The organism is Pseudomonas sp. Z4-20 (assembly GCF_051131955.1).
Taxonomy (GTDB): domain Bacteria; phylum Pseudomonadota; class Gammaproteobacteria; order Pseudomonadales; family Pseudomonadaceae; genus Aquipseudomonas; species Aquipseudomonas marvdashtae.
The window spans coordinates 4,464,379-4,694,461 of sequence record NZ_CP071641.1; the positions used below are offsets into that span (position 1 = coordinate 4,464,379).

The window sequence follows — 230,083 nt, forward strand, 5'->3', positions numbered from 1 at the left end:
GAAGAAATGGACAGCTGCCTGTCCAGGCAGACCTGTTGTCGCGTGGCTGGCCGATGCCGCTCCTCTATAAAGGAAGCGCGAAAGGCTGCCGCACACGTTTGCTAGACGCTGTTGAACGTCGTTTGACAGGCCAGCGCTTGACTGACCGGTGCAGCCGTAAGACACAGCCCATGCCACGGAATTCAGCGCTCGTTGATAAATGCTCAGGCCAACGGCCCATTGAGCAACGGCACAAAACGCACCGCCCCAAGAACGTGTCGCGAAAAACCGTGCTCTTCGCGAACGATCAGCATCAGTTGCTGGACTTCGCCCGCGCCTACCGGAATGACCAGGCGCCCGCCGGGGGCAAGTTGGTCCAGCAAGGCCTGCGGCACGTCCGTGGCAACGGCCGTGACAATGATGCCGTTATAAGGCGCCAGCGCCGGCCAGCCTTCCCAACCGTCGCCCCAGCGAAACACCACGTTGCGCAGGTTCAGCTCCACCAGGCGTTCCTTGGCGCGATCCTGCAGCACCTTGATGCGCTCCACGGAAAACACCCGCTCCACCAGTTGCGACAATACCGCGGTCTGGTAACCCGACCCCGTGCCGATCTCCAGCACCTTGTCCAACGGCCCCGCCTCAAGCAGCAACTCGCTCATGCGAGCGACCATATAAGGCTGGGAAATGGTTTGGTTGTGGCCGATTGGCAACGCGGTGTCTTCGTAGGCACGATGGGCCAAGGCCTCATCGACGAACAAATGCCGTGGCGTGCGACGGATCACTTCCAGCACTTGGGCGTTGGACAGCCCTTCTTCGTACAGCCGCTGGATCAGTCGCTCCCGGGTACGCTGGGAGGTCATGCCGATTCCGCGGCGGAGCATATCGTCTTGTTCGCGAGCCATCAGCGCAGCCCCTCCAGCCAGCCATCGAGATGTAGGAAGGCATCGTTGAAGGTCCGATCGAACTGCAAGGGCGTGATCGAGACATAGCCTTGCATGACCGCATGAAAGTCCGTGCCAGGCCCGCCGTCCTCGGCATCGCCGGCGGCTGCGATCCAGTAGCCAGCCTTGCCGCGCGGGTCGACGACGTGCATCGGTTTGGCGGCGCGGGCACGATGGCCCAGGCGGGTCAGCTGGATGCCGCGAATATGGTCAAGCGGCAGGTTCGGGATGTTCACATTCAGCACCGTGCGCGGCGGCAGGTCCAGCGCGCCGTGGGCCTGCACCAGTTTACGGGCGAAGTAGGCGGCGGTGGGCAAGTTATCGACCTGCCGTGAAACAAACGAAAAGGCAAACGAGGTCTGGTTCAGGAAACGACCTTCCAGGGCTGCCGCGACAGTACCGGAATACAGCACGTCGTCGCCCAGGTTAGCGCCCAGGTTGATACCTGAGACCACCATGTCCGGCTCGCGCTCCAACAGGCCGTTAAGGCCCAGGTGCACACAATCGGTCGGCGTGCCGTTGAGACTGATGAAACCGTTTTCAAGGTAACAGGGGTGCAGCGGACGGTCGATCGTCAGCGAACTGCTGGCGCCGCTCTTGTCCTGGTCCGGGGCGATGACCACGCATTCGGCAAAATCCGCCAGCGCAGCATAAAGCGCGGCAAGGCCGGGTGCTGTCACCCCATCGTCGTTAGAAATCAGAATACGCATGGGCTGTCCGTCTGCCCTACCGGCACCAGATCGACGAGTTCGCGCACCAAGACAGTGGCGAAGCATCCGGCCGGCAGGACGAATTCCAATTGCAGAATGTCAGGCGAGGGATAATGCCACGACAGCCCGCCGATGGGCAGTCGCAGGATGCGACGTTCGTGACTCATTCCCGCGGTTATCAACCAGTCTCGCAATGAGGCCTCGCTTTCGGCGACGGCTTGCTCGAGCTCGAATACCGCGCCAGCGGTGGGCGAAGGGCCTTCGCCCCACTGAGGCCCGGTCGGATGCAGGTCGAGGATTGCCAGGCGCGGATCGCTGCATTCAGCTTCGCCCGCCGGGAAGAAACTGCGGCTGTCGGTGAACGCCAGCAAATCGCCTACTTGGGCGGTTTGCCAGGTGCCATCGGCCACCCGGGCCGCCAGCACCTTGTTAAACAGAAAGCTACGGGCCGTGGACAGCAGGCGCGAACGCACGTTGCGCTGCTCCGGCAATGCCCCGCGAGCAGCCCAGGCACGGGCATCAACGACGTTTGCGCCGTCATGGCCAAAACGCTGGACGCCGAAATAGTTCGGAATGCCTTGGCGAATAATCTGTTGCAGACGCGCTTCGATAGCCTCTTTGTCGCCCTTGAACTGGGTCAGGCGCAGGGTGAAACCATTGGCCGAATGCGCGCCGCGCTGCAGCTTGCGCCGATGGCGACCGGTCTTGAGGATCTTCAGCGTTTCATTTTCCGCCGCCGACAAATCCGGGTCGGCCTTGCCTGGCAGCTGCACGCTGAACCACTGGCGAGTCAGGGCTTGGCGATCCTTGAGCCCGGCATAGCTGACCGTGCGCAACGGTACCCCGGCAGCCTTGGCAAGGCGCCGGGCCGCTTCTTCGGTGTTCAGGCCACGTTTTTCAACCCAGATCCACAGGTGCTCGCCATCGCCACTCAACGGAATGTCGAGCACTTCATCGACCTGGAAATCTTCCGCCGTGGCCTTGAGTACCGCGCTGCCCAGCGACTCACCGTAGGCCCGCGGGCCCAATAGTTCGAGTTCGGTCATGGGCGCAGCAACAACGCAACGGAATGGACGGCAATACCTTCTTCGCGACCGACGAAGCCAAGCTTCTCGGTGGTGGTGGCTTTCACGTTCACCTGGTCAAGGTCAACCTGCAGATCCTCGGCAATCTGCTGGCGCATCGCTTCGATGTGTGGCGCCATCTTGGGCGCCTGGGCAACGATCGTGTTGTCGACGTTGCCGATTTTCCAGCCTTTGGCGTGGATCAACGAAACCACGTGACGCAGCAACACGCGGCTGTCGGCGCCCTTGAATTGCGGGTCGGTGTCCGGGAAGTGTTTGCCGATATCGCCCAAGGCGGCCGCGCCAAGCAATGCATCGCTCAAGGCGTGCAGCAAAACGTCACCGTCTGAATGCGCGAGCAGCCCGAAGCCGTGTGCGATACGCACGCCGCCCAGAGTAATGAAGTCGCCTTCAGCGAAACGGTGAACATCGTAGCCGTGGCCAATACGCATAAAAAAACGCCCCGATTTTTGTCAGGGCGTGATTCTACCTGCATTAGCCGTTCAGGGCGCGTGCATGATGTTGCAAGTGTTCATCGATGAAGCTGGCGATGAAAAAGTAGCTGTGGTCATAGCCCGGTTGCAGGCGCAGTTCCAACGGATGGCCGGCCGCCTTGGCGGCTTGTTGCAAGGCTTCGGGCTTGAGCTGGTTGGCCAGGAAATCGTCACGATCACCCTGGTCCACCAGCAGCGGCAGCTTTTCGCCGGCCTCGGCGATCAACGCACAAGCATCCCACTCACGCCATTTCGAGCGGTCTTCTCCCAGGTAGCGGGAGAAGGCCTTCTGCCCCCATGGACAATCCATGGGGTTGTTGATCGGCGAAAACGCCGATACCGAGCGGTAACGCCCGGGGTTGCGCAACGCGCAGACCAGCGCGCCATGCCCACCCATGGAGTGACCACTGATGCCTCGTTTATCGGATGCCGGGAAATGGGCTTCGACCAGCGTCGGTAATTCCTGCACGACGTAGTCATGCATCCGGTAATGCCGCGCCCAAGGTTCCTGCGTGGCGTTGACATAAAAGCCCGCGCCGAGGCCAAAGTCCCAGGCGCCATCCGGATCGCCCGGCACGTCGGCGCCACGGGGGCTGGTGTCCGGCGCGACAATGATCAGCCCCAACTCGGCAGCCAAGCGCTGGGCCCCGGCCTTCTGCATGAAGTTTTCGTCGGTGCAGGTCAGTCCGGACAACCAGTACAACACGGGCAATTTGCCGCCCTGCTCCGCCTGCGGCGGGAGGTAGACGGCAAACACCATGTCACAACCAAGCACTTCGGAACGGTGCCGGTAACGCTTGTGCCAGCCGCCAAAGCTTTTCTGGCAGGAAATGTTTTCAAGGTTCATGGGCAATACTTCAGCGGCAAGCTTCAAGCTGCAAGCTGCAAGTGGGGGTGAACCGACTCGCAGCTTGTAGCTTGAAGCTTATGGCTGCTCCTTAGAAATGAATAACGGTACGAATGCTCTTGCCTTCGTGCATCAGGTCAAAGGCTTTGTTGATGTCTTCCAGGCCCATGGTGTGGGTAATGAACGTGTCCAGCGGGATCTCGCCCTTCTCGGCCATTTCCACGTAGCTTGGCAACTCGCTGCGACCGCGCACACCACCAAATGCCGAACCGCGCCAGACGCGCCCGGTCACCAACTGGAATGGGCGGGTGGCGATTTCCTGGCCGGCCCCGGCCACGCCGATGATCACCGACTCGCCCCAACCTTTGTGGCAGCATTCCAGCGCGGCACGCATCAGTTGAACATTGCCGATGCACTCGAAGGAAAAGTCCACGCCGCCGTCGGTCATATCGACGATGACTTCCTGGATCGGACGGTCGAAGTCTTTCGGGTTGACGCAGTCGGTGGCACCGAGCTGCTTGGCAATTTCGAACTTGGCCGGGTTGATGTCGATGGCGATGATGCGCGAAGCCTTGGCTTTCACGGCGCCAATCACCGCTGACAGGCCGATGCCGCCCAGGCCAAAAATGGCCACGGTGTCACCCGGCTTGACCTTCGCGGTGTTGAGCACCGCGCCGATACCCGTGGTGACGCCACAACCCAGCAGGCAAACCTTTTCCAGCGGCGCTTCTTTTGGAATCTTCGCGACGGAGATTTCCGGCAACACGGTGTACTCGGAGAACGTCGAAGTACCCATGTAGTGGAAAATCGTCTCGCCCTTGTAGGAAAAACGCGAAGTGCCATCCGGCATCAAGCCCTTGCCCTGGGTAGCGCGAATCGCCTGACACAGGTTGGTCTTGCCCGACTTACAGAACTTGCACTGGCCGCACTCCGGGGTGTAGAGCGGAATCACGTGGTCGCCCACCGCTACCGAAGTCACGCCCTCACCGATGGCTTCGACAATCGCGCCGCCTTCGTGGCCGAGGATCGACGGGAAAATCCCCTCCGGATCGGCGCCGGACAAGGTGTATGCATCGGTATGACAAACACCCGAAGCCACCACGCGCAGCAACACTTCGCCTGCCTTGGGCATGGCGACGTCGACTTCGACGATTTCCAGCGGTTTCTTGGCCTCGAAGGCAACGGCGGCGCGCGACTTGATCAATTCAGATACTCCAGCAAATAAAGACGAGACCGGGAGTGTAATCCTTCACCGGACGATGAATAATCCGGCCAAAAGCAAAACATTATTGCCGCACAGGGATAATCCTAAATGTCTGATAGCCGCTGGGAAGGAATCGACGAATTTGTGGCCGTGGCCGAATGCAGCCAGTTCACCGCCGCCGCCGAACGCCTTGGGGTTTCTTCGTCCCATATCAGTCGACAAATCGTACGGCTTGAAGAACGTCTTCAAACACGTTTGCTCTATCGCAGCACTCGCCGGGTAACGCTGACCGAAGCCGGCCAAACCTTTTTGCAGCATTGCCAGCGCCTTCAGGACGGACGCGAAGAAGCATTGCGGGCGGTGGGCGACCTGACCAGCGAACCCAAGGGCATGCTTCGAATGACCTGCGCCGTGGCCTATGGCGAACGGTTCATCGTGCCGTTGGTGACGCGGTTCATGGGGATTTATCCGCAGTTGCGGGTGGACATCGACCTGAGCAATCGGCCGCTGGACCTGGTGCACGAAAGCCTGGATCTGGCGATTCGCCTCGGCCGGTTGCAGGACTCGCGCCTGGTGGCCACGCGCCTGGCGCCACGGCAAATGTACCTGTGTGCGTCACCATCCTATCTGGAACGCTACGGCCGGCCCCACAGTTTGTCTGAACTGAGTCGCCACAACTGCCTGATCGGCAGCTCCGACCTCTGGCAGTTGGAACAGAACGGCCGGGAATTTTCGCAGCGGATACAGGGAAACTGGCGTTGCAACAGTGGGCAGGCGGTGTTGGACGCTGCGCTGCAAGGCGTGGGGCTGTGCCAGCTTCCGGATTATTACGTGCTGGAGCACTTGAAAAGCGGTGCATTGATTTCCCTGCTGGAGACCCATCAGCCCCCCAACACAGCGGTGTGGGCGCTGTATCCACAGCAGCGGCATTTGTCGCCGAAGGTGCGCAAGTTGGTGGATTACTTGAAGGAAGGGTTGGCGCAGCGGCCGGAATACCGCGGTTAGGAGCCGGCGGTTTCATGGGTATTGAACCCGTGTGGGCTAGCGGCGATTAGCCCAACGTTGACGCAACCACTCCAGATCTTCCGGCCGGGTGACCTTGATGTTGTCGGCCCGCCCTTCGATCAACCGAGGCGCCTGCCCCGCCCATTCCATGGCGGACGCTTCGTCGGTAATCAGCGCATCGGCCACCAAGCTGTCGGCCAAAGCCCGATGCAGGGCACCGAGGCGGAACATCTGCGGTGTATAGGCTTGCCAGATCACGCTGCGATCAACGGTTTCCAGCACGCGCCCCTGTTTATCGACGCGCTTGAGGGTGTCGCGCGCCGGGACGGCCAGCAGACCGCCGACCGGATCGATCGACAGCTCGCCCAACAAAGTGTCCAGGTCTTCCCGGGCCAGGTTCGGCCGGGCGGCATCGTGTACCAGCACCCAATCATGGTCATCGGCGCCCTGTTCGTGCAGATGCAGCAAGGCATTGAGTACCGAGTCCGAACGCTGCGCTCCTCCGTCCACACGCTGGATGCGCGGGTCGCCGGCACAAGCCAGGGTCGGCCAGTAAGGGTCATCGTGGGCAATGCTGACCACCACGCCTTTGACGGTCGGGTGATCGAGGAAACAGCCAAGGCTGTGTTCGAGAATAGTGCGCCCGGCCAGTTGCAAATATTGCTTGGGACGGTCCGCGGCCATTCGGGCGCCAACGCCCGCGGCAGGAATCACGGCCCAGAAGGCCGGTAGACGAATACTCATTGGGCGAGCTGGTAGAGGGTTTCGCCCTCCTTGACCATGCCCAACTCATGACGGGCCCGCTCTTCCACGGTCTCCATGCCTTTCTTCAGTTCCATCACTTCGGCGTCCATCACCCGATTGCGCTCCAGCAGTGCTTCGTTTTCAGCGTGCTGATCGGCAATTTGCTGGGTCAGGTCGGCCACTTGCGCCAAGCTGCCGTTACCCACCCACAGGCGGTACTGCAGGCCGGCCAGCAACAAGAGCAAGACAAGGAACAACCAATTGGGACTGCGCATCGAATATCAGGTATCCAGTGAAAAAAGACCGCCATGCCAAACTTTGAAGCGTCTGATAGCACGAAGCCTGGAGAACCCAGGCTTGTGCTTGATAAGGCATCAGATTAGAGGCAAAACCGCCGTCATGGCGACCTTTGCGACAAAATCAGCTGTCTTTTTACCATTTACCGCTTAGCCGCGAAACTCGGCGCGACCGTTGTACTTGGCCTTGCCGTTCAACTGCTCTTCGATACGCAGCAATTGGTTGTACTTGGAAACGCGGTCGGAACGGCACAGCGAACCGGTCTTGATCTGGCCCGCCGCGGTGCCCACGGCCAGGTCGGCAATGGTCGAATCTTCGGTTTCACCGGAGCGGTGGGAGATCACGGCGGTGTAGCCGGCGGCCTTGGCCATCTGGATGGCTTCCAGGGTTTCGGTCAGGGTGCCGATCTGGTTGAACTTGATCAGGATCGAGTTGGCGATCTTCTTGTCGATGCCTTCTTTCAGGATCTTGGTGTTGGTCACGAACAAGTCGTCGCCCACCAGCTGGGTTTTTTCGCCGATCTTGTCAGTGAGGATTTTCCAGCCGGCCCAGTCGGACTCGTCCAGGCCGTCTTCGATGGAGATGATCGGGTAACGTTCGGTCAGGCCCTTGAGATAGTCGGCAAAACCTTCGGCAGTGAACACCTGGCCTTCGCCGGACAGGTTGTACTTGCCGTCTTCGTAGAATTCACTGGCGGCGCAGTCCAGGGCCAGGGTCACGTCGGTGCCCAGTTTGTAGCCGGCGTTGGCCACGGCTTCGGAGATCACTTTCAGTGCGTCTTCGTTGGACGCCAGGTTCGGCGCGAAGCCGCCTTCGTCGCCCACCGCAGTGCTCAGGCCACGGGCTTTGAGCACAGCCTTGAGGTGATGGAAGATCTCGGTGCCCATGCGCAGGCCTTCGGAGAAGGTCTTGGCGCCGACCGGCTGTACCATGAATTCCTGGATGTCGACGTTGTTATCGGCATGCTCGCCGCCGTTGATGATGTTCATCATCGGCACCGGCATCGAGTAGACGCCCGGCGTACCGTTCAGGTTGGCGATGTGTGCATACAGCGGCAGGTCCTGGTCCTGGGCGGCAGCCTTGGCAGCGGCCAGGGAAACGGCGAGGATCGCATTGGCGCCCAGGGTGGCTTTGTTTTCAGTACCGTCGAGCTTGATCATGGCCTGATCGAGGGCTTTCTGGTCGGCAGGATCCTTGCCCAGCAACAGGTCGCGGATCGGACCGTTGATGTTGGCGACAGCTTTCAGCACGCCCTTGCCCAGGTAACGGCTCTTGTCGCCATCACGCAGCTCCAGCGCTTCGCGCGAGCCAGTGGAAGCACCGGACGGCGCGCAGGCGCTGCCGATGATGCCGTTGTCGAGAAGCACGTCCGCTTCGACAGTGGGGTTGCCACGGGAGTCGAGAACTTCACGACCTTTGATGTCGACGATTTTTGCCATTGTTGTAAACACTCCAAAGTTGACGAAAACGACGCAGCGAGAGGAAATCTTTTACCGTCGGCGGGCAGAAAGCAGCGGGCAGGCTTGCCGACGATAACGCCCGGCCCGCAGGCCAGAGCGTTTATCGAGCGGTACTTTACCGGAGAAAGCCGTGTTACGCGGTTTCTATCGTCGGAAAACCCTTGACCAGCTCGTCCAGCGACTTGAGCTGAGACAGGAAAGGTTCCAGCTTGTTCAAGCGCAAGGCACAAGGGCCGTCACACTTGGCGTTGTCCGGATCAGGGTGGGCTTCGAGGAACAGGCCCGCCAAGGACTGGCTCATGCCGGCCTTGGCCAGGTCGGTCACCTGGGCGCGACGACCACCGGCGGAGTCGGAACGACCGCCCGGCATTTGCAACGCATGGGTCACGTCGAAGAACACCGGGTACTCGAACTGCTTCATGATGCCGAAGCCGAGCATGTCCACTACCAGGTTGTTGTAGCCGAAGCTCGAACCACGCTCGCAGAGGATCAACTGGTCATTCCCGGCTTCCTCGCACTTGCTCAGGATGTGCTTCATTTCCTGGGGCGCGAGGAACTGGGCCTTCTTGATATTGATCACCGCGCCGGTCTTAGCCATCGCCACCACCAGGTCGGTCTGGCGCGACAGGAAGGCTGGCAGCTGGATGATGTCGCAGACCTCGGCGACGACCGCGGCCTGGGCCGGCTCATGGACGTCGGTGATGATCGGCACGCCGAAGGCTTGCTTGATGTCCTGGAAGATCCGCATGCCTTCTTCCAGGCCCGGGCCACGGTAGGAAGTGACCGACGAGCGGTTGGCCTTGTCGAAGCTGGCCTTGAAAACGTAAGGGATGCCCAGTTTCTGGGTGACCTTCACGTATTCTTCGCAGACCTGCATCGCCATGTCGCGGCTTTCCAGCACGTTCATGCCGCCAAACAGCACCATGGGCTTGTCGTTGGCAATCTCGATGTCGCCGACGCGGATGATCTTCTGGGCCATGGTCTTATGCCTTTTTCTGGTGTTGAGCCAAAGCGGCTTTCACGAAACCGCTGAACAACGGATGGCCGTCGCGCGGTGTCGAGGTGAACTCCGGGTGGAACTGGCAAGCGACAAACCATGGATGATCCGCCGCCTCGACCACTTCAACCAGCGCGCCGTCACCGGAGCGGCCGGAAATCTTCAGGCCGGCTTCGATCAGTTGCGGCAGCAGGTTGTTGTTCACTTCGTAGCGATGACGATGGCGCTCGACGATCACATCCTTGGCGTAGCAATCGTGCACCTTGGAGCCGGCTTCAAGCAGGCATTCCTGGGCGCCGAGGCGCATGGTGCCGCCCAGGTCCGAAGTTTCGGTGCGCACTTCCACGGCACCGGTGGCGTCCTCCCACTCGGTGATCAGGCCTACGACCGGGTGGCCGCTGGCACGATCGAACTCGGTGGAGTTGGCGTCTTTCCAGCCCATCACGTTACGGGCGAACTCGATGACCGCCACTTGCATGCCCAGGCAGATGCCCAGGTACGGCACCTTGTTTTCACGAGCGTATTGCACCGCGGTGATCTTGCCTTCTACACCACGCAGGCCAAAGCCGCCCGGCACGAGGATCGCATCGGCGCCTTCGAGCAGGCCGGTGCCCTGGTTCTCGATGTCTTCGGAATCGATGTAGCGCAGGTTGACCTTGGTGCGGTTGCTGATACCGGCGTGGCTCATCGCTTCGATCAGCGATTTGTAGGCATCCAGCAGTTCCATGTACTTGCCGACCATGGCGATGGTGACTTCGTGCTCCGGGTTGAGCTTGGCATCGACCACGGCTTCCCATTCGGACAGGTCGGCGCTCGCGCACTGCAGACCGAAGCGCTCGACGACAAAGTCGTCCAGGCCTTGGGCGTGCAGGATGCCCGGGATCTTGTAGATGGTGTCGGCGTCTTCGAGGCCGATGACCGCACGCTCTTCAACGTTGGTGAACTGGGCGATCTTGCGACGCGAGGAAATGTCGATCGGGTGATCGGAGCGGCAGATCAGCACGTCCGGCTGCAGGCCGATGGAGCGCAGCTCCTTGACCGAATGCTGGGTTGGCTTGGTCTTGGTTTCGCCGGCGGTGGCGATGTACGGCACCAGTGTCAGGTGCATCAACATCGCGCGCTTGGCGCCGATTTCGAAACGCAGTTGGCGGATAGCCTCGAGGAACGGCTGGGACTCGATATCGCCCACGGTGCCGCCGATCTCGACCATCGCCACGTCGGCGTCGCCGGCACCCTTGATGATGCGGCGCTTGATCTCGTCGGTGATGTGCGGGATGACCTGGATGGTCGCGCCCAGGTAATCACCACGGCGCTCTTTGCGCAGCACGTGCTCGTAGACACGGCCGGTGGTGAAGTTGTTGTTCTGGGTCATGGTCGTGCGGATGAACCGCTCGTAGTGGCCCAGGTCCAGGTCGGTCTCGGCGCCGTCATGGGTGACGAACACTTCACCGTGCTGGAACGGGCTCATCGTACCCGGGTCGACGTTGATGTACGGGTCCAGCTTGAGCATGGTGACCTTAAGTCCCCGCGCCTCCAGGATGGCCGCCAATGAAGCCGAGGCAATGCCTTTCCCCAATGAAGAAACAACACCGCCCGTGACGAATATGTAGCGCGTCATGAAAAACCCTAGAAGTCTGCGTTAAAGCGGTCCGAGCCGCCGGGGAAAGCGAAGGAAGGCCGAAGCCCCCGATCACCTGCATTAATCACAGTGCACCTTTCAAAAAAACCGCCGCGTCGGGACAGACCGGAGGTGAAATCACCGGTACGTTGCTCGCTACACATTTTTTGGAATCGCCCAGCAAAGACTGCTTGGTAATCGGCAACTCCTGCAATTCAGGCGAATCCACAGAAGTTGTATCAAGAAGGGAGCGTAGTCTACCGGAAAGCCCCTTTCAGCTCAAACCCAGATCTTGGCTTTCATGGCTGCCAGATCAACTGCCAACCGCTATCAGCACTGCCGTCGAGCCCCGCAAGGCTCGCCACCGCCAGCAATTGCTCGCCCCGGTAGAGCAGCGGCCATCGACCGCGAGCGAACGCGGGCACGCCGCTTTCGTTGAACAGACGCTTGAGATCACGGTGGCCGCGCCCCGGCAATTGCATGACTTCGCCGCCCTGGCGATAACGGATGCAGAGCGGACCGGCGGGAATCTCGCCGCGCAGCATCACCCGTCCATTGCCCGGCAGCAGCAATGGCAAGTCGATCCGCGGCCATTGAATGGGACCCGCGACCGCGCGCAACCAACGGTCGGATAACCAAAAGATTCGTCCGCCTGAACGGTGTAACTCGCCATCCGCCAATCGCCAGACCGGATGGGCATCTTCCTTTGCATCACGCAACGAATCCCAGCCGGCCCAATGATCGCTGTCGGGAAGCCTCGTCACCGAGGCCAACCAATGGCTCAGGACATTGCGCTGGCGGGCCGGTGACAGGGCCTGCAATGGCGCCAGTTCAAGCGATCGCAATCCAAGCCAGTCGAACGCGCCAGGCGTCCGGGCGCGCTCCAGATCGATCTGCGCCAACTCTTCCAGCAAACCTTGGGCCTCGCTCAGGTGCGCGGCACTGCGGGCCAGAGTCATCGATGCCTGGGGCCATTGCTCGGTCAGTGCCGGAAAAACTCGCTGGCGCAGGTAATTGCGCGCGTAGCGATGATCATCGTTGGAAGGGTCCTCGACCCAGCTCAGGCCCTGTAGCGCGGCATAGGTTTGCAGCTCGGCGCGGGACACATCGAGCAACGGCCGTAGCAAGTAGCCCTGCCCCAAGGGACGCTGCCTCGGCATGGCCGACAAGCCTCTCACCCCCGCTCCGCGCAGCAAGCGAAACAGCAAGGTTTCGGCCTGGTCGTCCCGGTGCTGGGCGGTGAGCAGCACGTCGTTGTCATGCGTCGTCGCGATGAAAGCGCCATAACGTGCGTCCCGGGCAGCGCGCTCGACGCTGGCGCCGGGACGGACTTGGACACTGACCACCTGCAGCGGCACTCCAAGCGCTTCGCAAACCCGTCGACAATGGTCCGGCCAGGCATCGGCCACAGCTTGGAGGCCGTGATGCACATGGATAGCGCTTAGCGCAGGCAAGGTTTGGTTTTTTGCCAGGGATACGAGCAGATGCAGCAGGACGGTGGAGTCGAGACCACCGGAGAAGGCGATGCGCCAGTTGGCGGCGTTGCGCCGAGGGGCTAGCTGTACGAGGAGACGGGAGGGCAGATCCGCGCTGGGGTTCATAGGATTCAGCCTTGGTACGAGCCCATGTGGAAGCGAGACAGCTCGCCCCACATGGATACAGCGCTCAGATCAGAGACCGTAGCTCATCAACCGCTCATAGCGACGAGTCAACAGTTCATCGTTGTCGAACTTCTTCAACATCGACAGCTGCGAACTCAGCTCGGCGCGGATCAGTGCCGCGGCCGCCGCTGGGTCACGATGGGCGCCGCCCACCGGCTCGCTGATCACTTTGTCGACGATGCCCAGGCCCTTGAGACGCTCGGCGGTGATGCCCATGGCCTCAGCGGCATCCGGTGCCTTCTCGGCGGTTTTCCACAGGATCGAGGCGCAGCCTTCCGGCGAGATCACCGCGTAGGTGGAATATTGCAGCATGTTCAACTGGTCGCAGACGCCAATGGCCAATGCACCGCCGGAACCGCCTTCGCCAATCACCGTGGCGATGATCGGCGTTTTCAGGCGTGCCATGACGCGCAGGTTCCAAGCGATCGCTTCACTCTGGTTGCGCTCTTCGGCGTCGATGCCCGGATAGGCGCCCGGCGTGTCGATGAACGTCAGGATCGGCATCTTGAAGCGTTCGGCCATTTCCATCAGGCGGCAGGCCTTGCGATAGCCTTCCGGACGCGGCATACCAAAGTTGCGGCGCACTTTTTCGCGCACTTCGCGGCCCTTCTGGTGACCGATGATCATGACCGGCTGGTCGTCCAGGCGAGCGACACCGCCGACGATCGCGGCGTCGTCGGAGAAGTGGCGGTCGCCGTGGAGCTCATCGAACTCGGTGAAGATGTGTTCAATGTAGTCCAGGGTGTAGGGGCGACGCGGATGACGCGCCAGACGCGCGATCTGCCAGCTGGTCAGCTTGCCGAAGATGTCCTCGGTCAGCGTGCGGCTTTTGTCCTGCAGCCGAGAGATTTCATCGCCGATATTCAGCGAATTGTCGTTACCGACCAAGCGCAACTCTTCAATCTTGGCTTGAAGGTCGGCGATCGGCTGTTCGAAATCTAGAAAATTCGGGTTCATAGGCGTCCGTCTTGGGTCGACGTCCAAGAGAGCTTGGGCCGGCCGGTTGTCTATTCGCGCCCTACCTTAAGGGAGAGGCGCGTTCAGGTCGAGATTAAAAATTCGAGTCGAGGTCAGGGGCGCTCTGGGTTCAAGAGTGGCACCTGGCCGTCAACGGTATTGGAGGAAGACGTTGTCTTTGCCGAACTGGTCACGCAAGGCTTGAATCAACGCATCCGCCGGATCGATCCGCCAGCCCTCGCCGAACTGCAACACGGCCTTGGCGTCGGGTCGCACGTACTCCATGGTAATCGGGCACGCACCGCGATGGCGTTTGAACAATTCGCCCAACCAGCGTAGCTGATCGCCCTTCAGATCCTGGGTCTGCAACTTCAAGCGCAGGCTTTCCGCCAGGTTGGTACGAGCATCCTCCATGCTCATCACCCGCTTGACCCGCAGCCGCAGGCCACCGGAAAAGTCGTCGTTGCTGACTTCGCCCTCCACCACCACCATCGCGTCGGTCTGCAACAGCGACTGCGCCGAATGGAACGCATCGGCGAACAACGAAGCCTCGATGCGCCCGGAGCGGTCGTCGAGGGTGATGAAGCCCATCTTGTCGCCCTTTTTGTTTTTCATCACCCGCAGGGCAATGATCATACCGGCGACGGTTTGCGTATCGCGAGCAGGCTTGAGGTCGATGATGCGCTGGCGGGCGAAACGACGTATCTCCCCTTCGTACTCGTCGATCGGGTGACCGGTCAGGTACAGGCCCAAGGTGTCTTTCTCACCCTTGAGGCGTTCCTTGAGGGTCAGTTCCTTGGCCTTGCGATGGTTGGCGTAGACATCGGCGTCTTCTTCGACGAACAGCCCGCCAAACAGGTCGGCGTGACCGCTGTCGTGGGTACGCGCCGTTTGCTCGGCGGCCTTGATCGCCTCTTCCATGGCGGCCAGCAACACTGCGCGGTTGCGGTCGATGTTGGCCTGGTAGGCCTTGGGCTCGTCCTGGAAGTAAGGGCCCAGGCGGTCCAGCGCGCCACTGCGGATCAAGCCGTCAAGGGTGCGCTTGTTGATGCGCTTGAGGTCGACCCGGGCGCAGAAATCGAAGAGGTCCTTGAACGGCCCGTCCTGGCGCGCTTCGGTGATGGCTTCCACTGGCCCTTCGCCCACGCCCTTGATCGCGCCCAGGCCATAGATGATGCGGCCTTCGTCGTTCACCGTGAACTTGAACTCCGAAGCGTTCACGTCGGGTGCGTCGAGGCGCAGCTTCATGGTGCGCACTTCTTCGATCAAGGTCACGACCTTGTCGGTGTTGTGCATATCCGCCGACAGTACCGCGGCCATGAACGGCGCCGGGTAATGCGCCTTCAGCCAGGCGGTCTGGTACGAGACCAGGCCGTAGGCGGCGGAGTGGGATTTGTTGAAGCCGTAACCGGCGAATTTTTCCACCAGGTCGAAAATGTTCCCGGCCAGGTCAGGGTCAATGCCGTTGGTCGCGCAACCTTCGATGAAGCCGCCGCGCTGCTTGGCCATCTCCTCGGGTTTTTTCTTACCCATGGCCCGACGCAGCATGTCCGCGCCGCCGAGCGTGTAGCCAGCCATCACCTGGGCAATCTGCATCACCTGTTCCTGATACAGGATGATGCCGTAGGTCGGCGCCAGCACCGGCTTCAAGCCTTCGTACTGATAATCCGAGTGCGGGTACGCCAGCTCGGCGCGACCGTGCTTACGGTTGATGAAGTCATCCACCATGCCCGATTGCAGAGGCCCCGGACGGAACAGTGCCACCAATGCGATGAGGTCTTCCAGGCAGTCGGGCTTGAGCTTCTTGATCAGCTCCTTCATGCCCCGGGATTCAAGCTGGAACACCGCCGTGGTCTCGGCTTTCTGCAACAGGCTGTAGGTCGGCTTGTCATCCAGCGGGATGAAGGCAATGTCCAGCGGTGCTTCACCGACCTTGGCGCGGTCGCGGTTGATGGTTTTCAGCGCCCAGTCGATGATGGTCAGGGTCCGCAGGCCCAGGAAGTCGAACTTCACCAGGCCCGCCGCCTCGACGTCATCCTTGTCGAACTGGGTGACCAGGCCGTCGCCCTCTTCATCGCAATAGATCGGCGAGAAGTCGGTCAGCTTGGTCGGCGCGATCACCACGCCACCCGCGTGCTTGCCGACGTTACGCACCACGCCTTCAAGCTTGCGGGCCATCTCCCAGATTTCCGCGGCCTCTTCGTCGACCTTGATGAAATCGCGCAGGATTTCTTCCTGCTCGTAGGCCTTCTCCAGGGTCATGCCGACTTCAAACGGGATCATTTTCGACAGGCGATCCGCCAGGCCGTAGGACTTGCCTTGCACCCGCGCCACGTCACGTACCACAGCCTTGGCGGCCATGGAACCGAAGGTGATGATCTGGCTTACGGCGTTGCGGCCGTATTTCTCGGCCACGTAGTCGATCACCCGGTCACGACCATCCATGCAGAAGTCGACGTCGAAGTCGGGCATGGAAACCCGTTCCGGGTTCAGGAAACGTTCGAACAGCAGGTCATATTCCAGCGGGTCAAGGTCGGTAATCTTCTGCACATAGGCCACCAGCGACCCGGCACCCGATCCCCGGCCAGGGCCGACCGGCACGCCGTTGCTCTTGGCCCACTGGATGAAGTCCATCACGATCAGGAAGTAACCGGGGAAGCCCATCTGGATGATGATATCCAGCTCGAAATTCAACCGGTCGACATAGACCTGGCGCTTGGCTTCGTAGTCTTCGGTGGTGTCCTTGGGCAGCAGGACGCTCAAGCGTTCCTCGAGGCCGTCGAACGAGACCTTGCGAAAATATTCGTCGATGGTCATGCCATCGGGAATCGGGAAGTTGGGCAAGAAGTGCTTGCCCAGTTTCACTTCGATGTTGCAGCGCTTGGCGATCTCGACGGTGTTTTCCAACGCCTCGGGCAAGTCGCTGAACAACTCGGCCATTTCCTCGGCGCTCTTGAGGTATTGCTGGTCGCTGTAGTTCTTCGACCGACGCGGGTCGTCGAGGGCCCGGCCCTCACCGATGCAGACACGGGTTTCGTGGGCTTCGAAATCTTCCTGCTTGATGAACCGCACGTCGTTGGTCGCCACCAGCGGCGCGCCGATCTTGTCAGCCAGGGCCACGGCGGCGTGCAGGTGTTCTTCGTCGTTGGGGCGGCGGGTGCGCTGCACCTCGATGTAGAAACGGTCCGGGAACACCGCCATCCAGTCACGGGCCAGGATCTCGGCTTCGTCGGGGTTGCCACTGAGCAGGGCCAGGCCGATTTCACCCTCCTTGGCCGCCGACAGCATAATCAGCCCTTCACTGGCCTCGGCCACCCACTCGCGCTCGATGATGATCGAGCCGTTGCGCTGGCCATCGATAAAGCCACGGGAGATCAGTTCGGTGAGGTTGCGATAACCCTGGGCGTTCATCACCAACAGGCTGATACGGCTCAGCGGCGCGTCCGGGTCTTTGTTCGACAGCCACAGGTCGGCGCCGCAGATCGGCTTGATCCCGGCGCCCATGGCGGCCTTGTAGAACTTGACCAGCGAACACATGTTGTTCTGGTCGGTGACCGCCACGGCAGGCATGTTCATGCCCACCAGGGTCTTGACCAGTGGCTTGATCCGCACCAGGCCGTCGACCAGGGAATACTCAGTGTGCAGGCGTAGATGAACGAATGAAGCCGGCATAGTGATCCTGCGTTAAGTCATGAAAACAACAAGGCCCGGATTGTACCGGGCCTTGGGTAAAACATCAGCCAGCAACTCATGCTGTCCACCTGAGGAATGAACCTTAGATTTCGATCAAGCCGTCACGGGCTTCATAAGCCAGCCGCACCGGGGCGAAGGAGCGTCGATGGATGGGCGTTGGTCCGAGGCGCGCCAGGGCCTCCAGATGAACCGGCGTCGCATAGCCCTTGTGGCTGCCGATCCCGTAGCCCGGGTAGATCAATTCGAAAGCGGTCATTTCCCGGTCACGGCTGACTTTCGCCAGGATCGAAGCCGCCGCGATGGCGGGCACCTTGCCGTCGCCCTGAATGACCGCCTCGGCGCGCATCGACAGGTTGGGGCAGCGGTTGCCGTCGATCATCGCCAGTCTCGGGGTGATATGCAGGCCTTGTACCGCACGCTGCATTGCAAGCATGGTGGCGTGCAGGATGTTCAACTCGTCAATCTCTTCGACCTCGGCCCGGGCGATGCACCAGCTCAGCGCTTTTTCGCAGATTTCGTCGTAGAGCTTTTCACGACGGGCCTCGGTGAGTTTTTTCGAATCATCGAGGCCAATGATCGGCCGGTTCGGGTCGAGAATCACCGCAGCCGTCACCACGGCTCCGCACAACGGGCCACGACCGACCTCGTCGACACCGGCCACCAGTTCTTCGACTTCGGCGACCAGGTTGAAGTCCAGGCCCATCTGCTTCACAGGATTCATTGTTTTGCGCCAATCAAGGTCAATACCGCGTCCGCCGCCTGGTTGGAGGCATCGCGGCGCAAGGTACGGTGAATCTCATCGAAGCCTCGCGTCTGCTCTTCACCGCCATCAATCAGCGGCGAAAGCGTCTTGGCCAGCGCGTCGGCCGTTGCGTCGTCCTGAAGCAATTCAGGCACCAACAGGCGCTGGGCCAACAGGTTCGGTAACGAGACGTAAGGGCTCTTGACCATGCGCTTGAGAATCCAGAATGTCAGCGGCGCCAGGCGATAGGCGACCACCATTGGGCGCTTGAACAACAATGCCTCAAGGGTAGCAGTGCCGGACGCAATCAACACGGCATCGCAGGCCGCTAGCGCCTGATGGGATTGACCGTCGAGTAGCGTCACCGACAAATCGCGCCCGGCCAGCAGCGCTTCAAGCTGGACCCGCCGCTGAGGGCTGGCGCACGGCAAGACGAACGTGACGCCAGGACGCATCGCTTGCAGACGTTCGGCGGCATCGAAGAACAAGCCCCCCAGGCGACTCACCTCGCCACCCCGGCTGCCGGGCATCAAGGCCACCAACGGACCGTCGGGCAGGCCCAACGCTTGGCGCGCCGCCGCGCGGTCCGCCTCCAGCGGAACGGTGTCGGCCAAAGTGTGACCGACAAACCGCACGGGCACGCCCTTTTCTTCGTAGAACCTGGCTTCGAATGGCAGCAGCGTCAGCATCAGGTCGCAGCCCTCGCGAATCTTCAATACGCGTTTCTGCCGCCACGCCCAGACCGAAGGGCTGACGTAATGAACCGTCTTGATGCCGGCCTGGCGCAGCTTGAGTTCGATATTGAGGGTGAAATCCGGAGCGTCGATGCCGATGAACACGTCCGGTTTTTCGTCGATCAGGGTCTGGATCAGCTTCTTGCGCCGGGCCAGCAACTCGCGCAGGCGACCGAGCACCTCCACCAGCCCCATCACCGACAGGCGTTCCATCGGGAAATAGGAGGTCAGGCCCTCGGCCTGCATCAACGGCCCGCCGACCCCGATGAACTCCACCGCGGGATGCTGCGCCTTGAGCGCGCGCATCAGGCCGGCGCCCAGGATGTCACCGGAAGCCTCTCCCGCCACCAGTGCAACGCGCACGTTAACCATGGTCAGCGAGTGATGCCGCGGGTCGAAGACTGGATGGAATCGCGGAAGATCGCGACTTCCGGGTGCTGCCGCGAAGCCTCGGCCAGCTCGGCGAGCGCCTGCTCGACGGTCAGGCCCTGGCGATACACCACCTTGTAGGCCCGACGCAGCGCGGAAATTGCCTCTTCGCTGAAACCACGACGGCGCATGCCTTCGAAGTTCATGCTGCGGGCTTCGGCCGGGTTGCCGAACACGGTGACGTAGGCTGGAACGTCCTTGCCGATGGCGGTGCCCATGCCGGAAAAACTGTGGGCGCCGATATGGCAATACTGATGGACCAGGGTAAACCCGGACAGGATCGCCCAATCGTCCACATGCACGTGGCCGGCCAGCGCGGTGTTGTTGACCAGAATGCAATGGTTGCCGATAACGCTGTCATGACCGATGTGGGCATACGCCATGATCAGGTTGTGGTCGCCCAGGGTCGTTTCGGAACGGTCTTGAACGGTGCCACGGTGAATCGTCACGCCTTCGCGGATCACGTTGTGATCGCCGATGACCAGACGCGTTTCTTCACCTTTGTACTTGAGATCGGGCGTGTCCTCGCCTATCGACGAAAACTGGTAGATGCGATTGTGCCGGCCAATCCGGGTCGGTCCCTTGAGAATTACGTGGGGGCCGATCACCGTGCCCTCGCCGATTTCCACACCTGCGCCGATGATCGACCAAGGGCCAACCTCGACATCGGCGGCCAGAACGGCCGTCGGATCGATGATTGCGCGAGGGTCAATCAAATTCATAGCTTGCGTTCCGCGCAGATGATTTCAGCGGAGCAGACCGGCTTGCCGTCGACCGAAGCCTGGCACTCGAATTTCCAGATCTGGCGCTTGCAGCTGATGAATTTGGCCTCGAGGATCAACTGATCGCCCGGGGTGACAGGCTGGCGGAAGCGCAGCTTGTCGGAGCCGACAAAATAATAAAGCGTGCCATCGGCAGGCTTTACGTCGAGCATTTTGAAACCAAGGATCCCGGCAGCCTGAGCCATCGCCTCGATGATCAGAACGCCCGGCATGATTGGATGCGCGGGGAAGTGACCATTGAAGAATGGTTCGTTGATGCTGACATTCTTGTAGGCGCGAATGCGCTTGCCTTCAACATCCAGGTCCACGACCCGATCCACCAGCAGGAACGGGTAACGGTGAGGCAGGTATTCGCGAATCTCGTTGATGTCCATCATTTCGGGGGGAAGCCTATGTAAAGATTGGGAGCGCACGAGTGACGCGCACTCCGCTAGCAAATCAAGATGCCCTAACGGCTGTGCACACTTGATATGGAAATGGTATCAGCCATCTGATGAAGCATTGCCGCCAGGGGTCACGTCCCCTACACGCTTTTCCATCTGTTTCAGGCGCCGGGCGATGTCGTCGAGCTGGCGGATACGCGCCGCGCTCTTTCGCCATTCAGCCGCCGGCTGCATCGCCGTACCGGAAGAATAGGCACCCGGCTCGGTAATCGAGTGGGTAACCATGGTCATGCCGGTCAGGAAAACGTTGTCGCAGATATCGATATGTCCCACCAGCCCTACGCCACCGGCCAGCATGCAATGCTTGCCGATCTTGGTGCTGCCGGAGATGCCCACGCAGGCAGCCATGGCGGTGTGATCACCGACCTGGACGTTGTGGGCGATCTGGATCTGGTTGTCGAGCTTTACGCCATTGCCTATTACGGTATCGGCCAGTGCACCACGGTCGATCGCGGTGTTGACGCCGATTTCCACGTCATCGCCAACGGTGACACCGCCGACCTGGGCGATTTTCTGCCAGATGCCTTTCTCATTGGCGAAACCGAACCCTTCACCGCCCAGCACTGCGCCGGACTGAATCACCACCCGTTTGCCGATGCGCACATCGTGGTACAGGGTAACGCGTGGCGCCAACCAGCCGCCTTCGCCAATCTCGCTACGCGCGCCAATGACGCAATGGGCGCCCAGCGTGACGCCGGCACCGATTCGGGCCGCGCTTTCGATGACGACAAAGGGACCGATACTGGCCGTGGGGTCAACCACCGCATCCGCCGCGATCACCGCACTGGGATGAACGCCAGCAGCCGACTTCGGCTTGGGATCGAACAAATGGGAAATGCGCGCATACGCCAGGTATGGATCGGGCACTATCAGCGCATCGCCGGCAAACCCTTCGGCATCGCCAGCCTTGAGCAACAGCGCGGCAGCCCGGCTGTCAGCCAGGTACTTGCGGTATTGAGGGTTTGCCAGGAAGCTCAACTGAGCTGGGCCAGCCTCTTGCAAAGTGGCTAGCCCAGTAATTGCCTTCTCCGGGTCGCCACGCAGGGTGGCGCCGAGGAACTCGGCCAATTGGCCGAGCTTGATAGTCGCTGTCATGGATTACTTCAGCTGGTTCATGCGCTCGATAACCTGGCGCGTGATGTCGTATTGAGGTTTGACATCGATTACTGCACCACGCTCGAACACCAGGTCAAAACCACCTTTCTTGATGACTTCTTCCACGGCGCTGTCGAGTTTCGGCTTGAGCTGCTTGAGCATTTCACGGTCGGCAACAGCTTTGGCTTCGTTCAGCTCCTTGGACTGGAACTGAAAGTCTCGGGCCTTCTGCTTGAATTCGAGTTCCAGACGCTCGCGTTCACCCTGGGCCATCTTGTCGCCGCCGGCAACAAGACGATCCTGGATACCCTTGGCGCTGCTTTCCAGGCCCTTGAGCTTGGTCAGTTGCGGGCCGAACTTCTTCTCGGCGTCCACGGCGTATTTTTTGGCCGCGTTGGATTCCAGCAGGGCCATCTGATAGTTCAGAACGGCGATTTTCATGTCGGCAAAAGCCGGACCTGCGACCAGTACGGTCGCCAGGAGAACCAATTGAGTCAACTTACGCACGATGTACTCCTACAAAATCCATTGTCGTTATCTTGGGTCAGACGCTTAGAACGTCTGGCCGAGGGAGAATTGGAACACTTGGGTTTCAGCGTCATCCGGTTTCTTGATCGGCATCGCCAACGCGAAGCTCAATGGGCCCAGCGCGGTGACCCAGGTCACGCCGACACCGACGGAGCTGGCGAGGTTACTCAGGCTGATGTCGTTGCACTTGGTGTTGGATCGGGTGCCGTTGGCGTTGGTGGTGTCATCGCAACTGGAGTCGAATACGTTACCCACATCCCAGAATACCGAGGTACGCAGGGAACGCTGATCCTTGACGAACGGCATCGGGAACAGGAGTTCGGCGCCGCCCTGGATGAGCACGTTGCCACCGAACGGCAGCGGATCCTGATCCGGGTCGGCAATGGTGCCTGGGTTGGTGCCTCGGCTCGGCGTACTGCGCGGGCCCAGGGTACTGTCCTTGAAGCCACGTACCGAGTTGAAACCACCAGCATAGTAGTTCTCGTAGAACGGCAGGCCATCAGTCGAGCCGTAACCATCGCCATAGCCCAGCTCGGTGTGCAGGCGCATGGTGTAGTTATCGCTCAACGGCTGGAACAGCTGGCCACGATAATCGATCTTGAAGAACGACAGGTCGCTGCCAGGTGTAGTCGTTTCCAGGACCAGGCTCTGGGAACGGCCGCGGGTCGCCAGTACGCCTTTGTTCAGGGTCGATTCGGACCAGCCGACAGAGGCCTTGAAGTTCAGGTACTTGTCGCCTTCCTTCTCGACAAAATCGAAGATCTCGTCAACGGTATAGCGGCCAGTGCTGATCTCATCCTGCTGGGCAGTGAGACCGAATGTAAGCCGCGAAGTCTCGCTGATTGGATAACCCACGTTGACGCCGGCACCCAAGCTGTCTACCGCATAGCTGGATACATCGGAATCGAGTTCGTCATAGTCGGTGGTGCGATAAAAGGCGTTGTAGCCCAGGCTCACACCGTCTGCGGTCCAGTAGGGGTCCACGAAACCGAAGTTGTAACGGGTCTGGTATTCGCTGCGGGTCAGGCCGACGCTGACCCTGTTACCGGTACCCAGGAAGTTGTTCTGGGTAATCGAACCACCCAGGATCAGGCCCGCGCTCTGGGCGAAACCGACGCTGGCGGTGATCGAGCCGGAAGCTTGCTCTTCAACGCTGTAATTCACATCGACCTGGTCATCGACGCCCGGTACAGCCGGAGTCTCGACGTTGACTTCCTTGAAGAAGCCCAGGCGCTCCAGGCGGGTCTTGGACTGGTCGATCAGGTAGGTCGACGCCCAGCCACCTTCCATCTGGCGCATTTCACGGCGCAGCACTTCGTCCTCGGACTTGGTGTTGCCACGGAAGTTGATGCGGTTGACGTAGGCGCGCTTGCCCGGGTCCACGGCGAAGGTGATGTCGACGGTATGGTCTTCATCGTGCGGCTGCGGCACGCCGTTGACGTTGGCGAAGGTGTAGCCCTCGTTACCCAGGCGACGGGTGATCAGTTCAGACGTGGTGGTCATCAGCTTGCGCGAGAAAACCTGGCCCTTCTGCACCAGCAACAGCGACTTGACCTGGTCTTCAGGAACCTTCAGGTCACCACTGAGCTTGACGTCACGAACGGTGTATTTCTCGCCTTCGTTGACGTTGACGGTGATGTAGACGTGCTTCTTGTCCGGAGTAATGGACACCTGGGTCGAGGCGATGTCCATATTGATGTAGCCACGGTCCAGGTAGTAGGAACGCAGGCGCTCCAGGTCACCGGAAAGTTTTTCACGGGCGTACTTGTCGTCGTTCTTGAAGAACGACAACCAGTTGGTGGTCTTGAGTTCGAACAGGTCGATCAGGTCTTCATCGGGGAAGACGGTGTTGCCCACCACGTTGATGTGCTGGATGGCCGCAACGGTGCCTTCGTTGATGTTCACCTTCAGGCCGACGCGGTTGCGCGGTTGCGGCACGACCTCGGTGTCGACGGTAGCCGAGTAGCGGCCTTGGGCAACGTACTGGCGTTGCAGCTCGTTGCGCACGCCTTCGAGGGTGGCGCGCTGGAAGATCTCGCCTTCGGCCAGGCCGGATTGCTTGAGGCCTTTCATCAGGTCTTCAGTGGAGATCGCCTTGTTGCCTTCGATCTCGATACTGGCGACCGACGGGCGCTCGACGACCGTGATGACCAGAACATTGCCGTCACGGCCCAGCTGGATATCTTGAAAGAAGCCGGTCTTGAACAGAGCGCGAGTGGATTCCACCAGGCGCCGATCATCCGCTTGCTCGCCGACGTTGAGCGGCAAGGCACCAAAGACGCTACCCGCGGAAACCCGCTGTAGGCCGTTGACGCGAATATCAGAGATAGTGAAGGACTCGGCGTGAACTTCGGCGATCATCAATACGGTGAGAACCGCAGTTAGCAGCAGACGTTTCATGAAGTCCTTTCTTATTCCAACTGGCAATAAACAAACTGCCGCAAAATGCGGCAGATTCGCAATTCAGCGAAGCGTTACAGACGACCCAGATCGTTGACCAAGGCAAGCAACATCACCCCGACCACCAAGCTGATACCGATCTGTATCCCCCAACCCTGCACCCGATCCGACAAGGGACGACCACGCGCCCACTCGATCAGATAAAACAGCAGATGCCCCCCATCCAGTACCGGAATGGGCAGCAAATTCAGAACCCCCAGGCTAATGCTCAGATAAGCAAGGAAATTCAGGAAATCAGCGACGCCCGACTGGGCAGAAGCGCCCGCCACTTTAGCAATGGTTATCGGTCCACTCAAGTTTTTTACCGAGAGCTCGCCGAACAACATTTTCTTGAGCGAGTCGAGGGTCAGGACACTCATGGTCCAAGTACGCCGCGCACCCTCTCCAATGGCCGCGACAGGACCGAAGCTGACCTCGCGGATCATTTCCGCTGGCCATTCGACAGCCTTGATGCCAGCGCCCAGATAACCGGTCGGCGCCTTGCTTTCGCCACGGGCAGCCAGGTTCACCGGGACGTCGATTGAAGCACCGTCGCGCTCTACACGCAGCACAATCTTGGTATCAGGACGTACACGAACCGAGTCGACTACCTGCTGCCAGTCACTGACCGACTGGCCATCGAAAGCCAGCAAGCGGTCACCGGCCTTCAAGCCAGCGGCCTGAGCCGGGCCTTTGGGATCAAGTTCAGCCACCACTGGCGGCAACGCCGGACGCCATGGGCGAATCCCCAAGGAGCGGATCGGGTCCGGCTCGTCCGCACCCTTGAGCCAATTATCGAGCATCAGCTCCCGGGGCAAATCCGCCGTCGATCCCTGCTCACGTACCAGCAGTTGCAACGAACCGCTTTCACCCAGGCGACGTACCAATTGCAGGTTGACGGCAGCCCAGCCCGAGGTCGGCTCACCGTCTATGGCAACGATTTCCTGCCCAGCGCTCAATCCGGCGCGAGCCGCCACGCTGCCCGCCTCGACCGCACCGATAACCGGCCGCACCTGCTCGCTGCCCAACATCGCCAGCGCCCAGAAAAACACCATGGCCAGCAGGAAGTTGGCGATAGGTCCGGCCGCAACGATAGCGATACGCTGACGGACGGTCTTGCGATTGAAGGACTGGTCGAGTTGATCGGCGGGCACTTCACCCTCACGCTCATCGAGCATCTTGACGTAGCCGCCCAGTGGGATGGCCGCCACGACAAATTCGGTCCCCTGCTTGTCATGCCAGCGCAGCAACGGCATGCCGAAGCCGACGGAAAAACGCAGGACCTTGACGCCACAGCGACGCGCGACCCAGAAATGGCCGAATTCGTGAAAAGTGACCAGCACCCCCAGCGCAACCAGGGTGCCGACAATCATATAGAGCGCGCTCATCTGTTTTCTCCACAATCCTGTCCAGGACAACCCTGGCTAACGTACCGCTGCCTCAACGTCCGTGACGCCCCAACCACTGCCCCGCCAGCTCTCGAGCCCTGGCATCCACGGTGAAGACTGCGTCGAGGTCATCGAGTGAAACCACGGCCTGAAGATTCAAGACCTCTTCGATGATACTCGCGATCTCGAGGTAACGGACACGCCCGTCGAGAAACGCCGCGACCGCTACTTCGTTGGCGGCATTAAGCATGGCCGGTGCACTGTCGCCCGCCTCGGCTGCCTGTCGCGCCAGGCGCAGGCAGGGGAAGCGCTGCTCATCGGGCGCCTGGAAATCGAGGCGCGCAATGGCGAACAGGTCCAACGGCGCCACGCCCGAATCAATCCGCTCCGGCCAGGCCAGGGCATTGGCGATCGGGGTGCGCATGTCCGGGTTGCCCAACTGGGCCAGAACGGACCCATCGACGTAATCCACGAGCGAGTGAATCACGCTTTGCGGGTGAATCACCACTTCGACTTGGGACGGCCGGGCATCGAACAGCCAGCAGGCCTCGATCAGCTCCAGCCCCTTGTTCATCATGCTGGCCGAATCCACGGAAATCTTGCGACCCATGGACCAGTTCGGGTGGGCACAGGCCTGCTCGGGCGTAACATGCACCAATTCTTCCAGCGGCGTCTGCCGGAATGGACCGCCGGAGGCTGTCAGAAGAATCCTCCGTACACCCACCACGCCCAGGCCGCGAGAGAAATCCCGCGGCATGCATTGAAAAATCGCATTGTGTTCGCTGTCGATGGGCAGCAGCACCGAGCCACTTTTGCGCACCGCCTGCATGAACAGTGCGCCGGACATCACCAGCGCTTCCTTGTTGGCCAACAGGATCTTCTTGCCCGCTTCCACCGCAGCCAGCGTCGGACGCAAGCCCGCAGCGCCGACAATTGCCGCCATCACAGCATCGACCTCGGGATCGGAGGCTACCTGGCACAAGCCCTCCTCCCCCACCAGGACACGCGTCTGCAAACCGGCTGCGCGCAAGTCGTCCTGCAGCGCCTGCGCCACAGCCGCCTCGGGCACCACGGCAAACCGCGGCGCGTGGCGTACGCACAGCGCCAGCAATTCACTCAGGCGCGTGAAACCGCTGAGGGCAAACACCTGGTAGCGCTCTGGATGCCGGCCAATGACATCCAGAGTACTGAGACCGATCGAACCGGTGGCCCCGAGGACGGTAATCTGCTGGGGACGACTCACGATGCCGCCATCCACAACAGCACTGCAAAGATCGGGATCGCGGCGGTCAGGCTGTCGATACGATCCAGCACGCCACCGTGGCCCGGCAGCAGGTTACTGCTGTCCTTGATCCCGGATTGGCGCTTGAACATGCTTTCCGTCAGGTCACCGACCACCGATACAAATACAATGAGCGCGGCGCCAATCAGGCCCATCAGCAGCTGCGCGACTGTCCAGTCGCGCACGAAGCCAACCACGGCGGTGATCACCAGGCTCAAGGCGAGCCCACCATAGACGCCTTCCCAGCTCTTGCCGGGACTGACCCTTGGCGCCAGCTTGCGCTTGCCGAAGGCACGACCGGAGAAATAAGCGCCGACGTCAGCGCCCCAGACCAGCACCATCACTGCCATGATTTGCCAGTTTCCCAGCGGCCCCTGCTTGATCCAGATCAGCCCCTGCCAGGCCGGCAGCAGGATCAGGAGACCAATCATCAGCTTGGTCGCGGCATTGGACCAGTGATGAGTGGTGCGCGGATAGGTCAACACCAGGAAGGTCGCCGTCGCCCACCACAGCACCGCCGCCCCCAGCACCCACGGCGCGATGCCAGGCACCAGGTACATGACGAACAACATGGCGGCGACCGCCACCGCATAGGTCACGCGCGCCGACTGCGCGGCAAAACCTGCCAGCCGCGCCCATTCCCACGCACCCAGCGTCACGACCAGCCCGATGAACAGGGCAAAGCCCGCCCCTTCGAGCAGGAAAAAACCACCCAAGGCGATGGGCAACAGGATCAGGGCGGTGATGATTCGTTGTTTTAGCATTAAACCCGGGCTCCAGCTTCGATCTGCTCGCTCGTTTTACCGAAACGACGCTGACGGGAAGCGAAATCGGCCAGTGCGGTGCGCATGGCTTCGTGTTTGAAGTCCGGCCAGAACAGGTCGGAGAAGTACAGCTCGGCGTAGGCCAGCTGCCAGAGCAGGAAATTGCTGATGCGATGTTCGCCGCCGGTACGGATGCACAGGTCCGGCAACGGCAAGTCGCCGGTCGCCAAGCAGGTTTGCAACAGCTCGGGCGTGATGTCCTCGGGCCGCAGGTGGCCGGCCTGGACTTCCCGCGCCAGGCGCTGGGCCGCCTGGGCGATGTCCCACTGGCCGCCATAATTGGCAGCGATTTGCAGCACAAACCGATCGGCGCCAGCCGTGGCGGCCTCAGCCTCACGCATTGCGGCTTGCAGTTCAGGATGGAAACGCGAGCGATCACCAATGATCCGCAGGCAGATCCTGTTCTCGTCCAACCGCTTGGCTTCGCGCCGCAGGGCCTTGAGGAACAGATCCATCAAGGCACTGACTTCATCGGCGGGACGCTGCCAGTTTTCGCTGGAAAAGGCGAACAGAGTGAGCACCTCGACCCCAGCCTCGGCGCACACCTCGATGACAGCACGAACCGCATCGACCCCTGCCTTGTGCCCGGCAACGCCAGGCATAAAGCGTTTCTTGGCCCAGCGGTTATTGCCGTCCATGATGATCGCCACATGGCGCGGCACCGCGAACGGCACGGCCTGCTTGGTCTTATCCATGAAAACGAGACCCTTATACGGCCATCAGGTCTTTTTCTTTCTCGTCCGTGGCCTTGGTGATTTGGGCCTCGGATTCTTTGGTCAGCTTATCGATATCAGCGACGGCACGACGCTCTTCGTCTTCACTGATTTCCTTATCCTTGACCAGCTTCTTCAGCTCACCCAACGCGTCACGACGGATATTACGCACGGCAACACGCGCGTCTTCCGCTGCGCTACGAGCCTGTTTGGTGAAGCCTTTGCGCGTTTCCTCGGTGAGGGCCGGCATCGGGATCAGCAGCAGCTCACCCAGGTTAGTTGGGTTGAGATTCAGACCGGCGCTCTGGATCGCCTTGTCTACAGCAGCGAGCATGTTGCGCTCGAAAGCCACGACCTGCAGGGTGCGCGAATCTTTCACGGTGACGTTGGCGACGCCGCTCAGCGGTGTGTCAGTGCCGTAGTAAGGCACCATGACGCTACCGAGGATGCTCGGGTGAGCCTTGCCGGTACGAATCTGACCGAATGCGTGGTTCAGAGACTCCAAGGACTTCTTCATGCGCTCTTCAGCGTCTTTCTTGATTTCGTTGATCATTACTTGCCTTCCTCGATCAGAGTTCCTTCGGCGCCACCGTGCACGATGTTGAGCAGGGCACCGGGTTTATTCATGTTAAAGACGCGCAGCGGCATCTTGTGGTCGCGGCACAGGCAGATAGCGGTCAGGTCCATTACACCCAGTTTGCGATCCAGCACTTCATCGTAGGTCAGATGATCGAACTTCTCGGCATGCGGGTCTTTGAACGGGTCAGCGGTATACACGCCATCCACCTTGGTAGCCTTGAGCACGACATCGGCGTCGATCTCGATCGCTCGCAGGCACGCGGCCGAATCCGTGGTGAAGAACGGATTGCCGGTACCGGCGGCAAAAATCACCACTTCCTTGGCGCTGAGGTGGCGCATGGCCTTGCGGCGATCGTAGTGATCGGTCACGCCGACCATGGAAATGGCCGACATCACGATGGCGGAGATATTGGCACGCTCCAGCGCGTCGCGCATAGCCAGGGCGTTCATCACAGTGGCCAGCATGCCCATGTGGTCGCCCGTGACCCGATCCATGCCCGCCGCGCTCAGCGCCGCGCCACGGAACAGGTTGCCGCCGCCGATGACCAGGCCGACCTGAACGCCGATCCCGACCAGTTGGCCAACTTCCAGCGCCATGCGATCCAGCACCTTCGGATCGATCCCGAACTCTTCCGAGCCCATCAGGGCCTCGCCGCTAAGCTTGAGTAGAATGCGTTTATAGCGAGCCTGATAACCACTGCCCTGCTGAGCCATTGCGAATCTCTCCTGCGGCGTATTTTCGAAAATTCTTTGAGGCTGTTTGCAGCCTGCCTTCACTCTAGCTTGGCGCTGAAACCGCGCCATCGGAACACGGCTTTGTAAGCCAGTTCCGGCGGGAAACCAATATAAATCGGCATCCCCATCCGAAAAGAGGCTGCGCGCGTGAGCGGGCAGCCTCTTCTGGGCGACAGTCGTGAAACCGTCTTATTGCTTGCTGGCAGCCAGCTGAGCAGCCACTTCTTCAGCGAAGTTGTCTACTGGCTTCTCGATGCCTTCACCCACCTTGAAGTAAGTGAAGGAAACGATTTCAGCGCCGCCCTTCTTGGCCAGTTCACCGACCTTGATTTCAGGGTTCTTGACGAACGCCTGCTCAACCAGGCTGGCTTCAGCCAGGAACTTGGTGATACGACCGGCAACCATTTTCTCAACGATTTCGGCTGGCTTGCCCTTGATCTTGTCTTCGTTGAGCTGCATGAACACGGCTTTCTCGCGTTCGATGGCATCAGCGGAAACTTCCGACGGCAGCAGGAACTCAGGATTGCTGGCAGCGACGTGCATGGCGATGTCCTTGGCCAGCTCGACGTTGCCGCCTTTGAGGGCCACGACTACGCCGATCTTGTTGCCGTGCAGGTAAGAACCGACAACATCGCCTTCAACGCGAACCAAGCGACGAATGTTGACGTTCTCGCCCACTTTGGCAACCAGGGCTTCACGAGCCGATTCCTGAGCGGCGATCAGCGGAGCTGCGTCGGTCAGTTTGTCGGCAAATGCTTTTTCGACGCTGGCGGCAACGAATGCCTTGAAGTCGTCTTGCAGGGCCAGGAAATCGGTCTGCGAGTTGACTTCAATGATAACGGCAGCTTTACCGTCGTCCTTGATGCCGATCGCGCCTTCAGCGGCAATGTTGCCGGCTTTTTTGGCAGCCTTGATGGCGCCCGAGGCACGCATGTCATCAATGGCTTTCTCGATGTCGCCGCCAGCCTTGGTCAAGGCTTTCTTGCAGTCCATCATGCCTTCGCCGGTACGCTCGCGCAGTTCTTTGACCAACGCTGCAGTAATCTCTGCCATTTCAAAATCCTCTTGGATAGGTTTTCAACCATTCCACCCGACCGAACGGGCGATCAATTCTTCCTGAAACACCCTTTGTTAGCCGCTGCACGTTACAGATGCTGTAGCTGCGCTGCCCACAAATGGTTTTCGAGGTGGCAAAAAGGGGGCCAAGCCCCCTTTTTGCTTACTGAGTCAACGCCAGGGCGTCAGTTACTCAGCGGCTGCTGCCGGAGCTTCTTCAGCGAAGACTTCGGTGCCGCCATTTACATTGTTGCGACCACGGATGACAGCGTCAGCCATCGCACCCATGTACAGCTGGATGGCGCGAATGGCGTCATCGTTGCCTGGAATGATGTAGTCAACGCCTTCCGGGCTGCTGTTGGTATCGACAACGCCGATGACCGGGATACCCAGCTTGTTGGCTTCGGTGATCGCGATGCGCTCGTGGTCAACGTCGATCACGAACAGTGCGTCAGGCAGACCGCCCATGTCCTTGATACCGCCCAGGGAGCGGTCCAGCTTCTCAAGATCGCGAGTACGCATCAGCGCTTCTTTCTTGGTCAGCTTGGCGAAAGTACCGTCTTCGGACTGGACTTCAAGGTCACGCAGACGCTTGATGGAAGCGCGAATAGTCTTGAAGTTGGTCAGCATGCCGCCCAACCAGCGGTGATCGACGTACGGCGAACCGCAACGTGCTGCTTCTTCAGCAACGATCTTGCCAGCGGAACGCTTGGTGCCGACGAACAGAATCTTGTTTTTACCCTGGGCCAGGCGCTCTACGAAGGTCAGTGCCTCGTTGAACATCGGCAGGGTTTTTTCAAGGTTGATGATGTGGATCTTGTTGCGCGCGCCGAAAATGTACTTACCCATTTTCGGGTTCCAGTAACGGGTCTGGTGACCGAAGTGCACACCGGCCTTCAGCATATCGCGCATGTTGACTTGGGACATGATAGTTCCTTGATAAGTCGGGTTTGGCCTCCACGTATCCCAATGACCAACCAGCGGCTGAATAAGCCGAAGGCACCCAGGCCATCGTGTCGACACGTGTGTGGATTTAAGCTCACGGGGTCATCCCCGGAAAGCGGCGCATTTTATACCACAGCATGGATGAAAACGAAACCCGGATTCTGAAAACCCGGCGAAGCGCCGTTATGCAGCCCATTCATTGGTTGTGGCAACAGCCCCTTTAGAGAGAAGCGATGCACGCGAGCGCGGATTTGCGCCGAGCGTCTGTTAGAATCGCCTCTTTCAGGGCCGCACCGACCATCATCCGCCGCCCATTTCGTTTTGAACAGCGCCGTCGGGCGCAGAGAGAGCCTGTATGACCGTTACCCTCAAGACTCCCGAGGACATCGCAAAAATGCGTGTCGCCGGCAAACTCGCCGCCGAAGTGCTGGAAATGATCGCCGATTACGTCAAGCCGGGCGTGACCACCGAAGAGCTGGACCGCATCTGCCACGACTATATCGTCAATGAGCAGAAAGCCATCCCCGCGCCGCTCAACTATAAAGGCTTCCCCAAGTCGATCTGCACCTCGATCAACCACGTGGTCTGCCACGGCATTCCCAACGAAAAACCGTTGAAGGATGGCGACACCCTGAACATCGACGTCACCGTCATCAAGGATGGCTACCACGGCGATACCAGCCGCATGTTCCATGTCGGCAACGTCCCGGAGTGGGCCCAGCGTCTGTCGAAGGTCACCCAGGAATGCATGTACATGGCCATTGAACTGGTGAAACCGGGTTGCCGCCTTGGCGACATCGGCGAAGTGATCCAGAAGCACGCGCAGAAGAACGGTTTCTCGGTGGTGCGCGAATTCTGCGGCCACGGCATTGGCAAGGTGTTCCACGAAGAGCCGCAGATCCTGCACTACGGCCGGGCCGGCACCGGCATGGAACTGCAGGCGGGCATGACCTTCACCATCGAGCCGATGATCAACCAGGGTCGCGCCGACACCAAGGTACTGGGCGACGGCTGGACTGCCATCACCAAGGACCGCAAGCTGTCGGCCCAGTGGGAGCACACGTTGCTGGTGACCGAGACCGGCTACGAGATCTTTACCCTGCGCAGCGATGACACCATTGCTCGCGTTTCCGCCTGATCCGCGCCCAGCCTATAGCTATAGATAGATAGAAAGGAAAGCCATTCGATGCCGCAGGTGGATCCCGAACTCTTCGACCGCGGCCAGTTCCAGGCTGAACTGGCCCTGAAGGCAAGCCCCATATCGGCGTTCAAGAAAGCGATCCGCCAGGCCCACGAAGTGCTCGACCAGCGCTTTCGCAGCGGCAGGGATATTCGCCGGCTGATCGAGGATCGCGCCTGGTTCGTCGATAACATCCTGCAAAAGGCCTGGGAACAGTTCAACTGGAGCGAGGATGCCGACATTGCCTTGGTGGCGGTTGGCGGCTACGGGCGTGGCGAACTGCACCCCTACTCGGACATCGACCTGCTGATCCTGCTGGACAGCGCCGACCATGAAATCTTCCGCGACTCCATCGAGCGTTTCCTGACGCTGCTGTGGGACATCGGCCTGGAGGTCGGCCAAAGTGTGCGTTCGGTGCGGGAATGCGCCGAAGAGGCCCGCGCCGACCTCACGGTGATCACCAACCTGATGGAAAGTCGCACCATCGCCGGCCCTGAGCGGCTGCGCCAGCGCATGCTCGATGTCACCAGCACGGCGCACATGTGGCCGAGCAAGGATTTCTTCCTGGCCAAGCACGCCGAGCAGAAGGCCCGCCACCACAAGTACAACGACACCGAATACAACCTGGAACCCAACGTCAAAGGCTCGCCGGGCGGGCTGCGGGACATCCAGACCATCCTCTGGGTCGCCCGCCGCCAGTACGGCACGCTGAACCTGCGGGCCCTGGCCGGTGAAGGCTTCCTGGTGGAAAGCGAAAACGCCTTGCTGGCGTCGTCCCAGGAGTTCCTGTGGAAGGTCCGGTATGCGCTGCACATGCTCGCCGGACGTTCCGAGGACCGTCTGCTGTTCGATCATCAGCGCTCCATCGCCGGCCTGCTGGGCTTCGAAGGACAGGATGCCAAGCAGTCCATCGAAAACTTCATGCAACAGTATTACCGCGTCGTGATGAGCATTGCCCAACTCAGCGAGCTGATCATCCAGCACTTCGAGGAAGTCATCCTCGCCCCCGAAGACGAAGAACCACCGCAGCCGATCAACTCACGTTTCCAACTGCACGACGGCTACATCGAAGCGCGCAACGCCAATGTGTTCCGTCGCACGCCCTTTGCCATGCTCGAAATCTTCGTGCTCATGGCCCAGCAGCCGGAAATCAAGGGCGTACGCGCCGACACCATCCGCCTGCTGCGGGAAAATCGTCACCTGATCGATGAAGATTTCCGCCACGACATCCGCAACACCAGCCTGTTTATCGAGTTGTTCAAGTGCAAGATCGGCGTGCACCGCAATCTGCGGCGGATGAACCGCTACGGGATCCTCGGGCGTTATCTGCCAGAATTCGGCTTCATTGTCGGACAGATGCAACACGACCTGTTCCACATCTATACGGTCGATGCCCACACCCTGAACCTGATCAAGCACCTGCGTAAGCTGCAGTACACCCAGGTCTCGGAAAAATTCCCCCTGGCCAGCAAGCTCATGGCCAAGTTGCCCAAGCCCGAGCTGATCTACATGGCAGGGCTGTATCACGACATCGGTAAAGGTCGCCAAGGCGACCATTCCGAAATCGGCGCGGTGGATGCCGAAGCCTTCTGCCAGCGGCATCAGCTGCCGGTATGGGACAGCCGGTTGATCGTCTGGCTGGTACAGAACCACTTGGTGATGTCGACCACCGCCCAGCGCAAGGATTTGTCCGACCCTCAGGTGATCCATGACTTCGCCCAGATCGTCGGCGATGAAACCCGCCTGGATTACCTCTACGTGTTGACCGTGGCCGACATCAATGCCACCAACCCGAGCCTCTGGAATTCCTGGCGCGCCAGCCTGCTGCGCCAGCTCTACACCGAGACCAAGCGTGCCTTGCGCCGCGGCCTGGAAAACCCGGTGGACCGCGAAGAGCAGATCCGTCGCACCCAAAGCGCGGCCCTGGACATCCTGGTCCGCGGCGGCACCGATCCGGACGACGTCGAGCAGCTCTGGTCGCAATTGGGCGATGATTATTTCCTGCGCCACACCGCCGGCGACGTGGCCTGGCACAGCGATGCGATCCTCCAGCAGCCAGCCGATGGCGGGCCGTTGGTGCTGATCAAGGAAACCACCCAGCGCGAGTTCGAGGGCGGCACGCAGATCTTCATCTATGCCCCGGACCAGCACGACTTCTTCGCCGTGACCGTGGCGGCGATGGACCAGCTTAACCTGAACATTCACGACGCACGGGTCATCACGTCCAGCAGCCAGTTCACCCTCGACACCTACATCGTGCTCGACACCGACGGCGACTCGATTGGTGACAACCCGGCGCGGGTCAAGCAGATTCGCGACGGCCTCACCGAAGCCCTGCGCAACCCGGCGGACTACCCGACCATCATCCAGCGCCGGGTGCCGCGCCAGCTCAAGCACTTCGCCTTTGCGCCCCAGGTGACGATCCACAACGACGCCCAGCGCCAGGTCACGGTACTGGAGCTCAGCGCTCCGGACCGGCCGGGCCTGTTGGCGCGGGTCGGCCATATCTTCCTGGAGTTCGACCTGTCACTGCAGAACGCCAAGATCGCAACGCTCGGCGAGCGGGTGGAAGACGTTTTCTTTATCACCGACGCTCAGAACCAGCCGCTGTCCGATCCGCAGTTGTGCAGCCGCTTGCAGGAAGCGATCGTCCGGCACTTGAGCGTCAACCAGGAACCCGACATCAACCTGACGCGCATCAGCATCTGATTGCGTCATGATTCAGCCGTTTTGAGAGATTGCGCAACGATGAACAACGCCCTGAACCAGCTCCAGCCCTACCCGTTCGAAAAATTGCGCGCCCTGCTCGGCAGCATCACGCCCAACCCGGACAAGCGCCCGATCGCGCTGTCCATCGGCGAGCCCAAGCATCGTTCGCCGAGCTTCGTGGCTGAAGCCCTGGCCAGCAATCTGGAAAAGATGGCCGTGTACCCGACGACGCTCGGCATCCCGGAGTTGCGTGAGGCCATCGTCGGCTGGTGCGAACGCCGCTTCAACGTGCCGAACGGCTGGCTCGACCCGGCGCGCCACGTACTGCCGGTCAACGGCACCCGCGAGGCGCTGTTCGCCTTCACCCAGACCGTGGTCAACCGGGCCGACGATGCCCTGGTGGTGAGTCCGAACCCTTTCTATCAAATCTATGAAGGCGCGGCGTTCCTGGCCGGAGCGAAGCCGCACTACCTGCCGTGCCTGGACGAGAACGGCTTCAACCCGGATTTCGATGCGGTATCGCCGGACATCTGGAAGCGCTGCCAGATCCTGTTCCTCTGCTCCCCGGGCAACCCAACCGGCGCGTTGATCCCGGTGGATGTGCTGAAGAAACTCATCGCCCTGGCTGACGAACATGACTTCGTCATCGCAGCGGACGAGTGCTACAGCGAACTCTACTTCGACGAACAAACCCCGCCGCCAGGGCTGCTCAGCGCCTGCGTCGAACTGGGCCGCAAGGATTTCAAGCGCTGCGTGGTGTTCCACAGCCTGTCCAAACGCTCCAACCTGCCCGGCCTGCGCTCCGGCTTCGTGGCCGGCGATGCGGACATCCTCAAGGGCTTCCTGCTGTACCGCACCTACCACGGCTGCGCCATGCCGGTTCAAACCCAACTGGCGAGCATCGCCGCGTGGAACGACGAAGTGCACGTCCGCGCCAACCGCGCGCTGTACCGGGAGAAGTTCGACGCGGTGCTGGAAATCCTCAGCCCGGTGCTGGACGTGCAACGCCCCGATGGCAGCTTCTACCTGTGGCCAAATGTGGCGGGCGATGACGCGGCGTTCTGCCGTGACCTGTTCGAACAGGAACACGTGACCGTCGTGCCGGGTTCGTACCTGTCCCGCGATGTCGACGGCGTCAACCCAGGCGCCGGCCGCGTGCGCATGGCCCTGGTCGCGCCATTGGCTGAATGCGTGGAAGCGGCGGAGCGCATCCGCGCGTTCATCCAGCGTCGGGGCTGATGACCGTATCGCGCTGAAGCGGACCGCTGTCGTGGCGAGGGAGCTTGCTCCCGCTGGGCTGCGCAGCGGCCCCAACAGCAGCATCCGTATCAACCACCCGCCCCCCCTGTACAAATCCTCAGTAATACCTGGGTTGCGCAATGCACCTATTTCGGTACACTCCGTTCATGGTTGATATTGCCCCCATACTGAACGTACATTTCTTCCGCACCGACGCCGGGAATGAGCCCGTTCGCGAATGGCTGACTGACCTGCCTCGCGAGCATAGACGAATGATCGGAACTGACATCAAGACCGTTCAGATTGGTTGGCCTATAGGTATGCCGGTGGTTCGCAAGCTGGACACTGGGCTATGGGAGGTCAGAATTGACCTTGGAGATACCATCGCCCGCGTTCTCTTTACTGTGGTGGGCTCTGACATGGTTCTACTCCACGCTTTCATAAAGAAGAGTCAAAAAACGCCAACCACCGATATGGCAACCGCCAAGCAGCGCAAAGCAAGACTATGAGGCACAGCAAATGAACAAGCACATCGGATCTGATTTTGACGACTTCCTCGCCGAGCAAGGTATCGCCGAAGAAGTTTCCGCAGCTGCGCTCAAACGCGTTATTGCCTGGCAGATTGCCGAAGCGATGAAGCTTCAGAAAGTGACCAAAAAAGCCTTGGCACAGCGGATGCACACCAGTCGCACTGCTGTTGATCGCGCACTGGACCAGAACGATGCGGGAATGACGCTGGCAACGCTTGCCAGCGCAGCGCGTGCGTTGGGTCAGAGGGTGGAAGTACGGTTGGTGCCTGAGCAGGAAGAGGCTCACGCATAAGCGCTGTTGTGGCGAGGGAGCTTGCTCCCGCTGGGCTGCGCAGCGGCCCCAAAGCAGTCAACTCAATCTGTCTGACGTACCGCGTTGCCCGGGTTTAGGGCCGCTTCGCGCTGGAGCGCCAGCCCGGCCCAGCGGGAGCAAGCTCCCTCGCCACAGGAGCTCGGTGTCGACTCTATATCTGTGAACACCACAAATCCCCCGTGGGAGCGAACTTGCTCGCGATGAGGCCGGCATTTATTACACCAAGTCCGAAGTTCTACCCGGTCCAGGCACTTGTTCGCCAACAACATCCCCAACTCAATCATCTGGGCCACTCCCAATGCTACATGCCGTCGCGAGCCGTCCTGATCGAAGGCAAGGTCGTTGAGCATCGCATTGGCCGAAGCCAGGGTTTCGCTGAGGTTGGCGAGCAACACTTCGGTGTCGATACCGTCAGCCACAGTGAATAACTGTACTGAGGGCTTGGGTTCTGACTTGCTGTCGTCATCAGGCTTGAGATATTGATCCAACACACGATCGGCTGCCTCTTGCAGCTTTTCGGGGGCATAGTCAGCGTAGGGGAAAGTGGAGGCTGGCTTTGGTGCGTTTTGAGTCTCTTTCTTGTCCATCAAAATTGCTCCCTAGAGCTGAAGTATGTAAAGCCCCGCGCTTGGATAGCGCAGAAGCCCGTGCTCCTAGAGGTGTTGTTCGGATTCTCACGTCCGGTCGCTGAATTGGCAGCGACACCCAGAGGCTAGAGCCCACGCTTCCGACGGACAACCTTAAAAACTTGTCGGAAACTTCGGCGCGTCTGACAGACGCCAATCTGTCTGCTCAGACAAGAAAAGAAATAAAACGCGTCTCCCTAAAGCAAGCCATTGATTTCACAGGTTTAGCACCTCAACAGATCACTTGCAGCCCTGTTTCAAGAATCAAGCTGGCTTGAATTCGCTATTACCGGCAGCCATGATCGCCCCGTCACCAGTGAACGCTGGCAGGAGTCTGGATCCCTCTCCGGGTTGACCCAGCCACGCAGACGGGGCAGAGCAAGCTCAGTTGCGTGTCGATTGAAGCCGCCTTTCGGGCGGCTTTGCTTTTTATGAGGTTAAGGATGAGTGTCCGGCAGGACTGCAAGCTGTTGCTTGTGAATGCTTGCAAAAGTCCCACCACGGGACTAAATTCTCACCCATGAGAATTATCGCCATCAGTCATCTGAAAGCCTTCTGGGAGAAATACCCAGATTCCGAACAGCAGCTTAAGGCTTGGCTTGACGATGCCGAAAAAGCCACTTGGACCAACCCAAACGACATCAAGGCGCAATACGGTAACGCAAGCATTCTCAAGAGTCGCCGCGTGGTGTTCAACATCAAGGGTAACGACTACCGCCTGGTGGTCGCCATTGCCTACCGCTTCGGCGCTGTGTACATCAAGTTTGTCGGCACTCATCGTCGGTACGATGAGATCGACGCAAACACCGTGGAAATGGAGTAATCATCATGAACATTCGCCCAATCCGCACCGATGAAGAATACCGGGTAGCTCTCAAAGAGATCTCTCCCCTGTTTGAGAATGAGCCTGAACTTGGCACCCCGGAAGGCGATGCTTTTGAAGTCATGGTCACTCTGATCGAGGCCTACGAAACCAAGAACTTCCCGGTTGATCTGCCTGACCCAATTGAAGCCATCAAGTTTCGCATGGAGCAATCTGGACTCACTGCAGCCGATCTTGCTCCCGCTATCGGAAAAACGAACCGCGTATACGAGGTGCTCAACCGTAAGCGCTCGTTAACTCTGCCCATGATCTGGAAGCTTCACGATATGTTCGGCATCCCAGCAGAAAGCCTGATAAAGCCAGTAAAAGCTGCCTGATACTAGCCCGGCCCGCCGGGCTTTTTCAAACCAGGATCGCCCACCATTCGTATTTGACTTTACCCATCGCGAGCAAGGTATGTTCATAGAACTCGTGATCGATCCCAGACCCTTCTGGACGATGAGGCCGATATCTATTTCCCCAACCCCAAATTCGCCTCCGCCAAATCCAACTCCCCCAGCACCTCACGCAGCACGTCATCGCCAATCTGGTGTTCACGACTGAGGCGATACAACTCCAGTCGCTGCGCCCGATAAGCTTTCAATCGCAGCCTGCGCTCCAGCAGGTCCATTTCGAACGCCAGTGCCTGGGCTTCGGCGGAGTCGTTGAAGACGTCGAGCTGGTGACGATATTCGGACATCAGCCGCGCCTTGACCTCAGTCGCCAGTGCCGCCTGGGCCGCATCCGGTGTGCTGGGCAACTCAGTCGGCTCCTCCACCTCCAACGCATGGATCGCCGCTTCAGCGGTTTTGCGCCATGCATCACGCACTTCGTTGCGACGTTTGTCGTCGGGGGTTTTCTCGATACCTCGCAGCAGCAATGGCAGGGCGATGCAGGCCGCAATCAGCGACAACAGAATCACCCCGGCAGCGATGAAGATCAGCAAATCCCGCTCGGGAAACGCCTCCCCCGCTCCCAGCAGCAACGGCACCGACAGCACGCCCGCCAGTGTTACCGCCCCGCGCACCCCGCCAAAAGTCAGCAGCCAGCAAGAACGCGCGGTCGGCACCAAGGTCAGCTCGCCCTTGCCGCGCCAACGCCGCAACAGCCCCGACAAACGCCAGATGCTTTGCACCCAGACAAACCGCAGCACCAGCAACACCAGGAAAATCGCCACCACATCCAGGCAGCGGTAGAACAATGTCGGCCACAACGTCGTTTCGTGGCTGGCCACGGCCTTGATGATGTCCGGCAGTTGCAAGCCCAGCAGCAGGAAGATCAAGCCATTGAAGGCGAATTCCAACAGCGCCCAGACGCTGCGATTGAGCAGCCGCGTGCCGGTCTGGCGTGGCAGCAGGTCGAGCCAGCTCTGCATCATCCCGGCCGCCACCGCCGAGAGAATTCCGGACGCGCCGAGTCGCTCGGCCAGCACATAAGCGGCAAACGGCAGCAGCAACATGAACACCACATGGGTGGCTGGATCGTCCCAGCCGCGGGCCACCATCCACGCCCGCAAGCGCCCCACCACCCAACTAAGGGCCACGCCCACCAGCAGGCCACCGAGCGCGACCAGGACGAACGCCAGGCTGGCGTTCGCCAAGGAAAAGGCACCGGTGATGGCCGCCGCCAACGCAAACTTGAATGTCACCAGGCCCGAGGCATCGTTCATCAAGGCTTCGCCTTGGAGCATGTGCATCAGCGGTGCAGGCAGGCGGTCCCGGGCAATCGCCGAGACCGCCACGGCGTCGGTCGGCGACAGCACGGCCGCCAGGGCGAAGGCCACTGGCAATGGGATACTCGGCAAGAGCCAATGAATGAAATAGCCGGCGCCCACCACCGTGAACAACACCAGCCCCACCGCCAGCGTCAGGATCGGCCCGCGCAAGCGCCAGAGCTCGCGCTTGGGCATGCGCCAACCGTCGGAGAACAGCAGCGGCGGAAGAAAGAGAAACAGGAACAACTCGGGATCGAGCGCCACATGCAGCCCCAGGGACGGCCAGGCCAACAAGGCACCGGCGCCGATCTGCACCAGGGGCAACGGCAGCGGGACCAGCCGTCCGATCAGGCGCGAAACGCCCACCAACATCAACAGGATCAGGACGGTATAGGCGCTTTGCATAACGGACTTCCAATGACAGCCATACACATCTCCGGCAACAGCTGGCCGGTGAAGTGCCATATTAACTGCCGAGGTGGACCGCTGCCCTTGCACATTGGTCGCACCTCAGCGGCTTGAATGCGCAGCCGTCCGTTGGCCGCTCCTAACCTCCTCGCGGCAGGAGCGACCGGCGATCATCCGCAGTTAAACAGCTCGCTCAGCGGCACTGAGGGTCGAGCGGGCCGAAACAAAATCGACGCTGTCGCCCTCATTGTCGCTATCTTCCCCGATCCGTTCGGCCGTCGACGCTTCGACCAAGGGCAACATCCCCTGCAGCTCATCCGGATGGGCGGGACCGGCGGATAGCTTATCCAACGCGGCGGAAGCCTTGTCCGCCAACGGCTGGGTCATCACTCCCGTTGTCACCCAGGCGGCGAGCACCGGCGCCATCGTCGCCGTGACAGTCGCCTTGCCAGCCGCCGCAACACCGGCAGGCGAGAACCCGGCGTCCCTGGCCGCGTTGACAGCAGCGGTCTGGGCCATGCCGATCGCAGTAATACCGCCGGCCAACGCTCCAAGACCACTGACCAGGCCAGTCGGCGTAACCAAGCCTTGCAGCGATTTGCTGCCATCGCGTATCACGTCCAGCGGCAGGCTGCCGACCCGCTTCGCAATGCCCATCGCAGCACTTCCTACGCCATAATTCTTGAGGTCCTTGTAACGCTGATGCCAGTCTTGGCGCCCCAACAGGTATTCCGGACCAACCCGGTGTTTCGATTTATCGATGGAATGTTGCAGGTCATAGGCGGCCATGCCCGACAGCGGAGAACCGATGGCAGCTATTACAGAATCCACCTTGCTGCCCGTTTGCGCATCGACGGTCTTCGTCACAACGGGTTGGATAACCGTGCGCAACACGTTTCGCGCAGTGAAGGTCTGGAAAGTCAGGCTGCCTTCGACAGCCTGGGTCGTCAGGCTCGGCTTCACCGCCTGGGCGGCTTCCTGCATGACGGGCTCCAAGTCGGCATTTTCGGCCACCAGCCACTGGGTGTCGCTGGTGGCGCGCTTGATCAGGCCATTACCGACCGTGTCGGAGGCGCTGCTGACCAGGCCGGCAATCGCCGACAGCGCCAACGGAGCGGTAATCGAGCCATTGCCGGTCACCGCCGGGGCGAAGTCCAGCGCGATGGAGGCCGCGCCGAAGGGAACCGAACGAAGGAAACCGACAGTGTCATGGGCCGCGCGATCCAGCCGCGAGCCTTTGGTCAGCACGGCATCGACGCTTTGCGCGGTTTCGCCATCATTGGCCAAGGTTCGCGAACGATCGTCTATCAATGCCTCGAAGGCCTCGCGATTGGCGCCGTTCATATGCGGTTCGAATACCCTGGTGAGCTGGGCCTTGATTTCACCCGTGCGATTTGCCAGGTCCTGTGCAGCCGTGACAGGGCCGATCGGGACGGATGCGGCGGTCCCGGTGGTAGATCTTGGTGAAAGGGGCGGGAGTGTTTCTTGCGATTGATTCGTCAATGTAGGGCGCGGTGTCAGCGGGATGGAATCCATGGGCGGGGCCTCTTGTGCGCAGAAGTGCGGGATTTACCTGAGCTGTGTGGCCGCCACCGCGCCATCGGTTCCGCCTCGTCCGATCCGCCGCGACAGTCGAGGCACTGATTGGAACGACGTGGCATAATCGTCGGCTGATTTTCAGGACGATACCGGGAACGTTTTGGGGGAGCATTCATGCCCAATGAAAACAAGCACTTACAGCTGTTCGGCATCAAAGCCTGTGACACGATGAAAAAGGCGCGCACCTGGCTCGATGAACACGCTGTGCACTACGACTTTCATGACTACAAGACCGCCGGCATCGACCGTGAGCACCTGACCCAATGGTGCAACGAACATGGCTGGCAGGTGGTGTTGAACCGCGCCGGTACGACTTTTCGCAAACTCGACGACGAACGTAAAGCCGATCTCGACCAGACGAAAGCCATCGAACTGATGCTCGCCCAACCCTCGATGATCAAGCGCCCGGTGCTCGATCTCGGTGACCGAACCCTGATTGGCTTCAAGCCAGATATTTATGCGGCAGAAATCAAGTAAGCCTGCCCAGTCCATTTTGTAGAGGTAATTTCCATGTCCACGACCCTGTTCAGCCTGGCCTTTGGTGTCGGCACTCAAAACCGCGAAGGCGCCTGGCTGGAAGTGTTCTACGCACAGCCGCTGCTCAAGCCGTCGGCTGAGATCGTCGCCGCCATCGCGCCGATTCTCGGCTACAGCGAAGGCAACCAGGCCATCGCGTTCACCACGACCCAGGCCTCGCAGCTGGCTGACGCGCTGCGCAGCGTTGATGCCGCGCAAGCCAAGCTGCTGACCCGCCTGGCCGAAAGCCACAAGCCGCTGGTTGCCACCCTGCTGGCCGAAGACGCACAACTGACGTCCACGCCTGAGGCTTACCTCAAGCTGCACCTGCTGTCCCATCGCCTGGTCAAGCCCCACGGCCTGAACCTGGCCGGTATCTTCCCGCTGCTGCCGAACGTGGCCTGGACCAGCCAGGGCGCGATCGACCTGGCCGAACTGGCCGAGCATCAGCTCGAAGCCCGCCTGCGTGGCGAGCTGCTGGAAGTGTTCTCGGTGGACAAGTTCCCGAAAATGACCGACTACGTGGTCCCGGCCGGCGTGCGCATCGCCGATGCCGCACGTCTGCGCCTGGGTGCCTATGTGGGCGAAGGCACCACGGTGATGCACGAAGGTTTCGTCAACTTCAACGCTGGCACCGAGGGCCCGGGCATGATCGAAGGCCGTGTCTCGGCGGGCGTGTTCGTCGGCAAGGGCTCGGACCTGGGCGGCGGTTGCTCGACCATGGGCACTCTGTCGGGCGGCGGCAACATCGTGATCAAGGTGGGCGAAGGCTGCCTGATCGGCGCCAACGCCGGCATCGGCATCCCGCTGGGCGACCGCAACACCGTGGAGTCGGGCCTGTACGTGACCGCAGGTACCAAAGTGAAGCTGCTGGACGAGAACAACCAACTGGTCAAGGTGGTCAAGGCGCGCGATCTGGCGGGCCAGCCCGACCTGCTGTTCCGCCGCAATTCCGAGACCGGCGCGGTGGAATGCAAGACCCACAAATCCGCCATCGAGTTGAACGAAGCACTGCACGCGCACAACTAAGCCCCGTGCCAATGGAGCGGCCGGGCGCGTATCATCGACGCCCGGCCCGCCCAAACGAGTCCTGATCACCATGTTCCTGCCCTCACCCTGGCGTGCCGACTTTCCGGCCATCGCCGCCCTGCAACGGCAAGGCCAGACCTACCTGGACAACGCCGCCACCACACAGAAACCCCAAGCCTTGCTGGACGCCCTGGCGCATTACTATGCCAATGGCGCGGCCAACGTGCACCGCGCGCAACACTTGCCGGGCGCCCTCGCCACCCAGGCGTTCGAGGACAGTCGCCTCAAGGTTTCCCAGTGGCTCAATGCGGTGGACTGCGGCCAGGTCATCTTCACGCATGGCGCGACTTCGGCGCTGAACCTGTTGGCCTACGGGCTGGAACACCTGTTCAACCCAGGCGATGAAATTGTCATCAGCGCCCTGGAACATCACGCCAACCTGCTGCCCTGGCAACAACTGGCCGAGCGCCGCTCGTTGTCGCTGGTGGTGTTGCCGCTGGATGCCGATGGGGTGATTGACAAGAGCGCTGCCGCCGAGCTGATCGGCCCGCGTACCCGCCTGCTCGCGGTGAGTCAGTTGTCGAATGTCCTGGGAACCTGGCAACCATTGCCGGCATTGCTGGCGATGGCCAAGGCCCAGGGCGCGCTGACGGTGGTCGACGGTGCCCAGGGCATCGTGCATGGCCGTCATGACGTGGATGCGCTGGGCTGCGACTTCTATGTGTTTTCCAGCCACAAGCTTTATGGTCCCGAAGGCTTGGGCGTGCTGTTCGGTCGCAGCGCAGCGCTGGGCGAACTGCGCCACTGGCAGTTCGGCGGCGAAATGGTCCAGCAAGCCGATTTCCGCAACGCCACCTTCCGCCCGGCACCGCTGGGTTTTGAGGCAGGTACACCGCCCATCGCCAGCGTAATCGGCTTGGGGGCGACGCTCGATTACCTGTCCGATATCGACGAGCAAGCGGTCATCGATCATGAAAGAGCGCTGCATGACTATTTGCTTCACGGCCTGCGAGCGCGCAACGGCGTTCGTTTGGTGGGCGAGCCGCAACAGGCCTTGGTCAGCTTTGTGGTCGATGGCATCCACAACGCTGACTTGGCGCACCTGCTGACCGAGCAAGGCATTGCCGTGCGCGCCGGGCATCACTGCGCCATGCCTTTGTTCAAGCACCTGAAGCTGTCCGGGGCGATCCGGGTTTCGCTGGCGCTGTACAACGACTCCGCCGACATTGAACGGTTCTTCGACGCGCTGGATCAGGCCCTGGAGATGCTGCGATGAAACTGCCGGTCGACGCCGACGCCGCGCTGCAGATTTTCCAGGACGCGTCAGGCTGGGAGCAACGCGCGCGGCTGTTGATGCAGTGGGGCGAGCGCCTGGCGCCATTGAGCGACGAGGCCAAATGCGATGCGAACCTCGTCAGTGGTTGTGAAAGCCAGGTTTGGCTAGTGGGTCATTTGCACGACGGGCACTGGCAGTTTTCGGCCAGCAGTGATGCACGGTTGATCCGCGGGTTGGTGGCGTTGTTGCTGGCGCGGGTCAACGGGCTGTCCGCTGAAGAGTTGCAGCAGGTGGATTTGCCGGATTGGTTCAATCAGCTGGGATTGTCGCGGCAGCTGTCGCCGTCGCGTAGCAATGGGTTGAATGCGGTGCTAAAGCGGATGCGCGAACTGACGCAATAACCTGTGGCGAGGGAGCTTGCTCCCGCTGGACTGCGCAGCAGTCCCGTTTTTATGAGCGCTTCGCGCTCAAGCGGGAGCAAGCTCCCTCGCCACAAGAGCGGTTATCGGCCGGGCTTAAGCCTATCCGCCGGCCGCCGCACCCCCGCCACGATCTTATCCACAGCCTTGGTCGCCGCGACCATGCCGAACGTCGCCGTGACCATCATCACCGCGCCAAACCCACCGGCGCAGTCGAGCTTGACGCCATCGCCGACAAAACTCTTCTGCAGGCAAATGCTACCGTCCGGTTTCGGGTAGCGCAGCTGTTCGGTGGAGAACACGCAAGGCACGCTGTAATGACGGGTGACGGTGCGGGAAAAACCGTAGTCGCGGCGCAAGGTCGAGCGCACCTTGGAGGCCAGCGGATCATTGAACGTGCGGTTCAGGTCGCAGACCTGGATCAACGTCGGGTCGATCTGCCCGCCCGCGCCACCAGTGGTGATGATCTGGATCTTGCGACGCTTGCACCAGGCGATCAGCGCGGCCTTGGCGTTGACACTGTCGATGCAGTCGATCACGCAGTCGATATTTGGGGTGATGTATTCGGCCATGGTCTCGCGCGTAACGAAGTCCGCCACCGCGTGCACCGTGCAGTCGGGGTTGATCCCGCGCAGCCGCTCGGCCATGACCTCGACCTTGGGCTTGCCGACGGTGCTGTCCAGGGCGTGCAACTGGCGGTTGGCGTTGCTGACGCAGACGTCGTCCAGGTCGAACAGCGAGATCTCGCCCACGCCACAGCGGGCAATGGCTTCCGCCGCCCAGGACCCGACGCCGCCGACGCCGACAATCGCCACATGGGCCGCCCGCAGGCGCTCCAAGCCTTCAATGCCATACAACCGGGCAATGCCGGCAAACCGTGGATCTTCTGTACTCATGACCGTCACCCCGAAAACCGGCGCGCATTATAGGGCTTTGCCTGAGCAATTTAAGCAAAACCTCCGTGGATTTTGTGGCCAAACTGACCGGCACCTGAGCCCACCGTTATCGTTTTGCTATAAGATAACCGCCATTTCGCGCGCGCCAGCCCGCGCTCATACAAGCCTTGCGTTCACACTATATCCCGGAGCTTTCATGACGGCCCACGCCGACCTCTCGCCGACCCTGCAACTCGCCTGCGACCTGATCCGCCGCCCGTCCGTGACGCCGGTGGATGCCGATTGCCAGAAAATCATGATGCAGCGCCTGGGCGACGCGGGTTTCAAGCTCGAGCCGATGCGCATCGAGGATGTGGATAACTTCTGGGCCAGCCATGGCAAGCATGACGGACCGGTGCTGTGCTTCGCCGGGCACACCGATGTGGTGCCGACCGGTCCGGTACAAGCTTGGCAGCTCGACCCGTTCGATGCCGTCATCGACGAACAAGGCATGCTCTGCGGCCGCGGCGCGGCGGACATGAAAGGCAGCCTGGCGGCGATGGTCGTGGCGGCCGAACGATTCGTCGCCGACTACCCGGACCACAAGGGTACGGTGACGTTCCTGATTACCAGCGATGAAGAAGGCCCGGCCCACCATGGCACAAAAGCCGTGGTCGAGCGCCTCAAGGCTCGCCAGGAACGATTGGACTGGTGCATCGTCGGCGAGCCGTCGAGCACCACCTTGGTGGGGGATGTGGTCAAGAACGGCCGGCGCGGTTCCCTCGGCGCGAAGCTGACCGTGCGCGGCAAGCAAGGCCACGTAGCCTACCCGCACTTGGCGAAAAACCCGATCCACCTCGCCGCGCCCGCCTTGGCCGAATTGGCTGCCGAGCACTGGGACCATGGCAACGACTTCTTCCCGCCGACCAGTTTCCAGATTTCCAACCTCAACTCCGGCACCGGCGCGACCAACGTGATCCCGGGTGACCTGGAGGCGGTCTTCAATTTCCGCTTCTCCACCGAGTCCACCGTCGAAGGCCTGCAACAGCGCGTCGCCGATATCCTCGACAAGCATCAACTGGACTGGCACATCGATTGGGCCTTGTCCGGCCTGCCGTTCCTCACCGAACCGGGTGCGCTGCTCGATGCCGTGTCGTCGAGCATCAGGGACGTCACCGGTCGCGAGACCCAGGCGTCCACCAGCGGCGGCACGTCCGACGGTCGCTTCATCGCCACCATGGGTACGCAGGTCGTGGAGCTGGGCCCGGTCAATGCGACGATCCACCAGGTCAACGAGCGCGTGCTGGCGGCCGATCTCGACGTGTTGACCGAGATCTACTACAAGACGCTGATCAAGTTGCTCGCCTGATGCTCGCCTGCCCGATCTGCAGCGAACCGCTGAACGCGGTGGACAACGGCGTGGTCTGCCCGGCCGGGCATCGTTTCGACCGCGCGCGCCAGGGTTACCTGAACCTGCTGCCGGTGCAGCACAAGAACAGCCGCGACCCCGGCGACAACCAGGCCATGGTCGAAGCTCGCCGCGACTTTCTCAACGCCGGGCACTACGCCCCGGTCGCCCGGCGCCTGGCCGAACTGGCCGTTGAACGCGCGCCCGGGCGCTGGCTGGATATCGGTTGTGGCGAAGGTTATTACACGGCGCAAATCGCCGAGGCATTGCCCAACGCCGACGGCTACGCGCTGGATATCTCCCGCGAGGCGGTCAAGCGCGCCTGCAAGCGCAACCCGCAACTGACTTGGTTGATCGCCAGCATGGCCCGGGTGCCGCTGGCGGATGACTGCTGCCAATTCTTGGCCAGCGTGTTCAGCCCATTGGACTGGCAAGAAGCCAAGCGCTTGCTCAGCCCCGGCGGCGGCCTGATGAAAGTCGGCCCTACCGCCGGCCATCTGATGGAGTTGCGTGAGCGGCTATACGACGAAGTGCGCACATACACCGATGACAAGCACCTGGCCTTGGTGCCGACGGGCATGATGCTCAATCACAGTGAAACCCTCGAATTCAAGCTGACGCTCGACAGTGGCCAGGACCGCGCCAACCTGCTGGCGATGACGCCCCACGGCTGGCGCGCCAGTGCCGAACGCCGCGCCAGCGTGATCGAGCAGGCCGATCCGTTCGAGGTCACGGTGTCGATGCGCTACGATTATTTCGTTCTTCAATAACCTTTTTATTCCGGGCCCCGGGCACACCGGCCGGGGGCCAGTTAAATCCGCGAATGGATTTTTCAAGACCACAGCGAGGACATCCATGCGCCAACCCGATATCGAGATTTACCTCAAGGACGCCGACGTCGACCACAAGGCTATCGCCGGCTGGCTCGGCCAGGCCCTGGGCCCGTGCAGCGACTGGGTCCAGAAAGGCCAGACCTACAAATGCAAGGCTGGAAACATTGCGGTGACCTGGCTGCCCAAGGCTGTGGGTAAATGGAACAGCCTGTACCTGGAAAGCGACCAGACCCCATGGGACGACGACATCGCCTGCGCCCGCGCCGCTTTCGCCGCACTGAACGTGGAAGTGCGCTGCGCGCCGGGCTCTTGGGTCGAGGAAGAAGGCGAGGAATCGGCGGATCGCTGGATCCGGATCAGTGCCGATGGTGAAGAAGAGATTACCTGGAAGACGGCCTGATCGCCCCGGTGGGCATATGACCGTATAAACCCCCTGGGGAGCGAGTCTGTTCGCCCCCAGGGGATTTTTTCATGGCTACCGAGGCGAGTTACAACCCCACCACGTCCTCAGCCTGCAAGCCCTTTTGCCCTTCCACCACTGCGTATTCGACCTGCTGGCCTTCAGTCAGCGAACGGTGGCCGTCGCCCCGGATCGCGCGGTAATGCACGAACACGTCCTTCCCGTCTTCACGCTGGATGAAGCCATAGCCTTTGGCGTCGTTGAACCACTTCACATTGCCGGTTTCCCGTGCTGCCATGATGCTCACTCCCATTTCTTATTGTTAGGTCGGCTTTTCCTGCTCAGTTGCAAAAGGCAAAGCCGTACGAACTTCAGTCACCGTCCGGCCGTCCATGAAGGAGGCCAGGGCAGTAACGGCCGAGTATATGGCACCCGGAAAAACTCTCAACTGACTTTACTTCGGCGCTTTTTTGCCGATTTTCGGTGAATCCGGCACACTAGCGCCGCTTGTTCTTATCCACTCATGCAGAAGCCGTATGACCCGTTCCCCGTTCCGCCGTCTTGTGTTTGGCACCTTGCGCCGACTGTTGTACCTCTGGGTTCGCTCCGAGACGATCAACCAGTCGTCCTTCACCCTCAACCTCGACCGCAGCCGTCCGGTATTTTACGTTCTGCAAGACCCGTCGCTCACCGACCTGGCGGTGCTCGACACCGAGTGCACCAAGGCCGGCCTGCCGCGCCCCGTCCTGCCCGTATCGGTAGGCGACCTGTTGGAACCAGCGGCGTTCTTTTACCTCACGCCGGCGCCGGACTGGCTCGGGCGCCAGGACAAACGCGGCGCGCCCCCCACCCTGACCCGGCTGGTCGATGTGCTGACCCACAACGCCGCCGAAGACGCGCAGATCATTCCGGTCAGCGTGTTCTGGGGGCAGTCGCCCGACAGCGAATCCAGCCCCTGGAAGCTGTTGTTCGCCGACAGCTGGGCCGTCACCGGGCGCCTGCGCCGCCTGTTGAGCATCATGATCCTGGGCCGCAAGACCCGCGTGCAATTCTCCGCGCCGATCCACCTGCGCGAGCTGATCGAACATGACAAGGGCCACGAGCGCACCGTGCGCATGGCCCAGCGGATCCTGCGGGTGCATTTCCGCAATCTGAAAGCTGCGGTCATCGGCCCCGACATCTCCCACCGGCGCAACCTGGTCAAGGGCCTGCTGAACCAGCCACTGGTCAAGCAGGCGATTGCCGAGGAAGCCGAACGGGAAAAGATCTCCCCGGAAAAAGCCAAGGCCCAGGCCCTGCGCTACGGCAACGAGATCGCCTCGGACTACACCTACACCGCGATCCGTTTCTTGGAAGTGGTGCTGAGCTGGTTCTGGAACAAGATCTACGACGGCATCAAGGTCAACCACATCGAAGGCGTGCAGAACGTCGCCCAGGGCCACGAAATCATCTACGTGCCGTGCCACCGCAGCCACATCGACTACCTGCTGCTGTCGTACCTGCTATTTCGCAACGGCCTGACACCACCGCACATCGCCGCCGGCATCAACCTCAACATGCCGGTGATTGGCGGCCTGTTGCGCCGTGGCGGGGCGTTCTTCATGCGCCGCACCTTCAAGGGCAACCCGCTCTACACCGCGGTGTTCAACGAATACCTGCACATGCTGTTCACCAAAGGTTTCCCGGTGGAGTACTTCGTCGAGGGCGGTCGCTCGCGTACCGGACGCATGCTGCAACCCAAGACCGGCATGCTCGCCATCACCCTGCGCAGCTTCCTGCGTTCGTCGCGCATGCCGATCGTGTTCGTGCCGGTCTACATCGGTTATGAGCGGGTGTTGGAAGGCCGAACCTACCTGGGCGAACTGCGCGGGGCCAGCAAGAAGAAAGAATCGATTTTCGACATCTTCAAGGTCATCGGTGCCCTCAAGCAGCGCTTCGGCCAAGTCGCGGTGAATTTCGGCGAGCCGATCAAACTCGCGGAGTTCCTCGACAGCGAGCAGCCGGATTGGCGCGAGCAGGAGCTGGGCCCGCAGTTCAAGCCGGCCTGGCTCAACGCGACCACCCACCGCCTCGGCGAACGCGTGGCCCGGCACTTGAACGAGGCTGCCGCTATCAACCCGGTCAACCTCGTCGCCCTGGCGCTGCTGTCCACCAGCCGCCTGGCCCTGGACGATCAGGCCATGGCCCGCGTGCTCGATTTGTATCTGGCGTTGCTGCGCAAAGTGCCGTATTCACCTCATACCACCCTGCCCGAAGGTGACGGCCGAGCGCTGATCGACCACGTCAAGGGCATGGACCTGCTGTCGGAACAGAGCGATGCCTTGGGCAAGATTCTGTATCTGGATGAGCAGAATGCAGTCCTGATGACCTACTACCGCAACAATGTCCTGCACATCTTTGCCTTGCCGGCATTGCTGGCGAGTTTCTTCCAGAGCAGCTCACGCATGAATCGCGAGCAGCTCCTGCGCTATACACATGCGTTGTACCCGTACCTGCAATCGGAATTGTTCATTCGCTGGTCGCTGGAAGAACTGGACGCCGTGGTCGACCAGTGGCTCGACGCGTTCGTCGAACAAGGCCTGCTGCGTTTCGAAAAGGACCTGTACCTGCGGCCGGCACCGAGTTCGCGGCACTTCGTGCTGTTGACCCTGCTGTCAAAGAGCATCGCCCAGACCTTGCAGCGCTTCTACATGACCGTCTCGCTGCTGCTCAACAGCGGCCAGAACACCGTCAGCGCCGAAGAGCTGGAAGACCTCTGCACCGTCATGGCCCAGCGCCTGTCGATCCTGCACGGGCTGAACGCGCCGGAGTTCTTCGACAAGACTCTATTCCGACACTTCATCCAGACCATGCTCGACCTCGACGTGCTGCGCCGTGATGAAGCGGGCAAGCTGAGCTACCACGAACTGCTCGGCGAACTGGCCGAAGGCGCGGCCAAGCGGGTACTGCCGGCGGAGATTCGCTTGTCGATTCGCCAGGTGGCGTTGCATCGCAGTGAAGATGCCGCGGAGGTCGCCGTCAGCCCCGACCGTTGACCTTGGCCGATCACTCACCGTGGACCCTGGAACGGTTCCGGTGAGTGGATGGGTCAATCGCCAGGCGTACTCCGACGTTGCGCAGCGGCCAAGGCGACGTCAAACGAAGAAAAGACCTACAGAGAACTTTGGAAGAGCTCTCTAGGATGGGTTCACGTCAATGTTGACGTATTGAAAAGGAATTCATTCATGAAACACGCAATCAACGTAACACTGCGTCTGCCAGACGATTATCAAGTCCCGCAAACAGGCGCAGGTGACTATGCAATTTCCATCAACAAAACGACCGGCCTGCCAGGCGCCTATCCCGGCATCAGCTCTAACGTGCTTCCGGTGGGATCACCTCTGGTCTTTTCCTTCCACATCGTTCCCGATTTCGACCCGGCTGTCGCTGGGGATGAGTTCTCGGTGAAGATGCAGATCAACCATGAAGGCACTGACCTTCTAGCAGACAACGAACACGCCTTCATTTGGAATGGAGGCAATCAAGATGTCGACATTGATCTGAGCCTGGCGCCATCGTTCGCCCTTGAAACTGATCATCCGATCGCACCCAACGTCTGAGTCGTTACGTTTCGGCTGGATTTTTGCTGCCGAATCCTCCAGATTCCCTTTGTCGCCAGCGTGTTGCTGGCGTCAAAGGAAAGGTACTTCCAAATGAAAAAGATCCTTTTGCTTGCATTTACTTCACTGCTGGCTGCGTGCCAATCATCAACGCCACCCGCCGCCTCCGTCGCGAGCCTCGATGGCGAAGTCTACTATCTGCAACGCATCGCCTTGCCGCCCAACGCCACCTTGAGCGTGAGCCTGCAGGACGTTTCCCTGGCCGACGCCCCCGCGGTGGTGCTCGATGAGCAGCGCGGCCCAGTCAAAGGCCAGGTCCCGTTGCCGTTCCACCTCAGTTATGATCCCAACCAGGTCAAGCCCGGCCATCGTTATGCCGTGAGCGCCCGCATCGAAGTGGACGGCCAGTTGATGTTCATCACCACCGAACAGCACGCCGTACTGCTCGATGGCAAAGATCCGCAGCCGTTGAAGATTCGCGTCAACGCCACCCCCTGATTCCTTTCCAAACCTTGTTCAAGGACGCTGTCATGCTCCGCTCTACCCTTCGCTTCACCAGTCTATGCGCCGGCCTGCTGGTCTGCGCCAACGCCATGGCCCTGTCCCTGAGTGATCTTTCCCAGAAAGACGCCACGGGCGGCCTCAAGGACGCATTGACCCAAGGCGCCCAGATCGCCGTCAAGCAATTGGGCACTCCGGGCGGGTTCAGCAACAACCCGGACGTGAAGATCGAATTGCCCGGCAAGCTCGGTAAAGTCGCCAGCAAGATGAAGGCCTTCGGCATGGGCGACCAGGTCGATCAACTGGAAACCAGCATGAACCAGGCTGCCGAAGCCGCAGTGGTCCAGGCCCAGCCGATCCTGGTCGACGCGGTGAAGAACATGAGCGTGACCGATGCCAAGGGTATCTTGAGCGGTGGGAACGAATCGGCCACCCAATACCTGAACAAAAGCAGCCGTGAGCAGATCCGCGCCAAGTTCCTGCCCATCGTCAAGCAAGCCACCGACAAGGTCGGCCTGGCTCAAAAATACAACGCCTTCGCCGGTCAGGCTGCAACGCTCGGGGTGCTGGATGCCAAAAGCGCCAGCGTGGAAAACTACGTGACTGAGCAGGCGCTGGACGGCTTGTTCGAAATGATCGGCAAGCAGGAAGCCACCATCCGCCAGAACCCGGCGGCCGCGGCGACCAGTTTGGCGAAGAAGGTTTTCGGTACTCTCTGAGTTAGAGATCGTTCCCGCGCTCCTGTGGCGAGGGAGCTTGCTCCCGCTGGGGTTGCGCAGCAACCGCAAAAGCTAGGGGCCGCTGCGCAGCCCAGCGGGAGCAAGCTCCCTCGCCACAGGTTCGGTGTGCCCCTGTTGATCAGGTTTTCTTGACCCTGAACCACGCTGCATACAACGCCGGCAGGAACAGCAGTGTCAACGCTGTCGCCACGATCAAGCCACCCATGATTGCCACCGCCATGGGTCCGAAGAACAGGCTGCGCGACAGTGGGATCATCGCCAGCACCGCCGCCAGCGCAGTGAGCACAATCGGGCGGAAACGTCGCACGGTCGCTTCGATGATTGCCTGCCACGGCGCGAGTCCCGCCTTGATGTCCTGTTCGATCTGGTCCACCAGGATCACCGAGTTGCGCATGATCATCCCCGACAGCGCGATCGTGCCCAGCATCGCAACGAAACCGAACGGCTGGCGGAACACCAGCAGGAACAGCGTGACACCGATCAACCCCAGCGGCGCGGTGAGAAACACCATGGCCGTGCGTGAAAAGCTGCGCAGTTGCAGCATCAGCAAGGTCAACACCACCACGATGAACAGCGGCACACCGGCGTTAACCGACTTCTGGCCGCGGGTCGAGTCCTCTACGGTGCCGCCCACTTCAAGCAAATAACCGTCCGGCAGTTGCGCGCGAATCGGCTCCAGGGTCGGGAAAATCTGCTGCACCAGCGTCGCCGGTTGTTCCTTGCCGTAGATATCAGCCCGTACCGTCACGCTCGGCAAGCGGTTGCGATGCCAGATCACGCCCTCTTCAAAGCCGTACTCCAACGTCGCGATCTGTGACAGGGCAACGCTTTTGCCGTTGTCGGTCGGCACTGCCAGGCTCGGCAGCAACGACAGCTCGTTGCGCTCGTGCACCGTACCGCGCAGCAGGATCTCGATCAGTTCGTTGTCTTCCCGGTACTGGCTGACGCTGGAGCCGGTGAGGGAGCTGCGCAGGAAACTCGCCAAGTGGGCCGTGCTGACACCCAACGCCCGAGCGCGGTCCTGGTCGACGTTCAGGTACACCACCTTACTCGGCTCTTCCCAGTCCAGATGCACGTTGACCACGTGGGGATTTTCGCGAACTTTCGTCGCCACTTTCCGCGCCAGGGCCCGGACTTCCTCGATGTGTTCGCCCGTGACGCGAAATTGCACGGGGTAACCGACGGGTGGGCCGTTCTCCAGGCGCGTGACCCGCGAGCGCAGGGTCGGGAACTGCTCGTTCAGGGTCGAGATCAACCAACTGCGCAACGGTTCGCGGTCTTCGATGGTCTTGGCCAGCACCACGAACTGGGCGAAGCTGGAAGCGGGCAGTTGTTGATCCAGCGGCAGGTAGAAACGCGGTGAACCGGTGCCGACATAAGCCACGTAATTATCGATGCCGGCATGGTCCTTGAGCAGCGCTTCCAGGCGCTTGACCTGCTCGGCGGTGTTGCTCAGGGAGGCGCCTTCCTGCAGCTTCAGGTCGACCATCAATTCCAGCCGCCCCGATGCAGGGAAGAATTGCTGCGGCACGAAACGGAACAACACCACCGAGCCGACGAACAACAGTACGGTCAGCAAGATGACGGTTTTGCGGCGACGCACACACCACTCCACCATCCGCCGGACACGCTGATAAAACGGCGTGCCGTAAGGGTCGGTCTGGCCGTCAGTCGTGCCATGTTTGGCCGCGTGAATTTTCGCCAGGTCCGGCAGGAATTTTTCCCCCAGGTAAGGCACGAACACCACGGCGGCCACCCAGGAGGCGACCAGCGCCAAGGTCACGACCTGGAAAATCGAGCGGGTGTATTCACCGGTGCCCGATTGCGCGGTGGCGATCGGCAGGAAGCCGGCCGCTGTGATCAACGTACCGGTAAGCATCGGGAACGCGGTGCTGGTCCAGGCGAAGCTGGCGGCCTTGATCCGGTCGAAGCCCTGCTCCATCTTGATCGCCATCATCTCCACCGCAATGATCGCGTCATCCACCAGCAGCCCCAAGGCCAATACCAGCGCGCCGAGGGAAATCTTGTGCAGGCCGATCCCCAGGTAATACATCGCCGCGAACGTCATCGCCAGTACCAGCGGAATCGCCAGGGCCACTACCATCCCGGTGCGCAGCCCCAGGGAGAAGAAGCTCACTAGCAACACAATCGTCAGTGCTTCCACCAGCACCTGGACGAACTCGCCGACGCCGGTCTTCACCGCGGCTGGCTGGTCCGACACCTTGCGCAATTGCATGCCGGCCGGCAGGGTGTTCTGGATACGGGCAAAGTCGACCTCAAGGGCCTTGCCCAGAACCAGGATATCCCCTCCTTGTTTCATCGCCACGGCCAGGCCAATGGCGTCTTCGCCCATGAAGCGCATGCGTGGCGCCGGCGGGTCGTTGAAACCGCGGCGCACATCCGCGAGATCGCTGATACGGAACGTATGATCGCCGACGCGGATCGGGAAATTGCGGATTTCTTCCACCGTCTGGAAATTCCCCGAAACCCGAAGCTGCAATCGCTCGCTGCCCGTTTCGAAGAAGCCTGCGGTGGAGACTGTGTTCTGCTCTTCAAGGGCCTGCTGGACCGCCGCCAACGGCAGGCCGAGGGTTGCCAGCTTCACGTTTGACAATTCGATCCAGATCTTCTCGTCCTGCAAACCGATCAGCTCGACTTTGCCTACATCCTTGACCCGTTGCAGCTGCAGCTGGATGCGATCGGCGTAGTCCTTGAGCACGGCGTAGTCGAAGCCATCACCGGTCAGCGCGTAGATATTGCCGAAGGTGGTCCCGAATTCATCGTTGAAGAATGGCCCCTGGACATCCGGCGGCAGGGTGTGGCGGATATCGCCGATCTTCTTGCGCAACTGGTACCACAGCTCGGGAATCTGCGCCGAATGCAGGGAGTCGCGCGCCGCGAAAGTCACTTGGGATTCGCCCGGGCGGGAGAACGAGACGATCTTTTCGTAATCGCCGGTTTCCATCAGCTTCTTTTCGATGCGCTCGGTGACTTGGCGTGACACTTCCTCGGCCGTCGCGCCCGGCCAAACTGTGCGAATGACCATCGCCTTGAAGGTGAACGGCGGGTCTTCGCTCTGGCCGAGCTTGGTGTAGGAAAGCGCGCCGACGATGGCCAGCAACAGCATCAGAAACAGTACGATCTGGCGATTGCGCAACGCCCATTCGGAAAGATTGAAGCCCATCGCGGATTACTCCTTGGCCGTCAGGTTGACCAAACGGTTTGAGCGATCCACCGGCCGCACCTGCTGGCCGTCGAGGAGCACATGCACACCTGCAGCCACCACCCAATCATCGGGGTTGAGGCCCTCGAGCACCGGCACGGTCTTTTCGCCGAACGCACCGACCCGCACCGGGACTTTTTTCAAGGTGCTGTTGGCGTTGACCACCCAGACATACGTCGCACCGTTTTCAGCCGTCAGGGCCGACAAAGGCACAGACAGCGGCACCTCGTCGGTAGCCTGGATAAACACCCGGGCGCTCTGGCCCAATTCCGCCGGGACACTGCCAGCAGTGAAGGCGACGCGAGCAGCGAAGGTGCGGGATTTCGGATCGGCCGCCGGGGAGAGTTCGCGGATGCGTCCGCTGAAGCGTTGATCTGGCTGACTCCACAGCTCCACTGAAACCGGCTGGCCGATCTTGAACCGGCCAAAACCTTGCTCAGGCAGACTGATCAGGACCTCACGCTCGCCGTCGGTAGCGAGCGTGAACACCGTTTGTCCGGCGGACACCACCTGCCCGACTTCCACGGAGCGGCGGGCGACTACGCCGTCCTGGGGCGCACGCAGCACCGAATAACTGGCCTGATTGCTGGCGACGTCGAATTGCGCCTTGATCTGCTTGAGCCGCGCGGCACCGGAGCGATAGAGGTTCTCGGCATTATCGTATTGGGAACGGCTGACCATCTGCCGTTCCATCAAGGTCTTGTAACGGTCACGTTCGGCGCGCACCAGGCTCAGGTTGGCCTCGGCGGCGGCGACCTGGGCACGGCTCGCTTCCAGTTCCAGGCGCACGTCCTCGGGATCGAGTTCCGCCAGGGCTTGGTTGGCCTTGACCCGCTGCCCCTCTTCGACCAGCCGTCGGCTCACTTTGCCGCCAATGCGAAAGGCCAGGTCCGGCTCGAACCGCGCCCGCACTTCGCCGGGATAACTGTCCATCGCCTGGGCCGACGGCTCGGGCTTGATCACCATGGCAGGGCGCACGGCGACTGGCACCGGCTCGTCATGGCCACACGCAGACAATAAAAAAGCCAGGCTGACTGGCAGGGCGAGGGGCAGGACATAGCGGAACATGGTGGATGACCTTTCGCTAATGATGCTTGGAATAATTATACTGGCCAGTATGTTATTAATAGCAAACTCACCAGTCCAGTATTAAAAGCGAATAATGTCGAACAATCTTTCCCCTCCCAGCGGGCCCGGTCGCCCCAAGGATCTGGCCAAGCGCCAAGCCATCCTCGATGCGGCGAAAAGCCTGTTTCTCAGCCAGGGTTACGCCAGCACCAGCATGGACGCGGTGGCGACCGAGGCCGGCGTGTCGAAGCTGACGGTCTATAGCCACTTCAACGATAAGGAAACGCTGTTCTGCGCTGCGGTGATCGCCAAGTGCGAGGAACAGGTACCGCTGCTGTTCTTTGAATGGGCCGATGGCGTTTCGATTGAACACGTGTTGCTGAACATCGCCCGTGGTTTCAACCAACTGATCAACAGCGATGAATCGGTCAACCTGCATCGGTTGATGTTGACCTTGGGCAGCCAGGACCCGAAGCTCTCGAGCATTTTCTATGAGGCCGGCCCACAGCGAATGCTGTCAGGCATGGAAAGGCTGCTGGCCAAGGTCAACCAAAGCGGTGCGCTGAGCATCGACAGACCTCGAAATGCCGCCGAGCATTTCTTCTGCCTGATCAAGGGCGCGGCCAACTTCCGGTTGCTATATGGCTGCGACGGGCCGCAAGACGCCGAAGCGGCCGAGGCCCATGTGCAGGAAGTGGTGGCGTTGTTCTTGCGAGCGTATCGGCCTTAGCCATCGCGCCAGTTTCAGGCCTTGAGCGCCTTCTTCGGGTAGATGTCGTAGCGACTGGACTTGCCTTCGAGCCCATGGCTCGGCTTCGGCCCTTCGATGCACGGAGCCTTGCGCGGGCGCTTGACCACCACGCGGTGGGTCGCCAGGGCCAGCGCCGCGGCGAGCAGCGCCGGGGCATCAGAGTCATCACCCACCAAAGGCCGGAACAGGCGCATCTCCTTCTTCACCAGGGCGGTTTTCTCTCGGTGGGGAAACATCGGGTCCAGGTAGATCACCTGGGGCGGCTCGCCTTGCCAGTCGCGCATCACCTCGATGGCGTTGCCCTTGAGCAAGCGCATCCGCGCCACAATCGACGCGACGTCGAAATCTTCCGCGCCGCGAGCCAAGCCATCCTCCAGCAATGCGCCGATCAACGGTTGGCGCTCGATCAAGTTCATCTCGCAGCCCAGGCTCGCCAACACAAACGCATCCTTGCCCAACCCGGCCGTGGCATCCAGCACTCGCGGGCGCACGCCTTGGGCGATACCGACCGCCTTGGCGATCATCTGGCCGCTGCCGCCGCCGTACAAGCGACGATGGGCCGCGCCGCCCTCGACGAAGTCCACCCGCACCGGCCCCGGCGCCTCCGGCCCCAGTTGCTGCAGCTGCAAGCCCTGCTCACCGACCTGCAGGGCAAAGTCGCCGTCCTCCATCTGCAACGGCAGGCCTAGCTGCCCGGCCCAATACTCGGCGCGGGGCTGGAACGCCGGGGCCAAGGCCTCGACGTGGATGCGGCAGGCTGCGGATTGCTCGATCATGAAAACACGCTCAAAAAATTAAGGATCGGCAAAAACGGCCGATAACAACGGTGAACGGCATTTTGCCAGAGCTGAGCGTCGACCGAGAAAAATGTCAGACATTCAATCCACATCGATAGGCGTTATCTCCCCTTACGGCGATTACAGCCTGCGTAACACCCAAGCGCTGAGCGGCGTCAGTCACCTGTGGCAGGATTTTTTTGCCCGGGCCCTGGCCGATCAACTGGGTGATGACGCACCGGCACCTGGCAGCTACCAGCCAGTGCCCCTCGATGAAGCGGTTGAACCGACCCTCGGCGCCGAGTTGCTGGAGCACATCATCAGCCAGCGCACCTGCGACGTGACCGAAACCCAGGTCAAGCCGCCTGAACCGCTGTTCCTGCCGATCGCCGAGTTCGAACTCGACCTGCTCGACAAGCCCTTCCCGCCCTTCCCAGCGGAAGAAATCGTCGCCCAGCAAAAGCAACAGACCTTCGAAAGCAGCTGGGTTCGCCCACTCGTCCTTACCGCCGGCCAACCGCTGCCGGAGCCCGGCCCGGCGCCGCAGCCGCGTCCATTGCACCTGCCAATTGCCGAGTTCGAACTCGACCTGCTGGACAAGCCATTCCCGCCGTTCCCGGAAGAAGAATTGGTGGCGCAACAGAAACAACTCGACTTCGATACCCGCTGGGCACGCCCGATCGTGCTGCAGAACCTGCGTATCGCTGCCTGATTCCTACCGACAAATCCACCATGGCCCCACATCCAAGTGGAAATGGTTGCGGTGTGCGGCGTTGTAGTCCGGACTCAAGACCACACTGAACATGTCGCAGGCGCCGTCGCGCACCTGACGCAGGAATTGCGCATCGGTGCCCTCCTTCGGCCAATCCCGGAGCACGCTGACCGTCCGCCCGTCAGCCAGGCGAAACCCGGCAATGTCCAGCGCGCTGGCAGTGGCGTGTTGGCTACGCGCGCCCGTTTCACGGCCGTACATGTTGCGGCAGGCAAAGCTGCCCAAGTGATCGACCCGGGTGACTTTCTGCCCGTACACCGTCGCCGCTGCCGGCTGCAGCGCGTGTCGCTCGAACAGCGCGAAGGCCACCGCCAGCGGACAACTGGCGAGAAAACTGCTGCTTAGCGCCACCTCCCCGCCCTGCACCCGCAACACGTTGGTCAACGGACACGAAGTATTCGCGCCGCTGTTCGCCTGGCGAGCCGTCCGAAGCCCCGACGTCGCGAGCGCCTGGTCGCACAGCTGCGGATCGTTGCGCAGGGCCATCAGCTTGTAGCGAGTCAGCAGATTGGGTGGAGCACCGACGTCCAGCGGCGCCCAGGGATTCCATTGCGGCGGCACCGACAACCAGCCGCGCCATACCGCCAACACCGCGACGCCAATGATCAGCGCCAATACCATCAGTCCTTTCAAAAACCGCACGACAACGCCTCGGGCATCAGCCCTTGAATAATTGATTGGCCTGGTTGAAAGGCATTGAACGACGGGTAAAGGTGAAGGTGCCTTGCTGTTGGATTTCCTCGGCAGCGCGGAAGAACTCGCCGAACGCCGCCAAGGCCAGGGCCGATCCGACGCTGATGCGCTTGACCCCCAGTTCGCTCAACTGCTCCACAGTGAGGTCCAGCGCGCCGGACATCAACACGTTGACGGGCTTGGGCGCCACGGCCTGTACCACCGCGAGGACTTGTTCGGCGCTGCTCAAGCCGGGTGCATAGAGCACGTCGGCACCGGCGTCGGCAAACGCCTTCAGGCGCCGAATCGTGTCGTCCAGGTCGGGGTTGCCGTGCAGGAAATTCTCCGCCCGGGCGGTCAAGAGAAAAGGAAAAGGCAGGCTGCGCACCGCATCGGCCGCAGCCTTGACCCGCGCCACCGCGTGTTCGAAAGCATAGATCGGGCTGTCCGAGCGACCCGTGGCATCTTCGATCGAGCCGCCCACCGCACCGGCTTGCGCCGCACGCAGCAGGCTCTGGGCACATGCTTGGGGCGCGTCGGCAAAACCGTTCTCCAGATCGACCGCCACGGGCAAGTCGGTGGCCGCCACGATCGCCCGGACATTGGCCAACGTATCGCCCAGCCCCAAAGCGCCATCGGGCCGTCCCAACGAGAAAGCGTGACCGGCGCTGGTCGTCGCCAATGCTTCAAAGCCGAGGCTGGCCAGCATCTTCGCTGAACCCGCATCCCACGGATTGGGGATGACAAACGCCCCTTCGCGTTCGTGAAGGGCCTTGAACGCCTGGGCTCGCCGGGTTTGCGCATCCATGAAAGTCGCTCCTGAGCTGTGGAAGAGTCGCCTCAGAGCAATCCCAGTTGCTCAGCGGCGGTTTCTCTATATAGCTCAGGCAGGGCCGGCAAGCCAGGCAAACGATCCATCAATCGGCTGTGGAAATGCATCGCGAGCTTTGCCGCCAGGAGGTTGTCGGCGGTGTGCAGGAACATATAGGGCGTGCGCCCTTCTTCGATCCACGTGGCGATTTTCTCGACCCACGGCGCGAGGAACGGCTCGTTGGCCTCCACAACCGGATGCCCGATGAAGCGCACCTGCGGGCACTGCGTGAAAGCCGCCGGCCGCGTCGGCACCCGTGGCTTCTTGTATTGCGCGTCGATGACCGAAGGGGCGGTCGAAGCGCAACTGAACAGGCCCCGCGGGTCGAGGCAAATGCGTTCGACGCCGCGATCGACCAACAGGCGGTTGAGGCGGCGTTCGACGTCGCCCTTGGCAAAGAACTCATGGTGACGCACCTCGACGGCCAGTGGCCGTTGAAACGCATCGATGAACGCCGCCAGCTCCGGCAGGCGATTGGGCGTGAACGCCTTGGACAGTTGCAGCCAGAACGGCGAAACCCGCTCGCCCAAGGGGCTCAGTAATTGGATAAAGGTTTCAGTAGCAGTCAGATGTTCGCGCAAATCGCCGCCGTGGCTGATGTCACCTGGGATCTTGGCGGTGAAGCGAAAGTGCGCGGGCATGATCTCGGCCCAGCGCTGCACAGTGGCCATGGACGGGCTCGCGTAGAAGGTCGTGTTGCCTTCCACGGCGTTGAATACTTGAGAGTAGAGATTGAGGAAATCGGTGCTCTTGGCGTCCTGGGGATAAAGATAATCGCGCCAGGCGCTTTCGCTCCAGGACGGGCAGCCCAGGTAATAAGGCAACCGCATCAGATGTAGAGGTCGAGCCCCAGCACTTCCATATCCCAATCGACGAAACCGGCGGTGCTCAGGTAACTGGCCAGCGCGGTGGCGACGCTGCGGCTCATGGCGCGGTGATACAGCATGTCTTGCTGGCGAGCGGGAAGATTGCCCAAGCGCTGCGCAGAGGCTTTCGCGGCACGGGCGGCCGACTGCTCCTCAGACGGAAACTCCAGCTCACCCTCGATATCATCGAAGTTTTCCGGCTCAGCGGCTTTACCCGCACGAGGCCGACGCTTGATGGGGTAGGACTGGGATGAAACGCCGTCTATACGCATAACAGAATGCTCGGTATCAATGATGGCAATTTAGCGGCACATTCGTGTCCGCGCAAATGCGCAAGTGATAACTAGAACACATAAAGCCAAAAAGGTTTAAAAACCGGCAAAAAAAGTGACGACTGGCAATTTTGAGTGTGACTTTTGGATGGGGGAGTAACTTTTTGACCTTGCCAGAGATAAGTCGATGCCCTTGTGGCGAGGGAGCTTGCTCCCGCTGGGGTGCGAAGCAGCCCTCAGCTAAGTGTATGACCCACCACTTTGCGAACGCTACGCACTCGAGCGGGAGCAAGCTCCCTCGCCACAAGGGCTTTCACTTGAAAATGAGATCAGGGCCGCTCGGACTTGGGCGTGGCGACCTTGTCGCGTAGATACACCGGCTGCGCATCGTCAGCCGGGATGGCTTCGCCGCGTTCCCAAGCGAAGCGTGCCACGGTCAGCAGGTCTTCGGCATGAGGCAACATCGAGGCGTCCTGGCCGATGAGACTGACGCCGATCCGCTCGCCATAGCCCCAGCCAGTCCCGGCACCGAACCAGTCCCCGCTGGTATCAGCCGGTAACGCCGCCGCTTCGGGAGGCAACACCGCTTCCGCACCGACCAGGCGCATCTCACCGGCGGTTTCGCGATAGCAGCCCCAATACACCTCGTCCATGCGCGCGTCGATGGCCGCTGCCACCTGACGCGCGCCGTGCTCACGCAGGGCCCGCTGGGCCAGCACCGCCAGGTTCGACACCGGCAAGACTGGGCGTTCCAAGGCAAAGGCCAGGCCCTGCACGACGCCAATGGCGATGCGCACGCCGGTAAACGCCCCCGGGCCACGACCAAAGGCGATCGCATCCACAGCTTGCAAGGTGATTCCGGCATCGCTGAGCAATTGCTGGATCATCGGCAGCAATTTTTGCGCATGCAGGCGTGGGATCACCTCGTAATGGCTCGTGACCTTGCCGTCATGCAGCAGGGCAACGGAGCAAGCTTCAGTCGCGGTGTCCAGGGCCAGCAAGGTGCTCATCGATGTGTCCGTAAATCAGGTGGGAAAAAAGTGCGCCAGTATAAACAACTCCGGCCCGCAAGCGGGCCGGAATTGATGCAACTGATCAGGCTTTTCAGCTCAAGGCTGCAAGCACCTTGGCAGTGATCGCTTCAACCGAACCGACGCCCGGGATATGGCTGTATTTCGGTTTGCCGCCGTTCTTGGCGGACAGTTTCTGGTAAAACTCTACCAGTGGCTTGGTCTGCGAATGGTAGACCGACAGGCGATGACGCACGGTTTCTTCGGTGTCGTCCTTGCGCTGCACCAGCTCCTCACCCGTCACGTCGTCCTTGCCTTCGGTTTTCGGCGGATTGTAGACGATGTGGTAGACGCGACCGGAAGGCTCATGCACGCGTCGACCGGCAATACGCTGGACGATTTCCTCGTCCTCAACGGCAATTTCAACCACCGCATCCAACTCGACACCCGCCGTCACCAGGGCATCAGCCTGCGGAATGGTGCGCGGAAAACCATCGAACAAGAAGCCATTGGCGCAGTCGGGTTGAGCGATGCGATCCTTGACCAAGGCGATGATCAGGTCATCCGATACCAGGCCGCCGGCATCCATGATGCTCTTGGCCTGAACACCCAATGGAGTGCCAGCCTTGACCGCGGCGCGAAGCATGTCGCCAGTGGAGATTTGCGGGATACCGAATTTTTCGGTGATGAACTTTGCCTGAGTACCTTTACCGGCCCCGGGAGCTCCCAGCAGAATGACGCGCATCGATGTGCTCCTCAATTTTTTTATGTAAAACGCTCGGATTCGCCTCGTGGGGCCAATCTTCGAAAAACTTGATCGTGACCGCCCAAACGGCCAAAGGCTGATCAAGATACACAGCGGGCCCGACCCACACAAGCCGCCGAAAGTCGGAGTAACCCGCGCCGCACGCGACCTTCGTAGGGGGTGATGAGCGTCGCAACCGGGCAACAAACTGTCGCCTGGTCGACCTCCCTGCCCCTGCAAACAGCGATGCCCGGACATGCCGGGCGCGCGGTTTTTTGACCCTTCGGGAGTTAGCCGGTGTTGCGCAAACCGGCGGCAATCCCTGCCACAGACACCAGCAACGCCTGTTCCACGGGGCTGCCTTGAGCCACATCCTGTTGCCGCGAACGGGCTAGCAGCTCGGCCTGCAACAGGTGCAGCGGGTCGAGGTAGGTATTGCGCAGGCTGATGAATTCCAAGGTATCTGGGCTATGTGCCAGCAGCTGCGACTGGCCGGTCAACCCCAGGACCACGGAGCAGGCCTGCGACAATAGGTCGCGTAAATGCTCACCCAGCGGCAACAGCGCCGGCTCCACCAAGCGCTCGTCGTAGGAAAGCGCAATGTCGGCGTCGGCCTTGGCCAGCACCATCTCCAGCATATCGATGCGAGTCCGGAAGAACGGCCATTGCTCGCGCATCTGCGCAAGCAATTGGCCCTCGCCCCGCTCCAGCGCCTTGCCCAGGGCCGTTTCCCAGCCGAGCCAGGCCGGCAACATGAGGCGGGTCTGGGTCCAGCCGAAGATCCACGGAATGGCCCGCAGGCTTTCGATACCACCGGCACGACGCTTGGCCGGACGGCTGCCCAACGGCAGCCGGCCGAGCTCCTGCTCCGGCGTGGACTGGCGGAAATACTCGACGAATTGCGGATTCTCCCGCACCACGGCGCGGTAGGCATTGACGCCGTCAGCGGCCAGTTCGTCCATCAGGTGCCGCCATTCGGGCGTGGGCGGCGGCGGTGGCAACAGGGTCGCTTCGAGCACCGCGGCGAGGTACAGATTGAGGTTCTGTTCGGCGATGTCCGGCAGGCCAAATTTGAAACGAATCATTTCGCCTTGTTCGGTGGTGCGGAAACGTCCGGCCACCGAACCCGGCGGCTGGGACAGGATCGCCGCATGCGCCGGGCCGCCACCACGGCCGACGGTGCCACCGCGACCATGGAACAACAGCAGTTCGACTTGCTGCTCGCGACAGATGTCCACCAACCGCTCCTGGGCGCGGTATTGCGCCCAAGCCGCCGCCGTGGTCCCGGCGTCCTTGGCCGAGTCGGAGTAACCGATCATGACTTCCTGCGGTCCTTGCAGGCGCGAGCGATAGCCCGGCAGCAGCAACAGCCGTTCGATCACCGGCCCGGCGTTGTCCAGGTCAGCGAGGGTTTCAAACAGCGGCACCACCCGCATCGGTCGCAGCACACCGGCTTCCTTGAGCAGCAACTGCACCGCCAGCACATCGGAAGCCGCGCCGGCCATCGAGATCACGTAGGAACCCAGGGACGCCGCTGGCGCCGCCGCGACTTCCCGGCATGTCGCCAGGACCTCGGCAGTGTCGGCCGATGGCTGGAAATAGGGCGGCAACAGGGGACGACGGTTGTTCAGCTCATCAAGCAGGAAACCGATGCGCTGTTCCTCGTTCCATTCCTCGTAACGCCCCAGTCCCAGGTAATCGGTGATTTCGGTCATCGCCGCCGTATGGCGCGTCGAGTCCTGGCGCACGTCAAGGCGCACCAGGAACAGGCCGAAGGTCACCGCCCGACGCAGGCAATCGAGCAGCGGTCCGTCGGCGATCACGCCCATGCCGCAGTCATGCAGCGACTGGTAGCACAGCTCCAGCGGATCGAGCAGTTCACGATTGTCCTGCAACACCTCGGCGGTGGCCGGCGTCGTGGCCTTCAAGGAAGCCTGGGCCCAATTGCGCGTGGCCCGCAGGCGTTCGCGCAATTGCTTGAGCACAGCGCGATAGGGCTCGGCGCTGTCACCGGCCTGGGCGCGCAAGGCCTCGCTGGCTTTCTGCATGGACAAGTCAGCGGCCAGATGGTCGACGTCGCGCAAATACAGGTCCGCCGCCATCCAGCGCGCCAGCAGCAACACCTCGCGAGTGACCGCGGCGGTGACGTTCGGGTTGCCATCCCGGTCGCCGCCCATCCACGAAGCAAAGCGGATCGGTGCGGATTCCAGTGGCAGGCGCAGCCCGGTGGCGGCGTGCAGGGCCTGGTCAGCCTTGCGCAGGTAATTGGGGATGGCGTGCCACAGCGAATGCTCAATCACCGCGAAGCCCCACTTGGCCTCGTCCACCGGCGTGGGTCGGGTCCGGCGGATTTCTTCGGTGTGCCAGGCCTCAGCGATCAACCGCTGCAAGCGCGTATGGATCTGCGCACGCTCGGCGCTGGTGAGGTCGCGGTGGTCCTGGGCTGCCAGCTGCGCAGCGATGGCGTCGTACTTCTGGATCAGCGTACGTCGGGCCACTTCCGTCGGGTGGGCGGTGAGCACCAGTTCGATATCCAGCCGCGCCAACTGCCGGGCCAGGGATTCGGCGCCATGGCCTTCGGCTCGCAGGCGCGCCAGCAATTCGGGCAGCACCCTTGCTTCGAACGGAGCTGGTTTGGATTCTTCGCGCCGATGGATCAGTTGGTACTGCTCGGCGATGTTGGCCAGGTTGAGAAACTGGTTGAACGCGCGCGCCACCGGCAGCAGCTCATCCTCGCTCAATTGGTTGAGGCTGGCGCTCAGCTCGGCGTCCATGGAGCCGCGACGGTCAGCCTTCGCGCCCTTGCGGATCTGCTCGATCTTGTCGAGAAAGGTGTCCCCGTACTGCTCGCGAATGGTGTTGCCCAGCAGTTCGCCAAGCAGGTGGACATCCTCACGCAAGCGGGCATCGATATCGGTCATCGGCAGTTCTCCAGCAAAAAGGTCCGGACAGCTTTGTAGAAGACAGCTCCTGAGAAGAGAGTGCCGATGCCGGTCGTTTATGACAAGCGACGAAGGGACTTTAAACCTTGTCGGACAAAGCTAGTCTCATGAATAAGCCACACAACGGCTTGTCACTATCGCGCCTGCCACGAGCAGGCCCACTGAGGCCATCATGAAAATCCGTGAACTCGCCCAGCATTGGGAAGAAAACGCCAAGGGTCACCTGACCCAGACCGGCTACTCGATTCATCTGGACGTGGAGGCCGCTGCGCGACTGGCGGCGATCTGCGACATGTATCCCAAGCGCCAGCCTGAGGAACTGCTCGGTGAATTGATCGGCGCTGCGCTGGAGGAGCTCGAAGCGAGCTTTCCCTACATCAAGGGTTCACACGTCGTCGCCACCGACGAGGAAGGCGACCCCCTGTATGAAGATGTCGGGCCAACCCCGCGCTTTCTCGCGCTGTCCCGCCGTCACTTGCAGCAACTTTCTTCGCAGAACGACAAGTCCAGGCACTGATCCCCTCCTCCATTTTTGCGCGATTCCCGGCACTGCACTGGGTTTCAAGGTGCCGGGCATACCGCCGCATGCCGTGAAAGTTCAGCTTTTTCGCGCCTGACCGATCAGTCAGCATTTCTTTTGGCGATTGGCCATCCCTGCCTGAACTTTTGAAAAACGCCTCGGGTCACACCGAGTAACCATACTGGAACGGCCGTTTAAATAAACGCGCCCTGGCGCCAGCGCCAAAACAGACGTCACGGCTTCGGTCCCAGCATGGATAAGTGTTTTTTTTCAGGAGTTTTCCAATGGAGTTGAAGCCTATGAATACCTGCACTGCCAAACCCTCATCCACTGGCCTGCGCGGCCTGAAGTTGGCTGCCCTGGCTATCGGTAGCAGCTTCATCCTGGCCGGTTGTGCCGGCAATCCACCTTCTGAGCAGTACGCAGTCACGCAATCGGCGGTCAACAGCGCCGTCAGCGCCGGCGGTACCGAGTTCGCTGCAGTGGAAATGAAATCGGCCCAGGACAAGCTCAAGCAGGCCGAGATCGCCATGCACGACGAGAATTACGAAGAGGCCAAGCGTCTGGCCGAACAGGCCGAGTGGGACGCCCGCGTCGCCGAGCGCAAGGCCCAGGCCGCCAAAGCCGAACAAGCACTCAAGGATTCCCAGAAAGGGGTTCAGGAACTGCGTCAGGAAGGCATGAACAAGGTTCAGTAAACCTGTCCACGCCACGACGTACTTCTCAACGATAAAAGGACGACAGACTATGACGCACAAACATTTCATGATGCCCGCCCTGCTCGCCGCCTGCGTAGCCCTGGCCGCTTGCTCCCACGACCCGAACGCGAACCTGGAACAGGCCCGCACCAACTACAACGGCCTGCAGGCCGATCCAGCCGCCACTAAAGTCGCCGCCCTGGAAACCAAGGACGCCGCCGAATTCCTGGCCAAGGCCGACAAGGCCTACCTGGACAAGGAAGACGAAGCCAAGGTTGACCAACTGGCCTACCTGACCAACCAGCGTGTCGAGGTGGCCAAGCAGACCATCGCCCTGCGCAACGCCGAAGCCGAGCTGAAAAACGCCGGTGACGAACGCGCCCGCGCCCTGCTCGACGCACGTAACGCGCAGATCAAGCAGCTGCAGGACAGCCTCAACGCCAAGCAGACCGAGCGCGGTACGCTGGTGACCTTCGGCGACGTGCTGTTTGCCACCAACAAGTCCGACCTGCGCACCAGCGGCATGACCAACGTGAGCAAACTGGCGCAGTTCCTCCAGGAAAACCCGGATCGCAAAGTGATCATCGAAGGCTATACCGACAGCACCGGCTCCGACGCGTACAACCAGTCGCTGTCCGAGCGCCGCGCCAGTTCCGTGCGTACCGCCCTGGTAAAAATGGGCGTCGACCCAGCCCGCATCGTGACCCAGGGCTACGGCAAGGAATTCCCGGTGGCAGACAACACCAGCGTCTCGGGCCGTGCCATGAACCGTCGTGTGGAAGTGACCATCTCCAACGACAACCAGCCAGTCGCCCCGCGTTCGACCATGAGCGCGCAATGATCGGCTGACCGCATGACAAAAAGCCCCGCCTGGGTTCGCTCAGGCGGGGCTTTTTATTGCTCACACAATGGAGTCGCTCAGGGCTGCAGTTTTTGCGGCGTTTCCTGGCCCATGCAGCGCACGGCACGCTTCTTCTGGTTGATCAGCACGCCAGTCAGGCCTTTCTGCTCGGTGTCGAACAACACCAGCACGCCATCGATACATTGGGCGACCTGTGGCGCAGGCTCCAGGGCGACTTTGTAATCTTCACCCGGGACGGTCTTGAGCATGGTGAACTGGTCGAGCAGCAACGCATCCTCGGGCTTGGCGAAATGCAGGTAACCGTAATACCAGAGCACCGCGACGGTGCCGAGGATGCTGCAGATGCCGGTGATGATCAGGGGGATGGCGTTACGTTCTTCGCTCATTGCGGGTTCTCGGGTGATTCAACGGATGATTTCGGGTAATTCGCAACCTCGCCCAGGCGGCGCAGGCCGTCGAAGTGCTGGGGATCGTCGAGGTAACGCAGCATCACGGTTCGCCAGGTCGGGTCGGCGAAGGTTTGTACATGCCCGCCCCGCGTCAATTGCAGGACCCGGGGTGGCGGCGCAGCTTGATACAAGCGGATGCCATTGGAAAGGGGCACGATGGGATCGTCGAGGCTGTGGTAGATCAGTTTCGGCACGCCAGTCAGTTGCGCCATCGAGCCGATGGCGCTGTCACCGTCCGGCACCCACCATGACAGCGGCACTTGCAACGCCCAGGTCAGCCATGACGTGCCCAAGGCAAAACGGCCGACGTCGCGATAACTGGCGGGCACGCCGTCGAGCACCACCGCCTTGAGCTGCCGCTGGCGCTGGGGATGTTCGACAAGGTAATGCACCGCCAGCGCGCCGCCCAGGCTCTGGCCGAGCAACACCAGCGGCTTGCCCTGGACGTCGGGCGACTGGTCGAGCCATTGGAACGCCGCGTCGATGTCCTGGTAGATCGCCGGCAGGCTCGGCTCACCTTCGGAGACGCCATAGCCACGGTAATCAATCATCAAGACTTGATACCCCTGCTCGGGCAACCACCAGCTCCCGCCCAGGTGCCAGGCCAGGTTGCCGCCATTGCCGTGCAGATGCAGCACCGTGCCCTTGACCTCGACGCCCGGCTTGGCCGGTAACCACCAACCGCGCAGCTTCAGGCCGTCAGCGGTGGTCAGGGTGACGTCGCGGTATTCGAGCTTGGCCCGCTCCGGCGTGAAAGGCAGGCCGCGCTCCGGGTAGAACAGCAGGGAGCTGCAACCGCTCAGGGCCAACAACAGGCAAATGATGCCGAGGGTTCGCATCCGGTGCAGCCTCGCAAGTCAGAAGTTGAACGCAGTCCCCCTGTGGTTGGACTTCGTGATGCTTAAAGGATGTTGGAATAATCCGCTTCGATCCGGTCCAGGCTCAGATGGTTCAAGAAGTTGGAGAAGCACATCCAGGCCGACAGCGCGTTCATGTCGCGAAATTGTTCGGGCAGGTACTTGGGCGGGACGACCAGGCCTTCGTCCACCAGTTGCCGCAACGTGCGCATGTCCTCAAGGGTGGTCTTGCCGCAGAACAGCAGCGGCACTTGCTCCAGCTTGCCTTTGCGCACGGCCAGCTGAATATAGTTGTAAACCATGATGAAGCCCTTGAGGTAGGACAAGTCCTTGGTGAATGGCAGACCGGTCGGCACCGAGCCACGGAAAACCCGACTGGCGTTGCCATAGCTATCGGCCATTTCAAAACCTTGCTCGCGGAAGAACTCGAACACCTGCAGGAAATCGGCCCCCTCCTCCACCATGTGAATGGCGCGGGTGCGGTTGGTGAGCTTGCGCAGGCGACTCGGGTAAGAGGCGAAGGTGATGATTTCCATCAGGATCGCCAGGCCTTCCTGGGTCACCGTCGACGAGGGTGGGCCCTTGGACAGGAAGGTGCAGATCGGCTGGTTCAAACCGTTCAGGGTGGTGCCGACGTGCACCAATCCCTCATGGACTTCCAGGGCCCGCACGTCTCGCTCATTGAACATCGCATCGGTGCGAATCTTGATGTAGTCGGCGCCCGCCGCCGCGTCGGCCACGATGCCGTCGGACTCGAACACGCGGATGGTTTCCTCGGCTTCGCCAAACACCCGGTTGAGGCGGTGTTGCAACAGGCTGACGGCTTCCTTGGCGCTGAGCTCCTTGGGTTCGTCCTTGAGGTCGCCACGGCCGTCGATGTTATTCAGATAATCGGAGAGCATCAGGCCCAGGTCGGCCAGGGTCGGGTCACCGGCATGAAAGGCGTCGGAGGCGGCGCCGTACAGTTCCTGGGAAATTAGCCCGAAATCCTCGGTGCCGCGCGCTTCGAGCATGCGCACCACCATGCGGTACTCCTTGCACATGCGCCGCATGATCTGGCCCACCGGGTTGAACTGCCCAAGCTGGCGGGTGATGTCGCGCTCGATGTTCTGGAATTCCAGCTTCACCTTGCTCGAATCGAACGCCAGCGGTCGGTTCAGGTAATAGTCGCGGTCCACGGCAGGCATTTCCTTGCCCTTGGCCTTGAGAAAGCCCTTGCGGATGCTCTCGTCCCACTTCACCGCGTCGAGAATGCGAATCGGCGTTTGCGCCAGCACAATGCGATCGGACAAGTTGCGTATCGTCTGCTGGTAATCGTCCACCCGGAACTCCTGTGAAAAAACGTCCGTTTGTTGCAGTTATTGGGGTTGGGTCAGTCGTTGGTAGCGCACGGCTTCCGAGAACACATCGGAGTTCGCCGGGTTGTCGAGATAGCTGAAGACCTTGTCCATGTCACTGTCCACCAACACGCCGTCGCCTTCCTCGCTCTGGTTCGGCTGGCCGCTGAGGATCTTCTGGCTGATCGCCTGGTTGATTTGGTCCAAGTCCAGGTTGTAGACCACCAGTTCCTGCTTGTCGGTCAGTTCGAAGCCGGCGATGACAAAATGTCCGCCATACCGGGCCGGCACCTTGGCCGACAGGTACCAGCGGCTGCCGTGACGGGAGACGGTCAGGGGAATGGCTTCGCGCTCCTGGGGCTTGGCCCTGAAGTAGCTGATCGCCTGATAGCGATGCTTGCCGACCTCCGTCAGCTCCAGGTTCAGCGGTTCACCCCAGGCATTGGTGCTGGTCCACTGGCCAAGCAGGCCATTGGGCGCGGCTTCGCTGTCGGGCAACGGCGCCTTGAACGACACCAGGCAACCACTGAGCAACAGCAACGACACGGCCAGCACGACGGCACGCCAGGCTTTCATTTGAACTCCCTATGGCAACAGTTCGGGTTACACCGACGCCAGTACCAGGTGCATGTAACGGGTCAGGATGCCAAGCATGTCTTCATCGGCTACCGGCTCGGCGCCATTGAGCAAGCCCTGATATTCCATCCGTCCGATAATCGCCGTCAACACTTTGGCATCCTGTTGCGGCTCACGCGAGCCCAAAACCTGGAAAAACTGACACGTCCCGTGCAGCAGGATTTGCTGATGGGAGCGTACCAGTTCGGCCAGGCGCGGGTTGAGCAGCGCTTCCTGGCGGAACGCCTGCTCGGCCATCAGGTAATCGCGACGACTCTGCAATTGATGCTGCACGTAGTCCGCCGTCATCCGCGCGATGTCGTCCGCCAGCTGCGAGCGTGCTGCCGCGCTGCCGTCGCCATAGGCGACCATTTCGCGCAACAGGCCTTCATTGTTGGTCCACAGCTTGGCCATGAAGGCCGCGCTACGTTCCACGTATTGAGCGAAGGTATCGGTGAGCAGGTCATCGATGTCCTTGAAATAGTAAGTGGTGGCCGACAGCGGCACGCCCGCTTCAGCAGCCACCGCGCGGTGTCGCACCGCCCGCACGCCATCGCGCACCACGATGCGCATGGCCGCGTCGAGAATCTCCTGGCGGCGCTGTTCACTGCCCTGTCGGCTGGCCTTGCGGCCCTGGTACTGAACACTTTCAGCGACAGCAGTGGCGACGCCCGCTGCACCTTCTGGAGCCATTGCACGATTCACGACAGGTCTTTCCTCGCTAGTCAGAAGTAACCATTTGATACGTTTGTACCAGACAGGCAATAAAAAGCCGCCCATCGAGGCGGCTTTTTAACTGAAACACTTACGCTTGGGGCCGCATGTGCGGGAAGAGGATGACATCCCGGATCGACGGTGAGTTGGTCAACAACATCACCAGGCGATCGATCCCGATGCCTTCGCCAGCCGTCGGCGGCATGCCGTACTCCAGGGCACGGACAAAATCGGCGTCGTAGTGCATGGCTTCGTCGTCACCCGCGTCCTTGTCGGCCACCTGGGCCATGAAGCGCTCGGCCTGGTCTTCGGCATCGTTGAGCTCGGAATAGGCGTTGGCGATTTCACGACCACCGATAAACAGCTCGAAACGGTCGGTCACGCTTGGGTTCTCGTCGTTGCGACGGGCCAGCGGCGAGACTTCGAACGGGTATTGGGTAATGAAATGCGGCTGTTCCAGCTTGTGCTCGACCAGCTCTTCGAAAATCATCACTTGCAGCTTGCCCAGGCCTTCGAAGCCAAGGACTTTGGCGCCGGCCTTCTTGGCGATGGCACGGGCCTTGTCGATGTCCTGCAGGTCGGCGGCGGTGATCTCAGGGTTGTACTTGAGGATCGAATCAAACACCGACAGGCGCACGAACGGCTCGCCGAAGTGGAACACTTTGTCGCCGTACGGCACGTCGGTGGTGCCCAATACCAACTGCGCCAGCTCGCGGAACAGTTCTTCGGTCAGGTCCATGTTGTCTTTGTAGTCAGCGTAGGCCTGGTAGAACTCGAGCATGGTGAACTCGGGGTTGTGCCGGGTCGAGACGCCTTCGTTACGGAAGTTGCGGTTGATCTCGAAGACCTTTTCAAATCCACCGACAACAAGCCGCTTGAGGTACAGCTCCGGCGCGATACGCAGGAACATTTCCATGTCCAGGGCGTTGTGGTGGGTCTCGAACGGCTTGGCCGCCGCGCCGCCAGGAATGGTCTGCAACATCGGCGTCTCGACTTCGAGGAAGTCACGCTTCATCAGGAAGCTGCGGATGTGGGCGATGACCTGCGAGCGCACGCGGAAGGTGTGGCGCACGTCTTCGTTGACGATCAGGTCGACGTAGCGCTGGCGATAGCGCTGCTCGGTGTCGGTCAGGCCGTGGTGTTTGTCCGGCAGCGGGCGCAGGGACTTGGTCAACAAGCGCACGCTGGTCATTTCGACGTACAGGTCGCCCTTGCCGGAACGGGCCAGGGTGCCTTCGGCGGCAATGATGTCGCCCAGGTCCCAGGTCTTGACGGCCGCCAGGGTTTCTTCCGGCAGGGTCTTGCGGTTGACGTAGACCTGGATGCGACCGGTCATGTCCTGGATCACCAGGAACGAACCACGATCGAGCATGATGCGACCGGCGACCTTTACTGGAATCGCCGCCTCGGCCAGCTCTTCCTTGGTCTTGTCCGCGTACTTCTTCTGCAGGACGTCGCAATACGCGTCGCGGCGGAAGTCGTTAGGGAAGGCCTGGCCCTTGGCGCGCTCGGCAGCAAGCTTTTCCTTGCGCAGGGCGATCAGGGAGTTTTCTTCCTGTTGCAGGGCTTGCGGGTCGAGTTCTAGGTCGCTCATGTCTTTAAGGTTTCCATCACAGGTTCGTTGCCCCCGGCCCCGGGGCCGGAGTTTGCGGGCAAGCCTCGCTCCCGAGGAAGCGTGCCTGCCCGCCGCGTGGGTGTCGCGTTACAGCCCTTGCTTGAGGCTGGCGATCAGGTACTCATCGATATCGCCGTCGAGCACTTTATCGCAGTCGCTGCGTTCGATGCTGGTGCGTAAATCCTTGATCCGCGAAGCGTCGAGCACGTACGAACGGATCTGGTGACCCCAGCCGATGTCCGACTTGGTGTCTTCCAGGGCCTGGGACGCGGCATTGCGCTTCTGCACTTCCTGCTCGTACAAACGCGCCCGCAGCATTTTCATCGCGGTGTCTTTGTTCGCGTGCTGGGAGCGTTCGTTCTGGCAACTGACCACGGTGTTGGTCGGTACGTGGGTAATCCGTACGGCCGAGTCGGTGGTGTTGACGTGCTGGCCACCGGCACCGGAGGAGCGGTAGGTGTCGATGCGCAGATCGGCAGGGTTGATCTCGATTTCGATGTTGTCATCGATTTCCGGCGAGACGAATACCGCCGAGAAGGAGGTGTGCCGACGGTTGCCGGAGTCGAACGGGCTCTTGCGCACCAGGCGATGCACGCCGATCTCGGTACGCAACCAGCCAAAGGCGTATTCGCCCTTGATGTGCACGGTGGCGCCCTTGATCCCGGCGACTTCACCGGCGGACAGTTCCATGATGGTGGCGTCGAAACCGCGTTTGTCAGCCCAGCGCAGGTACATGCGCAGCAGGATGTTGGCCCAGTCCTGGGCTTCGGTGCCGCCGGAGCCGGCCTGGATGTCCAGGTAGGCGTTGTTCATGTCCATCTCGCCGCTGAACATGCGACGGAATTCCAGCTTGGCCAGGGCCTCTTCGAGACGTGTCAGTTCGGCGACAACATCGCCGACCGCACCTTCGTCATTCTCTTCGACGGCCATGTCCAGCAGGTCGCGGCAATCGGCCAGGCCACTGGACATCTCGTCCAGGGTCTCGACGATCTGCGCCAGCGCAGAGCGCTCGCGGCCCAGCTCCTGGGCGTAGGAAGGGTTGTTCCAGACATTCGGATCTTCAAGCTCGCGATTGACTTCGGTCAGGCGCTCATGCTTTTGATCGTAGTCAAAGATACCCCCGAATAGTTTCGGAGCGCTCGGACAGGTCCTTGATGGTGTTCAGGATCGGGTTGATTTCCATGGCGGGCAGCACTCGTTGGCGAACTTTTGAAAGCCGGCGAGTATAACGTAATCAAGCGCCAGCGGCAGCCCGCCTGGCGGCTTTAGGGGGAATGAGATTGAGCGTACGGCCCCTGTGGCGAGGGAGCTTGCTCCCGCTGGGTTGCGCAGCAGCCCCAAAACGGCCCCCTCAATCGACCTGGCACACCGAGCCAACTGGTTTCAGGGCCGCTGCGCGCCCCAGCGGGAGCAAGCTCCCTCGCCACAAAAGCAATCTCGCCAAGCAGGGATTTATTCAACCCCCACCCGATTGCGCCCATTGTGCTTGGCCAGGTACAGCCCCTTGTCCGCCGCCGAAATCAGTTGCCGGCAATCGCCGCCCTGCTGTGGGGTGAAGGTCGAGACGCCAATGCTGATGGTCAGGTTCGCGCCACCGTCAGGCGTGGCATGAGGGATTTTCAGGGCGACCACGCTCTGGCGCAGTTTCTCGGCCATCAACCGGGCGCCGCCCGGCGCGGTGCCCGGCAGAACCAGGGCGAACTCCTCGCCGCCATAGCGGGCCGGTAGGTCAGAGGGGCGGCTGCACGACTCGCGGATCGCCGTGGCGACCTTGCGCAGGGCTTCATCGCCCTCCAGGTGTCCGAAGTTGTCGTTGTAGGACTTGAAGTAGTCCACGTCGATCATCAACAGCGACAGCTGGGTCTGGTCCCGCAGCGCCCTCCTCCATTCCAGCTCCAGGTATTCATCGAAGTGCCGGCGGTTGGACAGCCCCGTGAGGCCATCGGAGTTCATCAGCCGTTGCAACACCAGGTTGGTGTCAAGCAACTGCTGCTGGCTGATCCGCAAGGCGCGATAAGCTGCGTCGCGCTGCAACAGCATCATGTAGGAACGCGAGTGATAACGGATGCGCGCCACCAGCTCGATGTTATCCGGCAACTTGACCAAGTAATCATTGGCCCCGGCGGCAAACGCCGCGCTCTTGACCAGCGGCTCCTCCTTGGTGGACAGGACAATGATCGGGATGTCACGGGTCGCCGGGTGGTTGCGGTATTCCCGCACCAGGCTCAGGCCGTCGAGGCCTGGCATAACCAGGTCCTGGAGAATCACCGTCGGCTTGATACGAACGGCGTTGGCGATGGCTTGGTGAGGGTCGGAGCAGAAGTGGAAATCGATGTTCTGCTCATTCGACAACCCGCGCCGCACTGCCTCGCCGATCATCGCCTGGTCGTCGACGAGCAAGACCATCGCGGCGTTCTCGTCGCGCTTGAAATCGTCGAGTTGTAAATCATTCATGGAGGCTCACCTGAATACTGCCTGGGGTGCGGGGGTTGGTCATTGGGTGAAAATCTCCGCCAAGCGTGGCGCTATTTTATCCAGCGCGAGAATTTGCGCCGCCGCGTCGATGGCAGCCGCCGCCTTCGGCATGCCATACACCGCGCTGCTCTGCTGGTCCTGGGCGATGGTCACGCAGCCTTGCTGGCGCATGAGTTTAAGCCCCTGCGCACCGTCGCGGCCCATGCCGGTGAGCAATACCCCCACCGCATCGCCGTTCCAGTAATGGGCGACACTTTCAAAAAACACATCGATGGAGGGTCGATAGATCTCATTGACCGGCTCGGCGGTGTAGGCAAGCGTGCCGTTTTTCAGCAGGCGCAGATGGTGGTTGGTTCCCGCCAGCAACACCGTGCCGCCTTGCGGCGTCTCGCCATGCCGGGCCAACCGGACGTCCAGGCCCGACACGCCGCTGAGCCATTCGGCCATGCCGGCGGCAAACACTTCATCCACGTGCTGGACCAGCACAATGGCTGGGGCGAAGTCACGCGGCAGCCCCTTGAGCAGCACTTCCAACGCAGCCGGGCCACCCGCCGACGAGCCGATCGCCACCAGGCTGTTGCGTGACAACGGCGCTCGTTGTGCGGCCGGCATGGCGAGCTCACGATTCCCGCGCGCGCCGATCAGCCAGCCAATGTTGGCGATCTTGCGCAGCAGCGGTGCCGCGGCGTCTTCCGGCCTGCCGACGCCCAGGGCCGGCGTATCGACCACGTCGAGGGCGCCATGGCCCATGGCCTCGAATACCCGATGGACGTTCTGCTGGCTGTCACCGGTCACGACCACGATGGCGCACGGGGTGTCGGCCATGATCCGCCGCGTCGCTTCCACGCCATCCATGATCGGCATGAACAGGTCCATCAGGATCAGGTCGGGGGTGTATTCGGCGCACCGCTGCACAGCGTCAGCGCCATTGGCGGCCACCCAGACCAACTGATGCGCAGGCTCTAACGCCAGCGCGCGGCGCAGGGCCTCGACCGCCAGGGGCATGTCATTGACGATGGCGATCTTCAAACCCGTGCTCCTCCGATCAATTCGACCACGGCATCCAGCAAGGCGTCGTCGTGAAAACTCGCCTTGGCTAGATAATAGTCGGCCCCGGCGTCGAGGCCACGGCGACGATCTTCTTCGCGATCCTTGTAGGAAACCACCATCACCGGCAGCGACTGCAAGCGGCTGTCGCGTCGCAGCAGCGACACCAACTCGATACCGTCCATGCGTGGCATGTCGATGTCGGTGATGAGCAGGTCGAAATCTTCCGCGCGCAACGCATTCCAGCCGTCCATGCCGTCGACGGCCACGGCCACGTCGTAGCCGCGATTGAGCAACAGCTTGCGCTCCAGCTCACGCACGGTCAGCGAGTCATCGACGACCAGGACCCGCTTGCGCGGCGACTGGGCGTCGCTCCGCCGGGCAATGCGCTCCAGTCGGCCGGCATCGAGCAGCTTCTCCACGGAGCGCAAGAGATCTTCGACATCGACAATCAACACCACCGAGCCGTCGTCCAGCAAGGCGCCGGCGGAAATGTCCTGGACCTTGCCCAGGCGCTCGTCCAGGGGCAGGACCACCAGGGTCCGCTCACCAATGAACCGTTCCACCGCCACGCCATAAATCGCCTCCCGCTCACGGATCACCACGACCTTGAGGGTCTGGTCGCTGTTCGGCGTCGCCGGGCGATTGAGCAGTTGAGTGGCGGCAACCAAGCCGACATGGCGACCTTCGTGCCAGAAATGTTGGCGGCCTTCGACCTGGACGATGTCCTCGGGCGCCAGGTCGCACATGCGTTCGATATGGGCCAAGGGAAATGCGTAGGCTTCGCCGCCGACTCCCACCACCAGGCTGCGCACCACCGAAAGCGTCAGCGGTACTTCAAGGTGGAAACGACTGCCCTGACCAGCCGTCTGCTCCAGCACCACCGCGCCGCGCAACTGCCGGACCATATGCTGGACCGCATCCAGGCCGACACCGCGCCCGGACACTTCGGTCACTTTGTCCCGCAGGCTGAAGCCGGGCAGGAACAGAAACGCCAGCAGCTCTTCTTCACTCAGGCTGGCGGCGGTGTGCTCGGGGGACAGGCCGCGCGCCACGACACTACGGCGTACCCGCTCCAGGTCCACGCCGGCACCGTCGTCCGCCAGTTCCAACACCAGCAGGCCGGCCTGGTGCGAGGCCCGCAGGCGGATCAGGCCTTCGGCGGGTTTGCCGGCCAACACTCGTTGTTCCGGCGTCTCGATGCCATGGTCCACGGCGTTGCGCAGCAAGTGAGTCAGCGGCGCTTCGAGTTTTTCCAGTACGTCGCGATCGACCTGGGTTTTCTCACCCTCGATTTCCAGGCGTACCTGTTTGCCCAGGCTGCGCCCCAGGTCGCGAACCATGCGCGCCTGCCCCGAAAGCACATCGGCAAACGGGCGCATGCGACAGGCCAGCGCTGTGTCGTACAACACTTGCGCCCGCTGGCTGGCCTGCCAGGCGAACTCGTCCAGTTCAGCGATTTTCTGCGCCAGCAATTGCTGGGTCTCGGCCAGCAGGCGCCGGGCATCGCCGAGGGCCTCTTGGGCCTGCAAACTCAGGACGTGGTCCTTGAGGTGCACATTCAAGTCTTCGAAGGCGCGCAGGCCGTTGCCTTGCTGGCGCTTGAGCCGCTGCATGGTCGCCAGCCAAGGCTTGAGGCGCTGGGTTTCCACAAGGGACTTGCTCGACAGGTCCAACAAGCTGTTCAGGCGCCCGGCGGTGACTCGCAAGACCCGTTCGCCCTCTTCGGTGACGCGCTTTTTCTTGGTGGGCGGTCCTACGGGCTCCGTGGGCGCGGGCTCGGCCATTTCGAAAGCAATGGGCTCGGCGGATAGGTCGGCCTTCGGCAACGCGACCGTCGGCGCCGGCGTCGCGGCAGGGTCAAGCAAACGGCCCAACAGTGCGACATAGGCCTCGACGTCTTCGGCGCCGACACTGTTGCCGGGCGTCGCAATACGGGTCAACAGATCAGTGCCTTGCAGCAAGGCATCGATGTGTTCGGCGCGCAACACCAGGCGCCGTTCCTGGGCGCTGACCAGGCAATCTTCCATCACATGAGCCACGCTGACCCCGGCATCGACCCCGACGATCCGCGCGGCACCCTTGAGGGAATGAGCCGCGCGCATGCACGATTCCAGATGGTCGGCCTGGGTCGGATCACGTTCCAGCGCCAGCAGGCCGGCACTCAGCACTTGGGTCTGGGCTTCGGCTTCCAGGCTGAACAGCTCCAGCAGCGAGGCGTCGCGCATCTGGTCGGGGGTCATGACAAGCTCCGGGACACGGCGGACAACAGCTGTTCTTCATCGAGCCAACGCAGGTTACGGCCGTTGTACTGCAACACACCACGGGTGTATTTGCCGGTCGATTGCGAAGCGTTCGCCAGGATACGTTCATCAATGGCATGGATCCCGTCCACCTCATCGACCGGCATCATCACCGGCCCGCCTTGCGCGCCGACGATCAGCATGCGCGGCATGACCCGACCTCCCGAGGGCGCCGCCGAGCCGGGCTCCAGCCCGAGCAAGTCAACCAGCGACAGGCAAGCCACCAAGGCCCCGCGCACATTGGCAACCCCGAGCAAGGCCCGGGAGCGCTGGTGAGGTAATGAATGGATCGGCTGCAACGGCGCCACTTCCACCAGGCTGCGGGTAGCCAGGCCCAGCCACTCTTCGCCCAGGCGGAACATCAGCAGCGAGCGCGTGACGACATCGGCGTCCACCGGGGCATAGGCCAAGTCACGGTCGTCCTGGCGCAGGGCGTAACGGTCGAGCAAACGGGTGGCGGCGGCCGAATACACTGAGCAATTGCGGCAGTGAATATGCTCAACCAGCAGCGGGCAAGACTTGTCGCCGTGAACGCCGATGCGGTTCCAGCAGTCATCGATGGCCTGGGCATCGTCATGGGTCACGTTATAGAAAGCCGAACCGCTCATCATCTACGCTCACTGTCAGCCGCGCGCCCACTGCGTGCCGCGCGCTCCTGCAATCGACGGGCACCGGCCGCGTCTCCCTGGGAAGCCAGCAGCGCCGCCAAGTGCACCAACGCCTCGGCGTGTTGCGGCTCAAGATACAGCGCCTTGCGATAGAAACCCTGGGCCTCGAGTGCACTGCCGGCCATGTCGCTGAGCAAGCCCAGCCAATAGAAGACCTGGGCGTTTGGCGCATGGCTGCCCACGTACTGTTCGCAGGCGGCGCGGGCCTCGGCGCTTTTGCCGCCGTTGGCCAGGGCGGCAATATTGGCCAACAAGGTCGCGGCGTCGCTGCTTTTCGGTGCGGCAATTGGCGTGACCCCGCCAGCAAACGGCCGGGGCCGAATCACCGGCGGAGCGACTCGCGGTGGCGGTTGGCGAATCGGCAGCGGCGTCGGCATCAGGGCCGGCAGCGGTTGCGGCTCCGGCGCGCCCTGGCGGCTGAAGGCAAACGACTGGGCGATGCCGATCGAGCGCATGCCCAGGCGCCCCAACAGACTGCCCTCGGCAGGACCAATGAACAGCACGCCGTCCTCATGGGTCAGGCGCTTGAGAACCGCGAACACTTGCTGCTGGGTCGGCTGGTCGAAATAGATCAGCAGGTTGCGGCAGAAGACAAAATCGTAGGGGGCCTCGTTTACCAGCAGGGCCGGGTCCAACAAGTTGCCCACTTGCAGGCGCACCTGCTCGCGTACGCGCTCATCGAGACGATAGCCGTCATCCTCGGCGTTGAAATATCGTTCGCGAAAATCCAGGTCCGCACCCCGAAAAGAGTTTCTGCCGTAACGCGCTTGCCTGGCCTTTTCCACCGACAGCGGGCTGACGTCCATCCCATCGACCTTGAATTGATGAGGTCCCAGCCCCGCGTCGAGCAAGGCCATGGCGATCGAGTAGGGTTCTTCGCCGGTGGAGCACGGCAGGCTGAGAATGCGCAGCGCCCGCAGATGCTTGATCTCGGCGAGACGCTGGGTGGCCAGCCGGGCCAACGTGGCGAAGGATTCCGGGTAACGGAAGAACCAGGTCTCCGGGACGATTACCGCTTCGATCAGCGCCTGCTGCTCCTGGGCAGAGTGTTGCAGGGATTGCCAGTATTCGTCGGTGGATCGGCCGGGGACGGCAAGGACACGCTGGCGGACCGCTCGCTCGATAATGGCAGTGCCGACGGACGTGACGTCCAAGCCGATACGCTCCTTGAGGAAGTCGAAAAAACGCTGGTCGCTGTTCATCGCTCTCCCTCGTTGTCATTGAGTTCCAGCGGCGGCGTGGGAAACAGCATCGCGCGAACGGACTCGTCGAGCAAATCGTTAACCCGGACCCATTGCAGCATGCCCTGGGCGTCTTCACGCACCGGGCCGAGGTAAGGTGCCTGGCGATTGTCCAGGCCGTAAGGCTTGAAATCGGCCGGATCACAACGCAACGTATCGGTGGCCTGTTCCAGAATCAAACCCAGTACCTGCGCGGCTTGCTGCGCCTGGTGCCGATAGTGCACCAGTACCAGCCGGGTGCTGGTGCGCGCCTGGGCGTCCTGGCCGAAGGCCAGGGCACAAAGGTCGATCACCGGCACGACAACCCCGCGCCAGGCAAATACCCCCGCCACCCAGGACGGCGCCCGGGCGATCGGCTTGAGCGACAAGCGCGGCAATACTTCCACCACGTCGGTGGCCTGCAAGGCGTAGCGCTCGTTTCCGATACAAAACACCAGGAACAGCGTTTGCCGGGCCGCCGGAGCGGCGCCAGATCGGGCTTCGAACTCACCCATCAGACTTTGAAGCGCGAGACGCCGCTGCGCAGCCCCACGGCCACCTGGCTGAGCTCATCGATGGCAGAACTGGCCTGGCGCAGGGAGTCCACGGTCTGGCTGCTGGCATCGCCCAGTTGCACCAGGGCGTGGTTGATCTGCTCGGCGCCGGTGGCCTGGGCCTGCATCCCCTCGTTGACCATCAATACCCGGGGCGCCAACGCCTGGACCTGATGAATGATCTGCGAGAGTTGCTCGCCGATCTGCTGCACCTCGGCCATCCCGCGGCGCACTTCTTCGGAGAACTTGTCCATGCCCATCACGCCCGCCGAAACGGCGGACTGGATCTCGCGGACCATTTGCTCGATGTCGTAGGTGGCAACCGCGGTCTGGTCGGCCAGGCGGCGGACTTCGGTGGCGACCACGGCGAAACCGCGTCCGTATTCGCCGGCCTTCTCGGCCTCGATGGCAGCGTTGAGCGACAGCAGGTTGGTTTGGTCGGCAACCTTGACGATGGTCACCACCACCTGATTGATGTTGCCGGCCTTCTCATTGAGGATCGCCAGCTTGGCGTTTACAAGATCGGCCGCGCCCATCACCGAGTGCATGGTTTCTTCCATGCGCGCCAGGCCCTGCTGGCCTGAGCCGGCAGCGACCGAGGCCTGGTCGGCGGCGCTGGAAACTTCGGTCATGGTGCGGACCAGATCGCGGGACGTGGCGGCAATTTCCCGGGAGGTTGCGCCGATCTCAGTGGTGGTCGCGGCGGTTTCGGTGGCGGTGGCCTGTTGCTGCCGGGAAGTGGCGGCGATCTCGGTCACCGAGGTGGTGACCTGCACCGAGGAACGCTGGGCCTGGGACACCAGCGACGTCAGCTCGGCCATCATGTCGTTGAAGCCAGTCTCCACGGCGCCGAATTCATCTTTGCGCGCCAGGTCCAGGCGCCCGCTCAGGTCGCCGCTGCGCATGACATCGAGAATCTCCACGATGCGCGTCATGGGCGCCATGATTGCGCGCATCAGCAACAGGCCGCAAAGCACAGCCACGAGCACCGCGACGACAAATGACAGGCCCATGGCGACCTCCGCCGCCGTCACCGCGCGGCCAATGGTCTGGGTGGCTTGTTCGGCCAGCTCGCGATTGCGTTCGATGATCTGGTTCAAGTGCACACGGCCGTCGAGCCATGCCGGCGTCAGCTCTTTTTCCAACGCCAACCGTGCGCCTTCGTAGTCCTTGCGCTGGTACAGGTCCAGCACCTTTGCCAAGGCCTTGTTGAAGTCCTGGTGATTGACCTCGAATTCGTCGAACGAAGCCTGGTCGGCCGGGTCCTGGATCAACTTCTGATAGTTCTGGATTTCTTCGCGCAGATGCTGCTCGTACCCCTGATAGAGCGCCTTGTCCTCAGCGGTTATTTCGCGCTGGCCGGAAAGGCCGACGAGCTGCTGAGTCTTGACGTAACTGTCGACCCAGCCGCCTCGGATCATGGAACTGAAATAAACCCCTGGGACGGCGTCGGTACGCACTTCCTGTTCGCTGGCCTCGATCTTCAACAACCGCGAATACGTGACCACTACCATCAGCAACATGATGGCGATGATCACTGCAAAACTCGCCAGGATGCGTTGGCGCAACGTCCAGTTCTTCACAGTAAAACCTCGGGGCACTTTGAATTGCCGGGAGTATAGCCGAGGGCAATGGTACGTCTGCATGGCGGCTGGGGGAGATTTTTGGCCGCCCTTGTCTTGATAGCTGGCGCACCTGTGGCGAGCAAGCTTGCTCCCTCGCCACAGGGATATCAGGTTGGGACTGATCTATATAGTCGCCTGCCGCACCTGCTTCTCCAACTCCGCTTTCAACCCTGGCTCGAGCTTCAACTGCCGCGCCAGTTCGTCGAGGTAGGATTTCTCCATGAAATTTTCTTCGTCCACCAGCATTACGCTGGCGATGTACATTTCGGCGGCGATTTCCGGTGTGCTTGCCGCCCGGGCGACGTCACTGGGATCCAGGGGCTTGTTGAGTTCAGCGTGCAGCCAGTGCTGCAGTTCCTGGTCGCTGTCGAGCTTGGTGAATTCGCCCTCAATCAACTGCCGTTCGCGCTCGTCTACATGACCGTCGGCCTTGGCCGCCGCGACCAGGGCCTTGAGGATCGCCTGGCTGTGCTGCTCGACTTGCGCCGGCGGGACGCGGTCCAGGGTCTGCGGTTCGGTTTTCGGTGCTGTGCCCTGTTGGGCCTGCCAGTTGCCATAAGCCTTGTATGCAATGACGCCCAACGCAGCCAGGCCGCCATAGGCCAGTGCCTTGCCGCCGAAGTTGCGGGCGTTCTTGTTGCCCAGCAGCAAGCCCATGGCCCCGGCTGCCAACGCCCCTCCACCCGCGCCGGAGAGCATTCCGCCCAGGTTGCCGGAACCACCACCGAGCAATCCGCCCAACCCGCCGGACGACTTGCCCTGGGATCCGCCAGCCTTGTTCTGCAACATTTCCTGGCCGGACTTGAGTAACTGATCGAGCAATCCACGGGTGTTCATTTGTCGCCTCCACGCATTCGGTTAACCGGATCATAAGGCCCCCAGCCTAGATCGAAAGTGCCCGGCGTCCTCGGCGACTTTGCTTCGAGATGTTGCCTGATAGGTTCCAGTCGATCCGCAGCCATTCGATAAACACGATATATACTCCAAGACATCGATAAATTCGCGTGCCGGTACTCAACCATGATGACCCTGCGTCAAATCCGTCACTTCATCGCCGTGGCCGAGACTGGGTCAATTTCCGCCGCCGCGCAAACGGCGTTCATTTCCCAGTCGACGCTGACCCTGGCCATCCAGCAGCTGGAGGACGACATCGGCGTCAGCCTGTTCAGCCGCCACGCCAAGGGCATGACCCTGACCCACCAGGGGCATCAATTCCTGCGCCAGGCCCACCTGATCCTTGCTACCGTCGACAACGCCAAGCGCAGCCTGCAGCAGAGCACCGACCAGGTCGCCGGCCAAGTCACCATCGGCGTGACCAGCCTCGTTGCCGGGTATTACCTGGCAGACCTGCTGACCCGTTTCCAGCGCGCCTATCCCAACGTGGCGATTCGCGTGATGGAAGACGAGCGCCCGTATATCGAGCATTTGCTGGTCAGCGGAGAAATCGACGTCGGCGTGTTGATCCTGTCGAACCTGGAAGATCGCCACGCGCTGCAGACTGAAGTGCTGACCCACTCGCCCCACCGCTTGTGGCTGCCGGCCCAGCATCCGTTGCTCGAGCACGACAGCATCCACCTGTCGGACGTGGCCCGCGAGCCGCTGATCCAATTGAATGTCGACGAAATGGATCGCAACGCGCAACGCCTGTGGCGCGGCGCCGGCCTGCAACCGAACATCACGCTGCGCACCGCGTCTACCGAAGCAGTGCGCAGCCTGGTGGCGGCCGGGCTGGGCGTGTCGATCCAACCGGACATGACCTATCGCCCCTGGTCACTGGAAGGCGACATTATCGAGGCCCGGCCAATTGCCGACCTCAACCAGACCCTCGACGTCGGCCTGGCCTGGCGCCGAGGCACCGCGCGGCCGGCGTCGGTCGACCCGTTCCTGGCGGTCGCGAGAGAACAGCGTCCCGGCGGGCGCAAGCCATCTATTTAATCGAATGCAGCCTTGAGTATTTAGAATTTGTCGTCCGCCGGACTGCGCACTAGTCTTGCTGCATCCTCTAGGCCACTGACAAAAAGAGAAATCGACAATGGCTGGCACGCAGACCCCGTTGTGTACCGCGTTGCTGATTGACGGCGAAAGCGTGCCCGGCGAGGGCTTTGTCGAACCAATCCTCAACCCCGCCACTGGTGAAACACTGGCGCACATTGCCGAAGCCAGCATCGAACAGGTCGAAACCGCGATCCATGCCGCCCATCGCGCCTTCGACGGCTGGTCGCGCACCACCCCACAGCTGCGCTCAAACTTGCTGCTGGACATTGCCAGCGCGATCGAGAAAAACGCCGATTACCTGGCCCGCCTCGAATCCTTGAACTGCGGCAAGCCGCTGCACTTGGCACGCCAGGATGACCTGAGCGCCACGGTGGATGTGTTCCGGTTCTTTGCCGGCGCGGTACGCTGCCAGACCGGCCAACTGAGCGGCGAATACCTGCCCGGCTACACCAGCATGGTGCGTCGCGATCCGATTGGCGTGGTCGCCTCCATCGCGCCGTGGAATTACCCGATCATGATGGCGGCCTGGAAAATCGCCCCCGCCCTGGCCGCCGGTAACACCTTGGTCTTCAAGCCGTCGGAGCATACGCCGTTGACGATCCTGGCCCTGGCGCCATTATTGGCCGAGATCCTGCCGCGCGGCGTCATCAACATTATCTGCGGCGGCGGCGAAGGTGTCGGCAGCCATCTGGTCAGTCATCCCAAGGTCCGCATGGTTTCGTTGACGGGCGATATCGTCACCGGGCAGAAGATCCTCCAGGCCGCCGCCAAGACCCTCAAGCGCACGCACCTGGAACTGGGCGGCAAGGCTCCGGTGATTGTCTGTGACGATGCGGACTTGCAAGCGGTGGTCGAAGGCGTGCGCACCTACGGTTACTACAACGCCGGGCAGGATTGCACCGCGGCATGCCGGATCTACGCCCAGGCGGGGATCCACGACCGTCTGGTGGCCGAGCTCGGCGCGGCGGTCGGCAGCCTGCGTTTTGCCGGCAAGCGCGATGTCGACAATGAGATCGGCCCGCTGATCAGCATCCGCCAGCGCGACCGCGTCGCCAGTTTTGTCGAGCGCGCCCTCGGCCAGCCGCACATCGAACGCGTCACCGGTGCGGCGGTGCATTCCGGCGCCGGCTTCTTTTATCAGCCGACGCTGTTGGCCGGTTGCAAGCAAAACGATGAAATCGTCCAGCGCGAAGTATTCGGCCCGGTGGTCACAGTGACTCGCTTCGACGAGCTCAGCCAGGCGGTGGACTGGGCCAACGACTCGGAATACGGCCTGGCCTCCTCCGTCTGGACCCATAACCTTGACAAGGCGATGCAAGTGGCCGCGCGACTGCAATACGGCTGCACCTGGATCAACAGCCATTTCATGCTGGTCAGCGAAATGCCCCATGGCGGCCTGAAACGCTCGGGTTATGGGAAAGACCTGTCGAGCGATTCGCTCCAGGACTACAGCGTGGTGCGCCATATCATGGCCCGGCATAGCCGGGAGCTTTGAGCTACAAGCTGCAAGCCCTGCGCTACCTGCCTTTGCTTGTAGCTTGCCGCTCGAAGCTTGCAGCTAAGCTAAAACAATAACCAGCGACACGTTCTCGAAACCTGCCCCGACCATAATTAAAGCAAGAGGGATTTCCATGTACGCGCACAAGACCGCATTGCTCAGTGCAATCACCACGGCGCTGCTGACCAGCGTCAGCCTCCAGGCCGCCGAACCGCTCAAGGCGGTTGGCGCCGGCGAAGGCCAACTGGATATCGTCGCCTGGCCGGGCTACATCGAGCGCGGTGAAAGCGACAAGGCCTACGATTGGGTGACCGGCTTCGAGAAGGAAACAGGTTGCAAGGTCAACGTGAAGACTGCCGCGACGTCCGATGAAATGGTCAGCCTGATGAGCAAGGGCGGCTACGACCTGGTCACCGCCTCCGGCGACGCCTCCTTGCGACTGATTGCCGGCAAACGCGTGCAGCCGATCAACACCGCCCTGATCGCCAATTGGAAAAACCTCGACCCGCGTCTCAAGGATGCGCCGTGGTACGTGGTCAACCAGCAGACCTACGGCACCCCGTACCAATGGGGCCCGAACGTGCTGATGTACAACACCGAGGTGTTCAAGCAGGCACCGACCAGCTGGAGTGTGCTGTTCGAGGCGCAGAACCTGCCTGACGGCAAGCCGAACAAGGGACGCGTACAAGCCTACGACGGCCCGATCTACATCGCCGATGCGGCGCTCTACCTCAAGACCGCCAAGCCTGAATTGGGCATCAAGGACCCGTACCAGCTCGACGAAGCCCAGTACAAGGCCGTGCTGGAGTTGCTGCGGGCCCAGCATCCGTTGATCCACCGCTATTGGCATGACACCACCGTGCAGATGAGTGACTTCAAGAACGAAGGCGTGGTGGCGTCCGGCGCGTGGCCCTATCAGGTCAACGGCCTGATCAACGAGAAACAGCCGACTGCCTCGACCATTCCCAAGGAAGGCGCCACCGGCTGGGCTGATACCACGATGCTGCACGCCGAGGCCAAGCACCCCAACTGCGCGTACAAATGGATGGACTGGTCGCTGCAACCCAAAGTCCAGGGCGACGTATCCGCCTGGTTCGGCTCCTTGCCGGCCGTACCGGCGGCGTGCAAAGGCAGCGAACTGCTAGGCGCCGAAGGCTGCAAGACCAACGGCTTCGACCAGTTCGACAAGATCGCCTTCTGGAAAACCCCACAGGCTGAGGGCGGCAAGTTCGTGCCATATAGCCGCTGGACCCAGGATTACATAGCGATCATGGGTGGACGCTAAGTCGCAGTCACCTGTTTGGACCGGGGGGACATGGTTAACCCTGTGGCGAGGGAGCTTGCTCCCGCTGGCGCGCGCAGCACGCCCAAAACCGACCGACGCGGTATGACCTGCCCACCGCATCGGCTGGTTTTGGGCTGCGCCACCCAGCGGGAGCAAGCTCCCTCGCCACGGGACCGCGTTCCAACCGTTGCGATTTCATGCCCGCCCCGCTTTCTGGAGCACCGCACCATGACGCTTGCAGTCCAGTTCACCCACGTTTCCCGTCAGTTCGGCGATGTGAAGGCCGTTGACCAGGTCTCCATCGACATTCAGGACGGCGAGTTCTTTTCCATGCTGGGACCGTCCGGTTCCGGCAAGACCACCTGCCTGCGGCTGATCGCCGGGTTCGAGCAGCCCAGCGCCGGTTCGATCCGCATCCACGGCAAGGAAGCCGTGGGGCTCGCGCCCTATCAGCGGGACGTCAACACGGTTTTCCAGGACTACGCCCTGTTCCCCCACATGAACGTGCGCGACAACGTCGCCTACGGCCTGAAGGTCAAAGGCGTCGCCAAGGCCGAACGCATCAAGCGCGCCGACGAAGCATTGGAGATGGTTGCCCTGGACGGCTACGGCCAGCGCAAGCCGGTGCAACTCTCGGGCGGCCAACGTCAACGCGTCGCCCTGGCCCGCGCGCTGGTCAACCGCCCGCGCGTCCTGCTGCTGGATGAGCCCTTGGGCGCCCTCGACCTGAAGCTGCGCGAACAAATGCAGAGTGAATTGAAAAAGCTGCAACGGCAGCTGGGCATCACCTTCATTTTTGTCACCCATGACCAGACCGAAGCGTTGTCGATGTCCGATCGCGTCGCGGTGTTCAACAAGGGCCGCATCGAACAGGTCGATACGCCGCGCAACCTGTACATGCGGCCGGCCACCACCTTCGTCGCCGAATTCGTCGGCACCTCCAACGTGATTCGTGGCGAACTGGCCCGGCAACTGAGCGGGCACCCACAGCCGTTCTCGATCCGCCCGGAACATGTGCGTTTTGCCGAAGGCCCGCTGGCTGGGCATGAAATCGAAGTCAGCGGCCTGCTCCATGACATCCAATACCAAGGCAGTGCGACGCGCTACGAGCTGACGCTGGAGACCGGCCAGACGCTCAGCCTCAGCCAGGCCAATACCCAATGGAACGACAACAGCGCCCAGCACCAGACCGGCCAACCGATCACGGTACGCTGGGCGCGTGAAGCGATGGTCGCCCTGCACGACACCGTTGGCGGCGAGGCCTGAATGAACACCGTGGCCATCACTCGAACGCCCGCGCACGGCTCGCCAATACGCCGTTTTTCCAACCTGCTGTACCGACGGCCCACCCTCTACCTGTCGATGTTGCTGGTGCCGCCGCTGATCTGGTTCGGCGCGATCTACCTGGGTTCGCTGCTGACCTTGCTTTGGCAGGGTTTCTACACCTTCGACGATTTCACCATGGCGGTCACGCCGGACCTGACCCTGGCGAACTTTTCGGCACTGTTCCAGCCGTCGAATTTCGACATCATTGCGCGCACGTTGACCATGGCAATCGCGGTGTCCATCGCCAGCGCCATCGTCGCTTTCCCGATCGCCTATTACATGGCGCGCTACACCAGCGGCAAGACCAAGGCGTTTTTCTACATCGCGGTGATGCTGCCGATGTGGGCCAGCTATATCGTCAAGGCCTATGCCTGGACATTGCTGTTGGCCAAGGGCGGCGTGGCGCAGTGGTTTGTCCAGCACCTGGGCCTGGGGCCGGTGTTGCAGTTCGTGCTGGGGATTCCCGGCGTGGGTGGCAGCACCTTGTCCACTTCGCATCTGGGGCGCTTCCTGGTGTTCGTCTACATCTGGCTGCCGTTCATGATCCTGCCGATCCAAGCGTCGCTGGAACGTTTGCCTCCGTCGCTGCTGCAAGCCTCGGCGGACCTGGGCGCCAGGCCACGCCAGACGTTCACGCAGGTGATCCTGCCGCTGTCGATCCCAGGCATCGCCGCGGGCTCGATCTTCACGTTTTCGCTGACCCTGGGGGATTTCATCGTGCCGCAACTGGTGGGCCCGCCGGGCTACTTCGTCGGCAGCATGGTCTACGCCCAGCAAGGGGCCATCGGCAACATGCCCATGGCGGCGGCGTTCACGCTGGTGCCTATCGTGCTGATCGCCATCTACTTATCCATCGTCAAGCGACTGGGGGCTTTCGATGCACTCTGACTCTCGGGCCTCGTGGGGCTTGCGGATCGCGGCATGGGGCGGGCTGGTGTTCCTGCACTTTCCGATCCTGATCATCTTTCTCTACGCCTTCAATACCGAAGACGCGGCGTTCAGCTTCCCCCCCAAGGGCTTGACCCTGAAGTGGTTCAGCATCGCCTTCTCGCGACCGGACGTGCTGGAGGCGATCAAATTGTCCTTGCAGGTCGCGGCCGTCGCCACGCTGATTGCCATGGTCCTCGGTACGCTCGCCTCGGCGGCGCTGTATCGTCGGGACTTCTTCGGCAAACAAGGCATTTCGCTGATGCTGATCCTGCCGATTGCCTTGCCGGGGATTATCACCGGCATCGCCCTGCTGGCTACGTTCAAGACCTTGGGCATCGAACCCGGCTTTTTCACCATCATCGTCGGCCATGCGACCTTCTGCGTGGTGATCGTCTACAACAACGTCATCGCCCGACTGCGCCGCACTTCCCACAGCCTGATCGAGGCATCGATGGACCTGGGCGCCGACGGCTGGCAGACCTTTCGCTACATCATCTTGCCTAACCTGGGGTCGGCGTTGCTGGCAGGCGGGATGCTGGCGTTTGCCTTGTCGTTCGATGAAATCATTGTCACCACCTTCACCGCCGGCCATGAGCGCACGCTGCCGCTCTGGTTGCTCAACCAGCTCAGCCGCCCCCGCGACGTGCCGGTGACCAACGTGGTGGCCATGCTGGTGATGCTGGTCACGATGCTGCCGATACTCGGCGCCTATTACCTGACCCGCGGGGGTGAGAGCGTGGCGGGGAGCGGCGGTAAATGAATGCCACTGTGAAACCGGCCCCCACGGGGTTACAAACCAGACTCAAGAGGACATGGACATGCAAACCAAACTGCTGATCAACGGCCATCTGGTCAACGGCGAAGGCCCCGGCCAGGCGGTATTCAACCCGGCACTGGGGCGGGTGCTGGTGGAAATCAACGAAGCCAGCGAAGCCCAGGTCGATGCCGCCGTGCGCGCCGCCGACAGCGCCTTCGAATCCTGGTCGCAAGTGGCGCCCAAGGACCGCTCCCTGCTACTGCTCAAGTTGGCCGATGCCATCGAAGCCAACGGCGAAGAACTGGCGAAGCTGGAGTCGGATAACTGCGGCAAGCCCTTGAGCGCCGCACTGAATGACGAGATTCCAGCGATTGCCGACGTGTTCCGTTTTTTCGCTGGTGCCAGCCGCTGCATGAACGGTTCGGCGGGAGGCGAATACCTGCCGGGGCACACCTCGATGATCCGTCGAGACCCGGTGGGCGTGATTGCCTCCATCGCACCGTGGAACTATCCGCTGATGATGGTCGCCTGGAAGATCGCCCCAGCCTTGGCCGCCGGCAATACCGTGGTGCTCAAACCGTCGGAACAGACCCCATTGACCGCCCTGCGCCTGGCGGAGCTAGCGTCGGAAATTTTCCCCGCCGGCGTGCTCAACGTGATCTTCGGCCGTGGGCAAACCGTCGGCAACCCGCTGGTCACCCACCCGAAGGTGCGCATGGTGTCACTGACCGGATCTATCGCCACCGGCTCGAACATCATTTCCAGCACCTGCGACAGCGTCAAACGCATGCACATGGAACTGGGCGGCAAGGCCCCGGTGATCATTTTCGACGACGCCGACATTGACGCGGCCGTGGAAGGCATCCGCACCTTCGGCTTCTACAACGCCGGCCAGGACTGCACCGCCGCCTGCCGCATCTATGCCCAGCAAGGCATCTATGACCAGTTCGTCGAAAAGCTCGGCGCCGCGGTGGGTGGCATCAAGTGCGGCCTGCAAACCGCATCCGACACCCAGATGGGTCCGCTGATCACGGCCCAGCATCGCGACCGCGTGGCCGGATTCGTCGAACGGGCCATCGCCCAACCACACATTCGCCTGATCACCGGCGGCAAGGCCATCGACGGCAACGGCTTTTTCTTCGAACCGACCGTGCTGGCCGACGCCCAGCAGGACGACGAAATCGTCCGTCGGGAGGTTTTCGGCCCGGTGGTGTCCGTCACGCCATTCGTCGACGAAGCACAGGTCCTGGCCTGGGCCAACGATTCGGACTACGGCCTGGCCTCATCGGTGTGGACCGCTGACATCGGTCGCGCCCATCGCCTGTCGGCACGTTTGCAATACGGCTGCACGTGGGTGAACACCCATTTCATGCTGGTCAGCGAAATGCCCCATGGCGGTCAGAAACGTTCCGGTTATGGCAAGGACATGTCCATGTACGGGCTGGAGGATTACACGGTGGTGCGGCATGTGATGTTCAAGCATTGAGTCAACGCCCATTGAAGGTACACCACGACCAACGGGGTCGTATTGGTCGTGGTGAAGCGTATCTCAGGATGGCACTACCAACTCGACCGAAGGAAAATAACTTCGGATCATCTTCCAGCACATCAATCAAGACATTGGTATCGACCAATATCATCAGTCGTCCCCACGCAATAACGCCATTAGATCATCCGTACGCCATTTGATATCCGCCTTGCCACGGACAGCGTCAAAACGATCGCTGGCGGACGCCTCGGCTGTCCCAGGCTTACCTGCATGCAGCACCACTTCGCCTCGCGCATTGATGCTGAACTCAACTGCACAACCAGGAATCAAGTGGAGTGCGTCGCGGATGGGCTTGGGGATGGTGACTTGTCCTTTACTGGTCATAGTCGTCGGCATTGTATTTTCCTCGAAGTGAAAAACCTACCCGTGAGTAGGAAAACCGAAAGCCGTTTGTACGCAGTTGAAGTCACTGTTCAAAACCGCGAAACACTGCGCATCGCATCCACCAGGTAACGCATGGCGATCCGGTCGTTTTCCGACAGCTCCCGGTAACGTTCGACCAGCCTCAGTTCTTCCAGGCTGAGTCGTCGTGTCCTGCGCCCATTGATCAGGCCTGGAAAGATTCCCAGCATTTCGGTAATGCCCTGTATTTTCGTCATAAGCGTTGTCCTTCTGTACTCGAATTGGCCTGATAGCGCCCCGTGATCCGGGGTTGACGCGGTCTATCCACGTTAAGAATAGGGAGGATTCGAAGCGTGAGAAGGGAGTTTTAGAGTAATTAGTCAAAAAAATCCAAAATCCTCCGGAAAAAAAGAAATATCTGTAAGAAAGTTTGACCAAACCACCCTTTTCCTTTCTCTCCCGACCAGCAATTCCCCTATGATTTTGCGCCTCGGTGAACCGATCCAGCTCTCAGGCATCTGTTCTTACGTTCGTCGCGTTTGGCCAAAGGCATGTCCGAACTCCCTTATCAATTGCCGCGGCCAGGATCGGCTGGGGATTGTTTCGAGAAAAGGTTGTATTTATGCACCGCAGGAATCTGCTAAAGGCCTCCATGGCCTTCGCCGCCTACACCGGGCTTTCAGCCTCTGGACTCATGGCTGCACGAGCCTGGGCGGCCGATCAGGCGGCCGACGGCGAAGCCCGGCCCTTCGATTTCAACGGGCTGAAAGACCAGGCCCGGAAATTGGCCGCGAGCCGCTACGTCGACACCAAGCAAGTCTTGCCGCCGACCTTGGCCCAGATGTCGCCCCTGCAATTCAATGCCATCCAGTACGACGTCAACCATTCGTTGTGGAATGCGCTGGACGGTCAACTGGACGTGCAGTTCTTCCATGTCGGCATGGGCTTCAAGCAACCGGTGCGCATGTACAGCGTCGATCCGAAGACCCGCATGGCCCGCGAGGTGCATTTCCGCCCGGAGCTGTTCAATTACGAAAAGACCACGGTCAACACCTCGCAACTGACCGGTGACCTGGGCTTCGCCGGGTTCCGGGCCTTCAAGGCTCCAGAGCTGGATCGGCACGATATCGTTTCATTCCTGGGCGCCAGTTATTTCCGCGCCGTGGATGAGAGCGGACAGTACGGGTTGTCAGCCCGCGGCTTGGCCATCGATACCTACGCAAAGAAACGCGAGGAATTCCCGGACTTCACCAAGTTCTGGTTCGAAACCCCGGACAAGAACAGCACGCGTTTTGTGGTCTACGCCCTGCTCGATTCGCCCAGCGCCACGGGTGCCTATCGGTTTGATATCGATTGCCAGCCGACCCGGGTCGTCATGGAAATCGACGCCCATGTCAACGCCCGCACCGCCATCGAGCAACTGGGCATCGCGCCGATGACCAGCATGTTCAGCTGCGGCACGGTCGAGCGACGCATGTGCGACACCATCCACCCGCAGATCCACGATTCCGACCGGTTGGCCATGTGGCGCGGCAACGGCGAATGGGTCTGCCGTCCGCTGAACAACCCCGCCACCCTGCAATTCAACGCCTTCGCCGACAAGAACCCGAAAGGCTTTGGCCTGGTGCAGACCGATCATGACTTCGACAGCTACCAGGACACCGTGGACTGGTACAGCAAACGCCCAAGCCTGTGGGTCGAGCCCACCACGGCCTGGGGTGAAGGTTCTATCGATCTGCTGGAAATTCCTACCACCGGCGAAACCCTCGACAACATCGTTGCCTTCTGGACGCCGAAGAAACCGGTCGCTGCCGGCGATTCGCTGAACTATGGCTACAAGCTCTACTGGAGCGCGCTGCCACCGGTGAGCACTGACCTGGCGCGAGTGGACGCTACGCGTTCTGGCATGGGCGGCTTCATCGAAGGCTGGGCGCCCGGCGAGCATTACCCAACCGTCTGGGCACGACGTTTCGCCGTGGACTTCACCGGCGGCGGCATCGATCAACTGCCTCCGGGCACTGGCATCGAACCGGTGGTGACCTGCTCCCATGGCGAAGTGAAGGACTTCAACGTGTTGGTGCTGGATGCGATCAAGGGCTACCGCATCACCTTCGATTGGTACCCGACCGACGACCGCGTGGATCCTGTAGAAATGCGCCTGTTCATCCGCACCAAAGACCGGACCCTGAGCGAAACCTGGTTGTACCAGTACTTCCCGCCAGCCCCGGATAAACGTAAATACCCTTAAGCGCGCCAGCACCACGCCTCAGATAAACAAAAGCCCCGGCCAGACCAACCGGGGCTTTTGTTTTATCGAGTGCTCAGTCGCGCAAATCCGACTCGTGGATCGGCTGGTCCCGATGCGTGGCCCGCTGGTACTGCGCAGGCCAGGTGGCCTTGCGTCCGCCCAGGTCATCATCGGCATGCAGAGCCCAATAGGGATCGCGCAACAATTCGCGGGCCAAGAAGATGATGTCGGCCTGGCAGGTGCGCAGAATGTGTTCGGCCTGGGCCGGTTCGGTAATCATGCCCACGGTACCGGTAGCGATTTCCGACTCCTTGCGCACCCGCTCGGCGAAGCGCGTCTGATAGCCAGGGCCGGTGGGGATTTCCGCGTTCGCCGCGGTACCGCCCGACGACACGTCGATCAGGTCCACCCCCAATATTCTGAAGCGCCGCGCCAGTTCGACGGTTTCATCCGGGTTCCAACCGTCTTCCACCCAGTCGGTGGCAGAGACGCGGACGAACACCGGAAGTTCTTCAGGCCATACGGCCCGGACCGCTTCGGTGACTTGGAGCACCAACCGAATTCGATTTTCGAAAGATCCGCCGTATTGATCTCGGCGCTGGTTGCTCAACGGCGACAGGAACTGATGCAGCAAATAACCATGGGCGGCGTGGACCTCGACAACCTTGAAACCGGCCGTCAGGGCGCGTTTGGCCGCGTCCACGAACGCCTGGATGACATCGGCGATCTGCCCTTCATCCAGCTGGGTCGGCGGGGTGTGCTGCGGATCGAAGGCAATAGGCGATGGGCCAACCGGAACCCAGCCGCCCTCCTCGGGCTTGACGCTGCCATGCTTGCCCAACCAGGGGCGCCAGGTACTGGCCTTGCGGCCAGCGTGGGCCAGTTGAATGCCCGGCACCGCACCTTGGGCGGTGATGAAACGAGTGATGCGTTGCAAGGGTTCGATCTGTTCGTCGTTCCACAACCCCAGGTCCTGGGCCGTGATACGGCCGTCGGCAGTGACGGCGGTAGCTTCGGTGAACACCAGGCCGGCGCCGCCCACGGCGCGGCTGCCGAGGTGCACCAGATGCCAGTCATTGGCCAAGCCATCGGCGCTCGAATACTGGCACATCGGCGATACCGCGATGCGATTGGGCAGGGTCAATTGGCGAAGGGTATAGGGTTCCAGCAGCAGACTCATGGGGCACCTCTCGAATCAGTGGGCAGGCTCCAGGGTTCTGTTTGAAAAGTCGACGAGTGACAAAGGATGCAACACCCGCCCCCGCGGGCAAAAAATTCGACAAGACGTCACAAGGGCTATCAAGCAGTGCTTAGAGACTAGTCGACAACCGGGGATGAGGAAGGGTTCCGGGGCAAAAACCCGGTCTCAAGGCCTGCCTGCGTACTACCGCGGCTCGATATGGGCAATCATCAACTGCACCGTTTCCTGGCCGCGGAATTCGTTGAGGTCAAGCTTGTAGGCCAGTTCCACCCAGCGCACGGTGGGGTTTGGCCAGATCTCGCGGTCGATGCCGAACGCGATGCCATCGAGCTTCACCGAACCGCACTCGCTCTTGAGCACGACCTTCAGGTGCCGTTCGCCCACCACTCGCTGCTCGACCAACTGGAACACGCCATGAAACATCGGCTCCGGAAAATGCTGGCCCCAGGGGCCGGCGTGGCGCAGTGCCCGGGCCAGTTCCAGGTGGAATTCTTCCACCGCGAGGGTGCCGTCCGACAGGAGCCTTCCGGTCAAGTCTCCTTCGCGCAGTTGCCTACGTACTTCAGCGTCAAAAGCCTCGGCGAACAAGGGAAAGTTCGCCTCGGGCAGCGTCAGTCCCGCCGCCATGGCATGACCGCCGTACTTGCTGATCAACGTCGGATGTTGCGCCGCGACGACGCTCAGCGCATCGCGAATATGAAAGCCCGGCACCGAGCGGCCCGAGCCCTTGAGCAGGCCATCCCCGGCATCCGCGAAGGCAATGGTCGGACGGAAATAACGCTCTTTCATGCGCGACGCGAGGATACCGATGACGCCTTGGTGCCATTGCGGGTCGAACAGGCACAAGCCGAAGGGCATCGATTCCACCGGCAGGTCCTTGAGCTGGGCCAACGCTTCGCGCTGCATGCCCTGTTCGATGGACTTGCGGTCCTGGTTCATGCCATCCAGTTGCGCCGCCATGTCCCGCGCCAGCGCCGGGTCGTCGGTGAGCAGGCATTCGATCCCCAGGCTCATGTCATCGAGTCGCCCCGCCGCGTTCAACCGCGGGCCGAGAATGAAACCCAGGTCCGTAGAAGTCATTCGCGAAGCGTCGCGCTTGGCCACTTCCAGGATGGCCTTGATCCCTGGGCGGGCGCGCCCGGCGCGAATACGCTCAAGGCCCTGATGCACCAGGATCCGATTGTTCGCGTCCAGCGGCACCACGTCGGCGACGCTACCCAACGCCACCAGATCCAACAGCTCGCCAATGTTCGGCTGAGGTGTGCTGGCGTACCAGCCCAGGCTGCGCAGGCGAGCCCGCAGAGCCATCAGTACATAAAAAATCACCCCGACGCCCGCCAATGCCTTGCTCGGGAATTGGCAACCGGGTTGGTTCGGGTTGACGATGGCGTCGGCCGCTGGCAATTCGAGACCCGGCAAGTGGTGGTCGGTCACCAGCACCTTGAGGCCCGCCGCTTTAGCCGCCACCACGCCTTCCACGCTGGAAATGCCGTTGTCCACGGTGATCAACAATTGCGGCTCGCGTGTCAGGGCGACTTCGACGATTTCCGGCGTCAATCCATAGCCATACTCGAAGCGATTGGGCACCAGATAATCGACGTGGGCCGCACCGAGCAGGCGCAACCCGAGCATGCCCACCGTGCTGGCCGTCGCGCCATCGGCGTCGAAGTCCCCGACGATCAGGATGCGCTGGCGTTGCTCGAGCGCTACCACCAGCAGATCCACCGCGGCATCGATCCCCTTGAGCTGCTGATAAGGAATCAGGCGCGCCAGGCTCTTGTCCAGCTCAGCCTCGGACTGCACGCCACGGGCGGCGTACAGACGGGTCAACAAGGGCGGCAGGTCGCCAAGAAATGGCAGGGTGTCGGGCAGTTGGCGGGATTCTATGCGCATGGGGTGACGGACATTTCTCTATTTTCGGGATCCTGGACTGCGGCGAGGGCGCTGCGCACCCAAGCGGGAGCAAGCTCCCTCGCCACAATGAAATTCACTCGCTACCGCGTCAATGGCTCAACCGCGTTCGCCCGACAGCCACTGCAGCTGGACTTCATGCTGGCCACGGTCGTCGGTCACGAAAATCGTCCCTTCGCTGATCATCACGTCCCACTTGATGACCCGGGGCATGTCCTTGGCCAGGGTTTCAAGAGCCTCCTGGGGGACGGCAGCGATGTTCACATTCTTCAGGTTTTTCACCGCCGGGATCACCTTGCCTTCCCAGACCCGCAGGCTGCCGTAGGCCAGCAGGCTGGTGCGCTCGGTACGACGCGAACACCAGGTCAGGCGATCGGCATCCGGCTGGCCGACTTCGATCCAGTGCAAGACACGGTCATCCAGGCTTTTTTCCCACAGCGCAGGTTCATCGACGTCCGACAGCCCACGACCAAACGACAGCTGCTCGTTGTACCAGAACGCATAGGCCAACAGGCGCACGGTCATACGTTCTTCGGTTTCCGAAGGGTGGCGGGCGATGGTCTGCTTCACACTTTCGTACACACTGCGGTCGAGGTCGGTGAGGTTCAGTTCAAACTTATAGGTCGTGGACGGCTGGGCCATGAACGGGCTTCTTGATACGAGGAAAGGCGGCAAGTCTAACCGATGAGAAGGGCAATCCACGAATTGCCGACCATCAACCTGCGGCGACTGACCTTGACCTATGATAAAAGCCTCTATTCGTTCTGCCTTTGTCCTACAGGATTCGTCATGTCGCTTACTGCCAAACCTCTCGCCGGCGTCAAGGTCATCGAACTCGGCACCTTGATCGCCGGCCCCTTCGCCTCGCGAATCTGCGGTGAATTCGGTGCCGAGGTGATCAAGGTCGAATCGCCCGATGGCGGCGATCCGCTGCGCAAGTGGCGCAAGTTATATGAAGGCACGTCCCTGTGGTGGTTCGTCCAGGCCCGCAACAAAAAGTCGTTGACCCTGAACCTCAAGCATCCGGAGGGTTTGACTGTCCTGAAAAAACTGATCGGCGAAGCGGACATACTGATCGAGAATTTTCGTCCCGGCGTGCTGGAAAAGCTAGGCCTGGGCTGGGACGTGCTCCATGCGCTGAACCCGAAACTGGTCATGGTACGGCTCTCCGGCTTCGGCCAGACCGGCCCGATGAAGGACCAACCCGGTTTTGGCGCCGTCGGCGAGTCGATGGGGGGCCTGCGCTACATCACCGGTTTCGAGGACCGCCCGCCGGTGCGCACCGGGATTTCCATCGGCGACTCGATTGCCGCGCTGTGGGGAGTGATTGGCGCGCTGATGGCCTTGCGTCATCGGGAGGTCAATGGCGGAACCGGACAAGTGGTGGACGTAGCGCTATACGAAGCGATATTCGCCATGATGGAAAGCATGGTGCCGGAATTCGACGTGTTCGGGTTCATCCGCGAACGCACCGGCAATATCATGCCCGGCATCACACCCTCGTCCATCCACACCAGCGCCGACGGCAAGCATGTGCAAATCGGCGCCAACGGTGACGCGATCTTCAAGCGCTTCATGCAAATCATTGGCCGCGACGACCTCGCCAACGACCCGCGGTTGGCCAGCAACGACGGACGTGACAGTCGCCGCGACGAGCTCTATGGGGTCATTGATCGCTGGGTCAACTCGCTGCCACTGGACGCCGTCATCGAGCAGCTGAACCAGGCAGGTGTACCGGCCAGCCGGATCTTCAGCGCCGAGGACATGTTCAGCGACCCGCAATTCCTCGCCCGTGAAATGTTCTTGCAGGCCAAGCTGCCCGACGGCAAGGCATTCAAGATGCCTGGCATCGTACCGAAACTTTCCGACACACCCGGCACATCCGAGTGGGTCGGCCCGGCGCTCGGGGAACACACCGCCCAGGTGCTCGGCGAGCTTGGCTACGATGCACAACACATCGCCCGATTGCGTACCGAGGGAGCCATCTGAGCTTGCGCGTGCAGGCGCTCCGCCCATAAACGCCAGGCAAAAAGAAACCCCGAGAAGTGGGGAGACAACTCGGGGTTAAACGTGACCCTTAAAGGTCCGTGCAACAAGCGACAAGCACCGGAGCACAATGCTTGCTCTTGTTGGTAAAAGGTCTGACTCACCGGGACGTAGGAAGGTTCCCTCAGACATCAATTCGCAACAGCCATGACCTTGTCCTGGGCCACATTACGCAACGCCGCAATCACACAAGGCTCCAGGCGCCCCTCGGCAATCAGCACATCGCGATGCAGGCCGTCGACCACGTCGGTCAATTGGCGCCTGTCGGCCAGCTGGGCCTGATTGAACGCGCGCTCGACCATGATAGCGCCCGCCGGGTTTCTCAACATCACCAGGCATTCACGGGGGCCGGAGGGAGTGAGCGTGACCTGATACGGACTCAAAGCTTCATTCAGCAAGAGGCTGATACTTTCCATTCGATCACCCTTCAATAATCCGAAAAAAACAACTGCACAGTAAGTGACCGTGGGCTGCGGCAGAAAGTTCGCCAGCGCAACGAACCGACACGCCTGCGCCCTGTTCAAACGAGGATGCGCGTCCAATGTGACAGACAAACAACAACCATGGCTGTTCGGTCAATCAAGCCAGGAACCGGTTGGAACGGCTTCTTCGACGCCGCACATCGATCCACCCTCCCAGCAGACCGCGTAACTGGCCATCACTGCCATAAAACGGCACCGACCAGTGGTAGATATCCCTCAGTCCATTGCTGAACATCAATTGACGATCCACGAATCTCGGCTGACGGGTTAGCAGTTGCTCCATCAATTCCCCGTGCAACAGCTCGGCAGTCGCCAGCGGAAACGCCGCGGACTCCGTCAGGCGTGTGCCGCGCAGTGTTTCGAAGCGAGTCGCGAACTGGTCTTCATAACTTTTATTGCACATGATCAGGCGCCCCTCAAGATCACGGATGAAGATCGGATCGGGAATGGCGTTCATCAACGTTCGCTGGAACGTCAACTGGTCCTTGAGGACAGCCTCGGCCTTCAGGCGCTGGTCGATCTGGGCTTGCAAGCGGCGGTTCCATAGCAACGAGAACAGGCCGAACACCCCGACCACGACCACGCACCAATAGTCCCACTGGGCGATGCGCAGCGAGGATGAACGCGCTTGCGGGGAAACCGCCCCCGTCAGCCACTTGGCGCGCAGCGCACGCATGTCTTCTGCCGGAAAAGCTTCCAGGGCCTTGTTCAGAATGCCCAGCAACGGCCGCAGCTCCTGACGAACAGCCAGATAATCTGGTTCCCACCGGCTTTCGAGATTGCCGCCTACTTGCAAGTGCCCTGCGGGATAAAGGTGCGCACCGGTTTCATTTTCGATAGTGGCATAGGCTTCCCGGCTTTCGACCAAGGCTCGTGCCTCGCCATACGTCTTGACTGTACGCAACTCGATAGACGGATGATCGCGCCTGATTTCCGCTTCTAATGCATGCCGTGCCGGTAATACCAGGATTCTGCCGTTGAGCTGGCTCAGCGAATGGAGTAATGGCTCTCCATAACGACTGATAAATACCCAGCCGCCCCCTCCAAATGCATGACTGAAACTCAGAAACTCCCTGCGCTCGTCGTTCATCACCAAGGTCGTCGTCAAGTCCGCCTCGCCATTTTGCAACATCGTCATCAATTGATCGGGAGAGAACGATTCCCGATGGACGAACTCCAGCCCGGTCATGTCTTGGATGCGCCGGAGAATGTCGTCGTTGAGTCCATTCCACTGTCCGTATTCATTCTTGAACAGATACAGCGGGTACTGCATCGAGGCAACGACGACACGTGGATTATCCCTGATCCATTTCAGTTCGTCGGCGTCGAGCCCCAGCCGCCCTGCTGATTCAAACTGTGTTTGCCCGCAAGCCGTCATTTGGGCGCTTGCACACTGCGCCCAATACAACAGCGTGAGGCCCATCAACCAGCTCAGCGCTGGTTTGCATCGGATAAAGAACAACATCTGCACTTCCTTCGAGATAACTCGCCCCTCCCTAAGGCGAAAACCCGGCCAGTTTGGCATGCAGAAACAAGAAAGCCCGTCAGGAGACGGGCTTCAAAATGTGACAGCTTGCGGACGTCAGAGAGGCTTGCCGCGGTTACCATGCTGGCTGACAAAGGCCTGCACGGCTTTCAAGTCATTGGGCAACACGGTGCAACGCTCATTTCGCTCAAACAAATCAGAAAGATGTGCGGGCAGCTCAAGCGCTTTTCCTACGCCAGCTTTCTCCACAGCTTCGGGAAACTTGACCGGGTGAGCGGTGCCAAGGATAACCATGGGGATATCCAGGCTACGACGGCACTCACGGGCGGCCCTTACGCCAATCGCCGTGTGCGGATCGAGCAATTCGCCGCTCTGTTCGAACACTTCGGCGATGGTTTCGCAGGTCTGCGCATCGTCCACCGCCAGGGAGTCGAACAACTTGCGGGCTTCGGTCCAGCGTTCGGCCTCGACGCTGAAACCACCGCCCTGGCGGAAGCTGTCCATCAAGCCGGCAATCGCCGCACCGTTGCGACCGTGCAGATCGAACAGCAGGCGCTCGAAGTTCGACGACACCATGATGTCCATCGAAGGCGACAACGTGGCGTGCAGGGTTTCCTTGACGTACTGGTTGCCGCTCATGAAGCGGTGCAGGATGTCGTTGCGGTTGGTGGCGACGATCAACTGGTTGATCGGCAGGCCCATGTTGCGCGCCAGGTACCCGGCGAAGATATCGCCGAAGTTGCCAGTGGGCACCGAGAACGACACAGAACGGGCCGGGCCGCCCAGCTGCAGGGCCGCGTGGAAGTAGTAGACGATCTGGGCCATGATCCGCGCCCAGTTGATCGAGTTCACCGCCACCAGCCGGGTGCCCTTGAGGAAGCTCTGGTCGGCGAAGCTGGCCTTGACCATTTCCTGGCAGTCATCGAAGTTGCCTTCGATAGCGATGTTGTGGATGTTCTCGCCGAAGATTGTCGTCATCTGCCGACGCTGCACTTCCGAGACGCGGTTGTGCGGGTGCAGGATGAAGATATCGACGTTCTCGCAATGCTTGCAGCCTTCGATGGCGGCCGAACCGGTGTCACCGGAGGTCGCACCGACAATGACCACGCGCTCGCCACGCTTTTGCAGCACGTAATCGAGCAAACGACCGAGCAATTGCAGGGCAAAATCCTTGAAGGCCAAGGTCGGGCCGTGGAACAGCTCCATCACCCATTCGTTACCGTTGAGCTGACGAAGCGGGGCGATAGCGTTATGGGAAAAAACCCCATAGGTCTCTTCGAGGATCTTCTTGAAATCGGCGTCTGGAATGCTGCCAGTGACGAAGGGGCGCATTACGCGGAAGGCCAGTTCGTGGTACGGCAGGCCGGCCCAGGAAGCGATTTCTTCCTGAGTGAAACGCGGCAGGTTTTCCGGCACGTAGAGGCCGCCGTCCGTAGCCAGGCCGGCCAGCAGGACATCTTCGAAATTCAGGGCCGGTGCCTGGCCGCGGGTGCTGATATAGCGCATTTTTGGCAAACCTTCGGTTTGAGCTTCAAGCCGCAAGCTACAAGCGGCAAGTGAAAAGCGGCTCGGCTTCTACTTGCAGCTTGCAGCTCATGGCTTGCAGCTGTATTGATTTAACTTGCAGCTTTTAGCTTGGAGCTTGCAGCTGCTTCAATTCAAATGCTCGACGCGGATACGGACCACCGGCCCTACGACACCCTGGAGCGCTTCCAGCGCCGCAATCGCATCGTTGATGCGCTGCTCGACCACACGGTGGGTCAGCAGGATCATCGGCACCAGGCCGTCGTGCTCTTCGACTTCCTTCTGCATGATCGACTCGATGTTGATGCCACGTTCCGAGAGAATGCTCGCCACCTGGGCCAATACGCCCGGATGGTCCTTGGCCTGGATGCGCAAGTAGTAGGCACTTTCGCAAGCGTCGATCGCAAGTATCGGATGTGCCGACAGAGAGTCCGGCTGGAAGGCCAGGTGCGGCACGCGGTTTTCCGGATCGGAGGTCATGGCACGAACCACATCCACCAGGTCGGCGATCACCGAAGACGCGGTCGGCTCCATACCGGCACCGGCGCCATAGAACAGCGTCGAGCCGGAGGCATCGCCATTGACCATCACCGCGTTCATCACGCCGTTGACGTTGGCGATCAGGCGGTCAGCCGGAATCAGCGTCGGGTGCACGCGCAATTCGATGCCGCTGGCGGTGCTGCGCGCCACGCCCAGGTGTTTGATGCGGTAGCCCAGGGCTTCGGCATAGTTCACGTCGGCAGTGGTCAGCTTGGTGATGCCTTCGGTGTAGGCCTTGTCGAACTGCAGCGGGATACCAAAGGCAATAGACGCCAGGATCGTCAGCTTGTGCGCCGCGTCGATACCTTCCACATCGAAGGTCGGATCGGCCTCGGCATAACCCAAGGCTTGGGCCTCGGTAAGCACGTCCTCGAAGGTGCGCCCTTTCTCGCGCATCTCGGTGAGGATGAAGTTGCCGGTGCCGTTGATGATCCCCGCGACCCAGTTGATGCGGTTGGCCGACAGGCCCTCGCGAATCGCCTTGATCACCGGGATGCCACCGGCCACGGCGGCTTCGAACGCCACGATCACGCCTTTTTCGCGCGCCTTGGCGAAAATTTCATTACCGTGAACGGCGATAAGCGCCTTGTTCGCGGTGACCACATGCTTGCCATTCTCGATGGCCTTGAGTACCAGCTCTCGGGCAACGGTATAGCCGCCCATCAGCTCTATCACGATGTCGATCTCAGGGTTCGTGGCCACTTCGAAGACATCGTTGGTAATCGCAATACCGGTCGTCTGGAACTGAGGCTTTGGCGTGCGCATGGCAATTTGTGCCACTTCGATTCCACGCCCGGCACGACGAGCAATTTCCTCGGCGTTGCGCTGAAGTACGTTGAAGGTGCCGCCACCGACGGTACCTAACCCACAGATGCCTACTTTGACCGGATTCACTCTTGACTCCCCATGAAACGGCCGACGCAAGGTCGGCCGTGAAATACAGCCGCGCAGCTACGCGACTTAGTGTTTAACGGCCCAGCGAAAGTTTTCGCCGAGCCATGATCTTCAGAAGCACACGGCCCATGATCATTTCGCCTCAAGGGCCAGTTTGGCGACTTGCGGCGCCGGCTGGTAGCCCGGAATCACCTGACCGTCCGCCAAAACGATGGCCGGCGTACCGTTCACGCCGATGGACTGGCCCAGGGCGAATTGCTTGGAAACCGGGTTCTCGCACTTGGCGGCCTTGATTTCCTTGCCATCGACCATTTTATCCATGGCGGCTTTTTTGTCCTTCGAGCACCAGACCGCCTGCAATTGCTCATCACCTGGCGACCCCAGGCCCTGGCGGGGGAACGCCACATAACGCACTTCAATGCCGCGTTTGTTCAGCTCCGGCACTTCGGCGTGCAACTTGTGGCAATACGGGCAGGTGGTATCGGTGAACACGGTAATGTGGGACTTGGTTTCGCCGACCGCCGGATAGACCACGGTTTCGGCAACCGGAATGCCGTTGATCAGCTTTGAAACGCCCTGGCGTTCGGTGATCTCGGTGAGATTGACCGGCTTGCCGCCCTTGAGTGCGAACAGGTTGCCCTGGACGATGTACTGGCCATCGGCGCTGGCATACAGCACGCGGCTGCCCTGGAGCTTGACTTCATACAGGCCGGACATGGGGCTGGCGGTGATGGCTTCGATCGGCACTTCGAGCTCAAGGTTGGCCAGGCTCTTGCGGATAGCCTGGTCAGCCGCGTCGTCGGCGAAAGCAAAGGTGCTGGCCAACGCAATGGCGGCGGCTGTAAACAACTGGATCAAACGCATGGGGACTCCTGAGGCGGACAAATGGGACGGGGAAACGCCGACCCGCAGATTCGGGTTCCAGCCGCCCACTGTGCAAACCGGCAAAGCCTACCACATAAGGCCTGCGGGGCCGAATTCGCCTGTCGCAAGACAACACGCAATGTCGGTGCACCAGGCCCCTGTGGCGAGGGAGCTTGCTCCCGCTCGGCTGCGCAGCAGTCGCAAATGGAATCACTCCGCTCTCAGGAAAGATCGCGGCTGCTGCATTGGGGGCGCTTCGCGCCCAGCGGGAGCAAGCTCCCTCGCCACAAAAGCAGGTGTTCAATCAGCCGCGCGGATGATGCTTGGCATGCAGGTCCTGCAACCGCGCCCGGGCGACGTGGGTGTAAATCTGAGTGGTGGACAGATCGCTATGACCGAGCAGCATCTGCACGACCCGCAGGTCGGCGCCGTGATTGAGCAGGTGGGTGGCGAAGGCGTGGCGCAAGGTGTGAGGCGAGAGGGATTTGTTGATCCCGGCCACCTTGGCCTGGTGCTTGATACGATGCCAGAACGTCTGGCGAGTCATTTGCTCGCCGCGCAGGCTGGGAAACAGCACATCGCTGGGACGCCCGCCCAGCAGTTCATGACGGGCATCACGCATGTAGCGCTCGACCCAGACAATCGCTTCCTCGCCCATCGGCACCAGCCGCTCTTTGCTGCCCTTGCCCATTACCCGCAACACGCCCTGGCGCAGATTCACTTGCTCCAAGGTCAGGCTGATCAATTCGGTGACGCGCAGGCCGCAGGCATACAAGACTTCCAACATCGCCCGGTCGCGCTGACCGATGGCTTCGCTGAGGTCGGGTGCCGCGAGCAGCGCTTCCACATCGGCTTCCGACAGCGACTTGGGCAGCGGACGCCCCAGTTGCGGCATTTCCACGCGCAAGGTCGGGTCTACCGCAATCAGTTTTTCCCGCAGCAGATAGCGATAAAAGCCACGCAGACCGGAGAGAAACCGCGCGGTCGAGCGGGGCTTGTAGTTCTGCTCCAGGCGCCAGGCCAGATGATCGAGGATCAACTCCCGCCCGGCATTGGCCAATTCCAGGTTCTTTTCCTGCAACCAACCGTTGAACAGTGCCAGGTCGCTGCGATAGGCCTGCCGGGTGTTGTCGGACAGGCCCTTCTCCAGCCAGAGGGCATCGAGAAACTGGTCTATCAATGGATGATCGATGGCAGGCATAAAAACTCATACTGGATGCAGGTGTAAACGGCATCGAAACGGAGAGCGAAGACAGGCAGCGTGCTCAAAGAGCAAATCGCAGGCAACAAAAAAGCAGCCCGCAGGCTGCTTTTTTTTGCATCGGAAGCTGGACTTAAGCCAGTTTTTCCTTGATGCGAGCTGCTTTACCGGACAGGTCACGCAGGTAGTACAGCTTGGCTTTACGCACGTCACCACGACGTTTCACGGCCATGCTGTCGATTTGCGGGCTGTAGGTCTGGAAAGTACGCTCTACGCCAACACCGTTGGAGATTTTACGAACGGTGAATGCACTGTTTACGCCGCGGTTACGCTTGGCGATAACAACGCCTTCGAACGCTTGCAGACGCGAACGGTCGCCTTCCTTCACTTTCACCTGAACGACAATGGTGTCGCCCGGGGCAAAGGTAGGGATCTCTTTGGTCATCTGCTCTGCTTCGAGTGCAAGGATGATTTTGTTAGTCATGCTGTGCTCCTAAGGCAAGTCATCGGACTTACCATCGATACGTTGTTAACTATCGTCCCGCTCGCGGATGTATTCCTCGAGCAGCTTCTTCTCTTCTCCAGAAAGCGAGCGGCTTTCCAGAAGATCGGCGCGTCGTTCATAGGTCCGACCAAGGGACTGCTGTAAACGCCAACGCCGGATGTGCGCGTGGTTGCCACTTAGCAACACGTCGGGAACACGCTGATCCGCATACACCTCCGGGCGGGTGTAGTGCGGGCAATCCAGCAGACCATCCGTAAAGGAATCTTCCTCAGCGGAATCCGCATGCCCTAAAGCTCCGGGCAGCAGTCGTGTAACCGCATCGATCAGCACCATTGCCGGCAGCTCGCCGCCAGACAGTACATAGTCGCCAATCGACCACTCTTCATCGACATGAGCTTCAATGAAACGCTCGTCAATGCCTTCATAACGGCCGGCAATCAGGATCAATGCATCCGAATTCGCCAGCTCGCGTACCGCCGACTGAGTCAGCTGGCGGCCTTGGGGCGACAGGTAGATCACCTTCGCACCCTCCCCGGCTGCTGTCCTGGCCTGAACCAGCGCATCTTCCAGGGGCTTGATCTTCATCACCATGCCCGGACCACCGCCAAACGGGCGATCGTCCACAGTGTGATGTCGATCCGTGGTGTAGTCCCGCGGATTCCAACAGGTGAGCTGTAACAGCTCCTGCTTCACCGCGCGGCTGGTTATGCCGTACTCGCTGATGGCGGAAAACATCTCGGGAAACAATGTGATGACTTCAACGCGCAAATTAGCCACGTCTAGAAATCCGCATCCCATTCCACCTTCATCTCGCCTGCGGCAAGGTCGACGGCCAACACGCATTGCTCGGTATAGGGCAACAGGCGTTCGCGATCATCCAGGCTGCCGACGCAAGGCTTGACCACCATGACATCGTTCGAACCGGTCTCGAGCAGGTGATCGATTTTCCCGAGCAATTGCCCGAGGTGGTCGATGACCTTCAGACCCACCAGCTGGTACCAGTAGTACTCGCCGTCGGTCAGTTCAGGGAACAGGTTGCGCGGCACGCAGATCTCATAACCGGCCAGAAGACGCGCTTCTTCACGATCATCGAGATCCTTGAGCTTTGCGACCAGGAACTTGTCGTTCCCACGTCCGCTGACCAGCTCCACCTGTTTCACGCTACCTTCGCGCTTGAGCGTCCAGGTTTTGTACTCCAACAGGTTCTTGATCGGATCAGTAAAGGAATACACCTTCACTTCGCCGCGAACGCCATGAACAGAATAGATCTTGCCGACAACGATCAAATCATCAGCATCTTTTGGCGTCGCGTTCATATTGCTCAGGCCGCAGCCTTAGCCGTTTCCTTCAACAACTGAGCAACGCGCTCAGAAGGTTGTGCACCAACGCTCAGCCAGTAGGCTACGCGCTCTTGGTTCACGGACAGACGAACTTCCTGACCACGGGCAACAGGGTTGAAGAAACCAACCTGCTCCTTGTGGGAACCGTCACGCGGGTTGCGGCTGTCGGTTACGGTCAGGTGGTAAAACGGGCGCTTTTTGGAGCCGCCAAGGGCAAGACGGATTGTTAGCATGTGAACATCGTTCCTGTAGTCGGTGCTGCAAATCTAAATGCACAGCGGGCATAGGTGCCCGAAAGGCCGCATATTCTAAGGAATATCCGGACTTTTGCAAATGACTTTTTCCGGCGCCTATCAGCGTGCCGTTCAGATCTGCCATGAAGCCGTCGTTGAAAACGGCTGGTCAGCCCCCGCCGAAGCGAGCGGGCTGGAGATCCCACGTCCCCGTGGGCAGCGCCGGCATGACTGCCGGCACCTGGATTCTTTACATTTTCGGCATGCCGCCGCCGGGCAACATACCGCCCATGCCGCGCATCATCTTGGCCATTCCGCCCTTGGCGGAGAACTTCTTCATCATCTTCTGCATCTGCTTGTGCTGCTTGATCAAGCGACCGATATCCTGCACCTGGGTGCCGGAACCCATGGCGATCCGACGCTTGCGCGAGCCGCTGATCAGATCAGGGTCGCGGCGCTCGGCCGGAGTCATGGAGTTGATGATGGCTTCCATCTGCTTGAATTGCTTTTCAGCCGCGCCTTGGGCATTGCCCATCTGCGCCAGGTTCACGCCACCGATGTTCGGCAGTTTGTCCATGAGGCCGCCAAGGCCGCCCATGTTCTTCATTTGTTGCAGCTGGTCGCGGAAGTCTTCGAGGTCGAAGCCCTTGCCCTTCTTCAGCTTCTTGGCCAGTTTGTCGGCCTTGTCCTTGTCGAGGGTCTGTTCGGCCTGCTCGATCAGGCTGAGCACGTCGCCCATGCCGAGGATACGCGAAGCGATACGCTCGGGGTGGAACGGTTCGAGCGCTTCGCTCTTCTCGCCCATACCAATGAACTTGATCGGCTTGCCGGTGATGGCCCGCACCGACAGCGCGGCACCGCCGCGGGCGTCACCGTCGACCTTGGTCAGGATCACCCCGGTCAGTGGCAGTGCGTCACCGAAGGCCTTGGCGGTGTTGGCCGCGTCCTGGCCGGTCATGGCATCGACCACGAACAGGGTTTCCACCGGGTTGATCGCGGCATGCAGTGCCTTGATCTCGCCCATCATCTCTTCATCGATGTGCAGGCGGCCGGCGGTATCGACGATCACCACGTCGATGAACTTGAGCTTCGCTTCTTTAATAGCGGCCTGGGCGATGTCCACCGGCTTCTGGCTCAGGTCGGACGGGAAGAACGTCACGCCGATGTCGTTGGCCAGGGTTTCCAGCTGCTTGATCGCCGCCGGACGGTAGATGTCCGCAGACACGACCATGACCGACTTCTTCTTGCGCTCTTTAAGGAAGCGCGCCAGCTTGCCGACGGTGGTTGTCTTGCCCGCGCCCTGCAGGCCGGCCATGAGCACCACGGCTGGCGGCACGGCGCTCAGGTTCAAGTCTTCGTTGGCGGCGCCCATCAGGCTTTCGAGTTCGGCCTGGACGATCTTCACGAACGCCTGGCCCGGCGTCAGGCTGCGCGACACTTCGGTGCCGACGGCGCGTTCCTTGACCGAATTGACGAAGTCCTTGACCACCGGCAGGGCGACGTCGGCTTCGAGCAACGCCATGCGCACTTCGCGCAGGGTGTCTTTGATGTTGTCCTCGGTCAGTTTCGCCTTGCCGGTGACATGGCGCAGCGTCTGCGAGAGACGGTCGGTTAGGTTTTCAAACATGCGCGATCCTTTCAGGCCCAGATGAGACCGGGATAATGGCGGCCCAGACCGTGAAATATGTGCTCGGCGAGCCTGCGGCGTGGGCAGGTCGCGGATTATAGCGAAGAAGCGTGCGACGTACACCTCGCTGTCGGTTGCAGTGGTCTTTCGTGCGATGGGGGTTCTATGCCAAACTCGCGCCTTTCGGGCCTGCCTAACAGGATTTATGCTCCCCTTGTCACCCAGCTTGCTTGCCTCCCTCGCCGCCGCTTGTCTTTATGCCGCTGCGACCTTTTATCAGGGTACCCGCCTGGCCACTGGCGCCAAGGCGAACAAACGCCTGCTGGTCACGCTTGGCGTGGTGGCGGTGCTCAGCCATGCGGCCAGCCTTTATACCCACCTGATGACGCCGATCGGCCTGGGCCTGGATTTTTTCAACGCCGCCAGCCTGATCGCCGTCGCCGTGATTGCCCTGACGCTGCTGGCCTGCTCGCGCATCCCCGTGGAAAACCTGCTGGTGCTGCTCTTTCCGCTGGGATTGGCAACGGTGCTGCTGGCGCAGTTCGCGCCGTCGGGCACGGTGCAGATCATCGACGAAGAGCCCGGCATCCTAGCGCATATCCTGCTGTCGATCCTGGCCTACGGCCTGTTCACCATCGCCGTGTTCCAGGCGTTGTTACTGCTCATCCAGGACCACCAGCTCAAGCACAAGCATCCGTCCGGGCTGATCCGCAACTTCCCACCGCTGCAAACCATGGAGAGCCTGTTGTTTGGTTTTCTCTGGGCCGGCTGGACGTTGCTGTCGCTGTCGCTGATCTCCGGCTGGCTGTTCGTAGAAAACCTGTTTGCGCAGCATTTGGTGCACAAGACGTTGTTGGCTTGCCTGGCATGGGTGGTGTTCAGCGTGCTGCTGTGGGGCCGTAACCGTCTCGGCTGGCGCGGCCACAAGGCCATTCGCTGGACGCTGGCCGGATTCTGCCTGCTGATGCTGGCCTATTTCGGCAGCAAGCTGGTCCGTGAATACATCCTGCATATTTGATGGATGACGCTGATGGATAGGCTGCCCTTGGGGCCATTGTTTGCGGTAATGGTCGTGCTGATCCTCTGGTCGGCCCTGTTCACGGCCATCGAAGCCGCGCAACAGCACTTGCTGGCCCAGCGCAGGGCCTCGCGCGCCAGCGACAAGCCGCTGGCCAAGCTGAGTTTCCCACTGGTCAGCCTGGTCCTGTGCAATACCCTCTGTCGCGCCCTCGCCGTGGTCATCGGCACTTGGCTGGCTATTTTCACCTGGTTGGAAAATGGCCCCTGGCTGGCCTGGCTCGGCAGTAGCGCGGCCTTGCTGGTTTTTGCCGACTACCTGCCACGCACCCTGGCCACCCGTCACCCCGATGCGGTGCTCAGCGTGGGCAACAGCTTACTCGGCGTGCCATTGAAAATTCTTTATCCCGCAGCCTGGCTGCTCAATGGCCTGAGCCAGTTGCTGCTGCGCCCCTTGGCCCGCAAGAGCGGCGCGGTCCAGCAAAGCGACGATGAAATGCCCGCACCGCCGCACACCGACCATGAGCAGGAGCACGGCCACGGTCGGGTGCATCCGGTTTCCGGTATCCACGCGCTGGACAACATCACCGTCAACGACATCCTCGTGCCCCGCAGCGAGGTGGACGGGATCAACCTCGACGACCCCATCGGCGATATCATCGAGCAGTTGCGCCTGAACCGTCGTACCCGCCTGCCGGTGTTCCACAGCGACATCAACCAGGTCGAAGCCGTGCTCAACACCCGCCAGATCCGTCACCTGCTGGCGGATGCGAGCCTGACCCAGGAAGCGCTGCTGACGGCCTGCCACGAACCGTACTTCGTCCCCGAAAGCACCCCGTTGCAGCTGCAATTGCTGAACTTCCACAAGCAACAGCGGCGCCTGGGCATGGTGGTGGACGAATACGGCGAAGTGCTGGGCATCGTGACCCTGGAAGACATCCTCGAAGAGATCGTCGGTGAGTTTGAAAGCGAGCACAGCCTCGACAACCCCCACGTCCACCCACAGCCCGATGGGCGCTTGATGATCGATGGCGCAGCGTCGATCCGCGAGCTGAACAGGACCTTGGGCTGGCATCTGCCTTGCGACGGCCCGAAGACCCTCAACGGGCTGGTGACCGAGGCGCTGGAAACCATCCCCGAGAGTCCGGTTTGCCTGAAGATCGGCCGCTACCGGCTGGAAATCATCGAAACCGTCGACAATCGCGTCAGCCAGGTGCTGGTGTGGCATAACAGTTCGATGCCGGTGGTGGTCTAACACCATACCCGTGGCGAGGGAGCTTGCTCCCTCGCCACAAAAAACTCAGCGCACGCTTCAATATTGTGTGCCAGCGCTCTTGTCGATCCGTTAGCCCCCTTCCTATACTCGATTCGCTTACCCAGCCCCGCCCGAGCCCCGTGCCTACCCTGCATTCGGACAGTTCGTGCAGTCCACCGGCAATATCCGCTTCAACCCTGCGACTGTTCCTACCCGAAACAGCGACAGCGCCCTAACCCACATCCCTGGGTGTTCGACCATAATAATTCGCTCCAACGGAGCACATGACTGTCAGGGATAACCGCATGACAACCACCACTTGCAACGACGCCGTGGCATCGCAACCGACCAACTCGGCCACCCGTGTGGCGACCGCGAGCTTCATCGGCACCGCCATCGAGTTCTACGACTTCTACGTCTACGCCACCGCCGCAGCACTGGTGATCGGGCCGGTATTTTTCCCGCAGACCTCGGGCACGGCACAAATGCTGTCGTCCTTCCTGACGTTCGGTATCGCGTTTCTCGCTCGCCCGCTGGGTTCGGCGCTGTTCGGCCATTTCGGCGACAGGATCGGACGCAAGTCCACGCTGGTGGCCTCGCTGCTGTTGATGGGCGTGTGCACCACGCTTATCGGCGTGCTGCCCGGCTACGCCAGCATCGGCGCCTGGGCGCCGATCCTGTTGTGCCTGCTGCGTTTCGGCCAGGGTCTCGGGCTTGGCGGTGAGTGGGGCGGCGCAGCATTGCTCGCCACCGAGAACGCGCCCAAGGGCAAGCGGGCCTGGTTCGGCATGTTTCCCCAGCTGGGCCCCTCCATCGGCTTCCTGGCTGCCAACGGGTTGTTCCTGACCCTGGCCATGAGCCTGGATGACGAGCAGTTTCGGTCCTGGGGCTGGCGGATTCCGTTCCTGCTCAGTGCCGTATTGGTGATCGTCGGCCTCTATGTGCGGCTCAAACTTCATGAAACACCGGTATTCGCCAATGCCATGGCTCGCCAGGAACGGGTGAAGATCCCGCTGGTCGAGCTGTTCAGCCAGTACTGGGCACCGACATTGCTGGGCGCTGCCGCCATGGTCGTGTGTTACGCGCTGTTTTACATTTCGACGGTGTTTTCCTTGAGCTACGGCGTCGCCACCCTTGGCTACAGCCGCGAGACCTTCCTCGGCCTGCTGTGCTTCGCCGTGTTGTTCATGGCCGCCGCCACGCCGCTGTCGGCTTGGGCCAGCGACCGCTACGGGCGCAAGCCGGTGCTGATCATCGGTGGCGTCCTGGCGATTGCCTCGGGATTCCTCATGGAACCCCTGCTGACCCACGGCTCGACGTGGGGCGTGGCGCTGTTCCTGTGCATCGAGCTGTTCCTGATGGGGGTAACGTTCGCGCCCATGGGTGCGTTGCTGCCGGAGCTGTTTCCCACGCATGTGCGCTATACCGGCGCGTCGGCTGCCTACAACCTCGGCGGCATCGTCGGCGCCTCAGCGGCACCGTTCTTCGCCCAGAAACTGGTGGCGATGGGCGGCCTAAGCTACGTCGGCGGCTACGTTTCCGTCGCCGCGGCGCTCAGCGTGATCGCGGTGCTGTGCCTGAAGGAAACCCGTCACAACGATCTGAATCGCATTGACTGAGCCCCTGTGGCGAGGGGCTGCTCCCTCGCCACACCAACCTGTCGCCAGCCTGAACACAGGCCAATGAAATAACCGTTCACAACTGTCCAGCATTGAAACAACCCCTCACCTGCCCCATCTAAGGTCCATACTCCATTGCGCAGGTGCCCCATGAGCGACCAGCACTCTACAGAAGCCACAAACGAATACGCAGACGCCGAGCACATCGAGCACACCGCTTCCGGCACCGGCCTGGCCCTGCCTGGCCAGAGCCTGCCGGACAAGGTCTACATCATTCCCATCCACAACCGTCCGTTCTTCCCGGCCCAAGTGCTGCCGGTCATCGTCAATGAAGAACCGTGGGCTGAAACCCTGGAACTGGTGGCCAAGTCCGATCATCACTCCCTGGCGCTGTTCTTCATGGACTCGCCTCAGGAGGATCCGCGTCATTTCGACACCTCGAAGCTGCCGCTGTACGGCACGCTGGTGAAGGTGCACCACGCCAGTCGCGAAGCGGGCAAATTGCAGTTCGTCGCCCAGGGCCTTACCCGCGTGCGCATCCGCACCTGGCTCAAGCACCATCGCCCGCCTTATCTGGTGGAAGTCGAATACCCGCACCAGCCAAGCGAGCCGACCGACGAGGTCAAGGCCTACGGCATGGCGCTGATCAATGCGATCAAGGAACTGCTGCCGCTCAATCCGCTATACAGCGAAGAGCTGAAGAACTACCTCAATCGCTTCAGCCCCAACGATCCTTCGCCCTTGACCGACTTCGCCGCCGCACTCACCTCCGCCACCGGCAGCGAATTGCAGGAAGTGCTCGACTGCGTGCCGATGCTCAAGCGCATGGAAAAAGTGCTGCCGATGCTGCGCAAGGAAGTGGAAGTCGCGCGACTGCAAAAAGAAATTTCCGCCGAGGTCAACAGCAAGATCGGCGAACATCAGCGCCAGTTCTTCCTCAAGGAACAACTCAAGGTCATCCAGCAGGAACTGGGGCTGACCAAGGACGACCGCAGCGCCGACCTTGAACAGTTCGAGCAGCGCCTGGAGGGCAAGGTGTTGCCGGCCCAGGCCCAGAAGCGCATCGAAGAGGAAATGAACAAGCTCTCGATTCTCGAAACCGGCTCACCGGAGTATGCCGTCACCCGCAATTATCTCGACTGGGCAACCTCGGTGCCGTGGGGCGTGTTTGGCCAGGACAAACTGGAGCTCAAGCATGCCCGCAAGATCCTCGACCAGCACCACGCCGGTCTGGACGACATCAAGGACCGTATCCTGGAATTTCTCGCGGTGGGCGCCTACAAGGGCGAGATCAGCGGTTCCATCGTCTTGCTGGTGGGCCCGCCGGGCGTGGGCAAGACCAGCGTAGGCAAGTCGATTGCCGAATCCCTCGGGCGACCGTTCTACCGCTTCAGCGTCGGCGGCATGCGCGACGAAGCCGAGATCAAGGGGCATCGGCGCACCTACATCGGCGCCCAGCCGGGTAAGCTGGTGCAGGCGCTCAAGGACGTCGAAGTGATGAACCCGGTAATCATGCTCGATGAAATCGACAAGATGGGCCAGAGCTACCAAGGCGATCCGGCTTCCGCGTTGCTGGAAACCCTTGACCCCGAGCAGAACGTCGAGTTTCTGGATCATTACCTGGACATGCGCCTGGACTTGTCAAAAGTCCTGTTCATCTGCACCGCTAACACGCTGGATTCGATTCCCGGCCCGCTGCTGGACCGCATGGAAGTGATCCGCCTGTCGGGTTACATCACCGAAGAGAAAGTCGCCATCGCCAAGCGCCACTTGTGGCCCAAGCAACTGGCCAAGGCGGGTGTGTCCAAGGGCAGCCTCAGCATCAATGACAGCGCCCTCAAGGCCCTGATCGACGGTTATGCTCGCGAGGCCGGGGTACGCCAGCTGGAAAAACAACTGGGCAAGCTGGTGCGCAAGGCAGTCATGAAGCTGATCGACGATCCTAAAGCGGTGATCAAGCTCGGGCCGAAGGATCTCGAAGCCTCGTTGGGCAAACCAGTGTTCCGCAATGAACAGGTGCTGTCCGGCGTCGGCGTGATTACCGGACTGGCCTGGACCAGCATGGGCGGTGCAACCCTGCCGATCGAAGCGACGCGCATCCACACTCTTAATCGGGGTTTCAAGCTCACCGGGCAACTGGGCGAGGTGATGAAGGAATCGGCGGAAATCGCCCACAGCTACGTCAGTTCTCACCTGAAGCAGTTCGGTGGGGATCCGAAGTTCTTCGACGAGGCTTTCGTCCACCTGCACGTACCGGAGGGCGCCACGCCCAAGGACGGCCCGAGTGCCGGCGTGACCATGGCCAGTGCCCTGCTGTCCCTGGCGCGCAACCAGGCACCGAAAAAAGGCGTGGCCATGACCGGCGAACTGACGCTTACCGGGCATGTCTTGCCGATTGGCGGCGTGCGCGAGAAAGTCATCGCGGCGCGCCGGCAGAAAATCAATGAACTGATCCTGCCGGAAGCCAACCGGGGCAACTTCGAAGAGCTGCCGGACTATCTCAAGGAAGGCGTCACGGTGCACTTTGCCAAGCGGTTCGCGGATGTGGCGAAGGTGTTGTTCTGATGCCCATGTAACGGCTATACGGCCCCATCGCGCGCTTTGCGCGCGACGGGGCCTCAACAGGCAGCGCATCCCGCCCGACACACCCCGCTGCATCTTCGGTTATGCTCGCCGTTCGTCTGAATGCCGGAGCCTTTATGTCCCTCACCCGCTTGCTCGTCCCTGTCAGCCTCGCCCTGTTGAGCGCCTGCGCCACGCAGCCAAAACAAAACGTGACGGTGGAGAAACAGAGCCAATGCCCCGTGCAACTCAATAACGGGCAGAACCTGATCCTGAGTTTGCCGAGCAACCCCAGCACCGGTTATCGCTGGACTATCCAGGATTCGGCGGGTGGTGTGCTGAAAGCCTTGGGGCCTGAGGTTTACCGCAACCCCGAAGACGCGGGCATTGTCGGCGCCGCAGGCGTGTCCACCTGGCGCTTCCAGGCGTTTGCCGGCGGAACCGGGAAATTACGCCTGACGTATCAACAGCCCTGGGCGCCAGAAGTGCCACCGGTCGAAACCTTTGATTGCGCCATTTCGGTGAAATAACGTTCCCCGAAGCCGCACTTGAACAAAGCTCCCACCCATGGTTTTTTTGGTTAAAATGCCGGCCTTTTCCATCCCTGCCACCGGAACCGCCGTGAGCAAAGAACCCGATCGCCTATTCGCCCAACCCTTGGCCCAGGTGCCTGACTTCGCTTTCAATGAAGACGTGGTGCGAGTGTTTCCGGACATGATCAAGCGTTCGGTACCGGGTTACCCGACCATCGTCGAGAACCTCGGCGTGCTCGCGGCGCAATTTGCCCAGCCGGGCAGCGTGCTCTATGACTTGGGTTCGTCCCTGGGCGCGGTGACCCAGGCGCTGCGACGCCATGTGCGCACCGACGGTTGCCGCGTGATTGCCGTGGATAACTCGACGGCCATGGTCGAGCGCTGCCGCGAATACCTCAACGGCCAGGACTCGATGTTCCAGGAGTTGCTGCCGGCGGAGGTGATCGAAGGCGACATCCTTGCCCTTGAGTTTCAGCCGGCTTCGGTGGTGGCGTTGAACTTCACCCTGCAATTTATCGCGCCGGAGCAGCGAACCGCACTCCTGGGTCGCATCCACCAGTCGTTGCTGCCCGGCGGCGCCTTGATCCTGTCGGAGAAGCTGCGCTTCAACGATGCCGAGGAACACGCGCTGCTCAACGACCTGCACGTCGCGTTCAAACGCGCCAACGGCTACAGCGAGCTGGAAATCGCCCAGAAACGCAGCGCCATCGAAAACGTCATGAAGCCCGACAGTCTCGACGAACACCGCGAGCGCCTGCTGGCCGCCGGCTTCTCGAAAGTCGTCCCGTGGTTCCAGTGTCTTAACTTCGCCTCGTTGATTGCCCTGCCATGATTGATCTGTCTCCCCTCGCCCGTCATCTGGCTGGCACGCCCCTGGCCGAATGGGCCGCAACGCTGCAGGGGCAACTCGACAGCAAAATGGAAAAGGGCCATGGCGATCTGGAACGCTGGCAAAGCGCCCTCGATGCTTTGCCGGACTTGCAGCCAACCACGGTGGACTTGCTGAACGGTCTGACGCTGGATGTCGATTGCGCCGACGAAACCCGTGTGCAGATGCGCACCGCGCTGATGGGCCTGTCGCCATGGCGCAAAGGGCCTTTCGATCTGTTTGGCGTGCACGTCGACACTGAATGGCGCTCGGACTGGAAGTGGTCGCGCGTGGCCCCGCACCTGAACCTTGCAGGCAAGCGCATCCTCGATGTCGGCTGCGGCAACGGTTATTACATGTGGCGCATGCTGGGCGCCGGGGCCGATACGGTGATCGGTGTCGATCCCAACTGGCTATTCTTCTGTCAGTTCCAGGCCGTGCAGCGTTACCTGTCGCAGCCCAACGCCTGGCACCTGCCGTTCCCGTTCGAGGCCCTGCCGCCGGAACTGGAAGGCTTCGACACGGTGTTTTCCATGGGCGTGTTCTATCACCGCCGCTCGCCGATCGAACACTTGCTGGCCTTGAAGGATTGCCTGGTCAAGGGCGGCGAACTGGTGCTGGAAACCCTCGTGATCGAAGGCGATGAGCACCAGGTGCTAGTGCCCGAGGACCGCTACGCGCAGATGCGCAACGTGTGGTTCCTGCCGTCGGTCGCCGCCTTGGAGCGTTGGCTGCGCCGTGCCGGGTTCAGTGATGTGCGCTGTGTGGACGTAAGCCTGACCACCGTCGAAGAACAGCGCAGCACCGAGTGGATGAAGTATCAATCGCTGAGCGACTTCCTCGACCCCGCCGACTACAGCAAAACCATCGAAGGGTTGCCAGCGCCGATGCGAGCGGTGATTGTGGCGCGCAAATAACCAGGCATCACAAATCCAAAAGCCCTCGGGGTTATGTATTCAACGTTCTGATCTGGTTCTTCGGGCCTTGAAGAACTCGCTCAGCATGGCGCTGCATTCGTCGGCCAGCACCCCTCCCTCGAACATCACCCGATGATTCAAAAAACCCTGGGTAAAGAACTGCCCCTGGCTCTGCACAATCCCGGCCTTGGGTTCCAGGGCGCCGTAGACGACTCGAGCGATACGCGAATGGACGATAAGGCCGGCACACATGCTGCACGGCTCCAACGTTACATATAGCGTGCTGCCGGGCAGGCGATAGTTGCTCACGGCCTGGGCGGCGGCGCGAATGGCGACCATTTCGGCGTGGGCGCTGGGGTCGTGGCCGCTGATCGGGCAATTGAAACCACGCCCGATGATTTCACCGTCCTGGACCAACACCGCGCCGACCGGCACTTCGCCCAAGGCCGCGCCTTGCTCGGCGAGGGCCAGGGCTTCGCGCATGAAGTCCCGGTCGCGGCTGCGATCGATGATCGGTGCGGGACGAATCTGGCGCATCACGCCACCTCGATGGCGGCCATCAGGCCGGTTTCCATGTGATCAATCACATGGCAGTGGAACATCCATACGCCAGGGTTATCCGCCACCAGCGCCACCTGCGCCCGCTCGTTCTTGCCGAGCAGGTAGGTGTCGGTGAAATACGGAATCACTTTATGCCGGTTGGACGCAATCACCTTGAAGCTCATGCCGTGCAAATGGATCGGGTGCTGGTACTGGGTCATGTTCTTCAATTCGAAAATGTAGCTCTGGCCTTTCTTCAACGTGGCGATCGGCCGGTCGGCGCAGGTCTTGTCAGTAATGTCCCAGGCCTTGCCGTTGATCTGCCACAGGCTCGGCGGCTTGCCGTTGTCGACATTCACCGACACCGAACCCACCCATTCGAAATTGAAGTTGAGTTTCTCGGCGTTGGCCAGGTCCGGCTCGGCCACGGGGTTAGGCGGCAGCGCCGGCGGCCATTGACTCGGCGCGTCACTGTTGGCCACCGAACGCAGGGTGCCCAGGCGTACCGGGCCGTTGCGCAACGACAACTCTTCTCCGGCCGCGGGCGCCTTGATCGCCAGGCAGATGCGCATGCCCGGGCCCAGCCAGTATTCCTTGCCCAGCGGTCGCGGCTTGATGGGGTTGCCGTCCAGCGCGTAAATCTGCGCTTCAACGCCCGGGATGTTGATGCGATAAGTCAGGGTGTTGTCGAGGTTGAGCAAGCGCACCCGGGTGATCTGCCCGGCCGGCAGGTCAATCACCGCCTGCGGCACACCATTGATCGTCGACAACCGCCCCGCCGTGCCGCCACGGGCCGCCTCACGGGGGATGCTGAAAGCGACGAACTCGCCCTGCTCGTCCACATGCCAGCTCTTGAGGCTCAAGGTCTGCTCGTATTTGAAGCCGGTAGGCTCACGCTCTTCGATGATCAGCGGCCCCACTAGTCCGCGACCGAGCTCCTCGCTGCTGTTGACGTGAGGGTGATACCAATAGCTGCCGGCGTCCGGCACGCGGAATTTATAGTCGAAATACTCGCCCGGCAGCACCGGCAGTTGCGAGACATACGGCACGCCGTCCATCTCCAGCGGCAAACGGATGCCATGCCAATGAATCGTGGTCGCAACCGGCAAATGATTGATGAAGCGCACCCGCAGCCATTCGCCCTGGCGCACCCGCAATTCCGTGCCCGGCGCCGACGGGCCAAACGCCCAGGCCTGGGTCTTGTGCCCGGCTACCAGCTCGACGTCCAACGGTGCCGCGATCAACTCATAATCGTGACCGGCCTCGGCATCGGCCATTTTGCCCAGCCAATACCGCGACGCGCCTCCCGCTCCTACGCCAACGACAACAAGACCGGCCAGGCCACCGAGTATTTGGCGACGGGTAAAGGACATGAACGCAACGACCTCTGAATCTGCGACGGACCGGTGGGCCCGCAAAAGGCGAATACGATACACCCGCAGATGAGAAACAGTAAGGGCGACGTGTCGATGGGTCGCAGTCTGACCGTGTGTCGAAACCCGCAAACGCGGCAGTGCGACGAACGGTTCTAACAGCGTTATTTATCAAGACGTAACCAAAGCGTCGACTCGCTTCTTCGTCGAGACGCGCACGTTGGAATAGATACCCAACTTATTTGCCAGTTACATGCAATCCATCTCATGTCCGTTCACTTTATTATTAACAAACGTTGCAAAGAAACACCGCGCCACATTTTCTGATTTTTAACTGATGAAAAACCGAAGGATGATCAAGCTCCCAGCACGTCGAACAACAGGAAAACACTCATGGAAGAAGTTAAATTCAACAGGAAAGATGAGCCCTCTTTTTACTTGAAAAAAAGTGAGGACATGATTGCAATACGGACCCACTCAAAAAAACCGATAGGCACGACCATGCAGTCTGGACATTCGATCGACTGCATGAATGACTGTGACTGTGTGATGGCGTTTCCAGACGCCGGGCTTGAGGTGTACAGGATCCCGGCAGGCAACGGCTCTTTGTCCTCACGTAAGCGAACGCTACGCACATTGCCGGATGTGCGCTTCGCGGGCAGTGTGCTGGTCGATCCAAAGACCGACGAACCCGTCATCTACAGTGAAAACATTTTTATCCAATTCGTTGAATCACTCGAGGCAACAAAATGCCTGGAAATCATTGCAACTAGCCATCTGGTCGTCAAAGAGGCATTGGACTACGCAACCAACGCTTACTTTGTAAAAGCAAAAGAGGGCAGCGGCACGCATGTTTTTCAAATGGCGATGAATTTATTGAGTCGTGAAGAGGTTCAGTACTGCCATCCGGAAATACTGCGCCAGCGTCGCAATCGCGCGATCCACCCCAATCAATGGCATCTGAAAAAAACCAATGTAACTTATGAAATCGAAGTGGATGCCAGCGCTAACGTTGAAGCGGCCCATCGATTAAGCGAGGGCGAGGGAATCACCATCGCTGTTATTGATGACGGATTCGACATCGACCATCCAGAGTTCAGTGGCATCGGAAAGATTGTCGCGCCGAAAAACATCAGCGATTACGAATTGAGTGACGACCCTCGACCAAAAGACCCCAGCGAATCCCACGGTACCGCTGCAGCTGGAGTTGCCTGTGCGAATGGAAACTACGGGGCCAGCGGCGTAGCGCCCAAGGCGAGACTGATGCCGATTCGCCTGGATGTTCCATTAGGGTCCATCGACGAAGCTCACGCCTTTATTTGGGCCGCCAGTAACGGCGCGGATATCATTTCCTGTAGTTGGGGCCCAGGCGACGGCGAATGGGCAATTCCATCCGACCCCCGGCATGACAACGTTTTTCCTTTACCCGCCAGCACGCGGCTAGCAATCGACTACGCGGTCAAGATGGGCAGGAACGGCAAGGGCTGCCTTGTATTTTTCGCTGCGGGCAACGGGAATGAGAGCGTCGATAACGACGGTTATGCAAGCTACCGCAATGTGATTGCCGTCGCGGCGTGCAACGATCATAACCGGCGCAGCGCCTACAGTGACTTCGGTAAGGCGATCTGGTGTACATTTCCGAGTAATGATATCTGGCATCCCGACCCCAACTTCAAACCCAGAGGCAGCCCGCCTCTTACCCGTGGTATCTGGACGACTGATTTACTCGGTAATGTTGGATACAACGAAGCCTCTATCAGCGCCGGGGATCCGTTGGGGAACTATACAAATGAATTTGGCGGAACATCCAGCGCGTGCCCTGGCGCGGCCGGTGTCGCCGCCCTGGTACTATCAGTCAACCCGAAATTAAATTGGCGCGAGGTACGCGACGTCCTTGCCAAAACCGCTGATAAAATCACTCACCCGGACGATGGCAGACGTGGAAAATATGATCGAAAGGGGCACAGCCAGTTTTATGGGTATGGTCGATTGAATGCCGAAAAAGCGTTGATGCTTGCACAAGAAAAAATGCGTGAAAAGGCGTCCAACACCGAATCAGTCAGCTCGCATTAATATTTCGGCCGAGCACCACGGTTCAAACCTCTCTAATGCTGATGCTGACGCTGGCTTGTCCCTGTTCGCATTTTCAAACGCCCGTGCACCGCATCGGGCGTTTACAGGAACATCGACGGCCAGATAGCGCGACGGTTCAGCCCTGCAAGCCGGTAATCAGATGCACCACGCCGTTGTCCAGGGTCATCACACCCGTCACACCGGCGACGCTCAACCCGGCCCGATCGATCCGCGCCACGTCCCGCAGTTCCACCCGCAGCCGCGTCAAGGCTACTGGCTGTTGGGACTTGAGGTTTTCCGCGCCGCCCAACGCGGCGATGATGGCCGGTGCCAGCTCTCCCACCGCTGCCGGCCGCTTGGGCTCTTCCGGTATCAGGTCCGGAGTCAGGGCCTTCCAGAACGCCCGTTGTAGTTTATCGAACATGTTCAATGCTCCATGGCCATAGGGGCCGGATTGGCCGTGGATGAGTGAATACGCAGGAGTTCACGCACCTGCTCCGCGCTGTCCTGACCCAAGGCCTGTTCAGCCAGCGTGCGGCATTCGCTCAGGCTCCATTCACGCACGCAGGCCTTGATGGCCGGAATCAACGGCACACTGACCGATAACTCGTCCACGCCCAACCCCAGCAACACCGGCACCGCCAGGGGTTCCGAGGCCAGCGCGCCACACACCCCTACCCATTTGCCATGAGCGCGAGCAGCCTCGGCGGTATGGGCGACCAGGCGCAACACCGAGGGGTGCAGGCTGTCGGCCTGGCTGGCCAAGCGCGGATGGTCACGGTCCATAGCCAGGGTGTATTGGGTCAGGTCATTGGTACCGATGGAGAAGAAATCCACCTCGGGGGCAAACAGGTCGGCCATCAGCGCCGCCGCTGGCACTTCAATCATGATGCCCAGCTTCGGCGCCTGCTTGAGTCCCAACTGACGGACCTCTTCGTCCAGCATCTGCCGCGCCAGGCGCAGCTCCGCCAGTTGCGTGACCATCGGCAGCATGATGTGCAGCCGCGCCAACCCCGAACAGGCGAGAATTGCCCGGAACTGTTCGCGCAGCAATTGCGGTCGTTCCAAGCACAGGCGAATACCGCGCACGCCCAGGAATGGATTGGCCTCATAAGCCATCGGCACATAAGCCAGCGGCTTGTCCCCGCCCACGTCCAGGGTGCGAACCACCAGGTTGCGCTCAGGCCCCAGGACTCGGGCGACGGCGCTGTACAGCGCGGCTTGCTCGTCGTGACCAGGTGGGCGCGCGCGATCCAGGTAGAGCAGTTCGGAGCGCAACAACCCCACACCTTCGCCTCCGAGGGTCATGGCCTGTTCCACGTCCCGCAGCGACCCGACATTGGCACTGACCTCGACTCGATGACCGTCAAGGGTACGAGCCGCCTGGGCCGACTGTTCTACGTCACGCTGGTGTCGCTGGCGCTGCCGCTCGCCTGCGCTCTGGAGCTGCTCGATCAAGACCGGATCCGGATTCACGTGCAGTTCACCGCCATCAGCGTCCAGCAACACCCGGGTGCCGTTCTCCAGGGCCAGCACGGATTGCGCCACGCCACATAATGAGGGCAGGCCCAGCGCACGGGCCAGGATCGCGACATGGCTGGTGGCGCCGCCGCCCACGGTGACGAAACCGGCGATGCGTGAGGTGTCGAGACTGGCGGTCTGGGACGGCGTCAGTTGCTCGGCCACCAGGATCGCCTGTTCGGGCAGCTTCCAGGCGTTGTCCTGTACCCCCAGGATCAACTTGAGCACCCGTTGCTCGACATCGGCCAGGTCCGTTGCGCGCTCGGCCAGCAAAGCGCTGCCCAATTGCTGGAACAGCGCAGCGCTCGCCTCGGTGGCGGTTTTCCAGGCGAATGCCGCGCTCTTGCCCTCGGCGATCAAGGCTTGAGCCTGCTCCAGCAAGGTAGGGTCGTCCAGCAACTCTTGATGGGCGCGAAAAATCTGCGCCTGGACACTCCCCGCCGCCTCGTCCTGCAATGCCTTCAAAGCCTGTGTCGCTTGCTCCAACCCTTGATCCAGGGCCGCTTGCTCTGCCTCGACGCCGACACCCGCCTCCTCGATGTGCAACACCTGGGAGGCGACCTGGACCACTTCGCCAAACGCCGAGCCGGGCGATGCACAGACGCCCCGCAGCCGGCCAGGGGGCGGCTCGACGATCATGACTGACTCCGGCGCCAGCGGCGCTTGCACCGTTTCGCCGCATCCCGACAGCAGCAGGTGTTCCAACGCCTCGATGGCCTGCCCGGCCTGGGGGCCGGCGGCACTGATCTGCACGCTGTCGCCCTTGGCCGTCTGCAACGCCATGATCGCCACCAGGGATTTGGCGTTGGCGCTGGCTTGATGCTTATGCAGTTGGACAGTGGCCTCGAACCCCTTGGCCGCCTGGGCAAGCACCGCGGCAGGACGGGCATGCAAGCCACTTTCATTGGGCACGATCAGCGGCCGGGAAAACAGCACCGAGCCCGGCTGCGCCTCATCGACCGTCCCATGCTCGCCTGGGCGCACCTGCAACAACGGCATCCCGCTTTCGATGCAAGTGGCCTCATCCATGAGCAGGCTGAAAGGCTCGCCGCTGACCACCAGCATCAGCGTCAACAGACTGCGCGCATGCAAGGCGATGTAGTCGGCATCGAAATCGATCAGCGGCTGGCCGGCCTCGACCCGTTGCCCCATCGCCACCCGCGAGGTGAACCCCTTGCCCGCCAGGCTGACCGTGTCCAGGCCAATGTGCATCAGCACCTGGACACCGTTGTCAGCGGTGATACTCACCGCATGGGCACTGTCTTGGAGCGTGCCGATGACACCGGACAGCGGTGCGCAAAGGGTTTGCGAGGTCGGATCGATGCAGATGCCATCCCCCACCACGCGGCTGGAGAAGACCGGGTCCGGCACACTGTCCAAAGGTATCAGGACCCCGGACAGCGGTGCGAGCAATTGCAAAGGTTGCGTTGTGTTCATGATTTCACCTGCTGCTGTCTGTTCTTGTTCGCATCGCGGGCACGCAACGATCAGCGACCCGCGCTACACGGATCATTTCCACCAGTATTCGACCTGCAGACCCACGTTGGAACCATGTCGCGCACCGCCAAACGCACCGGTGTCCGACAGCGCCGAGCCGGCTGCCAGTTCATTGGCTGCACGCTGGGCCGCCGCGTTCCAACTGGCGTAGGTGTAATAGAGCCGTATTTCCGGGCGAGCCCAGAACTCGGGGCCCTTAGGCGACCAGGTGGGCGCGAAGGTGAATTTGCTCAGCTTGCGTGTTCCATCGTTGGCCTGCACCTGGTCGTGGCCCAGTTCGGCCACCAGCTTGAACTGATCGGTGATGGCGTACGCCGGGCGAACCCCCAACGACAGCCAGTCCTGGTCGGTGCCGTCGGGGCGGATGTCCTTCTGGTACACCGCCTGCACCTGCCCGCCGAAACGCGGCGTGACCTGCCAATCGAAAAACTCCACCAGACGATAGCTCTTGTTGCTGTCGTCCAGGCCGGTGTCGCCGGTATAACCCAGCCCCGTGCCGGGGCCCTCGCCGTATTGCAAGGCCAGTTTATTCTTGCCGCCCAGGAAGTCCTGCTGCACATGCTGGGCGGTCAGGGCCCAACCGCGATGGGCGTCACGACGGTTCGCCCGGTCGATGAAGCTCAGGCCAAATTCCAGCTCGCCGCCGGGGTTGGTCCTGAAACCTGCGACGTTGAAGTCGTGCCGGTTGACCGGGTCTTTCTGGTACAGGTTGTCCTTTCGCGAGAAGGCGTAGCTGTATTTCAGCCCGCCGATCAACACGTCCTCGATCCCGCCACCGGTGGCACTCTGGTTCCAGTAGTAGAAATCCGAAATATGGATATCGTTGCGTTTGTAATAACGCCGGCCGGCCCACAACGACCCGCCGTTCAAGCTTGGCATGTTCGACCATTGGGCATACATCTGCGGCATGCGCGCCGTCCCGTTTTCACCCTGAAAAGTCGGGGTGCGGTCGTAGCGGTTGTACAACGATGCCATGCCGTCCACGCTCAGCACCGAACCATCGTCGAGGGTGAACAGGTCTTGGCGCAGCTCCAGTTCCCCGTACTGCTCGCATTCATTGCCCAAGCGATATTTAGTCTGCGCCCCAGGCAACTGGAAACAGGATTGGGAACGGCCATTGGTCGCGCTGCCTACGCCGCTACGCAGATAACCGGAAAACTCCAGCGCCTGAACCGGGAACGGCAGCGCCAGGCAGATACAGGACGCGGCCAGGCCACGGTTTATTATTGTTTTCATATGCTTCTCCATTATTTCTTATTGTTGTTTGCTCCATGACTCCCCCCTTGGTTGCCGTTTGGCTGACGACAAAGAGCCCACGGTGCGTGGCGCACGTGTTCGCTGTCAGGCATTGCCTGGGTCAGGGGAAGTTTTTTTCTCAGTCGCTCAGGTGCAACACGAACGACTCGTAGGGCCGCAGATGCAGACGTCGGTGTCGGTGTTCGCCGGCCTCGTAGTTGCCGATCACCCAGCGTTGTTTCGTGTCATGGGTGAGGATCCCTTCGGGCAGTTCCACCTCACAGTCACCCCCATAAAAATGGCTGACCACCAACAGGCGCTCCCCCTGCCCTTCGCGCAGGTACGCCCACACATGCGGGTGCTCAGGTAGCAGCAGGCGATAGACACCGTCCTGGATCAAGGCTTCGCGGCGGCGCAGGGCGATCAGCTCGCGGTAGTAATGCAGCACCGAGGTCGAGTCTTTTTGTTGCTGCTCGACATTGATGAACGCGGCATTGGCAGGCACGCCAATCCAGGGATCAGCCCGGCTGAAACCTGCGTTCGGCCCAGCATTCCATTGCATTGGCGTGCGCCCGTTGTCACGGGACTTCTGCATGATCGGCGCCATGGCCTCGGCTTCGGGCACGCCGGCGTTGCGCTTGAGGCGATAGATGTTCAGGGTTTCCACATCACGGTATTGCTCGATGTGCTCGAAGCCCGGATTGGTCATGCCCAATTCCTCGCCCTGGTACACGAACGGCGTGCCCTGGAGAAAGTGCAGCGCCGTGGCGAGCATCTTCGCCGAAGGCACGCGGTACTCACCGTCATCACCGAACCGCGACACCACCCGTGGCTGGTCATGGTTACACCAGAACAACGCATTCCAGCCGTCACCGGCCTGCATGCCGACCTGCCAGTCGGACAGGATGCGTTTGAGCTCGAGAAAATCGAAGTCGGCCCGCACCCACTTTTGCAGGTTCGGGTAGTCGACCTTCAAGTGATGGAAATTGAAGGTCATCGACAATTCACGGGACGCCGGGCACGAATAACGAACACAGTGTTCAAGGCTGGTGGACGACATCTCGCCGACGTTGATCAGGTCGAAACCCTCGAAGACTTCCCGGTGCATTTCCTGCAGGTAGCGGTGCACGTTGGGGCCGTCGGTGTAGAAACGCCGGCCGTCGGTGTGGTCGTCAGGGAAGTCGGCCGGCTTGGAGATCAGGTTGATCACATCGAGACGAAAGCCCCCCACCCCCATGTCCCGCCAGAAACGCATCATCTTGAACACTTCGGCGCGGACCTGGGGGTTGTCCCAGTTCAGGTCGGCCTGGGTATGGTCGAACAGGTGCAGGTAATACTGGCCGGTCTGCGCTTCGTACTCCCAGGCCGAGCCGCCGAACTTGGACTCCCAGGTGTTCGGCTGGTCCCGCCAGATATAGAAATCACGGTACGGGTTGTCGAGGCTGCTGCGGGCGGCCTGGAACCAGGGATGCTCAATGGAGGTGTGATTGACCACGATATCGAGCATCAGCTTGATACCGCGCTTGCGCGCCTCAGTGATCAATAATTCGCAGTCGGCCATGGTGCCGTAGCTGGGGTCGATGGCGTAGTAGTCGCTAATGTCGTAGCCATTGTCCCGTTGCGGCGAGCGCAGGAAAGGCGTCAACCACAGGTAATCCACACCCAGCCAGTGCAAGTAGTCGAGCTTGTCCACCACCCCCAGCAAATCACCGGTGGCCTGGCCGCCATGGCTGTAGAAACTCTTGGGATAGATCTGGTAGATCACCGAGCGTTGCGAGTCTTGCATGTGTGCGATTCCTTCAGTCTGTTTGGTACTGGCCTTGCGGGCCTCATCGCGGGCAAGCCCGCTCCCACAGAGTCAGGCCACCCGATACCCCGGCCGGACGATCTTCATGCTCAATGCGCAAGTCAGGGCAAAGGGCACGCTCATGGCGATGACCATGCCGACCACGAACATCGGTATGTAGTCCGGCACGATGGAAATGAAACCCGGCAGGCCGCCCACGCCAATCGCCGAGGCCTTGATCTTGTTCAGTGACAGGAAAATGCAACCCAGGGCCGAGCCGGCCAGGGCGCAATAGAAGGGGAATTTGTAGCGCAGGTTGACCCCGAACATCGCTGGCTCCGTGATCCCGAAATAGGCGGAAATCGCCGAGGTGGACGCCATGCTCTTGTCCCGCGCATTGCGGGTCATGTAGAACACTGCCAGCGCCGCGCTGCCCTGGGCCAGGTTGGACATGACGATCATCGGCCAGATGAAGGTGCCGCCCTGGGTCGAGATCAACTGCAGGTCCACCGCCAGGAACATGTGGTGCATGCCAGTTACCACCAGCGGCGCGTAGAGCAGGCCGAAAATCGCTCCGCCAATCACTGGCGCCAGGTCGAACAACGCCACCATGCCTTCGGTGATAAGGATGCCCAGGTGCCGGGTGACCGGACCGATGATGGCGAGGGCCAATACCCCGGTGATCACGATGGTGGTGATGGGGATCACCAGCAGTTGGATCGCGTTAGGCACCCTGGCCCGCAACCATCGCTCGATCACGCTCATGACATAGGCCGCCAGCAGGATCGGCAGGATTTGCCCTTGGTAGCCGACCTTCTCGATCTGGAACCAGCCAAAGATATCGAAATACGGCAGGCTCTGGCCTTCCAGTCCCGCCACGGCCTTGCCGTAGTTCCAGGCGTTTAGCAGGTCTGGGTGGACGAGCATCAGGCCCAGCACGATGCCGAGAATCTCACTGCCGCCGAAACGCTTGGCCGCCGACCAGCCCACCAGGGCCGGGAGAAAGACGAAGGAAGTATTGGCCATCAGGTTGATCAGGCTCCAGATGCCGTCCAGGTTCGGATAGGCATCGAGCAACGTCTGATCGGCAATGAACATGCCCTTGGCGCCCAGCAGGTTGTTGACACCCATCAGCAGGCCGGCGATCACCAGTGCGGGCAGGATGGGCATGAACACATCGGACAGCACCCGCACCAGGCGCTGCATGCCGTTGCCCTTCTGCGCACCCTGGCGCTTGACGTCGGCAATGGTCGCGGCGGCCAGGCCGGTGAGTTCGCGCAGGGCGGCATAGACCTTCTCCACCTCGCCCGGGCCAATGACCACCTGAAACAGGCCACCGGTAAAAAACGAGCCCTTGACCAGGTCGATCTGGTTCAGCGTGGCACTGTCCACCCGGGCGGCGTCCTTGAGGGACAGACGCAGGCGCGTCACGCAGTGGGCGGCCTGCTCGATATTGTCGACGCCACCCAAGCTTTGCAGCAGCTCACTGGCGATTTTGGCGTAATCGTGGCTCATGCTTTTTTCTTCCGCGTCATTCTTGTTATTGAGAGTCGACAGCACGGAAGAGAAAGTACTCGTCTGTACGAGTTAAATCAACAACTCGTACAGACGAGTTATGTTTTTGTTTATGATAAGGCCCAAAGACCCCGGAAACGTCCTACGCTCCCGTCGTCAAACGATGACAGTCGAATGGACAATCTCCCACTTGGCCCGTAAGGTTCCGCCCCGGTGAACAGCGCGGTACAGAGCCCTTTCCATGAGTAAATACAACCAGATCTACAACGATCTGCTGAACAGCATTACCACCGAACGCCTGGAGCGAGGCGCCCGCCTGCCCTCCGAAACCGAACTGATGGACAGCTATCAGGCCAGTCGTGGCACCGTGCGCAAGGCCATCGAGCAACTCCAGGAGCGCGGCTTCGCCCAGAAGATCCATGGCAAGGGCACTTTCGTACTGTCCACCCAACCCATCGAATTCCAACTCGGCGGCATCGTCAGCTTCCAGGAGACCTACCCGCGCCTGGGCAACGATGTCAGCACCGAAGTGGTCGAGTTCAGCCAGTTGCCGCTGGAAGGGGCCTTGCTCGAGCACATCAAGGCGCCCATCGGCAGCCAGATAACCCGCATCAAGCGGGTCCGGCGCATCGATGGCAAACGGGTGATCCTGGACATCAACCACTTCGTCAGCGACGTGATCCCCGGCCTGACCCGCGACATCGCCGTGCAGTCGATCTACGCCTTCATCGAACAGACCCTGCAACTGCAGATCGCCTACGCCCAGCGCACCATCGAAGCGGTCCGCTGCGGCAAGGACGACCAGCAACACCTGGACCTCGAAGGCCAGAGCCATGTGATCGTGGTGAGTAACCAGACCTTTCTCCAGGACGGCCGACAGTTCGAGTACACCGAATCGCGGCATACGCTGGATAAGTTTTATTTTTCGGATGTGGCGCGGCGGTGAACACAGAAAGCCGTGTGGATACGGGTTCACACGGATTTGACTCGACCACAGCTTCTTTAATACCCAAGTCTGAAGGGCTTCAGCGGTCGACGGGCTTTCCCGGACGATATCGATCGATCACAACATCACCCGCTCCGCCGTCTTCCTCAAACCCCCGCGAGACGGCTCAGCGATTTCGGCCCATACCCCTACCTGTTGCAGCGCGGGCATTCCAGAAATGATGTCGTGCTCCTGATCTTGTAGCTAACGGTTAAGGTTGTAAAAAAACGATTAGATAACAAGAGTCGCGTACAAAAACGATTACTCCTGCCAATCGGCTCGTCAAACTGAGGGGAGGCTGAGCATGACTGTCACCCAACCAAAGCTTTCAACTCTTCGGAAGCCATACCAGGCACCCGTCGGCTTTCTTTCGCAACGTTGACCTGCAACGCCACCAGGGCCAAATCCAACACATTTTTGGTAAGCGAATAGTTGCCCCTGACCTGCAGCCAACGCAGAACATCCGCCAAATGCCAGAGAGATGCACTCCCCTCGTGCACCGGCGTCGGGAAGCTGCCCGGATGAGCCAACATCAGCTTGCGCATATTCTGCCGAGACACCCCTACGATCTCCGCTACATCGGTCAGCCCGACCAAATCAGGCGCCACCTCGATCAATTTGGCCGACGGCACCGCGCGATGAACGTCGGACAGAGCGCTAAGCACTGCCTTGGCCGCATCAGGAGCCTCGCGCGTGAACTCAAGCGCCAGCCGTCCCGGTTGCCCGATACCCACCAAGGCATCGTCGCAGCCCGCTTCTCCCAGCCGCTCGACCAGTTCATCCATGGCACAGCCATCGTCAGGGAGCTGATATTTCAAGGTAAAAATATATTCCATTGTTCTATTCCTCAGCATCGTCATCAGCATCGCGCTGGTTGCGATGCGCAGTGCAATTGTCCACGACGCGTCGCAATGCTCGCGCATGGTTGCCAGGGTTTTTCGGCGTGCTCCATATCGATGTGATGCAGAACTCGCCACAACGGCACTCCGCCTCTTTGTATGGGCAATAAGCCCGTCCCCAGGCGTGACTGCCGCCAACGTCTACGCGCCACCCCTGCCCTTCGGCATGCCTGAGCGCGTCTTCGATTTCTTTTTTCGGGTGCGTTGGACGAATCATCCGTGATCTCCAGTATTCGCATCATCCGCCAGGTTGTCAAATGACAACCCAGCGGATCGCTTTCAAACGCCAGCGTTTAGCGCCCACATCCGCTCGGCAGCAGCTTTGGTACAAAGTGGTTCGCAGACGTTGCGACAGCGCTCCGCACCATGCCGGCGAAATACACGTTGGGTTCCGCGACAGATGGTAAGCATTTCTCAGTGCCGTTGAGGCGGGGAATCGTAGCGAAAGGTGACTATGCTGGGATGCGTTGCAGCCCAAAGCCGTCATTGCGGTGTCTCAGGCCGATCCTGGTCGGCTTTGATTGGGGCGCTTCGCACCCCAGCGGGAGCAAGCTCCCTCGCCACGGTTTTGTGTTTGGCTGGCAATGACCGGGCCTTTCAAGCCCCATCATTTTGCACACACCAAATGGGTTACCACGTCTTACAGGCTCCGACCTATCGAATGGGGCGTAGCAATTCAGATCTGCGCCAGGCCACCGTCGGCGGCGACCTCGCTGGCGGTCATGAAGCTGCTGTCCGGCGATGCGAGAAAGGCCGCCACCGCTCCGATCTCCGCCGGTTCTGCCATGCGCTGGAGCGGATTCATCGAGGCGAAGATCTTCATGCCCTCCTCGCCCAGCGCAGCCTTCGCCAGTTCGGTCGCCGTCGGCCCGGGTGACAGCACGTTGACCCGGATGCCGCTGCCCTTCAGGTCCTCTGCCCAAGTCCGCGCCAGATTGCGCACTGCCGCCTTGCTCGCGCTGTAGACGCTGAATGCCGGGGCACCCGTGGTGCCGGCACTGGATCCGGTCAGGATGATCGAACCGCCCTCGCCCATCAGCGGCAGCGCCTTCTGCACGGTGAAGATCGAGCCCTTCACGTTGGTTTCGAAGATTTCGTCAATGTGCTCGGCGGTGATCTCGCCGAGGGCAAGCGGGCTTCCCGCCCCGGCATTGGCGAAGACGATGTCGAGGGTTCCGCGCTCGGCTTTCACCGCCGCGTAGAGTCGGTCGAGGTCGGCCTGGTCGGAGACCGAGCCCTTCACCGCGCGGGCATTGGGCCCGAGCTCAGCCACAGCAGCGTCTAGCGCTTCCTGTCGGCGGCCGAAGATAAAGACGAACGCGCCCTCCTCGATGAAGCGCTTTGCTGCGGCGAGGCCGATGCCGGTAGCGCCACCGGTGATCACCGCAGTCTTTGCGTTCAGTTTGGTCATGTCGTGCATCCTTCTTGGAGTGATATGCAAGCAGGGAACTGTTTGCTTGAGAACGAGGATGCAGCCCTGATAACCTAAGGACAAGTATGCACCTTTTGGTAAGTATCAAAAAATGACCCAATCTACTGAAACCTGCGACACCGGCTGCGGGCTCAACGCCACGCTGCGCATCATCTCGGGCAAGTGGAAACCACTGGTCCTGTTTTTTCTGCGCGACGGCCCGAAACGCTACGGCGAACTCAAGCGTTTGATCCCAGGCGTCAGTGACAAGGTGCTGATCCAGCAATTGAAAGACCTGGAAGCCGATCACGTGCTGGCGCGGACCGACTACAAGGAAGTGCCGCCGCGGGTGGACTACGCGCTGACCCCGCTCGGTCGCAGCTTGGCCGAGGCAATCGTCCCGCTGTGTACATGGGGGACCGAAAACGCGGCGCAAATGGCGAGCATCTTCGCCAAACGCGACGCGTTGCCTTAGAAATTGCCAAACCCCAAAAAGCCAAAAGCCCGCAATCAAGCGGGCTTCAGGGTGTTCCCCAGCTTCTATAAAAGCTGCATGGTGATGATCAGCGCGCTTCTCATCGCCTGCCAATCGCCGCGCGAGTCACTGCAACAATTGGCTCAGGAGCACGGCCGACAATCGGAGGTCCTGCCGGGACACGCCTTCCCCCTCTTCATAATCGCGCCGCAAACTACAGAAAAGATGACTCGCCTGCGGGTCTATTTGGAAGGCGATGGCCATTCCTGGGCGACGGCCACTCGACCCAGCCTGGATCCGAGTCCGCACAATCTGTTGGTGCCACGGCTGGCGGTCGATGATCCGACACCGAATGTTTACCTGGCACGTCCTTGCCAGTTCGTCATGGCCGCAGCCTGTCAATCAGCACTCTGGACCCATCGACGATTTTCCCAGGAAGTGGTCACCCACCTCAGCCAGGCGCTGGACCAATTAAAACAGCGATATGGCAATAGGGAGTTCGAACTGGTGGGTTACTCAGGTGGAGCCGCTCTTGCATTATTGTTAGCGGCGCAGCGCAATGATGTTACCCAGGTGCAAACCCTTGCTGGCAATCTCAGTCCCCGTCTGTGGGCGACGATGAAAGGCCTGTCGCCACTCGACGGTTCACTCGATCCGCTGGACTATCGAAAGCGACTCGCCTTGTTGCCCCAGCGTCATCTCATTGGAGACGCAGACCGGATTATTCCAGGTGACTTAGCGGATAGGTACCAACAGGCGCTTGGCTCGCCCCTCTCCGAATGCGTCCGTGTGCCAGGAGCAAGCCATGATAAGGGGTGGGAAGCGACATGGAGCCGATGGGTTAAAACTCCGTTGGCACATGAGACTCCTTAGATGAGAAGTGGGCAGGTCCGTTTGAAAACATCCGAATCACATCCTCCTTAGTGCCTGACCCGGGCCAGCCGCAACGACAATCTAAAGTTCAACTTAATTGCTGGATAATGCGGTAAAGCCTCAAAAAAACACTGTCGCGTCGCATTTTTTAACGGCGTCTTCTTCATTTATTCTTTTTATGGTGAATTGTCCTGCAAGCATCGTGTAAATTTGCACGCGCTTGAATCAGCCATTCACTGACAAGCTGGCAAGGATGCCCAAAACAGACGCTGACGCGCAGGTTGTTCCTTGCCAGTTTCTGCCCTGTAAGGATACTGCTTTGAACATTTCCCACCTGCGCCGCTCGTTGTTGGCGCTGTCCGTCGCGGCTACCACTTCCACGGTCCATGCCGCACCCGCACCCGACCTCAACCACGACCTGAGCACAGGGGCATACAGCAGCTCCGGTGATGTTTTCAATAACGCCACCTTCACCGGGACGTCGCAAAATGCAGGGGTAGAGCTGACCAACGTGACCCTGGCGGGCAAGCTGGTCAACCAAGGCAAAATCAACCTGACGGCTGCAAACCCCAGCGACATCCCTGCCGGTATCTCCATGACACTCAACTCCACCGTCGCTGGCGATCTAATAAATGATGGTGACATGGCGGTGAGCGGCAACGGCGCCATGGGGCTGGACCTGTATCTGGCGAACATCGCTGGTGAAGTGAACAACAACGGCAACATCACTGTAACTGGCGAAAATGCCAATGGCATGATGATCACCTCGACCCAGGCGCACATCAACAACTCGGGCACTATCACCGCTCGCGGCATCGACTCGGCGGGTATCGAGATCGAGAACGCTCGATTTACCGGCCAGATGACAGGCGCTCCCTTCAAGAGTGATATCAACAACAGCGGGACTATCTCCGCCGACGGAGTCGGTATCCATTTTCTCAGCCTCGATACCTCCGGCGGTTTCGACACCCTCACCATCAGGCAGACAGGCGGCCTGATCGAAGGCGGCACCGCAGCAATTTTGGCGGACGACGATGCCTCCCCTTCGTATTTCTACTGGCAAGGTGGTCAGGTCAACGGTGACCTGCTGGGCCTGAGTGGTGTGCTGGTGCAAGGGGACGCGATGTTCGATGGCTCGACCATCCGCGCCGGTTTCGTCGATATCGACGGTGGCCGCCTGACGCTGCTTCGCCCGCAGACTACGATTGTGGGCGATCTCGACATGGACAGCGACACTGCGCGCCTGCGCCTGCTGCTGGACAACAACACACTGGCCAATACGCCGATTTTGAAAGTCACCGGCAATACCTACTTCTCTCCCGGCAGCCAGATCGAACTGCAGGCTCGCTCCGACGACTTCCGCACGTCGGCCCAGGGCACCCGCTACACCCTTCTCAACTCTGGCACGTGGGAGGACCCGCAGAACCTGTCCGTGGTTTCCTCCTCGGCGCTGCTCGAGGTGAGGAACTTCGGCATTGAAGGCCAGGACGTGAAAGCACTGGTTGCCACCCGCAGTGATGAGGTGATTACGCAAGACCTGCTGGGTGCCCGTGGTTCGCGCAACGCGGTGAACGCCATCAATCCATTCAAGAACACGGTCATGGGCCAGATGGACGAAAGCGACCCGGTGTTCCAGCGTTTCGCCAACGCAGCCACCAGTGAAGACCTGGCCAAACTTGCCGAAACACTGGCTCCAGACGTCAGCCGTGGGGCGATCAACGCTGCCACCAGCAGCCAGAACCTGGTCGCGAGTGCTATCAACCGTCGCGCCAGCAAAGGGCGTAGCGGTCTGTCCTCCGGTGACGTCCTGGCAGAACAAGGCGTATGGCTGCAAGCGCTGTCCAGCGATGCCAACCAGGACCGCCGCCACGGTGTTGATGGCTACGACGCCAACACCAACGGCATCGCCGTGGGTGCCGACGGCAAGCTCAACGCCGATACCACCTTGGGCCTGGCCTACAGCTACCTGACCAGCGACGTCAAATCCGACCTGGGCAACAAAACCGACGTCAGCGGCCATGCACTGACCCTGTACGGCAACTGGACCCGTGACAACTTCTTTGTCGACACCTCGCTGATGTATGGCTGGAACGACAACGAGTCCAAACGCTACATCGCCGATACCCGCGCCAAGGCCGACTACGACAGTGAGATCTTCGGCGTCAACGCACTGGCAGGCTACACGTTCCAGCTCGACAAGCAGTGGCTGCTGGAACCACAGATCGGCGCGCGCTATGCCAACGTAACGATGGATTCGTACCGTGAAAAAGGTAGCTCAGCCGCCCTCAACGTCGGCAGCCAGCGCTATGAAATCGGCGAAATGGGCCTGGGCGCTCGTCTGGCGGCGGCTTTTGACGTAGGTTTGGGCAGCCTGGAACCGGAAGCCAAGCTGATGGCTTGGCACGATTTCATCGGCGACAAGGCCGGCACCACCTCCACCTTCGTGCTCGGCGGTACGCCATTCACCACTACAGGCGCGACACCGGCACGCGACAGCTACGAGCTGGGACTGGGCGCGAACTACCGCGTAGGCGCGTGGAGCGTGGGAGGGACGTACAACTACCTGACCAGCAGCGGCTTCGACGCCGACACCTTCACCGCAAACGTGCGTTACGATTTCTGATCAACGTTTGCGCCTTAAACAACAAAACCCGCCGATGCGGGTTTTGTTGTTTAAGGCTGAGGGTAAAGCTCGTAAGCGCCTGGCGTCGCTGGATCAAAACCGTCCCAGGCCGCAACTGCCTCTGCGCAGAAAAGCGCTATGGATACCCTGTCGGCATTGCTCTACCGAACAGGGTACAAAGCGTTGCGGACGAACCTCATTCCCACTCAATCGTCGCCGGCGGCTTGCTCGACACGTCATAAGTCACGCGAGAAATACCTTCGATCTCATTGATGATCCGCCCGGAAACGGTTTCCAGCAGCTCGTACGGCAGGTGTGCCCAGCGAGCGGTCATGAAGTCGATGGTTTCCACGGCGCGCAGCGCCACGACCCAGGCGTAACGACGGCCATCGCCGACCACGCCCACCGATTTCACCGGTTGGAATACCACGAACGCCTGGCTGACCTTGTGGTACCAGTCGGCCTTGCGCAGTTCTTCGATGAAGATGTGGTCGGCACGACGCAGCAGGTCGGCATATTCCTTCTTCACTTCGCCGAGGATCCGCACGCCCAGGCCCGGGCCCGGGAATGGGTGGCGGTAGACCATGTCGTAGGGCAGGCCCAGTTCCAGGCCGAGGCGACGCACTTCGTCCTTGAACAGTTCGCGCAGCGGCTCGACCAGTTTCAGGTTCATCTCTTCCGGCAAGCCACCGACGTTGTGGTGGGACTTGATCACGTGGGCCTTGCCGCTCTTGGCGCCGGCCGACTCAATCACGTCGGGATAGATGGTGCCCTGGGCCAGGTACTTGATGTTGTCCAGCTTGTTGGACTGGGCATCGAACACGTCGATGAAGGTGCGGCCGATGATCTTGCGTTTCTTCTCCGGGTCGGACTCGCCGGCCAGGTTGTTCAGGAACTGTTCTTCGGCGTTGGCGCGGATCACCTTGACGCCCATGTTCTCGGCGAACATGGCCATCACTTGCTCGCCTTCGTGCAAGCGCAGCAGGCCGTTATCGACGAAGACGCAGGTCAATTGGTCGCCGATGGCCTTGTGCAGCAGCGCGGCAACCACCGAGGAGTCGACGCCGCCGGACAGGCCCAGCAGCACGTTGTCGGTACCGACCTGGGCACGGACTTGGGCAATGGCGTCTTCGGCGATCTTCGACGGGGTCCACAGGGCTTCGCACTCGCAGATGTCGAGGATGAAGCGCGACAGGATGCGGCCGCCCTGCTTGGTGTGGGTCACTTCCGGGTGGAACTGCACGCCGTAGTAGCGACGATCGTCGTTGAACATGCCAGCGATCGGGCAGCTCGGGGTGCTGGCGAGGATGTGGAAGTCTTCCGGCATCTTGGTGACCTTGTCACCGTGGCTCATCCACACGTCGAGGCCGAACAGGCCATCGGCGTCGATGTGGTCTTCGATGCCGTCCAGCAGGCGGCTCTTGCCGACCACGTCGACGCGGGCATAACCGAACTCACGCAGGTCCGAGCCTTCGACCTTGCCGCCCAACTGCTCGGCCATGGTCTGCATGCCGTAGCAGATACCGAAGACCGGCACGCCCAGGTCGAACACGGCTTGCGGGCAGCGCGGGCTGTCGGCTTCGTGTACGGACTCGGGGCCGCCAGCGAGGATGACACCTTTGGGAGCGAATTCGCGAATCGCTTCGTCATCCATGTCGAACGGATGCAGTTCGCAGTACACGCCGATCTCGCGCACGCGGCGGGCGATCAGCTGGGTGTACTGGGAGCCGAAGTCGAGGATCAGGATGCGGTGAGCGTGAATGTCGAGGGCCATGGGAGAAACTCTGAAGAGCAGTTGCAAGCCGCAAGCCGCAAGCTGCAAGTTGATCGGGTAATACGCGGTGGCTGCTGCAGCGCAACCACCGCTTGTAACTTATAGCTTGTGGCTCAAAGCTGTCGGCGTCAGCCGACCCGATAGTTCGGCGCTTCCTTGGTGATCTGCACGTCGTGGACATGGGACTCAGCCATGCCAGCGCCGGTGATGCGGACAAATTCCGGCTTGGTGCGCATCTCTTCGATGTCGGCGCTGCCGGTGTAGCCCATGGAAGAACGCAGGCCGCCCATCAGTTGATGGATGATGGCGCTCAGGGTGCCTTTGTACGGCACGCGACCTTCGATGCCTTCCGGCACCAGCTTCTCGGCACCCGCGGAGGAGTCCTGGAAGTAACGGTCGGAAGAACCCTGGGCCTGGGACATGGCACCCAGCGAACCCATGCCGCGATAGGCCTTGTAGCTACGACCCTGGAACAGTTCGATCTCGCCCGGCGCTTCTTCGGTACCGGCGAACATCGAACCCATCATCACGCAAGACGCGCCGGCGACGATGGCCTTGGACAGGTCACCGGAGAAGCGGATACCGCCGTCGGCGATCAACGGCACGCCGGTGCCTTCAAGGGCGGCGGCGACGTTGGCGATGGCGCTGATCTGCGGCACGCCGACACCGGCGACGATGCGCGTGGTGCAGATCGAGCCAGGGCCGATACCGACCTTGACCGCGTCGGCGCCAGCTTCGGCCAGGGCCTTGGCCGCAGCGCCAGTGGCGATGTTGCCGCCGATGACCTGCACGTCAGGGAAGTTCTGCTTGACCCAGCGAACGCGGTCGATCACGCCTTTGGAGTGACCGTGGGCGGTGTCGACCACCACCACGTCAACGCCGGCATTGACCAGGGCCGCGACGCGGTCACCCGTGTCCTTGCCGGTGCCGACCGCAGCGCCTACGCGCAGACGACCTTGATCATCCTTGCTGGCCAGCGGATAAGCCTTGGCTTTTTCGATGTCGTTGACGGTCATCATGCCCTTGAGGGCGAACTTGTCGTCGACGATCAGCACGCGCTCGATGCGGTGCTTATGCAGCAACTCGCGGACTTCGTCCTTATTGGTGCCTTCCTTGACCGTGACCAGGCGCTCCTTAGGCGTCATCACTTGGCGAACGGAGGCATCCAGGCGGTTCTCGAAACGCACGTCGCGGGAAGTGACGATGCCGACCAGGTCGCCATCGTGCAGTACCGGAACGCCGGAGATGTTGTGCATGCGGGTCAGTTCGAACAGATCCCGGACCGTGGCATCCGCCTCGATGGTGATCGGATCCTTGACCACGCCAGCCTCGAACCGCTTGACCTTGCGCACTTCGGCGGCCTGCTGTTCGATGGTCATGTTCTTGTGGATGATACCGATACCGCCTTCCTGGGCCATGGCAATGGCCAGGCGGGCTTCGGTCACGGTGTCCATGGCAGCGGAAACCAGCGGGATATTCAGTTCGATGCCACGGGTGAGACGGGTCTTGAGACTGACTTCGTTAGGCAGTACTTCGGAATATCCGGGCACTAGGAGAATGTCGTCGAAGGTCAGAGCTTCTTGGCTGATACGCAGCATCGCGGGGGCTCCCGAGCGGGAAAATGGAAGCGCGCCATTATACTCATGGACCCCGTCTGGCTCAATGTAAAACTCTGTCTATTATTGGCGGGGTGATTGACTGGCTAAAACCAACAGGGTTTGTGTGTTTCTCTTAGGAGTTGTGACTCGCTACAACTCAACCCTCACCCAACTCACCGGCAGATCGAGCCAGTCGGCGAACTCATCGAGAAAGTCCTGCTTGAACCCCGCTTCGAGCCAGTTATTGAAAATGAACCCCAGGTTCGAGAAACCGCAGGGCTGGAGAAACAGGAACCCGTTGATGTCGTCTTCATGCCCGCATTCGGGACAAGTGAAGTTGTCGGTGCGCCCCGGCATCCAATCTTCCAGGCTTTCGAACAGCGCCTCGCCGATTTCCCGGCGGCACTCGGCGCAGCCGGCTTCTTCGAGAAAACCCTTGGCCGGCGTATAGATGCAGCGCTTGGTGATGATCTCCAGGCCGTTGACCGGTTCGCCGAACGGCAGCGCGTCGGGATGCAGGACCACATGGCGGGCACCGGGGGCGATGGCGTGGGCCATGCGGTTGCCGGTGCGCCCGCAAGTGGTCAGTTGCTCCTCGACGATATTCTTGCGCACCAGCCAGCGCACGATCGCCCGGGCCCGGGGCTCGTGGACCGGCAGGGTGGAAATTTTCGGGACGATAATGCTTTGCGAATTCATGGCGAGGCCTGGCTGTTTCCCTGGCGGGTCTGATAGAAGGCCGGCAGCTTAATCCCTGGCCGAGCCAGGTCAAGCACTCAGGTAGCGCACGATCAACGCAATGCCGCTGGCGAGCACCAACCAGGTAACCAGGCGCACGAATGCCTCTCGCGACATTTTCATGGTCAAGCGACGCCCGACCCACAGCCCCAGCGCCATGGCCGGCAACAAACACAACGCCAGTACCAACAAGGGTAGCTCGGCATATACCCCAGCGACGATGAACAGGCTCAAGCGCACCACCGTGCTGCAACTGATCAACGCGCTTTGAGTCGCCCGGGCCGCCTCCTTGGGCAAACGGCTGTTGAGGTAGATGGCATATAAAAAGCCGCCACTGCCGAACAACGCACCGAACATCCCGCCCACCGTTCCCATCGGCAGCGCCCACAGCGCCGACAACTGCGCCGGCCGGGTTTTTATCAACAGGCTGTAAATCGCATAGGTGCTGATGAACAGGCCCATCAACAACAGCAGCAGATCGGACTTGAGGTTGAGCAGGAAGATCACGCCCAAGGTGCACCCAACCGCCATGCACGGCAACAACCGCAGCAACTCGGGCCGGGCGACGTCTCGCCGCGAGGGCAACAGATTGCCGAACGCCGCGACAAAATCCAGCAGCACCAGCAGCGGCACGATCTTCGACAGCGGCATGTACAGCAGCAAGATCGGCGCGGCCACCAACGCGGTGCCAAACCCGGCGATACCGAAAACAATGTAGGCCAGGATGATCGCAAGCCCGATCACCAGCCATTGCATCGGTGCGAATGCCCACTGGCCCAGCCATGACAAAAGCTCCACCCGGCACTTCCCTGAGGACGAAAGCGGCGACTTTAGCCAGATGTGTCGGGGCATATCCAGCATTTATGCTGACGGACCTGTCCGTAATGGAGCTAATGGAGTCGAAATGTCTGCGCTCATGGAGATTCACCTGCGAATCCCCTTATCATGCCGCCCATGATTAAAGATCCCTTTGCCCGACTGGGCCTGGACCGCGAGGTCCTGACTGTCAGCCAGCTCAACGGCCGCGCGCGGGTGCTGCTCGAAGACGTGTTCAGCAACATCTGGGTCGAGGGCGAAATCTCCAACCTCGCCCGGCCCGCCTCTGGCCACGTGTACTTCACTCTGAAGGACAGCGGCGCCCAGGTGCGTTGCGCACTGTTCCGGCAGAACGCCGCGCGGGTGCGCCAGGCCTTGAAGGACGGTTTGGCGGTGAAGGTACGCGGCAAGGTCTCGCTGTTCGAGGGTCGCGGCGACTATCAATTGATCCTCGACACCGTCGAGCCGGCCGGCGATGGCGCCCTGCGCCTGGCCTTCGATGCCTTGAAGGAAAAACTCAGCGCTGAAGGCCTGTTCAGCGCCGAGCGCAAGGTGCCGCTGCCGGCTCACCCGCAGCGCATCGGGATCATCAGTTCGCCCACCGGCGCGGTGATCCGCGACATCATCAGTGTGTTCCGCCGCCGGGCGCCGCAGATTGCCTTGACGCTGATTCCCACCGCCGTGCAAGGCCGCGAAGCCACCGGGCAAATCGTCCGCGCCTTGAAACTGGCGGACGCCCGCGGTTTCGATGCGTTGATCCTGGCCCGGGGCGGCGGTTCGCTGGAAGACTTGTGGTGCTTCAACGAAGAAGCGGTGGCCCGCGCGGTGGACGCCTGTGTCACGCCGATCGTCAGCGCCGTCGGCCATGAAACCGATGTCTCCATCAGCGATTTCGTCGCCGACGTGCGCGCGCCGACGCCGTCCGCCGCCGCCGAACTACTGGCGCCGGATGCAGGCGATTTGGTTCGCCGGGTTGAAACCCTGCATCGCCGGTTGGTGATGCGCATGCGCGACCGGTTGATGCGCGATCAACTTCGCCTCGAAGGCCTGACCCGACGCCTGCGGCATCCCGGCGAACGCCTGCGCCAGCAAGCCCAGCGCCTCGACGACCTGGACATGCGCATGCGCCGGGCCTTCGAACGCAGTCTCAATACCCGTAACGAGCGTTTGATCCGCCTGGAGACTCGCTTGGCCGGGCAACATCCGGGCCGGCAACTGGCGATGTTGCGCCATCGCCTGGAGAGCCTGGCCGAACGCCTGCCCCGGGCCATGCGCGAAGGCCTGAAAACCCGGCGTGTGCAGTTACAGAACCAGATGCAGACGCTGCACATCGTCAGCCCCCTGGCGACCCTCGGCCGTGGCTACAGCATTCTGCTCGACGAGCGCGGCCATGCAATCCGCAACGCCGCACAGACCCAGACCGGCCAGCGCCTGACTGCCAAGCTCGGCGAAGGCGAGCTCCTGGTGCGGGTCGAAGACAATCACCTGACGCCGGTCACCCTTTCTCTACTGGATTGATTCATGCCGAGATTTCTCGCTCCACTGCTTCTGCTGTGCCTGAGCGTCAATGCCCACGCCGACAGCTACATCACTCGCCTGCTGAACAAGCCGGTGCCCGGCGGCGTGGCCGTGGTCGATTTGGGCGCCGCGGCCCAGGCGCCGAAAGCCACGTACCAGGGCAAACCGGTGCTGGTGGTCAAGGAGCAGCAAAACTGGCTGGCGATCGTCGGCATTCCGCTGACGGTCCAGCCCGGTACCCAGCAAATCAGCAGTGGCGGCGCCACCCAGCCCTTCGTGGTCGGCTACAAGAAGTACCCCGAGCAGCACATCACGCTGAAAAACAAACGCCAGGTGAATCCGGAGCCGGCGGACCTTGCGCGGATTAACGCCGAGCTCGCGGTTCAACTGAAGGCCTACCGCAGCTTCAGCCCGAACATTCCCAGCAACCTGTTACTGGACAAACCGGTCAACGGTCCGCTGTCGAGCAAGTTTGGCGTGCGCCGGTTTTTCAACGGCGAGGAACGCAACCCGCATTCCGGCCTGGATTTCGCCGTGCCCGCTGGCACGCCGATCAAGACCCCGGCCGCCGGCAAGGTCATCCTCACCGGCAATTACTTTTTCAATGGCAACACGGTGTTCGTCGACCATGGCCAGGGCTTCATCAGCATGTTCTGCCACATGTCGAAGATTGACGTGAAGATCGGCCAGCAATTGGCGCGAGGGACGGTGGTCGGCAAAGTCGGCGCCACAGGACGGGCAACCGGGCCGCATATGCATTGGAATATCAGCCTGAACGATGCGCGAGTGGACCCGGCGATTTTTATCGGGGCTTTCCAACCCTGAGCCTGATGAGGCCGCCGGTCTCATCTCCATCCGTCCATAATTGCCAGGCTCGAAACATCGACGCAATTGGCGAGACACTTCGCTGAGATACACGCGATTAAATCTCGCACAAGAGCCTTAAAACAGAACTTCTCCCAATTTTTTCCGACTGCTTGCGATCCCCCGCCGGCGCGGTTAGGGTTGAGGGCATGAAAACCTCTCATACCCTCATTCAGCTTCGCCAGCACCGCAGCCTGTGCCTCGTCAGCGCACGACTGCCGGGCTGAATCGCGGCACCTCGTCCCGGCTGAAAAGCCAACCCATTAGAACCACCGGCAGGCCGCCTTTTTCCGGCCACGACAATAAGGATTCCGCCCCATGAGCATGCTCAAAGACCCGTCTTCGAAATACCGCGCCTTCCCGACCATCAACCTGCCGGATCGCACCTGGCCGTCGAAGACCATCACCGCCGCGCCGATCTGGTGCAGCTCCGACCTGCGCGATGGCAACCAGTCGCTGATCGAGCCGATGGACGCTGCCAAGAAGCTGCGCTTCTGGAAAACCTTGGTGGCGGTAGGCGTCAAGGAAATTGAGGCTTCGTTCCCGGCCGCTTCGCAGACGGACTTTGATTTCGTGCGCACCCTCATCGAAGAAGGCCACATCCCGGACGACACCACCATCCAGGTGCTGACCCAGGCCCGTGAAGACCTGATCGCCCGGACCTTCGAATCCCTGCGTGGGGCGAAGAAAGCCATCGTCCACCTGTACAACGCCACCTGCCCGTCGTTCCGCCGCATCGTGTTCAACCAGGACAAGGAAGGTGTGAAGGAAATCGCCGTGAACGCGGCCAAGCTGTTCGTCAAATATGCCGCCCAGCAACCGCAAACCCAGTGGCAGTTCGAATACTCGCCGGAAACCTTCAGCGCCACCGAACTGGAGTTCGCCAAGGAAGTCTGCGACGCAGTGATCGAAGTGTGGAACCCGACGCCCGAGCGCAAGGTGATCCTCAACCTGCCGGCCACCGTGGAAGTCGCCACCCCAAACATCTATGCCGACCAGATCGAGTGGTTCCACCGCAACATCACCCGCCGTGACAGCGTGCTCATCAGCCTGCACACCCACAACGACCGCGGCACTGGCGTGGCCGCCACCGAGCTGGGCCTGATGGCCGGCGCCGACCGCGTCGAAGGCTGCCTGTTTGGCAACGGCGAGCGCACCGGCAACGTCGACCTGGTGACCGTGGCGCTGAACCTGTACACCCAGGGCATCAACCCCGAGCTGGATTTCTCCGACATCGACGGCGTGCGCAAAGTAGTCGAAGAGTGCAACCAGATCCCGGTTCACCCTCGCCATCCGTACGTCGGCGACCTGGTCCACACCGCGTTTTCCGGCTCGCACCAGGACGCAATCCGCAAAGGCTTCGCCCAGCAGAAACCGGACACCCTGTGGGAAGTGCCGTACCTGCCGATCGACCCGGCCGACATCGGGCGCAGCTACGAAGCGGTGATCCGCGTGAACAGCCAGTCGGGCAAAGGCGGCATCGCCTATCTGCTGGAGCAGGAATACGGCATCAGCCTGCCGCGTCGCATGCAGATCGAGTTCAGCCAAGTGGTGCAGCGTGAAACCGACCGCCTGGGCCTGGAAATGACCGCCCAGCAGATCCACGCCCTCCTCCAGCGCGAGTATCTGCAAGCCAACACCCCGTACGCGCTGGTCAGCCATCGCCTGCAGGAAGAAAACGGCAACAGCGCCGTGGAAGTGGAAGTGGCCAGCAAGGGCCAGGGCGAGACCAACCTGCACTGGCGCGGCAAGGGCAACGGCGCGCTGGAAGCCCTGGTGGCCGGGCTGCCGATCCCGGTGGAAATCATGGACTACAACGAACACGCCATCGGCGCCGGTACCAATGCCAAGGCCGCCGCGTATATTGAACTGCGAGTCAACGGCGAGCGTGCGGTGCATGGCGTGGGCATCGATGAAAACATCACCACGGCAAGCTTCAAGGCGCTGTTCAGCGCGCTGAACCGCTCGCTGAGCCAACCGGAAGCCAAAGCGGCCTGATCGGTCGTTGAATAACAAAAAGGCCCCGGGATGTGAATCCCGGGGCCTTTTGTTTGATTTCTGGTTAGCTGTCAGGCCATACAATTATCAGGCATGGGTATCGATCGAAACGGTCATCGCCTGCAAAAGCGCAGCCTGCAAAGTCTGCAAAGTTGCCTGGGTCGCCATGATCTGGGTCTGGATCGCCATGGCTTCCTGGGCTTTCTGCTCCTGGTTGGCCTGGCTTTTTTGAACACGGGCTAACTGGGCTTGCTGGTCGGCGAGCAACTTCTCGGTCCGCTCGATCTGCTTCTTCAGCTGTTCGATGACATTGCTGCCATTGCTGCCGCCAACACCGGCAATGTTCGCGCCGCTGGTGTCGACTTCCAACTTCTTGTCTTTTTCTTCCGCGCTATCAGTCGGTGCTACTGGACTGACCACTTTTTCTTCTTCAGCCCCGCGAATGGACACTTTGGGTGCCGACAGCGGATAAGGGTTTACGGTCGTTGCGCTGATACTGGTCATGGGGACTCCTCCTTGGCTGACCCGTTATCGGCCTGCTACAGCGGTCCTTGAGGGCTGAATCGTTTCAATATACGAATTCGAAGCGATCAGCGTCCAGGTTCGCCGGGAACCGTGTGCGGTACGCCGCCAGGTCCGCCGCGCTCAGGCGAACGCTGAACACGCCGTCGGCCTCGCCGGCGCTGAGGAGTGTCTCGCCCTGGAAGTCCAGCACCTGGCTGTCGCCAGTGTAGGCGAAACCCTTGCCGTCGGTGCCGATACGGTTCACCGCCGCCACATAGCAAAGGTTTTCGATGGCACGGGCCGGCAGCAGCCGATTCCAATGCTGGCGCCGGGCGCCCGGCCAGTTGGCGGTGTACAGCAACAGGTCGGTGTCCTCGGCATCGCGACTCCACGCCGGGAAGCGCAGGTCGTAGCAGATCAGCGGCCGAATCCGCCAGCCCTTGAGCTCGAACAACACCTGCTGATCACCCGGTGTGTAGTGATTGTGTTCACCCGCCATGCGGAACAGATGGCGCTTGTCGTAATGCAGCACTTCGCCGCCCGGTCGCGCCCACAGCAAGCGGTTGCGATGGCTGCCGTCGCTGGCCTGGACGATCACACTGCCGGTGACCACCGCGTCCAGCTTCGCCGCCTGGACCTTGAGCCATTGGCTGGCGGGGCCGTTTTCAGGCTCCGCCAGGGTTTCGGACTCCATGGAAAACCCGGTGGTGAACATTTCCGGCAGGATGATCAGGTCCGCCCCGCGCGACTGTTCGAGCAGCGTCTCGAAATGCTCCAGGTTCGCCTGGCGGTCGTGCCAGGCCAAGGTGGTCTGGATCAAGGCAATGTTCAGGTCCGGCAATGCACTCAAATCACGCATAGTTTTTCCGCCGCTTCGCGCAGCGTCTCCTCGCGTTTGGCAAAGCACAGGCGCACCAGGCGCTGGCCTTGGGGCGGGTTCTGGTAGAAGACGGAAATCGGAATGGTCGCTACGCCATGTTCGCGGGTCATCCAGACGGCCATGTCGACGTCATTCAGGTCCGGGCGAATCTGCGAATAATCCACCAGCTGGAAATAAGTGCCGGCGACCCGCTTGAAGTTGAAGCGCGACGGCGCCAGCAGATCGCAGAACAGGTCGCGCTTGGCCTGATAGAAGTCCGGCAGTTCGTCAACGTGTTCCGGGTGCTCGGCCATGTAGTCGGCCAGGGCGTACTGCAACGGCGTCACGCCGCAGAAGCTGACGTACTGGTGCACTTTGCGCAGCTCCGCAGTCAGGGCCGCTGGCGCCACCACGTAGCCGGTTTTCCAGCCGGTGACGTGATAGGTCTTGCCGAACGAACTGACCACGAAAGCGCGGCGATACAGCTCTTCGTGGGCGAGGACGCTGGCGTGGGGTACGCCGTCGAACACCAGGTGTTCATAGACTTCATCGCTGATCAGGTAAATGTCGCGGTCGCGAATCAGCGCCGCCAACTGGTCCAGCTCGGCGCGGCTGATCAATGCGCCGCTGGGGTTGTGCGGGGTATTGAGGATGATCATGCGCGTACGCGGGCTCAGGGCTTCGCCGAGCTTCTCGAAGTCGATGGCGAAGTCATCCAGGCCCAATTGCACATGCACGCAACGCCCGCCGGCCAGTTGCACGGCTGGCTCGTAGCTGTCGTAGCTAGGGTCGAAGACAATCACCTCGTCGCCGCTGTGAACCACCGCCGCGATGGCGCAGAAAATCGCCTGGGTCGCGCCGGGGGTCACGGTGACTTCCTGATCGGCATCGACGGTGGCGCCATAACTGCGGACGATCTTTGCCGCGATCTGCTGCCGCAGCGCTGGCAGGCCAGTCATCGGCGAGTATTGGTTATGGCCTTGGGCGATATGCCGGCCAACCGCATTGCGCAGGGCCTGCGGACCATCGAAATCGGGAAACCCTTGAGACAGGTTGAGCGCGCCGGTCTGCGCCGCGAGCTGGGACATCTGGGTGAAAATCGTGATGCCGACATTCGGCAACTTGCTGGTGATCATTGGACGCGCCTTCTGCGAGCTACAAGCTACAAGCTACAAACTACAAGCTACAAGCTGATGCGCACCAAACTTGCAGCTTGTAGCTTGAAACTTGCCGCTGCTTCTATTTCTTATCGCGGCGCTTCTTGTCGGCCTTCTTGTGGTGCGACATCAAGCGGCGCTTCTTGTTGACCTGGCGATCGGTGAGGGTGTTCTTGTTGCCTTCGTACGGGTTCTCGCCGCCCTTGAACTCGATGCGGATCGGCGTGCCGACCAGCTTCAGGACGCGGCGATAGGTATTCTCCAGGTAGCGAACGTACGACTTGGGCACCTTCTCGATCTGGTTACCGTGGATCACGATGATCGGCGGGTTGGCGCCACCCAAGTGGGCGTAGCGCAACTTGATCCGCCGGTTGTTGACCATCGGTGGCGCGTGTTCGCCAACCGCATCTTCGAGGATCTGGGTCAGGCGGTTGGTCGGCCAGCGAGTGACCGCCGACTTGAACGAGTTCTGTACCGAAGCGTAGAGGTTGCCCACGCCGGTGCCGTGGAGGGCCGAGATAAAGTGGATGTCGGCGAAGTCGACAAAGAACAGCCGGCGCTGCAATTCGACCTTCACATAATCGCGCTCGCTCGGCGTCATGCCGTCCCACTTGTTGATCGCGATGACCAGCGCACGACCGGCTTCCAGGGCAAAGCCCAGCAGGTTCAAGTCGTGATCGACCACGCCTTCGCGGGCGTCCATTACGAAGATCACCACGTTGGCGTCTTTGATCGCTTGCAGGGTCTTGACCACGGAGAATTTTTCGACTTCTTCGTGGATCTTGCCGCGCTTGCGCACACCGGCGGTGTCGATCAGCGTGTACTTCTCTTCGTTACGTTCGAAGGGAATGTAGATGCTGTCGCGGGTGGTGCCGGGCTGGTCGTAGACGATGACCCGGTCTTCGCCGAGCATGCGGTTGACCAGGGTCGACTTGCCGACGTTAGGGCGGCCGATGATGGCGATCTTGATCCCGTCTTTTTCGCTCGGGCCTGGAATGCGCTTGGCTTCCTCGCCTTCAGCAACGATTTCTTCCTCGCCCTCTTCCGGCTCGTCTGCGTCGTCCTTGGGGAAATCAGCCAGGGCGATTTCCAGCATCTGGGTGATGCCGCGACCGTGGGCGCCGGCGATCGGGATCGCCTGGCCCATGCCCAATGGTGCGAACTCGGCGCGAGCCATGTCCGGGTCGATATTGTCGACCTTGTTGGCAACCACGTAGGAGCGCTTGTTACGTTTGCGCAAGTGCTCGGCGATCATCTGGTCAGCGGCGGTAAAACCAGCCTTGGCGTCTACCAGGAACAGCACCACATCGGCTTCTTCAATGGCGAGCAGCGACTGCTCGGCCATTTTCTCATCCATGCCATGTTCATCACCGGAGATGCCGCCGGTGTCGACCAGAATATAGGTACGCCCTTGCCACTTGGCCTCACCGTATTGGCGATCACGGGTCAGACCGGACAAGTCGCCGACGATGGCGTCGCGAGTCCTGGTCAGGCGGTTGAACAAGGTGGACTTGCCGACGTTCGGTCGGCCCACCAGGGCGATTACGGGAACCATGCGGCTCTCCACTTCGTTATTTCAGAAAATACAAAAGCCGCTGCGAGGCAGCGGCTGGTGCTCGGGGCAGCCCATGGAAGCACTGCAAACCTTGCGAACAAGGCCGCTTGGGGGATTAGCCCCAAGCATAGTCTTACTTGATGGTCAGGGCTTCCAGTTTGCCGCTGTTGCCATACACATAAATCATGTCGCCCACCACCAGCGGACGGGCACGCAGGCCGTCGCTGTCGATGCGCTCGCGGCCGACGAAACGACCGTCCACCTGGCTGAGCAGGTGCAGGTAACCTTCCAGGTCACCCACTGCAACGTAGCTGGAGAACACTTCCGGGGCCGACAGCTGACGGCGGGCCAGGGAATCATTGCTCCACAATGCCGTGGTGGAACGCTCGTCAACGCTTTCGACGGTGCCCGAGGACAGGCTCACATAGACGCTGCCGAAGCCTTGGGCGACACCGGCGTAGCTGGAGGCATCGCGCTGCCACAACACACGGCCGCTTTCCAGGTCCAGCGCCGCAACGCGGCCCTGGTAGCTGGCAACGTAGAGCGTGCCGCCGGACAGCAGCAGGCCACCGTCGATGTCGACCACGCGCTCCAGCTCCGAACGTCCTTGCGGAATGGCTACTCGCTGTTCCCACACCGGTACGCCGTTGGAAATGTCCAGGGCAACGACTTTACCGGTCGACAAACCAGCCACCGCGAGGCGGTTGGTGACAATCGGTGCGCTGGTGCCGCGCAGGGTCAGTACCGCCGGGGTGCTGTCATACAACCAACGTTGGTTGCCGGTGGCGGCATCCAAACCGATCAGACGGTCATCCTGGGTCTGGATCACCACTACGTCACCGTTGGTGGCAGGCGGTGCAAGGACTTCACTGGTCACGCGGGCGCGCCATTTCTCTTCACCACTGCTCGCGTCCAGGGCGACGATCTCACCCTTGAGCGTGCCGATCATCACCAGCCCGTAACCCACGCCAACGGCGCCGGACACAGGCAGTTCAAGATCCTGCTCCCACTTCACGTCACCGTTCATGCGGTCCATCGCCATGATGACGCCCGTGACGTCGCCGGCATAGATGGTGTCGCCGTCGATAGCCGGCACCAGCATGTTGTAGGTTTCGCCCTGGCCGTCACCGATGGAACGGCTCCATTGCTTCTGCAACACGACTTCTTCTTTGAAGTCGGTCAGTTCGGCTGGAGGCAGTTCTTTCTTGCTGTTGCTGCTGCAACCCGCGGCCAGAATGGCCAGGGCCAGCAATGCTGCATGTTTCCAACGGATCACGTCACGCATCCCCTTTAGCCAGGTCGTCCAGCTTGATTTGCAGGCCACCGACCGCGGCTTCATCCGACAGCGCAGCCTTGGCTTTTTGGTAGGCCGCATGGGCCTCATCAGCGCGGCCCAGCTGTACCAGCAGGTCGCCCTTGAGTTCTTCGCGAGTTGCCAGGAACGCCTTGTCGGCGTCGCCGTCGAGCAGCTTCAAGGCGTCTTCAGCCTTGTTCTGCGCCGCCAGCACCTGTGCCAGACGCTGACGCGCCACTTCACCCAGGGTCGGGTTGGCCGGCTTGTCGACGATGGCCTTCAGCTCGGTGGCCGCGTCGTCCAGTTTGCCGCTGTCTACCGCGACCTTGGCCACGAACAGGCTGCCGTACTGGGCGTAGGCGGTGCCGCCGAACTCTTTGTTGAGCTTGCCAGCCAGGTCCGCCACGCGGGCAGCGTCAGGCTTGCCGTCCGGTGTCAGGGTGGTTTCCAGCAGTTGCTGATAGAGCATCGAGGCGCCTTGCGACTGGTTGCCCTGGTATTTCTGGTAGGCCTGCCAGCCGAACACGATGACCAGCGCCAGCAGGCCGCCAGTGAGCAGTGGCTTGCCGTTGCGCGTCCACCAGTCCTTCAAATCCGCCAGCTGTTCATCTTCGCTACTCGACACCCCAATACTCCTTAATCGCTAAATCGGCTGTTTGACAGCTTCAACCCTGCACGACGCAGGTGGCCAGGTGTGCAGCAAGCGCATCCCAGGCAATGCTTTGTTGTTCGCCCTGGCCACGCAGGGGTTTGAAACCTACCACTTGTTGGGCCAGTTCGTCGTCGCCGAGGATCAATGCGTACAACGCACCGCTCTTGTCGGCCTTCTTGAATTGGCTTTTGAAACTGCCGCCGCCGGCATTGATCTGCAGGCGCAGGTTGGGCAATTGGTCGCGGACCCGTTCGCTCAGGGCCAGGGCTGCCAGTTCGGCGGCCTCGCCGAAGGCGCACAGGTAGACGTCAACCTGGCGGGCCAACGCTTCAGGCACCTTGTCCAGTGCTTCAAGCATCAGTACCAGGCGCTCGATGCCCATGGCAAAGCCCACGCCCGGGGTCGGCTTGCCACCCATCTGCTCCACCAGCCCGTCGTAGCGGCCGCCGGCACACACGGTGCCCTGGGCGCCGAGCTTGTCGGTGACCCATTCGAATACGGTCTTGCTGTAGTAATCCAGGCCACGGACCAACTTGGGGTTGATCACGTAGGGAATGCCGACGGCGTCCAGGCGCGCCTTCAGCCCTTCGAAATGCGCACGGGATTCGTCGTCGAGGTAGTCGGCCATTTTCGGCGCGTCGACCAGGATCGCCTGGGTTTCCGGATTCTTGGTGTCCAGTACCCGCAGTGGATTAGTCTTCAGGCGGCGTTGGCTGTCTTCGTCCAGCTTGTCCACGTGCCCGGAAAGAAATTCCACCAACGCTTCGCGATAACGGCCACGGGACTCGCTGGTGCCCAGGCTGTTGAGCTCAAGCTTGACCGCATCGCGCAGCCCCAGCTCCCCCCACAGGCGCCAGGTCATGACGATCAGCTCGGCGTCGATGTCCGGACCTTCCAGGTTGAACACTTCGAGGCCGATTTGGTGGAACTGGCGATAACGGCCTTTTTGCGGACGCTCGTGACGGAACATCGGGCCGACGTACCAGAGTTTCTGCACCTGGCCGCCACCGGTGATGCCGTGTTCGAGCACCGCACGCACGCACGCCGCGGTGCCTTCGGGACGCAGGGTCAGCGAATCGCCGTTGCGGTCGTCGAAGGTGTACATCTCTTTCTCGACGATGTCGGTGACTTCGCCGATGGAGCGCTTGAACAGCTCGGTGAATTCGACGATCGGCATGCGGATCTGCCGGTAACCGTAGTTATCCAGCAAACGCGCCACGGTGCCCTCGAAATAGCGCCACAGGGGCGTCTGCTCGGGCAGGATGTCGTTCATGCCACGAATGGCTTGCAGAGACTTGCTCACATGTATTCCTTAATCTTTCGACTTAACCGCGCGCGATGACCGCTGCGTCGGCTTCGACCTTTTCGGCCGCTTTCTGGCGGATCAGCCGTTCCAGCTCATCCACCAGATTGTCATTCGTCAGTTTCTGCGACGGCTTGCCGTCGATGTAAATCAGGTTCGGCGTACCGCCAGTCAGGCCGATATGGGCCTCCTTGGCTTCGCCCGGCCCGTTGACCACGCAGCCGATCACCGCGACATCCAGCGGCACCAGCAAGTCTTCAAGGCGCCCTTCCAGCTCGTTCATGGTCTTGACCACATCGAAGTTCTGCCGTGAGCAGCTCGGGCAGGCGATGAAGTTGATACCGCGGGAACGCAGGTGCAAGGATTTGAGAATGTCGTAGCCGACTTTCACTTCCTCGACCGGGTCCGCCGCCAGCGAGATGCGGATGGTATCGCCAATCCCTTCGGCGAGCAGCATACCGAGGCCGACGGCAGATTTCACCGTACCCGAACGCAACCCACCGGCTTCAGTGATGCCCAGGTGCAGCGGCTGGACGATTTCCTTGGCCAGCAGGCGGTAGGCTTCGACGGCCATGAACACATCGGACGCCTTCACGCTGACCTTGAAGTCCGGGAAATTCAGGCGTTCCAGGTGCTCGACGTGACGCAGGGCCGACTCAACCAGCGCGGCCGGGGTCGGTTCGCCGTATTTCTTCTGCAGGTCTTTTTCCAGGGAACCGGCGTTGACGCCGATGCGGATCGGAATGCCGCGATCACGGGCGGCATCCACCACCGCGCGCACGCGGTCTTCGCGACCGATGTTGCCCGGGTTGATGCGCAGGCAGTCGACGCCCAGCTCGGCCACGCGCAAAGCGATGCGGTAATCGAAATGAATGTCGGCTACCAGCGGGACCTTGACCAGCTGCTTGATCTTGCCGAACGCCTCGGCGGCGTCCATGTCCGGCACCGAAACCCGCACGATGTCGACACCGGCGGCTTCCAGGCGATTGATCTGCGCAACCGTGGCGGCTACGTCGTTGGTGTCGCTGTTGGTCATGCTCTGCACAGCGATTGGCGCATCGCCGCCCACGGGCACGTTACCGACCCAGATCTTCCGGGATTCGCGACGTTTGATTGGAGATTCGCCGTGCATGACTTATTGACCCAACTTCAGGCGAGCGGTCTCGCCACTGGTGAACGGAGCCACGTCGACCGGTTGGCCGTTGTAGCTGACCTGCGCGCCACGGGCATAGCCCAGGCGTATGGCAAACGGAGGCTTGCCGTTGATGGCGGTGGTGTCGCCCTTGCGCTTGAGACCACTGAACAGCACCTTGCCGTTGCCGTCGGTGACTTGCGTCCAGCAGTCGGCGGTGAACTGGATCTGTACCTGACCGTCACCCGGGGCCGGAGCCGCCGCGGTTGCCGGAGCCGCCGGGGTAGCGGGAGCCGTCGGCGTAGCCACGGTTGGCGCTGGCGCGGCCGGCGTCGGGGCCGGAGCTGCCGACGCGGTGCCGGCGTGGGCGGGAGCCGTCGGTGCGGCAGGCGCAGGAGTCGGGGGGGCAACCGATGGAGCGGTCGGCGCGGCGCCCGCTGCAGCATCGGCCTCGGTGCCATCCTGGCCCTGAGGCAACGCCAGGGCGGTTTCGCCTTCGGTTTGCGCCTCAACGACAGCCTGGTCTTCCGGCTCGTCCAACGGATGGATCTGGGTGGTGCCGTCGGCACCTTCGACTTCAACGTGTTCAGGGTTCATGGCGACCGGTTCCTTGGTGCGCAAGGACGCCTGGTCCTGCCACCAGACGAAACCGCCACCGATCACCGCGATCAGCAGCAACAGGCTGACGATTCGCAAAATGGTGTGGGAAACACGCACCGGCTCTTCGATACGACCCAGGCTGTGCACGCTGCTGCCCTGGGCGTCGGAACCGGTGTATTGATCGAATTGCTGGACCAGCACGGTCTGGTCCATGCCGAGTAATTTGGCATAGGCGCGGATGTAGCCCCGGGCAAAGGTGTGCCCAGGCAATTTGTCGAACGCGCCAGCTTCCAGATTGCCCAGGGAAGTCACGGTGAGATTGAGCTTGAGGGCCACTTCGGCCAGCGACCAACCATTGCTTTCGCGGGCTTGACGCAGGGTCTCACCGGGATTTACGCGAGTCGCTGCTACAACTTCGGGATGCGCCGCTTTCATCATTGCTCCGACAGGTATTGCTGATATTCCGGCGTACCGGGATAGAGTCTTTTGAGTTGCAGGCCATAGCTTGCGGCCTTGTCACGGTCTTCGAACACATGTGCCAGCCGAACGCCGAGCAATAGACTACGTGCATTTTGCTCGCTCAGCAGGCTAAAACGCTCGTAATAGTCACGCGCGGGCACATAATGCCTGTCTTCGTAAGACAACTCAGCCATTTCCAGCAATGCGCGCGGCTGCTGGCGGTTGAGTCGCAGTGCCTTTTCAAGCTGCTGGCGGGCCAGGTCGCGCTGGCCAAGTTTCGCGGCGGTCATGCCAAGGTTTTCAAAAACCCGTGAACGTTCGGGATAAAGGGTATCGGCGGCCGCTTGCTCGAAGCGTTCGTAGGCCTCTTTGTAACGGGCCTGCTCGTAAAGGAAGCTGCCGTAGTTGTTCAGGAACCGGGCATCTTGCGGCCGGGCCGACAGCGCATTGCGAAAATGCTCATCGGCCAGTTCCGGCTCCATCTCCGCCTGGAACACCAGCGCCAGCGCCGCGTTGGCATCGGCATCGCTGCCGTCCAGCTCCAGGGCTTTCTTGAGAGGCACCTTGGCCCGCTCGGTCATGCCCTGCTGCAAATAGCCGATGCCCAACTGCACATAGGCTTCGCGCGCTTCGTCGCGGCCTTTGCTGGTCTTCATCGGGTTGTAGTCACCCGACAGCACACAACCGGAACAAAGGCCGGCCAACAGCAACAGCAGCGCAAAGCGCAGGGACATAGAGTTCCTCTCTTAGTGACTGTTCGCAGCGGTTTGCACTGCATCGTCGGCGGCGTTCAATTCGCGCACGGCAATGTAGCGTTCGCTGCGACGGGTGCGATCCAGCACCTGTCCTACCAACTGGCCACACGCGGCGTCGATGTCTTCGCCGCGGGTGGTGCGCACGGTGACGTTGAAGCCAGCGTGGTGAAGCTGATCCTGGAAGCGACGAATCGCATTATTGCTCGGGCGCTCGTAGCCGGAATGCGGGAACGGGTTGAACGGGATCAGGTTGATCTTGCAGGGGATGTTCTTGAGCAGCTCGATCATCTCGACGGCGTGTTCAACCTTGTCGTTCACGTCCTTGAGCAAGGTGTACTCGATGGTCAGCACGCGTTTTTCGCCCAGGGACGACATGTAGCGCTGACACGACTCGAGCAGCATCTTAAGCGGATACTTCTTGTTGATCGGTACCAATTGGTTACGCAATGCGTCATTGGGTGCGTGCAGCGACAGCGCCAGGGAAACGTCGATGTGCTTGGCCAGCTCGTCGATCATCGGCACCACGCCGGAGGTGGACAGGGTCACGCGGCGCTTGGAGATGCCGTAGCCCAGGTCATCCATCATCAGGTGCATGGCGGCCACGACGTTGTCGAAGTTCAGCAGCGGCTCACCCATGCCCATCATCACCACGTTGGTGATGGCACGGTCGACGGTTGCCGGGACGCTGCCAAAGGATTTGTTGGCAATCCACACCTGGCCGATTACTTCGGCGGCGGTGAGGTTGCTATTGAAGCCTTGCTTGCCGGTGGAGCAGAAACTGCAATCCAGGGCACAGCCTGCCTGGGACGAAACGCACAAGGTACCGCGCTTGCCCTGGGGAATGTAGACGGTCTCGACGCAGCTACCGGACGCCACACGCACCACCCACTTACGGGTGCCGTCGCTGGAGATGTCCTCGCTGACCACTTCCGGACCGCGAATTTCAGCAACAGCCTTGAGCTTTTCGCGCAAGGCCTTGCTGACATTCGTCATGGCGTCGAAGTCGTCGACGCCAAAGTGGTGAATCCATTTCATCACCTGGCCGGCACGGAAACGCTTCTCCCCGATCGAGTCGAAGAATTTCTCCATTTCCGGCTGGGTCAGGCCCAACAGGTTGGTTTTGCCGTTCGATGTAGTCATGGATTCACCTTCACTCAAAAGCCTGGGCTTAGCGAGTGGTTACTTCAGTAGCGGAGAAAAAGTAAGCGATTTCGCGAGCAGCGGCGGCTTCGGAGTCCGAACCGTGGACGGCGTTGGCGTCGATCGATTCAGCGAAGTCAGCGCGGATGGTGCCGGCAGCGGCTTCTTTAGGGTTGGTAGCGCCCATCAGCTCACGGTTGCGAGCGATGGCGTTTTCGCCTTCCAGCACCTGAACGACAACCGGACCGGAAGTCATGAAGGCTACCAGTTCACCGAAGAAACCGCGCTCGCTGTGCTCAGCGTAGAAGCCTTCGGCTTCGGCTTTGGACAGCTGCTTCATTTTCGAAGCTACAACGCGCAGGCCAGCGTCTTCGAAACGGGTAACGATCTTGCCGATCACGTTTTTAGCAACGGCGTCAGGCTTGATAATGGAGAAAGTACGTTGAACAGCCATGGTGTAACTCCAGAAACGGTAATTTACGAAAAATTAAACCCGCGAATTATACGCGGGTTCTTAGGTATTGCCTAACCTGCGAGGCGATCAGTCCAATTCCGCGGCCCAGAGCTCCTGGACCGCTTCCAACACCTTCTCGCCGACTCGGCCAGAAGTGGGATCGAAGTCCGGCAGCTCCAGGATCATCTGTTGCAGACGGACGAAACCTACAGAGTACGGATCGAGACCCTCGTGGGCCTCGGCCAATTCTTCCGCGATGCGTTGTACGTCATTCCAACCATAGCTCATGACAGTCTCACCATCAGTGCGGCGCTTCAGCCGCATGGTTAAGCGAATATTTCGGGATTTCGACGGTCAGGTCCTCGGTGCCGACCTTGGCCTGACAGGTCAGGCGCGACGTCGGCTCAAGGCCCCAGGCCCGATCAAGGTAGTCTTCTTCCAGCTCATCGGCTTCATTGAGTGAGTCGAAACCTTCGCGAATGATGCAATGGCACGTGGTGCAGGCACACACGCCGCCGCAGGCGCTCTCGATCTCGATGTGATTGTCGTGGGCCACTTCAAGCAGGGACTTGCCGGTTTCGGCCTCTACCACCATACCGTCCGGGCAATGCTCGGCGTGTGGCAGGAAAATGATCTGCGGCATCAGTTATTCCTCGATTTCATTCAGGTTGCGCCCCGCCAGGGCGGCTTTCACCGTCGAGTCCAGGCGGCGGGCAGCAAAGGCATCGGTGACTTGCGACAGACGCTTGGTCTGCTGCTCGATGGCATAACCATCGGTGCCCTTGAGCAATTCGGACAGCTCCTGCACTTGCAGCTCGATGACCATGCGCTCCTCAGCGTCGAGCAGGCGGTCACCGTCGGCTTCAAGGGCGGCTTGCACGGCTTCGATCAGACGCTGGGCGTCGACTTGTTGCTCACGCAGCACGCGCGCGACCTTGTCGTCGCTGGCGTGCTGGAAGGAATCCTTGAGCATCTTGGCGATTTCGCCGTCGGTCAGGCCGTAGGACGGCTTGACCTGGATGCTCGCTTCGACGCCCGAACCCAGTTCGCGGGCAGAGACGTTGAGCAAACCGTCGGCATCGACCTGGAAGGTCACGCGGATCTTCGCCGCACCAGCAACCATCGCCGGGATGCCGCGCAGTTCGAAGCGGGCCAGGGAACGGCAGTCGCTGATCAGCTCACGCTCGCCTTGCAGCACGTGGATCATCATGGCCGACTGGCCGTCTTTATAAGTAGTGAAGTCTTGGGCGCGGGCGACGGGGATGGTGGTGTTGCGCGGGATCACCTTCTCCATCAGGCCACCCATGGTTTCCAGGCCCAGGGACAGCGGAATCACATCGAGCAGCAGCAGTTCGCCGCCTTCGCGCTTGTTGCCGGCCAAGGTGTCAGCCTGGATCGCGGCGCCGATGGCGACCACCTGATCCGGGTCGATTTCGGTCAGCGGCTGGCGGCCAAAGGCTTCGGCGACGGCTTCGCGAACCCGAGGCACGCGGGTCGAACCGCCGACCATGACCACTGCCTTCACCTCTTCAAGCTCAACGCCGGAATCACGCACGGCACGGCGGCAGGCCTTGAGGCTGCGGGCGACCATGGGCTCGATCAGGACATCGAAGGTTTCGCGGGTCAGGGAGGCTTTCCACTCGCCATAAGCGACTTCAACGGAGACGGCGTCGGTCAGGGCTTCCTTGGCGGCGCAGGCGGCTTGCAGCAGATGGCGTTGCGCACCCGGGTCGAGGTCGGCGCAGAGGCCCGCTTGCTCGATAATCCAGCCGGCAATGGCGTGGTCGAAGTCATCGCCGCCCAGGGCACTGTCGCCGCCGGTGGCCAGGACTTCGAAAACACCGCCCGTCAGGCGCAGGATAGAGATATCAAAAGTACCGCCGCCCAAGTCGTAGATGGCAACGAGGCCTTCGGCATGCTGGTCCAGGCCGTAGGCGACCGCCGCGGCGGTCGGCTCGTTGAGCAGGCGCAACACATTAAGGCCCGCGAGCTTGGCCGCATCCTTGGTGGCTTGGCGCTGGGAATCATCGAAATAGGCTGGAACAGTGATGACCGCACCCACCAGTTCACCGCCCAGCGCCGCTTCGGCACGCTGGCGCAGGACCTTGAGGATGTCGGCGGACACTTCAACCGGGCTTTTCGGGCCCTGTACGGTTTCGATGAACGGCATGTGGGATTCGCCACCGACAAAGCGGTACGGCAGCTGATCGCCCAATTGCTTGACGTCGGACAAACCACGACCCATCAGGCGCTTGACCGATACGATGGTATTGAATGGATCAGTGGCGGCGGCCAGCTTGGCCGACTCGCCCACTTCGACACGATCGGCGTGGTAGCGCACGGCGGACGGCAGGATTACCCGCCCCTGCTCGTCGGCCAGCGGTTCGGAGAGACCGCTGCGCAAGGCAGCGACCAGGGAGTTGGTGGTACCCAAGTCGATCCCCACAGCCAGGCGACGCTGGTGCGGTTGTGGACTTTGGCCGGGTTCGGCGATCTGCAGTAGGGCCATCGTAATCAGGACTTATCTGTAATCAGGCGTGCGACCGGAGCGGCACTGGGTTAATCGTCGAGGCGCTCTTCTAGCTGGCGCACTTCGTAGGTGAGCTTGTCGAGGAACTGCATGCGCCGCATCAGGCGTTCGGCCTGTTCGCGTTGCGCGGCATCGTTCCAGCAGGCTGCGAAGCTGTCGTTCAGTGTTTGCTGGGCGTCTTTCAAGCGACGCTTGAATACCGCGACACCGGCCAGGTCGGCGCTGTCCTGCAGGTCTTCGAGCTCCTCACGCCATTGCATCTGCTGCAACAGGAACTCGGGATCGTGGACCGTGACCTCCAGCGGCAACTCATGGCCGCTGATGGCGAGCAGGTAACGCGCGCGCTTGGCCGGGTGCTTGAGCGTCTGGTAAGCCTCGTTGAGGTTCGCCGACTGCTCGAGCGCCCGCCGCTGCTCCACCTCGGAGGCATCGGCAAAGCGGTCGGGATGGACGCCACGGGCCAATTCAAGATAACGCGCGGACAACTGCTCGAGATCCAGCTGGAACGCAGGCTGCATCTGGAACAACGCAAAGTGACAAGGAGTACCCACAAGCTGCCTCAGATGTTGAAGCTTTCGCCGCAGCCACATTCACCGCGCACGTTGGGGTTGTTGAACTTGAAGCCTTCGTTCAACCCTTCCTTGACGAAATCCAGCTCGGTGCCGTCCAGGTACGTCAGGCTCTTCGGGTCGATGATCACTTTCTGACCATGACTTTCGAACACCTGGTCGTCTTCACCGACTTCGTCGACGAATTCCAGTACATAGGCGAGGCCAGAACAGCCCGTGGTGCGAACACCCAGGCGGATACCCTCGCCCTTGCCGCGCCCCGCAAGTGAGCGCTGGATATGGTTAGCTGCCGCTTCTGTCATCTGGATAGCCATGGAAAACTCCTTACCGTAACGCGGGTCAGATCAAGCCTTTCTTCTGCTTGTAATCGCGAACGGCAGCCTTGATGGCGTCTTCGGCGAGTACCGAGCAGTGGATCTTCACTGGCGGCAGGGCCAGCTCTTCGGCCAGCTGGGTGTTCTTGATGGTTTCGGCTTCATCGAGGGTCTTGCCCTTCATCCACTCAGTGGCCAGGGAGCTGGACGCGATGGCCGAGCCGCAGCCGTAGGTCTTGAACTTGGCGTCTTCGATGATGCCTTGCTCGTTGACCTTGATCTGCAGGCGCATGACGTCGCCGCACGCCGGGGCGCCGACCATGCCGGTGCCGACGTCAGGATCCTGCGCGTCCAACTTGCCGACGTTGCGCGGGTTCTCGTAGTGGTCGATGACCTTTTCGCTATATGCCATTTGCTTTAATCCTCATCAGTGGAGCCGCTCTGGTGGCGACTTCTCAGTGCGCCGCCCATTCGATTTTCGAAATGTCGACGCCGTCTTTGTACATATCCCACAGCGGCGACAGAGCGCGCAGCTTGGTAACGGCCTCGCAGACTTTCTGCGCGGCGTAATCGATTTCTTCTTCGGTGGTGAAGCGGCCGAAGGTGAAGCGGATCGAGCTGTGCGCCAGTTCGTCGTTGCGGCCCAGGGCGCGCAGTACATACGAAGGTTCCAGCGACGCCGAGGTGCACGCCGAACCGGACGACACGGCCAGGTCCTTGAGTGCCATGATCAGCGACTCGCCTTCAACGTAGTTGAAGCTCAGGTTCAGGTTGTGCGGTACGCGGGCGGTCATGCTGCCGTTGACGTAGAGCTCTTCGAGGTGCTCGACCTGCTTGAAGAAACGGTCGCTCAGGGCCTTGATGCGCACGTTCTCGGCAGCCATGTCTTCCTTGGCCACGCGGAAGGCTTCGCCCATGCCGACGATCTGGTGGGTCGCCAGGGTGCCCGAACGCATGCCGCGTTCGTGACCGCCGCCGTGCATGGTCGCTTCGATGCGAACACGCGGCTTGCGGCTCACGTACAGCGCGCCGATGCCTTTAGGGCCGTAGGTCTTGTGGGCGGAGAACGACATCAGGTCGACTTTCAGCTTCGACAGGTCGATGTCGACCTTGCCGGTAGACTGCGCGCCGTCGACATGGAACAGGACGCCCTTGGAGCGTGTCAGTTCGCCGATGGCAGCGATGTCGTTAACGGTGCCGATTTCGTTGTTCACGTGCATGATCGACACCAGGATGGTGTCGTCGCGCAGTGCAGCTTCGATCATGGCCGGGGTGATGATGCCGTCTTCGCCTGGCTCGAGGTAGGTGACTTCGAAGCCTTCACGCTCCAGTTGGCGCATGGTGTCCAGGACAGCCTTGTGCTCGATCTTGGAGGTGATCAGGTGCTTGCCCTTGGTGTGGTAGAAATGCGCGACACCCTTGATAGCCAGGTTGTCGGATTCGGTAGCACCAGAGGTCCAGACGATCTCACGCGGGTCGGCATTGACCAGGTCAGCAACCTGGCGGCGGGCATTTTCGACCGACTCTTCGGCTTTCCAGCCGAACACGTGGGAGCGCGAGGCCGGGTTACCGAAGTTTCCGTCGACCAGCAGGCATTCACTCATCTTTTGCGCGACACGCGGATCAACCGGGGTGGTCGCAGAGTAATCAAGGTAAATCGGCAATTTCATGGACTCTCTCCTAAATCAGGCTGGCTGGCGTTCCGCGTGCTCTGCGGCAGTCATTCGACGGCGGACGCTTCAATCTTGTCCAGGCGCGGCGCCTTGCTGTTGCAACGGCGCTGGTCCTGACGCTGGGCTACTTCTTGCACCTCACGGCGAGTCACAAGGTCGGCCAAGCTGATACCGCTCAGAAATTCGTGGATCTGCAGGCTCAAGTCGCACCACAGATGATGGGTCAGGCAAGTATCGCCGCCATGGCAATCGCCCAGCCCCTGGCATTTGGTCGCATCGACCGATTCGTTCACGGCATCGATCACCTGGGCGACCTGGATGCCTTGCATCTCCCGCGACAGCTGATAGCCGCCACCGGGGCCACGAACGCTGGAAACCAGGTTGCTGCGGCGCAGCTTGGCAAACAGCTGTTCAAGGTAAGACAGGGAAATGCCCTGGCGCTCGGAGATATCGGCCAGGGACACCGGCCCGTGCTGCGCGTGCAATGCCAGATCCAGCATCGCGGTCACGGCGTATCGGCCTTTTGTAGTCAGTCGCATGGACAATTACCACGGAGTTCGGAATGGGGGCGAGTATGCAATTCCCGAGTATTTAAGTCAAGTATAAGACCTAGTGATTTACTCGGGATTACCCGCAAAACAGCGCGCGCATCATAGCAAAGGCTGGCCTGCGGCGGCCAGCTCTCACCGCGATGAGATCAGCTGGCGCGGGTTTCGTCCTTGTCCTTCACGCAGGCGAAATCTTCTTCGCGCAGTTCGGGCAGGTCCTTGGCACAATAATTACTGCCGAGGTCCTTGAGGGCGCCGCACATCCCCTCCAGGCGCCCGTCCACCGCTTGCAGGTGATCGAGCAACTGATTGATGGCGCGAGCCACCGGGTCGGGCATGTCTTCGCCAACACCGTAGGCGTCGAAGCCGATCTTCTCGGCCATGGCTTTGCGCCGGGCATCCTGCTCCTCGTCCGACTTGACGATGATCCGACCTGGAATGCCGACCACGGTCGCGCCGGGGGGCACAGCCTTGGTCACCACCGCGTTGGAGCCGACTTTCGTCCCCGCGCCCACCGTGAACGGCCCGAGCACCTTGGCCCCGGCACCGACGACGACGCCGTCTTCCAGCGTCGGGTGTCGCTTGCCTTTGTTCCAGCTGGTGCCGCCGAGGGTCACGCCCTGGTACAGCGTGACATCGTCGCCAATCTCCGCCGTTTCGCCGATGACGATGCCCATGCCGTGGTCGATGAAGAACCGGCGGCCGACCTTGGCGCCCGGATGGATCTCGATGCCGGTCAACCAGCGCCCGAAGTTCGAGACCAGCCGCGCCAACCATTTCCAACCCATGTTCCACAAGGCGCCGGACAAGCGATGGATCCAGATGGCGTGCATGCCCGGGTAGCAGGTCAGCACTTCAAAAGCATTGCGCGCCGCTGGGTCACGATGGAAAACGCTCTGGATATCTTCACGCAAACGTTCGAACATTTTATTCCTTCCGCTTAATCAGCTCGCCACGGGCCGCTTTCTGGGTTTCCGTGAGGATGCCGCGCAATATATTCATTTCCGCTCGGCTCACCGAGCTTCGTCCGTACAACCGACGCAGGCGCGCCATCAAATGCCGAGGCTTGTCCGGGTCGAGGAATTCGATATCCACCAGGGTCTGCTCCAGGTGCTCATAGAACCGCTCCAACTCGTCCATGGTCGCCAGTGTCTCACTGCGCGGCGACGTCGCCTCGTATTTTTCCATCTTGCTTGGCTGGCCTTCGGCTTTCAGCCAGGCCATGCGCACTTCATAGCTCAACACCTGCACCGCCGCACCGAGGTTCAGCGAGCTGAATTCGGGGTCGGAGGGGATATGCACGTGAAAGTGACATCGCTGCAGCTCTTCATTGGTCAGGCCGGAATCTTCACGGCCAAACACCAGCGCGATTTCAGCGCCCTGGGCGGCTTCCTCGACCACTTTGGTGCCGCACTCGCGAGGGTCGAGCAGCGGCCAGGGGATGCGGCGATCACGGGCGCTGGTGCCGAGCACCAGATTGCACCCTACAAGGGCATCTTCCAACGTGGCGACGACCTGGGCATTGGCCAGGACATCACCGGCGCCGGACGCCCGGGCATCGGCTTCGTGATGGGGAAACGAGCGAGGCTCGACCAGCACCAGCCGCGACAGGCCCATGTTCTTCATGGCCCGTGCAGCTCCGCCGATGTTCCCCGGATGGCTGGTATTGACCAGGACGACACGAATGTTCTGCAACAAGGGAGGCGCTCTCGAACACTTAAAAGGGAGCAAATCTTACCTAAGCACCTACCGTTAAGCTATGAAAGCGAACACCAACCTTCTCCTGAGAAAACTTTCTGATAGAATGCGCGGCTTTCTTTAACAACCTTAGGTGACACATCCATGCAGCCCATGCTGAATATCGCGCTGCGCGCCGCCCGCAGCGCCAGTGAACTGATCTTCCGCTCCATCGAGCGCCTGGATACCATCAAGGTCGATGAAAAAGACGCCAAGGACTACGTGTCCGAGGTTGATCGCGCCGCCGAACAGAAGATCGTCGACGCCCTGCGCAAGGCTTACCCCAACCACTCCATCCTCGGTGAAGAGACCGGCATGCACGCCGGCACTGGCATCGAAGGCGAAGAGTACCTGTGGATCATCGATCCGCTGGACGGCACCACCAACTTCCTGCGCGGCATTCCTCACTTCGCTGTCAGCATCGCCTGCAAATACCGTGGTCGCCTGGAACACGCCGTCGTGCTGGACCCGGTTCGCCAGGAAGAATTCACCGCCAGCCGTGGTCGCGGCGCCCAACTGAACGGTCGTCGCCTGCGGGTCAGCGGCCGCACCAGCCTGGACGGCGCCCTGCTGGGTACCGGTTTCCCGTTCCGTGACGACCAGATGGACAACCTGGACAACTACCTGGGCATGTTCCGCGCCCTGGTCGGCCAAACCGCCGGCATCCGCCGCGCCGGTGCCGCGAGCCTTGACCTGGCTTACGTCGCTGCCGGTCGTTTCGATGCATTCTGGGAATCGGGCCTGTCCGAGTGGGACATGGCGGCAGGGGCCCTGCTGATCCAGGAAGCCGGCGGCTTGGTGAGCGACTTCACCGGCGGTCACGACTTCCTTGAAAAAGGCCACATCGTTGCCGGCAACACCAAATGCTTCAAGGCCGTGCTGACGGCTATCCAGCCGCACTTGCCGGCTTCGTTGAAGCGCTAAGCAGTTCAGCTATAAAAAAAGCACTCTTCGGAGTGCTTTTTTTTATGCATGCGTTTCATACCAAATACCCCTGTGGCGAGGGGATTTATCCCCGCTGTGCTGCGCAGCGGCCCCAGAAATTTTGCGATCGCTGCGCAACCGAGCGGGAGCAAGCTCCCTCGCCACGATGAATTTACGCCTGGATATAGGGGCGATGCATAAAAATCGGGCGAAAAAAAAAGCACCCGGAGGGTGCTTTTTCATAGCGGTTGGATCACTGAGCCGGTTCGTTCTGACCCAGGATCAGCTGGCCTTCCTTGCTGACCGGGATCTGGTTGCCCGGGTCGCGGTCCATGCGGACTTTGCCTTCCTTGCCGTCGAGCATGTAGCGAACGTCGTAGCCTACAACCTTGTCGCTGATGTCATTGACGGTGTTGCAGCGAGTTTGGGTGGTGGTGTAGGTGTCGCGCTCCTGCATGCCTTCCTGAATCTTGTTACCGGCATAACCGCCGCCGGCCGCACCCGCCACGGTGGCGATTTTCTTGCCGTTGCCGCCACCGATCTGGTTGCCCAACAGGCCGCCGGCCACAGCGCCCAGCACGGTGCCGGCGATCTGGTGTTGATCCTGGACCGGCTTCTGCCGAGTCACGGTGACGTCCTTGCACACTTCACGCGGGGTCTTGATTTGGGTCTTGACCGGTTCCACGGCCAGTACTTGCGCATACTCGGGGCCACTCTTTACCAAGCTGTAGGTCGCGACCGCACCACCGGCAGTCACACCGACAGCACCCAATACCGCACCAACCAGCATCGATTTGTTCACTTGAACCTCCAGGCCATCACATGCGGATTAATCCGCGCTTCTCCCAGCCTTGGAGCACAAAAAAAGGCGCGAGTTCAACTCGCGCCTTTTTAGCGGTGACGGACGGAAAACCGAGCCTTACGGGCGGTCGTCCACCTCGGTCTCGGTGGCTGCCGGAGGAATCAGGTCCTCGGAGCTCAGGTTCAGCCAGATCAGCACCACGTTGGCGATGTAGATCGACGAGTAGGTACCCGCCATCACACCGATGAACAGCGCGATGGAGAAGCCGAACAGGTTGTCGCCCCCAAAGAACAGCAGCGCGGCAATCGCCAGCAAGGTCGAGATCGACGTTGCCATTGTTCGCAGCAGGGTCTGGGTGGTCGAGATGTTGATGTTCTCGATCAGCGAGGCCTTGCGCAGCACACGGAAGTTTTCACGCACCCGGTCGAACACCACGATGGTGTCGTTGAGCGAGTAACCGATAATCGCCAGCACCGCCGCCAGCACCGTCAAGTCGAAGGTGATCTGGAAGAACGACAGGATGCCCACGGTCACGATCACGTCGTGGATCAACGAGACAATCGCGCCCACCGCGAATTTCCACTGGAAGCGAAAAGCCAGGTAGAGCATCACGCCGCCCAGCGCCAACAGCATGCCGAGGCCGCCCTGGTCGCGCAGCTCTTCACCTACCTGCGGGCCGACAAACTCGACGCGCTTGACCTGGGCCGGGTTGTCGCCGCCAGCCTTCTGCAAGGCGTCAGCCACTTGCTGACCCAGTTGCGGGTCCTCGCCAGGCATGCGCACCAGCAGATCGGTGGTCGCGCCGAAGCTTTGCACAACAGCGTCGGTATAACCCGACGTCATCAGCTGCTCGCGCACCTTGCCAACATCCGCCGGACGCTCGTAGGTCAGCTCGATGAGCGTACCGCCGGTGAAGTCCAGTCCGTAGTTCAGGCCCTTGGTGGCCCAACTGAACAAGGCCAGGACGGTAAGGAACAATGTGACGCCGAACGCAATGTTGCGAACGCCCATGAAGTTGATTGTACGTAACATGGCAGCCCCTTAAATCCACAACTTCTTGACGTCACGGCCACCATAAATCAGGTTGACCATTGCACGGGTCACCAGAATGGCTGTGAACATCGAGGTAAAGATCCCGAGGGACATGGTCACTGCGAAGCCCTTGACCGGGCCGGTGCCCATGGCAAAGAGAATCCCGCCGACCAGCAACGTGGTCAGGTTGGAGTCGATAATCGCAGTGAATGCGCGGCCGAAGCCTTCGTTGATTGCCCGCTGGATCGACATGCCCGCGGCAATCTCTTCACGTATCCGCGAGAAAATCAGCACGTTGGCGTCCACCGCCATCCCCATGGTCAAGACGATACCGGCGATACCGGGCAGAGTCAGCGTGGCGCCCAACAGCGACATCAGGGCCAGCAGCAGCACCATGTTAACCGCCAGCGCAACCGTGGCGATCAGGCCGAAGAAGCGATAGATGGCAATGATGAACAGCGACACGAACAGCATGCCCCACAGCGACGCATCGACACCCTTGGCGATGTTGTCGGCACCCAGACTCGGGCCGATGGTGCGTTCTTCAGCGAAGTACATCGGCGCGGCCAGGCCACCGGCACGCAGCAGCAGGGCCAGTTCCGAGGATTCGCCCTGGCCGTTCAGGCCAGTGATGCGGAACTGGCTGCCCAGTGGCGACTGGATGGTCGCCAGGCTGATGATCTTCTTCTCTTCCTTGAAGGTCTGGACCGGCACGTCTTTCTCGACGCCGTTGACCATTTGCTTGGTGTAGGTGGTGGTCGGCTTCTGCTCGATGAAGATCACCGCCATGCTGCGACCGACGTTGCTGCGCGTGGCGCGGCTCATCAGTTCGCCGCCATGACCGTCGAGGCGAATGTTCACCTGTGGACGACCTTGCTCGTCGAAGCCCGCCTGGGCGTCGGTCACCTGGTCACCGGTGATGATCAGGCCACGCTCGATCTGCGCCGCCGGACGACCGCCTTCACGGAACTCGAAGCTCTCGGAAGAGGCCTTGGAAGCCCCCGGCTCAGCGGCCAGGCGGAATTCCAGGTTGGCGGTCTTGCCGAGGATACGCTTGGCTTCGGCGGTATCTTGCACGCCTGGCAGCTCAACCACGATGCGGTTGGCGCCCTGGCGCTGGACGATCGGCTCGGCCACACCCAGCTCGTTGACGCGGTTACGCACCGTGGTCAAGTTCTGCTTGATGGAGTATTCGCGGATTTCCGCCAGCTTGGCTGGGGTCATCGCCAGACGCAGCACCGCCTGACCATTGAGGTCGGCCGGCACAATGTCGAAATCATTGAAATTCTTGCGGATCAGGGCACGGGCCTGCTCGCGGGTGTCTTCATCACTGAAGCCCAACTGAATGGCACCGTCGAGTTGCGGCAGGCTGCGATAGCGCAAGCGCTCTTTGCGCAACAGGCTCTTGACGTCGCCTTCATAGACTTTCAGGCGTGCGTCGAGGGCTTTGTCCATGTCCACTTCCAGCAGGAAGTGCACACCACCGGACAAGTCCAGGCCGAGCTTCATCGGGTGGGCACCCAGCTTGCGCAGCCACTGCGGGGTGGTCTGGGCCAGGTTCAGGGCAACCACATAATCGTCGCCCAAGGCCTTGCGAACGACGTCTTTGGCTGGCAGCTGGTCTTGCGACTTGACCAGGCGCAACAGGCCGCCCTTGCCGTTTTCGGCGATGGACGCAGCCTTCACATCGATATTGGACGCCTTGAGCGCTGCGCTCGCGCGGTCCAGATCGGCCTGGGTGACCTGCAACGCCGTGCTGGCGCCGCTGACCTGGATGGCCGGGTCATCCGGGTATAGATTCGGAGCGGAATAAATCACACCGACCGCCAGCACCGCCAGGATCAGTACGTATTTCCACAGAGGGTATTTGTTCAGCATCACGCCGCCCGCTTATGACGCGGGGCGCCTTGCGCGCCCCGTCGATTGAAGAGAAGTTGTTACTTAGATCGCTTTCAGCGTGCCTTTTGGCAGCGTGGCCGCGATGGCGCCCTTCTGGAACTTCATTTCAACAGTGTCCGACACTTCCAGTACCACGAAGTCATCCGCCACTTTGGTGATCTTGCCAGCGATGCCGCCGGTGGTGACCACTTCATCGCCTTTCTGCAAGCTGCCGAGCAGGTTCTTCTGCTCTTTGGCGCGCTTGGCCTGTGGACGCCAGATCATCAGGTAGAAGATGACCAGGAAGCCGACCAGGAAAATCCACTCGAAACCGCCACCCATAGGGCCGGCAGCAGCAGGTGCAGCCGCGTCAGCCATGGCATTAGAGATAAAAAAGCTCATTTAGCACTCCAGTTGCAAATATTGAATCTAGGGATCGGAAAACTCAGTCCAAAGGCGGAACAGGCAACCCGCGCTTGGCATAGAAGGCCTCGACAAAGGCGGCCAATGTACCCTGTTGGATAGCCTCGCGCAAACCAGCCATAAGCACCTGATAATGGCGCAAATTGTGGATGGTATTGAGCATGCTGCCGAGCATTTCGCCGCACTTGTCCAAATGATGCAGATAAGCGCGGGAGAAGTTCTGGCAGGTATAGCAATCGCACGTCGGATCGAGCGGCGAATCATCATGGCGATGGAACGCGTTACGGATCTTCAGCACGCCAGTGTCGATGAACAGATGCCCATTGCGGGCATTACGGGTTGGCATCACGCAATCGAACATGTCCACCCCGCGGCGCACACCCTCAACCAGATCTTCCGGTTTGCCAACGCCCATAAGGTAACGAGGTTTGTCAGCCGGCATCAGGCCCGGCAGGTAATCGAGCACCTTGATCATCTCGTGCTTCGGCTCGCCCACCGACAGGCCGCCAATCGCCAGGCCATCGAAGCCAATCTTGTCCAGGCCGTCGAGCGAGCGCTTGCGCAAATCCTCGTGCATGCCGCCCTGGACGATGCCGAACAGCGCCGCGGTGTTTTCGCCATGGGCGTTCTTCGAGCGCTGGGCCCAGCGCAACGACAGCTCCATGGACACCCGCGCCACGTCTTCATCGGCCGGGTACGGCGTGCATTCGTCGAAGATCATCACGATGTCCGAGCCCAGGTCGCGCTGCACCTGCATCGACTCTTCCGGCCCCATGAACACCTTGGAACCATCGACCGGAGAAGCGAAGGTCACGCCCTCCTCCTTGATCTTGCGCATGGCACCGAGACTGAACACCTGGAAGCCGCCGGAGTCGGTCAGGATCGGGCCTTTCCACTGCATGAAATCGTGCAAGTCGCCGTGGGCCTTGATCACTTCCATGCCCGGGCGCAGCCACAGGTGGAAGGTGTTGCCGAGGATGATCTCCGCGCCCGTGGCGACGATGTCACGGGGTAGCATGCCCTTGACCGTGCCGTAGGTGCCCACCGGCATGAACGCCGGGGTTTCCACGCTACCGCGGGGGAAGGTCAGACGACCGCGACGAGCCTTGCCATCGGTAGCAAGCAACTCGAAGGACATGCGACAGGTGCGACTCATACTGTTTCCTCGGGTCCGCGTGGCGCGGGGTTACGGGTGATGAACATCGCATCACCGTAGCTGAAAAAGCGGTATCCATGCTCGACGGCGGCCTTGTAGGCGGCCATGGCTTCGGGATAACCGGCGAACGCCGAAACCAGCATCAACAGCGTGGATTCAGGCAAATGAAAGTTGGTGACCAGGGCATCGACCACATGAAACGGCCGGCCCGGGTAGATAAAAATGTCGGTGTCGCCACTGAACGGCTTGAGCACGCCGTCGCGCGCGGCGCTTTCCAGGGAACGCACGCTGGTGGTCCCCACCGCCACCACCCGCCCGCCGCGCGCGCGACAGGCCGCCACGGCATCGACCACTTCCTGGCTGACTTCCAGCCATTCGTTGTGCATGTGGTGGTCTTCGATGCGCTCCACGCGCACCGGCTGGAACGTCCCGGCGCCGACGTGCAGCGTCACGAACGCCGTCTCCACGCCCTTGGCGGCAATCGCCTCCAGCAATGGCTGATCAAAATGCAGCCCCGCCGTCGGCGCCGCCACCGCCCCCAGGCGCTCGGCGTACACCGTCTGATAACGCTCGCGGTCCGAACCTTCGTCCGGGCGGTCTATATAAGGAGGCAACGGCATATGCCCGACACGGTCGAGCAGCGGCAACACCTCTTCGGCAAACTCCAGCTCGAACAACGTGTCATGGCGCGCCACCATCCGCGCCTCACCGCCGCCGTCGATCAAGATCGACGAGCCCGGCTTGGGCGACTTGCTCGACCGCACATGGGCCAGCACCCGATGGCTGTCCAGTACCCGCTCCACCAGAATTTCCAGCTTGCCGCCGGAGGCCTTCTGGCCAAACAAACGCGCGGGAATGACTCGGGTATTGTTGAACACCATCAAATCGCCCGGGCGCAAATGCTCAAGCAAATCAGTGAATTGACGGTGAGCCATGGCACCGCTGACCCCGTCCAGGGTCAACAGTCGACTGGCGCGACGCTCAGCCAGAGGGTGGCGAGCGATCAGCGAATCCGGGAGTTCGAAGGTAAAGTCAGCAACACGCATGATGGGGTTCGTCTAGCAGGGGCCGAAAGTCTAGCGGAATTATCAAAAATTCACCATGAAACGTGATTGACCAACGGTAGGCACCTCTCTATACTTCGCCGCCATTGAGCCCTGATGGCGGAATTGGTAGACGCGGCGGATTCAAAATCCGTTTTCGAAAGGAGTGGGAGTTCGAGTCTCCCTCGGGGCACCATCTTAAAGAAAGACCTTGAATTCAAGGTCTTTTTTTTCGTCTGCTGGAAAGTGATTTGCCGCGGCTAACGCAGAGCTCAGGGCGTGAAGCGGCCCCCATAGCCAACCCCATGGTGAGGAAGAAGTTGCTCCCGCTTGAGTGCGAACCGCTCACAAAGCAGTCACCCCCTCACCGATACCCCGAGCTGCCAAATCCAAGACATAACCCACCCTTCTCACCCAGTCACCAAGGATTTCACCCATGGAATTGCTACTGGAAACGGTCGCTCTTTATTCCCTCAAGCTGGCTTATGAGGCAGAGGGTCACAGCCCGATTCTGCGAGATGATCCATTGATGGGCAGTTGCGACCGTGAGGTTTTTGAGTTGTTGATACGGCGGGGCGATGTGACAGGGATTCAGGGCGAAATCGGCCGATGCCTGGATTTGGCGTTGGGGGCGATTGGTGGGGTGGATACAGTGCTGGGCCGAGAGTTGGCGCGGCTGGCAGAGGACTTTGGTTCTGTGCGGGCGATGGAGGAACTTCGTGGCCCAGCTCTCATGCTCAAGGCCTATCTGCGCGATGTTCTTTGAGCGGGACATGGCAAAAACGGCCAAAAGCGGACGCTGAGCGCCACGCATTTGCCTGAGTCCTATCGCGCAGGTAGAATGCGAGTAATTATCAATTACTCGCCGGAATACCGATGCGCAGCGACGAAATACTAGGCACTGCAGATCTAGCGCTGCTCTATCGCACCCACCACTCGTGGTTACACGGCTGGCTAAGCCGACGCATTGGATGTCGCGATAACGCAGCAGATTTGGTGCAAGACACCTTCGTACGTCTGCTCAAATCCCGTCAATCAAGCCCCTTGCGCGAACCCCGTGCCTATCTGAGCAGCATCGCCCGCGGGCTGATGATTGATCAGTATCGTCGTCGCGAACTCGAACGTGCCTATCTGGAGAGCGTCGCGTTACTGCCTCAACACGAGGTTCCCTCGGAAGAAAGCCGACTGCTGATTCTTGATACGCTCGAGCGGATAGACCGCATGCTCGATATGCTTAAGCCGAGAGTTCGCCAGGCCTTTCTATTTGCCCGGCTAGACGGCTTGACCTGCGCGCAAATAGCCGAAAAGTTGGGCGTTTCCCGTGCGACGGTGGAGCGCGACCTGGCCATAGCCCTGCAACACTGTTATCGCTTGCGTTATGTCGAGGCGTGAGTCGCAGGCGCTGGATCCGGCCGTTGTCGACCAGGCGATCCACTGGCAGGTGCGCCTTCGCTTCAATCAGCCAGATGAGCAAACACAGCGCACTTTTGAGCACTGGCTACAGCAGCGCCCAGAGCACCTGTTGGCGTGGCAGCGTGTGGAAGCGCTTGGGGATGAATTCGCCGGCGTGCCAGCGCAATTGGCCCGACAAACCCTTAACGGCACCCACCGTGGCATACGAAGACGGGAAAGCCTGAAGCTACTGGGCCTGTTGGCCACTGTCGGCGCAGCCGCCTGGCTCGGCCGGGATTACACACCCGTGCCGGCCATGCTTGCGCAGCAGCGCAGCAACACCGGTGAGCAACGACGCGTCCAGCTCGATGATGGCAGCCTTATCCAGCTCAATAGCGACAGCGCTGTCGACAGCGATTTCGACGCACAGCGGCGCCTGATCATTCTGCGGCGTGGTGAAATCATCGTGAATGTCGGCGCGGATGAACACTCGACACAAACGCGCCCCTTCTGGGTACAGACACGGGACGGGGTCATGCGCGCTCAGAGTGCCCGCTTCCTGGCGCGGGAACGTGACGACGGCACCCTGCTCGCGGTTCAGGAAGGCACAGTCACGGTATTTCCGGGAGCCAGTCAAACCCTGGCCGATAGCGCAAGCAGCAGTGTCCAGGCCGCAAACCTGCTGCTGTTCACATCAAATGGCGCCCATAAGTTCAAGGATAACGGCCTTGATCTCTGGAGCTGGAGTGACGGGGTGATCACCGCGCGCAATATGCGCCTCAGTGATTTTATTGTTGAGTTGTCGCGCTACCGTCCCGGCGTATTGCGATGCGCCGAAGAAGTGGCTGACCGTCGGGTTTCCGGCACCTTTCAGCTCGCTGACAACGATCAGGTGCTGGCATTGGTCGCGCAGTCGTTGCGCTTGCACGTTGATTATCGGACCCGTTACTGGGTGACGTTGACCGCCGCCAGCTGAGTCCATTCGCACTTTTCTCGTATCTGAAAAAACTAATGAGGTAGTTTCTCATTCTCGTTCGACTTGTAAGGAAGGCCGACGTTACAGGCCAATCTGCCGATACCCTTCCATGGAGCGAGAAAATGAGTTCGTCCCCGGTTACACAGCGCCGTCCATTGAGTCATGCCGTACAAGGCGTGATTCTGGGTTTGATCGTCAGCAGCTACGGCCTGCCATCGCTGGCGCAATCTTCGAGCGCTGAACACCGCAACCAGGTCCAGCAGTGGAATATCGCTGCCGGCCCGCTGGCGCCGGCGCTTGACCGCTTTGCGCGCGAGGCGGGCATCAGTCTTTCCTTCGATGACTCGAGCGTAGCGAACCGCACAACGGGAGGCGTGAACGGCACCTTCGATACGTCGGCAGCGCTGTCAATGTTGTTACAGGGAAGCGAGTTGCAAATCGAGCAGCAAGGCCCGAACGCTTACCTGCTGATACCTCAACAAAAGCCTGCCGGCCCGCTCGAACTTGGCGCAACCGACACCGAGGACTACCGCCTCGCCCCCCTTATCATCAATGCCAAGGTCAAGGTCAACGCCGACGACGACACCAACTCGGTGGTCGCCAAGGAGCTCTGGGTCGGCGGCAAGGTGGCAACCAGCATTCTCAACACGCCCGCCTCCGTGTCGGTTGTGACCCGCAAGGAAATGGAGCAACGCAGCGTCAGCACCACTGAAGAGGCCCTTCAATACACGCCGGGCGTGATCAGCGACTTTTATGGTTCGGACGACCGCAACGACTATTTCCAGATCCGCGGCTTCCAGGCCACTACCTACCGTGACGGCTTGACCCTGAGTTCGATGCGCGGCGTACGCGAAGATCCTTTCGCCTATGAGCGCATCGAGATTCTGCGTGGCGCCAACTCCACGCTGTTTGGCCCGGCGGACCCAGGTGGCTCGGTGAACTTCGTGACTAAACAGCCGCGCTTCGAGCAGTTTGGCCAGGGCTACGTGACCTACGGTTCCTTTGACCATGTCGAGACAGGCGTCGATGTGGGGGACGCGCTGAACGACGAAAAAACCCTGGCCGGCCGCTTTACTGCCAAAGGGCAAAACAGCGACCGCGAGTACGACCACTCACAGGACGACAACAAGTTGGTGATGGGTGGCCTCACTTGGGCACCTACCGACTACACGTCGGCCACAATGATTCTGGACTACCTGAAAACCGAAAGTTCGCCCAACAGTGGTGGTTATCCGCTGGACAAGGAATACGACCGCAGCAAGTTTTATGGTGAGCCCAGCTACAACTTTCACGATGTCGAGCGCACCAGCCTCAGCGGCAATGTTACCCATGATTTCGACAACGGCTTCGTACTGCGCAGCAACCTGCGTTACAGCAAACTGACCGATGATTTTGGCTACGTTTACATCAGCGACAGCGCCGCACGTGTCGGTACTACCGTTGACCGGTATCTGTTTGGAACGGACAGTGAAGCCGACCAGTTCAACGGCAATCTGATGCTGCAATACGATGCCCGCTTCGAGAATATCGACAGCAGCAGCCTGGTGGGCGTGGAGTACCTCGATTCGACCACCAAGGAAAGCTCGGTCTACGCCCTGGCGACCCCGATTGACATTGCAAATCCGGTGTTTACTGGCGTTTCACGCTCAATCACGCCGTATGCCGTCAATAAGCGAGACGCGACCACCAAGGCCGTATTCCTTCAGCAGAACCTATCGTTCTACGAGCGTTTCATCGTCACCGCGGGTATGCGCAACGACTCGATGGACCTGACCAGCGAAGGCTTGCAATCCACTGAGAAAGACAACTTCTCCGAAACCTCCTACCGCGGCTCGTTGACCTATATCGTCAACGATGAGGTGTCCACCTATGTGAGCATGGTGGAATCCGTCTCGCCCCCCCAGGTTGGCGTTACACCGCAAACGGGCAAGCAGTACGAAGTGGGCGTGAAGTATTCGCCCATGGCGATGGACGCGCTGTTCTCTGCAGCCGTTTATGACCTGACCCAGGAAAACGTCACGATCGCTGTGGTGCTGCCAAGCGGCATCATCGAACAGCAGACGGTGGGCGAGTCGCGAGTGCGCGGCCTCGACCTGGAGGCCAAAGCGCAACTGACGCAGAACCTCAGCCTGATTGGCGGCTATTCCTACATGAAGTCCGAGGTGCTGCGCGGTACGTTGTACGACGGCAGCTCCCTCAAGGGCAATGAGTTCACCACGGCACCGAGGCATTCCGCTTCTCTGTGGAGTTACTACAGCTTGCCCGGCACTGACGTGAGCCTCGGCCTGGGCGCACGCTACGTCGGCGCCTATTACATGGAGGCCGCCAACAACAGCAAGAGCGATGGCACCACCTTGTTCGACGCCGCCTTCAACTACCAGATTGCCAAGGGCACCGACCTTGCCGTGAATGTCAGCAACCTGCTGGACGAGCAACACGTGGTCGGTTCCGGCACGGCGAACTATTACAACCCGGGTCGCGAAATTACCGCCAAAGTGAGTTACAACTGGTAAGCCGGCGTGTAAGCCTTCTCACGTAGGAAGTGGTGCCCGCTCTACAGCGGGCACTGATCGCCAAGCCGATGCTGAAGCACAAGTACGACCATGCCCCCGAGCGCGATCTCTTTAACTCGAAGACATAGCAATAGGACGGTGATAGCCGCCGGACAAGGAATCAGACCGCCAGTCACGCCGAACACGATATCTTAAAAAAGACCTTGAAATTCCAGGTCTTTTTTTTCGCCTGTATCATTCTGAGGGATTACCTACGGAATCTTCTTTGAGCAGGACATGACACTTAAAGTAAATCTGTTTCCGCTCTAGAAGCGGAGAGCAAGGATTTATCGACCAGTGACTGATACTCCGCAAGCGTCTCTCTTCCCAAAAAGGACAACGAAAGAAGGGTTGGAGACTGGCCAAAATGTGTATAGGATCCAATATAACGCCAAAGGAGTGAGTTATGTTCCAGCTTCCTGAAAATCTAACCCGTCAACAATTGCTAGCCCACATTTCTGAATCCAGCATATATGGAAACTTATGCCTATTCATAGGTGCGGGGTTTTCAAAAGAGCTAGTTGGCGAAGAGGCTCTTTCCTGGGGACAGCTACTGCAGAGAGCCACGACAGAGCTAGAAATAGAATTCGATTTTGACAATCCCAACTTGATTGGCACAGGTTATCCGGAAATAGCCTCTTCTATTTGCCGAAAGCATTCGGAAGCAAGAGGACTGACGATTACAAGCAGCATGGCTGCCCTAAAAGAAAAAGTGGCTGAGCTAACCTGTTGGTATCCAACGGACAAGAAAAAAATCGTATACGCTGATCATATCAGCAAATTGTCACCCGCCTGGGTGATAACTACCAACTACGATCTAGTCATAGAAAGTCTGCTGCCGGGCGAATCCATTACAATTGGACCGGATCAGCCACTGGTTTTCCCGAAGGGTCGCACACCAGTTTATCACCTCCATGGCGTACGTACGTATCCGGATAAAATTGTACTTTGCCGCGAGGATTACACCGCACTGTTTAGGCCAAATGAGTATCGCCAAATAAAGCTAGCTCTGACACTAAAGGAGTCTACAACAGTACTTTTAGGTTACGGACTAGGTGATGATAATGTTTTAACGGCCTTTGATTGGTCAAAAAATGTATTTGACGAAGTTATCAAGAGCTATCCCAATGAGACCATTCAGATAATTAGAGTTAGCACTCCTAAAGACGCGCCATATCGGGGACATAATGGCGCTACCATTTTAGAGGTTTCCGGACTAGCTGAATTCTTCGATGAGCTGATGCCAATTGTCGTCCGACGACGACAAGCCCAAGATGAATTGATCGGAAAACTGCATGACATTCGTGATTTGATGGTTAAATCTCCGCAAGACGCGGTCATTAAATTCATCGACGAAGAAAATTTTAGAGAAACAACTCTTTCATTTGTCAACAATAGCAACTATTCGCCACTAATCGATGGCTTCATACCTTTTTTTGAGAAATGCATTGATAAAACTTTCGAAAGATCGGCAGGGTACGGGGCATTTCAAGGCTACGCGCAAGGCTTGACTATAGTACTTGATATTTTGGATACCTACGGTGATTCCCATCTACCTCCGGCGCTGTTTCATAAACTAGCACACGCATTGTACAGGCAAGCTCCATACATTGGAAAAAAGAGCGGTCAGTCCCATGCAGCAGGAAAAATTTGGGACTCCAGAAAAAAAGGCCTATCCAAAACGCAGGTGCGAGAGTTAAAAATTTATGCACAGAGTAAGGGCTGGCATTATGTTGTTTTATTACTGAGTCCCCTGCTTGCACCGGCAGAGACGCTCGTCGTTCCTCCACCACCACCTCCGTTACCGGCGCAAAGCGGTCCCCTTATAGCCTCAGCCTCGGAGCCTCTTGTTCCATCTACTCCACCGCCTGCGCCTGCGCAACCAGCGTCCTCATCACCTCAACTTGCTGTAGCATCGCCTGCGCTGATCGTTACAACAACACAAACATAGGCTTTTTATAAACAAGATAAAAAATGGGACAGATTTGAATGGCGCTTACTTATTCTTCTTCGGGTGTCCATTCCTCCTGACCTCAGCCCTTGTTGATCGGCGTGTTTTCATCAGCAGGGGTAGGGCTTGGGTCTTCGTTTTATAGCGCGCGGCTCAATCCTGCCAGGAGGCTTTCCGACACGTTTCTGGGCAATCTGCTCAAGCAGATTCAGCATCTCTTGCTCTTGAGTCCCGTACCGCCTCAACTCAAGGCATAGCTGAAGGCTATGTTTGAAACTCAGTTAGCGAGGCAAGCAGTCGGCTAACAGAACTGATTGCGCCATGAGCTTCCGTTTCCAGTGAAAATAAATCCGTCCCTTTTTCGGTCCTTTTTCGCGTCCCTTTTTCGCACTTTAAGTTTCGAGAGAACGGTCATCCGTCGCTCCTGATCCTTGAGGCGCGCAGCACTGCGGTTCACCCTGGGCAGTTATTGTTTCAGGTCCTCAATCAGCTTGCCGACTGCCAGATCGGACACGCGGGAAAACGCCGCCCGCAGTGCTTCGGGATCGGTGGCGTACTGTTCAGGGGTGTAAGCGAGGGTATTGCTTTCATTGAATGGCGAGATGGTATTGAAGTTGCGCCAAACCGATGTACCGCCGCGCTTCATGAATCCGTTCACGCCAATGACCGGATAAAGCACGGTACTATAGTTTTTCAGGCTCAGCCCCCACTGCATGACCATGATTTCAACGTCGGCATCCGCTTTCTCGCCTTCAGCCACAATGGTGAACAGCCCTTCTTGCTTGATGCGCCTTTCGAAGCTTTCACGCACCAGCTTGCCCACATCGATACCATGGGCCTGCATATTGTCCAGAATCGCTTGGGAAATATCCACCGTCGCGCCGTCTGCCGCCTTGGTGCCCGCGACCGAGCCGGCGCCGGCCAATGCGCTGGTGGCGGCGCTCGATGCTCCGGCTGCCATGCCGGTTGCGGCACCTGCTCCGGCACCCAAGCCTGCTCCCCAGGCCTGGGTCATGCTGGTGTACTTGAAGTTCTGCACCGCAAAGTACACCGGAAGGATCTTGATGGTTTTGATCTGGTGGCGGTCTTCGATACTCAACGACTTGGTGACACACCCGGAAAGCAGGGCGACCGAAAGCAACGCGAGAAACAGCTTTTTCATGGGAGGGAAAACCGATTACATTGATGAATGAAAGCCTTGGGTTCCAAGACCGACCAGTCTTTCAATAAAGGGCAGTCTTCTTCCTTCATCGGGTAATCTGACCGAACGTCATGAAGGAGATCCCGAGAAACACCAACATCAGCAATACCCAGAACATGCTCGATCCTTCGTTTGATGTTTCTCGCGCAACGCGACAATTCCATGGCTGCCAGAAAACTGACCGTTTTCAAACTTCAATGCTCGCATCCTTATCGAGTCTGGTAAGGCCAGGAGTCTCTATTAGCTGACAGGCATTGGCAAATAATAAGCAGCTCAGCGCTGGCAATTTCAGCCTGTGTCGAACAAGAAAGGTCCCGCTGTGCAAGACCCTTCCTGCCCCGATTATCTACCGAGCCTCAACAATATCCAACGCCCGATTCGCCAACAGCTCACTCACCTCGATCACCTGCAAAATCCCCAACGCAACCCGCCTTCGCGAGCCATCCAGGTCGAACGCAAGATCACTGATCATCGCATTCGCCGAAGCCAGGTTCTCACTGAGATTCGCAAGCAAACACTCAGAATCAATCCCAGGATCAATCCGGAAAATGGAGTCGGGCTTGTCAGACGTTTCGCTCTTAGGCTTGGGTTTCAGGTAGTAATCCAACGCGCGAGTGGCCGCATCATCAATTTTCTTGTTCCGCGCAGCCTGAGCACGCGACACGTGTTCATCGGTAACGGGAGGGTTCGGTGTAATTTTGGCCATGGTCTTAGCTCTCTTTGGTTGAGGCTACGACCCGCTCGCGACTAAACGATTGGGAGGCAGCTGTACGCAGGTTAGTCGACCGACGAGCTAAGAAATCGGCGCGCCCGGAGGCGCCCTGCGCACAGCCACCATCGAGTGCAGGGACGGGATTCCTGACTGACGGGCGCTTGAGCGACTTAGCTACGGCGGGCGACTAAACCCGATCACTGATGAGCAGTGACCGAACCCAAACTACCGACGCCACCCAAGGCGCACAAGCCGGCGGATTCTGGCGTAGTTGTAGGCAAAGGCGCAAGGCGCTGTGGTCTGGTGAGCGCTGGCTGCCAGCGTCTGAAGGGCTTTACTGACACGGCTTACGTTAACGGGTTCGATCCGCCTGTGGCTATCTGCGCCAACCATTCCCGAGGAGACACACCAACCTTGGCCGTGAAGGCCCGTGAGAGTGCCGAAGGCGTTGTGTAGCCAAGTTCTTCGGTCAGGCTCTTGATGGATTCGCCTTGGCGCAAGCGGCTCTGGGCCAGGGCGATGCGCCAGGTGGTCAGGTAGTCGGCGGGTGTTTGGCCCACCACATCGCGGAAGGTGTTGGCGAATGCCGTGCGCGACAGGCAGGCGCGTTCGGCCATGCGCTCGAGGGTCCAGGCGGCGCTCGGGTCTTCGTGGATGGCGACGAGCACCCGTGCCAGGCGCGGGTTTGACAGCCCAGCGATGAGGCCCGGCTGGATGCCCGCTTCCTGTTGGTGATCGAGCAGCCAGCGTAGCAGTTGCAGCACCACGACTTCGAACAGTCGGTCGGCGAGCATTCGCTGGCCGCAGCGCACGTGGTCGGTCTCGGCGAACAGCAGTTCCAGCGCGGAGTGCAGGCCGGGGACTTGGGCCAGCGGCAACGCGATCAAGGGCGGCAGCGCCCGCGCCAGTGGGTTGCGTGCGCCGCCCTCGAACATCAGCCGCGCGCAGGTGAAGTCGGAGTCTTCCGCCGGGGGATTATGGAATTGGTGGGTGATCGGGCAGGGATAGAACAGCAGCGACGGTTCTTCGAAGCTCATCGAGGGCAAGCCTTGGCCACCGGGATGGCTGACTTTCAGCTGTCCCCGGCGAAGCACATGCAGATAGCCAAAACCTTCACGCGCGTCGAAGCGATTCACACCGCACAAGGCGCCGGTGTGGTGCAACTGCGCTTGCACGCGGAAATGGTCGAGGATGCCGGAGAGGCGATCTATGGTCGGTAGTGTTTGCATTCTGAACGAATTGCTACGTTAGGCGTACGTTAAGAGCCAAATAGTACAGACCATCCCCTTAAACTGCCAGCACCACATCATTCGGCAGAAGGGTCCACCATGAAACTCACTCGCTCCCCCCTCTTTTACGCTTCGTTGCTGCTTGGCTTGAGCGCCAGCGTCAGCGCTCACGAAGCCGCGCATCACGTCGGCATCGCCAGCAAACCGGCAAAGGCTGTAAAGGCGCCCTTCGATATCGTTCATACGAAAATAACCACCGAAGGCAACGTGGCGATTTTCCACATGGCCGTTTCTGGCAAGGCCGGCAGCGTACGCCCGGCGGCCAGCGGCAAGTTGGCAGGCAGCACGGTGTTCTCGTACGTATGGCCCACCAGCCTGGACCCTTCGGTGATTGGGTTCGAGCCGAAGTCCGGGATCCTGGCTTTTGCCGTGACTTCACACCCCGACTTCGACGACACGCCGCTGTTCGACGAGAACCGCGACGGGCGCCTGGATAACGACGGTGATCTTTGGCACTCGCATTGGGTGGTGCTGCAGCCCGACTCGGCCTGTGGGAAAGATGCGCTGAAAGTCGTAGACATTCCAGCAGGGGCCAAGCCTCGCGTGCCCAAGACTTGGCCGGGGTTGCCGATCCTCATCGACAGCCCGGGCTGGACCCCGACGATCAATCAGAAAACCATCGAAGTGCGCGTGCCGTTCGACGACATCGGCCCGGTCGAGGCCGGTGCGTTCGACGGCGTGACGGCCGCCCTGCGCGTGAACGCTAGCGTGCATAACCCGCTGCTGTGCGTCGCCGACGTGTTCAAGGTGGCCTCGGGCGACCTGTCCTTGCCCGGCAAGGTCAAGCGCTGACCCGCCTCGCCTCTTGTATTCAACCCCGCCACATCACTGGAGAAACACATGACTCGTATCAACCTTCAGCCACAATACGCGCCCGCCGCCAGCCAACCATTGCTGGCCCAGATCCAGCAGGCCTTTGGCGCAACGCCGAACATGTTCAAGGGCGTCGCCAATTCGCCGGCGGCGCTGCAAAGCATGTGGGCGGCCTTCGGTGCCCTGGGCCAAGGCACGTTGGGCGCCAAGCTCGGCGAGCAGATCGCGGTGGCCATCGCCAACCGCAATCGCTGTGAGTACTGCCTCGCCGCGCACACGGCCCTGGGTCAAAAGGCCGGTGTGTCCTCGACCGACATGGCCGCCGCCCAGCGCGGCGAGTCCAGCGACTCGAAGACGGCGGCGGCCCTGGCGTTCGCCCTGAAAGTGGTCGAGCAGCGCGCGCAAGTGGACGACGCCGATGTGCAGCGTCTGCGTGACAACGACTTTAGCGACGAGCAGATCGTCGAGATCATCGCCCATGTCGCGTTGAACCTGTTCACCAACTACATCAACGTCGCGTTGGACATTCCGGTCGACTTCCCCAAGGTCGCCCTGAAATAAGCCTGACCGAGCCCCGCCCGGCGCCGGGCGGGCTCACGTTGGCCGAGGTCCTATTCCGATGCTTCGGCGCTGTGCACCACGACCAGCAATTGGGCCTGGACATCGCCGACCGAACGCAGGCGATGGGGTTTCTGGGCATTGAAATGCAAGGCGTCACCGCGGTTCAGTAGCACGCGCTCGTTCATGAAGTCCACTTCCACTTGGCCTTCGTGAACAAACAGGAACTCCTCGCCCGTGTGTTCCTTGAACGCATGGTGCGCCGCGAATTCGGCCGGGGGATAGAGGATGAAGGGCAGCAACGTTCGCTCGGAAACCTGGTGAGCCAACACCGCGTATTCAGAGCTGCCAGGGTTCGCCGCCAGGGATTGGCGGTCTTCACACCGCACCAGGCTGTAGCTGTCGAGCGAGACGTTTTCCTCGGAAAACAACTCCTCGACTTTCACGTTCAGCGCCTTGGACAGCTTGAGCGCGGTGGCGATGGAGGGCGTGCTCAAACCCCGTTCAACCTTGGACAGATAGCTCTTGGTCATCCCGGTTTTTTCGGCCAGGACGTCCAGCGTCACACCGAGTTTTTTTCTGAGCAATTTCAAGCGAATGGACATAGATAACCATCATTTCCATGGAAGCGGACAATCGGCGATTGTAAATGACACTTTGTGTCATATAGTCTGTTTAGTGTCATTAGCACAGCCGTCCTCAAGCTTCAATGACGCGGATCAAGGGCAATCAAAGAGCGAATCAGGAGAACAATATGAGCAAGACACTGGCGACGCCAAAGGACCAATTGGTCCAGCATGCTGTAAACCAGATGCAGAAAACACTGCCGGATAATACGTGGACTGTACGACAAAAGCTGGCACTGACCTGCCGCATCCTGTTCGAGAACGGGCACGACTCCGGCCTGGCCGGGCAGATTACCGCGCGCGGCCCGCAACCTGGCACTTACTACACCCAACAATTGGGCTTGGGATTCGACGAAATCACCGCTGGCAACCTGCTGTTGATCAACGAAGACCTCGAGGTCCTAGAAGGCCACGGCATACCCAACCCGGCGAACCGCTTTCACAGCTGGGTCTACCGCGCCCGGCCGGATGTGAATTGCATCATCCACACCCACCCGACCCACATCGCTGCGCTGTCGATGCTGGAAATGCCGTTGCAGATTTCCCACATGGACCTCTGCCCGCTGTACGAAGACTGCGCGTTCCTGGAAGGCTGGCCGGGCGTCCCCGTGGGCAACGAGGAAGGCGAATTGATCGCCGGCGCCCTGGGTGACAAGCGCGCGATTCTGCTTTCTCACCACGGCCAGTTGTCGACCGGCGGGACCGTGGAGGAAGCCTGCAACATCGCCCAATTGATCGAACGCGCCGCGAAGCTGCAACTACTGGCGATGGCCGCCGGCGAGGTGAAACCGATCCTGCCGCACCTGGGCCGCGAAGCCCACCACTGGATCGCCCGCCCCAAGCGTCACGCGGCCGCCTTCAACTATTACGCCCGGCAGAACCTGCGCCAACACGCCGATTGCCTGAACTAACCCTATTAGGAGCGAAGCCATGTCTACCCCGAATATCCACGGCATCATCGGTTACACCATCACGCCCTTCTCCGCCGACGGCCAAGGCTTGGAACTGGACGCATTGGGCCGGTCCATCGACCGCCTGATCGAAAGCGGCGTGCATGCCATCGCGCCCTTGGGCAGCACCGGCGAAGGCGCTTACCTGAGCGACGCGGAGTGGGACCAGGTCAGCGAGTTCAGCATCGCCCACGTCGCCGGCCGGGTACCGACCGTGGTCAGCGTGTCTGACTTGACCACCGCCAAAGCGGTGCGTCGCGCGCGTTTTGCCCAAGATCACGGCGCCGACGTGGTGATGGTGCTGCCGGCTTCCTACTGGAAATTGAGCGAGGCGGAGATCCTCACGCATTACCAGACCATCGGCGCCAGCATCGACCTGCCCATCATGCTTTACAACAACCCGGCCACCAGCGGCATCGACATGTCCGTGGAGCTGATCCTCCGGATTTTCAACGCGGTGGATAACGTCACCATGGTCAAGGAAAGCACTGGCGACATCCAGCGCATGCACAAGCTGCAACTGCTGGGCGAAGGCCAGGTGCCGTTCTACAACGGCTGCAACCCACTGGTGCTGGAAGCCTTCGCGGCCGGCGCCAAGGGCTGGTGCACCGCAGCGCCGAACCTCATCCCCCAGCTCAATCTCGACCTGTACGCGGCGGTGTTGGCCAACGACCTGAGCAAAGCCCGGGCGCTGTTCTATCGTCAATTGCCGCTGCTGGATTTCATCCTCAAAGGTGGCTTGCCCGCCACCGTCAAGGCCGGTTTGCGCACCCTCGGCCTGGAAGTCGGCGACCCGCGCTTGCCTGTCTTCCCGCTCGACGATGCGGCCAACAGCCGATTGAACGCCATGCTGAGCCAACTGCGCTGATTCGTCTTGCCCTTGCGACCCAAGCCGATCAACGTCGATCTGCTCGGTCGCTCCGGCAAGCGGCCTTGATACTTTTGCGACAGAGAGAAGCCCAATGACCATCAAAGTCTATGACACACATGTCCGCACTCAAGACGGGAGATACCTGCATTTCGACGTCCTGATCGACCGCAACGACCTGGAATTCGCCCAATCCTGCGCACGACGCTTCCTGGCCGAACAGGGCATCGAAGACAAGGACATGACCCTGAATGACTGCCGCTTCTGCCATGTCGAGCCAAGCAACCCGAAAATAGTCGAAACCATCGCCAAGCAAGGCTTCTTCATTCTCAAACTGCAAGGCTGCGAGGCTTGAAATGGATATCTATAAACCCCTGCATTGCGACCTGCACGATTATCTGGAAATTGCCTGCCTGTGTAGCTACACGCTGGACATCGAGCTGATCGACGGCCAACGCCGGACAGGCCGGGCGATCACCACGCGGACCTCTTCCACGCGGGAAGAGTTTCTCGAAGTCGAAACTACGGACGGCCGCCAGGAAATTCGCCTCGACAGCCTATTAGCGATTACGCCGCAGAACGACAACGCCAGGTTTGGCCGCGTTGTGCTGGCGAATGGGTGAGCGGGCGAGCCGTTCATTTGATCCTTAAATCGTGCGCGGGGCGGGCTTGGTTGCGAACCGGTTCAGCACGTGTCGCTCTGACCTTATCGTATGCGTTACCTCGCGCCTACCGCGCGAATCTTGTTCCGCACAGCCTGAGCACGCGACACGTGTTCATCGGTAACGGGGAGGATTCGGTGTAATCTTGACCATGGTCTTAACTCTCTGGTTGAGGCCACCACCCGTTCGCTGCTAAACGAATTGGGAGGCAGCTGCACGCAGGTTAGCAGACCGACGAATTAAGAAATCGGCGCGCCCGAGGGCGCCCTGCGCACAGCCACCATCGAGTGCAGGGATGGGGCTTCCTGGCTGACGATGCGTTGTGCGTCACCTTCTGCGAACAACCCCGTCCCCTTTCCGCACGCCCAAGAATTCCAGAAAAAACGCCCACTCAAATTTCCTAGGCACACGCACAAACGCATCAGCCACTTTATCAATTTCGGCTCTCGCCCCCTCTGCGCTGTCACAAGCCCGCGCGCAGACCGTTCCATCGGGAAAAAAGATGTTGTAGTCATAACGAGGCCCCACCCAAACCCCATCGGTCCATCGGCCTCCCACTGCGCTTTTGTGTATCGCGCAGCCTTTGTAGTTCTCTACGAATTCCATATCGCACCTCACGAAATCAAGCACCGTGATATCGCGACACTGTTCAAACGAAATCTCGCGATATCGCCCTCAGAATACGGCCCTCGAAAATTCTCGCGCACCTGTAGGAAATGACAGTTCGTAATAACATCTAGCAACAAGTACGTGACTGTTAATTCGCCCCAGCTATAAAACCCACACAAAAATCTTTCGACTTCATCCCTTCCCGCAAAACTCCCATCCGCTTTAGCAAACACGCTCGCTCCCCCCCGCCTCGATAATCCCCTCTTCACTCACCCTACCGCTGCAACCGAGCACTGTGTACCTCCCATGAACCTACGCACCTTCATTCGCAGCTACTGCCGCAAATCCAGGCTCGCCACGAATGCGCTCACCCGCCTGCACAATTCCCTCTCGTCCCTGGCCGCCTATCTGGCCCAGCAAGGTTTCGATTCCAAGATATGGCCGGCGACCCGTGACGAAAGCGCGCTGGACCGGCACCTCAACACCCTCTGCCCAGAGCTGGCCGCCACCGTGTTCAGCCACGCCCGCGAAGGCATCATCCTGGTCGACCCATTCGGCCGGGTCATCGCCGTGAACGAGGCCTTTACGCGGCTGACCGGTTACGGGCAGGACGAGGTGCTAGGCCGGGATTTGAACTCCCATCGCATGCTGCGGCGGCTCGCGGCGTTTTATGCGCCGGTGAAAAATGCGTTGGATTTCCACGGGCATTGGTCCGGTGAGATTCAGAGCAACCGCAAGGATGGCCGGGAGATGACGTCACGGATCAGCGTCAGTGCGGTGCATGACCGTCACGGCAACGTTCAGCACTATGTGGCGCTGTTCAGTGACATGACGCAAATGAAGCAGCGTTTGCAGTTGCTGGAGCGTGACGCGCGGTATGACGCGCTTACGCAGTTGCCCAATCGCCTGTTGCTGGCCGAGCGCATGCGTCAAGCGTTGGGCAAGGCGCGCCTGCACCAGCAGAAGGTGGCGATCGCATTTATTGATCTGGATGGGTTCAAGGCGCTGAACGACAGTTATGGCCATGACTGGGGAGATCGGGTGTTGCAGATTGTCGCGGCGCGGATCAATGCGACGTTGCGCGAGGGCGATACGTTGGCGCGGCTCGGTGGCGATGAGTTTGTCGCGGGGCTGGTGGGGTTGCAGGCGGTGGAGGACTGCGAGCCGTTGCTCAAGCGGATGCTGGCGGCGGCCAATGCGCCGATTTTGATCGGCGCGCAGACGGTGGAGATTGCGGCGAGTATCGGGGTGGCGTTTTATCCGGAGCATGGGCTGGAGGTCGATGGGCTGATCAACAAGGCGGATCAGGCGATGTACCTGTCGAAGAAGGCCGGCGGTAACCGTTTGGCGTTTTGTCCGACGCGGTTTATTTCGGTCAATAGCGAAGCCTGACGGTGGTGCCGAGGGTGCGTTCGCTGCCGGTCATGACGCCATAGTCGCCGGCGCCGAGCAGTGAATACACGGCGGTGATGTACTGCCGGTCGAAGACGTTGCGCACCCAGCCTTCCACTTCCCATGCACGGTCTTGGCTGCGCAGGCCCAGGCGCAGGTTGGTGAGGCCGTAGCTGGGTTGATAGCTGCCCTCGCCGCCTTCGAGGGTGCCGTAGTAACCGGTGCGAAAGCTGTAGTCGACGCCGCTGAAGGCTTCCAATCCGTAGGGCAGCGGGTGGGTATGGTCGAGGCCGCTGCTGAGGTTCCATTCCGGCGCGTTGTAGAGGCGCTCGCCGCTGAGGTCGCAGGTCCATTGGCCCGAAGCCGGTGGGCATGGCGCGTTGGGGAAGCTGCGATAGCGCGCATCGCTCCAGGCCAGGCCCAGGCGGCCGGTGAGTCGTGGGGCGAGTTGCCAGGCGGTATCGAGTTCGATGCCGCGCAGGCGGACTTTGCCGACGTTGATCAGGTTGTCCCGCAGCGGTGGTGCGAACAGCGAGGTCGGCGGGCTGTAGGTGAGTGCCTGGTAGTTGTCGACGTCAGTCTGGTAGACGGCAAGGTCGAGCAATGCGCGCTCATTCCAGAAGCGCGTTTTCACGCCCAGTTCCAGCGACGTGGCGCGCTCCGGCTCGAAGGTCGGCGCGGTGAACGGGCCGACCACGTCGAAGTTGATGCCGCCGGCCTTGTAGCCCCGCGACCAACTGACGTAGCCCATCACCGCCTCGCTGAAACGGTAGCTGGCGCTGGCGAGGCTGGAGACGTTGTGTTCTTCGATCGAATCCTCGCGGTAGTAACCCCGACCGAGGGCGATGTCGCGCAGCAGTTGCCCTCCGGCTTGAAACACCGGCGGCAAGCCGGTCAACGGGGCGAGGTTGCTGACGTCGCGGGAGATCCAGCCGTCCTTGCGCTCATGGCTGTAGCGCAGGCCGCCGGTAAGTTCCAGCGGTTCGATCGGGCGCCAGGAAAGCTGGCCGAAGATCGCCCGGCTGTCGCCCTTCTGCTCGCCGTCGAAATGTTGCTGGGCGCCATCGAGCAGCATGGAAGGCACCTGGCTCGGATGGGTGAAATTGATGCCGAAGAGTTTTTTCAGTTGGTCGAGCTGATCGCCGACGAACCAGGGCGCGGCGTCCTTGCCGAATTCGGCGTCGATCTCGCGGTCGAGCTGCTGGCGCAAATAGTAGAGGCCGGCGACATAGTCAACGGACGAACCGGCCGTGCCGGACAGGCGCCATTCCTGGCTGAACTGCCGATGGCCGAGCTCGGTTTCGGACTGCGCCACCGCCAGCGCGGTGCTGTCGCCGTCGCGGGTGGCGCGGTAGTCCCAATCGCGGTAGGCGGTGATGCTGGTGAAGCGCATTGCCTCGTCGATGTCCCAGTTCAATTCCAATGACACGCCGTTCTGTAAGGTTTGCGGACGGCCCGGCGAGTCGATGCGGGATTCGCGTTTGTAAGGGTCGGGCTCGGTCAGTGGATAGCCGTGGAACTTGGCGCGCTTGCGGGTTTGTTCGCTGTAGTGATTGGGCAGCAGGACGTTGCCGGCTTCGTTTTGCTCGGCGTAGTCGGCGATCAGGCGCGCGCTGAAATCGGTGTTCGGCGTCCACAATAATTGGCCGCGCAGGCCTTGGCTGTCGGCGTCGCCGAGGCGGGTGCCGTCTTGCAGGTTTTCCACGGCGCCATGGGTGGCGCTGTCGAAGACATTGAGTCGCCCGGCGAGCACGTCGTCCTGCAGCGCGCCGGAAATCGTCCCGCGATATTCCCGCAGACCGCGCTCGCCGTAGCTGGCTTCGAGGTTGGCTTCGGGCTGGAACGTCGGTTGTTTGGTGATGATGTTCAGCGCGCCGGCGGTGGTGTTTTTGCCGAACAAGGTGCCTTGCGGCCCGCGCAAGACTTCGATGCGCTCGATGTCCATCAACTCGGTGAAGGCCATGCCCTGGCGCGCCTGGTAAACGCCATCGACATACGTGCCGACGCTGCCTTCCAGGCCATCGTTATAGGCCGTCGCGCCGAAACCGCGCAGGCCGAAGCCGGCGTAACGGGCGTCGTGACCGGAGACTATCAAACCGGGTACGCGTTGCTGGATGTCTTTAAGCGTATGCAGGCCGGCCTCGTCCAGTTGATCGCCGTAGAGAACGTTGATCGGGATCGGCACTTGCTGTGGGTCTTCCTCGCGGCGCCGAGCGGTGACGGTGGTTTCGTCGAGTGTGAGGGCGCTGGGGGCCGCTTGTTCGGCATAGCCCGATGCCCAAGGCAACGCTGAAAGGCTGCCGAGCAAGAGCAGCCGGTAACCCAAACCCGGCATGCTAGAACTCCCGAGCCATCGCGCGACGCACCGTGTCCGGGCAGGCCAGTGTCTTGACCCATCCCAGCAATTGGCGGCTGTCGGCGGGCTTGAGCAGTACCGCGTCGAAGTCCAGGTCCTTGGGGTAGTTCTCCGGTCTGCGTGACGGGACCGCCGAGTAAAGCATTACGGGCAGATGGCGCCAGCGTTCGCGCACCTGGTGCAGCAATTCCCAACCGTCCATGCCCGGCATCATCTGGTCGCTGATCAGCAGGTCGATCGGTTGTTCAGCCAGGCAGGCCAAGGCGTCTTCGCCGTTCGCCGCCATGCTCACATCAAAACCGTAGCCGGCCAGCAGGTCATAGAGCCACTCGCTGTTTTGCTCGATGTCGTCCACCAGCAGGACGTGTTTGCCCTGGCCATCGAGCGGCGTGGCGTTGTTGTCGAGGATGCCGTGTTCCAAGTCGTGTTCTTGGGCGCATTTCAATGGCAGGCGAAAACTGAAGTGGCTGCCCTGCTCCGTGGCTTGGGGTTCGAGGCGGCTGTCCATGCGTTCCAGCAGTTGCGTGACGATCGACAGGCCCAGCCCGCTGCCTTCGTAACGCTGGGCATTGCGGCCGCGGCGGAACGGTTGCAGCAGTTGTTCGAACTCTTGTGGCTCTATGCCGATGCCGCTGTCGATCACACTGAAGCGCAGTTCCACGGTGTCGGCGGTAGTCCCCGGATGAGCGCTCACTTCGAAGCGGATCTGGCCATCGCGGGTAAATTTCGCCGCGTTCGCCAGCAGGTTCATGAGGATCTGCCGCAGGCGTTTGAAGTCAGCTTCCACCAGCGGCGGCAGGTCGTCTGCCAAGTCCGCCTCGAAGGTATTGCCCTGGCGCGCGGCGAGGAAACCCGCCTCGTCTGCGATCTCTTTCAGGAAGCCGTAGAGATAACCCGGTGCGAGGGACAGTTGCATCTGTTCCAGTTCGCCACGGGAGAATTCGAGCATTTCGTCGATCAGCTCCAGTTGCTGGCGGGCGTTGCGCTCGATCGTCGCTTGATAGTCGCGGTTGGGCCCGGCGTGCAGCAGGCGTGCGTAGTCGATGATGCGCACCAGCGGCGAGCGCAGGTCGTGGCTGATCCGCGCCATCAACGCGCTGCGGGCCGCCAGCGATTCACGCAGTTGCGAGGTGCGCAGCGCTACGGTGCTTTCCAGGCGTTCGTGCTCGGCCAGGCGCTGTTGTTCGAGGCTGGACAGGGCGTTCTTTTCGCGATGGCGGCTGCGGCTGACTTCCATGATCAACGTGCATACCAGCAACACCACGCCGGACAAGGTGGACGATAGGCTGTATTTAGTTTCCGGCGATTGCCAGGGCAGTTGTTCTTGCGGGAAGAAAATCCGCATTAGCAATTGCCCAAGCAATAGCGCCGGCACCAGCCACGCCATCCAGTTGTAAGTGAGCCTTCTGCGCCAAGCCATGAACAGCGTGGCTAGCAGCGCACCATAAAAACTAAACAGGGACACCTGGACTATCTGCGCGCCCTGGACCGGATCGATTTTTAGCCACCAGAGTCGGCCAAGGACACAGCCCAACAGCGGCACACAATAGCTCCAGCCAATGACTCTGGGCAGCACGGACACCTGCAACAACACGCGGAAGTAGGCCAGGAACAGCACGAACGAGAGCGCGCTGGCACAGGTCAGCAGCTCACGCGTCCAGCCCAGCGCAGCGGGCCAGTAGATCAGGTAGCCGTTGAGGATGCAGGTCAGCAGGATGTAGCTGAGAACTGCGCCCGCGTTCACAGTGAGCAGTCGGGAGCGGAGGATCCAGCCGACGATCAGACCGAACGGGACGACCAGCAGGACGATGCCGAGGGTGAGCCCGTCGCTCAGGTACGTCCGTTGTTGAGTGCGCAGCAGCGCCGGTTCGGACCACAGCTCCGGCTCCAGTAGCATTTGGAAATTGCTCGTTACCCGGACCAACACCGTGGCGCTCTCCCCCGCCACCAACGACACCGGGAATGCCGGTTGACGCGCCGCCGGCTGCGGCCAGTCGGCCAAGGGATAGGCGCCGCCGGCGTGGGCCTCATGCCCCGGCTGGTAGACGCGAATGTCTTCCAGGCGCGGCGCCCCGACGACCAGCATGCGCGAGCACGCCTCTGCGCTCGAATTGGTGAAATGCCATTTCAACCAGAACGCGGAGCGGCTATAGCCCTGGGTCGGCCAGTGAGGCGTTACAGCATTGAAACGGCTTTCGGGCAGTTGAGCGACTTCCGCCCGGCTCAGGCCGGCCTGGGCATCTTCGAAAATCTGCGCCGAGGGCATCAGGTCCAGGTGGTCAGTCCGGCAGATATCCACAGGCGCCGCACGCAGCAGGCCTGTGGAAAACAACGTTATCGTCAGCAAGAAAAACTGTAGTAGCCGCATCAGGCACGCCCGGCCGACTCGATTTCGTTGATGCCCAGGGTTTGCTGGCGAAACTGACTGGGCGTCATGCCGATTCGCTGTCGAAATGCGGTGGTGAAGTTGCAGGCATTACGAAAGCCCACCACTTCGGCAACGTCCTGCACGCTCATGGCGCTTTCGCAGAGCAATTCCTGGCCGCGCCGCAGCCGCGCGTCACGAATGTAGGCAAACACGGTCATGCCCAGGTGTTCGCGAAAAATGGCAGAGAGGCGTTTTTCGTGGGTGCCGACCTTTTGCGCGAGCATGCCCAGGGACGGTATGTCGTCCAGCTGATGTTCAATCAGCCGCATCGCTGCGCGCAGCACGATTTCATCGCCTTGCGGTTCCGGATCGGCCGGGGTTTCTCGAGCGACCGGCGGCGCTCGCCAGGTCAATTGCAGGTGGATCTTGATACGTGCCAACACTTCTTCGGCGGCGCAGGATTTGAGGATGTAGTCCACCGCGCCCACCGACAGCCCTTCCAACCGCTCCAATGAGGTATTGGCCGACGACAGGAACAGGATCGGGATATGCCGGGTGGCCGGTGCCTCGCGCAACAGCCGGCACAGGCTGAAACCATCCATTTGCGGCATGTGCACGTCCAGGACGATGAGATCCGGGCGCAGGGCAAGTGCCCGTTGATAGCCTTGATAGGCATCGCTGGCCAGGGAGATGCGCCAGGGCTGGGTTTTCAACAGAATGAGCGTGGCGCGGATGTCTTCAGGGACATCGTCGATCAGCAGAATATGCGGCAACAGCTCAGACGCCGCCACGCCCCCCGCCGTCGCTGCCTGCCTTTCGTATCGTGCGTTGTCCATTCGCCAGGTCTCTTGTTGTGGTTAGCCAGGTCACTGTCGCGAATTGCCAGGCGAGGAATCACGTATCGGGCCGGCAACAAGTCGCTATAACGGCAGATCAGGCGAGAACTGAAGCTATCAAATTTTAAATGGGCGATAAACGGTCGTTCCGGCCGGGGCGGCCGCTGATGCGGGGGGATGTCGTTCACTTGAACCGTGGCGAGGGAGCTTGCTCCCTCGCCACGGGTTGGTGAACAGCAGTACAACCGTGAATTGAACCGGTTAGAACTGGTAACCGATCTGGGCGAGCAGTTGGGGGTTTTCCTGACGGGTATCGCTCTGTGCTTCGCCGCCGGAGTGGCGCCATGCGACCGTTGCATCGAACGAGATCTGGCCGTATTGAGCGCGCAGACCCACACCGCCGCCGGAGATGCTGCGGGTGTTTTCCTCATCGGCCCACTCGTTGTGGTTGATGCGCACTTTGCCGGCATCCCAGAACAGGTAGGGCGTGAGCTTGTCGATCGGGTAGCGAAGCTCGATCTGGGTCAGCATGCCTTCGTCGCCCGAGGCTTCGCTTTGCGGATAAGCCCGTACGCCATCGACACCGCCAAGGCTGAAATCTTCGGACGAGTCCAGGTTGTCCTGGCTCCACTGCCCAAGGAAACGAGCAAAGAGTGTGAAGTTGGCGGGCAGCGCTTGCAGACGGGCGAGGTCGACGTTCACTTTGCTGAACTGGCCTTCGGTCTGGGCAGTCTGACGGTCGCCCTCGCGCAGGGCCGAATCCAGTTTCAGGTCACCGTAGGTCAGCGTCGCGCCGCCGTAGGTGATGCCGCCGCCGAACAAGGTGTCCCTGACGTCGAATTGCAAGCTGATGGGCAGCGTGTTGCTGCTTTTTTCAAAACTGAGGCCCAGCACTTCGTACTTATCCTCAAGGTCCTTGTGCTGGTATTGCCCGGCCAACATGACGTTCGCCTGGTTGCTGCGCAGGAGCGGGTAACTCAGGCCAATGCTGCTGACCTCGGCGGTGCCGGTCGCCCCCAGGTCGGCGAATTCAGCGCCCAGGTCATAGGCGCTCTGGGCGTAACCCACGTTGCCGCGCAGGCCGGACGTACCCAATGGCATCGAGTAGCCGAGGCTGCCGAAATACAGCTCTTCATCGGTGGCCATCACGGCGGCGCTGAGCTTGTCGCCCAGCATCAACGGGCTGTTCCAGTCACCTTGTACCGTCAGGCGGTTGCGCCCCGAGTAGCGGTTGCCGTGGTTGTCCAGCGTAGCCCTGCCTTCGAAGGCCTCGGTTTTACTCACTTTGGCGTCAAGATCGCCCGTACCGAGTGCCTCACCTGGCCGGATGACCGGGCGGACAGCCACGCCTGGCAAGTCTGAGAGCACCAATATGCTGCGCTCCAGTCGGTCACGCTCGATCACGTCGCCCGGCTTCAAGTCGTCCAGGAAGGGCTGCGCCTGCGCGGCCAGTTTCGCATCGTCGTGGGTGGCGGTGACTTTCCCATAGCGGCCTTCGATCACGGCAATGGTCAGCTCGCCGTTGGCCATGCGTTGTGCCGGCAAATAGGCACGGGCAAACGGGTAGCCCTGCTCGCGGTAGTAGAGCGTGACCTGCCGGGCCACTTCCCGCAGCGCGTCCAGGTCAAGGGCCTGACCAATGGCCGGGGCGACCACGCGTTGCAGGCTGGCCTCGTCGATGCGCGTGTTGTCGGTGAAATGGACGGCGCTGAGCTGGACTTTGGCGCCGCCGACTTTTTCCTGGGCCGCTTGCGGCGCTTCCACATCCAGGCGAATGCTTTGCGGCAACTCCTGCTGTGGAATCGGCAGTTCCTGCAGGATAAGACCGGCATCGGGAATCGGGCGTGCCGGCAGGGTCGCCGCCCAGACCGGTGAAGTGAATAGCAACGCCAGACCGGCGGCGCAGGACATCAATTTGTTATGCATTGAATAAATCTCGAATGATTCGGCTTGCCTGAGCCTTGGCCACGTCCGCGGACGTGGCCAAGGGGCTCCTTCAAATGAAAAGGTGGATGTCAGGGATCAGGGACGCATGGCCAGACTCGGCAAGCGCACACCGCCGCGCACGACGAAAACGGTCTGCGGCGGGTAGGCCGCACAAGCGCTTCCACCCGATACACCGCCATCGGCGCAGACGTTCCCGGCCAGTTCCCGCTCGCTGTCGGCGCTCTCGGCCTGGGCAGCGGAATCGCTGTCAGTATTGCCGGCGCCGTTCCCACGAGTACCACCTTGGTCCACCAGCAACAGACCGCCGTCGTCGACCCCGTAGTCGGACCAGTCAGCCGGTTTCGGCTGTGCCGGGTTGAGCTCAGGGGCATGCGGCGACGTCACCTGCGCACCGACGCGTGTTGCATCGGCGACGCTCTGCCGGACGGCGTCGTAGTCAACGGACGCTGTCACGGTCAGGTTGGCATTGGTCGGGTTGCTGACGATCAGGTAACCGAGGTCAGCCAGCCCGCCGATGTTGATCAGGTGCGAGCCCGGACCTTGTGTCCCTACCGAATACAGTGGGTTGCCGAGCATTTGCTTGGTGTCGCCGTTCCACAGACCGTTGGCGTCATAACCGGCTATACCGCCGCCATTGAACGTGGTTTGGCCATCGAACGGCTTGGTCTGGGTGGTCGTACCGTTGGTGGATACCACCAAGGTGGGTTGCTCGCGGTACACGGCATGCACGCCCGTGCTACCCAACGCCCTGCCGAAATTGCTCTGCTGCTCGTCACTGTTGTAGCGGAAATTGCCGCTGCCACTGCCGACCACATCCACCACGCGGGTACTGCCAGCGAGGCTACCGGTATAGATCACCGCCCGGCCACCGACGCCGGTGGACACCGTCACGCCTGCGTCGGCCTTCACGTCACCGCCCGTGGCCACGCCCGCCAAAGCGGATTGACCGGCGTTGAGCACGATCGCATCAGTGGCTTTGCTGGCGGTGCTGACGTTCTCGGCCAGGGTGATGTTGCCGGTCGTCGTGACAACCTGGACTTTGCCGGTGTTGCCGATGCCGACGATCTGATCCAACTGGGTGCCGTCCAGTGCCGTCTCGGTCAGCCTGCCGACGGTGACGTCACTGCGGTTGACGAAGCTGACGTCCTTCGCGCGGCTGGCGATATCGCCGACCCAGTTGCTGGCGTTGCGCAGGTCGAAATCGCCGCCCTTGAGCGCCAGGCCATCTGCGGTGATGTTGCCTTTGGCATTCTGGGTAGTCTTGCCATCGACGTTGAGGAACACGTTGCCGCGGGTGGCCAGCGCTTCGTTGATCGCCAGATTGCCTTGGGTGCCGATGCTCACGTCGCCAGTGTTGTTCACGCCGGTGGTGGTCTTGACCAGCTTGCCGTTGCCGTCGGATTCGGTCAGCGTGCCGACCTTGAGGTTGCCGGTATTGTTGAACGCGACCTTGCCTGCCTCGCTGGCAATATCACCCACCACGTTGCCGTTGTTACGCAACTCGAAATCGCCACCGTTGAGGGCCAGGCCGTCGGCGGTGATGTTGCCGTTGCCGTCCTGGGTGGTCGTGCCACCGACATTGAGGAATACGTTGCCACGGGTCGCCAGCGCTTCGTAGATCGCCAGGTTGCCTTGGGTACCGATGCTGACGTCGCCGGTGTTGTTCACGCCGGTGGTGGTCTTGATCAGATTGCCGTTGCCATCGGTTTCAGTCAGCGTGCCGACCTTGAGGTTGCCGGTATTGTTGAAGGCGACCTTGCCCGCCTCGCTGGCAATGTCACCCACCACGTTGCCGTTGTTGCGCAACTCGAAGTCGCCACCGTTGAGGGCCAGGCCGTCAGCGGTGATGTTGCCCTTGGCGTTTTGGGTGGTCTTGCCGTCGACATTGAGGAACACGTTGCCGCTGGTCGCCAGCCCTTCGTTGATCGCCAGGTTGCCTTGGGTGCCGATGCTGACGTCGCCGGTGTTGTTCACGCCGGTGATGGTTGTCTGCGTGCCGTCGGCATGGGTCGCGGTGAGCGAACCCACCTTGAGGTTCCCGCTGTTGTTGAATTGGACCTTGCCCGCCTCGCTGGCAATATCGCCGATCACGTTGCCGGTGTTGCCCAGGGCGTAATTGCCGCCCAGCAGCACCAGGCCGCGGGCATCGAGCTTGGCCCCGGCGTCGCCGGACTGGGTGGTCTTGCCCGCCACCTCCAGGGTGATGATGTCGTCGGCACGGGTCTGGCCCTGGCTGGCGTCATCACGTGGACCATTTTCAATGGTGATGCCTTTAACCAACGTCAGGTCGTGATCGGTTTTCAGGGTGACCGCCTCATCGGAGGTGATCCCCACCGTGCCGTCCACGACGCCCACCGTCAGGTTGCCGTTGCCGGCGAATTTCAGGCTGCCGACATCGGCGGCGATGACGCTCACGTCATGCCCGCCTTTACCCAAGTTGAAATCGCCTTCGCCACGCAAGGCCAATTCGTCTGCAGTAATGGTAGCGCCCGTTGCCTGGGTCGCACCTTTGCCCGCGTCGACGCTCAGGGTCAGCCCGTTGCCGGTGGTGCCGTCTTCGTCGGTGCCTTCGGGATCCTTGAGCGTCAAATCGCCCAGCAGGTCCAGAACGCCGCTTGCGACCAGTGCCAGGTCGTCCACGAACGTCGCGCCTTCATCGTCGACGGTGATGTTGCGCGTCTTGTCGTTACCGATGACGACCTTGTCGAAACCATCCCGGATATTCGCCAGGTCAGCGTCGGACAGCACCAGCGGATCGTTAGGCCCGGTCACTTCCGGGTCATCGCTGCCGCCCAGGTGAATATCCAGGCCATCGGTCTTCTGTTTCAGCGTGAGGCTGCCGCTACCGGCAACGCTCGCGGCGAGATCGATTTCGTCGGCGGTCAGGCTCGTATCGCCTTGGGTGAGCAAGGCCTGGTCGACCGTGAGCGTGTCGGCAACCAGGTTCAGGTCACCGGTCTGGGTCATGCCGGCGACCGGCACGCCTTGCGGGTTTGCCGGGGTCTGGCTATCGGGAACGGTCACTACGCCGGCGGTCAGGTCATCGACATCGGCGAAGCTGACCGTGCCGGTGTTACTGGCGATCGTGTTGACGTCGTTGGCGGCGTTGTCGAGGTCATGAACGGCACCGTCACCCAACAGCACCAGGCCATCGGCGACAATGGCACCGCCGGCGGTCTGGTCGATCTTGCCGCCATTGCTTTGCAATGCCAGGACCGGAGCCGGTTTGTTGTCGTCGCTACCGGTGCCCGGCGCGTCCGCCACGGTCAGTTGGTCATTGATGTGGATATCGCCGGTACCGGCATCCAGGATGAGGTTGTCGTTGATCCGCGTCGCTTCGATGATGCTGATGTCACCGGTCATGTCCGCGCCGCCGATCTTGACGGAGGTGAACCCGTCGCCCAATGCGCTGATGTCGGTGCCGGTCAGCTCCAACGAACCGGGGGCGTCATCGGTGCTGCCGCCCACCGCAATGTTCTTGCTCGGGGTGTTGGTCTCGAGGGCGATCTTGCCATTGCCGGTGACGCTGCCGACGCCGCCGTTGAAGTTGATGTCGTCGGCCTTGATGGCCAGGTTGTTGTCGGTGCTGTTGAGGCTGCCGTTGAAGGTGATGGAACTGCCTTGCAGGCCCTTGCTGCCCGAGGTGTTGGTCTTGATGTTGTCGACGTACAGCGAGCCGCCGACCTGCTTGCCGGCAGTTTGGTCGAAACTGCCCGAAACGAAGACGAACTTGTAGGTGCCGGCCCTATCAGCCGTTGCCGTATGGCTTTTCCAATCCACCGCGCCCGTACCGTTCCCGGTTTCGTTCAGGATGATCTGGTATTCGCCGGTGTTGACGTTCAACAGATAGCCGAAGACATCGTAAGTGTCGCCGCCCGCGACCGGTTTGTAATCGAAACTGACCGCTTCCCCCGCCGCCAGGGAGACGGTGCCCTCGCTCACCACCGAAGGGCCGCGCATGATGCAGCCAGCAGGGGCGTTGAGGCAGTTGGAATTGTTTTCGGTACCCAGCAGCAGCGCAGCGCCGCCGTCCTTGCCCTGGCCAGCCGCGGCGACCGGGGTGAGGGGTTTGTAGGTCATGTCGCCCTGGTCGCCAGGCGAAACGCTTGGCGCATTACCATTGGTTGGCGAGGTGGTCGGCAACGTTGGATCATCCGGCGAGACCACGCCTTCGACCACGGTAACGCCAGTGAAGAACTGGGCGATGGAGGTCTTCCAGCCGACCAAGCCGTTTTCGAAGTCGGCGTTCAGGAATTGTGACGTACCCAGCTCGACGGCGCCGTTGTAGACCTGCTCGCCACTGGTCAAGACTCTGGCGCCGTTGATAAACGTTTTGCCGGCGCCGCTGGTAGTCGCGTACAGCGCGCCCAGTGCGCTGTTACCGCCGACCATGTCGCTGAAGATGATCGAGCCTGAACCGGCGTCGACCCGCAGTTGGCGGTTGTTGGCCGCCGCATCGGAATCCACCACGCCGGCGAACACGATGTTGCCACCGTTGCTCTTCAAACTGACGTCGGTGTTGAGCGCGATCTTGCCGTTGAGGATCAACGCCAGGCTGTTGCCATTGCCTGCGCCACTGGCGTCGATGTCACCGTTGAGGAAAATATTGCCGAACACGTAGCGACCTGTTCCAACGTCGTCGTGCCCAGACTGCAAGGTCAGCGTCCGCTCGCCGCTGATGCTCGTCGGGGTGTAGTCACCGTTCCAGTGGATAGAGTTGTCGGCCTTGATCGCCACATCGGTGCCGCCGGCCAGGGCCGTATTGATCGCGTTGAAACCGACCGTGGCTTCTGTCCCGTTGGTGCCGCCGGTCAAGCCTCCGTTACCCGGCGCCACCGTGACGCTGTCGGGGTCAAGCAACCATAAGCCACCCTTGCCGTTTTTGGCTGACGCATCGGCGGCTTTGCTGACCGCCAGCTTGGCGCCGCTGGTCTCGATCTTGCCGCCGTCGCCGCCCTTGGCGCCGCCGGTGGCTTTCAGCGTGCCGTCCACGCGGGTCATGCTGCCCGGTTTCTTGATATCCGACCAGGCCACCACGGTCCCGCCCTTGCCGTTGTCGGTCGCCGATGCATCAAGCACGGCACCGGCGGCGATGGTGGTCTGGCTGGCCTGTTTGATCGCCGGGTCCTTGCCTTGCCAGCTACCGCCCACATAAATTTCACCGCCGCCCTTGGCCCCGGTGGCGTCGAGCTCAGCGCCGCCTTTGATCGCCACGCGGTCGCCCGTCACGACGATCTTGCCACCCTTGGCGGTATCGGAGGACACATCGATACGCCCAGCGACTTGCACATCGCCGTGGTCGCCCATCAGCGTGACCAGACCGTTTTCACCGATATCCAGGGAACGGGCTTCGATCAAACCGGTGTTGTTGATGACGGTGCTCGCCAGGGTTTCCGCCGCCCGCGCGGTCAGCAGGATTCGGCCGGCATCGGCACGAATGGCACCGCCGTTTTCGATCAAGGCTTGGAGCGCGCCTTCTTTCACTTCCAATTGCACCGGCCCGCCCAAGTCGAGCGTCACGACACGGCCGGCGCCCAGCAGCACATTGCCCTTGTGCGCGGTGATGTTGCCTTCGTTGACGATTTTTGCGGCGATCAGGGCAATGGTGCCGCCCTGTGCGGCATTGATGTTGCCCTGGTTGACCACCGAGGCGGCGCTGTCGCCACTGAAACGGTAGTTGCCGGCGAGGAAATCTTCTGTGGATAAGTTGAGCGTGGAGGCCACCAGGCCGCCCACATCAACCTGTGCGCTGGGGGTAAAGAGCACGCCGTTGGGGTTGACCAGAAACACCTGACCGTTGGCTTTCAACGCGCCCTGGATCACCGACACATCCGAGCCCAGCACACGGTTCAAGGCGACCGACGCCTTGCCAGGCTGGATGAATTGGACGGTATTGCCTTTGCCGACGGAAAAGCCCTGCCAGTCGATGGCGAGCTTGTCGCTGCCCTGATGAATGGCCATGTTATTGCCATTCTGCTGAATGCTGCCGTTACCCGCCACGATGTTGCCGCCGGTGGGCAACGCTCCCGCCGCCGCTACCGAGGCGAAAAGACCGCCGCCCACGCCGATGACGAGGCTGAGCGAGGTACGGCTTTTGTCCTTGCCGTGGCTCTTGACCAACTCGGATGCCACCTGCCACGCGCCCATCACGGCATTCCAGACGACTCGGTAAACTCTGTTCATTTTTGTTCACTCATCCTTAATACGGCGGGCCGTGCCATGACGACCAGGCGGTTCGCTGTCGACAAATCAAATGGAAAAGCGCATCCGGACGGATAGCGGCTCGAAAATCCCCACAGTGCTCCGCGCCATCATCTCCGCGACTGGTAGAGCGCACTTTTGCTTGAGCGCCTGAGGCCTTTGATTAAGCGGATCAGGTGCTTTTTTTCGATGGACGGTGAAATTGAGTGGGATTGGCGCTGCTGCGCAGCCCAGCGGGAGCAAGCTCCCTCGCCACAGGGTTGTTCGTTCGCTTAAGCTCGGTGGTGTATAGGTAAGATGGCCCCCAGCGAAATCACAGGAAGACAGCCGCGATGCAATCGCCATTTGATCCGTTGGTTCATATCGATTGGAAAACACCCGGCGGTGAGTTGCTCGGGCTGTTGCAGCATTACTATCCCGACATCGGTGTGTTTGCCGGGCCGGGGTTCGAGGCGCTGTTGGATGAGCTATCCAACGAGATGCCCGAGGTCTGTTTCGAGGTGTTGGCGTCGGTGTTGGCGGGCCAGGGTTATGACTTGTGGAACCTGGATGCCGGCGGCGATGACTATCGGCCGGTGGTTGTCCCCTCGGATCAGCGCGAGGCGTTTGCCCGGCATTGGCAAATCCCGCGTAGGGAACCGAGGTTCACGGCCACGTTGATCGAGCCGCCGCCGGCAAAAGAGCGCAAACCGGCCAAACCCAAGCGCAGCAAGTTGAAGTGGCTGCAGGAAGTCCATGATTATCCCGGGCCCACCTATGTGCATGAATACAACTATCACAACGGTTGGGCGGCCATTACCGAGCACGACGAAGACCAGTGGTTGTGCTTCCTGATCGATTACAACCAGTGGCCGCCCGCCGAGCAGGACATGCTCGAACATCGTACCGATGGCGTGGACGCCGCGGACTTGCAGCTCATCGATGCCAATGCCCAGCGCAGCCTGTGGAAACATCGGGTCGTGCGCGGCGATTACAGTGCGGACGACCGCTACCAATACGAAATTCGGCAAGGCGATGAGATCACAGCGTTCGGGCCTGCCGGGGTGCAATGGCCGGAATTTGAACAGCCTTGCGTAGTGGTGGGCTCGGAGATATTCGAACGCAAACGCATCTACGAACCCGAGCATCTGACGCGGATCTGGCGGATCACGGCGGACAGCAGCGAGGTGATTTTCGAGGATTCAGATGACCTGGCGATCCTGCCTGTTGGCCCTCGTCGTTTGCTGTTCATGCAGCACAACGGCTCAAAATGCTGGATCTGGAATCAAGACCCGCCGCACCAGGCCGTCATCGCCAAGCCAATGCCCGCCGAGGCCTACAAGCTGCGGGCCGCAACGGCGTATTTGGGTGGCGATGAGATTTTGCTGTTCAGCGAGGGCGCGCGGCAGAACGTCGAGCATTCGGGTTATCAGGAGACGGTTCTGTTGGCGTGGCGCTTTAACTTCATCACCGGCGCCACGACCCAATCAGCGCTGGACGGATTCGGCAGTGAACTGCGCCAAGACACGCGTATGCTCGTCACGCAGCCCAAGCAAGTCATCACGTTGCGCACGTTTCATGGGCAGCTTCAAGTTGCACGCGGGCATGGGGATTGGTGGGTGTGGAGTTATCGCGCCAACACGTTTGGCACGCAAACCTTGGCTTGGTTTTGGAATCAAGTCAGCAATGAGGTGGTGAAGCTGTCGACCAAGGACATCCCGCGGATCAAGCCGGAGGTTCGTTATGTGGCGGGGCAGGATCGCTATCTGGCGTTCGAGACCGAGTTTGTGGCGCGGCTGCCAGGGTTTGCCGAGATGGTCGAGACCAAGGGAAGTGAGGTTTTGGTTTTTGAGTGAGGTGGTTCTGTTGCATGGCGGCGCTTCGAACGCATGAATTTTCGTGGCGAGGGAGCTTGCTCCCTCGCCATGGGTCTGGTGTGTCTTTTAGACCTGCAGCAACCCGCGAAACCCACGCGCCGCGTAATACGACTGCACACCATTGTGGTAGATGAACACCCGTCCATAGCGGTAGTCACCAAACAACGCCCCGCCGAGGGCGCGAAGTTCGGGAGGAGTCGCCAACCATGTTGACGTCTTCGCATCGAACTCGCCCAGCGTTTGCAGGGCTCGATACTGGTCTTCGGTCAACAGGCTGATGCCCATTTCCTCAGCCATTTCCATGGCGCTGCCTTTGGGCTTGTTCTCTTTGCGCGCATCCAGCGCCGCGCGGTCGTAGCAAAGGCTGCGGCGGCCGGTCGGGCTTTCCTTGGCGCAATCGCAGAAGGTGACGGTGCCGGTTTCGGTGTCCAGAGCGATCACGTCGGGCTCACCACCGGTGGCTTCCATGGTCTGGAGGGTTTTCAGGGCATTGGGTTTGTTTTCCAGCCGGGTCATAACGTCCGCCCATCGAATGTCAGCGTGACGGTTGGGATTCTTTTCAAAGCGGGTCTTCAGGGTTTGCAGTAAGGTTTGTTGTTCTTGTTTTTTCATGGCACGAAGTCCTTGAGTGGCCGATTAAGCGCACGCGTTTTAATAGCTGTTTTCGGCACAGTTTCATGTCGGTTATTTCAAGTCGATATTGGCTACTGTGATTTCTGACAGTAGCCGCGCGGCCCCCTGGCCCCTATCCTGCAACAGGCTCGCAAGCAAACGACGCCGTTCAAAGAAGGAGCTAAAGATGAACAATAAATACAGCTGTATCAAACGCCCACTGCTGGCTTTTCTCGTGTTGCTGAGCACTACCCTTCCAGCTTTTGCAAAGGAAGATTGCAATGTGAAAAAAGTTGACCATGCCATGATTCTGGAAAAAGGAGGGATTGGTAAACCAGTCTTGTCCGCGGATGAATATAAAGCAGCACTCAGTTTAAAAAATGTGCAAGTTATCAACGGTATGAGCAAGGTCTACTACGATCCGGATCTGACACGCCTCACTGTAGTCCAAGTGTCAGGAACAGTGACTGGATTTTCCTGCAATGAATAAGGCTTATGCGGCACATCTGCAACCCTCCCTACGCTAGCTCACCACCGTGGACATAAGCCGCAACGTTCCTTGTGTTGCGGCCACCTCGCCCTCTCCCCAAAATCGCGCGCCTGACTTAACCCGCAAGGAACGCAATGCGCTTGATAAGGAGTGCGGATCAGGGGCTCGAACCGACGGAGCTTCCCGATACGGCCGCACGTTTGGTCGATGACGCGCTGATGCGCGGTCACCCCATCGACGGGCTGGATCAGTTTGGAACGCTGTCGAAGATCCCCCGTGACAGCGATATCGTCGAAGCCGTCAGGAACGGCGAGTTGTTGCTGGTGAGGCCAAGTTCCGCCGGCGCAGGTGGCAGCTTCATGCCTCGGTCGAGGTCTGCGCCAGAATCGGTCGACAGGGCCCCGGAGCAATGGCCATTGCCCAAGCCCCGGGATGACTTGGTGTTCGCCAAATCCTGCACCGCCGAAAACTGGTGCCAAACGAGCGTAGGTACGGCCACCGAAGCCGCCTCGAATTTCGGTCGGATCATGGTGGCGGGCGCCATGCTCATGCCCTCGGCAAGCACCGCGATTGCCTCAGCCCTCGGCGCGGATCTGGCGCTGGGTCGCATCGCTGGCGGCGGCATCATGCAGCAGCGCCTCACCTGGGCCATACGCGGCGCGGGCGGACCGGCCAGCGTCTTCGTCCTCGGCATGCTCCCCACCAAAATGGCCGACGGCACGCTTCACACCGACGACCAGCTACGCCGCATGAGCCACGCCACTACCCGAGTGCGCTTCCAATTCCGCCGCGACGCCGAAGGTGTGCTCCAGGTATACGGCATCCACAGTGGTCCATCGGGCGACGACTCGGTGCGCACCGTGCAAGTGACATGGAACGCCGACCACACCGCCATGGAGGCCAAACTCAACGGCATCACAATTATATGGACGCCGCAGCAAAGCCCGCTCGGCTCGCTTCCACCGCTGACCTATCCGGACGATATCGGCAAACAGCTGGGTACGATCCTCGTCCATCCGATAGCGGAGGACGTCGACAGCCAGATCGATGGATTGCCGGGGGAAGACATCACGGCCGAAGACCATATTTTGGTGTTTCCGGCGGATACGGGGCTGAAGTCGCTTTATGTGGTGTTTGCGAGGCCTTTTGGGGGGGATCATAGTTATCATCCGGCGCCTAAGTTGCTGACTGCTTTTCCTGAAGCCCGCAATGTTAAGTTCAAATCACGAGTGCAGGGAGGTGGCTCTTCTCGCAGAAGGTGGCAAGACAAAAAGGGACGGATCTACGAATGGGATTCCGAGAATGGGAGAGTGGAAGTGTATGACAGACAAGGCGCGCACTTGGGTGAATACGATGCTGAGACTGGCGCCCAAACTAAACCGGCCAAACCGGGCCGCAGAGTAGAGAAATAGGAAGCTTATGTATCTATGTATTAGCGGGTTCCTGCCAGACGAGGATGAAGATGATTCGCTTAAATTTGATCTCGATCTGGATGAATATTTTAACGACCGAATCATACAGCTTTTAGGCCATAGCAGCCTGAACGCAATGGCTGTGGGGGAATGGTTGTTAACGAAGGATCAGATAAGAGAGATATCCGACATCATCGGCAAACCTCTTCCGACGGATCTGGATTTATTCATCGGAGTACTGGTCTAGCGGGCCTCAAAATATCGGAGAAACATAACATGAAGCACGAGATCCTCGCCTTCGACAAAAGTGTCGAACCGCTCGTTTTCCATGTCGTCGAGGCCTTCAGCAAAAAAAGCGAGACGTTAGCCTTTGAAGTGGAACTGCCTGCTGGTTGCGATGCACAACTTAAGCAGATCATGGGATGGTCTACACCCCAGCGTGGCGATGAAGGTTATAACCTGAGCCGCAGCCAAGCTGCTGCCATTGAGGCATTGGCCGGTAGGCTTTTTTACGATGACGATAATATTTTTCAGCTCACCTGCAACATTGGTTGAGGAGAGGCGCGCGGAGTGAAACTGGAGATGATCGATCGGTCTTGAAGACTAGCCAGCCAACCCCTAAGGCTGCTGTGCAGCCCAGCGAGAGCAAGCGCACTTGCCACGGGATATCTAGACATTCAGATGTTGCGGCAGGCCTTTGCTGGTCAGCTTTTTTTTTACGCGATATCAGCCGCGTTGATAGCGTGCGGGTTCTGGGTCAAACCGAACTGTCGCAGCTTTAACCCGCCTTCGACTCCACCCCACCCCGAACCCGCTGCAGCATATTGATCAAGTGCAACCGCATCGAAGCCCGCGCTGCTTCGCCATCCTGTCGCGCCAGTGCCGCGTAGATCTGCTCGCGCTCACGCACCACCAGCGCTCGATTTTCCAACGTCACAGCCGGCCCGGCCTGTTGCACTACCGCGATCAGCGTGTTGCCCACGTGTGTCATCGCGTCGATAAAAAAGCTGTTGCCGGTGCACTGGGCAATTTGCAGGTGGAATTCGAAATCCATCCTGGCGCTTTCCTCATCCATCGCGTCAATAGCGTTCGCGACGTCGAGCGCTTCACGCATTGCCTGTAACTGCTCCGGCGTGGCGCGTTGCGCGGCGATGGCGGCGGCCTCCACTTCCAGGCTCAGGCGCAGTTCGATGACCGCCAGCGCGTCGTAGGCGCCGCCCTTGACGTGTTTGCTGCCTTGGAAATCGCCTGGGCGGGCGGTGTCGACGACGAAGGTGCCGATGCCATGACGGGTTTCGACCAAGCCTTCGGCCTGGAGCCGGGACATGGCTTCACGCACCACGGTCCGACTGACGCCGCGTTCCTTGATGATCACCTGTTCGGTCGGCAACTTGCTGCCTGCGGGCAGTTCGCCGGCGAGTATCTGCTGCGTCAGGTCGACCACCAGTTGCTGAGTCATGCTCAGGCGTCGATCGGTTGTGACACGCTCCATTGCACCTATCCATCAAGCCAGACGATCGCGGCATTATAGCCGCGACCTTGCGCTAAAACTCACTATAATGCCCGCTGATCACCCAAGAGCACGCCGATGACGGACCAAGCGTTATCTCCACTGAATAAACCGCGCCGCCTCGCCGAAACCCTGGTCGACCGTTTTGCCCAGCGCATGCGCGACGGCATCCTCAAGTGCGGCGAAAAGCTCCCCACCGAAGTGCACATCATGGAGGCCGAAGGCGTCAGCCGCTCGGTGGTGCGCGAGGCGCTGTCGCGCTTGCAAGCGGCGGGATTGGTGGAGACGCGCCATGGCGTCGGCACGTTTGTGCTGGACATGCCGGCGCCCGAAGGTTTTACCCTCGGGCCGGCGACGATTGCCACGTTGTCGGATGTGCTCAACCTGCTGGAGTTTCGCCTGAGCCTGGAAGTCCAGGCCACCGGCATGGCCGCCGAACGCGCCACGCCCCAAGCCCTGGCCGAACTGGCCCAGGCGCTGGAGGCGCTGCTGCAAGGTCCGGAAAAATCCGGCACCACCATCAACGCTGACTTTCAGTTCCATCTGAAAATCGCCAAGGCGGCCGGCAATTACTACCTGATCGACATCATGAAGCACCTGGGCACGAAGCTGATTCCGCGTACCCGGATGAACTCCGCCTACTCGGGGCAAAGCGATCGCAGCGCCTATCTGCAAGGCATCAACGCCGAACACCAGCAAATCTTCGACGCCATCGCCAGTGGTAACGTCGATGCGGCGCGGGCGGCCATGTACTTGCACTTGAGCAACAGCCGCATGCGCCTGTGCGAAACGCAGCAACGCCAGGCGTTCTACAACGAATAACTTCTAGAAAAAGTTGTACTGGATACCGACCCGCAGACGCAGTTGGCGATCACTGTCGACGGAGTTGACCTTGATGTCGCCCACTTCGAAGAACGGCGCCCAGCGCTTATCCCATTTGTACTTGACCACGGCATTTTGCTCATAGTCGTCGGTGCCGCCGTTGTAACGGATGTAATCGGCATCGAAGTAAGTCAGTTGATACTCATAGGCCCACGGCCCCTGGTTCGCATAATTGATATAGACGTCATAGCGATGGATTTTCTGGTCGTCCTGGCCATTATCCGGTACGTCGTGATCGACCTTGTCGCGGTCCAGCTTGCTGACGTCGTAGCGGTAGCGACCGGCGATGCTCAGTTCCTTGGTGATCTTGTAGCCCAGGCGCATGCCCATCTTGTAAGTGGTGGATTCCTCGTCGCTCTCCATGGCGAACGACGGCGTCAACATCCAGCGATCATCGATCTTGTGCTGGTAGTTGACGGTGAACTCATGGCCGCTGCCGACGGTATTGTCAAAGGCAACGTCTTCGCGGTCGCCGGCAGTCTTGTATTTGAGTTCGCCTTCCAGGCCCACGCCGTTATCCAGCCTTATGCCAAACTTGGCGCGGTCAGCGTGCATGCGAGTTTTTTCCGCGTACTGGTGGCGTACGTTGATATAGCCAGTATCGGCCACGGCAACGATGGAGGTGAACAACGAAGCGATCGACAACACTACGAGGGTCTTTTTCATGTTTTTTATTCTTGTTGGTTGAAATAATTAGTTGGGTGAAACGCCAAATCGCAGGCGAGCGCGTGCGCGCGTTGAAACATGCGATTCAACGAGTTCTGCGGTTTAAAACGGGTACAGCGGGTTGATTACTTCAGACGGCGATAGGTATTCGTTGTATGTCGCGGCTGGCTTGCACCAACAGGCGTGTGTATTCGTGGGCGGCGCCATCGCTTGCCAACAGATGACTGTCGAGTGTCTCCACCACCCTGCCCTGCTGCATCACCGCCAGCCGATCACACAAATGCGCAACGACGGCCAGGTCATGAGTGACCATCAGGTAGGTCAATCCTTCCTGGCGGCGCAAGTCGGCCAGCAGGTTGAGGATTTCTGCCTGCACCGAGACGTCCAGCGCCGAGGTCGGCTCGTCCAACAGCAGCACGCGTGGGCGCAGGATCAGCGCGCGGGCAATCGCCACGCGCTGGCGCTGGCCACCGGACAACTGGTGCGGATAACGAAAGCGAAAGCTGTCGTTCAAGCCGACCTTGCGCAGGATCTCGCTGACCTTTCGAACACGCCCATCGATGCCATGGATGCGCAGCGGTTCCTGCAACGCGGCGTCGATGGTGTAGCGCGGATGCAGCGAGGCATAGGGATCCTGGAAAACCATCTGCACGGTGCGGTAGTGGTCCAGCGGCAGCTTGCGCGTCACCGCCTGACCGGCAATTTGCAACCGTCCCGTCCAGTGCTGGTACTGCCCGGCCAGGCAACGCAGCACGGTGGTCTTGCCCGAGCCGGATTCCCCGACCAAGCCGAATGCCTCACCTTCGCCGACGCTCAAATCGACGTCATGCAGTACCGCGTTCAGTGCCGCGCCGGTGCCGAAGCTGAGGTTCAGCCCGGCGATTTCGATCATGCTCATGACAGGCTCCTCAAGCGTTCAACCAGTGTGGGTCGCGCTGCAACACCGGCAGCGTGGCGCGCGGATGGTCCAGGCTCGGCAATGCGGCCAGCAGACCTTGGGTGTAGGGATGGATGGCGTTATCCAGGTCGGCGGCGGCAATCGACTCGACCACGCGGCCGGCGTACATCACCAGCACACGGTCGCAGAAATGCCGCACCAGGTTCAGGTCGTGGCTGATGAAAATCAGCCCCAGGTCACGCTCGCTGACCAATTCTTCCAGCACGTTGAGCACCTGTCGGCGCACCGACACGTCCAGCGCCGAAGTGGGTTCGTCGGCGATGATCACCTGGGGATCGGTGATCACCATCATGGCGATCATGATCCGCTGGCCCATGCCGCCCGAGACTTCGTGGGGGTACAGGTCATAGACCCGTCGAGGATCACGAATGTGCACCTTGGCGAGCATGTCCAAGGCGCGTTCGCGGGCTTCGCGATGGGGCACCTTGTGATGGGCCAGGTACGCCTCGGCGATTTGTTCGCCCACGCGCACCACCGGATTCAGCGAGTACTTGGGGTCTTGCATGATCATCGACATGCGCGCGCCGCGAATTGCCTGGATCTGCTTTTCGCTGGCCTTGAGCAAGTCGATATCGGCGAAGCGCAGGGTCTTGGCGGTGACCTTCGCTGTCGGCGGATGCAGGCGTAACAGGCTGCGGCCGACGGTGGATTTTCCCGAGCCGGATTCGCCGACTATGGCGAGCTTTTCCCGCCCCAGGTTGAACGACACGTCACGCACCGCCATGGAAGTTTTGCCGGCGTTGCGAAACTCCACGCACAAGTCCTGTACCGCAAGTTTTATCTCAGTCATGGGCTGTTCCTCAGGATTGGCTGCGTGGGTCGAGGACGTCGCGCAAACCGTCGCCCAACAGGTTGAAGGCCAGGCTGACCAGCATGATCGCCGCACCCGGTGCCGCCACCAGCCACCAGCTTTCGAGCATGTAGCGTCGCCCGGTGGAGATCATCGCGCCCCATTCCGGCAGGGGTGCCTGGGCGCCGAGCCCGAGGAAGCCCAGGGCAGCGGCCGTGAGGATGATGCTCGCCATGTTCATGGTCAGGCGGATGATCACCGACGACAGGCACATCGGGATGATGTGGCGCAGGATGATCCGCGTACTCGACGCGCCCTGAAGCTGCACCGCGACGACGAAGTCGGCGTTGCGCAGCGGCAGGGTTTCAGCCCGAGCCAACCGGGCAATCGGCGGCCAAGCGGTGAGCGCGATGGCAATCACCGCATGCTCCAGCCCCGGGCCGAGAGCGGCGATGAAGGCCAACGCCAACACCAGGCTGGGGAATGAAATGAAGATATCGGTGATGCGCATGAACAGGCTGTCGACCCAGCCGCCGAAGTAGCCGGAAATGGTCCCGACCAACAGGCCGATGGGGCCGACGATCACCGTCACCAGCAAGACGATGTAAAGCGTGATGCGCGAGCCATACACCAACCGGGCGAAGACATCGCGACCGTACTCATCCGTGCCGAACCAGTGCACGCTGCTGGGCGCCTGCAATGCGCCGGCAAGGTTTTGCAGCAGCGGGTCGTGACCGGCGATCCACGGCGCAAAGATCGCGACCAACATCAGGGTCGCGACGACGACCAGGCCGGCGAAGGTCATCGGGTTGCGCAGTAAAAAACGCAACAGGCGCAGGCTGCTGGCGACCAGCGCTGCCGTACTCGAAGCGGGCAGCGCGGCACTGCCGGCTGCGCTGGAAGCAAGGGGCAGATTCATTAGCGAGTCCTCGGGTCGAAGATCTTGTACAGCGCATCGCTGATCAGGTTCAGCGTCACGAAAATGAGGCCGATCAGCAACACACAGGCCATCACCGCGTTCATGTCACCGAGCAACAAACTGCTCGTCAGGTACTGGCCAAACCCCGGCCAGGCGAACACGGTTTCGATCAGCACGGCGCCTTCCAGCAGCCCGCCGTAGGCCAGCGCGACGATGGTCAGCAGTTGCACGCGAATGTTGCCGAAGGCATGGCCCCAGACAATCTTGCGCTGGGACAACCCCTTGACCCGGGCGGTGATGATGTACTCCTGGGAGAGTTGTTCGAGCATGAAGCTGCGGGTCATGCGACTGATGTAGGCGACCGAGTTGAAGCTGAGGATCACCGCCGGCAACAGGATGTGGCGCAACGCGCTGCGAAAGGCTTCCCAATCGCCGGACCAGGCGGTGTCGATCAACAGCAGGCCGGTGTGTCTCGGGATCAGCCCGTCATAGGCCAGGCCGATCCGTCCGACGCCGCCGGCCCAACCCAGCCAGGCGTAGAACACCAGGAAGGCCATCATGCCGATCCAGAAGATTGGCGTGGAATAGCCGAACAACGTGATCAACCGCGCCACATGGTCACCGGCCCGTCCCTGATGCGTCGCCGCGTAGACACCCAGCGGCAAGCCCGCGAGCACACCGAATAGAATGGCCAGGGTGGCCAGTTCCAGAGTGGCCGGAAACACCCGGGCGATGTCGGTGATGACCGGGTTGCCGGTCAACAACGCCATGCCGAAATCACCGTGCAACAGGTCGCCGAGGTAGATCGCAAACTGGGTCCATAGCGGTTTGTCCAGGCCCAGCTCTTTGTACACCTGGGCGTAGGCCGAGGCGTCGGCGTCCGGGCCGACGATGGCCAGCACCGGGTCCAGGGGCATTACTCGCCCGATAAAAAACGTCAGCAGCAGCAACCCCAGCAGCGTCACCGCCACCGAGCCGCCGCGCCGGGTCGCCGAAGCGGCCCGGGTGGTCCAGATTGAATAAATTGCAGTCGACATGTTCATTCCTGCCTTGGCCGGGTGGCCGTCGATTTCAACGCTGCTTGTAGACGTCGCGAAGACGCGTGGTAGCGGCGGTATGCCCGATGTAGTTGCGCACATCGGCATGGATCACCACCTCATCCACCATCTGCGAGACCGGCATGATGGCCCCGGCCTGTTGGTCATAGAGGGTCTGGATCTGCGCGTAGATTTCACGCTGGCGCTCGGGGTCACGCTCGCGCTCGGCTTGCTCGATCAGTTGATTGAGCTGCGGATTGAAGAACGAGGTGCGCCAGCCTTGGAAGTTGCTCAATTTGGCTTCGGTGCGGTTGTCCGGGTTGTACACCAGGGCCCGCAGGCTCGAATGCGGATGGCGCTCCGCCCCGCCGCCGCCACGCCCGACGAGGATGTCGAACTGACGGTCGCGCATCGCCCCGTAGATCTGGTTGCCGGTGCCGGTGATGATTGTCGCCTGGATCCCCGCCTGGGCCAGCGTCGCTTGCAGGCTGGTGGCGATGTTGATAAACGGCGGATCGGTCAACGAACGGATGGTCACCTTGAAGCCCTCGGCATGTCCGGCCGCCGCCAGCAGGCGCTTGGCCTCGGCCACGTCCAGGCGATAGCCCGGATCGTCAAGGCGTGCCGGCAGTCCCAACTGCAAGGGCCGCTGATTGATCACGCCATAGTGCGGCATCACCACGTCATTGATGCCCTGGTAGTCGATCAGCAGGCGGATGGCTTGGCGCACGCGGATGTCCTGGAATAGCGGCTGTTGCATGCTCATCGCCACGTAGTACAGCGTGCCGCGGGCAATGCTCTGGATGCGCACCTCATCGACCTTGCCCAGCGCCTTGATGTCGGTCGCGGCCATGCCGCGGGCGACGTCCAAATCACCGCGCTCGACCATCAGGCGCAAGGCCTGGGACTCGGTCATGTTGCGCATGATCACCCGGCGCAACTTCGGCGCGCCGCGCCAGTAATCCTCATTACGACTCATCAGGATCACATCGTTGGCGCGCCAGATGTCGAGCTTGAACGCACCGGATCCGGCGGTATGCGTCGCCAGCCAGGCCGCGCCCTGATCGTCGCCGACCTGATGCTGCAAGGCCACCGAACGATCAACGATGAAGGCACTGGGCGAGGTTGCCAGGGTGTTGAGCACCAACAGCGGGTCGGTGCTGCGCGGCAGTTCCATGACAAACGTATGTGGCCCTTCGGCACGCATCAGTTTGACGACGTTGTCGGCGGTAAACCCGTAGGCTTTCCAGGTGGAAGCCAGGGCGCGGTTGAGGGTGACTACGCGTTGCAACGACCAGGCGACGTCTTGGGCGGTGAGCGGTACACCGGAGTGAAACCGTACGTCGTCGCGCAACTGGAAGGTCAGGCGCATGCGATCCGGACTGACTTCCCAGCTTTTCGCCAGGGCCGGAACCAGCGTGTCCGGCTGCGCCGCGTCCTGCTCCAGGAGCATGTCATAGACGTTGGCGTTGACTTCGGCGACCTCCAGCCCCGTCGCGGCGGCGGGGTCCAGGGACAGCAGGTTGATCATGCTCATGCCTACCACCAATTGGTCGGCGGGCGTTTCGCCTTGGGCCAGGCTGACGGGCACCTGCACTGCGCACAGGGCCACGGTGACACACAGCAGCCTGGTCAGGCGCTTGGGCCAGAGATTCATGGTTCAGTCCTTTCTTATATTTATAAAGACTTGTCGCCCGGGCAGTCATCGGCCTCGGGCGTGGAACAGGATCAATGTCGGGACAAAGTGTTGGCCTCGATATACGCAAAATTGATGTCCTCGCCCAACCCCGGCCGGTCGGACAGGTGCACATAACCGTCGGCATCCATGGGATCGACGATGCTGTTGAGGTGCGCGGGCACTTCTTCATAGTCGAGGAACGGGTGCAGCAAGCCGCGCTCATACCAGCGGCAGTTGCTGATCGCCCCGACCACCGCCAGGTTCGCCGCGCCATTGCCGTGGACTTCGCAGTCCATGCCGAACGACTCGGCCAGGTGCGCCACTTTCAGGCACGGCCCGATGCCGCCCACCCCGGCCACGCCCGCGCGCAGGATGTCACAGGACTTCTGCGTCACCCAACTGGCGCGGCTGTGGAATTTACCGGCAATGCTCTCCGGGCCCAGCACCGGAATGTCCAGGTTGGCGGCGAGCCAGGCGTATGACTCGGCGGAGTCTTCCATCATCGGCTCTTCGAACCAGGCGAAATTCAGCTGCTCCAGCGCCTTGCCGATGGTCAGCGCGTCCATGCGGCTGTACCAGTGATAACCATCGAGCATCAGCGCGATGTCCGGGCCAACCGCCTCGCGCACGGCGGCGCAAGCCTGGATGTCCATTTGCGGATTTGGCGCGAAGGAAATCGGTGGCATCCAAGTGTGCAGCTTGATGGCCTTGTAGCCACGCTTGACGAGCTTTTCGGCGAACTGGCCGTACTCATCCGGGGTGGACAAACCGCCCGGCAAATCATCGCCACACATGGTCGAGCCGTAGGCCAGGACTTTGTCGCGGTAGCCGCCAATGAGCTTGTGCACCGGCAACTGCAACGTGCGCCCGGCCAAATCCCACAAGGCTTGCTCCACCAACGCCAGCGCCCGGTCGGTGAACTGTCCGGCGCTGCCGCGCTGCCAGTGCGCCAGGTCCTGCCAGATGCTTTCACGGTCCATCGGGTTGCGACCGATCAGCACCTTGCGAACGAACGATTCGATGATGTGTGGACGGATCAATTCAGGCGTACCGAAGGCATAACCTTGCGAGCCATCGTCGCAGCTGATTCGCAGCAGGGCCATCTTGATCATGACCTCGTCACCCGGATGGGCGTGGCCCGCACTGTCCTGGGCGCGGCGCGACGGGGTGGAAAAGATTTCGACGTGAACGCCTGTGATTCTCATAGGGAGGAGCCACCGTGTTGTTATTTTCTATTTGTATGTCGTCATACAACTTGGTGAATTATTTGAACGTTTCATCGGGGCTGTCAACCCCTGTAATCAGTAAAAATTAGCCTTACCTCGACGCAACAGCCTTTTGAGAAGGATGACATCTTGAAATGTCGTCATACCACACAGATAAGAACCAAGGCGACTGCACCGCTGCGCAATTGTCCATTACAGTGTCAGGACTAATGGCGCAGCACCCAATGCGGAGGCCTCCATGACGCACTTCACCCTTCAACGCATCGACCACGTCGTACTGCGTGTAAAAGACATCGAGCGCAGCATCGCCTTCTACACATCAGTGCTCGGCTGCGAACTCAAGAAGCGTCGGGACGATCTGGGCTTGATCCACCTCGGCGCGGGTGCATCGATGATCGATCTGGTGGATGTCGAAGGGCCGCTCGGCCATCAAGGCGGTGCGGCGCCCGGCAAGCAGGGGCATAACGTCGACCACGTCTGCCTGCGCATCGAGCCGTTTGACGAACCCGCCCTGCTCGCTCATCTGGGCGCAGCCGGATTGAAGGTCGAGAAAGCGCAGAAGCGTTACGGCGCGGAAGGCGAAGGCTGGTCGATCTACTGCTTCGATCCGGACGGCAATCAGATCGAGCTGAAGGGGCCAGCGCTGGATTCCTGACACTCCGGCAGTCCGCAGTTTTTCTCCTAGACTTGCCAGTGTTTGCAGTTCGCCGGGGCCGGGATGGCCCCGTACGATAAACATGACCCGAAGGGATCCACCATGCTCAAACTTTTTTGCAAAGCGCTCGCGTGCACGCTGGCTTTCACCACGCTGGGCACGGCCACGGCGGCTGACCCTATCGTGATCAAGTTTTCCCATGTGGTCGGCGAGCAGACACCCAAGGGCCAGGGTGCGTTGCTATTCAAGAAACTCGTTGAGGAGCGTTTGCCGGGAAAGGTAAAGGTCGAGGTCTACCCCAACTCCACGCTGTTCGGCGATGACAAGGAAATGGAAGCGATGCTGCTGGGAGATGTACAGATCATTGCGCGTTCGCTGGCCAAGTTCGAGCAATACACAAAAACCGTGCAGTTGTTTGACTTGCCATTTTTGTTTCAGGACATTGCCGCGGTCGACCGTTTTCAAACGAGTCCTGAAGGCCAGAATCTATTGCGCTCCATGGAGCGCAATAACATCAAGGGCCTGGCTTATTGGCACAACGGCATGAAGCAACTGTCGGCTAATCGACCATTGCGCAAGCCCGAGGACGCCCGTGGCCTTACGTTCCGGGTGCAGACTTCCGCCGTGCTGGAAGAACAGTTCAAGGCCGTCGATGCCAAAGCGCAAAAGATGATCTTTTCAGTGGTCTACCAAGGGTTGGTGACCGGCGTGATCAACGCGACGGAAAACCCTTATTCGAACTTCTACAACCAAAAGCTGCATGAAGTGCAGAAGTACGTCACCGAGACCAATCACGGCGTGTTGGATTACATGCTGATTTCCACGTCCGATTTCTGGAACGGCCTGCCGCCGGATATCCGCAGCGAACTGGACAAGATCGTGATTGAAGTCACCGCCGACGTGAACAACCAGGCCGATCAGTTGAACGAACAGGACAAACAACGCGTGCTTGCAGCCAAGACCACCGAAATCATTTCCCTCACGCCGGAGGAGCGCAACGCCTGGCGCGACAAGATGAAGCCGGTATGGGCGAAGTTTGAAAAAGCTATCGGGCCGGACCTGGTGAGGGCTGCCGAGGCTTCCAATCAGGCGCAGTAATGCGGCGCGTTTAATGTAACAATCGTCCGGCAAGCTAATTTTCTGCCTAGACTTGCAACTGTCCCACCGTGCGTTGTGTTTTGAATGAGCCCGCACGAGAAAAACTAAAAATAAAAGGAAACCCCCAATGTTTAAACCTATGTGGAAAGCACTCGTCTGCGCGCTGGCCCTCAGTGCGTTGAGCACCGCCATGGCGGCTGATCCGGTGATCATCAAGTTCTCGCACGTAGTGGCCGAGCAAACCCCTAAAGGCCAAGGTGCGTTGCTGTTCAAGAAGCTGGTGGAAGAACGTCTGCCGGGCAAAGTCAAAGTCGAGGTCTACCCGAACTCTTCGTTGTTCGGCGATGGCAAGGAGATGGAAGCCTTGCTACTGGGCGACGTGCAGATGATCGCGCCGTCGCTCGCCAAGTTCGAGCATTACACCAAGAGCGTGCAGTTGTTCGACCTGCCTTTCCTGTTCGATGACATCAGCGCCGTGGACCGCTTCCAGTTGAGCCCCGAAGGCCAGAAACTGCTAAAGTCGATGGAAAGCAAGAACATCACCGGCCTGGCCTATTGGCACAACGGCATGAAGCAGCTGTCGGCCAACAAAGCGCTGCGCGAACCCAAGGATGCCCGTGGTTTGAAGTTCCGCGTACAGGCATCGGCGGTGCTGGAAGAACAGTTCAAGGCCGTCAACGCCAACCCGCGCAAGATGAGCTTCGCCGAGGTGTACCAAGGCTTGCAGACCGGCGTGGTCAACGGTGCCGAGAACCCCTACTCGAACATCTACAGCCAGAAGATGCATGAAGTGCAGAAGTTCATCACCGAATCCAACCACGGTGTACTCGACTACATGCTGATCACCAATACCAAATTCTGGAACGGCCTGTCGCCAGACATTCGCACCGAACTGGACAAAATCCTGGTGGAGGTCACCGCCCACGTAAACAAAGAAGCGGCGCAACTGAACCAGAACGACAAGCAGCGCATTCTCGATGCCAAGACCACGGAAATCATTACCCTCACGCCTGAAGAGCGCAACGAATGGCGCGACAAGATGAAACCGGTATGGAAGAAGTTCGAAGGTGACATCGGCGCCGATTTGATCAAAGCCGCCGAAGCCTCCAACAAGGCTCAGTAATGGGTTGGCCGGCGCTGCCGACATGGCAGCGCCGACCTGTTGTCCTCCCTGCAGGAGATGCCATCCATGAACGCCCTTCGGCGCACCTGGGAACATTTCGAGGAAGGGTTCATTGCCTTCCTCCTGGCCGCCATGACGCTCGTGACGTTCGTCTATGTGGTCCTCAATAACCTCTACGCGGTTTTCTACAGCCTCGGTGACAACTGGCCCGCCGCCAGCGAACCGATGTTCGCCATCGGCGACGGCATCATGGGCATGGCCCAGGCGATGACCTGGAGCAGTTCGCTGACCAAGGCGCTGTTCGGCTGGCTGATTTTCTTCGGTCTGTCGTACGGCGTGCGCACCGCCGGGCACATCGGCGTGGACGCGCTGGTGAAACTGGCAAGCAAACCGGTGCAACGCTTCATTGGCGTCATCGCTTGCCTGTGCTGCCTCGCCTACGCCGGGTTATTGGCCGTGGCGAGTTATGAATGGATCAATACCTTGATGATTGCCCAGATCGGCGCCGAAGACCTCGGCCATTTCGGCGTCATGCAATGGCACATCGGGCTGATCGTGCCGGTGGGTTTTGCCTTGGTGTTCATCCGCTTTGCGGAAATCCTCGTGCGCATCCTGATGAATCGCCAGACCGGTCTTGGCCTGGCCGATGAAGCGGCCGAAGCGATCAAACTGACCGAGATCGAGGAAGACAAGCCATGACCATTGCCTTCCTGTTCATCGCGCTGTTCGTGCTGATGTTCATCGGCGTGCCCATCGCCATTTCGCTGGGGTTGGCCGGATCGCTGACGATTATTTTCTTCAGCCCCGACTCGGTACGTTCCCTGGCGATCAAGCTGTTCGAAACCTCCGAGCACTATACCCTGCTGGCGATTCCGTTCTTCCTGCTGGCCGGTGCGTTCATGACCACCGGTGGCGTGGCACGACGGTTGATCGACTTTGCCAACGCCTGCGTCGGCCACGTCCGGGGCGGCCTGGCGATTGCCGCAGTACTGGCGTGCATGCTGTTTGCGGCGTTGTCCGGCTCGAGCCCGGCGACGGTGGCGGCGGTCGGCTCCATCGCGATTGCCGGCATGGTGCGCTCCGGTTATCCACAGGCGTTCGGCGCGGGCATCGTCTGCAACGCCGGCACGTTGGGCATCCTGATCCCGCCATCAATCGTGATGGTGGTGTATGCCGCGGCAACCGAAACCTCGGTGGGCAAGCTGTTCATGGCCGGCGTGATCCCCGGCTTGCTGTTGGGTTTTTTCCTGATGGTGGCGATCTACATCGTCGCGGTGAAAAAAAACCTGCCGGCAATGCCCCGGGCGACGCTGCGGGAATGGTTGAGCACGGCACGCCAGGCCATCTGGGGCCTGCTGTTGATGGTCATCATCCTCGGCGGGATCTATTCCGGGATGTTCACACCGACCGAAGCGGCCGCGGTGGCGGCGGTCTATTCAGCGTTTATCGCCTTGTTCGTCTACAAGGACCTGACGTTCCGCGAGACGCCGAAGGTGCTGCTGGAGTCGGCCAAGCTGAGCATCATGCTGATGTTCATCATCGCCAACGCCATGCTCTTCGCCCATGTGCTGACCACGGAGCAATTGCCACAGCAAATCACCGCGTGGGTGATCGATGCCGGACTGACGCCGGTGACGTTCTTGCTGGTGGTGAACATCGTGCTGCTGATTGCCGGCGCGTTCATGGAGCCTTCGGCGATTATCCTGATCCTGGCGCCGATCCTGTTCCCGATTGCCATGAAGCTGGGCATTGACCCGATCCACCTGGGCATCATCATGGTGGTGAACCTGGAGATCGGGCTGATCACGCCGCCGGTGGGGCTGAACCTGTTCGTCACCTCGGCGGTGACCGGCATGTCCTTGCCCGCGACCATCCGCGCGGCCATGCCGTGGTTGATGATTCTACTGGCGTTCCTGGTGCTGATTACCTATGTGCCATGGATCTCGCTGGCGCTGCCGAACTGGTTAGGGATGAGCTGACTATTCGGGCGTGAACCGTGGCGAGGGAGCTTGCTCCCTCGCCACAAGCGCGGGGTCATCCGCCCTGGCCGTACCTTCTCCAGTACCCAGCACATTACGTTATGATCGCTGCCTCATTCTGAAGCAGAGCTTTTCCCACGCATGTTGCCGTCTTCTTCCGACACGCTCACCTCCCCACCCCCCGTCCTCGTCGGTCCGCTGTTGCGCCGACTGGAAGCCACGCGGCTGGTGATGTGGCTGGTGGGGTCGCGACCGCTGACATTGACCTTGCGGCTGGACGGCGTGGGCGATCTTGCGCTGGATGCCACGCGTTGCACCGTGGTGCCAGTGGGACACCAGGCGTTTGTGCACCTGATCGACGTGCGACTCGACGCCGCCCTGCCCTTGGATGTAGCGATCGAATACGACCTGCTGGTGGACAGTGCTCCTATCGCCGAATGGGCGCCGCATCTGTTGTATGACGGCGCGCAACGCCCGAGTTTCGTATTGCATGCGCGTATCGAGCAATTGGCCCACGGCTCCTGCCGCAAACCCCATTACCCGGCCAATGACGGATTGCTGTGTGTCGACCGATTGTTGGCGCAAGCCCCCGAGCAGCGGCCAGCCTTGTTGATGATGAGCGGCGACCAGGTGTATGCCGATGACGTCGCCGGACCGATGTTGCGGGCGATTCACGCTTTGATCGAGCGCCTGGGGTTGTTCGAGGAATGTCTCGATGGCGCAGTGGTGGAAGACAGCGCCAGGCTCTACCAACACCCAGCCAGCTATTACCATCGCGCGGATCTGCTACCGGCGCTCGAGAGCAACGAAACCCTGCGCGAGCGATTTTTCGGCGGCGCACGCAAGCCGATTTTCACCAGCAGCAGCGCCGACAATCACTTGGTGACCTTCGCCGAAGTCATGGCGATGTATCTGCTGGTCTGGTCGCCGGTGCCCTGGACCTTGATCGCCCCGCAACCTCCCGAGCTGACCGCCGAGCGACGCCAGCGCTACGACTTGGAACAGCAACGCATCGACGCCTTCAAGACCGGGCTGGACGGCGTCGCCCGGGTGTTTGCGCATTTGTCCTGCCTGATGATTTTCGACGACCACGACATCACCGATGACTGGAATTTATCCGCTCAATGGGAGGAGACGGCCTACGGTCATCCATTCTCCAAGCGCATCATCGGTAATGCGCTGATTGCCTACATGCTCTGCCAGGGCTGGGGCAACAACCCGGACGCGTTCGACGAAGTGGTCGAACAAACCGTGGCCTTGTGCGGCACCGCCGACGACCGCTACCTTGACAGCGAGCCCCAGGACCGGTTGATCGACACGCTGCTCGGTTTCCAACGCTGGCATTACGTATTGCCAAGCTCTCCGGCGCTGGTGGTGCTCGACACTCGCACCCGGCGCTGGCGCAGCGAGAACAACCTCAAGCAACCGTCAGGCCTGCTGGACTGGGAAGCCCTGAGCGAACTGCAACAGGAATTGCTGGACCATCCTTCGGCGATCATCGTCTCGCCGGCGCCGATCTTCGGCGTAAAGCTGATCGAGACCGTGCAGCGGGTGTTCAGCTGGTGCGGATTCCCGCTGCTGGTGGATGCGGAAAACTGGATGGCCCACCGTGGCGCGGCCCAGGTGATCCTTAATATCTTCCGCCACTCGCGCACGCCTGGCAGCTACGTGGTGCTGTCCGGCGACGTGCACTACTCCTTCGTCTACGAGGTACTTATCCCACATCGCAAGGGCGGCCCGCGCATCTGGCAAATCACCAGCAGTGGCATCAAGAATGAATTCCCGCCGGCGCTGCTGGAATGGTTCGATCGCTTGAACCGTTGGCTCTATTCCCCACGCTCGCCGCTGAACTGGTTCACCAAGCGTCGCAGCATGCGCATCGTGCCTCACACCCCCGAGCACGCCGAGGCCGGGGAGCGGTTGTGGAATTCGGCGGGGATTGGCCAGGTATTTTTCAACGAACAGGGACAGCCGACGGACATCGTCCAACACAACGCCAACGGCAAGCCGCCAACCCGCATGCTGGCGCCCAAGTTACCCCCAACCTGAGCGACCACTCGGAACCGGGCACGGGGTTCAGAACGCCAGTTGCAGGCTCTGCTGGCCTTCGAGGCTTAGCAGGAACTGTTTCGCCGCGAGGCCGCCGGCGAAACCGGTAAGGCTGCCGGAGGTGCCGATGACGCGGTGGCAGGGAGCGATGATCGAGATCGGGTTGCGTCCATTGGCAGCGCCGACCGCGCGGGTTGCGGTCGGTTGGCCGATCTGGATGGCGATGTCGCGGTAACTGCGGGTTTCGCCGAACGGAATGGTCAGTAATGCCTGCCAGACCCGCACCTGGAAATCGGTACCGGCGAAATCCAGATCCAGTTCAAAACCACGCCGCTGACCCGTGAAGTATTCAAGCAGCTGGCGCTCGGTTTCCTTGAGGGTCGGGTGAGCGTTGTCTTGCTCCAAAGGCCCGAGGCGCACGCGGTTGAGCCGTTCGTTTTCCCACAGGATAGCGGCCAGCTTCGGGCCTCGGGCCACGAGGATCAGTTCGCCGACAGGGGATGGGATGGTTTTGTAGAGGGGCAACATTCCACTATTTTCCTTGATTCACACCCAATGGCTTTTGTGGAGAGGGTGCTCACTGAGCAAAAATCTTGCTCAGCCCAGCAACCCCAACGTCTTCGCTCGCGCCACGGCCTGGGTACGGCGTTCCACGCCCAGTTTACTGTTGATATGGCTGGCGTGGGTTTTCACCGTGTGCAGCGAAATGAACAATTGTTCGCTGATTTCCTGATTCGAACATCCTTGGGCGATCAGTTGTAGCACTGCACGCTCCCGGCTGCTGAGGGCTTCGACATGCGCGCAGGACTCGGTCGGTTGCAGCGCCGCCGTGGGCAAGCGTTCGAGCAAGTGCTCGCGAAGGCCGCCGGGCGGCGCCTGGAGCAGTTGCTCGCGCAACCATTCGTGATGCTTTTGCAGCAGCCACTCGAAGGGCTGCAGCGCGCCGCCAACAGCGGCATCGAACGCCTGGGCCAAGGCCACGCGGGCTTGCGGCTCGCGCCCGGCGCTCAACAGCAAGGCGACTTTCTGGTTGAG

The 230,083-nt window shown here is 60.7% G+C and carries 208 protein-coding genes, 1 tRNA gene and 4 pseudogenes (1 of these 213 cut by a window edge); 74 read left to right on the forward strand and 139 right to left on the reverse strand.

Annotated features, from left to right (window positions below):
* Positions 1-203: 203 nt before the first annotated feature.
* From J3P82_RS20470 to J3P82_RS20495, 6 genes are all read right to left on the reverse strand, one after another.
* Complete coding sequence (locus tag J3P82_RS20470) at positions 204-839, reverse strand: protein-L-isoaspartate(D-aspartate) O-methyltransferase (protein ID WP_161796107.1); 636 nt, start codon at positions 837-839, stop codon at positions 204-206.
* A 41-nt stretch (positions 840-880) separates the two neighbouring features.
* Positions 881-1,630 carry a 5'/3'-nucleotidase SurE gene (gene surE, locus J3P82_RS20475; protein WP_434558421.1) on the reverse strand — a complete coding sequence of 250 codons (750 nt, stop codon included), beginning with the start codon at positions 1,628-1,630 and terminating at the stop codon, positions 881-883.
* Positions 1,618-2,676, reverse strand: a complete 1,059-nt coding sequence (truD, locus tag J3P82_RS20480; protein ID WP_434558422.1) for a tRNA pseudouridine(13) synthase TruD — start codon at positions 2,674-2,676, stop codon at positions 1,618-1,620. Before truD ends, surE begins: the two co-directional genes overlap by 13 nt.
* Positions 2,673-3,146 carry a 2-C-methyl-D-erythritol 2,4-cyclodiphosphate synthase gene (gene ispF / locus J3P82_RS20485; RefSeq protein ID WP_434558423.1) on the reverse strand — a complete coding sequence of 158 codons (474 nt, stop codon included), beginning with the start codon at positions 3,144-3,146 and terminating at the stop codon, positions 2,673-2,675. Before ispF ends, truD begins: the two co-directional genes overlap by 4 nt.
* Before the next feature lie 43 nt (positions 3,147-3,189).
* Complete coding sequence (gene fghA / locus J3P82_RS20490; protein ID WP_434558424.1) at positions 3,190-4,035, reverse strand: S-formylglutathione hydrolase; 846 nt, start codon at positions 4,033-4,035, stop codon at positions 3,190-3,192.
* A 91-nt stretch (positions 4,036-4,126) separates the two neighbouring features.
* Positions 4,127-5,239: an S-(hydroxymethyl)glutathione dehydrogenase/class III alcohol dehydrogenase gene (locus J3P82_RS20495; RefSeq protein ID WP_025212132.1), complete on the reverse strand. Its 1,113-nt coding sequence runs from the start codon at positions 5,237-5,239 to the stop codon at positions 4,127-4,129.
* A 108-nt stretch (positions 5,240-5,347) separates the two neighbouring features.
* Between J3P82_RS20495 and J3P82_RS20500 the strand changes: the two genes are divergently transcribed.
* Positions 5,348-6,244: a LysR substrate-binding domain-containing protein gene (locus J3P82_RS20500; RefSeq protein ID WP_434558425.1), complete on the forward strand. Its 897-nt coding sequence runs from the start codon at positions 5,348-5,350 to the stop codon at positions 6,242-6,244.
* 36 nt (positions 6,245-6,280) lie between these two features.
* Here J3P82_RS20500 and ispD read toward each other — a convergent pair whose 3' ends face one another.
* From ispD to rpsB, 23 genes and pseudogenes are all read right to left on the reverse strand, one after another.
* Positions 6,281-6,988, reverse strand: coding sequence for a 2-C-methyl-D-erythritol 4-phosphate cytidylyltransferase (gene ispD / locus J3P82_RS20505; RefSeq protein ID WP_434558426.1), 708 nt, complete (start codon positions 6,986-6,988; stop codon positions 6,281-6,283).
* The gene (gene ftsB, locus J3P82_RS20510) at positions 6,985-7,263 is read right to left on the reverse strand and encodes a cell division protein FtsB (protein ID WP_024779031.1); all 279 of its coding nucleotides are present in this window, start codon (positions 7,261-7,263) and stop codon (positions 6,985-6,987) included. The genes ispD and ftsB overlap by 4 nt, the downstream gene beginning before the upstream one ends.
* Positions 7,264-7,434: 171 nt before the next feature.
* A complete protein-coding gene (eno, locus tag J3P82_RS20515; protein WP_186611208.1) occupies positions 7,435-8,724 on the reverse strand; it encodes a phosphopyruvate hydratase in 1,290 nt (429 codons plus the stop codon).
* 154 nt (positions 8,725-8,878) lie between these two features.
* Positions 8,879-9,724, reverse strand: coding sequence for a 3-deoxy-8-phosphooctulonate synthase (kdsA, locus tag J3P82_RS20520; RefSeq protein ID WP_122565457.1), 846 nt, complete (start codon positions 9,722-9,724; stop codon positions 8,879-8,881).
* 4 nt (positions 9,725-9,728) lie between these two features.
* Positions 9,729-11,360, reverse strand: coding sequence for a CTP synthase (locus J3P82_RS20525; protein WP_186611207.1), 1,632 nt, complete (start codon positions 11,358-11,360; stop codon positions 9,729-9,731).
* A 274-nt stretch (positions 11,361-11,634) separates the two neighbouring features.
* Positions 11,635-12,961: pseudogene (tilS, locus tag J3P82_RS20530) on the reverse strand (tRNA lysidine(34) synthetase TilS).
* Between the two features lie 69 nt (positions 12,962-13,030).
* Complete coding sequence (locus tag J3P82_RS20535; protein WP_434558427.1) at positions 13,031-13,978, reverse strand: acetyl-CoA carboxylase carboxyltransferase subunit alpha; 948 nt, start codon at positions 13,976-13,978, stop codon at positions 13,031-13,033.
* 150 nt (positions 13,979-14,128) lie between these two features.
* On the reverse strand, positions 14,129-17,650 hold the full coding sequence (gene dnaE, locus J3P82_RS20540; RefSeq protein WP_434558428.1) for a DNA polymerase III subunit alpha: 3,522 nt from the start codon (positions 17,648-17,650) through the stop codon (positions 14,129-14,131).
* A 103-nt stretch (positions 17,651-17,753) separates the two neighbouring features.
* Positions 17,754-18,392 carry a ribonuclease HII gene (gene rnhB / locus J3P82_RS20545; protein ID WP_434558429.1) on the reverse strand — a complete coding sequence of 213 codons (639 nt, stop codon included), beginning with the start codon at positions 18,390-18,392 and terminating at the stop codon, positions 17,754-17,756.
* Complete coding sequence (gene lpxB / locus J3P82_RS20550) at positions 18,389-19,519, reverse strand: lipid-A-disaccharide synthase (RefSeq protein WP_434558430.1); 1,131 nt, start codon at positions 19,517-19,519, stop codon at positions 18,389-18,391. Before lpxB ends, rnhB begins: the two co-directional genes overlap by 4 nt.
* 2 nt (positions 19,520-19,521) lie before the next feature.
* On the reverse strand, positions 19,522-20,298 hold the full coding sequence (gene lpxA / locus J3P82_RS20555) for an acyl-ACP--UDP-N-acetylglucosamine O-acyltransferase (protein WP_434558431.1): 777 nt from the start codon (positions 20,296-20,298) through the stop codon (positions 19,522-19,524).
* Positions 20,295-20,735 carry a 3-hydroxyacyl-ACP dehydratase FabZ gene (gene fabZ / locus J3P82_RS20560; protein WP_003184897.1) on the reverse strand — a complete coding sequence of 147 codons (441 nt, stop codon included), beginning with the start codon at positions 20,733-20,735 and terminating at the stop codon, positions 20,295-20,297. The genes lpxA and fabZ overlap by 4 nt, the downstream gene beginning before the upstream one ends.
* A gap of 105 nt (positions 20,736-20,840) precedes the next feature.
* Positions 20,841-21,896, reverse strand: coding sequence for a UDP-3-O-(3-hydroxymyristoyl)glucosamine N-acyltransferase (lpxD, locus tag J3P82_RS20565; protein ID WP_434558432.1), 1,056 nt, complete (start codon positions 21,894-21,896; stop codon positions 20,841-20,843).
* 3 nt (positions 21,897-21,899) lie between these two features.
* Positions 21,900-22,403 carry an OmpH family outer membrane protein gene (locus tag J3P82_RS20570; protein WP_434558433.1) on the reverse strand — a complete coding sequence of 168 codons (504 nt, stop codon included), beginning with the start codon at positions 22,401-22,403 and terminating at the stop codon, positions 21,900-21,902.
* Between the two features lie 45 nt (positions 22,404-22,448).
* Positions 22,449-24,824, reverse strand: a complete 2,376-nt coding sequence (bamA, locus tag J3P82_RS20575) for an outer membrane protein assembly factor BamA (RefSeq protein WP_434558434.1) — start codon at positions 24,822-24,824, stop codon at positions 22,449-22,451.
* A 74-nt stretch (positions 24,825-24,898) separates the two neighbouring features.
* Positions 24,899-26,251 (reverse strand): RIP metalloprotease RseP, encoded by a 1,353-nt coding sequence (rseP, locus tag J3P82_RS20580; RefSeq protein ID WP_434558435.1) that lies wholly within the window; start codon positions 26,249-26,251, stop codon positions 24,899-24,901.
* A 52-nt stretch (positions 26,252-26,303) separates the two neighbouring features.
* Complete coding sequence (ispC, locus tag J3P82_RS20585) at positions 26,304-27,494, reverse strand: 1-deoxy-D-xylulose-5-phosphate reductoisomerase (protein ID WP_434558436.1); 1,191 nt, start codon at positions 27,492-27,494, stop codon at positions 26,304-26,306.
* A complete protein-coding gene (locus J3P82_RS20590) occupies positions 27,491-28,297 on the reverse strand; it encodes a phosphatidate cytidylyltransferase (protein WP_434558437.1) in 807 nt (268 codons plus the stop codon). The genes ispC and J3P82_RS20590 overlap by 4 nt, the downstream gene beginning before the upstream one ends.
* A complete protein-coding gene (gene uppS, locus J3P82_RS20595) occupies positions 28,297-29,052 on the reverse strand; it encodes a polyprenyl diphosphate synthase (protein WP_434558438.1) in 756 nt (251 codons plus the stop codon). The genes J3P82_RS20590 and uppS overlap by 1 nt, the downstream gene beginning before the upstream one ends.
* Positions 29,053-29,065: 13 nt before the next feature.
* The gene (gene frr / locus J3P82_RS20600) at positions 29,066-29,623 is read right to left on the reverse strand and encodes a ribosome recycling factor (RefSeq protein ID WP_434558439.1); all 558 of its coding nucleotides are present in this window, start codon (positions 29,621-29,623) and stop codon (positions 29,066-29,068) included.
* Positions 29,623-30,363, reverse strand: coding sequence for a UMP kinase (gene pyrH, locus J3P82_RS20605; protein ID WP_434558440.1), 741 nt, complete (start codon positions 30,361-30,363; stop codon positions 29,623-29,625). The genes frr and pyrH overlap by 1 nt, the downstream gene beginning before the upstream one ends.
* Positions 30,364-30,573: 210 nt before the next feature.
* The gene (tsf, locus tag J3P82_RS20610) at positions 30,574-31,437 is read right to left on the reverse strand and encodes a translation elongation factor Ts (protein ID WP_024619613.1); all 864 of its coding nucleotides are present in this window, start codon (positions 31,435-31,437) and stop codon (positions 30,574-30,576) included.
* Between the two features lie 192 nt (positions 31,438-31,629).
* On the reverse strand, positions 31,630-32,367 hold the full coding sequence (rpsB, locus tag J3P82_RS20615; RefSeq protein WP_186635005.1) for a 30S ribosomal protein S2: 738 nt from the start codon (positions 32,365-32,367) through the stop codon (positions 31,630-31,632).
* A 373-nt stretch (positions 32,368-32,740) separates the two neighbouring features.
* Here rpsB and map point away from each other — a divergent pair, with 373 nt between their 5' ends.
* From map to J3P82_RS20640, 5 genes are all read left to right on the forward strand, one after another.
* Positions 32,741-33,523, forward strand: coding sequence for a type I methionyl aminopeptidase (gene map, locus J3P82_RS20620; RefSeq protein WP_053118843.1), 783 nt, complete (start codon positions 32,741-32,743; stop codon positions 33,521-33,523).
* A gap of 48 nt (positions 33,524-33,571) precedes the next feature.
* Positions 33,572-36,274: a [protein-PII] uridylyltransferase gene (locus tag J3P82_RS20625; RefSeq protein ID WP_434558441.1), complete on the forward strand. Its 2,703-nt coding sequence runs from the start codon at positions 33,572-33,574 to the stop codon at positions 36,272-36,274.
* A gap of 39 nt (positions 36,275-36,313) precedes the next feature.
* Positions 36,314-37,513 carry a succinyldiaminopimelate transaminase gene (dapC, locus tag J3P82_RS20630; protein ID WP_434558442.1) on the forward strand — a complete coding sequence of 400 codons (1,200 nt, stop codon included), beginning with the start codon at positions 36,314-36,316 and terminating at the stop codon, positions 37,511-37,513.
* 167 nt (positions 37,514-37,680) lie between these two features.
* Positions 37,681-38,022 (forward strand): type II toxin-antitoxin system RelE/ParE family toxin, encoded by a 342-nt coding sequence (locus J3P82_RS20635; protein ID WP_434558443.1) that lies wholly within the window; start codon positions 37,681-37,683, stop codon positions 38,020-38,022.
* 10 nt (positions 38,023-38,032) lie between these two features.
* A complete protein-coding gene (locus J3P82_RS20640) occupies positions 38,033-38,335 on the forward strand; it encodes an XRE family transcriptional regulator (protein ID WP_057448352.1) in 303 nt (100 codons plus the stop codon).
* A 245-nt stretch (positions 38,336-38,580) separates the two neighbouring features.
* Here the strand turns inward: J3P82_RS20640 and J3P82_RS20645 are convergent.
* Positions 38,581-38,943 (reverse strand): annotated as a pseudogene (locus J3P82_RS20645) (DUF6124 family protein); the annotation flags it as partial.
* A gap of 559 nt (positions 38,944-39,502) precedes the next feature.
* Here J3P82_RS20645 and J3P82_RS20650 point away from each other — a divergent pair.
* Together J3P82_RS20650 and J3P82_RS20655 are read left to right on the forward strand one after the other, a co-directional pair.
* Positions 39,503-39,805 carry a type II toxin-antitoxin system HigB family toxin gene (locus tag J3P82_RS20650; protein WP_434558444.1) on the forward strand — a complete coding sequence of 101 codons (303 nt, stop codon included), beginning with the start codon at positions 39,503-39,505 and terminating at the stop codon, positions 39,803-39,805.
* A 5-nt stretch (positions 39,806-39,810) separates the two neighbouring features.
* A complete protein-coding gene (locus tag J3P82_RS20655) occupies positions 39,811-40,182 on the forward strand; it encodes a helix-turn-helix domain-containing protein (protein WP_434558445.1) in 372 nt (123 codons plus the stop codon).
* A gap of 134 nt (positions 40,183-40,316) precedes the next feature.
* On the opposite strand, the gene J3P82_RS20660 is transcribed toward J3P82_RS20655, so the two are convergent.
* Together J3P82_RS20660 and J3P82_RS20665 are read right to left on the reverse strand one after the other, a co-directional pair.
* Positions 40,317-41,963 (reverse strand): Na+/H+ antiporter, encoded by a 1,647-nt coding sequence (locus J3P82_RS20660; protein WP_434558446.1) that lies wholly within the window; start codon positions 41,961-41,963, stop codon positions 40,317-40,319.
* Between the two features lie 183 nt (positions 41,964-42,146).
* Positions 42,147-43,310 carry a type III effector protein RopAA gene (locus J3P82_RS20665; protein WP_434558447.1) on the reverse strand — a complete coding sequence of 388 codons (1,164 nt, stop codon included), beginning with the start codon at positions 43,308-43,310 and terminating at the stop codon, positions 42,147-42,149.
* 369 nt (positions 43,311-43,679) lie between these two features.
* Between J3P82_RS20665 and J3P82_RS20670 the strand changes: the two genes are divergently transcribed.
* The 4 genes from J3P82_RS20670 to J3P82_RS20685 all read left to right on the forward strand — a co-directional run bounded on the left by J3P82_RS20670 (position 43,680) and on the right by J3P82_RS20685 (position 46,787).
* A complete protein-coding gene (locus J3P82_RS20670; protein WP_434558448.1) occupies positions 43,680-44,042 on the forward strand; it encodes an ArsC family reductase in 363 nt (120 codons plus the stop codon).
* A gap of 33 nt (positions 44,043-44,075) precedes the next feature.
* Positions 44,076-45,110 (forward strand): 2,3,4,5-tetrahydropyridine-2,6-dicarboxylate N-succinyltransferase, encoded by a 1,035-nt coding sequence (dapD, locus tag J3P82_RS20675; protein ID WP_434558449.1) that lies wholly within the window; start codon positions 44,076-44,078, stop codon positions 45,108-45,110.
* Positions 45,111-45,180: 70 nt separating this feature from the next.
* Positions 45,181-46,386 carry an aminotransferase class V-fold PLP-dependent enzyme gene (locus J3P82_RS20680; protein ID WP_434558450.1) on the forward strand — a complete coding sequence of 402 codons (1,206 nt, stop codon included), beginning with the start codon at positions 45,181-45,183 and terminating at the stop codon, positions 46,384-46,386.
* Entirely contained in the window at positions 46,383-46,787 is a 405-nt protein-coding gene (locus tag J3P82_RS20685; protein WP_434558451.1) for a SufE family protein, read from the forward strand. Before J3P82_RS20680 ends, J3P82_RS20685 begins: the two co-directional genes overlap by 4 nt.
* Before the next feature lie 101 nt (positions 46,788-46,888).
* Here J3P82_RS20685 and tcdA read toward each other — a convergent pair whose 3' ends face one another.
* The gene (gene tcdA, locus J3P82_RS20690; RefSeq protein WP_434558452.1) at positions 46,889-47,701 is read right to left on the reverse strand and encodes a tRNA cyclic N6-threonylcarbamoyladenosine(37) synthase TcdA; all 813 of its coding nucleotides are present in this window, start codon (positions 47,699-47,701) and stop codon (positions 46,889-46,891) included.
* Between the two features lie 196 nt (positions 47,702-47,897).
* Between tcdA and dapE the strand changes: the two genes are divergently transcribed.
* The 3 genes from dapE to J3P82_RS20705 all read left to right on the forward strand — a co-directional run bounded on the left by dapE (position 47,898) and on the right by J3P82_RS20705 (position 50,321).
* On the forward strand, positions 47,898-49,049 hold the full coding sequence (dapE, locus tag J3P82_RS20695) for a succinyl-diaminopimelate desuccinylase (RefSeq protein WP_434558453.1): 1,152 nt from the start codon (positions 47,898-47,900) through the stop codon (positions 49,047-49,049).
* Complete coding sequence (locus tag J3P82_RS20700) at positions 49,049-49,858, forward strand: putative RNA methyltransferase (protein WP_434558454.1); 810 nt, start codon at positions 49,049-49,051, stop codon at positions 49,856-49,858. The genes dapE and J3P82_RS20700 overlap by 1 nt, the downstream gene beginning before the upstream one ends.
* 85 nt (positions 49,859-49,943) lie before the next feature.
* Positions 49,944-50,321, forward strand: coding sequence for a hypothetical protein (locus J3P82_RS20705; protein ID WP_434558455.1), 378 nt, complete (start codon positions 49,944-49,946; stop codon positions 50,319-50,321).
* 88 nt (positions 50,322-50,409) lie between these two features.
* On the opposite strand, the gene J3P82_RS20710 is transcribed toward J3P82_RS20705, so the two are convergent.
* Positions 50,410-50,619, reverse strand: a complete 210-nt coding sequence (locus tag J3P82_RS20710; protein WP_434558456.1) for a cold shock domain-containing protein — start codon at positions 50,617-50,619, stop codon at positions 50,410-50,412.
* Positions 50,620-50,857: 238 nt separating this feature from the next.
* Here J3P82_RS20710 and plsB point away from each other — a divergent pair, with 238 nt between their 5' ends.
* The 4 genes from plsB to J3P82_RS20730 all read left to right on the forward strand — a co-directional run bounded on the left by plsB (position 50,858) and on the right by J3P82_RS20730 (position 55,140).
* Positions 50,858-53,356 (forward strand): glycerol-3-phosphate 1-O-acyltransferase PlsB, encoded by a 2,499-nt coding sequence (gene plsB, locus J3P82_RS20715; protein WP_434558457.1) that lies wholly within the window; start codon positions 50,858-50,860, stop codon positions 53,354-53,356.
* Between the two features lie 189 nt (positions 53,357-53,545).
* A complete protein-coding gene (locus tag J3P82_RS20720) occupies positions 53,546-53,920 on the forward strand; it encodes a hypothetical protein (protein ID WP_434558458.1) in 375 nt (124 codons plus the stop codon).
* Between the two features lie 93 nt (positions 53,921-54,013).
* On the forward strand, positions 54,014-54,418 hold the full coding sequence (locus J3P82_RS20725) for a YbaY family lipoprotein (RefSeq protein ID WP_434558459.1): 405 nt from the start codon (positions 54,014-54,016) through the stop codon (positions 54,416-54,418).
* 32 nt (positions 54,419-54,450) lie between these two features.
* Positions 54,451-55,140, forward strand: coding sequence for a DUF4197 domain-containing protein (locus J3P82_RS20730; protein ID WP_434558460.1), 690 nt, complete (start codon positions 54,451-54,453; stop codon positions 55,138-55,140).
* Between the two features lie 139 nt (positions 55,141-55,279).
* Here the strand turns inward: J3P82_RS20730 and J3P82_RS20735 are convergent, their stop codons facing one another.
* Complete coding sequence (locus J3P82_RS20735; RefSeq protein ID WP_434558461.1) at positions 55,280-58,345, reverse strand: efflux RND transporter permease subunit; 3,066 nt, start codon at positions 58,343-58,345, stop codon at positions 55,280-55,282.
* Positions 58,346-58,351: 6 nt separating this feature from the next.
* The gene (locus tag J3P82_RS20740) at positions 58,352-59,452 is read right to left on the reverse strand and encodes an efflux RND transporter periplasmic adaptor subunit (protein ID WP_434558462.1); all 1,101 of its coding nucleotides are present in this window, start codon (positions 59,450-59,452) and stop codon (positions 58,352-58,354) included.
* A gap of 94 nt (positions 59,453-59,546) precedes the next feature.
* On the opposite strand from J3P82_RS20740, the gene J3P82_RS20745 reads away from it, so the two are divergent.
* Positions 59,547-60,182 (forward strand): TetR/AcrR family transcriptional regulator, encoded by a 636-nt coding sequence (locus J3P82_RS20745; RefSeq protein ID WP_434558463.1) that lies wholly within the window; start codon positions 59,547-59,549, stop codon positions 60,180-60,182.
* Positions 60,183-60,196: 14 nt separating this feature from the next.
* On the opposite strand, the gene J3P82_RS20750 is transcribed toward J3P82_RS20745, so the two are convergent.
* Entirely contained in the window at positions 60,197-60,979 is a 783-nt protein-coding gene (locus J3P82_RS20750; protein WP_434558464.1) for a class I SAM-dependent methyltransferase, read from the reverse strand.
* 91 nt (positions 60,980-61,070) lie between these two features.
* On the opposite strand from J3P82_RS20750, the gene J3P82_RS20755 reads away from it, so the two are divergent.
* Positions 61,071-61,691 carry an energy transducer TonB gene (locus J3P82_RS20755; RefSeq protein WP_434558465.1) on the forward strand — a complete coding sequence of 207 codons (621 nt, stop codon included), beginning with the start codon at positions 61,071-61,073 and terminating at the stop codon, positions 61,689-61,691.
* Between the two features lie 3 nt (positions 61,692-61,694).
* Here J3P82_RS20755 and J3P82_RS20760 read toward each other — a convergent pair whose 3' ends face one another.
* The 7 genes from J3P82_RS20760 to ppc form a co-directional block, all read right to left on the reverse strand.
* Positions 61,695-62,393, reverse strand: a complete 699-nt coding sequence (locus J3P82_RS20760; protein ID WP_434558466.1) for an extensin-like domain-containing protein — start codon at positions 62,391-62,393, stop codon at positions 61,695-61,697.
* A gap of 16 nt (positions 62,394-62,409) precedes the next feature.
* Positions 62,410-63,231: an isocitrate lyase/PEP mutase family protein gene (locus tag J3P82_RS20765; protein ID WP_434558467.1), complete on the reverse strand. Its 822-nt coding sequence runs from the start codon at positions 63,229-63,231 to the stop codon at positions 62,410-62,412.
* 32 nt (positions 63,232-63,263) lie between these two features.
* Entirely contained in the window at positions 63,264-64,124 is an 861-nt protein-coding gene (locus tag J3P82_RS20770; RefSeq protein ID WP_434558468.1) for a DUF72 domain-containing protein, read from the reverse strand.
* Entirely contained in the window at positions 64,124-64,432 is a 309-nt protein-coding gene (locus tag J3P82_RS20775) for a hypothetical protein (RefSeq protein WP_434558469.1), read from the reverse strand. The genes J3P82_RS20770 and J3P82_RS20775 overlap by 1 nt, the downstream gene beginning before the upstream one ends.
* A gap of 329 nt (positions 64,433-64,761) precedes the next feature.
* Positions 64,762-65,442: a tRNA (adenosine(37)-N6)-threonylcarbamoyltransferase complex dimerization subunit type 1 TsaB gene (tsaB, locus tag J3P82_RS20780; protein ID WP_434558470.1), complete on the reverse strand. Its 681-nt coding sequence runs from the start codon at positions 65,440-65,442 to the stop codon at positions 64,762-64,764.
* A 94-nt stretch (positions 65,443-65,536) separates the two neighbouring features.
* The gene (gene adk, locus J3P82_RS20785; protein ID WP_434558471.1) at positions 65,537-66,187 is read right to left on the reverse strand and encodes an adenylate kinase; all 651 of its coding nucleotides are present in this window, start codon (positions 66,185-66,187) and stop codon (positions 65,537-65,539) included.
* A 290-nt stretch (positions 66,188-66,477) separates the two neighbouring features.
* Positions 66,478-69,108, reverse strand: a complete 2,631-nt coding sequence (ppc, locus tag J3P82_RS20790; RefSeq protein WP_434558472.1) for a phosphoenolpyruvate carboxylase — start codon at positions 69,106-69,108, stop codon at positions 66,478-66,480.
* A gap of 193 nt (positions 69,109-69,301) precedes the next feature.
* Between ppc and J3P82_RS20795 the strand changes: the two genes are divergently transcribed.
* From J3P82_RS20795 to J3P82_RS20805, 3 genes are all read left to right on the forward strand, one after another.
* A complete protein-coding gene (locus J3P82_RS20795) occupies positions 69,302-69,646 on the forward strand; it encodes a pilin assembly protein (protein ID WP_186611161.1) in 345 nt (114 codons plus the stop codon).
* Positions 69,647-69,933: 287 nt separating this feature from the next.
* On the forward strand, positions 69,934-70,347 hold the full coding sequence (locus tag J3P82_RS20800; RefSeq protein ID WP_014336761.1) for a DUF4398 domain-containing protein: 414 nt from the start codon (positions 69,934-69,936) through the stop codon (positions 70,345-70,347).
* Between the two features lie 49 nt (positions 70,348-70,396).
* Entirely contained in the window at positions 70,397-71,188 is a 792-nt protein-coding gene (locus J3P82_RS20805) for an OmpA family protein (RefSeq protein ID WP_434558473.1), read from the forward strand.
* Positions 71,189-71,265: 77 nt separating this feature from the next.
* On the opposite strand, the gene J3P82_RS20810 is transcribed toward J3P82_RS20805, so the two are convergent.
* The 15 genes from J3P82_RS20810 to J3P82_RS20880 all read right to left on the reverse strand — a co-directional run bounded on the left by J3P82_RS20810 (position 71,266) and on the right by J3P82_RS20880 (position 87,525).
* The gene (locus tag J3P82_RS20810) at positions 71,266-71,595 is read right to left on the reverse strand and encodes a hypothetical protein (RefSeq protein WP_186611159.1); all 330 of its coding nucleotides are present in this window, start codon (positions 71,593-71,595) and stop codon (positions 71,266-71,268) included.
* Positions 71,592-72,497, reverse strand: a complete 906-nt coding sequence (locus J3P82_RS20815) for an alpha/beta hydrolase (protein WP_434558474.1) — start codon at positions 72,495-72,497, stop codon at positions 71,592-71,594. Before J3P82_RS20815 ends, J3P82_RS20810 begins: the two co-directional genes overlap by 4 nt.
* Before the next feature lie 62 nt (positions 72,498-72,559).
* A complete protein-coding gene (locus tag J3P82_RS20820; protein ID WP_434558475.1) occupies positions 72,560-73,837 on the reverse strand; it encodes a flavohemoglobin expression-modulating QEGLA motif protein in 1,278 nt (425 codons plus the stop codon).
* A 36-nt stretch (positions 73,838-73,873) separates the two neighbouring features.
* Positions 73,874-74,428 (reverse strand): hypothetical protein, encoded by a 555-nt coding sequence (locus J3P82_RS20825; protein ID WP_434558476.1) that lies wholly within the window; start codon positions 74,426-74,428, stop codon positions 73,874-73,876.
* A gap of 27 nt (positions 74,429-74,455) precedes the next feature.
* Positions 74,456-75,172 carry a TetR/AcrR family transcriptional regulator gene (locus tag J3P82_RS20830; RefSeq protein ID WP_434558477.1) on the reverse strand — a complete coding sequence of 239 codons (717 nt, stop codon included), beginning with the start codon at positions 75,170-75,172 and terminating at the stop codon, positions 74,456-74,458.
* Positions 75,173-75,272: 100 nt separating this feature from the next.
* The gene (gene lysS / locus J3P82_RS20835; protein ID WP_434558478.1) at positions 75,273-76,775 is read right to left on the reverse strand and encodes a lysine--tRNA ligase; all 1,503 of its coding nucleotides are present in this window, start codon (positions 76,773-76,775) and stop codon (positions 75,273-75,275) included.
* Between the two features lie 108 nt (positions 76,776-76,883).
* Positions 76,884-77,979, reverse strand: a protein-coding gene (gene prfB / locus J3P82_RS20840; protein ID WP_186611153.1) for a peptide chain release factor 2 whose coding sequence is annotated in 2 segments (ribosomal slippage) — positions 76,884-77,906 and positions 77,908-77,979 — 1,095 coding nt in all. Because the reading frame shifts where the segments join, the coding sequence is not laid out codon by codon here.
* 269 nt (positions 77,980-78,248) lie between these two features.
* Positions 78,249-79,250 carry a diguanylate cyclase gene (locus J3P82_RS20845; RefSeq protein WP_434558479.1) on the reverse strand — a complete coding sequence of 334 codons (1,002 nt, stop codon included), beginning with the start codon at positions 79,248-79,250 and terminating at the stop codon, positions 78,249-78,251.
* 39 nt (positions 79,251-79,289) lie between these two features.
* Positions 79,290-80,300, reverse strand: a complete 1,011-nt coding sequence (locus J3P82_RS20850) for a chemotaxis response regulator protein-glutamate methylesterase (RefSeq protein ID WP_434558480.1) — start codon at positions 80,298-80,300, stop codon at positions 79,290-79,292.
* A complete protein-coding gene (locus J3P82_RS20855) occupies positions 80,297-82,561 on the reverse strand; it encodes a hybrid sensor histidine kinase/response regulator (RefSeq protein ID WP_434558481.1) in 2,265 nt (754 codons plus the stop codon). The genes J3P82_RS20850 and J3P82_RS20855 overlap by 4 nt, the downstream gene beginning before the upstream one ends.
* Entirely contained in the window at positions 82,558-83,229 is a 672-nt protein-coding gene (locus J3P82_RS20860) for a chemotaxis protein CheW (RefSeq protein WP_434563921.1), read from the reverse strand. The genes J3P82_RS20855 and J3P82_RS20860 overlap by 4 nt, the downstream gene beginning before the upstream one ends.
* On the reverse strand, positions 83,229-84,491 hold the full coding sequence (locus J3P82_RS20865; protein ID WP_434558482.1) for a CheR family methyltransferase: 1,263 nt from the start codon (positions 84,489-84,491) through the stop codon (positions 83,229-83,231). The genes J3P82_RS20860 and J3P82_RS20865 overlap by 1 nt, the downstream gene beginning before the upstream one ends.
* On the reverse strand, positions 84,488-85,024 hold the full coding sequence (locus J3P82_RS20870; RefSeq protein ID WP_434558483.1) for a chemotaxis protein CheW: 537 nt from the start codon (positions 85,022-85,024) through the stop codon (positions 84,488-84,490). Before J3P82_RS20870 ends, J3P82_RS20865 begins: the two co-directional genes overlap by 4 nt.
* Positions 85,024-86,646: a methyl-accepting chemotaxis protein gene (locus J3P82_RS20875; protein WP_434558484.1), complete on the reverse strand. Its 1,623-nt coding sequence runs from the start codon at positions 86,644-86,646 to the stop codon at positions 85,024-85,026. The genes J3P82_RS20870 and J3P82_RS20875 overlap by 1 nt, the downstream gene beginning before the upstream one ends.
* A 165-nt stretch (positions 86,647-86,811) precedes the next feature.
* Entirely contained in the window at positions 86,812-87,525 is a 714-nt protein-coding gene (locus J3P82_RS20880) for a tellurite resistance TerB family protein (protein WP_434558485.1), read from the reverse strand.
* Positions 87,526-87,708: 183 nt separating this feature from the next.
* On the opposite strand from J3P82_RS20880, the gene J3P82_RS20885 reads away from it, so the two are divergent.
* The 7 genes from J3P82_RS20885 to J3P82_RS20915 all read left to right on the forward strand — a co-directional run bounded on the left by J3P82_RS20885 (position 87,709) and on the right by J3P82_RS20915 (position 95,965).
* On the forward strand, positions 87,709-88,623 hold the full coding sequence (locus J3P82_RS20885; RefSeq protein WP_434558486.1) for a LysR family transcriptional regulator: 915 nt from the start codon (positions 87,709-87,711) through the stop codon (positions 88,621-88,623).
* Between the two features lie 97 nt (positions 88,624-88,720).
* Positions 88,721-90,178: a gamma-aminobutyraldehyde dehydrogenase gene (locus J3P82_RS20890; protein WP_434558487.1), complete on the forward strand. Its 1,458-nt coding sequence runs from the start codon at positions 88,721-88,723 to the stop codon at positions 90,176-90,178.
* Positions 90,179-90,314: 136 nt separating this feature from the next.
* The gene (gene ydcS / locus J3P82_RS20895; RefSeq protein ID WP_434558488.1) at positions 90,315-91,466 is read left to right on the forward strand and encodes a putative ABC transporter substrate-binding protein YdcS; all 1,152 of its coding nucleotides are present in this window, start codon (positions 90,315-90,317) and stop codon (positions 91,464-91,466) included.
* 228 nt (positions 91,467-91,694) lie between these two features.
* Positions 91,695-92,732: an ABC transporter ATP-binding protein gene (locus tag J3P82_RS20900; protein ID WP_434558489.1), complete on the forward strand. Its 1,038-nt coding sequence runs from the start codon at positions 91,695-91,697 to the stop codon at positions 92,730-92,732.
* On the forward strand, positions 92,733-93,680 hold the full coding sequence (locus J3P82_RS20905; protein ID WP_434558490.1) for an ABC transporter permease: 948 nt from the start codon (positions 92,733-92,735) through the stop codon (positions 93,678-93,680).
* On the forward strand, positions 93,670-94,482 hold the full coding sequence (locus J3P82_RS20910) for an ABC transporter permease (protein WP_434558491.1): 813 nt from the start codon (positions 93,670-93,672) through the stop codon (positions 94,480-94,482). The genes J3P82_RS20905 and J3P82_RS20910 overlap by 11 nt, the downstream gene beginning before the upstream one ends.
* A gap of 58 nt (positions 94,483-94,540) precedes the next feature.
* A complete protein-coding gene (locus J3P82_RS20915) occupies positions 94,541-95,965 on the forward strand; it encodes a gamma-aminobutyraldehyde dehydrogenase (protein WP_434558492.1) in 1,425 nt (474 codons plus the stop codon).
* Positions 95,966-96,118: 153 nt separating this feature from the next.
* On the opposite strand, the gene J3P82_RS20920 is transcribed toward J3P82_RS20915, so the two are convergent.
* Positions 96,119-96,364 carry an AbrB/MazE/SpoVT family DNA-binding domain-containing protein gene (locus tag J3P82_RS20920; RefSeq protein ID WP_434558493.1) on the reverse strand — a complete coding sequence of 82 codons (246 nt, stop codon included), beginning with the start codon at positions 96,362-96,364 and terminating at the stop codon, positions 96,119-96,121.
* Positions 96,365-96,441: 77 nt separating this feature from the next.
* Positions 96,442-96,627, reverse strand: a complete 186-nt coding sequence (locus J3P82_RS20925) for a hypothetical protein (protein WP_434558494.1) — start codon at positions 96,625-96,627, stop codon at positions 96,442-96,444.
* Positions 96,628-96,992: 365 nt separating this feature from the next.
* Here J3P82_RS20925 and J3P82_RS20930 point away from each other — a divergent pair, with 365 nt between their 5' ends.
* A complete protein-coding gene (locus tag J3P82_RS20930; protein ID WP_434558495.1) occupies positions 96,993-98,618 on the forward strand; it encodes a glucan biosynthesis protein D in 1,626 nt (541 codons plus the stop codon).
* A 73-nt stretch (positions 98,619-98,691) separates the two neighbouring features.
* Here the strand turns inward: J3P82_RS20930 and J3P82_RS20935 are convergent, their stop codons facing one another.
* The 3 genes from J3P82_RS20935 to J3P82_RS20945 all read right to left on the reverse strand — a co-directional run bounded on the left by J3P82_RS20935 (position 98,692) and on the right by J3P82_RS20945 (position 102,372).
* Entirely contained in the window at positions 98,692-99,798 is a 1,107-nt protein-coding gene (locus J3P82_RS20935) for an NADH:flavin oxidoreductase/NADH oxidase (protein WP_186634855.1), read from the reverse strand.
* A gap of 204 nt (positions 99,799-100,002) precedes the next feature.
* Entirely contained in the window at positions 100,003-101,712 is a 1,710-nt protein-coding gene (gene recJ / locus J3P82_RS20940) for a single-stranded-DNA-specific exonuclease RecJ (RefSeq protein ID WP_434558496.1), read from the reverse strand.
* A 117-nt stretch (positions 101,713-101,829) separates the two neighbouring features.
* A complete protein-coding gene (locus J3P82_RS20945) occupies positions 101,830-102,372 on the reverse strand; it encodes a YaeQ family protein (RefSeq protein WP_434558497.1) in 543 nt (180 codons plus the stop codon).
* Between the two features lie 147 nt (positions 102,373-102,519).
* On the opposite strand from J3P82_RS20945, the gene J3P82_RS20950 reads away from it, so the two are divergent.
* Positions 102,520-103,719: a CaiB/BaiF CoA transferase family protein gene (locus J3P82_RS20950; protein WP_434558498.1), complete on the forward strand. Its 1,200-nt coding sequence runs from the start codon at positions 102,520-102,522 to the stop codon at positions 103,717-103,719.
* 188 nt (positions 103,720-103,907) lie between these two features.
* Here J3P82_RS20950 and J3P82_RS20955 read toward each other — a convergent pair whose 3' ends face one another.
* The 11 genes from J3P82_RS20955 to ffh all read right to left on the reverse strand — a co-directional run bounded on the left by J3P82_RS20955 (position 103,908) and on the right by ffh (position 114,472).
* Positions 103,908-104,192, reverse strand: a complete 285-nt coding sequence (locus J3P82_RS20955; RefSeq protein WP_434558499.1) for a DUF3509 domain-containing protein — start codon at positions 104,190-104,192, stop codon at positions 103,908-103,910.
* 163 nt (positions 104,193-104,355) lie between these two features.
* Positions 104,356-105,723, reverse strand: a complete 1,368-nt coding sequence (locus tag J3P82_RS20960; protein WP_434558500.1) for a transporter substrate-binding domain-containing protein — start codon at positions 105,721-105,723, stop codon at positions 104,356-104,358.
* A gap of 117 nt (positions 105,724-105,840) precedes the next feature.
* The gene (thrC, locus tag J3P82_RS20965; RefSeq protein ID WP_434558501.1) at positions 105,841-107,250 is read right to left on the reverse strand and encodes a threonine synthase; all 1,410 of its coding nucleotides are present in this window, start codon (positions 107,248-107,250) and stop codon (positions 105,841-105,843) included.
* A 147-nt stretch (positions 107,251-107,397) separates the two neighbouring features.
* Positions 107,398-108,702 carry a homoserine dehydrogenase gene (locus J3P82_RS20970; RefSeq protein WP_434558502.1) on the reverse strand — a complete coding sequence of 435 codons (1,305 nt, stop codon included), beginning with the start codon at positions 108,700-108,702 and terminating at the stop codon, positions 107,398-107,400.
* 132 nt (positions 108,703-108,834) lie between these two features.
* Entirely contained in the window at positions 108,835-109,566 is a 732-nt protein-coding gene (gene dsbC / locus J3P82_RS20975; RefSeq protein WP_186611127.1) for a bifunctional protein-disulfide isomerase/oxidoreductase DsbC, read from the reverse strand.
* A gap of 304 nt (positions 109,567-109,870) precedes the next feature.
* Positions 109,871-110,767, reverse strand: coding sequence for a site-specific tyrosine recombinase XerD (xerD, locus tag J3P82_RS20980; RefSeq protein WP_186611126.1), 897 nt, complete (start codon positions 110,765-110,767; stop codon positions 109,871-109,873).
* 133 nt (positions 110,768-110,900) lie between these two features.
* The gene (rplS, locus tag J3P82_RS20985; protein ID WP_003175895.1) at positions 110,901-111,251 is read right to left on the reverse strand and encodes a 50S ribosomal protein L19; all 351 of its coding nucleotides are present in this window, start codon (positions 111,249-111,251) and stop codon (positions 110,901-110,903) included.
* Positions 111,252-111,296: 45 nt separating this feature from the next.
* On the reverse strand, positions 111,297-112,070 hold the full coding sequence (trmD, locus tag J3P82_RS20990) for a tRNA (guanosine(37)-N1)-methyltransferase TrmD (protein ID WP_186611125.1): 774 nt from the start codon (positions 112,068-112,070) through the stop codon (positions 111,297-111,299).
* Positions 112,052-112,588: a ribosome maturation factor RimM gene (gene rimM / locus J3P82_RS20995; protein ID WP_025212043.1), complete on the reverse strand. Its 537-nt coding sequence runs from the start codon at positions 112,586-112,588 to the stop codon at positions 112,052-112,054. The genes trmD and rimM overlap by 19 nt, the downstream gene beginning before the upstream one ends.
* A gap of 5 nt (positions 112,589-112,593) precedes the next feature.
* On the reverse strand, positions 112,594-112,845 hold the full coding sequence (gene rpsP, locus J3P82_RS21000; RefSeq protein ID WP_025212042.1) for a 30S ribosomal protein S16: 252 nt from the start codon (positions 112,843-112,845) through the stop codon (positions 112,594-112,596).
* A gap of 250 nt (positions 112,846-113,095) precedes the next feature.
* Positions 113,096-114,472, reverse strand: a complete 1,377-nt coding sequence (gene ffh / locus J3P82_RS21005; RefSeq protein WP_310357711.1) for a signal recognition particle protein — start codon at positions 114,470-114,472, stop codon at positions 113,096-113,098.
* 205 nt (positions 114,473-114,677) lie between these two features.
* Here ffh and J3P82_RS21010 point away from each other — a divergent pair, with 205 nt between their 5' ends.
* The 7 genes from J3P82_RS21010 (at position 114,678) to cmoB (ending at position 123,243) form a co-directional block, all read left to right on the forward strand.
* On the forward strand, positions 114,678-115,490 hold the full coding sequence (locus J3P82_RS21010; RefSeq protein WP_434558503.1) for a cytochrome C assembly family protein: 813 nt from the start codon (positions 114,678-114,680) through the stop codon (positions 115,488-115,490).
* A 12-nt stretch (positions 115,491-115,502) separates the two neighbouring features.
* On the forward strand, positions 115,503-116,744 hold the full coding sequence (locus J3P82_RS21015; RefSeq protein ID WP_434558504.1) for a CNNM domain-containing protein: 1,242 nt from the start codon (positions 115,503-115,505) through the stop codon (positions 116,742-116,744).
* Positions 116,745-117,049: 305 nt separating this feature from the next.
* On the forward strand, positions 117,050-118,363 hold the full coding sequence (locus tag J3P82_RS21020; RefSeq protein ID WP_434558505.1) for an MFS transporter: 1,314 nt from the start codon (positions 117,050-117,052) through the stop codon (positions 118,361-118,363).
* Between the two features lie 150 nt (positions 118,364-118,513).
* Positions 118,514-120,928: an endopeptidase La gene (gene lon, locus J3P82_RS21025; protein ID WP_434558506.1), complete on the forward strand. Its 2,415-nt coding sequence runs from the start codon at positions 118,514-118,516 to the stop codon at positions 120,926-120,928.
* Positions 120,929-121,062: 134 nt separating this feature from the next.
* Positions 121,063-121,455, forward strand: a complete 393-nt coding sequence (locus J3P82_RS21030) for a protease inhibitor I42 family protein (protein WP_434558507.1) — start codon at positions 121,063-121,065, stop codon at positions 121,453-121,455.
* Positions 121,456-121,546: 91 nt separating this feature from the next.
* Entirely contained in the window at positions 121,547-122,290 is a 744-nt protein-coding gene (cmoA, locus tag J3P82_RS21035; protein ID WP_434558508.1) for a carboxy-S-adenosyl-L-methionine synthase CmoA, read from the forward strand.
* Positions 122,287-123,243: a tRNA 5-methoxyuridine(34)/uridine 5-oxyacetic acid(34) synthase CmoB gene (gene cmoB, locus J3P82_RS21040; RefSeq protein WP_434558509.1), complete on the forward strand. Its 957-nt coding sequence runs from the start codon at positions 122,287-122,289 to the stop codon at positions 123,241-123,243. Before cmoA ends, cmoB begins: the two co-directional genes overlap by 4 nt.
* 39 nt (positions 123,244-123,282) lie before the next feature.
* On the opposite strand, the gene tadA is transcribed toward cmoB, so the two are convergent.
* Positions 123,283-123,780 carry a tRNA adenosine(34) deaminase TadA gene (tadA, locus tag J3P82_RS21045; protein WP_434558510.1) on the reverse strand — a complete coding sequence of 166 codons (498 nt, stop codon included), beginning with the start codon at positions 123,778-123,780 and terminating at the stop codon, positions 123,283-123,285.
* Positions 123,780-125,156: a multicopper oxidase family protein gene (locus tag J3P82_RS21050; protein ID WP_434558511.1), complete on the reverse strand. Its 1,377-nt coding sequence runs from the start codon at positions 125,154-125,156 to the stop codon at positions 123,780-123,782. Before J3P82_RS21050 ends, tadA begins: the two co-directional genes overlap by 1 nt.
* Positions 125,157-125,549: 393 nt before the next feature.
* Between J3P82_RS21050 and J3P82_RS21055 the strand changes: the two genes are divergently transcribed.
* Positions 125,550-127,229 carry a S8 family peptidase gene (locus J3P82_RS21055; protein WP_434558512.1) on the forward strand — a complete coding sequence of 560 codons (1,680 nt, stop codon included), beginning with the start codon at positions 125,550-125,552 and terminating at the stop codon, positions 127,227-127,229.
* A gap of 136 nt (positions 127,230-127,365) precedes the next feature.
* On the opposite strand, the gene J3P82_RS21060 is transcribed toward J3P82_RS21055, so the two are convergent.
* From J3P82_RS21060 to treP, 5 genes are all read right to left on the reverse strand, one after another.
* Positions 127,366-127,653: a PTS transporter subunit EIIB gene (locus J3P82_RS21060; RefSeq protein WP_434558513.1), complete on the reverse strand. Its 288-nt coding sequence runs from the start codon at positions 127,651-127,653 to the stop codon at positions 127,366-127,368.
* Positions 127,654-127,655: 2 nt separating this feature from the next.
* Entirely contained in the window at positions 127,656-130,187 is a 2,532-nt protein-coding gene (gene ptsP / locus J3P82_RS21065; protein ID WP_434558514.1) for a phosphoenolpyruvate--protein phosphotransferase, read from the reverse strand.
* 72 nt (positions 130,188-130,259) lie between these two features.
* The gene (locus J3P82_RS21070) at positions 130,260-131,483 is read right to left on the reverse strand and encodes a maltoporin (protein WP_434558515.1); all 1,224 of its coding nucleotides are present in this window, start codon (positions 131,481-131,483) and stop codon (positions 130,260-130,262) included.
* 139 nt (positions 131,484-131,622) lie between these two features.
* Entirely contained in the window at positions 131,623-133,269 is a 1,647-nt protein-coding gene (gene treC, locus J3P82_RS21075; protein ID WP_434558516.1) for an alpha,alpha-phosphotrehalase, read from the reverse strand.
* A 72-nt stretch (positions 133,270-133,341) separates the two neighbouring features.
* Complete coding sequence (gene treP, locus J3P82_RS21080) at positions 133,342-134,784, reverse strand: PTS system trehalose-specific EIIBC component (protein WP_434558517.1); 1,443 nt, start codon at positions 134,782-134,784, stop codon at positions 133,342-133,344.
* A 241-nt stretch (positions 134,785-135,025) separates the two neighbouring features.
* Between treP and treR the strand changes: the two genes are divergently transcribed.
* On the forward strand, positions 135,026-135,730 hold the full coding sequence (gene treR / locus J3P82_RS21085) for a trehalose operon repressor (RefSeq protein ID WP_434558518.1): 705 nt from the start codon (positions 135,026-135,028) through the stop codon (positions 135,728-135,730).
* Positions 135,731-136,080: 350 nt separating this feature from the next.
* Here the strand turns inward: treR and J3P82_RS21090 are convergent, their stop codons facing one another.
* From J3P82_RS21090 to J3P82_RS21100, 3 genes are all read right to left on the reverse strand, one after another.
* Entirely contained in the window at positions 136,081-136,605 is a 525-nt protein-coding gene (locus J3P82_RS21090) for a helix-turn-helix transcriptional regulator (protein ID WP_434558519.1), read from the reverse strand.
* A 4-nt stretch (positions 136,606-136,609) separates the two neighbouring features.
* On the reverse strand, positions 136,610-136,885 hold the full coding sequence (locus J3P82_RS21095) for a hypothetical protein (protein ID WP_434558520.1): 276 nt from the start codon (positions 136,883-136,885) through the stop codon (positions 136,610-136,612).
* A 459-nt stretch (positions 136,886-137,344) separates the two neighbouring features.
* A complete protein-coding gene (locus J3P82_RS21100; protein WP_434558521.1) occupies positions 137,345-138,079 on the reverse strand; it encodes an SDR family NAD(P)-dependent oxidoreductase in 735 nt (244 codons plus the stop codon).
* Between the two features lie 112 nt (positions 138,080-138,191).
* Between J3P82_RS21100 and J3P82_RS21105 the strand changes: the two genes are divergently transcribed.
* The 3 genes from J3P82_RS21105 (at position 138,192) to J3P82_RS21115 (ending at position 142,050) form a co-directional block, all read left to right on the forward strand.
* Positions 138,192-138,554 (forward strand): winged helix-turn-helix transcriptional regulator, encoded by a 363-nt coding sequence (locus J3P82_RS21105; protein WP_434558522.1) that lies wholly within the window; start codon positions 138,192-138,194, stop codon positions 138,552-138,554.
* Positions 138,555-138,638: 84 nt separating this feature from the next.
* On the forward strand, positions 138,639-139,427 hold the full coding sequence (locus J3P82_RS21110; protein ID WP_434563923.1) for an alpha/beta hydrolase: 789 nt from the start codon (positions 138,639-138,641) through the stop codon (positions 139,425-139,427).
* A 319-nt stretch (positions 139,428-139,746) separates the two neighbouring features.
* Complete coding sequence (locus J3P82_RS21115; RefSeq protein ID WP_434558523.1) at positions 139,747-142,050, forward strand: autotransporter outer membrane beta-barrel domain-containing protein; 2,304 nt, start codon at positions 139,747-139,749, stop codon at positions 142,048-142,050.
* 196 nt (positions 142,051-142,246) lie between these two features.
* On the opposite strand, the gene guaA is transcribed toward J3P82_RS21115, so the two are convergent.
* The 4 genes from guaA to J3P82_RS21135 form a co-directional block, all read right to left on the reverse strand.
* Positions 142,247-143,824, reverse strand: a complete 1,578-nt coding sequence (gene guaA / locus J3P82_RS21120; RefSeq protein ID WP_420231535.1) for a glutamine-hydrolyzing GMP synthase — start codon at positions 143,822-143,824, stop codon at positions 142,247-142,249.
* A 128-nt stretch (positions 143,825-143,952) separates the two neighbouring features.
* Positions 143,953-145,422, reverse strand: coding sequence for an IMP dehydrogenase (guaB, locus tag J3P82_RS21125; protein ID WP_434558524.1), 1,470 nt, complete (start codon positions 145,420-145,422; stop codon positions 143,953-143,955).
* Positions 145,423-145,572: 150 nt separating this feature from the next.
* Positions 145,573-146,121: a sugar ABC transporter ATPase gene (locus J3P82_RS21130; protein ID WP_434558525.1), complete on the reverse strand. Its 549-nt coding sequence runs from the start codon at positions 146,119-146,121 to the stop codon at positions 145,573-145,575.
* A gap of 69 nt (positions 146,122-146,190) precedes the next feature.
* Positions 146,191-146,916, reverse strand: coding sequence for a sulfite exporter TauE/SafE family protein (locus tag J3P82_RS21135; protein WP_434563925.1), 726 nt, complete (start codon positions 146,914-146,916; stop codon positions 146,191-146,193).
* Between the two features lie 198 nt (positions 146,917-147,114).
* Between J3P82_RS21135 and xseA the strand changes: the two genes are divergently transcribed.
* The 3 genes from xseA to leuA all read left to right on the forward strand — a co-directional run bounded on the left by xseA (position 147,115) and on the right by leuA (position 151,356).
* On the forward strand, positions 147,115-148,494 hold the full coding sequence (gene xseA / locus J3P82_RS21140) for an exodeoxyribonuclease VII large subunit (RefSeq protein WP_434558526.1): 1,380 nt from the start codon (positions 147,115-147,117) through the stop codon (positions 148,492-148,494).
* A 3-nt stretch (positions 148,495-148,497) separates the two neighbouring features.
* The gene (locus J3P82_RS21145; protein WP_434558527.1) at positions 148,498-149,319 is read left to right on the forward strand and encodes a peptidoglycan DD-metalloendopeptidase family protein; all 822 of its coding nucleotides are present in this window, start codon (positions 148,498-148,500) and stop codon (positions 149,317-149,319) included.
* Between the two features lie 357 nt (positions 149,320-149,676).
* Positions 149,677-151,356: a 2-isopropylmalate synthase gene (leuA, locus tag J3P82_RS21150; protein ID WP_434558528.1), complete on the forward strand. Its 1,680-nt coding sequence runs from the start codon at positions 149,677-149,679 to the stop codon at positions 151,354-151,356.
* Positions 151,357-151,443: 87 nt separating this feature from the next.
* Here leuA and J3P82_RS21155 read toward each other — a convergent pair whose 3' ends face one another.
* The 22 genes from J3P82_RS21155 to trmJ form a co-directional block, all read right to left on the reverse strand.
* Positions 151,444-151,860, reverse strand: a complete 417-nt coding sequence (locus J3P82_RS21155) for a hypothetical protein (RefSeq protein ID WP_186611102.1) — start codon at positions 151,858-151,860, stop codon at positions 151,444-151,446.
* A 64-nt stretch (positions 151,861-151,924) separates the two neighbouring features.
* Positions 151,925-152,719 carry an amidohydrolase gene (locus J3P82_RS21160; protein WP_434558529.1) on the reverse strand — a complete coding sequence of 265 codons (795 nt, stop codon included), beginning with the start codon at positions 152,717-152,719 and terminating at the stop codon, positions 151,925-151,927.
* Positions 152,707-153,855 carry a pyridoxal phosphate-dependent aminotransferase gene (locus J3P82_RS21165; protein WP_434558530.1) on the reverse strand — a complete coding sequence of 383 codons (1,149 nt, stop codon included), beginning with the start codon at positions 153,853-153,855 and terminating at the stop codon, positions 152,707-152,709. Before J3P82_RS21165 ends, J3P82_RS21160 begins: the two co-directional genes overlap by 13 nt.
* A 103-nt stretch (positions 153,856-153,958) precedes the next feature.
* Complete coding sequence (gene der / locus J3P82_RS21170; RefSeq protein WP_186611099.1) at positions 153,959-155,431, reverse strand: ribosome biogenesis GTPase Der; 1,473 nt, start codon at positions 155,429-155,431, stop codon at positions 153,959-153,961.
* A gap of 133 nt (positions 155,432-155,564) precedes the next feature.
* Positions 155,565-156,716 carry an outer membrane protein assembly factor BamB gene (gene bamB / locus J3P82_RS21175; protein WP_434558531.1) on the reverse strand — a complete coding sequence of 384 codons (1,152 nt, stop codon included), beginning with the start codon at positions 156,714-156,716 and terminating at the stop codon, positions 155,565-155,567.
* Complete coding sequence (locus J3P82_RS21180; protein WP_434558532.1) at positions 156,709-157,350, reverse strand: tetratricopeptide repeat protein; 642 nt, start codon at positions 157,348-157,350, stop codon at positions 156,709-156,711. The genes bamB and J3P82_RS21180 overlap by 8 nt, the downstream gene beginning before the upstream one ends.
* 40 nt (positions 157,351-157,390) lie before the next feature.
* Positions 157,391-158,680, reverse strand: a complete 1,290-nt coding sequence (gene hisS, locus J3P82_RS21185) for a histidine--tRNA ligase (RefSeq protein WP_434558533.1) — start codon at positions 158,678-158,680, stop codon at positions 157,391-157,393.
* Between the two features lie 22 nt (positions 158,681-158,702).
* The gene (gene ispG / locus J3P82_RS21190; RefSeq protein WP_434558534.1) at positions 158,703-159,812 is read right to left on the reverse strand and encodes a flavodoxin-dependent (E)-4-hydroxy-3-methylbut-2-enyl-diphosphate synthase; all 1,110 of its coding nucleotides are present in this window, start codon (positions 159,810-159,812) and stop codon (positions 158,703-158,705) included.
* A gap of 3 nt (positions 159,813-159,815) precedes the next feature.
* Positions 159,816-160,847 carry a RodZ domain-containing protein gene (locus J3P82_RS21195; RefSeq protein WP_434558535.1) on the reverse strand — a complete coding sequence of 344 codons (1,032 nt, stop codon included), beginning with the start codon at positions 160,845-160,847 and terminating at the stop codon, positions 159,816-159,818.
* Complete coding sequence (gene pilW / locus J3P82_RS21200) at positions 160,847-161,605, reverse strand: type IV pilus biogenesis/stability protein PilW (protein ID WP_434558536.1); 759 nt, start codon at positions 161,603-161,605, stop codon at positions 160,847-160,849. Before pilW ends, J3P82_RS21195 begins: the two co-directional genes overlap by 1 nt.
* Before the next feature lie 12 nt (positions 161,606-161,617).
* On the reverse strand, positions 161,618-162,766 hold the full coding sequence (gene rlmN / locus J3P82_RS21205) for a 23S rRNA (adenine(2503)-C(2))-methyltransferase RlmN (RefSeq protein ID WP_434558537.1): 1,149 nt from the start codon (positions 162,764-162,766) through the stop codon (positions 161,618-161,620).
* Positions 162,767-162,794: 28 nt separating this feature from the next.
* The gene (gene ndk / locus J3P82_RS21210) at positions 162,795-163,220 is read right to left on the reverse strand and encodes a nucleoside-diphosphate kinase (RefSeq protein WP_042727994.1); all 426 of its coding nucleotides are present in this window, start codon (positions 163,218-163,220) and stop codon (positions 162,795-162,797) included.
* 87 nt (positions 163,221-163,307) lie between these two features.
* Positions 163,308-163,508 carry a Fe-S cluster assembly protein IscX gene (gene iscX / locus J3P82_RS21215; RefSeq protein WP_434558538.1) on the reverse strand — a complete coding sequence of 67 codons (201 nt, stop codon included), beginning with the start codon at positions 163,506-163,508 and terminating at the stop codon, positions 163,308-163,310.
* A gap of 13 nt (positions 163,509-163,521) precedes the next feature.
* A complete protein-coding gene (gene fdx / locus J3P82_RS21220) occupies positions 163,522-163,863 on the reverse strand; it encodes an ISC system 2Fe-2S type ferredoxin (RefSeq protein ID WP_434558539.1) in 342 nt (113 codons plus the stop codon).
* 3 nt (positions 163,864-163,866) lie between these two features.
* A complete protein-coding gene (hscA, locus tag J3P82_RS21225) occupies positions 163,867-165,729 on the reverse strand; it encodes a Fe-S protein assembly chaperone HscA (RefSeq protein ID WP_434558540.1) in 1,863 nt (620 codons plus the stop codon).
* Positions 165,730-165,779: 50 nt separating this feature from the next.
* Positions 165,780-166,301, reverse strand: a complete 522-nt coding sequence (gene hscB / locus J3P82_RS21230; protein ID WP_434558541.1) for a co-chaperone HscB — start codon at positions 166,299-166,301, stop codon at positions 165,780-165,782.
* Positions 166,302-166,309: 8 nt separating this feature from the next.
* A complete protein-coding gene (gene iscA, locus J3P82_RS21235; RefSeq protein WP_003185155.1) occupies positions 166,310-166,633 on the reverse strand; it encodes an iron-sulfur cluster assembly protein IscA in 324 nt (107 codons plus the stop codon).
* A gap of 25 nt (positions 166,634-166,658) precedes the next feature.
* Positions 166,659-167,045, reverse strand: a complete 387-nt coding sequence (gene iscU, locus J3P82_RS21240; RefSeq protein ID WP_434558542.1) for a Fe-S cluster assembly scaffold IscU — start codon at positions 167,043-167,045, stop codon at positions 166,659-166,661.
* Between the two features lie 43 nt (positions 167,046-167,088).
* Positions 167,089-168,303: an IscS subfamily cysteine desulfurase gene (locus J3P82_RS21245; RefSeq protein ID WP_434558543.1), complete on the reverse strand. Its 1,215-nt coding sequence runs from the start codon at positions 168,301-168,303 to the stop codon at positions 167,089-167,091.
* A gap of 50 nt (positions 168,304-168,353) precedes the next feature.
* The gene (gene iscR, locus J3P82_RS21250; protein ID WP_434558544.1) at positions 168,354-168,845 is read right to left on the reverse strand and encodes a Fe-S cluster assembly transcriptional regulator IscR; all 492 of its coding nucleotides are present in this window, start codon (positions 168,843-168,845) and stop codon (positions 168,354-168,356) included.
* Positions 168,846-169,003: 158 nt separating this feature from the next.
* Positions 169,004-169,780, reverse strand: a complete 777-nt coding sequence (gene cysE / locus J3P82_RS21255; RefSeq protein WP_434558545.1) for a serine O-acetyltransferase — start codon at positions 169,778-169,780, stop codon at positions 169,004-169,006.
* A gap of 1 nt (position 169,781) precedes the next feature.
* Entirely contained in the window at positions 169,782-170,552 is a 771-nt protein-coding gene (trmJ, locus tag J3P82_RS21260; RefSeq protein ID WP_434558546.1) for a tRNA (cytosine(32)/uridine(32)-2'-O)-methyltransferase TrmJ, read from the reverse strand.
* 144 nt (positions 170,553-170,696) lie between these two features.
* Here trmJ and suhB point away from each other — a divergent pair, with 144 nt between their 5' ends.
* Positions 170,697-171,515 (forward strand): type III secretion system regulator SuhB, encoded by an 819-nt coding sequence (gene suhB / locus J3P82_RS21265; RefSeq protein ID WP_003185165.1) that lies wholly within the window; start codon positions 170,697-170,699, stop codon positions 171,513-171,515.
* Between the two features lie 253 nt (positions 171,516-171,768).
* On the opposite strand, the gene J3P82_RS21270 is transcribed toward suhB, so the two are convergent.
* The 6 genes from J3P82_RS21270 to queA form a co-directional block, all read right to left on the reverse strand.
* Positions 171,769-172,317: a glycine zipper 2TM domain-containing protein gene (locus tag J3P82_RS21270; RefSeq protein ID WP_018607449.1), complete on the reverse strand. Its 549-nt coding sequence runs from the start codon at positions 172,315-172,317 to the stop codon at positions 171,769-171,771.
* Positions 172,318-172,434: 117 nt separating this feature from the next.
* Positions 172,435-173,349 carry a protein translocase subunit SecF gene (gene secF / locus J3P82_RS21275; protein ID WP_434558547.1) on the reverse strand — a complete coding sequence of 305 codons (915 nt, stop codon included), beginning with the start codon at positions 173,347-173,349 and terminating at the stop codon, positions 172,435-172,437.
* Between the two features lie 9 nt (positions 173,350-173,358).
* Positions 173,359-175,227 carry a protein translocase subunit SecD gene (gene secD, locus J3P82_RS21280; RefSeq protein ID WP_434558548.1) on the reverse strand — a complete coding sequence of 623 codons (1,869 nt, stop codon included), beginning with the start codon at positions 175,225-175,227 and terminating at the stop codon, positions 173,359-173,361.
* Between the two features lie 63 nt (positions 175,228-175,290).
* Complete coding sequence (gene yajC, locus J3P82_RS21285; protein WP_003185175.1) at positions 175,291-175,629, reverse strand: preprotein translocase subunit YajC; 339 nt, start codon at positions 175,627-175,629, stop codon at positions 175,291-175,293.
* Positions 175,630-175,672: 43 nt separating this feature from the next.
* Positions 175,673-176,788 carry a tRNA guanosine(34) transglycosylase Tgt gene (gene tgt, locus J3P82_RS21290; protein ID WP_186635473.1) on the reverse strand — a complete coding sequence of 372 codons (1,116 nt, stop codon included), beginning with the start codon at positions 176,786-176,788 and terminating at the stop codon, positions 175,673-175,675.
* Positions 176,789-176,802: 14 nt separating this feature from the next.
* Positions 176,803-177,852, reverse strand: coding sequence for a tRNA preQ1(34) S-adenosylmethionine ribosyltransferase-isomerase QueA (gene queA, locus J3P82_RS21295; RefSeq protein WP_434558549.1), 1,050 nt, complete (start codon positions 177,850-177,852; stop codon positions 176,803-176,805).
* Between the two features lie 108 nt (positions 177,853-177,960).
* Here queA and J3P82_RS21300 point away from each other — a divergent pair.
* The 5 genes from J3P82_RS21300 (at position 177,961) to J3P82_RS21320 (ending at position 182,730) form a co-directional block, all read left to right on the forward strand.
* Positions 177,961-178,045: transfer RNA gene (locus J3P82_RS21300), tRNA-Leu, on the forward strand.
* A 240-nt stretch (positions 178,046-178,285) separates the two neighbouring features.
* Positions 178,286-178,615, forward strand: coding sequence for a hypothetical protein (locus J3P82_RS21305; RefSeq protein WP_434558550.1), 330 nt, complete (start codon positions 178,286-178,288; stop codon positions 178,613-178,615).
* Between the two features lie 110 nt (positions 178,616-178,725).
* Positions 178,726-179,241, forward strand: coding sequence for a sigma-70 family RNA polymerase sigma factor (locus J3P82_RS21310; RefSeq protein WP_434558551.1), 516 nt, complete (start codon positions 178,726-178,728; stop codon positions 179,239-179,241).
* Positions 179,228-180,217: a FecR domain-containing protein gene (locus J3P82_RS21315; RefSeq protein WP_434558552.1), complete on the forward strand. Its 990-nt coding sequence runs from the start codon at positions 179,228-179,230 to the stop codon at positions 180,215-180,217. Before J3P82_RS21310 ends, J3P82_RS21315 begins: the two co-directional genes overlap by 14 nt.
* Before the next feature lie 122 nt (positions 180,218-180,339).
* Entirely contained in the window at positions 180,340-182,730 is a 2,391-nt protein-coding gene (locus J3P82_RS21320) for a TonB-dependent siderophore receptor (protein ID WP_434558553.1), read from the forward strand.
* A 52-nt stretch (positions 182,731-182,782) separates the two neighbouring features.
* Here J3P82_RS21320 and J3P82_RS21325 read toward each other — a convergent pair.
* Positions 182,783-182,918 (reverse strand): annotated as a pseudogene (locus tag J3P82_RS21325) (nickel/cobalt efflux protein RcnA); the annotation flags it as partial.
* 257 nt (positions 182,919-183,175) lie between these two features.
* On the opposite strand from J3P82_RS21325, the gene J3P82_RS21330 reads away from it, so the two are divergent.
* Complete coding sequence (locus J3P82_RS21330; protein ID WP_434558554.1) at positions 183,176-184,720, forward strand: SIR2 family NAD-dependent protein deacylase; 1,545 nt, start codon at positions 183,176-183,178, stop codon at positions 184,718-184,720.
* A gap of 45 nt (positions 184,721-184,765) precedes the next feature.
* On the opposite strand, the pseudogene J3P82_RS21335 reads toward J3P82_RS21330, so the two are convergent.
* The 4 genes and pseudogenes from J3P82_RS21335 to J3P82_RS21350 all read right to left on the reverse strand — a co-directional run.
* Positions 184,766-185,052: pseudogene (locus tag J3P82_RS21335) on the reverse strand (IS4 family transposase); the annotation flags it as partial.
* 134 nt (positions 185,053-185,186) lie between these two features.
* Positions 185,187-185,882 (reverse strand): hypothetical protein, encoded by a 696-nt coding sequence (locus tag J3P82_RS21340; RefSeq protein WP_434558555.1) that lies wholly within the window; start codon positions 185,880-185,882, stop codon positions 185,187-185,189.
* 385 nt (positions 185,883-186,267) lie between these two features.
* Positions 186,268-186,627: a DUF6124 family protein gene (locus J3P82_RS21345; protein WP_434558556.1), complete on the reverse strand. Its 360-nt coding sequence runs from the start codon at positions 186,625-186,627 to the stop codon at positions 186,268-186,270.
* 353 nt (positions 186,628-186,980) lie between these two features.
* Entirely contained in the window at positions 186,981-187,862 is an 882-nt protein-coding gene (locus J3P82_RS21350; protein ID WP_434558557.1) for an AraC family transcriptional regulator, read from the reverse strand.
* 99 nt (positions 187,863-187,961) lie between these two features.
* Here J3P82_RS21350 and J3P82_RS21355 point away from each other — a divergent pair, with 99 nt between their 5' ends.
* Positions 187,962-188,714, forward strand: a complete 753-nt coding sequence (locus J3P82_RS21355; RefSeq protein WP_434558558.1) for a hypothetical protein — start codon at positions 187,962-187,964, stop codon at positions 188,712-188,714.
* 48 nt (positions 188,715-188,762) lie between these two features.
* The gene (locus tag J3P82_RS21360) at positions 188,763-189,296 is read left to right on the forward strand and encodes a carboxymuconolactone decarboxylase family protein (RefSeq protein WP_434558559.1); all 534 of its coding nucleotides are present in this window, start codon (positions 188,763-188,765) and stop codon (positions 189,294-189,296) included.
* 50 nt (positions 189,297-189,346) lie between these two features.
* Here J3P82_RS21360 and J3P82_RS21365 read toward each other — a convergent pair whose 3' ends face one another.
* Positions 189,347-189,898 (reverse strand): helix-turn-helix domain-containing protein, encoded by a 552-nt coding sequence (locus J3P82_RS21365; protein ID WP_434558560.1) that lies wholly within the window; start codon positions 189,896-189,898, stop codon positions 189,347-189,349.
* A 149-nt stretch (positions 189,899-190,047) separates the two neighbouring features.
* On the opposite strand from J3P82_RS21365, the gene J3P82_RS21370 reads away from it, so the two are divergent.
* The 5 genes from J3P82_RS21370 to J3P82_RS21390 all read left to right on the forward strand — a co-directional run bounded on the left by J3P82_RS21370 (position 190,048) and on the right by J3P82_RS21390 (position 194,400).
* Positions 190,048-190,830 (forward strand): aldolase, encoded by a 783-nt coding sequence (locus J3P82_RS21370; RefSeq protein ID WP_434558561.1) that lies wholly within the window; start codon positions 190,048-190,050, stop codon positions 190,828-190,830.
* A gap of 19 nt (positions 190,831-190,849) precedes the next feature.
* A complete protein-coding gene (locus J3P82_RS21375; protein ID WP_434558562.1) occupies positions 190,850-191,737 on the forward strand; it encodes a dihydrodipicolinate synthase family protein in 888 nt (295 codons plus the stop codon).
* A gap of 94 nt (positions 191,738-191,831) precedes the next feature.
* Complete coding sequence (locus tag J3P82_RS21380) at positions 191,832-192,092, forward strand: DUF2024 family protein (protein WP_434558563.1); 261 nt, start codon at positions 191,832-191,834, stop codon at positions 192,090-192,092.
* 1 nt (position 192,093) lies between these two features.
* Positions 192,094-192,360 (forward strand): Rho-binding antiterminator, encoded by a 267-nt coding sequence (locus J3P82_RS21385; protein ID WP_434558564.1) that lies wholly within the window; start codon positions 192,094-192,096, stop codon positions 192,358-192,360.
* A gap of 954 nt (positions 192,361-193,314) precedes the next feature.
* Complete coding sequence (locus J3P82_RS21390) at positions 193,315-194,400, forward strand: diguanylate cyclase domain-containing protein (protein WP_434558565.1); 1,086 nt, start codon at positions 193,315-193,317, stop codon at positions 194,398-194,400.
* On the opposite strand, the gene J3P82_RS21395 is transcribed toward J3P82_RS21390, so the two are convergent.
* The 5 genes from J3P82_RS21395 to J3P82_RS21415 form a co-directional block, all read right to left on the reverse strand.
* Positions 194,384-196,735, reverse strand: a complete 2,352-nt coding sequence (locus tag J3P82_RS21395; RefSeq protein ID WP_434558566.1) for a TonB-dependent receptor — start codon at positions 196,733-196,735, stop codon at positions 194,384-194,386. The two genes, J3P82_RS21390 and J3P82_RS21395, sit on opposite strands and share 17 nt — an antisense overlap.
* Position 196,736: 1 nt before the next feature.
* Positions 196,737-199,124: an ATP-binding protein gene (locus J3P82_RS21400; RefSeq protein WP_434558567.1), complete on the reverse strand. Its 2,388-nt coding sequence runs from the start codon at positions 199,122-199,124 to the stop codon at positions 196,737-196,739.
* Positions 199,124-199,960 (reverse strand): response regulator transcription factor, encoded by an 837-nt coding sequence (locus J3P82_RS21405; protein WP_434558568.1) that lies wholly within the window; start codon positions 199,958-199,960, stop codon positions 199,124-199,126. Before J3P82_RS21405 ends, J3P82_RS21400 begins: the two co-directional genes overlap by 1 nt.
* Before the next feature lie 261 nt (positions 199,961-200,221).
* Entirely contained in the window at positions 200,222-201,886 is a 1,665-nt protein-coding gene (locus tag J3P82_RS21410; protein WP_434558569.1) for a ShlB/FhaC/HecB family hemolysin secretion/activation protein, read from the reverse strand.
* A gap of 96 nt (positions 201,887-201,982) precedes the next feature.
* Positions 201,983-208,090, reverse strand: coding sequence for a filamentous hemagglutinin N-terminal domain-containing protein (locus J3P82_RS21415; RefSeq protein WP_434558570.1), 6,108 nt, complete (start codon positions 208,088-208,090; stop codon positions 201,983-201,985).
* Between the two features lie 350 nt (positions 208,091-208,440).
* Between J3P82_RS21415 and J3P82_RS21420 the strand changes: the two genes are divergently transcribed.
* A complete protein-coding gene (locus J3P82_RS21420) occupies positions 208,441-209,943 on the forward strand; it encodes a DUF6630 family protein (protein ID WP_434558571.1) in 1,503 nt (500 codons plus the stop codon).
* A gap of 87 nt (positions 209,944-210,030) precedes the next feature.
* On the opposite strand, the gene J3P82_RS21425 is transcribed toward J3P82_RS21420, so the two are convergent.
* Positions 210,031-210,576 (reverse strand): DUF4256 domain-containing protein, encoded by a 546-nt coding sequence (locus J3P82_RS21425; RefSeq protein WP_434558572.1) that lies wholly within the window; start codon positions 210,574-210,576, stop codon positions 210,031-210,033.
* A gap of 187 nt (positions 210,577-210,763) precedes the next feature.
* On the opposite strand from J3P82_RS21425, the gene J3P82_RS21430 reads away from it, so the two are divergent.
* The 4 genes from J3P82_RS21430 to J3P82_RS21445 all read left to right on the forward strand — a co-directional run bounded on the left by J3P82_RS21430 (position 210,764) and on the right by J3P82_RS21445 (position 213,033).
* Positions 210,764-211,066, forward strand: coding sequence for a hypothetical protein (locus J3P82_RS21430; RefSeq protein ID WP_434558573.1), 303 nt, complete (start codon positions 210,764-210,766; stop codon positions 211,064-211,066).
* A gap of 134 nt (positions 211,067-211,200) precedes the next feature.
* Positions 211,201-212,478, forward strand: coding sequence for a colicin E3/pyocin S6 family cytotoxin (locus tag J3P82_RS21435; RefSeq protein ID WP_434558574.1), 1,278 nt, complete (start codon positions 211,201-211,203; stop codon positions 212,476-212,478).
* Between the two features lie 7 nt (positions 212,479-212,485).
* Positions 212,486-212,725 carry a pyocin S6 family toxin immunity protein gene (locus J3P82_RS21440; protein WP_434558575.1) on the forward strand — a complete coding sequence of 80 codons (240 nt, stop codon included), beginning with the start codon at positions 212,486-212,488 and terminating at the stop codon, positions 212,723-212,725.
* Positions 212,726-212,754: 29 nt separating this feature from the next.
* On the forward strand, positions 212,755-213,033 hold the full coding sequence (locus tag J3P82_RS21445) for a DUF7683 domain-containing protein (RefSeq protein WP_434558576.1): 279 nt from the start codon (positions 212,755-212,757) through the stop codon (positions 213,031-213,033).
* Between the two features lie 223 nt (positions 213,034-213,256).
* Here the strand turns inward: J3P82_RS21445 and J3P82_RS21450 are convergent, their stop codons facing one another.
* On the reverse strand, positions 213,257-213,970 hold the full coding sequence (locus J3P82_RS21450; RefSeq protein ID WP_434558577.1) for a FadR/GntR family transcriptional regulator: 714 nt from the start codon (positions 213,968-213,970) through the stop codon (positions 213,257-213,259).
* 96 nt (positions 213,971-214,066) lie between these two features.
* Between J3P82_RS21450 and J3P82_RS21455 the strand changes: the two genes are divergently transcribed.
* A complete protein-coding gene (locus J3P82_RS21455) occupies positions 214,067-214,810 on the forward strand; it encodes a FadR/GntR family transcriptional regulator (protein ID WP_434558578.1) in 744 nt (247 codons plus the stop codon).
* Positions 214,811-214,813: 3 nt separating this feature from the next.
* Here the strand turns inward: J3P82_RS21455 and J3P82_RS21460 are convergent, their stop codons facing one another.
* The 7 genes from J3P82_RS21460 to J3P82_RS21490 form a co-directional block, all read right to left on the reverse strand.
* Positions 214,814-215,536, reverse strand: coding sequence for an oligogalacturonate-specific porin KdgM family protein (locus J3P82_RS21460; protein ID WP_434558579.1), 723 nt, complete (start codon positions 215,534-215,536; stop codon positions 214,814-214,816).
* A 130-nt stretch (positions 215,537-215,666) separates the two neighbouring features.
* The gene (locus tag J3P82_RS21465) at positions 215,667-216,434 is read right to left on the reverse strand and encodes an ABC transporter ATP-binding protein (protein WP_434558580.1); all 768 of its coding nucleotides are present in this window, start codon (positions 216,432-216,434) and stop codon (positions 215,667-215,669) included.
* A 10-nt stretch (positions 216,435-216,444) separates the two neighbouring features.
* Complete coding sequence (locus tag J3P82_RS21470) at positions 216,445-217,284, reverse strand: ABC transporter ATP-binding protein (RefSeq protein WP_434558581.1); 840 nt, start codon at positions 217,282-217,284, stop codon at positions 216,445-216,447.
* A gap of 10 nt (positions 217,285-217,294) precedes the next feature.
* Positions 217,295-218,203, reverse strand: a complete 909-nt coding sequence (locus J3P82_RS21475) for an ABC transporter permease (protein WP_186644044.1) — start codon at positions 218,201-218,203, stop codon at positions 217,295-217,297.
* On the reverse strand, positions 218,203-219,240 hold the full coding sequence (locus J3P82_RS21480) for an ABC transporter permease (RefSeq protein ID WP_434558582.1): 1,038 nt from the start codon (positions 219,238-219,240) through the stop codon (positions 218,203-218,205). The genes J3P82_RS21475 and J3P82_RS21480 overlap by 1 nt, the downstream gene beginning before the upstream one ends.
* Before the next feature lie 34 nt (positions 219,241-219,274).
* Positions 219,275-220,897 carry an ABC transporter substrate-binding protein gene (locus tag J3P82_RS21485; RefSeq protein WP_434558583.1) on the reverse strand — a complete coding sequence of 541 codons (1,623 nt, stop codon included), beginning with the start codon at positions 220,895-220,897 and terminating at the stop codon, positions 219,275-219,277.
* Between the two features lie 71 nt (positions 220,898-220,968).
* Positions 220,969-222,123, reverse strand: coding sequence for a mandelate racemase family protein (locus J3P82_RS21490; RefSeq protein ID WP_434558584.1), 1,155 nt, complete (start codon positions 222,121-222,123; stop codon positions 220,969-220,971).
* Between the two features lie 259 nt (positions 222,124-222,382).
* On the opposite strand from J3P82_RS21490, the gene J3P82_RS21495 reads away from it, so the two are divergent.
* From J3P82_RS21495 to J3P82_RS21520, 6 genes are all read left to right on the forward strand, one after another.
* Positions 222,383-222,799: a VOC family protein gene (locus J3P82_RS21495; RefSeq protein WP_434558585.1), complete on the forward strand. Its 417-nt coding sequence runs from the start codon at positions 222,383-222,385 to the stop codon at positions 222,797-222,799.
* Positions 222,800-222,901: 102 nt separating this feature from the next.
* Positions 222,902-223,897: a TRAP transporter substrate-binding protein gene (locus J3P82_RS21500; RefSeq protein WP_434558586.1), complete on the forward strand. Its 996-nt coding sequence runs from the start codon at positions 222,902-222,904 to the stop codon at positions 223,895-223,897.
* Between the two features lie 127 nt (positions 223,898-224,024).
* Positions 224,025-225,020, forward strand: coding sequence for a C4-dicarboxylate TRAP substrate-binding protein DctP (gene dctP, locus J3P82_RS21505; RefSeq protein ID WP_434558587.1), 996 nt, complete (start codon positions 224,025-224,027; stop codon positions 225,018-225,020).
* Positions 225,021-225,086: 66 nt separating this feature from the next.
* Positions 225,087-225,719 (forward strand): TRAP transporter small permease, encoded by a 633-nt coding sequence (locus J3P82_RS21510; protein ID WP_434558588.1) that lies wholly within the window; start codon positions 225,087-225,089, stop codon positions 225,717-225,719.
* Positions 225,716-226,999 carry a C4-dicarboxylate TRAP transporter large permease protein DctM gene (gene dctM, locus J3P82_RS21515; protein WP_434558589.1) on the forward strand — a complete coding sequence of 428 codons (1,284 nt, stop codon included), beginning with the start codon at positions 225,716-225,718 and terminating at the stop codon, positions 226,997-226,999. Before J3P82_RS21510 ends, dctM begins: the two co-directional genes overlap by 4 nt.
* 141 nt (positions 227,000-227,140) lie before the next feature.
* Positions 227,141-229,048 (forward strand): alkaline phosphatase D family protein, encoded by a 1,908-nt coding sequence (locus J3P82_RS21520; RefSeq protein ID WP_434558590.1) that lies wholly within the window; start codon positions 227,141-227,143, stop codon positions 229,046-229,048.
* Positions 229,049-229,075: 27 nt separating this feature from the next.
* Here the strand turns inward: J3P82_RS21520 and J3P82_RS21525 are convergent, their stop codons facing one another.
* Entirely contained in the window at positions 229,076-229,576 is a 501-nt protein-coding gene (locus J3P82_RS21525; protein WP_434558591.1) for a methylated-DNA--[protein]-cysteine S-methyltransferase, read from the reverse strand.
* A gap of 69 nt (positions 229,577-229,645) precedes the next feature.
* On the reverse strand, positions 229,646-230,083 hold the final stretch of the coding sequence (locus tag J3P82_RS21530; RefSeq protein ID WP_434558592.1) for a LuxR C-terminal-related transcriptional regulator. It continues 2,298 nt past the right edge of the window; the window shows 438 of its 2,736 coding nt (coding positions 2,299-2,736); its start codon lies beyond the right edge, outside the window; its stop codon occupies positions 229,646-229,648.

Bases quoted from the DNA above. Each gene is read 5' to 3' on its own strand.
- J3P82_RS20470 (WP_161796107.1), bottom strand. From the start codon at position 839: ATGACCTCCCAGCGTACCCGGGAGCGACTGATCCAGCGGCTGTACGAA.
- surE (WP_434558421.1), bottom strand. From the start codon at position 1,630: ATGCGTATTCTGATTTCTAACGACGATGGGGTGACAGCACCCGGCCTT.
- truD (WP_434558422.1), bottom strand. From the start codon at position 2,676: ATGACCGAACTCGAACTATTGGGCCCGCGGGCCTACGGTGAGTCGCTG.
- ispF (WP_434558423.1), bottom strand. From the start codon at position 3,146: ATGCGTATTGGCCACGGCTACGATGTTCACCGTTTCGCTGAAGGCGAC.
- fghA (WP_434558424.1), bottom strand. From the start codon at position 4,035: ATGAACCTTGAAAACATTTCCTGCCAGAAAAGCTTTGGCGGCTGGCAC.
- J3P82_RS20500 (WP_434558425.1), top strand. From the start codon at position 5,348: ATGTCTGATAGCCGCTGGGAAGGAATCGACGAATTTGTGGCCGTGGCC.
- ispD (WP_434558426.1), bottom strand. From the start codon at position 6,988: ATGAGTATTCGTCTACCGGCCTTCTGGGCCGTGATTCCTGCCGCGGGC.
- ftsB (WP_024779031.1), bottom strand. From the start codon at position 7,263: ATGCGCAGTCCCAATTGGTTGTTCCTTGTCTTGCTCTTGTTGCTGGCC.
- eno (WP_186611208.1), bottom strand. From the start codon at position 8,724: ATGGCAAAAATCGTCGACATCAAAGGTCGTGAAGTTCTCGACTCCCGT.
- kdsA (WP_122565457.1), bottom strand. From the start codon at position 9,724: ATGGCCCAGAAGATCATCCGCGTCGGCGACATCGAGATTGCCAACGAC.
- J3P82_RS20525 (WP_186611207.1), bottom strand. From the start codon at position 11,360: ATGACGCGCTACATATTCGTCACGGGCGGTGTTGTTTCTTCATTGGGG.
- J3P82_RS20535 (WP_434558427.1), bottom strand. From the start codon at position 13,978: ATGAACCCGAATTTTCTAGATTTCGAACAGCCGATCGCCGACCTTCAA.
- dnaE (WP_434558428.1), bottom strand. From the start codon at position 17,650: ATGCCGGCTTCATTCGTTCATCTACGCCTGCACACTGAGTATTCCCTG.
- rnhB (WP_434558429.1), bottom strand. From the start codon at position 18,392: ATGAATCCTGTGAAGCAGATGGGCCTGGACTTCAACCTGGTCGCCGAA.
- lpxB (WP_434558430.1), bottom strand. From the start codon at position 19,519: ATGGTTAACGTGCGCGTTGCACTGGTGGCGGGAGAGGCTTCCGGTGAC.
- lpxA (WP_434558431.1), bottom strand. From the start codon at position 20,298: ATGAATTTGATTGACCCTCGCGCAATCATCGATCCGACGGCCGTTCTG.
- fabZ (WP_003184897.1), bottom strand. From the start codon at position 20,735: ATGATGGACATCAACGAGATTCGCGAATACCTGCCTCACCGTTACCCG.
- lpxD (WP_434558432.1), bottom strand. From the start codon at position 21,896: ATGACAGCGACTATCAAGCTCGGCCAATTGGCCGAGTTCCTCGGCGCC.
- bamA (WP_434558434.1), bottom strand. From the start codon at position 24,824: ATGAAACGTCTGCTGCTAACTGCGGTTCTCACCGTATTGATGATCGCC.
- rseP (WP_434558435.1), bottom strand. From the start codon at position 26,251: ATGAGCGCGCTCTATATGATTGTCGGCACCCTGGTTGCGCTGGGGGTG.
- J3P82_RS20590 (WP_434558437.1), bottom strand. From the start codon at position 28,297: ATGCTAAAACAACGAATCATCACCGCCCTGATCCTGTTGCCCATCGCC.
- uppS (WP_434558438.1), bottom strand. From the start codon at position 29,052: ATGGATAAGACCAAGCAGGCCGTGCCGTTCGCGGTGCCGCGCCATGTG.
- frr (WP_434558439.1), bottom strand. From the start codon at position 29,623: ATGATCAACGAAATCAAGAAAGACGCTGAAGAGCGCATGAAGAAGTCC.
- pyrH (WP_434558440.1), bottom strand. From the start codon at position 30,363: ATGGCTCAGCAGGGCAGTGGTTATCAGGCTCGCTATAAACGCATTCTA.
- tsf (WP_024619613.1), bottom strand. From the start codon at position 31,437: ATGGCAGAGATTACTGCAGCGTTGGTCAAAGAACTGCGCGAGCGTACC.
- rpsB (WP_186635005.1), bottom strand. From the start codon at position 32,367: ATGTCCCAAGTCAACATGCGCGATATGCTGAAGGCCGGTGTGCACTTC.
- map (WP_053118843.1), top strand. From the start codon at position 32,741: ATGACCGTTACCCTCAAGACTCCCGAGGACATCGCAAAAATGCGTGTC.
- J3P82_RS20625 (WP_434558441.1), top strand. From the start codon at position 33,572: ATGCCGCAGGTGGATCCCGAACTCTTCGACCGCGGCCAGTTCCAGGCT.
- dapC (WP_434558442.1), top strand. From the start codon at position 36,314: ATGAACAACGCCCTGAACCAGCTCCAGCCCTACCCGTTCGAAAAATTG.
- J3P82_RS20635 (WP_434558443.1), top strand. From the start codon at position 37,681: ATGGTTGATATTGCCCCCATACTGAACGTACATTTCTTCCGCACCGAC.
- J3P82_RS20640 (WP_057448352.1), top strand. From the start codon at position 38,033: ATGAACAAGCACATCGGATCTGATTTTGACGACTTCCTCGCCGAGCAA.
- J3P82_RS20650 (WP_434558444.1), top strand. From the start codon at position 39,503: ATGAGAATTATCGCCATCAGTCATCTGAAAGCCTTCTGGGAGAAATAC.
- J3P82_RS20655 (WP_434558445.1), top strand. From the start codon at position 39,811: ATGAACATTCGCCCAATCCGCACCGATGAAGAATACCGGGTAGCTCTC.
- J3P82_RS20660 (WP_434558446.1), bottom strand. From the start codon at position 41,963: ATGCAAAGCGCCTATACCGTCCTGATCCTGTTGATGTTGGTGGGCGTT.
- J3P82_RS20665 (WP_434558447.1), bottom strand. From the start codon at position 43,310: ATGAACGGCGCCAATCGCGAGGCCTTCGAGGCATTGATAGACGATCGT.
- J3P82_RS20670 (WP_434558448.1), top strand. From the start codon at position 43,680: ATGCCCAATGAAAACAAGCACTTACAGCTGTTCGGCATCAAAGCCTGT.
- dapD (WP_434558449.1), top strand. From the start codon at position 44,076: ATGTCCACGACCCTGTTCAGCCTGGCCTTTGGTGTCGGCACTCAAAAC.
- J3P82_RS20680 (WP_434558450.1), top strand. From the start codon at position 45,181: ATGTTCCTGCCCTCACCCTGGCGTGCCGACTTTCCGGCCATCGCCGCC.
- J3P82_RS20685 (WP_434558451.1), top strand. From the start codon at position 46,383: ATGAAACTGCCGGTCGACGCCGACGCCGCGCTGCAGATTTTCCAGGAC.
- tcdA (WP_434558452.1), bottom strand. From the start codon at position 47,701: ATGAGTACAGAAGATCCACGGTTTGCCGGCATTGCCCGGTTGTATGGC.
- dapE (WP_434558453.1), top strand. From the start codon at position 47,898: ATGACGGCCCACGCCGACCTCTCGCCGACCCTGCAACTCGCCTGCGAC.
- J3P82_RS20700 (WP_434558454.1), top strand. From the start codon at position 49,049: ATGCTCGCCTGCCCGATCTGCAGCGAACCGCTGAACGCGGTGGACAAC.
- J3P82_RS20705 (WP_434558455.1), top strand. From the start codon at position 49,944: ATGCGCCAACCCGATATCGAGATTTACCTCAAGGACGCCGACGTCGAC.
- J3P82_RS20710 (WP_434558456.1), bottom strand. From the start codon at position 50,619: ATGGCAGCACGGGAAACCGGCAATGTGAAGTGGTTCAACGACGCCAAA.
- plsB (WP_434558457.1), top strand. From the start codon at position 50,858: ATGACCCGTTCCCCGTTCCGCCGTCTTGTGTTTGGCACCTTGCGCCGA.
- J3P82_RS20720 (WP_434558458.1), top strand. From the start codon at position 53,546: ATGAAACACGCAATCAACGTAACACTGCGTCTGCCAGACGATTATCAA.
- J3P82_RS20725 (WP_434558459.1), top strand. From the start codon at position 54,014: ATGAAAAAGATCCTTTTGCTTGCATTTACTTCACTGCTGGCTGCGTGC.
- J3P82_RS20730 (WP_434558460.1), top strand. From the start codon at position 54,451: ATGCTCCGCTCTACCCTTCGCTTCACCAGTCTATGCGCCGGCCTGCTG.
- J3P82_RS20735 (WP_434558461.1), bottom strand. From the start codon at position 58,345: ATGGGCTTCAATCTTTCCGAATGGGCGTTGCGCAATCGCCAGATCGTA.
- J3P82_RS20740 (WP_434558462.1), bottom strand. From the start codon at position 59,452: ATGTTCCGCTATGTCCTGCCCCTCGCCCTGCCAGTCAGCCTGGCTTTT.
- J3P82_RS20745 (WP_434558463.1), top strand. From the start codon at position 59,547: ATGTCGAACAATCTTTCCCCTCCCAGCGGGCCCGGTCGCCCCAAGGAT.
- J3P82_RS20750 (WP_434558464.1), bottom strand. From the start codon at position 60,979: ATGATCGAGCAATCCGCAGCCTGCCGCATCCACGTCGAGGCCTTGGCC.
- J3P82_RS20755 (WP_434558465.1), top strand. From the start codon at position 61,071: ATGTCAGACATTCAATCCACATCGATAGGCGTTATCTCCCCTTACGGC.
- J3P82_RS20765 (WP_434558467.1), bottom strand. From the start codon at position 63,231: ATGGATGCGCAAACCCGGCGAGCCCAGGCGTTCAAGGCCCTTCACGAA.
- J3P82_RS20770 (WP_434558468.1), bottom strand. From the start codon at position 64,124: ATGCGGTTGCCTTATTACCTGGGCTGCCCGTCCTGGAGCGAAAGCGCC.
- J3P82_RS20775 (WP_434558469.1), bottom strand. From the start codon at position 64,432: ATGCGTATAGACGGCGTTTCATCCCAGTCCTACCCCATCAAGCGTCGG.
- tsaB (WP_434558470.1), bottom strand. From the start codon at position 65,442: ATGAGCACCTTGCTGGCCCTGGACACCGCGACTGAAGCTTGCTCCGTT.
- adk (WP_434558471.1), bottom strand. From the start codon at position 66,187: ATGCGCGTCATTCTGCTGGGAGCTCCCGGGGCCGGTAAAGGTACTCAG.
- ppc (WP_434558472.1), bottom strand. From the start codon at position 69,108: ATGACCGATATCGATGCCCGCTTGCGTGAGGATGTCCACCTGCTTGGC.
- J3P82_RS20795 (WP_186611161.1), top strand. From the start codon at position 69,302: ATGAAAATCCGTGAACTCGCCCAGCATTGGGAAGAAAACGCCAAGGGT.
- J3P82_RS20800 (WP_014336761.1), top strand. From the start codon at position 69,934: ATGGAGTTGAAGCCTATGAATACCTGCACTGCCAAACCCTCATCCACT.
- J3P82_RS20805 (WP_434558473.1), top strand. From the start codon at position 70,397: ATGACGCACAAACATTTCATGATGCCCGCCCTGCTCGCCGCCTGCGTA.
- J3P82_RS20810 (WP_186611159.1), bottom strand. From the start codon at position 71,595: ATGAGCGAAGAACGTAACGCCATCCCCCTGATCATCACCGGCATCTGC.
- J3P82_RS20815 (WP_434558474.1), bottom strand. From the start codon at position 72,497: ATGCGAACCCTCGGCATCATTTGCCTGTTGTTGGCCCTGAGCGGTTGC.
- J3P82_RS20825 (WP_434558476.1), bottom strand. From the start codon at position 74,428: ATGAAAGCCTGGCGTGCCGTCGTGCTGGCCGTGTCGTTGCTGTTGCTC.
- lysS (WP_434558478.1), bottom strand. From the start codon at position 76,775: ATGAGCGACCTAGAACTCGACCCGCAAGCCCTGCAACAGGAAGAAAAC.
- J3P82_RS20845 (WP_434558479.1), bottom strand. From the start codon at position 79,250: ATGAATGATTTACAACTCGACGATTTCAAGCGCGACGAGAACGCCGCG.
- J3P82_RS20855 (WP_434558481.1), bottom strand. From the start codon at position 82,561: ATGACCCCCGACCAGATGCGCGACGCCTCGCTGCTGGAGCTGTTCAGC.
- J3P82_RS20860 (WP_434563921.1), bottom strand. From the start codon at position 83,229: ATGAGCGGTTCGGCTTTCTATAACGTGACCCATGACGATGCCCAGGCC.
- J3P82_RS20865 (WP_434558482.1), bottom strand. From the start codon at position 84,491: ATGAACAGCGACCAGCGTTTTTTCGACTTCCTCAAGGAGCGTATCGGC.
- J3P82_RS20870 (WP_434558483.1), bottom strand. From the start codon at position 85,024: ATGGGTGAGTTCGAAGCCCGATCTGGCGCCGCTCCGGCGGCCCGGCAA.
- J3P82_RS20880 (WP_434558485.1), bottom strand. From the start codon at position 87,525: ATGAACACCCGTGGATTGCTCGATCAGTTACTCAAGTCCGGCCAGGAA.
- J3P82_RS20885 (WP_434558486.1), top strand. From the start codon at position 87,709: ATGATGACCCTGCGTCAAATCCGTCACTTCATCGCCGTGGCCGAGACT.
- J3P82_RS20890 (WP_434558487.1), top strand. From the start codon at position 88,721: ATGGCTGGCACGCAGACCCCGTTGTGTACCGCGTTGCTGATTGACGGC.
- ydcS (WP_434558488.1), top strand. From the start codon at position 90,315: ATGTACGCGCACAAGACCGCATTGCTCAGTGCAATCACCACGGCGCTG.
- J3P82_RS20900 (WP_434558489.1), top strand. From the start codon at position 91,695: ATGACGCTTGCAGTCCAGTTCACCCACGTTTCCCGTCAGTTCGGCGAT.
- J3P82_RS20905 (WP_434558490.1), top strand. From the start codon at position 92,733: ATGAACACCGTGGCCATCACTCGAACGCCCGCGCACGGCTCGCCAATA.
- J3P82_RS20910 (WP_434558491.1), top strand. From the start codon at position 93,670: ATGCACTCTGACTCTCGGGCCTCGTGGGGCTTGCGGATCGCGGCATGG.
- J3P82_RS20915 (WP_434558492.1), top strand. From the start codon at position 94,541: ATGCAAACCAAACTGCTGATCAACGGCCATCTGGTCAACGGCGAAGGC.
- J3P82_RS20920 (WP_434558493.1), bottom strand. From the start codon at position 96,364: ATGCCGACGACTATGACCAGTAAAGGACAAGTCACCATCCCCAAGCCC.
- J3P82_RS20925 (WP_434558494.1), bottom strand. From the start codon at position 96,627: ATGACGAAAATACAGGGCATTACCGAAATGCTGGGAATCTTTCCAGGC.
- J3P82_RS20930 (WP_434558495.1), top strand. From the start codon at position 96,993: ATGCACCGCAGGAATCTGCTAAAGGCCTCCATGGCCTTCGCCGCCTAC.
- J3P82_RS20935 (WP_186634855.1), bottom strand. From the start codon at position 99,798: ATGAGTCTGCTGCTGGAACCCTATACCCTTCGCCAATTGACCCTGCCC.
- recJ (WP_434558496.1), bottom strand. From the start codon at position 101,712: ATGCGCATAGAATCCCGCCAACTGCCCGACACCCTGCCATTTCTTGGC.
- J3P82_RS20945 (WP_434558497.1), bottom strand. From the start codon at position 102,372: ATGGCCCAGCCGTCCACGACCTATAAGTTTGAACTGAACCTCACCGAC.
- J3P82_RS20950 (WP_434558498.1), top strand. From the start codon at position 102,520: ATGTCGCTTACTGCCAAACCTCTCGCCGGCGTCAAGGTCATCGAACTC.
- J3P82_RS20955 (WP_434558499.1), bottom strand. From the start codon at position 104,192: ATGGAAAGTATCAGCCTCTTGCTGAATGAAGCTTTGAGTCCGTATCAG.
- J3P82_RS20960 (WP_434558500.1), bottom strand. From the start codon at position 105,723: ATGTTGTTCTTTATCCGATGCAAACCAGCGCTGAGCTGGTTGATGGGC.
- thrC (WP_434558501.1), bottom strand. From the start codon at position 107,250: ATGCGCTATATCAGCACCCGCGGCCAGGCACCGGCCCTGAATTTCGAA.
- dsbC (WP_186611127.1), bottom strand. From the start codon at position 109,566: ATGCGTTTGATCCAGTTGTTTACAGCCGCCGCCATTGCGTTGGCCAGC.
- xerD (WP_186611126.1), bottom strand. From the start codon at position 110,767: ATGCCTGCCATCGATCATCCATTGATAGACCAGTTTCTCGATGCCCTC.
- rplS (WP_003175895.1), bottom strand. From the start codon at position 111,251: ATGACTAACAAAATCATCCTTGCACTCGAAGCAGAGCAGATGACCAAA.
- trmD (WP_186611125.1), bottom strand. From the start codon at position 112,070: ATGGGATGCGGATTTCTAGACGTGGCTAATTTGCGCGTTGAAGTCATC.
- rimM (WP_025212043.1), bottom strand. From the start codon at position 112,588: ATGAACGCGACGCCAAAAGATGCTGATGATTTGATCGTTGTCGGCAAG.
- rpsP (WP_025212042.1), bottom strand. From the start codon at position 112,845: ATGCTAACAATCCGTCTTGCCCTTGGCGGCTCCAAAAAGCGCCCGTTT.
- ffh (WP_310357711.1), bottom strand. From the start codon at position 114,472: ATGTTTGAAAACCTAACCGACCGTCTCTCGCAGACGCTGCGCCATGTC.
- J3P82_RS21010 (WP_434558503.1), top strand. From the start codon at position 114,678: ATGCTCCCCTTGTCACCCAGCTTGCTTGCCTCCCTCGCCGCCGCTTGT.
- J3P82_RS21015 (WP_434558504.1), top strand. From the start codon at position 115,503: ATGGATAGGCTGCCCTTGGGGCCATTGTTTGCGGTAATGGTCGTGCTG.
- J3P82_RS21020 (WP_434558505.1), top strand. From the start codon at position 117,050: ATGACAACCACCACTTGCAACGACGCCGTGGCATCGCAACCGACCAAC.
- lon (WP_434558506.1), top strand. From the start codon at position 118,514: ATGAGCGACCAGCACTCTACAGAAGCCACAAACGAATACGCAGACGCC.
- J3P82_RS21030 (WP_434558507.1), top strand. From the start codon at position 121,063: ATGTCCCTCACCCGCTTGCTCGTCCCTGTCAGCCTCGCCCTGTTGAGC.
- cmoB (WP_434558509.1), top strand. From the start codon at position 122,287: ATGATTGATCTGTCTCCCCTCGCCCGTCATCTGGCTGGCACGCCCCTG.
- tadA (WP_434558510.1), bottom strand. From the start codon at position 123,780: ATGCGCCAGATTCGTCCCGCACCGATCATCGATCGCAGCCGCGACCGG.
- J3P82_RS21050 (WP_434558511.1), bottom strand. From the start codon at position 125,156: ATGTCCTTTACCCGTCGCCAAATACTCGGTGGCCTGGCCGGTCTTGTT.
- J3P82_RS21055 (WP_434558512.1), top strand. From the start codon at position 125,550: ATGGAAGAAGTTAAATTCAACAGGAAAGATGAGCCCTCTTTTTACTTG.
- J3P82_RS21060 (WP_434558513.1), bottom strand. From the start codon at position 127,653: ATGTTCGATAAACTACAACGGGCGTTCTGGAAGGCCCTGACTCCGGAC.
- ptsP (WP_434558514.1), bottom strand. From the start codon at position 130,187: ATGAACACAACGCAACCTTTGCAATTGCTCGCACCGCTGTCCGGGGTC.
- J3P82_RS21070 (WP_434558515.1), bottom strand. From the start codon at position 131,483: ATGAAAACAATAATAAACCGTGGCCTGGCCGCGTCCTGTATCTGCCTG.
- treC (WP_434558516.1), bottom strand. From the start codon at position 133,269: ATGCAAGACTCGCAACGCTCGGTGATCTACCAGATCTATCCCAAGAGT.
- treP (WP_434558517.1), bottom strand. From the start codon at position 134,784: ATGAGCCACGATTACGCCAAAATCGCCAGTGAGCTGCTGCAAAGCTTG.
- treR (WP_434558518.1), top strand. From the start codon at position 135,026: ATGAGTAAATACAACCAGATCTACAACGATCTGCTGAACAGCATTACC.
- J3P82_RS21090 (WP_434558519.1), bottom strand. From the start codon at position 136,605: ATGGAATATATTTTTACCTTGAAATATCAGCTCCCTGACGATGGCTGT.
- J3P82_RS21095 (WP_434558520.1), bottom strand. From the start codon at position 136,885: ATGATTCGTCCAACGCACCCGAAAAAAGAAATCGAAGACGCGCTCAGG.
- J3P82_RS21100 (WP_434558521.1), bottom strand. From the start codon at position 138,079: ATGACCAAACTGAACGCAAAGACTGCGGTGATCACCGGTGGCGCTACC.
- J3P82_RS21105 (WP_434558522.1), top strand. From the start codon at position 138,192: ATGACCCAATCTACTGAAACCTGCGACACCGGCTGCGGGCTCAACGCC.
- J3P82_RS21110 (WP_434563923.1), top strand. From the start codon at position 138,639: ATGATCAGCGCGCTTCTCATCGCCTGCCAATCGCCGCGCGAGTCACTG.
- guaA (WP_420231535.1), bottom strand. From the start codon at position 143,824: ATGGCCCTCGACATTCACGCTCACCGCATCCTGATCCTCGACTTCGGC.
- guaB (WP_434558524.1), bottom strand. From the start codon at position 145,422: ATGCTGCGTATCAGCCAAGAAGCTCTGACCTTCGACGACATTCTCCTA.
- J3P82_RS21130 (WP_434558525.1), bottom strand. From the start codon at position 146,121: ATGAATTCGCAAAGCATTATCGTCCCGAAAATTTCCACCCTGCCGGTC.
- J3P82_RS21135 (WP_434563925.1), bottom strand. From the start codon at position 146,916: ATGCAATGGCTGGTGATCGGGCTTGCGATCATCCTGGCCTACATTGTT.
- xseA (WP_434558526.1), top strand. From the start codon at position 147,115: ATGATTAAAGATCCCTTTGCCCGACTGGGCCTGGACCGCGAGGTCCTG.
- J3P82_RS21145 (WP_434558527.1), top strand. From the start codon at position 148,498: ATGCCGAGATTTCTCGCTCCACTGCTTCTGCTGTGCCTGAGCGTCAAT.
- leuA (WP_434558528.1), top strand. From the start codon at position 149,677: ATGAGCATGCTCAAAGACCCGTCTTCGAAATACCGCGCCTTCCCGACC.
- J3P82_RS21155 (WP_186611102.1), bottom strand. From the start codon at position 151,860: ATGACCAGTATCAGCGCAACGACCGTAAACCCTTATCCGCTGTCGGCA.
- J3P82_RS21160 (WP_434558529.1), bottom strand. From the start codon at position 152,719: ATGCGTGATTTGAGTGCATTGCCGGACCTGAACATTGCCTTGATCCAG.
- J3P82_RS21165 (WP_434558530.1), bottom strand. From the start codon at position 153,855: ATGATCACCAGCAAGTTGCCGAATGTCGGCATCACGATTTTCACCCAG.
- der (WP_186611099.1), bottom strand. From the start codon at position 155,431: ATGGTTCCCGTAATCGCCCTGGTGGGCCGACCGAACGTCGGCAAGTCC.
- bamB (WP_434558531.1), bottom strand. From the start codon at position 156,716: ATGCGTGACGTGATCCGTTGGAAACATGCAGCATTGCTGGCCCTGGCC.
- ispG (WP_434558534.1), bottom strand. From the start codon at position 159,812: ATGCACGGCGAATCTCCAATCAAACGTCGCGAATCCCGGAAGATCTGG.
- J3P82_RS21195 (WP_434558535.1), bottom strand. From the start codon at position 160,847: ATGAAAGCGGCGCATCCCGAAGTTGTAGCAGCGACTCGCGTAAATCCC.
- pilW (WP_434558536.1), bottom strand. From the start codon at position 161,605: ATGTCCCTGCGCTTTGCGCTGCTGTTGCTGTTGGCCGGCCTTTGTTCC.
- rlmN (WP_434558537.1), bottom strand. From the start codon at position 162,766: ATGACTACATCGAACGGCAAAACCAACCTGTTGGGCCTGACCCAGCCG.
- ndk (WP_042727994.1), bottom strand. From the start codon at position 163,220: ATGGCTGTTCAACGTACTTTCTCCATTATCAAGCCTGACGCCGTTGCT.
- iscX (WP_434558538.1), bottom strand. From the start codon at position 163,508: ATGAGCTATGGTTGGAATGACGTACAACGCATCGCGGAAGAATTGGCC.
- fdx (WP_434558539.1), bottom strand. From the start codon at position 163,863: ATGCCGCAGATCATTTTCCTGCCACACGCCGAGCATTGCCCGGACGGT.
- hscA (WP_434558540.1), bottom strand. From the start codon at position 165,729: ATGGCCCTACTGCAGATCGCCGAACCCGGCCAAAGTCCACAACCGCAC.
- iscA (WP_003185155.1), bottom strand. From the start codon at position 166,633: ATGGCTATCCAGATGACAGAAGCGGCAGCTAACCATATCCAGCGCTCA.
- iscU (WP_434558542.1), bottom strand. From the start codon at position 167,045: ATGGCATATAGCGAAAAGGTCATCGACCACTACGAGAACCCGCGCAAC.
- J3P82_RS21245 (WP_434558543.1), bottom strand. From the start codon at position 168,303: ATGAAATTGCCGATTTACCTTGATTACTCTGCGACCACCCCGGTTGAT.
- iscR (WP_434558544.1), bottom strand. From the start codon at position 168,845: ATGCGACTGACTACAAAAGGCCGATACGCCGTGACCGCGATGCTGGAT.
- cysE (WP_434558545.1), bottom strand. From the start codon at position 169,780: ATGTTCGAACGTTTGCGTGAAGATATCCAGAGCGTTTTCCATCGTGAC.
- suhB (WP_003185165.1), top strand. From the start codon at position 170,697: ATGCAGCCCATGCTGAATATCGCGCTGCGCGCCGCCCGCAGCGCCAGT.
- secF (WP_434558547.1), bottom strand. From the start codon at position 173,349: ATGTTACGTACAATCAACTTCATGGGCGTTCGCAACATTGCGTTCGGC.
- secD (WP_434558548.1), bottom strand. From the start codon at position 175,227: ATGCTGAACAAATACCCTCTGTGGAAATACGTACTGATCCTGGCGGTG.
- yajC (WP_003185175.1), bottom strand. From the start codon at position 175,629: ATGAGCTTTTTTATCTCTAATGCCATGGCTGACGCGGCTGCACCTGCT.
- tgt (WP_186635473.1), bottom strand. From the start codon at position 176,788: ATGTCCTTCGAGTTGCTTGCTACCGATGGCAAGGCTCGTCGCGGTCGT.
- queA (WP_434558549.1), bottom strand. From the start codon at position 177,852: ATGCGTGTTGCTGACTTTACCTTCGAACTCCCGGATTCGCTGATCGCT.
- J3P82_RS21305 (WP_434558550.1), top strand. From the start codon at position 178,286: ATGGAATTGCTACTGGAAACGGTCGCTCTTTATTCCCTCAAGCTGGCT.
- J3P82_RS21310 (WP_434558551.1), top strand. From the start codon at position 178,726: ATGCGCAGCGACGAAATACTAGGCACTGCAGATCTAGCGCTGCTCTAT.
- J3P82_RS21315 (WP_434558552.1), top strand. From the start codon at position 179,228: ATGTCGAGGCGTGAGTCGCAGGCGCTGGATCCGGCCGTTGTCGACCAG.
- J3P82_RS21320 (WP_434558553.1), top strand. From the start codon at position 180,340: ATGAGTTCGTCCCCGGTTACACAGCGCCGTCCATTGAGTCATGCCGTA.
- J3P82_RS21330 (WP_434558554.1), top strand. From the start codon at position 183,176: ATGTTCCAGCTTCCTGAAAATCTAACCCGTCAACAATTGCTAGCCCAC.
- J3P82_RS21340 (WP_434558555.1), bottom strand. From the start codon at position 185,882: ATGAAAAAGCTGTTTCTCGCGTTGCTTTCGGTCGCCCTGCTTTCCGGG.
- J3P82_RS21345 (WP_434558556.1), bottom strand. From the start codon at position 186,627: ATGGCCAAAATTACACCGAACCCTCCCGTTACCGATGAACACGTGTCG.
- J3P82_RS21350 (WP_434558557.1), bottom strand. From the start codon at position 187,862: ATGCAAACACTACCGACCATAGATCGCCTCTCCGGCATCCTCGACCAT.
- J3P82_RS21355 (WP_434558558.1), top strand. From the start codon at position 187,962: ATGAAACTCACTCGCTCCCCCCTCTTTTACGCTTCGTTGCTGCTTGGC.
- J3P82_RS21360 (WP_434558559.1), top strand. From the start codon at position 188,763: ATGACTCGTATCAACCTTCAGCCACAATACGCGCCCGCCGCCAGCCAA.
- J3P82_RS21365 (WP_434558560.1), bottom strand. From the start codon at position 189,898: ATGTCCATTCGCTTGAAATTGCTCAGAAAAAAACTCGGTGTGACGCTG.
- J3P82_RS21370 (WP_434558561.1), top strand. From the start codon at position 190,048: ATGAGCAAGACACTGGCGACGCCAAAGGACCAATTGGTCCAGCATGCT.
- J3P82_RS21375 (WP_434558562.1), top strand. From the start codon at position 190,850: ATGTCTACCCCGAATATCCACGGCATCATCGGTTACACCATCACGCCC.
- J3P82_RS21380 (WP_434558563.1), top strand. From the start codon at position 191,832: ATGACCATCAAAGTCTATGACACACATGTCCGCACTCAAGACGGGAGA.
- J3P82_RS21385 (WP_434558564.1), top strand. From the start codon at position 192,094: ATGGATATCTATAAACCCCTGCATTGCGACCTGCACGATTATCTGGAA.
- J3P82_RS21390 (WP_434558565.1), top strand. From the start codon at position 193,315: ATGAACCTACGCACCTTCATTCGCAGCTACTGCCGCAAATCCAGGCTC.
- J3P82_RS21395 (WP_434558566.1), bottom strand. From the start codon at position 196,735: ATGCCGGGTTTGGGTTACCGGCTGCTCTTGCTCGGCAGCCTTTCAGCG.
- J3P82_RS21400 (WP_434558567.1), bottom strand. From the start codon at position 199,124: ATGCGGCTACTACAGTTTTTCTTGCTGACGATAACGTTGTTTTCCACA.
- J3P82_RS21405 (WP_434558568.1), bottom strand. From the start codon at position 199,960: ATGGACAACGCACGATACGAAAGGCAGGCAGCGACGGCGGGGGGCGTG.
- J3P82_RS21410 (WP_434558569.1), bottom strand. From the start codon at position 201,886: ATGCATAACAAATTGATGTCCTGCGCCGCCGGTCTGGCGTTGCTATTC.
- J3P82_RS21415 (WP_434558570.1), bottom strand. From the start codon at position 208,090: ATGAACAGAGTTTACCGAGTCGTCTGGAATGCCGTGATGGGCGCGTGG.
- J3P82_RS21420 (WP_434558571.1), top strand. From the start codon at position 208,441: ATGCAATCGCCATTTGATCCGTTGGTTCATATCGATTGGAAAACACCC.
- J3P82_RS21425 (WP_434558572.1), bottom strand. From the start codon at position 210,576: ATGAAAAAACAAGAACAACAAACCTTACTGCAAACCCTGAAGACCCGC.
- J3P82_RS21430 (WP_434558573.1), top strand. From the start codon at position 210,764: ATGAACAATAAATACAGCTGTATCAAACGCCCACTGCTGGCTTTTCTC.
- J3P82_RS21435 (WP_434558574.1), top strand. From the start codon at position 211,201: ATGCGCTTGATAAGGAGTGCGGATCAGGGGCTCGAACCGACGGAGCTT.
- J3P82_RS21440 (WP_434558575.1), top strand. From the start codon at position 212,486: ATGTATCTATGTATTAGCGGGTTCCTGCCAGACGAGGATGAAGATGAT.
- J3P82_RS21445 (WP_434558576.1), top strand. From the start codon at position 212,755: ATGAAGCACGAGATCCTCGCCTTCGACAAAAGTGTCGAACCGCTCGTT.
- J3P82_RS21450 (WP_434558577.1), bottom strand. From the start codon at position 213,970: ATGGAGCGTGTCACAACCGATCGACGCCTGAGCATGACTCAGCAACTG.
- J3P82_RS21455 (WP_434558578.1), top strand. From the start codon at position 214,067: ATGACGGACCAAGCGTTATCTCCACTGAATAAACCGCGCCGCCTCGCC.
- J3P82_RS21460 (WP_434558579.1), bottom strand. From the start codon at position 215,536: ATGAAAAAGACCCTCGTAGTGTTGTCGATCGCTTCGTTGTTCACCTCC.
- J3P82_RS21465 (WP_434558580.1), bottom strand. From the start codon at position 216,434: ATGAGCATGATCGAAATCGCCGGGCTGAACCTCAGCTTCGGCACCGGC.
- J3P82_RS21470 (WP_434558581.1), bottom strand. From the start codon at position 217,284: ATGACTGAGATAAAACTTGCGGTACAGGACTTGTGCGTGGAGTTTCGC.
- J3P82_RS21475 (WP_186644044.1), bottom strand. From the start codon at position 218,203: ATGAATCTGCCCCTTGCTTCCAGCGCAGCCGGCAGTGCCGCGCTGCCC.
- J3P82_RS21480 (WP_434558582.1), bottom strand. From the start codon at position 219,240: ATGTCGACTGCAATTTATTCAATCTGGACCACCCGGGCCGCTTCGGCG.
- J3P82_RS21485 (WP_434558583.1), bottom strand. From the start codon at position 220,897: ATGAATCTCTGGCCCAAGCGCCTGACCAGGCTGCTGTGTGTCACCGTG.
- J3P82_RS21490 (WP_434558584.1), bottom strand. From the start codon at position 222,123: ATGAGAATCACAGGCGTTCACGTCGAAATCTTTTCCACCCCGTCGCGC.
- J3P82_RS21495 (WP_434558585.1), top strand. From the start codon at position 222,383: ATGACGCACTTCACCCTTCAACGCATCGACCACGTCGTACTGCGTGTA.
- J3P82_RS21500 (WP_434558586.1), top strand. From the start codon at position 222,902: ATGCTCAAACTTTTTTGCAAAGCGCTCGCGTGCACGCTGGCTTTCACC.
- dctP (WP_434558587.1), top strand. From the start codon at position 224,025: ATGTTTAAACCTATGTGGAAAGCACTCGTCTGCGCGCTGGCCCTCAGT.
- J3P82_RS21510 (WP_434558588.1), top strand. From the start codon at position 225,087: ATGAACGCCCTTCGGCGCACCTGGGAACATTTCGAGGAAGGGTTCATT.
- dctM (WP_434558589.1), top strand. From the start codon at position 225,716: ATGACCATTGCCTTCCTGTTCATCGCGCTGTTCGTGCTGATGTTCATC.
- J3P82_RS21520 (WP_434558590.1), top strand. From the start codon at position 227,141: ATGTTGCCGTCTTCTTCCGACACGCTCACCTCCCCACCCCCCGTCCTC.
- J3P82_RS21525 (WP_434558591.1), bottom strand. From the start codon at position 229,576: ATGTTGCCCCTCTACAAAACCATCCCATCCCCTGTCGGCGAACTGATC.